The sequence below is a fragment of the Ignavibacteriales bacterium genome, from assembly GCA_020635255.1.
In the GTDB taxonomy this organism is placed as follows: Bacteria; Bacteroidota; Ignavibacteria; order Tepidaquicellales; family Tepidaquicellaceae; genus JAEYVS01.
The window spans coordinates 115,343-346,028 of sequence record JACKAC010000002.1 but is presented as its reverse complement, the minus strand read 5'-3'; the positions used below and the strand labels follow the sequence as shown (position 1 = coordinate 346,028).

The window sequence follows — 230,686 nt, the reverse complement described above, 5'->3', positions numbered from 1 at the left end:
ACCGCCCCTCAAATAATCGCCATAAGAAAAACCACCGGGCAGTATGATTATATTCCTGTCCCCGACACCGCTGTCTTTATGCCAGAGAAACTTTGTATCAGTCTTTAGAATATCATTGAACACATAATAGGCATCATGATCACAGTTAGAACCGGGGAAGACGACTATTCCAACTTTAGCATTCATTATTCAGCTCCATTCTGTGAAATTTCAAATTCGTAATCTTCCATAACCGGGTTTGCAAGAAGTTTTTTGCATGCTTCCTCGGTTATTTTCTTTGCCTCATCTTCACTTTTAGCGTCTATTTTCAGTTCGATACTTTTACCCATCCGAGTGTCCAATATAGAGTCAAAGCCAAGGGATTTCAACGAATGTTCTACGGCTTTGCCCTGTGGGTCAAGTATTGATTTTCTAAGTGATATAGTTACTTTCGCTTTGTACATCCTCTATACAAGGTTAAAATTTGATATTCTAAAATAAGGGGTTTGTATATTAATTGTAAGTCTAAATATGCGTTAAAAACAAAAAGAGGCTGCCTTTTGGACAGCCTCTTTTCCGATATAGAAGTTAAAACTGCGTTTATTTGACACCTGACTTATCCTGTACTTTCTTATTCAAATCTTCCAACTCAGATTGGTCAATTACGTTCCTTGTTACTCTTTTGCCCTGCTCAAGTACTTCAGATTCTTTATCATCATTGCTAAGAGAATCGGTTTTTTTCTTTTTACTTGGCAATGTAGCTGACTTCTTTTCCATTCCAAGTACACCGTCCTTGTCTACTTTTCTTTCTTCTTCTTTTAATAGGCTCTTAGTTTCTATAGAGGGAGATGGAGACTCTTCGGTTTCCTCAGTAGTTATCTTAGTAGGTTTAAATACCTCAGTCGCCTTTACTGTGCCTACAGTTTCATCCTTAACATCTGTCCCGCCTTCTCTGTCACCTCTATTCAAATCCCGTCCGGTATGAGTTTCTCCAAACGTACTTGTTATCTCCTTACCCGGCAATTGGGTCTTCAGAGTTTCTCCGGGAGTGGTTTCATCGGAAGAGGTAATACTCTCATTTTGTTTTTGTTCTTCATTTTGAGATATCGTCGTCTGTGTTTTATCTCCGCTTGATGTGTTCACACCATTCTGGTTTACAACATACACCCATATAAATACAAGGAACACCACGGCTGTAACGCCCATAGCGGGAACCAACCATGCGTTCTTTCCTGCGCCAAAGAGCTTAGCAAAAAAACCGCTCTCGAGCTTTTCCTGATGCTGTTTGTGAATCTGAGTACTTGGTTGAGCTTCGGCGAGGTTTATCCTCCTCTGGAGCTTCATTACAAAGTCATCACTAACCTTCATAGAAGGCAGATTACGCAGCTTCTCTCTTATGTCTAAATGTTTCTCTTTCTCTGTCACTTCCTTAATCCGTAAATTAAATTGTTTCGATAAACTTGTCTTTGATTTATTCTCTGTTTATTCGCCGGGTTTATAAATATCGCTTAATAACTCTTTTAATCTTTCCCTGCCACGGTTTATTCTGGATTTAACTGTACCAAGCGGCAGTCCAGTTATTTGCGCTATCTCTTCATATTCCATATCCTGTATATCCCTGAGTACAATAACCTCTTTGAATTTTTCCCCAAGAGAGTTTATAGCCTTTTGAATATAATAATTTTCAATGCTGGCATTAGCACTGTCTTCAGGCGATATTACATCTGCCGGAAGATCAAAATCCTTTTCATTCTCAGGATCAAAGTCACTTATAGAGATAGCTTTTTGTCTGCTCTTTTTCCGCAGATTTGTTTTTGCAATGTTAATAGCAATTGTATAAAACCATGTCGAAAATTTCGCGATCTCTTTATACAAATGCTTAGAACGATACAACTTTAAAAAAGTGTCCTGTGCCAGATCTTCGGCTTCATCCCTATTACCGGTATACCTGAATAGAAAATTAACCAATTTATCTTTATACCGGAATACAATTTCATTGAAGGCTTCCACATCTTCCTTCTGAAATTCGAATATCAATTCCTCGTCTGTTAAAGCTTTATAATCTAGATCAGCCGGGGGCACCTTTTCAGTAATTTTTTAACGATTTATTAACGAATTAGTTCCGTAAAAGCTATAAATTGACCAGATTGCTAATGAGCTGAGTAAACACTGCTCGCCTGTCGGTTCCTAATGATTTTAGAGCTTTTTCAGATTCATCAATATAGCCAAATGCTTCTTTTAATTTAAGTTCATTAATTTCACCTCTATATTTTTTATAGACCGGAAGCATTTTATCAAAATCATACCATAATTTGAGCTTTTGTTTAAGATCCCAGCCGTGATAATTCCCGATCCGGGGATCGAACATCTTGGTAAGGGTAACAAATGCTGAATTTAACAGTATTAGGAGGAATATTTCAGCATCTTTCTTAAGTATAAGATTATTATATATTTTTAGAGCTGAGTTGGCATCCCGGGAGAATACAGCATGGATAAAATCGCTTTCACTGAAATCTCTCGAAACCCCAATGCAGAGATTAATATCATTCAGTGTAATCTCTCCCGTATCAGAGGCAAAAGTTTTAAGCTTTTCTATTTCCTGGTTTATCTCGTCCATAGATAAATTCAGCATCTGGATAAGGTGCATTATAGCTTCGTCTGTGATCTTAAATCCGGCAAATTTCCCGGCGACCCATTTAAAATACTCTGATTCCCCGAGGTCACCGATAGTGACTATCTCAAGGCTCGGGTCCTTTATCTTATCATACATCGAGCTTTTTACTTCGTCCCCTGTATCAACAATAATAAATACCACATCGCTGTTTTTCATCCTAAAATAAGCGGTAAGAGCCTTGGCTTCATCCTCGTTAAATCCGCGGTAGCCAGGTTTTCTTACCACCTTAAGAAGTACAATCTTCCTTTCGGTAAACATACCCGTATTACTACATTCATTCAGTACCACGGAAGTATCCGTATCATCGGTAAAAAATGAAAAGAGGTGGTCTTTTGGGCTATAGTCCGGACCAATAAATTTTCCAGCAATGTTGTTTACGACTTCATCCAGAAGTATTTTGTCCTTTATAAACAGTAATAGGTTTGGGGGGATGTCGCCTTTTTTTATTCCACTCAGAAACGTGGAATAAGAGCGCTCATAATTTTCTTTTCGCTTTGCCATAATTGAAATTAGTAATAATAGAGGAGATTAGAAATAAATAAGGAGTAATGTTATATAGCAAGGGGTTTATTGTATCTTTTCTTTCTCATAAGTCCAAATATAAGCCCGGCTAAACAAATACCCGCGCAAGCAGCTGCCCAGAAAAGAAAATTGTAGCCATTTATGGTAAGCCTGTAGATGACGATGAACAAAAAAAGTGTAAGCCCTGTGATCTCCCACACAGGATCATTTTCAAGTCGTCTGGTTGTGTTTATGATAGGAGGTTTGTTTATAAGTACCCTGAGCACATCCCAATCCCATATTATCAGCATAATATTTGCCAGAAGCATAAGCCCGGTAATAATGGGCGTTCCTGTAAAGTGATAATTTACAGTGAACATAAAAACGAAGGAAATAATAGGAAAGAAAGCTACTGCACCCAACTTAGCGTAACGCTGTGTCATCAGAAGAAATCCCGCAACCAGCTGACCAAGTCCCATAAACCTCCACAGCATACCGGAGGCATAAAGTGTCTCAAACAAATGCCAAGCAGAATCTATAGGTTCGTCGGCTCCACTCCCGGAAGTGAACCGCTCGCCCATTATTTTAACAATGCTGGCAAAAACAAACGCTGAGCCGATCAGGTAGCGAGTATAAATAATGAATAGCTGTGCAAGGGTATTTTGTTTGAGCTTTTCCACCCGATAAAATTACGGAATAAACCGCAATAAGTTAATAATAAAATAATTCGCCCAGTAAGGACATAGAACCAGGCGAAGTTATGGTCTTTATTATTTTACCAGGACCATTCTTTTCGTTTCCGAAAAAGTTTCTGTAGTAAGCCTATAAAAATAAACTCCGCTTTCAAATTCCGACCCATCAAATGTATATTCATACTGACCTGGACCCAGGTCCTGGTTCACGAGCTGAGCTGTTTGCTTACCGGCTATGTCATATACTGCTAGTTTAACAAAGGAAGCCCGTGGGATCTCAAATTTCAATTTAGTCGATGGGTTAAAGGGGTTCGGATAATTTTGGAAAAGAGCAAACTTTTCCGGGATTTCTGAATTTATCATATTTATTCCGGACGTAACTCCGCGAATAATTCTAAGAGTGTTTGGGCTCGTCAATTCCGAAATGAAAAGCGTATCACCAGTTACTGAAGCGGTTATCCCATTTGGACCTGAAAACTGCGCGGTAAGTGCCGATCCATCCATATGTCCTACTACCCCAGAACCGGCAAAGATCTCATAATTCCCATCCAAATCAACCCTAAAAACATAGGGACTGCCTGAATTGCCAGTTACATAGAGATATCCATGTGAATACTCGAGATGCCCCACATGAAAGGGATGTAAATTTCCCGGCGCTGGCAATTGGCACAAGAGAGTCATAACCCCTCCAGGAGTAATCTTAAAGAGCTTTGCATTGGCAATATTCGGTGCATAAATATTTCCGTTCTCATCAATGGCTAAGCTAACTGGCGCTACCAGACCGTTTCCCTGAACAAAAATGTTTGACTGCCCGGTCGAATCTACAACATAGATTGAATTTCCATTTCCGGGAAATCCGGCGCCATAATGAGAAACATAGATATTTCCAATAGAACGATTTAAAACCACCCCAGATGGACCATCGCTAACAGTCGCAAATCTTGTTGCCACACCTTGAGGCGTAACCTTGTAAAGACCGAGATTGTTGAATGTGCTTACGTAAAGATTACCTGCATTATCGAAATCAATATCAATTGGTCCAGCTAACCCAGTAACAAAAGTGTTCGTAGTGCCATCTAATTGTATCATGTAAATCCTGTTACCATCAAACCCTTCCGTTCCGTATAATATACCGTCATTGCCAAGTGTAAGGCAATCCATCGAGTAATTACCGTCGAGCTGAATTGTTTCTACGACAACGCCTTGTGCAAATACAATCCTGCAGACACTAAACAAAAAGAATACTAAAAATGTAGAGACTATATAACTTTTCATTGTTCCTCACTCCTTTTAAAATTTAAAAGATGAGCGCCCTCAATGATATAAATAGAATAAATAATCGAAAAAGTGAGATTAGCAACTCCAGGTAAGACCCTCGTATAAACAGTTGAAGTTTATTCGGAAGAATGAAATCAATATTTCAGAGGGTGTACTAGATTTCAAAACTATAAGTAGGTTATTGTACAAAATACTACGGGTAACATGCTTCCCAAGTTTCAAACAACTTAATCTTTGAAAATTCAGGAGTTTAAAATTTCGCCCGGTCCGAGGGTAAATGCAACCGGGCGATATGAACTGCGAACAACAATTTATATTTACCCTCGTATTATTTTACCAGGACCATTCTCCTTGTTTCCGAAAAAGCATCTGTCGTAATTTTATAGAAATAAACTCCACTTGCCAGCCTGGAGCCGTCGAAAGAATATTCATATTGACCCGATTCAAGATTCTTGTTCACCAGCTGAGCGATCTGCCTTCCGGTAATGTCATATACTGCCAGTTTAACAAAGGACGATATTGGCATCTCAAATTTCAATTTTGTAGATGGGTTAAACGGGTTCGGATAGTTTTGGTACAGTTTAAAATCATCCGGAATGTCCGAACCTATTGCTTGAATTCCGCTAGTCACATCAACAACGAAATCCAGCGACCACGCGTTAAGAGTGCCTGTATTTCCCGATGCTCTGTCATATACCAGCAATATCCAGTCACCGTTTATACTCACATTATTAAATCGGGAAAGCGGGCTGGATGGTTTATACTGTCCCGAAAACGGAGCGCTTCCCGTCGATATGGAATTTGAGGCAGAATCGTTGAGAACAGTTCCGATAAAATTATCTCCAGAGCCTCCCACTCTATAGATCGTAGTGTCGGTTAAGCCATTATGTATAAGATAAAACTCGAGATCATCCGTATTGGGGTGCAAAACCGAATCAATGTTTAGATTAACGTCGACCACATTGTAATTAAGCAAGGAGCTATATTCTATCGAGATCGTGTCCCTTGTGCTGGCAAGGTCATTGATAGGTTTACCGAGCGAGTTCTTTTTAAACTGTACACCAAAATTAGAGGAAGGTGCGTATTTTATTATGGCAATATCGTACCCGGTAGTATCACCAAGGCTTGTTCCGCAGGCATAAGCATTCCCATTTTGATCGACACCCACCGCGACAGGGTTGTCAGGGCCATTACCGGTACCATTATAAGTCTTTCCCCATTGAAAGGATCCGTTTGAACTATATTTAACGGTAGCTATGTTTCCTGCGCCGTATTCCGCGCCCGTCACATATATATTTGATGCATCGTCAATAGCAATATCATATCCTCTATATCCATCTGTGTTATTGCTGAAACCATCATATGATCTCAGCCATACTTGATTTCCGTTTGGATCATATTTTATTGTAGTAATATCATAGGATGTAGGAAAACCCGTTGTACCGCTTTCACCGGTTACATAAACATTACCAAGGTTATCACATACGACCGACCTGCATACATCCCAGCCCATCGGAGAGTTATAAGTCCTTACCCATAATATGTTGCCGTCATTATCAAATTTTACGGTTCCAAAATCCAGATGATCATTTCCGGCAAGGATGATGTTGCTGTTATTGTCTATGACCATGTCATTCATTGATGTGTTGGATGAATTCATCGGCGGTGTATAATAGGTAAACCACACCGGTAAATTCAGACTCAATTCCGGCTCATACTTTAACACAATATACCGGACCGTATCCTGTACATCTGCATACCCGGCAACAATAACTTTACCGTTTCCGTCAAGTGCAATCTTCCTTGCTCCCTCACTCCCGGCATTAAAGAAAGTCTGACCTATCACCTGCCCTGTTGAACCATCGAATTTCACAATAAGAAGATTATTCAGAAACGTTGCGCCTGTATAATATTCACCGCATACAAAAACATTGCCAGATGCATCCGTCACGAGATCGAAACCACCAGTGTAAGCCATATTTCCAGTGTAATGATATGTCTTAGCCCAAAGCTGTGTACCGCCCGGACTGTATTTAATAACGAGCATTTCGTTCCCGCCTCCCGAAACAATTGCATTTTCACCCGTAACATAAACATTACCGCCGGCATCAACGTAAATCGCTCTTCCAAATGCACCGTTATTGAGCGGAGCATGGAAGTTTTGTATCCACTGCATCACTCCCTGTGAATTGTACTTTACCGTCACAGCTTCCATAATGCTGTTATTGATCCCGGTTTGCTTTTGATAACCTGTTACATATACATTACCGCCGGCATCAACATACATATCGTTTACGCCATCGTTTCTCACGCTGTCAGAGGTAAATCTCTGCGCCCATTGCTCATCCACCTGGCAATAGGCACTCACAACCAATAGCTGAAGAATAATTACTAAAATTATTTTCATTGTTTTACCCTCGAAAATTTATTTAAATGTTAAGTAAAACTATAATCGGGGCCCTACTTTACCAAAGAATCTTTCACTGAAATTTAGGAATTTTTATATTCAAGCAAACAGATATATATTGCAAAAAACCTAATTTTTAGCTTATTTAGTTAGAGTTTAACGCCAATTTTTTAGGAAATTTCAAATGAAAAATTCCCGGGTTATTAAGGCTTTGAAGACACTGAATGTGAAAGAACTAAGAAGGTTTCGTGAATTTGTTCATTCTCCATTCTTTAACAAAAATAAAAACGTACAAGCGCTGATAGATTTACTGTGCAAATATTATCCATCATTCGACAGCATTTCGTTTACCCAGGAAAAGATGTTCAGGAAAGTTTTTCCGGATCTTGATTTCGATTATTTTAAGTTAAGAAACCTTTTTTCCGAACTATTCAAGCTTTACAACTCTTACCTAAAAACAATAGCCTACGAGAAAAACGAGCTAGAAGGAGGAATAGATTTGCTATCTGAACTCCATGATAGGAAACTGAATGTTCCTTATAGACAAATTGACAGCGAAATAGAAAAAAAATTATCTTCTTCTAAAATAAAGGACGAATATTATTTTTATCTAAGGCATAAACTTAATAAGATAAACACATCGCATTATAAGTTTGACAAATCAAAGAAGTATGAGTTCGATAGTATTCAGACCGAGTTCAATAGTTTTCTCCAATTTAGTATAACCGGATTGCTTCAGCACTACTCTAAAATGCTTCATAACCGTAATCATGGAAATATCAAATACGATTTGGAGATGTTTGACCTTGTTATGGAATACATAAAGGACAAAGATTTCGAAGACAGTCCATCATGTATGATCTACAAACAGATCATACTTGTAGAACTTTCAAGGAAAGAAGAAGATTACAGGAAGCTATTACAGCTAAAGAAGAAATTCCGGGACAATATTTCAAAAGAGGACCTTTATTATGTTTACCTGGTAATGAATTCCTATTCAGTCGGGAAATTAAGGGAGGGAGATGAGACATACTATAAGGACAGATTTGAAGCCCTGAAAGGAGTAGTGGATGAAAAATTTTTTGCATCTGACTATATCCTCTTTCCGAATTTTATCTCAACATACACGTCAGCATGCATGGTTGGTGAATTCAAATGGGTGGATGATTTTATGGCAAACTACAGCAAAGGTATCTCACCCCAAAAGGAAAAGGATAATACCATAACATACTGCAAGGGTTTTCTGGCATACAGGAAAAAGGAATATGATAAGGCTCTTCATCTTTTCTCAATGACAAATTTTAAATTTTTTCTTTTCAAGGTGATGGTGAAAAGCTATATGCTACGGATATATTATGAGCAGGGTCTGCATGAGCAAACCTTAAGTGCAATAGATGCATTCCGTCACTATCTTAAAAACGAGGAAATGATTGGAGAGAATCAAAAGAAAGCGCATTATGATTTTTTAAAGCATCTGACCACGTTGTCAAATATCAAAATTGTGAATAATCAAAAGAAAAACTTCCCCTCAATAATGTCATTGGAGAAGCAGATCCAATCGATGGATAACTCACTGGGCATAAGAAATTGGCTGCTAAGCAAAACAAAGGAGCTATTGAATTCGACATAGATTGTTGGATTATTAATGCAAAATTTTAATTATTTTTGTATATAAGATTTGAAGATGAAATTTTCCTTCCAGGAATTAGGCTTTACAAAAAACGAGGCAAGGATATTGATCCTGGCTGTCTCGGTAATAACAGCCGGATTCTGCATTAAATACTATGATAGTATTTTCAATCCATCCAGCGATGAGAACTTCGACTTCACACGGTCTGATCTGGAATTTAGCCTACAATCCTCTGTATCAAACGAAACAGAGGTCCCCAATCAGGAAACCCCAATAAATATTAATACGGCTTCGCTGGAAGAGCTTATGACACTGGACGGAATCGGAGAGTCAATAGCATCGGGAATAATATCTTACAGAAACAAACATGGCGAATTCTCAAAGCTTGAAGACCTGATGAAGGTCAGCGGGATAGGAAAGAAGAAGTTTGGAAAAATCAAAAAGAAAATAAAAGTAAAATAAACTTGATCTCATTAGCAATAGGATTTTCCGGAAATAGTATAAGGTTTGCCGCGATAAATGACGACAAAAAGCTTACTCATATTTCCGAGCTTGAAACAGATTTTGATTTCGACAATGAGATCCCCGATCATCATGGGGACGAACACCTTATCTCCGAACTCGCTTCCATCATATGCGATAATCTCAAAAAGATAGACGATATATCTTTTACAAGCGTAAACCTTGTTTTAAATACAATGCAAATGTTTTCAAATGTTATGCCGCTCGAAGTTGCCGAAGACGAACAAGTTACATCGTCCAATATATTATGGGATACTTCGATCTATTACCCGGATGACTATGAGAATTTTAATATAAACTTTTACCGTTTAAATAAATTAAACGAAGATGACTCTGATAACACTTACACCGTGCTTGTCCTGGGAATAGATCGCAATATTATTAATTTTTTTAGACGAATATTCGATGAGTGCGGACTGAAGATAAATATATTCGACTGCGATCACTCTGCTGTTTCAGGCTTGATCGAATCCGACGAACAATATATCCTGCTTGGTTTAAAACCGGGACGGATAGACATATCTATAAATGACAGAGACGACATCAAATATTTTGATTACTCATACACCGGATCGTTTGATTTTAAAAGAGAGCTTGACAAACAACTTGCGAGCCTTGAAATAAATGAGAGCTTTGAGAGAGCAAAAGAGATATATATTTATGGAGAAAGCCTCCTTGAATCTGTAAAGGAATACCTGGAGCAAAAGTACGAGAACAAGGAAATAAAGATACTGGATCCTCTGGAAAGATTTGGACAGGGGGCTTCAATCGACAATATCTTGCATTTCAGTTCGGGAGCAAGATTCGCACCGTTATTCGGTCTTGTTCTAAAGGCAATGGAGCATGAATAATGAGGATTATATCCGGAGCTTATAAAGGCAGAAGGCTAAAATCCCCTCCAAAAACATCAAAGGTAAGACCTACAACCGACCGAGTGCGTGAAACACTCTTTAATCTAATCACAAATAGAATTGACCTCAACCAGACAAAAGTGCTCGACCTCTTCTGCGGAACGGGCAGTCTGGGCATAGAGTGCTTATCGCGAGGAGCGTTAGAAGCTGTTTTTGTGGATAAGGATATTAGTACTATAAAAGAAAATGTTGATATGCTTGAAATAAACGATAATGTAAAAGTCAGAAAAGCTGATGCTTTTAGATATCTAAAAAAAACTGAAGAAAGTTTTAATATAACTTTTGCAGACCCTCCTTATTCTTTTAAAGATTATGACTTTCTCATTGAAGAAGCCTCCGGAAAAACACAATACTTGATATTGGAACATTCGTCAAGTACCGGATTTGAAGGGCAAACCGTCATGTTACGAAAGGATTTTGGTGAGACATCATTGACTTTTTTTGAATTTAAGAAATAGTTTTATTACAGCATGGAAAACATCACGGCAGTATATCCCGGTACATTCGATCCAATTACAAATGGTCATCTTGATATCATCGAAAGAGCATCCGCTTTATTCAGCAAGGTCATAGTAACTGTTGCAGTTAATACAAGTAAAGCTCCACTTTTTACAAAAGATGAACGCAAGGATATGATAGAGAATGTCACTTCCGGATTTGACAATGTGGAGGTCGATGCATTCGACGGACTGTTGGTAGATCTCGCGAAAAAAAAACAAGCCTCTGTTATTATTAGAGGCTTGCGTGCTATATCAGATTTCGAATATGAATTTCAAATGTCTTTAACTAACAGGAAACTTGCTCCCGGCATAAACACCATCTTTTTAATGCCCAATGAAAAATATACCTATCTAAATTCCTCACTCATCCGCGAACTTGCAAAATTTAACGCGGATATAACCGACTTCGTTCCGGCTTATGTACTGGAAAAATTAAAAGGGAAAAACTCCCGTTAAAGTACAGTCGAGAGATCCGTATCAGAATATTTTCCGTCCCTGAAATATATAAGTATACTCTTAAAGTCACCTGCATCGACGTATCCCGGGAAACTCACCGACTCAACTCCATTATATTTAAACTTTATAACATCCCCTGACGCAGTCATAAAAGCATGCGTCGGATAACTGGTCAAGCCAAGTGCTTTAGCAAGTTCGGCAGCGCTGTATTTTTTTCCCTTATAATCATACGATTCGCTACCAGCGGCATTAAGCTTTATATATATAAAGGATCCAAGAAGATCTTTTACGTCAGCCTGAGAATATACCTCGCTATCCATCTTCTGACTCCACTTGTCGGAGTCGGAATAGATATTGATAACTATTTTTTTACCCTGTGACTTTGCGGCATTCAAACCGTCAGTAAAACTATAAATGGTTTGACCGTGCGCAGTGGATAATCCAGTCACTAAAAACAGACCTATAAATAATTTTAATAGTGTTTTCATTTTCGTCCTTTCTCTCCTCACTACCATTAAACCAGATTTATCAAAAATAGTTCTACCTAATATTTAAAAATTTTACTCTATAAATTCAATACAATTATAATTTTACAAAGAGAAAAGGCAGTGGATTATATGTATGTTTTATTCTAAGTTGCTCAGGATTCCCTGACTTAACAATAAGATAATGATGAGGCCTAAAACAATTCTATATATAATAAAAACCATATTAGAGTGTGTCTTTAAGTAGCGGATAAGGAATGCAATCGAGAGATAACCTACTACTCCTGAAACAACCGTAGCAATTATCAGCACAGTAAAATTCTCATTCAATAATGTTGTGCGCTCAGAATAAAGCTCGTATAGACCGCTCAAACCAATAGCAGGAATACTAAGTAGAAATGAATACCGGGCAGTTACGTCTCTTTTTAATCCCCGGAATAAACCGGCTGTAATAGTAACACCGCTTCTTGAGCTTCCCGGTATCAGAGCAAGCGCCTGTGCCAGTCCAATGATAATTCCGTCTTTTATTGTGATCTCTTCAAACTCCTTTTTACGAGTTCCAACCTTCTCGGCAATAAAAAGCACAATAGCAAGTAATATTAATGACGCACTGATGACGTATAAACCTCTAGCATCACCTTCTATAAACTTTTTGAAAAGTAACCCACAAATCCCAATGGGGATCGTGCCTATAATGATAAGAATAAATATCCGGGACTCGGGATTTGAGATGAAGTCTTTATTCTTTAGAGCGGAAAAGAATCCTTTAGTAAGATTGATAATGTCAGTTCGAAAATAAATGAGAGTGGCAATAAGCGTACCCATCTGAATTACCGCACTGAACGCGGCTCCTGCATCTTTCCAGCCCAGTAAAGCCGGAATAACTCTTAGGTGTGCTGTACTACTGATAGGAATGAACTCTGTTAACCCTTGTATTGCTCCATAAACAACAGCTTTAATTATTTCGTCCATCTATGAGTAAATTAGAAGATGAAGATTTCCATTCCGAGGCGTAAACCAACTCCAAAACTACTTGAATTAACTGCTTCACCATTATTATTCAACAGAGGTATTCCGTTATCATCTTTAAGGTCTCCGGTAAATGTCTTAAAAGTGTACACGCTCACGTAGCCACCAACATTACTGCTGATCTGCAGATTAGCCACACCCTCACCCATAATACCAAATCCACTGGAGTGATATTTGGTTTCCGCTCCAAATCTTTTGGCAGAAAAATTAGTGATTATATATCCGGGACCTGCTCCGATCTTTATAAAGCTGTTCTTATCCGGTATAATATAATTAAACAAAATATAAGGCTGGTGGTTTATGTATGAATATTCATAATTAGGAAACCTTGTAACCGAAAATGATTTAGTAAAGAATGAGTACTCACCTTTTATGGAAAAATTCTTTGCAAGCTGGTATTCTATCCCGGAAAAAAATTCTAATCCTCCATCTAGTGTCGAAAGGCGTTCGTCAGAAGGGATGATATTGTATGAAGGTATGTCACCCTCAATGAAAGTAATAATGGACGGATTACTGCTGTAGTTAGCACCCATACCAAAAGAAAAAGATATGTAACTGTTTTTCTTATTTAACTGACTAAAGGAGTCGGGGTTTTTATTTTGTCCAAATAAACTACTGGAGAAAATAAAAACCAGCATAAACGAGACAATAAAAATTGACCCCGAGCGTAAGAATTTTATTTTATGCGTCAATGTTTGCGTAGCGGGCATTCTCCTCGATGAATTTTCTTCTGGGCTCTACTTCCTCACCCATCAATGTTCTGAATATCTTATCAGCCGCCGCCGCATTTTCATTCGTAACCTTAACGATCGTTCTTGTTTCCGGATTCATAGTTGTAGACCAAAGCTGTTCTGGATTCATTTCGCCTAAACCTTTAAAGCGGGAGATGGTTACTTTAGCACCTTTAGTGGTTTTGATTACTTCCGCTCCTTCCTCGGGAAGATCTTCCTCTTCATGTTCATCTGCACCGTTGGCAATAGTTTTCTTATCAACTTTCAACGATTTCAAAATTGTATCTCTCTCAGCCTCATCATACGCATACTGCTCTGTACTTCCCTTTTTTATCTTGTATAGTGGGGGTTGTGCAATGTAAAGCTTACCCGATTCAATAATATCTTTCATGTGCCTGTAAAAGAAAGTAAGCAAGAGTGTTCTTATATGGGAGCCGTCGACGTCAGCATCACACATAAGGATTATCTTTCCGTAACGGACTTTCGATTCATCGAACTCCTCTGAGCTTCCCAATCCAGCTCCGATCGCTGTTATAATGGATTTTATTTCTTCGTTAGCAAGGATCTTATTTATCCTCGCCTTCTCTACGTTTAGTATCTTACCTCTTAATGGGAGAATAGCCTGAAAGCGCCTATCTCTTCCTTGCTTAGCAGTACCACCTGCGGAGTCACCCTCAACAAGGTAAATTTCACATTCATCAGGATTAGTTATTGAGCAATCGGCAAGCTTACCGGGAAGCCCACCAATATCGAGGGCGTTCTTTCTCCTGGCCAAATCACGAGCTTTCCTTGCCGCCATTCTTGCCTCAGCCGCTGAAATACATTTCTCGAGTATCTTTTTGGCAACGGATGGATTCTCTTCGAGGTAATTGCCTAGCTGTTCACCTGTAATGGATTGTACAATACCCTTTACCTCGCTGTTACCAAGTTTCGTTTTCGTTTGTCCTTCAAATTGCGGCTCAGGGACTTTCACACTTATTATCGCAGTTATTCCTTCTCTGAAATCATCACCTGTCAGCTGGAGATCCTTTTTTATAATGTTATTTTTAGTTCCGTAATTATTAAGTGTTCGTGTCAGAGCGGCTTTGAATCCTTCGAGATGTGTGCCTCCTTCATGTGTATTAATGTTATTCACAAAAGAGATCATATTATCATTGAAGGAAAGATTATATTGGAATGCTATTTCCACCTGTATGCTCTCCCTCTCGCCTTCTACATATATAGGTTTACCACTAATGGATTTTTCACCTTCATCGAGATATTTTACAAAATCAATGAGACCGCCTTTGAAATTAAACTTCTCTTCCTTGCCGTCTCTTTCATCTTTAAATATTATCGTTATGCCTTTATTAAGGTAAGCAAGTTCTCGCATCCTGGCTTCTAGCGTTGAAAATTTAAACTCAGTCGTTCTGAATATCTCTGCATCGGGCTTAAACGTTATAATGGAGCCGGTTTTTTGCTTTACCTTTCCTACTGCCTTAACTTTGGACGTAGGAACGCCTCTTATATACTTCTGCTTAAATATCTCTCCATTCCTATATACTTCGGCTTCCAGCCACTCACTGAGCGCATTCACGACTGAGACACCAACGCCGTGAAGTCCGCCGGACACCTTATAAGTATTCCTATCGAACTTACCACCCGCATTTAGCTGTGTCATAACAAGTTCAAGTGTGGATATCTTCTCAGTTGGGTGAATACCGGTTGGGATACCCCGCCCGTTATCCTCTACCGAAACAGAACCGTCCTTGTGAATAGTAACCACGATCCTGTCGCAGACACCAGCTAACGCTTCGTCTATCGCATTATCAACAACTTCGTTTACAAGGTGATGAAGTCCGCGTGAAGAAACGTCTCCAATATACATAGCCGGTCTTTTCCTGACGTGTTCCAGCCCTTTGAGAACTTTAATATCACTCTCTTTATAGTCGTTACCCTTACTTTCCTGTTTTGCTACTTTATTCTCTTTTGCTTTTGCCATAAAATTATCTAAATACTATTTCCTTAATTGTTGATTTTTTTAAAACTTTATTTAGGTTGTCTATTATTTCCGTTTTCTTAAGTGAAAGCTCGTATCTCCAGACACTATTTTCAGCCTTCACGAATAGCTTTGAATTTCTTATCTCCACCGGCTCGGAATGCTTTGCGATTGAGCTTCCTACACATTCCTCCCAGGCATCGTATATCTTTAACTCCTGCATCCTGCCATCGACACCAAAGTATCTCATGAACTCATCCAGCTCCTCTTTAAGGCTAATCGTCTTGTTCATTCTTGTTTTTGTATCGATCTTTTTATGCATTCTATTACTCTGTTACATTACCGCGTACAACTTTAAAAACTTCTATTTCGTCTTCCCCGTACATCTCTTCTATCTTTTTAAGATAATCCTCACCCGTCGTTGTAAGGAATATCTGCCCGAATTCTTTCAGATGTAATATGATCTTAAACACCCTGCCCGAATCAAGCTCTGAAAGTATATCATCTAATAAAAGTAACGGTGCAGTATCTCTTTTCTCTTTTAGAAAATCAAACTCTGCTAAAATAAGCGCCACAACGAAAGTCTTATGCTCTCCTTGCGAAGCGTGATTTTTAAGGTCAAATACTTCACCCGTATTTTCACTCTTATCTTTCTCCAGCTTGAACAAGAAGTCATCTCTCTGAGGACCCACAAGAGTCAATCCTCTGTCGATTTCTTCCTTCCTTCTCTCTATGAGAACGGCTTCGATCTTTTCCTTAATTTCGCCGGGAGTATATTCATCTATCTCATCATGCTTTACTTCACCTATAACATCCGAATAATAAATAATACTGCAATAATTATCCTCAGCGGTAAGATATCTGAAATTCTTTTCGAAGAACGACTTAAACTCTTTTAAAAAGATCAGCCTCCTGAATATTATCTCAGATCCTACATCAGCCAGTTTCTCATTATATGAATTCAGCAGATCATCTTTTTCCGAAGGTGCATACCTGCTTCCTGCTTTCAAAAGAGCATTCTTAAGCTTCACCAGCTTAACAAGTTTCTTCAGATTATCCAGGTATATTGTGCCGGTTTGAGAGATTATTATGTCGAAGAACTTCCTTCTTTCACCCGGATTGCCATAAGTAATATTGAGGCTGTGAGGCGAAAGAAACACTACCGGTATCCTTCCAAAAAGATCTGAAGAGAATGAACGAACCGGATCTCTGTTTAAATGATATACTTTCTTTCTTGTTTCGCTATTATAGTTAAGCACCACAAGGTCAGTATTATCCATTTCATTCACAAACTCTCCGGTAACAAAGAACTCTTTCTCCCCGAACATAACACAATCTATTTCGCCTGAACCAATAAAACTCTTCCCGAAAGTCAGCAACGAAATCGCCTCAAGTATGTTCGTCTTCCCATGCCCGTTATCGCCATAGATATAATTAAACTTTGCATTAAAGCTAAGCTCCAGTTCGGGATAATTCCTGAAGTTTACAAGTTTGAATTTCTTTAAGATCACTCTCCATCCTCTGCAAGGCTGTACTTTAGCCGATTCGAACCGGCATTACCAGCTCCATAAAATTTTCATTTTCCTCCTGCTCCGAAGGATGGGCTATGGTGGCTTTAGAAGGTGAGCTAAATGAGAATAACACCTCGTCAGTATCGATCTGTGATACGCAATCCAGCAGATATCCTGCATTAAATGCAATTACAAACGGATTTTTTGAATAATCCTCCTCACCTGAATCATTCTCAATAAATTCAATGTCAATGATTTCTTCTCCTTCAGATCCTATCTCAGGGTTATCAGCTTTTACGGTCATCGATTTATCAGAGATCTCCAGTTTTACTCTCTTTGTTATAACGTCAGCCACGATCTCAGCTCTTTTGAGCGAGCTTTGCAGATCACTCTTTTGAACTTTCAACTTCTTGTCATTTTCTTTTGGTATCACGGTTTCATAATTGGGGAAAGTATCATCGATCAGTTTTGAAAAAATCTCAATCCCTTCAAAGGATATCTTCAATACATTGTTATCAAACTCAAGTGTTGTATCATTATTGCTGTTTAATCTTAAATATAGCTGGCACGTCTTTGTTGGCACAATGAGATTGCTTTGTGGAATACCCTGGTGTTTAAAATCCGATTTGATGATCTTTCCCAGTCTAAAGCCGTCAGTCGCAACAAGTCTTAATTCATTCGATTTAATATCAAACAATATTCCCGCCATGTTCCTTCTTATCTCATCGGTATTAACTGCATGGATCACTTTACCTATGAATCTTCTCAACACGGACCCGTCGAGTTCGATCTTATTGAAATCATCTCTTTCCTCTGGCATTGGAAATTCTTCCGCAGATTCACCTGGTAATGTATATTTTCCCTTCTTGGTTTTTATCGTGAGTTTGTTTTTGTCGTTGGATTCTATCTTAAGGTTTTCACTTGGAAGCGTTCTTGCAACATTAAGCAGGCGTTTACCATCGACGGCAACCGATCCATCAGACTCACCATCTACTTCAAGAGTAGTTCGTACGGAGATCTCGAGATCAGATGCCATAAGCTTTAGTGTGTTCCCCTCAAGCTCAAATAAAATATTGTCAAGAATTGGAAGTGTCGACCTCGAAGGCAATACTGAACTCAGCTTTGAAAGTGAATTTACAAACTCTTCACCTGTAATGTTGAATTTCATCTGTATTTTGGATTAAATATTCACCCTGAATATCCCGTTAAATGTGGATATTCTCCGGTGGAAAATTTGTTTAATTAGCTAAAAATACCTATTAATCTTCGGATTTTCAATGAAATAAGTCGCTCTAAATGCTTTATCTGAGGGGGTTTTCAGGAAATTTACAAAAACGGATCCCAGGGTAATTCTAGAGATTAAATTATTGTTAAAATGTCAAAATACTCATGGTAGAGAAAGAAAGATAACTTTTCAAAAATTTTTAAATACGCTATCTTTATAAGTTTCACTAATTTTTAAACATTTATTAATATGATTTTAAAAGACAAATTTGCTTCACAGATTCCCGCCCTTAGAGAGGAGGCAAAGTCAATTGTAAAAAACCACGGCAATAAGGCAATAAGCGGGGTTACAATTGACAAGCTATACGGGGGTATGCGAGGTGTTAAAAGCTTGATCTGCGATACGTCAGAGGTTGGACTGGATACGGGACTTATTATCAGAGGTATTCCTATTCTTGATCTTGTTGATAAACTCCCGGAAGAGATTTATTATCTTCTAATCACCGGTGAACTACCGGACGAAGCAGGTCTAAAAGATCTTCAGGACGAACTAAGGAAAAGGGCCGAGGTTCCGTCTTATATTTTTGATGTTATTAATGCACTGCCGGCTGATACACACCCGATGGTAATGCTTAACACTGCTGTACTTGCAATGGAAAACAGCTCTAAATTCCACAAAGCCTATGACAGCGGTCTCGGTAAAGATCAGTTGTGGGACCCTATGTTTGAGGATTGCCTGGACCTTATTGCAAGGTTACCTGTTGTCGCCGCCTATATTTACAGAAAGCGTTTCAATAAAGGTGACAGGATCCCGGCAGACCCGTCACTCGATTGGGCTGGAAACTTTGCCCATATGACAGGTATCACTTTTGAGGATGGTTCATTCAAAAAACTCATGCGACTTTACATGGTACTGCACTGTGACCATGAGAGCGGTAATGTCAGTGCTTTTTCGTGTCAGACAATCGGCTCAGCACTTTCGGATGCTTACTATTCAGTTAGCGGAGGTTTAAACGGACTTGCAGGACCTCTTCACGGTCTCGCTAACCAGGAAAACCTAAAATTTATCCTAAAAATGAAAGAGGACATTGGCCATACCCCGTCAGATCAAGAGATAAAAGATTACTGTCAGAATCTCCTCGACAATAGGCGAGTAATCCCGGGTTACGGTCATGCCGTTCTGAGAGTTACCGATCCAAGGTTTACTGCATTTACAAATTTTGGAAAGAAAGAAATTCCGGATGATGAAGTCTTTAAGATCGTCTTGCAGGTATTTGACGTTGTGCCTAAACTTCTTATCGAGCAGGGTAAAGCTAAAGACCCATGGCCAAACGTTGATGCCGCAAGTGGATCGCTTCTGTATCATTATGGACTTAAAGAGTTCGAATATTATACCGTACTCTTCAGTGTTTCCAGAGCGCTCGGATTAACAGCCCAGCTTATCATCGCAAGGGCAATGATGTCGCCGCTGATCAGACCCAAATCGGTTACAACCAAATGGGTTAAGAGCCAGATCTCAGAATAAGAGATTTAACAACATGTCTATAAATAAGGGAGTTATACTCCCTTATTTTTTTATAAAGAAAATTTGCCGAAAATGAAAAATCTAATTCTTTTATCGGTTTTATTTCTTACTTTATTATTCACGACTAATAGATCAATGTCGCAAACAAACGGAAAATCAGACAGCACAAATATGGGCTGGAATCAACTTGCTGATGACATGGAAGTCTTTATGGAAAGATTAGAATTCAAAGATGGTTCTTTCGAAAAATGGGAGAAGATCCCTAATATAAGACAGCTGGTAGTACTTGATGCATGGGCGGCATTCGCTTTGCCATATATGGAGGGAGTGCTCCCGACTATAGATGATGAGCAGGTCAGGCAGGATGCGACTACTTATATCGGATGGCTTCAGGGTGATAAGGACCTTGGAATGAAGTGGATCACTCTTTCTAACGAAAGACAGCAAGCAGTTTACGAAGCGCGCAATAAACCCGATGTCGAAGCGATGAAGATATTGATTGCTCGTCTAAGAGGAAATTAATTTTTAAAACACTAACACGGAAAGGAAATCTTATATAATGCTCCCAATTTTTATATCTCTAATTATATCGCTTTTTTCATGCAATAACACATCGCACGAAACCTCAGGCAATAATAATGAAATCCGCAAAGACATCCCGGACGGCTTAAGAAAGTTAGTGCAGGCATACCCTGACTTTCTGGATTCCGCCGATGAAAACAATCTATATTGGAAAGACGGCACTGTAATGATTTATGATGACGGAAGGCAAAAGTCATACCAGGAATTACTCGACGATGCCGACCTTGAAGACCAGATGTCGCAGCATTACGGCAAAGGTGATGACTGGGAAAATCCTCCGCCAAAGAACTTCGAACCGGGCAGAATACGCAATGAAGAGTTTTTCAGGAAGATGTACGGAAACTCCGCCGGTGAAGTTCAGTCCACCTTAACCAATGTACAGTGGCTTCCCAGCAGTGAAAATACATCGATTGTTTTCACTACAGTAAATGGAGCAGATGAGCAGTTGTTTAAAGTTTCGCAAGAGCTTGATAACCTATCGAATGATTTGTTAAAATATGTCAAGGATAACGCCGGGTCATTTAACTGGAGAGTGATAAAGGGAACAAACCGCCTCAGTATGCACAGCTTTGCAATAGCAGTTGATATAAATACCCAATACTCAAACTACTGGCAATGGGAGAAGGGAATGACTTATAAAAATCAGATCCCGATGGAGATAGTGAAGATATTCGAGAAGTACGGATTTATTTGGGGAGGTAAGTGGTATCACTTCGATACGATGCACTTCGAGTACAGACCTGAATTACTGATAGATTAAAGTTTCAGCTTCCAGTCCTGCATCTTTTCATAAGTCCCATAATCCGTAAGATCATATTTTATGGGGGATACGGAAATATATCCGCTATCAACGGCTTTTTGATCAAATTCAATTGTTTTATCAAGCTTTGCCATTCTACCGGTCAGCCAGTAATATTCTCTTTTATTTGGATCGAGTCTTCTCTCATACCTGTCATCCCAATATGATTTTCCCTGCTTTGTGACAACAACTCCTTTAATTTTGCTCTCGGGAAGCGGAGGTATGTTTACATTCAGAAGCGTCCCTTTGGGAAGCCCATTCTTTAGTACAGCCCTTGCAAGTGTCTTAGCAAAATTAGCCGCCGGCTCAAATGTCTTGCTTGTATAACTCGTCAATGAAAAGGCAATCGAAGGAATACCGAGGATAGTCCCCTCAGTCGCCGCGGATACCGTTCCGGAGTAAATAATGTTTATGGCAGTATTAGAGCCGTGATTTATTCCTGAGACAAGGAGGTCAATCTTTCTGCCTTTGAGCAATGTGCGAACAGCGAATTTTACCGAATCGGCTGGCGTACCGTCGATCGCATATCCGTAAAAATCTTTATCGAGCAGGTTTTTATAAACGCGGATAGGATTTGCAACTGTTACAGCATGTCCAACTGCGCTCTGTTGGGAGTTAGGCGCAACGACTATCACTTCACCGATCTTGCGCATTGCATTCATCAATGCTTTTATTCCATCAGATTCTATACCATCATCATTCGATACAAGTATCAGCGGTTTTTTATTCATCTTCCTTTATCTTTTGAAGTTTTTCCCATAGATGGTCTTTCAGCTCATTAAGATGTTCACCCGTAATCGACGAGATCATTATTTTATCCTCATCCGTTTTTATTTCCTCGATCCTTTCCTTAGTTTCGTCGAATACCGAATCTATTTTGGTAAAACATATCACGCGCGGTTTTTCCATAAGCTCCCCGGAATAATTTCGAAGTTCATTTAAGAGCAAATTATAATCGGTCAAAGGATCGCTGTCTATGTACTCGTTTTCCAGTTTAGTAGCATCGAGCAGAAAGAGCAGGATCTTCGTTCTTTCAATGTGCCTTAAAAATTGGATTCCAAGTCCCTTCCCTTCTGATGCTCCCTCTATTATACCCGGAATGTCTGCAACAACATACGTGTCATAATCTCCGTGTTTAACAATCCCAAGATTCGGAACGATGGTCGTAAAGGGATAGTCGGCAATCTTTGGCTTGGCAGCGGAGATCTTTGATATAAGGGTTGATTTCCCGGCGTTTGGAAACCCAACAAGCCCAACGTCCGCGATTAGCTTCAGCTCCAGAATAACTTCAGCTTCCTGCCCCGGTTTCCCTTTCTCGGCATTTCTCGGAGCCTGATTGGTCGAACTTTTAAAATGAACGTTGCCTCTACCGCCTCTTCCGCCTTCCAGCACAATAGATTCCTGGTTATCCTCCAGCAGCTCCGTCATTATATCACCCGTCTCAGCATTTCTAACAATTGTACCCATCGGAACTTTGATTAATATATCTTTGCCGTTTCTCCCAGTTTTATCTCCGCCCTGCCCATGTTCGCCGTGTTTAGCCCTGAAATGTTTATTATATCTGTAGTCCAGAAGTGTAGAGAGATTTGCGCTCGATCTGAATATCACGTTTCCGCCGTTTCCGCCGTCACCGCCATTTGGTCCGCCTTTTGGAACAAACTTCTCGCGCCTGAAACTTACGCAACCATTACCGCCGTCACCGGATTTAATAAATATTTTTGCATAATCTATAAACACTATCCTTCAATCTGATTATAATAATCGTTCAGTACATCAACGAACAAAAGTACACATTTATTATATATATCTACATTATGATCGTAAAAAAGATCTTTTAAGTATGTGGAAGCATCTTTCCATTCACTGAATTCCTTTAGTTCACGGAAGGACTCATGCATCTTGTGTTTGTCCCCGTTATAGATAATCTGACAGATATTAACCAGTTCACTGTGTTTGAAAAGCCGGCTAATAGATCTTTTTTCGACATCAAGATTGGTCTCCGAAATTACAGTAGTTGGCAGTTTAGAAGGCTCTTTTTCCTCAACTTCTTCTTTCTTTTTTTCGTATTTCTCTTCCGAAGATATAATTTCATTATCATGAACATCTTCATTATCGAAGTTAACAACTATCACATCATCCTTTTCGATATCATTATTACTTTCTTCCATACCGCTCACCTTATCTGCGTCTTCAGTAATATTCTTTATTGTTATTTCATCTTTTTCATGGTTCTCCTCTTCATCGTCAGGAAATATATCGGCACTCACTAACTTTTCTTTAATAGCCGGTTTTTCCTCAACCGGTGGTGTAAATTTATCTGAAACTATCTTAATACAATCTTTAAGCTCTATCTCAGTTTCATTTGTTAGATCTTCGACTGAATTAAACTTTTGCAAAACATCGGAGTATTCCTTGTCCTCTAAAAATGTCTTGATGAAAAGAAAAGGAACAGTTGAAGTAAGGCTTACATCCTCTTGATTCTTTTCGGCAAGCCGGTAAAGCTGAATAAAAAAATTCTTAACCTTTACACCTGTTACATTATTAACAAGCTTTTCATGCAAAGCACGGTTTGCTTCTTTAATAAACCTGGCAACTTTATCTTTTGTAATAACGACCAAGCCATGTTCATCGATATAATTTACTATGAAGTCTATATAAAACCTATAGTATGTAAATACGTCGGATTTTTCTTTGATAACTTCAGCCTGTTGGGAATCGTATTTGCTGAAAAGGAAATTAAGGAGCGTCCACCCGGGACGGATCGTGTAGTTTATATTTAGTTTTACTGCTTTTGTAAGAAGCTGGTCAAATTCTTCGCCTGTGAGCTTTCCCTCGAATCTGGCAAGGATATATCTCTTTACCGGAGCGGAAAGTTTTGATTTTCTGATGTCGCCTTTGCTAATGTCATCATACTTATCTATCCTCGCTCTTTCGGTTTTGATCTTGGATCCGACAAATTTTTCAAGCATAGCTTATATCCAGGCAAACCGCTGGGAATTATTTTATAATCCTTGGGAAGATATTTTCTTCTTTAACTGGGAGATATGCCAGGTAATATTAATGTCTTTGGGACAAGCTTCGATGCAATTAAATATTGTATGACACCTCCAGATACCATCCGGTGTGTCGAGTATATCCAGCCTCTCGTCGCCGGCGTGATCACGTGTATCCGCTATGAACCTATATGCTTTTAGAATTGCAGCCGGTCCGATATAATTCTCATTTGTCCATGTAGATGGACAGCTTGTAGTACAGCAAGCACAAAGTATACACTTCGCCGATTCAAAAAGCTTCTCCGCATCTTCGTTTGACTGAAGCCTCTCGCTGTCCGGCGGTGGCGGTGTATTATTTATTAGATAAGGTTTAACAACCTGGTATTTTGCAAAAAAATCCGACATATCTGTTACCAGATCCTTTATTATTGGCATCGATGGCAAAGGTTCGATCGTTATGGGTTTCGTCATGTTCAGGTCTTTGAGCAGAACTGAGCAAGCAAGCCTATTCTTTCCGTTCACTTTCATCCCGTCACTTCCACATATACCATGAGCGCATGAACGGCGGAATGTAAGTGTTCCATCCTGATGCCACTTTATCTCATGCAAAACATCCAACAGTCTCATATTTCCATTAACATTAGTTAAATGAAAATCCTGCATGTAGGGCTTTTCGTCTGTTTCAGGGTTATACCTTTGAATTTTAACCGTTAAATCCATTTTATGCCTGTATAATTTTATTTCAGGTTGTATGTATTTCTTAATTTCGCCTTAAAATCTTCTTTGTTAGAACACTTATAATATTTATCCACCATTTCATATCCCTTATCTGCTTCATTTATCGATGCGTAATCAAACACTATCCCTGCCAGATATCCCTGTACTTCTCCTGCTTCAGAGCCCCAATATTCATCGGCGGCTTCCGGGCATTGATAATCAGGATATTCTTTCACTAACTTTTCAAACTCGTCAATATCTTTAATAACCTCTGATCTAAAATCTTCATTGACCATTTGTACCTTCCCATTCTTATAACCGTAGATTAGGATCGGAAAGGGACTTCCTGCAAACGAAGTGAACTCATACGCAAATCCGACATAGTTAGCAACGAGCTCCGTTTTACCATCGCCATTTATATCCCTCGGATCAAACATGCTATCTCCTAGAAATATAGTATCTGAAATTATAAAATTACCATTATCTACATCACCAACATACAATATGAAACAGCAGTGTGCGCCACCCGTGTATGAAAGGATCAAAGCACTAGAATCTCCGTTTCCTTTCAGATCTTCAAATGAAACAGATTCAATAAGCAGATCTTCATCCAATTTGAATATTGACCTGCCGTCTTTGTATATATCGAGAACTGTTACACCAAATCCTTCTACTGACGAGTACACCGAAACAAATTCATAACCTCTATATTCGATCTTAGTCGTATCACCACCTTGTGCTAATAAATTAGCACTTAACCCCATGAACGTAAGAATTATGAGTACTTTCCTTAGCATTAATATTTCCTCTCCATAGGCTGATACCTTGTTACTGTAACAGGTTTATATTCTATCCTGACACCGTCTGGAGCTTTATAAATGAATGTATGCTTCATCCATTCGGTGTCATTTCTATCTGGATAATCTTCTCTAGAATGAGCGCCCCTGCTTTCTGTACGGTTTAATGCACTATAAACCGTAGCTTCGGCAGTGTCGAGCAGATTTCCTAACTCGATGGACTCAACAAGGTCAGTATTGAAAACCTTTCCTTTGTCCTGCACGGAAATATTCTTATAGCGTTCTTTTAACTCTGCAATCTTTTCTGCTGCTGCGGTCAGGCTCTCTTTGGACCTATATACACCACAATCCTTCATCATAATATTTTGCATTTCAGTCCTGATATCTGCAACGTTTTCGCTTCCGTTTTTATTCAACATTTCTTCAATAAGATTTCTCGAATAATCTGCCGCAGATTCACTTATCTCCGAAAACTGTGCATCCTTTAGGAAATTAGCTATCGCTTTTCCCCCTCTCCTTCCGAATACAACAAGATCAAGAAGTGAGTTAGTACCCAGCCTGTTGGCTCCGTGAACAGATACACATGCGCATTCACCGGCAGCATAAAATCCCGGAACAACATTACCCATTTCGCTCATGAGTACCTGGCAATCGACGTTTGTTGGAATTCCGCCCATCTCGTAATGCGCTGTTGGCTGAATTGGAATTGGCTCCGCAGTAGGTTCTACACCAAGATATGTCCTTGCAAAACCTGTTATCTCAGGGAGCTTATCATCTATAACTTCCTTACCCAGATGAGATACATCCAGGTAAATATATTCCGTGCCGTCGCTTCCCATAATACCTTTGCCGTCACGTATCTCGGATATAATAGCCCTTGACACCATATCCCTTGGAGCAAGGTCTTTAACAGTAGGAGCATAACGCTCCATAAACCTCTCACCTTCTTTGTTCTTTAAGATGCCACCCTCACCTCTCGCAGCTTCACTGACAAGAATACCCAGTCTCCATAGACCTGTAGGATGAAATTGATAGAACTCCATATCCTCAAGAGGCAATCCCCTCTTATATACCAGTGCCATACCGTCACCTGTGCCCATGTGAGCATTGGAAGTTATTCTAAACATCCTTCCACTTCCACCTGTTGCAAAGAGCACTGCCTTTGCATGAAATATAGTTATCTCACTCGTAGCAATATCCATTGCGACAACACCCTTACAAACGTTGTCCTCTATTAACAGATCAGTTACAAAGTATTCCGAAAAAAAGCTAACCTGGTTCCTGATACAGTTTTCATACAATGTCTGAAGCATTACGTGTCCTGTTCTATCGGCAGAGTAGCATGCTCTTTTAACAGCCACTCTCTTCCCCGTTGGGTCATTTGGATCAACAGGACGTGTATGACCGCCAAAATTCCTCTGGGCAATTTTCCCTGCCTCATTACGCGAGAAAGGCATCCCCATATGCTCGAGCTCTATGATTGCTCTTATTGCGTCCTTACACATAACCTCAATACTATCCTGGTCACCAAGGTAATCGCTTCCCTTGACGGTGTCAAATGCATGATTTTCCCATGAATCATCTTCCATATTAGCAAGCGCCGCACATACACCTCCCTGAGCAGTTCCCGTATGTGAGCGGGGAGGAAATACTTTTGAAATTACTGCGCAGGAATATTCTTTCGGGATCTCGACAGCCGCCCTCAATCCCGCACCTCCTGCACCAACAATTACTACATCATAATTCTTTATCATTATAATAAGACCTTAGATTTATTCGTCTAACTCTTTGATTGCTTTATACAGCTTTTGCTTCTTTTCGTTGTCATCCTTCTCGTATGTGTAAACATTCTTCATCTCTATGTATGCCAATATCGCATCGAACTTTCTTCCCTCCCGTACCGCTATCATTCCCAAATAATAGTGGAGATCAAGATTATATGGAGAACTTCCGTAAGCAAGAATATATTTTTCGGTAGATTCTTCCAGTATTTTCTTTGCCCTGGAATAATCCTTCCGCTTGTAATAGATCTCACCGAGTTTCACATAAGCCTGCGTATAACTGGAATCATACTTGATCGCCATATTGAGATTCGTAATGGCAGATTTGTTATCGTTTTTCTTTTCATAGAGATCCGCTATCTGGTAATAAATAAAAGCATCGTTTGTATCCTGGTCGAGCATCTTTTTGTAAAAGGTCAACGCCTTATCATAGTCCTTGGAAGATGAATACGCATCAGCAAGCGATGATGAAAGCGTATTCAACAAACTATCGGAATTGAATCTTTCTCTAATAGTCTTATACAGTTCCTCAGCTTCAGTAAAATGATCTGTAAATACATAAAGATCCATTAATCCCTGATATACATAAAACGAATCCGGTCTGAGATCTATACATTTATCATAATATGTCTGCGCCTTGACAAGGTTGATCTGGTTTAATGAATCCTGCCTGACCGCCATAGTATCATACACTGTCATTGTATCGACGAGCTTTGTGTAAAACCAATTATAATAAAGCTTAGATTTATAGTTCGAGGCAAGCTTATAGCTCGTTTTGAACTGGTTATCCTCCATCTTTATCTTTGCCTCCTCATCATTCTCGAGCTGAGAAAAATCTACGGATGTCCACAGCTTCTTAAAAGAATTTATCGCACTCGCGAAATTCAAATTACCGTAAAAGCCATATGAATATGTTGTAACTCCTATAACTTCACCTTTAGCATTGAAAAGAGCGCCGCCACTATTCCCGGGAGATATTGCCGCTGTTATCTGTATGACTTTATCAAAGACTTTTTCGACGGGCATGTATGTATTGGGATCGGTAAAGCTAACTTTCTCCTCATCCCTTATTGCAGCAATAATGCCCTCTGATATCGTGTATTCGAAACCGAGCGGACTCCCTATCGCAAAAATATTCTGACCGACAACCAGGTTATCTGAATCACCCAACTTGACTGGTTGGAATGCTCTATTCTCGGGATTCCTTATCTTAAGGATCGCAAAATCGTTTGATTCATCGACCAAAAGGAGGTCAGCATCATAAAAGGTCCCATCACTGGTCTTTACTATTATACTGTCTATCGATTCAACTACATGATAATTTGTCGCTACTATACCATCTTCACTAACAATAAAACCACTTCCATTCAGAATAGTGGTATCGACTCCATACGAGTATGTGTAATATGAAAAATAATCGTCAGTATGAAACCATATCGAAACAAGCGACTGCTTATTTCTCTCTATTATTTGTTCAGCATTTAAAGGATCGTCTGTAAGAACTGTCTTTTTCCCGTTATCACCGTTCTGTCCATACGCCTGTAAAGCAAATACAAGCCCAAGTACAACTAAAATTAATATTCTCAAATATTGGTTAAGTTAATTTTTTACCGGAATAGTTATTTGCCCTTCCATTCGGGTTTTCGCTTTTCAACAAATGCGTTCATTCCCTCGAACTTGTCTTCGGTTGCAAACAGAAGATAGAAATTCTTTCTCTCGAATTCTAATCCTGTTTCTATTGTAGTATCGAATGCTTTTAATATACACTCTTTTGCAAGCTGAACTGCAATAGCCGGCTTCGATGCAATATTTTTTGCCAGCTCCATTGCCTCATCCAGATATACTTCATCCGGGACTACCTTTGTCAAAAGACCTGCCTCCATCATTTCTGAAGCAGACATCATCTTTCCTGTCAATATCATCTCCATCGCGCGTGCTTTACCTATTGCTTTCGTGAGACGTTGGGTACCTCCGGCACCAGGTATTACAGCAAGGTTTATTTCCGGTTGCCCGAATTTCGCACACTCCGCCGCAACTATCATATCACATGTCATTGCAAGCTCACAACCTCCTCCAAGCGCAAATCCGCTCACTGCGGCTATAATCGGTTTCTTTACCTTTCTGATCCTATCCCAGCGCGCGAATTGATCTCTTAAAAGCATTTCGATCGCTGAAGCATCTGCCATCTCTTTTATATCAGCTCCGGCAGCAAAGGACTTCTGATTACCGGTGAGAACCATACATCCGATATTGGCGTCTTTATCTAAAGCCTCCAGCGCAGAGACGACTTCTTTCATCAATTCTACATTAAGAGCATTTAAAACCTCGGGACGGTTAAGCTCGATGAGACCTACTTTCAAGGCTGATCCGTTATCTATTTCGGATATCTTTATTAAAGAATAAGATCCTGTATTATCACTCATTACTAAATTTGTGGGATAGGTTATGCCCCATAAAATTGGGGTGAAAAACAAAATTTAACCTTAATGCATTTTAAATACAATGAAATAGGGTTGAAAAAGGAGACAAAAAAAGGCGGAAATTATACTTTCCGCCTTAAAATCGAAATGTTATCATTTTACTGATCCTATCCAAAATCAATTCTATTCACAAACAATTGAATAGCATTCATCTGTACAGGCTGTAAAGCTTGGGATTCCTCCCGATATATTACATGAACATTGAGGTGTAACAGTATATACTAACCCTGATGTAAGACCGCAAAAAACTACGATACCGCTTCCATCTGTTGTGCCTCTATCGACAAGATTTCCATTCTGATAGAGAAATACGTCACATCCCGTCACTGGGTTTCCGTTGTGTGTCATACAAACATTCTGACAACATCCACCTTCTTTTTCCGTAGTCGATGCATTAGTCTCAGCATTATTCAGTAAAGCATATCCTAAAAGGGATATAGTAAAAATAGCAATTACAATTAATGTACGTTTCATTTCCTACTCCTTTGATTTGAGGTTTGGTAATATGATTTAGCTGACAGATAGTGAGGTAGTTTTAAAATAAATAATATTTATCACTTATGCAAGTAACAGTAAAAATAAAAGCTTAGTTAGCACACTCTTTATACTTTAGTATACTTACTAAGCTTTGAGATAATTAACAAGAATTAACTCTTATGCGCCCTTACTTTTGAGCCACTCTTCGACCATCTTTTCGAGGATCTTTATCGGTAATGCACCGTTCTTGAGGACAATATCATGAAATTCCCTTACATCGAATTTATCCCCGAGTCTGTCCTCAGCTTTCTTCCTTAATTCTTTGAACTTCAATTCACCTATTTTATATGCCAGAGCCTGTCCGGGCCATGAGATATACCTGTCTATCTCCGATGCCATATCCAGGTCAGATCCCGGTGTATTCGTTTTTAGAAAATCCAGTGCCTCTTCGCGTGTCCACTTCTTTGAATGCATTCCTGCATCAACAACCAGTCTGCACGCTCTCCACATTTCAAATGTCAGTGCGCCGTATTTTTGGTAAAGATCTTCATACATTCCCGACTCGTATCCCAGGTGCTCCGCGTACAGCCCCCATCCCTCAACAAAAACCGTTTCACCGCCCCCCTTTCTAAATTTCGGGAGGTTTTCACGTTCCTGAGATATCGTGATCTGTAAATGATGCCCTGGCACTCCCTCATGAAGCGCAAGTGCCGTCATTGTATATTTTGGACGTGATGAAAGATCGTATGTATTAACATAAAAATATCCCGGACGTGAACGGTCTTCTGGTGCTGAGTAATAATAAGCCGCTGGGGCGTTCTTAGCACGAAACTCCTCTATTTCTTTAACATCTAGTGGTGCCTGCGGCAACGTCCCAAACAAACTCGGGAGCTTTGAGTCCATCTCGCTCAATATATTCTTAAAACCCTGCATTAGGCTGTCCTTGTCCGTATAATAAAATTGCGGATCTGTTTTTAGAAACTCGTTAAATTCGTCCAGTGTCCCACTGTACCCTATCTCATCCTTAACTTTTTCCATCTCGCCCTTTATCCGGTTTACTTCGCTCATCCCGGTATTAAATATCTCATCAGCCGTCATATCCGTTGTGGTATAATTCTTTATGTCATATTCGTATATCTCTTTACCGTTTGGCAGGGACCATATTCCTGCATCCGTCCTGCATAACGGGAGATATTCATCCCTCACAAAATCATGTAGTTTCATATAAGCCGTATTAATATCATTCGCAATAACCTCCTTTAACTCCTTATCGAGAGACTCCTTGACGTTCAGCGGTGCTTCTATACCCATAGGTGAAACATAAAACGGTGACTGCTCAGAGCTGTCGATCTTATATACATTTTCCATCTGCCCCAACGTTTGTTCCATAATAAATTTAGGCGGCATCATCCCTGTCTGCATACCCATCCGCATTGCCTCTATCACATTATCTATTTGTACTGGAAATGCACGCAAACGTGATAAATATTTGTCATATTCTTCCGGCGTATTCAATGGTTGGACATTAACAATTTGCGGAAACCCGATATGCAGTCCGCTCTGCTGTCCGATCGGCATATACTCAAAATGGAATTTCTGTGCATCCAGACTCTGATCGAAACCATCCTTAAAGAGATCATAATTAAGCTTATCCTCGTCCAATAAATCATCATAGGGAATTTCTTCTAGCCAGGCTAAGAACATTCGTGTGGAATCATAGCGAGCCGTTATCGCAGCAAGGGAATTATCTGTAAGCCTGTCATCGAACCTATGATCACCTTCATAAGTTGCCCAGGTTGGATATGTCCGCATATTATACTCCTGGTAATCGTCGAAGAGCTTCCACAGCATGTCATGTGCTGTTTCCTGAGCGAGAATGGGATTTATAAATAGTGAAAGGAATAGAATGGTAAGTAATCTCTTCATAATGATTTTTCATTTTTAAAAAATTAGCATAATGCAACGAATTTAAAAAGATATTTTTTGAATTATTTGTAGAAATTCAGCTTTATTTAAATTATTTTAGTCTAAATACCAAATTATCACATGAAAGTAAAACTTCTGGTCTTAAGCATTCTTTTTCTTAATTTTACTGCGTTTACTTGTACTAATAACAAAGTTACCGAAAACAGTACAGGCAACATAAAAGATGAAAAAAAGGAACAGCAATCCCCAATAAGTGGAGTTTATATTGGTAGAACTGACACTAAAGGGATTTTAGTCGAGGATAATAGGACATGGAATAAGGACAAAGAATTTAAAACTGATGATCCGGAAGGATATTATAAATATGTAGAATATATTAATAGTATTGCTAAAAAATATTCTCAGGGTAAAGACTCTTTAGAGGTTTTAATAGAAGGATATAAATCTGAATTTGACAGGATAACGGATTTGAAGATGGATGACAAGGTGTATATTGCAACAAGCAATGATGTCCTTGAGGGAACCATTTCCAGTTATTTTGTCAATATGGACGACGAGATTGGAAGCGGTAATTTATTCTATGGTGTTGCTGTTGTTCCAAATGCAATGGTGATGAAGACTGATGAACCTGTTATAGTATCACGTAGTAAGATGTCTTCACCCATTAATTCAAATAATATTACCGATGCATCTGTTCTTTCTATGGCTAAAAAGATAATAGAGCCCTTGGTAAAAGACGTAAAAATGATCGATGAATCCGGAAACACAGAGGAGCAAACACCCGTAACATTAAGTGATGAAGATTTTACTATTCTCGATAAAGGTAACGGAGAGTATGTAGTTGGCTTTAGCAAAAGGATCAGTTTCGATTCTTTCACAGGCACTATTTTTACAATGGATAAAAGCGGGAAAATGGTGAACACCGTTTCACGGTTTACTCCGGGAGATTTTGGATACTCAAAACTCCTTGGCATAATAGATCTTAATGGTGACGGGGTACTCGAATACTTCATTGAATCCGGATATTATGAGGGCGCAGGATATATTTTATATAATTCAAAAGATGGAGAGCTGACTGAAGTAGCCAGTGGTTTCTTCTTCGGCGTTTAAAACAAGTTGATTAAAAGATTAATAATAATGGTAACCCTTCTGTTCGCGATCGTTGCATCCGGCTATATGACATTTAACCGAGCCTCATTTTACTGCATGCTGGCTGAAGCAATGTACATGCATAGGATCGGCGACAATGTCTATATAAGCCCGGGCTCGAGTGACGCTCAGATAGAACTCTGCCGTGAACTCGTTGCAACAGCAGAGTCTCGGAATACTGAACTGTGGGGCAGTGTGCAATCAAGACCTGTTTTTATTTTCTGTACCGATTGGGATGATTACTATAATTTTGGTATGTATAGGACACAGGCAATGACACGAATGAACTTCGCAGGCGAGTATATAGTTATCAGTCCGTTTGGCATGAACTCCGACGATGTGAGCCACGAAATGTGTCACGCCGAACTTTACTCACGAGTAGGTTATGAAAACGATAAAAAGATCCCGTTATGGTTTCATGAAGGACTGGCTATGATATTATGCAAAGAATATCCTCAGTCATATACGGACTATCTTACTGAATGGAATAATATGACAAAAAGCACTCCCGAAATGCTCCCTCTCGATAGGATATCGTCTGATGAAGACTTTTACTCAAGCCCCTCGCGAAGCAACCTTGCGTACTGGCGATCGGGAATGGAGGTTACACGCTGGTTTGAGATCTCAGGCAGAAAAGGACTAGTAAAAATGATGAACCATCTTAATGGCGGATGGGATTTTTATACCGCATACAAAAAAGCCGAGGAGATATATTGACCCGGACTATCTTTACTATCCTGATAATAGTTATCCTCAGCGGATGTAATAGCATCAGCTCCGGCGACAAAAGGCTGAAGCTCGAATACCTGTATAAAATGAAATCCCAGCTCGCGCAGATCATTGATGAAGGTTATAAACTCCGAAAACCTGAATACATCAGCAGTTATGAATACAATATTCAAAGGAATAGAAAAGTGATAATGGAAACGAAGCCTCTGGACGGATGGACTGATGCTGAAAAATTCAGAGAGCGTTTCTTGAGTGTAATTGAGCAAGACATTCATGTAACCGATTCCCTTTCAAAATTGGATTCTGCCGCAATGTTCGATTCAAATATTGCCATACTCTCCATCCAGGACAGGCAGTTTATGCTAATGGAAGGACTAGATTCATTAATATCAAAGGTAGATAGAGAATAAATGAAATTTGGGCAGGCTGAGAATATTGATAAAATTGATTTCACTATCCCAGATGATCCGCCTATTACCGAGAAAGTCCTCGGAAGCCTGAAGAAAACAAAAAAAGGCAGTGAGATAATCACGGGATGCGCCAAGTGGGGACGTAAGGATTGGATCGGGAAGATATATCCGAAAGGTACTAAGGAAAAAGATTTCCTCGCCGAGTATGTAAAACATTTCCAGTCTATCGAAATGAACGCTACTCATTACAGGATATTTCCAAAGGAAACCGTAGCGAAGTGGCGAGATACAGCACCAAAAGGATTCAAATACTGTCCTAAGTTTCCGCAGTTCATAAGTCACATAAAAAGATTAAAGGATGCGGACTCCATGACTGAAGCTTACATTGATATGATCTCCGAATTTAAAAACACTCTCGGACCGTCATTTCTTCAATTACCTCCAAATTTCGCCCCTAAAAGCTTTCCTCAGCTTAGAGATTACCTGGAAAAATATCACAAAGATGTTGATATCCATCTTGAACTTAGGCACCCCGACTGGTTCAAAAATAGCGATGTATCTGAGGAAACCTTTGCCATGTTAAAACAGCTAAAGGTTGGCACCGTGATAACTGATACTTCCGACAGACGTGATGTACTTCATATGAAGCTTACCACACCGGTTGCATTTATTCGCTTTGTGGGAAATAGTCTTCACCCTACGGATTACAAGAGGGTTGATGACTGGGTGGAAATAATAAACCGGTGGATGAAAAAGAATATAAAGCAGGTATATTTTTTCATGCACCAGCACGAGGAGAGAGATTCGCCTGAACTCCTGGCTTACACAATAAAAGAATTAAATAAAAAATGCAGGCTTAGTATTCCCGAGCCTGGGTTAATAACAAAAGAAGAACAGGGCGCAATTTTTTGACCTACTTCAGCAAAACCATCTTCTTTGTTTCCTTCACACCATCCACATCGATAGTATAAAAGTAAGTTCCGCTTGGGAGGCTCACCGCGTTAAAAGTGTACTGATACGACCCCGCTTCAAGTCTTTCGTCCACCAGCGATGCTACCTCCCTCCCGGTAATGTCATATACTATTAGCTTTACCCCTGCCGATTTCGGTATATCAAATTTTATCTTGGTAGATGGGTTAAATGGATTCGGGAAATTCTGCGCAAGATAAAATTTCTCCGGAATACTCTGTGAAATATTCTGTATTGAAACCGTGCTTACACCAAGTATTGTGGCTCCGCTTCCGCCATAAGCACCCATATCATTCCTCAAAGTTCCTCTTGATGGGAAAAGCGCGTTGCCCGGGTTTAATGAATCTTCCAGATCATTATATATAATACTCGTATCTCCCTCATCTATTCCCGCTGAACCTGTTGCAAGATAGTAATTAGTACTATCGAATGTCGGCGCAACGTTAATGTTTCCTTCACCCGTGAAACCACCCTGTACATCACAGTATCTTACACTTACTGATCCGCTTATTTGGTTCGGTCCGGGAGCTGTATTCCCCCAGATAATATTATTCCTCATTATTAGTATTGAGGTATATGACTGGATCCCGGCTGTGCCTGCAGTCGCAGAGTTATTAACTATAGTATTATTCTCGATTACCTTTGAGTTAAGAGAACCACCCGTATTCCATATACCCGATCCTGCTCCGTAAGCATTTGAGCCAAAATTATTCGCGATCACGTTATTTTTTATCAATACTCCGGTATAATTTAGCACAACACCGGCACCGTATTTTCCTGTGTTTCCAATTATAATGTTATTTAATATTTTCGGGTTACCGTCGCCGATCCTGATTCCCCCCCCGCCCGTGCTCACTACACCAACCGTATTTGTAACAAGGTTATCTCTTATGATATTATGCTGAATAGTCGGAGAGGAAAGCTCTATTAAGATGCCGCCCCCTTCTCTATATGTACCTGCACCATGTATGTCTAACCATTTTGTACCGCCCCCGCCGGTCAGTGTAAAGCCCTGCAATATTGCCGAGCTGTCCTGTCCGCCACTTATTATTACACAGCTCGCTGTATCGGCACTTACCGGACTGCTCCCGTTTATGATTGTGCTGGAGATATAGCTCGGATCACGACTTATATAATACCGGCTGGTAATGACAATGTTCTTGTCACGGTAGTTAATGTTTTCCATGTATGTACCGGGTTCAACTAGGATAGTATCACCGTCCACGGAAGCGTTGATTGCCGCTTGTATCGTCGAGTAGTCGTTCGGTACATTGATTATGTTCCCGAACGATACCGACGTAAGCATCAAAAACAAAGGAAAAATGAGAGTAAACTTTTTCATATTAGTTGAAATTAAATATTTTTTTGAATTCATCTCTGTCGAATAAGTCCTTTATCACTATGGCAGCTTCCGTGGAATGATAAAACGGATGATCCCTAAAAAGCTTTTCACACTTATCATCCATAAATTCCTGTAGCTCGGTCCTTTTCTCTTCTGCCATTAAACTTATTGAATAATACTTCTCTTTAAAGAATTTTGTGTTTTTCGGATCTACGTACCCGGAATCGATTAACACTTTCGTTTTCTTCGAACACCGGCAGGGATTTTTCTTATCTACAAGCCCGCACTGATTGGTCATAAAATTATAAAGATCTTTTCTTGCTCTGGAAAGCCGCTGGCGGAAATTATCTTTACTTATCTCCATTATCTCAGCGCCTATAGTGTCCGAAGCACTCAGCACGGAACCTAAAACGAAAATCATCCTCTGCTCCCGGTCTAAACACAATAACATACCAAACATACAACTGATCATTACTTCCTCTACCGTAGCGCGCCTTTCATAAGGAGTAAGATATTCCGGCATATTAGCATCCGGAGCTGTATTAATTAAATATGAGTATTGATCAAAATTGTCAGTGTGGGTTGTCTCACCATAGCTTCTCTTGGTATTAAGTATATGATTTACCACAATCCTGTACGCCCAGGTTCGGAAGCTACTCTCGTACCTGAATTGTGACAATTTTGTCACTATTTTGATAAGGGTCTCCTGTAATACATCTTTTGCGTCCTCTGGGCTATGCAGCATCCTGAGCGCAATATTGTAGATCCAGTCCTGGTGACGTATAATCAGCTGTTCGAGAGATTTTTTATCGCCTTCGATCGCCTGTTTGATAAGATCCTCGTCCGGCGTTTCCGGGAAGTAGCTGTCTGATAGAGGGTTTTGCATAATGATTCTTTTCTTTTATTAGACACAAAAAATCATTGACTGTGACAGAAATTCGGAGGAAAAGTAGTATAAATATATTACGGAAATACTTCAGGTTAAGTTATGGGGTGATAAATCCAGTATTATCAATACTAAATTAACCTTGATATATGAGGAATACTATATACGCGGCATAAAGAATAAGGAAAATTATACCCTCTCCCCTTCGGATAGAATACCTCTTTCCCACAAATATTGATAGTATTAAAATAGCGGTAACGATCACCACAATGCCCAGATCGACAATATTGTGCGCGCTGAAAACAAGAGGATTGATGATCGAGCTTACACCCAGTATCCAAGTTATGTTAAAAATATTCGATCCAACAACATTACCGATCGCGATGTCTGTATTTCGTTTATATGCCGCGACCGCCGATGTTGCGAGCTCAGGGAGCGATGTCCCAATCGCAACAATTGTTAATCCGATAAAAGATTGGCTCATACCCAGACTAGTCGCAATTACTACTGCTCCTTCTACGATCCAATTACCTCCCAATACCAAACCCACCAAACCCAGAAGGACAAAAATAATACTCTTTCCAATCCCCATTTCTTTTATCTCTGTATCGATAGGACTCTCGTTTTCCTCTTTGGAGAGCCTATACGTATAGTAGAGGAATCCCCCAAAGAACAAGATTAGTATTATCCCATCGACCCTGGTTAGCATCGCATGAGGCGCATTATCGATAAAAATATCACCTACCAGAAAGCCTAATACAACTGCTACCACCAGGCTGTACGGGATTTCTTTCCTAACGGTGTTTTTATGAACGGTGAGAGGATAAATAATAGATGAGACGCCAAGTATGAGAAGAATGTTTGCAATGTTACTGCCGAGTATATTTCCTATTGCAATATCCGTATTTCCGCTAAAGCTCGCGATAACGTTCACAACCAGTTCAGGCGCGGATGTGCCAAATGCTACAACCGTCAATCCGATAACAAGATTCGAAATATTAAATTTCTTTGCTAGTGAAGCTGAACCATCCACTAAAACGTCAGCTCCCTTGATCATTATTACAAAACCAATTACAAATAGAAAGTATACCAGCATTCTACTATTTTGCGTAAAATAGTTAATTCTTTAAAGAAATAATATATTAATAGAATTTTAGAATCCAGCTTTTACAAAGGAATAATTTTTATGCTGTTTTAAATTAAGTATATTGTATTTTTGTATAATTAGCAGACGGTGTGTTTTCCGGTAAGCTTATTTAAAATGGCTGAACACTCAGACAGTTCAAAAATAGATCATCATTCTCCTCATAAGAAGAAAACAACATCTTATCTTCTTCTTCTAACACTATCTGCTATTGGAGTTGTATACGGCGACATTGGAACCAGTCCTCTCTATGCATTCAGAGAATGTTTTAATGGCGACCTTTCTATAGAGCTCTCAGTCCCGAATGTTTACGGCATATTGTCGTTAATATTCTGGGCGCTGATAATTATAATCTCATTTAAATACCTTATCATAATCCTCCGTGCAGATAATGACGGCGAGGGAGGCATACTTGCTCTTATGGAGCTGGTTAGGTCAAAATCAAAAGCTGCCGGTCTTATTATGGCGCTCGGGTTATTCGGAGCAGCATTGCTTTATGGTGACGGTGTGATCACTCCGGCTATTTCCGTGCTTAGTGCCGTGGAGGGACTTGGAATTGTTACACATCAGTTTGACCCTTACATAATACCACTAACACTGCTTATACTTTTTGCCTTATTTTCACTTCAAAAAAGAGGAACAGGGGGTGTAGGAAGAATATTCGGACCGGTTACCTTAGTTTGGTTCATTGTTTTGGCTATACTCGGATCTGTCGAAATAGCTCAGGTACCGGAAATTCTGCAAGCAGTTAACCCGGTTTACGCTGTTCAGTTTTTTGCTGAAAACGGCTTTGAAGGATTTGTGATTTTGGGCGTAATATTCCTGGTAGTAACCGGTGGTGAAGCTCTCTATGCAGACATGGGACATTTCGGAAGGTTTCCTATAAGACTGGCATGGTTTACTGTAGCTCTGCCCAGTCTCCTGCTCAATTACTTCGGACAAGGCGCGCTTTTGATCAGCCACCCTGAATTCATAGAGAATCCGTTCTACTATCTTGCCCCTGAATGGGCTTTAATACCAATGGTTATACTGGCTACATGCGCAACTGTTATCGCATCTCAGGCGGTTATATCGGGAGCATTTTCGCTTACATTCCAGGCTTTACAGCTCGGCTACCTTCCCAGAATGAGAGTTTTACATACATCTGAGGAAGAGCGCGGGCAGATATACATTCCAAAGATCAATTGGATGCTGTTTGTCTGTACGGCTTTATTAATTCTGGCATTTAAAACATCCGGTAACCTCGCTGCCGCATATGGTATTGCCGTCACTTCTACAATGGCTATCACCACATTACTTGCGTTCTCAGCTATGCGGAACATTTGGAAATGGAGCTTGTTCATTGCTATACCATTGACAATATTCTTCTTTGTAATAGACATTTCATTCTTTGGCGCAAATATCCTAAAATTCTTCGACGGTGGATGGGTGCCATTGCTGATAGGATTTGTAATTTTCATTATTATGGAAACATGGTTCCATATGCGGAAATATGTCGGTGAAAAGATCAAAGGTGACACTCTTCCTATACAGGAGATTATCCCAGACGTGCTCAGCATTAGGCAGGTTGCGATTCCCGGCACAGGTATATATATGTGGAGCAACCCCCGTGGTATTCCTCCTGCGCTTTTAATCAACCTTAAGCACAATAAGATCCTTCATAAGCAGATAGTTATTCTCACACTCAAATCAGACGTAGTACCGCATGTCAAATTTGAAGATTCATTCCAGATAGAGGAACTGGCAGAAGGATTCCACAGAGTAGTCGTTACTCACGGATTTAAGGATTCGGCGGATGTACCGCGCATTGTCGAACATTTAAGATCCCGCGGAATGAATATTGACATTGAAAAGACATCCTTCTTCCTTGGAAGAGAAACTCTTCTCCTTGAAGGTAAATCCACTTATAAGAACTGGAGAAAGAGATTATTCGTTGCCCTATATTCTAATGCGGAATCCGCTACTAAGTACTTTAATATTCCCGCTGACCAGGTAATGGAGGTCGGCGTCCAATTCCGCCTCTAAAACCCCTCAAAAAGTTTTCCTTATACATTTCTATTTTAATGTAATCGGAGTAATTTCCCTCACATGAAAAATGTAATAGCAATTGTAGGGCGCCCTAATGTCGGCAAATCAACTCTTTTCAATAAAATAATCGGGAAAAGAATTGCAATTGTACACCCGACCAGCGGAGTCACGCGAGATAGGAATTCCGGCGAAGCTGAATGGCTGGGAAAAAAATTCTTCCTGATTGACACCGGAGGGTTTGTACCCGACACGGACGAGAAATTCGAGAAAGCCATCCGTGAACAGATAGGTATTGCGCTCGATGAAGCCGATAAAATATTGTTCGTTGTGGATGCAGCGAACGGGCTCCATCCCATAGACAGAGAAATTGCCAATATGCTCAGAAAATATGACGGGGATAAACCGATCATACTCGCCGCTAATAAAGCCGATAACGATAAACGCGATCTTAACGCTCCCGAATTCTTTTCTCTTGGATTGGGAGAACCAATACCTATTGCTGCAAATACCGGCAGAAATGTCGCCGAACTTCTCGACATACTTACAGAAGACATTCCCTCGACCGAGCCGGAGGAGGAGGACGACCGGATGAAGTTCGCTGTGGTCGGGAAACCCAACGCCGGCAAATCTTCACTGGTAAATGCCCTCCTGAAAGAAGATCGGAACATTGTCACAGATATTCCCGGCACAACGAGAGACTCGATCGATTCAATTTTAAAATACCACGGGGAAGATGTAGTTCTCATCGATACTGCAGGACTCAGAAAAAAGAGTAAAATAAAAAGGAACGAATCTCTTGAGTTTTACTCCACCATGCGCACGTTTAAATCTATTCAGAGGTGTGACGTAGCGATACTCGTTATTGATGCAACAGAAATAATGGAAGCTCTTTCCGATGCCTCCGATATTAAACTCGCGGTTTTCAAACTGGATAAACAGGATGTAAATATCATTGAGGAAGTTCTTTACTATAAAAAAGGCCTTCTCCTTGTAATCAATAAATGGGACCTTGTGGAGAAAGATGAAAAGACTGCCGAGATTATTAGAGATAAAATCAATGATCACCTTAAAACGTATAACTTCCTTAAAATAATTTTCATCTCTGCGCTCACAAAACAACGCATACATAAAGTACTCGAAGAAGCTGTAATCATTTACAACGAACGGAAACGTGAAATTAAGACCAGCGAGCTGAATGAAGAACTGCAAAAAGAGATTAAGAATACACCGCATCCGTCTGCGCGGGGCAAAGAGCTCAAAATAAATTATATCACACAGGTCAAATCCGCTCCTCCGGTATTCGCTTTCTTTTGTAACGAACCTAAAATGGTCAAGGAAAGCTATAAACGATTTCTTGAAAAAAAGCTCAGAAGTAAGTTCGGATTTGAAGGCGTCCCTATAGGAATGATATTTAAAAAGAAAAACTAACATGATCTCCGAAGTCCTTACTGCCACCACATATGGAGTTGATGCCTTTGTTGTAAGAGTTGAAACTCACATCGACAGAGGATTATTTAGCTTTGCTATAGTTGGACTGCCGGACAGCGCCGTAAAAGAATCACGTGAGCGTGTTGCCGCCGCAATCAAAAATTCCGGGTTTCATTTCCCCGTTAAAAAATACACCGTAAATCTATCTCCCGCTGACATAAGAAAAGAAGGTTCGGGGTTCGATCTGCCTATAGCCGTAGGCATACTAAGCGAAACCGGTCAGGTGGATCCGGGAAGCATTGCTGATTACCTATTTATCGGCGAACTCTCTCTCGACGGAAAACTTCGTAAGATACCCGGTGTATTACCCATTACCATCGAAGCTAAAAAGAACGGATTTAAAGGTATTATTCTTCCTGTTGAAAATGCGCAGGAAGCCGGCATTGTCGAGGGCATAGAAGTTTACCCGTTCGAAACACTGAACGAGGTTATACAGTTCATTAACGGTGACATTTCTGTATCGCCTATTAATATAGACGCCAAAAAGCTTTTCGATGATCATCATAAATATCTTGTGGATTTTTCCGATGTAAAAGGACAGGCTGAAGTAAAGCGCGCTATGGAGGTCGCCGCCGCCGGAGCACACAATATAATCATGATCGGTCTCCCCGGCTCAGGAAAATCCATGATAGCGAAACGTCTCCCGACTATACTCCCACCGCTCACGCTTGAGGAAGCGCTCGAAACAACGAAGATTCACTCTATAGCCGGAATGATACCGTCCGATGCATCGATTATTTCGACTAGACCGTTTCGTTCTCCGCACCATACTGCGAGCGACGTCTCACTTGTCGGTGGCGGTCCTAACGCAAAGCCCGGTGAGATATCATTCGCGCATAATGGTGTACTTTTCCTTGACGAGCTCACGGAGTTTAAAAAGAACGTACTCGAAGTCATGCGGCAGCCCCTGGAAGATAGGAACGTTACCATTTCCCGCTCAAAGATCACCGTGCAGTATCCGTGCAATTTTATGTTCGTAGCCGCGATGAATCCCACTCCCGCGGGCACCGCGAAAGAAATGGAGATGTATTCCGAATACGAGATCCAAAAACACCTCGCAAAGATCTCCGGACCTATACTGGATAGAATAGACATCCATGTTCACGTCAATCCCGTGAAATATGAAGAGCTGTCGAGCAAAGCCGAAGGAGAGCCTTCCTCCGTTGTCCGGGAGAGAGTCACTCAGGCAAGAGAGATCCAGAATGCCCGGTACCGCGATCTCAAAGGAATTTATGCGAATGCACATATGAGCTCAAAGGAGATCAAAAATTTCTGCCGTGTCGATGCCGACTGTGAGAATCTTATGAAAATGGCAATAAATAAACTCGGGCTGTCTGCACGTGCCTATGACCGCATCTTAAAAGTAAGCCGTACTATCGCTGACCTCGCCGGTGAAGAGAACATACTTCCGGCTCACATCAGCGAAGCTATTCAATACAGGAGCCTGGACAGAACCAACTGGCTTTCCTAACCTATTAACTAATCAAATCTATTCATTATGGCATGGATATATATACTTATTGCGAGTGTCTTTGAGATATCCTGGGCGATCGGACTCAAATACTCCGACGGTCTTTCAAAGGTTGGTCCCACTATCTTCACCGTGATCACGATGATACTGAGCTTCTACTTCCTCGCTCTCGGTGTGAAAGACATTCCTATCGGCACCGGTTACGCTGTGTGGACGGGCATAGGGGTTGTTGGGACAGTGATCCTGGGAATGATACTATTCGGGGAATCTAAAGAATTGGTGCGGATCTTTTTTATAATGCTTATTATCGGTGGGATAGTTGGACTGAGGCTTACCACTAAGTAAGCCCCAGCCCAATAAACTTATCTTATTTTTTCGATCTCTACTGCATATACCTGCTTCGTACCTGAGCTTTGCAGGAACATTATTATATGCGCGTTGTTATCGTTTATCTGTGAATTCAATGTATAGTTATATGTAAACGATGCCGAACCGCCTGCCGACACATTGACCATTTCACCTGTACCCGGTGTCAGAAGATCCCTCAATACATTATTAAATTCCGTCTCACCGTTTGGAGCGTTATACATTAGCTCGTCTTCCGTTACAGCCACATGCATCACTAGGTCACCCACCTGCGTACCCGTTATCTGGTTCACAGTCACGTTAAATGTTCCCTGCCTGTTGCTGGTGTTATAACTGTTATTGTAGGTAAAAGCATATGATGTCAGAGTTCCAAAGTTGTTATTGATCAAAGATGTCCATGCACTCGAGCTGTAATTACCCATAAATGTTCCATCCAGGAACGCATACGGATTAAAAATTCCACCGTTGTAATAGCTTTGTCTCGCATCATTAGCCGATGTATTGAACAAATAGAATGGGTCGTTCGGGTAAAGCGTTGAGTGATACCTTATCATTACTACGTCCGCATCATTATTTGTAATTCCTTCGAGGTTCTGTATCTTGTCCAGGTATGTGTTAGCCTGTACGCATGGAATACAGCTTGTATTGGTGAACATCTCCACCAGCACTTTATTATTAGCCGATACCGATGCTACCTGCACGGAGAAGTTGTTCGAGCTTGTCCATGAGGTCGTATCTGCAGTCCTGATACCTCTCACTCTCCAGTAATATGTCGTATTATCAGCAAGCCTTCCGCTGTCGAGGTCTACCCGTGAAGCTGTGAATCCCGTACTGTCTATCGCGAGGTTTGTAAAATTCACGTCCGTCGCTACCTGGAGTCCGTATGCAATTGCATTAGGCAGGTCTGTCCAGTCGAATGTCGCGCCCGTAGTATTAATGGTCGAATTATTCGATGGCAGTAAAAGCGTCAGCGGTGGAGTAGTATTAGCCGTTGGATATACAGTGCTGTCGTTACTCTCGCAGGAATAGAAGACCGTGCTTCCTGCCATTAGTATCAGAATAATTATTAATGATCTTAGCTTTTTCATAATAATGATCCTATAAAATTTTAAAACTGTGATTGAATTGCGAGCCTGAATCCTTCAAACGGATTTACGAATCGGCAGATCCCGTTGGTACATCTGAGTCCGCCTCTTTCCTTTCCATAAGAAACAGTAATTATGTTTGATTGGTTCAGCTTATATAATGCCTCTGCAAGAAGCCATGACTGTGTATCTGTCGGCTCCTCTTCATCATTTGTAAATTCAGCATTTAAGGCGATACTAAATTCCGGCGACCTCGTTAGGTTCAATGATACAAATTGATTCATATACCCTTTTTGATCGATCCTTATCGAATTATTTACCCATTGCTGTTCTACAATTAATTTAAGCGTGTACTTATTATTAAAAGAATATCTTATCTCACTCGGAATCGTCGTAGCCTGGATCGTTTCACTGCTTAAAGGATTCTGCTGATTATATGTCGTCTCGCTCTGCCTTGCGTATGCCAGCTTCAGGTAAAGCTTATCTGATGCGTAATACTCACCCTCTGCATATACTTCCCAGAATGGTGAAAACGATGCATCGAGATCGGGAATATAATCGAAGTCTCTGTCCACTCTCACGTAAACTGTCGTTCCGGAAGTATCGACATTGTTATACATATAGTGACGTGATGCAATGCTTCCGTTGAAAATAAATGTAAGCTTATCATTTGCTGCGTAAAGTATATCTAGTTGTCCGCCGACCTCATCATTAAAGTTCGTTACGTGAGGATTTCTTGAAACCAGCGTGGAGGTATGCTCCCTCTGAGCGGTTGGAGGATTCTGGAACGGCAGCATCTTAGTCGGTCTGTCCGGGCTTTGGTTGTCCGGGTTGGTCACGTCGAACCTGTAATTCTTATATTCTGCTGTTATGCCGACGTTGCCTCTTGTGTATGAAATAGATGAATAAAGCCCGTCACCTTCTGCAGATATTTCCTGAGGGTAAATTGCATTTGGGGTTGTGTTAACGTGCTTCCTTGCGTACGATGTATAAAATTGAAAATCCGGAATGTTGAAATCGAAATTCAGTTCCGGCAGGTATGCCTGTATGTCGGTTGTATCTGTTCCCGTCGGCAGTCTTCCCTCTGAATATATATAGCTTCCGCCAATTGTAATCATTTTTAGAGGCGAAATGTCGAAGTTCACATTCCTTATCTTATAATCCTCTATCCTGTCCGGATTAAGATAATCGCTGTATGTGAGGTCTCCGCCGATGATCTGCCCGCGGAATCTCACAGGGTTCTTCTTTTCCCCAAACTTGTTCTCATAGGTCACCCTTACACCGTCTATTCCCGTATCATAACCTAGAGCTCTGTCCTCGAATACATTCAGCGTCATACCTCTAGAAAATATATCCCAGAAGTCTCCCGCTCTCAGCGAAACACCGAAATCCCTGTTATTGTATTCAACGAATCTCTTACGGATGCCTTTAAAGTCGAGACCGTATTCGATCGGGTCGCTTACTTCCAGCCTCGCACCGAAAACAAAATCGTTTATATTGATCCTCGCGTCTGCCAGATTTTCGAAGTATTCCTTTCTTACTTTCTGAGAACCCTGGTATTCTGACCCGCTACCATATCTCAAAAGATTTTTAAGAGAAGCGTCGACGTTCAGATTTATCTGGGAATATGAGGAGTTGCACAGTGAAAAGAAAATAATAACGAGTGAAGTTAGTAATGTTTTTTTCATTTACCCTCTTTAAAATATAAAAGGTTCGCCCTCCTTAAAAGAGCGAACCCTAAAAGGTTTATTTATCCATTGATTCTGAATTACCGGATGGCAGGAGCTCTACGACCTCTTTCTCTATCTTTTCCTCGTCGCCGGGCAAAAATCCGACGTGCTTTGAAGAGATCTTTTTATCCGTTCCTATAAGGAGTGAATACGGTAAGCCTTCGCCCAGGTATGCCTCAAAGATCTTTTCATCCGTATCGAGCACTACAGGGAATGTGTATCCCTTTGATGAAATATATGTCTTGACCTTCGATAGCGATTTTTGTGAATCTGTATTTACTGCAAGGTAAGTAAATCCTTTGTCTTTATACTTATTGTATATGTCCTGTAGATATTTCATTTCCTCTTTACACGGACTGCACCATGTTGCCCAGAAACTCAAAAATACCGGTCCTTTTGCAACAAGTTCATCCAGCGATACATCATTTCCGTCAAGATCCTGAAGTGTAAAATTATAATATGACTGAGATTTTGCGCTGTTTACGAAGAAGAAACTGAGGATAATTGCTAAAAAAGCTAACTTTTTCATCTTATATCGGGTTTAGTTAATGTTCTTTACTGCTTATTTTAATAATAGTATAACTACCGAAGTTACAAGTAAGTTCAATAATGCTAGTGGAAGCATTACCTTCCAACCCAGGTCCATAAGCTGGTCATATCTGAATCGCGGTATTGACCACCTTACCCATACAAAGAAAAATACCAGTGCGACAACTTTCACGCAGAATGTCAGCACCTGTAAAAGGCTGACAACCAGCGCCGGCAATCCGAAATCCTGCAGATATGGAAATTGCCATCCGCCGAGATATAGTGTTGATATCAATGCGGATGAAACTATAACTGCCGCGTACTCCGCGAGAAAGAACATTGCGAACTTCATGCTGGAATATTCCGTGTGGTAACCGCCGACAAGCTCCTGCTCCGCTTCAGGCAGATCGAATGGAGCTCTGTTAGTCTCGGCAAAAGCCGCAACAAGGAATATTATAAATCCAACCGGCTGTAATATTATGTTCCATTTCCAGCCGTACTGGTTTTGTACTATTGTATCGAGTTCGAGTGTTCCATTGATAATTATTATACCAAGCACTGCAAGACCCATCGACAGCTCGTAACTGATCATCTGTGCTGATGACCTTAGTCCCCCGAGAAGTGAGTACTTACTGTTTGAGGACCATCCGCTGAGTGTAATACCATAAACTCCTAACGAAAGCATTGCGAGTATGTATAATATCCCGATGTTTACATCTGCTATCTGGAGTTTGATCGTCTTTCCGAAAAGATCTATCGTGTCTCCGAACGGGATAACCGCAATGGTCGACAATGAAACAACAATTGAAATTCCCGGCGCGAGCGCGTGGATGAATCTGTTAGCGTTCGTCGGTACTATATCTTCTTTTAATAAAAGCTTTATCACGTCAACAAGAGGTTGGAGAAGTCCTTCCGGTCCTACCCTGTTCGGACCGTATCTGTTTTGAATGAATCCGGATACGCGCCTTTCCATGTAAACTGTGTAGGCGACACCTCCTAAAAGGACACCATGAACTACGGCTATTTTCGCGAGAAGTATTAGAAAGTTGACGAGATTTTCGGGCATTAAGATATTATTTTATGAAGCCTTAATTTTCAAAAAATTTTTAAAAAATGAAATACAAACAATAATGCAAATATACCTTATTTTGCCTCGGAAAGCTTGTTTTTGAGGTAATTTATTGCTTCCACGGGCGTTGGATCTACTCCGTTCAGTATAGCCAGGTAAAAGCTCATCCAGTCTCCCAGGTATGTCAGCTCGAATATTCTCTCCAGTTTCGTTTCCGCATCGGACTCTACGGCGATTATCGAGCTGCATTTCTCTTTATATATGTCGGTTGTGATCTTCATTCTCAGCTTTACCCTATCATTGTCATCCCTGTCGCAGAGCAATATAACAACGATACGGCTTAGAATCTCTTCATTCAGATTCCATCCCACCAGCTCATTGTGGTTCATCTCAGGAACGAAATTTCCGTACGCAAGCACCTCTGCGTTCTCCGATATCTGTCCCTGCCATCTCAGGTTTACGGCATCCAGCACGTCCGATGATGAATAAATAACGGGAAGGTGACTCTTTACTTCCTCCGCTATCATTATCGGGTGATTATGTTCCGATGAAAAATACGAATAGCTGTGTGAAAGATTCTGTAAATGCTTTATCGTTGCTGTTATCTCTGAAGATTTATCCGGTATTAGTCCTAATTTCATTAGTGCGATCAAAAGCGAAAAGAATGAATATCCCAGCGCGCACCTCGGTTGAAGTCCGCCTGGTATCTTTAGCACGTCGATGTTGTTGTCGTTTGCAATCCTTTCTACTTCACCTCCCGATGTTATGCATAATATCCTGCAATTCCTCTCACGCGCTTCTTTGAAAGCGCTCAATGTCTCTTCCGTGTTTCCGGAGTAACTTGATATGACCGCTAGCGTATTCTCATCGGCGAATCCCGGTAGATTATAATTCCTGTTCACAACCATCGGGACTTTCATATCGTATGCCGCATAGCTTCTCACAAAATCACCGCCAATAGCCGAACCGCCCAGCCCGTTCACTACTACGTTCTGTATTCCTTCCGTATTCAGATGCTTAAACTCGAATGCGGTTGCTATGCTGACTGCTTCCTCCACCTGTTGAGGGAAGTCCTTCAGCACATCGAACATGTTCGATTTATCGTACGCGCGTATTTTATCTATGTCCATTCCGGGTGCAGTTTTGTAAACTCTAAAATACTCCATAAATAAATGAGATTAAAGGTATTAGGCGGGTTATTCCGATGACGGTCGCGCAAATCTCACTCCCACATTCTCCTCGTAAAACGCTGTTATCTTATCCCTGACTTCCTTTTCTGTATTGTATTTCAGTATTTCACCGGCGAGATCTTTTACGTCATCGTATGTTAGACAGCGGATTATACTCTTAATTTCCGGGAATACCGACGGCACCACGCTCAGCTCATCCGCGCCAAGACCTATCAGCAGTACAGCTGCTATTGGATTCGATGCCATTTCCCCGCATATGCTCACAGGTATCTCGTTCCTGTGTCCCGTGTCTATTATCTTCTTTATCGTCCTTACCACTGCCGGATGGAACTGCTGGAACATGTCCGCTATAAGCTCATTTCCCCTGTCCACTGCGAGTAGATACTGTATGAGATCGTTCGTCCCTATACTGAAAAAATCCACTTCCTTTGCCAGCTCCTCCGCAATAAAATACGTCGACGGCACCTCTACCATTATCCCGACCGGGATGTTCTTATCATATGCCACTCCCTGCCCATCGAGCTCCGCTTTAACTTCCTCTAATATCTCCTTCGCGCGCCTCACCTCGTCCAGCGACGATATCATCGGAAACATTATCTTGAGATTCCTCTGCCGTGACGCGATCAGCATCGCCCGCAGCTGCTCCTTAAACACCACCACCCGGTCTAAACATATGCGTATACCCCGCCACCCTAGGAATGGATTCGCTTCCTTTTGCGAGCTGGGGAGAAGTTTATCTCCGCCGATGTCATACGTTCTGATTGTTACCGTGTTTGGATACGTTACGTTAGCTATATGAGAGTATTCTTCTATCTGGTATTTCTCCGAAGGAAAATCTCCCGCCTCCAAAAATAAATGCTCCGTCCTGTACAGCCCGATACTGCAATGCCCGAACTTCGTAACGAAATCTATTTCTTCATCGAATTCTATATTCGCGGAAAGCTCTATGTGTTTCTTATCCTTCGTCTCACACGGAAAATCAAACACCTCATACAGCTTCTTCTCGTACTCCTTTATCTCCTCAAGCTTGGCTTTATACTTCTCTATTGTCTCATCAGTCGGTCCGGTAATGAACAAACCGCTGAACCCGTCGACGATGACCAGCTCACCCGTCAGCACTCTATACGAAGCCACCTTCGTTCCAACAACCGCCGGCACCCTTAGCGCCCTCGCAATAAGAGCCGCGTGTCCTGTCACCCCGCCAATGTCCGTCACATACCCCTGCACCTTTCTTCTGCTGAAAAGTATCGTATCTGCCGGTGTAAGCTCATGCGCCACTATTATAGAGTTCTCTTCAACCTTCGAAACGAGCTTACCGCGCTTCATGTTGCGAATAACTCGGTTGCGTACGTCATTTATATCTGTGACACGGTCGCGCATATAGTCATCATCCGAATTCGACAGTGCATTCGTTAACTTCCCTATCTCCTTGCTGAATATATATCCCGCCGTCCGTCTTCCTTCCTTTATCTTTTCCTTCACCATGTTGATAAAGAAGTCATCATTGAGTATCTCCATCTGTGCATCGAATATCCGGCTGGTCTCATCCCCGATCCTCTCCCTCGATAATTCATATATCTTGTTCAGTTCCTTAAGCGATATGCGTATGGATTCGTCGAAATCTTCTAGCTCTTGAGCAATTTCTTCTTCGTCCAGCTGAGCATCATCTATCACGATCTGGTTTTTTGCATAGTGGTACGCCTTGCTTATCGAAATACCGGGAGATGCGGCAATGCCCTTATATATTACTTCTTCTGCCAAATTTATTGATTTTAATGGAAAATAAGGTTTTGCGTAGAGAAATGTAAGGAGATTAGAAATGTCCAAACCGTGATTAATTGATTAGTAGATTACCTCGATTTGGACAGTAATTTGTTATTGTGCACTCTTTTAAATTCGAGACTTCTTGCACCAAAATTAATAAGAAGTCCGATTTCCATTTTATAAGCTTCAAGATAATTCATTGCCTGAGCAAGATGAACATCTTGAAGCTCAATAACTGCTTTTAATTCAACCATAATTTTGTCTTCCACAAAAAAATCCACTCGGCGAGTACCAATCTGCATCTCTCTGTAGAATACCGGCATTTCCAATTCTCTCACAAAATTAAGGCCTTCATAACCCATTTCGATTTCTAATGCCCGCTGGTATATAACTTCCTGAAACCCATTTCCCAGATCCGAATGAACGGTCATCGCGGATTTGATGATTTTACTTGTGATATCCTCGTATAGCATAACTCAAAAGATTAAATGATTGAGTACACCTTAATCCTTTCATCATGGTTTATTTTTTAATCATGGCCATCTTTAAATCCTATAAATCAAGGTTAAGACATTTACCTTACTAAAGTCATCTTCCTGACCTTGTAAAAATCACCTGACCTGATCGTGTAAAAATATACACCTGAGGCGACAGGCACGCCTGAATTTGTAACACCTCTCCATGTCACTTCATAGTTACCCGGCGAACGGAAATCATTCACAAGTGTTGCAACCTCCTTGCCGAGTATATCATATATTACTATCTGTACATTACCTGCTTTCTTAATGCTGTAGTTTATCTTTGTCTCCGGGTTAAACGGATTCGGATAGTTCTGACCGAGATTATAATCCAGTTCCGAACTTATCGGCGTAATGCCCACCATCGGAGAGAGCAGGTCTCTTTCCCAGACACCGCTTCCGTGTGTAGCCGCGCGCAGTTTCCTGTTCAGCTTTGAAATGCTCAGGTCCATAACTATCGAAGCGTCCGGCATTCCCACTTTAAACTCCTGCCAGTTAGTACCGCCGTTTGTAGTTACATAAACACCGATGTCATTACCGAGATATATATGCTGGTTGTTTAACGGATCGACCACGACCGACGAAGTCGGCACGTCGGGGAGATTATTGTCCACGCTCGCCCATGTGTCACCGTAATTCGTCGACTTATATAGATGGTCTGTACCAAATCCCGATGCCGTTACATATACAACGGATTCCTCTACCGGGTCTGCCGCAATATCGATCATGTACCTGTTCGGCAATGTACCGGTTACGTTCTGCCAGGTCGTTCCTCCGTTTGTAGTTCTAAATATCTTCCCGTTCGATACTACAGGCGATGATGAAACATAAACAAGATTATCATTCAAAGGTGACACAGACATTCCCAGTGATGGATTGTTGCCGTCCAGCTGAACGCCTGCGTTCGGTGATGACCAGCTATTTCCTCCATTGGTCGACTTATATATCCGTACATTAGCTGTATATATCAATTGCGGGTTGCCGTGAGCAAGCATGAACGGAGAAACAAATCCGCCTGTTCCGCCTGTAGGTGGTGCTATGTTATCATAATTCGCTCCGCCGTCCACCGACCTGAATAGATTAAGATATTGTGCTGTGCCATATAGAGTGTCTGCGTTCCTGTAATTTATCGCCGCCCAGTTTCCGTCTCCGCCAAGAACCCTTATCCAGGCAAGTTGTCCGTCCCATATTGCGCTCGCGTTATCCTGTAAGCCTCCGTTCGAGAGCATAGAATCGGTTTCTGAGGAATTAAATCCGTTGTAAAACTGCTGTGTCTGGTAACCTCCGTTTAAACCCGAAAAGGTCTCTCCAAAATCCGTCGTCCTGAATATTCCACCATCATTTCCCAGGTAAACTATGTTCGGATCACTCGGATGTGTTACAAAACAGTGATGATCTGCATGTGAATAATCCGGCGGTCCCTCAGGTCCTCCGATTGGAGTTCTGCCGAGGTCCCACAGATACCAGAATGACTTTTGTGATAAATTAAATCCGCCGTTCGTTGATTTATAAACGTCTACACCGGCACAAAGTACCTTGCTCGAATCGGACTGGTTCACAACTGCGAAATGCGAGTACCATCCCTGGTATGTTGCGTAATCGTTCGTTGTCCTGGTTGACCATGTTAGACCAAAGTTAGTGCTTTTAACTAACCATGTACCTGCCCCGGTCGCCGCGCCGTTTCCTATGCTTGCAAATACTGTGTTCGGGGAAGAACCGTATATAGAGAATATTGCCTTTCCGCCCCATGATGCAGGGAGTCCTGATGTTATTTTAGTCCAGTTGGCGCCGGAATTAGTCGTTCTGTAAAAACCTGTCCCCGTACTGCCAAGATTACCGCATGCTATCAATACCGTGCCCGTATCATTTGGATTTATTATAAGGTCCGTTACCATTATTGTAGTATCGACCTGCTCCCAGTTATTTCCGGCATCGAAGGTAACGTAAGTACCCTCTGAAGTTCCTGCCCAGACAGTATTGGGATTGAGCGGATTGATTCTCACAACCTCCACCCCTCTCATTGTATTTGGAGACCAGTCGAGCGTTTTCCACCATGTAGCGCCGTTGTCTGTTGTTTTCAAAATACCTATTCCGTAACTGCCTCGTGTCGTTCTTACGCTTATACCGCCAAACGACATTCCGTAGCCATAGACCTCTCCTGTTCCGATATACATTTCATTTGTATCTAGAGGATTGATAGCTATCGAACCCACGCCTAGAACAGAAAATCCTGTTTGAATGTTTTCCCATGCGCTTGTGCCCACACCTCCTGTATAACTTCTCCATAAACCTCCGCTTGCCGAACCGGCGTATATCGTGTTCGGGTTGCCCGGATTGAGTGCTAATGAGATCGTCCTGCCGCCAAAATTATGGGGACCCAGTTGTGTCCATGAGGTGCCGGAGTTGTCGGCTTCCTTCCTCAGGGTATTTTTGGAATACTCGAATGCTTCCTCATATTTACCATCCGGAATATCGCTGTTTGGGTAAGCCCTTTGAATGGTCCAGAATTCGAGCGACTGAAGTGCTCCGGACATTCCCTCATGCTCCTCTTCTTCTTTGATGTCCGGTCCCGGCGTGAATTTATTCGCCAAAAATCCCGAGACAACCAAAGGGGCGATAAGAAGTAAAGCAGTAAGTAATCTTTTAATCATTATGATCTGGATTATGGTTTATAAAGGTCCCCCAACCTTCTGATTATTAAAGTTTAAACAAAAGATTTTCTTAAACAAAGTCAATTAATATATTATTAATATACGCTCGCTTATGGAATTGGTTTATCGTATTATCTAAAGCCTAAAGCGTTTAAATTGCAGAAAATCCGGATTAGAACTTGAACAATTCTCCCGACCGAAAATTCAATATTCATCGTTTCCATGGGTTCTTTTCCCGTAGCGATGACCCTGTTATCCAGCTTATAAAGGTTGCCCTGGGTCCTCTCATTGCGCTGTTAATAAATCTGTTAGTCGAGATAGATCCCGCAAGACCACAGCTTACTTACATGCTTTCGATAGCCGTATGGATGGCTGTCTGGTGGATACTCGAAGCCGTGCCCATCGCGGTTACTGCCATACTGCCTTTTATACTTTTTCCTTTCTTCGGAATAATGAATACTAACGACATCGCTCCCCTCTATATGAACCAGGTGATATTCCTTTTTATCGGCGGGTTTATAATAGCAATTGCGATGGAAAAATGGAATCTACACAGAAGGATCGCTCTGAGAATAATAATGTCCGTCGGAAACCACCCCGGTAAGATACTCGCGAGCTTTATGTTCGCGTCCTATTTCCTTTCCATGTGGATCTCCAATACCGCGACTGTGATGATGATGCTCCCGACCACACTTGCTATAGTTTATGAGATCAATAACCAGTCCGGGCGCACTGCCGGATTCTCGATAGCCTTACTGCTTGGTGTGGCGTATGCTTCATCCATAGGAGGGATTGCAACACTTGTCGGCACACCGCCTAATCTGATATTCCTGAGCAATTACATAAAAGCATTTCCCAATGAGCAGACTGTTAACTTCACCACATGGTTTGTTTTTGCTCTTCCTACATCACTAATACTTTTCGTCGTAGCGTTCTTCCTGTTAAAGAAATTTTTCATACATAGAGACTCATACGCGGGGCTCGACCCGGCTATATTAAAAGAGGAGTACCTCTCACTCGGAAAGATCACTTACGAGGAAAAGATGGTGCTTACCGTCTTTGTCGGAACGGCGGTGTTATGGTTCACACGGGCTGACCTGCAGATAGGAGACCTTTTGCTACCGGGATGGAATAAACTTTTTCCTAATCCGGAATACTATACTGACGCGACCGTAGCGATCTTTATGGCGCTCATTCTCTTTATTATACCCGCGAAAAATCCGAAGGGTAAAATGCTGATGAATACGCGCGCACTTTCTAAAATACCTTTTGGAGTGATACTTTTATTTGGAGGCGGATTTGCGCTAGCCGAGGGCTTTATAAAAACCGGGCTTTCTCAATGGATGGCAGATCAGCTGGCTGTCTTTGCAGTGTTCCCGACATTTGTACTCGTCCTCAGCATAACGACTTTCATGAACTTCTTCACCGAGTTCACATCTAATACTGCTTCATCGCAAATATTTCTGCCCGTTATACTTGTCCTGTCGCAATCTATAGGAGTCGACCCGTTATTGTTGATGATACCCGTTACGATCGCGGCATCCTTCGCGTTCATGCTTCCGATTGCAACACCTGCAAATATGATCGTCTTTGGAAGTGACATGATAAAAGTGAAAGACATGATAAAAGCCGGTATATGGCTAAATCTTGCCGGCTCATTGATTGTGACTATAATGATGTTTCTCTGGGGGAAAGTTGTGTTTGGTCTCGGTTGATCACTCGCTGTCTTCCGGGGACACCTCCTCGTAATCCGTAAGGTCTATATCCGTTATCCCGTTTTCTTCCGCGTACTTTAATACCTCTTCTTTCGTATCGAATGACGTAACTACTTCGAATGCCACGAAAAATTCTTCGCCCTCCCACACTATCGTAGTAAAAGGCATCGCTCTCATCTCACCCGTAGGCAAGCGGTCTGTGGACACCTCCAGCACGAAGTACTTCTTGTCGCCCCATTCGCTTTTATCTCTCGGACGCTTATCCGGCTTATACATATACCGTATGAACTTCTGTCCCATAAACGGAGCGTCCATCGGCACATCCAGCGAGTCACTCGCAACGTTCGTTTTCACTTCCGTGGTCGTACTGCTTCCATCCTGCGCCATCACTATACACGGCACCGCGACCGCAGCTAATATTAACATGAATTTTATCATGATCTCTCCAGCTGATTTATTTTTACACTTAATTCGTGACGTGCGTTTAGATATTCCTCTGTCTTAGGGAGCTTCTCCAGCTCCGCCTCGTATTTCCTCTTTTCTAGCTTTTTCAGCACGTCCTTCGCATATTTTAGATTTATCTTCTCCTCCACAAATCCCGTGAAGTGGTCGTTCTTGGTTTGCACGTCGCGCTCACTCACCCTGTATTTCTCCACCGATAAACTCGTAATGAGCTTCTTCGTGTCCTCGCTCTCTATTGTATTTAGTATTTTCGATATGTCCGTTTTGCCATCATCCACCAGCTGATCCAAAAAGCACCGCACTATCTCTACTATCATCTCATTACTGAAATGCTCGATATGCAGATTATTCTCTGCGTACTCCACAGCCTCGCTGTCACCTTTTATGAATATCTTCAGCACCTCCTCCTCGAGCCCCGATACACCGTTCTTGCTCTTGCTCGCCGTCTTCTTCACCTGTGTCTTCACCGGCTTATTTGGCGCGGAAGCCTTCCGCGTGTCTTTCACCGCCTTCTCCAGCTCCGCGCGCAGGTCCGACTCATACAGATTATACGCCGACGCTATCTCCTTCACATAAAACGCACGCTTTATGCTGTCGGGCATCTTGCTTATATACGCTATCATCTCTTTGACAAATACCGTCTTTTCCTCCGGCGTGGAAAGCTTATCCTCTTTCTCGTATATGTCACCCACGAACCTCAGCACGGACTTCTTCTTATTAAGATGTTTAAGGAAACCGTCCTTACCCTCCTTATTAACTATCGAATCCGGGTCCTCACCCTCCGGCAGTGAAACTATATTCAGGTCCAGTCCAGCCTCAAGCAGTATCTCTATCCCACGGCGCGCCGCTTTCACTCCCGCGAAGTCCGAGTCGAACAACAGTACCACGTTCTTTGTGTATCGTGAGATCAATCTCGCCTGGTCTTCCGTCAGCGAAGTACCGCTCGATGCCACCACGTTATGCACTCCGGCCTGGTAAAGTGATATCACGTCCATGTAACCCTCCACCAGCAGTATGTAATCCAGCGTACGTATGCTCTCTTTCGCGAAGTTCAGCCCGTACAATATCTTACTCTTGTTGTATATCTTCGATTCCGGCGAGTTAATATACTTCGCCCCTTTCTCATCCTCATACAATATCCTTCCGCCGAACGCCACCACCTTCCCGCTCTCATTGAATACCGGGAATATCAGCCGTCCCCGGAACCTGTCATAAAACCGCGTCTTGTCGTTCTCCCTCTTTAATATCAAGCCCGCCGTCTCCACGTCCCTCGCCTTGAACGTATTATCCTCGGCGAAGTAATTGAAGAGTCCTTCCCAGTCCTTCGTCGCGTACCCGACACCGAACTTCTTCACTGTGTCCGGTTTTATTCTCCGCATTGCGAGATAGTCCATCACAAAGTTGCGCTCTACATCGGGAGCGTTCTTTAGATTATTGTGAAAATACTTCGCGGCAAATTTATTTATTTCGAATAAGAGTGAAATTTCGTTCGACGTGTCGGGCGAACTCCATGAATAGTTAAGCTCTATCCCCGCACGGTCTGCAAGTATCTGTGCCGCTTCGACGAACGTTACCTTTTCGTAATCCTGCACAAACTTATACACGTTACCGCTCGCCCCGCAGGAAAAACAATGGTACACCTGTTTCTCGGGAGATACGTTCATCGACGGATTTTTATCCGGGTGAAACGGACATAATGCAAGGAACGACTTACCGCTCTTTTTCACGCGCGTGTAAGAAGATATTATATCGATGATGTCATTTGCCTGGGCTATCTCGTCCAGCTTTTCGGGAGGAATTCGCATTATCCGTAAAATCTTACAAAAAAATAATAATTATATGACAATTCAGAAAATTTACTTCTTATATTTATTGTTTAATATATAAATATTAAGTGATGTTTCAAAATATCCCTGTCTATATGTGTAAATTCATAATTGATAATATATTAGGGGTTTATTATAAACAGAAATTCATTTAAAATAAAATTAAAATTAGGCATATTATAAACATATCGGGCTTTCCTATGAAAAAGATCTTGTTCATATGTGGTTCACTGAACCAAACTACGATGCTTCATAGAGTATCCAAACACCTCGAAGGGTACGATATGTATTTTTCCGCCTATTATTGTGACGGTATCGAAAAGCTCGCCACTAATCTGGGACTCCTCAATTTTACCGTATTGGGAGGAAAGTTTAAACGCAGAACGGAAGCCTACCTCAAAAATCATAAACTTAAAAATGATTTCGAGGGCAAATCTCATGACTATGACCTGGTCGTAACGTGCAGTGACCTCGTTGTTCCAAAAAACACACGGGACAAGAATATGGTGCTCGTACAGGAGGGGATGACCGATCCGGAAAATCTCACATATCATCTGGTGAAAAGATTTAACCTTCCTAGATATTTTGCGAGTACGTCCACAACCGGGCTTTCTAATCTATACACAAAATTCTGCGTGGCATCGGAAGGATATAAGAAACTATTCGCAAAAAAGGGGGCTGACGAAAGCAAGATCGTCGTTACAGGTCTTCCTAATTTCGATCATTGTAACGATTATCTGAATAATAATTTTCCACATAAACATTACGTACTTGTATGTACGTCAGATTCGAGAGAGACCTACAAATACGAGAACAGGAAGAAGTTCATTAAAAGAGTTATGGAAATCGCGGACGGTAAGCAGATTATATTCAAACTGCACCCTAACGAAAACGTCCCGCGCGCGACCAGGGAGATAAGGAAATGGGCTCCGGGAGCGCTCGTGTATTCCGTGGGTAATACCGATCACATGATAGCGAACTGCGATGTGCTGATCACTAAATTTTCGACAGTAGTATATGTCGGCTTAGCGCTTGGTAAGGAAGTTTATTCCGAGTTTCCCATCGAGGAGCTTCGCGAACTCACGCCGATTCAAAACGGAGGCGTATCCTCTTATAATATAGCTCAGGTATGTAAAGAGCTTTTGGAGGGCACTAACGATTTTAGTAAGGATATATCAAAAGGCGCTAAGCCGTTCAACAAAAGCTACAGCGCCGCAAGATAGGTTGTTTAGTTCATTTGGATAGTAAAAATAAAAATATAGTAATAGTAACACAGGCGCGTACGGGTTCTACCCGTTTACCGGGAAAAATTGTTATGCCTCTCGCCGGAAAACCTCTGCTCGTCAGAATGGTCGAGAGGATAGAGGCTTCGGCAATTCCCAAAACAGTCGTCGTTGCGACCACTTACGATGCTGAAGACGACGATGTGGAAAAACTCTGCGCCGAATACGGATTCAACTGCTTCAGGGGACATCCCACCGACCTTCTCGAGAGACATTACGAAGCAGGGAAAAAATACAACGCTGACATCATTGTAAAGATCCCATCGGACTGCCCGCTCATAGATCCCAAAATTATAGATAGAGTGATAAACTATTATCTCGACAATGAGGATAAATACGGCTTCGTCAGTGACCTCCATCCCGCTACTTTCCCGGATGGAAACGACGTCGAGGTAATGCCTATGGAAGTGCTGGAGACTGCTTATAATGAGGCTAAACTGCCTATGGAAAGGGAGCATACGACACCCTATATCTGGGAAAACAGCGGTAGATTCCGCATCGGAAACGTAGAATGGGGATCCGGAAAGGATTACTCAATGTCGCACAGGTTCACAATTGATTATAAAGAAGATTATGATTTTATTAATAGAGTATATGATGAGCTTTATGAAAAGGATCCTATGTTCGGACTTGATGAGATATTAGCCCTTCTCGAAGAAAAACCGGAAATTTACGATATCAATAAAATGTATGCCGGTGTAAACTGGTATAGAAACCATCTGGACGAGTTAAAAACAATTACAAAAGAACAAACCAAAATTATTTAATGGAAGAACAAAAGAGAAAAGACCTGGAAGAAACTGCTTTTAAGGTGAGAGAACATATAATAAGGATGTCCACCGACGGAGGATGCTTTATCGGAGCGTCGCTCTCATGTGCTGACCTTATTGTTTACCTTTATAAAGACTTCCTTAATATTAATAAAGATAACCTGACCGACCCTGAGAGGGACTACCTCCTTTTATCTAAGGGACATGACGTACCGGCGCTTTACGGCACCTTAGCGGAACTGGGATTTATCGAAAGGGATAGACTGAAAAATCATTTAAAGACCAATGATAATATATACTGGCATCCTAACAGGAATATTCCCGGCATCGAATTTCATTCCGGGTCACTCGGACATCTGCTCAGTGTGTCAATAGGCATCGCGCTCGATTGTAAGCTCAGGGGACAAAAGAACAAAGTGGTAGTCATACTCGGTGACGGCGAGCTCAATGAAGGCTCTGTTTGGGAAGCCGCGCTTGTCGCCGCTTCGTTTAAACTGGACAACCTTATAGCGGTTGTGGACAGGAACAAGTTCCAGGCAAACATACAGACCGAGGAACTCATACCGCTCAATTCCATCACCGACAAGTTTAAAGCTTTCGGATGGGAAGGAAGATCACTGAACGGTCATAGTTTCGATGAACTGCAAGAAGGCTTTGCAAACTTTCCTTTAGCAGAAGGAAAGCCGAGCGTAATAGTAGCCGAAACCGTGAGAGGTAAAGGACTGCCGAGCATAGAGGCAAGAGCCGACAGGTGGTTCGTTAATTTTACACACGAAGAAGTAGACATGCTCTTGAAAGAACTGCATGGCGAAAAAGAAGCCGAGCTGACGTCGGAGACGATAGTAGCGAGATAATTTTAAAATTTAAAATCAATTTAATGACATACGAAGATCTTTTACATGAATTAGTAAAAAAGGACGACAGGTATCTTGTAGTTACTGCGGAAAATAGAGCCGCCATTAGAGGACTGCCGGATAAAATCGGGAACAGGTTCATAGATACCGGCATCACCGAGCAAACTATGATCGGGATGTCCGCGGGACTTGCGCTTAGAGGAAGGATCCCTATCACTCACGCGCTCGCGACGTTCATTACTATGCGCGCTTTCGAATTTATTCGAACCGATGTTGGGATCGGGAACCTCCCGGTAAAAATGGTCGGCGGTTTCTCCGGATTCCTTTCCGACGGAAACGGACCTACTCACCAGGCTATCGAGGACGTCTCTATTATGAGAGGTATTCCAAACGTGAATGTGTTCTGCCCCGCTGATGAGGAGGATATGCTCATTGGTCTGCCTGAGGTGCTGGCAAGCGAATCGCCCTTCTATATTAGATATAACAATCTGAAACCCGCTGTTGAGCATTCTAAGGATTTTGAGATCGGTAAAGCCGAGATCATATCCGAGGGAAAAGACGCTGCAATACTCGTTTACGGCATCCTGCTCAAACAGGCTATGGAAGCTAAGAAGATACTTGAGGAAAAAGGTTATTCTATAGGGGTTACCAATATAAGGACCGTAAAGCCCATAGATGAACAGGCAATTATTAATTCAGCGAAAAATTCCAATATGCTTGTTACTTTAGAAGACCACTTTTTAACAGGCGGTTTATATTCCATTCTGGGCGAAATATTTTTGAAAAACAAGATCACTGCTGACGTTCTCCCCATAGCTCTCGAAAACAAATGGTTTAAGCCCGCGCTATTTAATGACGTGCTCGAATATGAAGGCTTTACCGGGGAAAAGATCGCCGATAGGATCGAAAGCAAAATTCAAAACAAATAGACATGCCAAATAAAGTTGCATTCAATGAAAATTTTCCTGAGATAACTAAGTCGCAGGAGATTTTCAAAAAAGTTGAAGAAGGACTGATACCGGGTTACACACAGCTTCTCGCCAAAGGACCCGAGCAGTGGACTAAAGGAATAGCACCTATCTATCTTAAAAAGGGCAAAGGCGCTCGCGTTTGGGACGTTGACGATAATGAATACATTGATATTAATATGGCGGTTGGTCCGCTCGTACTAGGTTACTGTTATGATAAAGTCGATGAAGCAATTAAGAAACAGCTTGAGGATGGGATTACTTTTTCTCTCACGCATCCGCTCGAGGTCGAGCTTTCCGAAAAGATAACGGAGCTTATACCCTGCGCGGAGTCCGTGAGAATATCAAAGACGGGTTGCGATGCCGCGTCAGCTGCTGTCAGGATTGCGAGAGCATTCACTGGCAGAGAGAAAGTCCTCTCCTGCGGATACCACGGATGGCATGACTGGTACATCAGCGTTACCGATAGGAACGCCGGCATCCCAAAAGCTGTGCAGGACCTCACCTTTACTTTTAATTATAATGATATAGAAAGTCTAAAGGATTCTATAGATGAAGATACTGCCTGCGTTATCATGGAGCCGACGGTCTTCCACGAACCCCGCGAGGGATTCCTCGAAGAGGTAAAGGAGATCTGCCATAAGAACGGAAGCCTTCTCATCTTTGACGAGATATGGACCGGCTTCCGGCTGAATATCGGCGGAGCGCAGACACACTTCGGTGTTACTCCCGACCTCGCGACCTTTTCTAAAGCGATGGCTAACGGCATGCCGATTTCAATCGTCTGCGGCAGAAAAGATGTAATGAAAGTATTGGAACACGATGTTTTCTTTTTTACGACGTTCGGTGGTGAAGCGCTTTCTCTCGCCGCCAGCGTAGCTACGATCGATGAGCTCGTCGAAAAAAATGTACCCGCGCACCTGGACAGGCAGGGCGCTAAACTAAAAGACGGTTACAACAAAATAGCGGAAGACCTGGGCATGGATTATACAAAAGCGATCGGCTTTAATTACCGCTCTATGGTCACTTACGACCCAAAAGCCGGCGACCCGCTCCTGCAAAAGACCCTCGTCCAGCAGGAGATGATAAAACGGGGAGTGCTGTGGGGTGGCTTCCACACTATGTGCTACTCCCACACCGACGCCGACATGGACTATATCGTAAAAGCTTACGCAGAAGTCTTGCCTATATTGAAGGATGTTGTGGACAACAATAAACTCAAAGAATCGCTACTTGGAGAGCCGCTAAAGCCGGTTTTCCGGAAGACCACTAACGAAGGTTCAAAACCTAAAGTAAAAACAGGGGTTTAGCTTGGGAGATGGCATAAATAAACTATTTTCGCTGGAAGGAAAAGTCGCTCTTGTGACGGGGGCTGTGGGATTGATAGGAAAGGAGCATTGCAGGGCGCTGTCAGAAGCGGGTGCACGGGTAATAGCGGGAGATGTGAGTGACGCTGTGGAGGAGTTAGCGGCGGAGGTGGGGAGTGATAGCGTGGAGGGGTATTTTTTGGACGTGACGAGCCCGGAATCTGTCACAAAAGTACGAGACTATATACTCAGCAAATACGGAAAACTCGACGTGCTGGTAAATAATGCAGCGATAAACGATATGTTCGAGAATCCGGCGTCAGCGCTGGAACAGTCGAAATTCGAAAACTACCCGCTCGAGATGTGGAAGAAGTCGCTCGAGGTAAATGTTACAGGTACCTTTTTATGCTCGCAAATACTGGGTGCAGAGATGGCAAAGAACGGCAAAGGAAGCATAATCAACGTTGCATCGACATACGGAATAACCGCTCCAAACCAATCAATCTATATTAATGAAATGGGTGAGCAGACGTTTTATAAATCCGCGGCGTATCCCGCGACAAAGGGAGCAGTGATCTCATTTACGAGATTCCTTGCGGCGTACTGGGGAAATAAAGGCGTGAGAGTAAACACGCTTTCACCGGGCGGAGTCGAGAACAATCAGCAGGATTTCTTTATTAAGAACTATTCGGAACTAACCCCGCTGGGCAGAATGGCTAAAGCAGATGATTATAAGGGAGCACTGGTATTTCTGGCAAGTGACGCGTCGTCTTACATGACAGGTGCAAACCTGGTAGTGGACGGCGGATGGACAACCTGGTAAAACTTTAAAAACAAAATAAGAATAATGGCAAAAGTAAAAGTAGGTGACAGATACATAGGAGATGGCGAAAGCGTATATGTTATCGCCGAGATAGGTATTAACCATAACGGGTCGATGGAAAACGTAATGAAACTGATCGACGGCGCGGCGGCATCAGGCTGTGACGCAGTAAAATTCCAGAAAAGGACACCCGAGCTCTGCGTACCAAAGGATCAGTGGTATATAGAGAGGGATACTCCCTGGGGAAGAATGACATACATAGATTACAGACATAAGGTCGAACTAACAAAGGAAGATTACCAGGCAATAGATGACTACTGCAAAGAAAAAGGAATACACTGGTTCGCATCATGCTGGGATGAAGAGGCAGTTGATTTTTTAGAACAGTTCGATGTAAATTTATATAAGGCGGCTTCAGCCTCACTGACCGATATAGACCTATTAAAGAAAAAGAAATCCACAGGGAAGCCTCTCATGATCTCTACGGGTATGTCGACAATGGGGGAAATAGAAGCAGCGGTAGATGCTATCGGCACGGATAATCTAATGATAGCTCATTCGACATCTACATATCCATGCAAACTGGAAGAACTTAATTTACGCGTTATAACGACATTAAAGAATAAATACCCTGACGTTCCAATTGGCTATTCCGGGCATGAAACGGGGCTTGCGCCGACGTGGGCGGCAGTGGCATTAGGAGCAGGATTTGTAGAGAGACACATCACACTTGACAGAGCAATGTGGGGATCAGACCAGGCGGCTTCAGTCGAAGTGGGAGGATTTCACAGGCTAGTAGAAAACATAAGGGATATAGAAAGATCACTCGGTGACGGGGTAAAGAGAGTTTACGAAAGCGAACACGGTCCCAGGAAAAAGTTAAGAAGGGTTCAATAATAACCTAGATCAATGGAAGTACTTAGCTGGACATCTATAGTAGTATTCGGATCTGCTGTATTATTTTTAATACTCGAGAAGCTATTCCCATATACAAAAGGGCAGAAGATTTTCAGAGAAGGGTTCTTCTACGATTTTATTTTATATACTATAGCCCAAAGCTACATACTTGGACTTATAATATTCGGACTTCTCGAATTTCTAAAAACCAATACGGGTATATATAAATATAGTCTCATAGGTGACTGGCCTATCTGGGTGCAGGTACTTTTTTTCCTTATCACTCACGATCTATACATTTACTGGTTCCACAGGTGGCAACACAACAACAAGTTCCTCTGGCGGATCCATGAAGCACATCACTCTCCTCAGTCGGTCGATTGGCTGTCGGGATCGAGGTCACACGCATTTGAAATACTAATCAATCAGACTATAGAGTTTGCACCAATAATCCTTCTCGGAGCGGCGCCGGTAGTTCCCGCAATTAAAGGAATGATAGACGCAGTCTGGGGCATGTATATACACTCTAATATAAACGTGAACAGCGGGAAACTTCAGTATTTTATAAACGGACCGGAGATGCACCGCTGGCATCACTCCGACGACGAAGGAAAAGAATATCAAAGTAATTATTCGACGAAGCTAGCAATCTGGGACTGGGTATTCGGAACCGCATATTACCCGGATCCATCAGTTAAAAAACCTCAGCAGTATGGAATTGCGCGCGACATGCCTGAATATCCGTTATCAGAGCTTAATGAGAAAGAAAAGTCACTTGCACAAAAAAATAAATTTATACATATAGTATTAGTAGTAGTAAAAGATATATATGTTTACTTGAAACAGCTTATTTTTGCTTTCAGAAGGTTTGAAAGTAAAGAAGAAGCGAGAATCACTCCGAATGAAAGCTCCAGTAAGGGGGAGCCGGCATCACACACGGGGGACTATAATGTCCTCGCCAGGGAAGATAAAGAAGCTTAACAAACGTACTACAAAAATTTAGGATTTTTGCTACTTGCATTAATTTATGCTTAAATTTATATTAAGTTAAATGCAGGTATATCTTGCTAATTTTATAGATAGTAGGGCATGTTATAGATTATTATGGAAAATAAACTTGACATTAAAGAAAAAACGATATATTTTTGAATCATAGTTATATAGCTCTATTTTAGGGTTAAATCAAAGCAAAATAGCTTTCATTTTTCTGGAACAGAATTTCTTTAATACATTAATTATGAAAAAATTCAAACGAATTTATCTGGTAGCCGCCATAATTATGTTTGCCAATATTTGTTTTGGACAGGCAGATCACACATCCGAAACAACAGTCAGCCAAAACAGAGGAAAGGCAGGCGAAACAAGGCAATATGACAATTCATTAACACAAAAAACTCAGACGAGTTATTTAGCACCGTGCAGTGACATCGAAATAAGTAAAACGCAACCACCATTTCAAAATGACTGGGACGATATGGATATATTGGTTGACGGTGGTGCGGTAGCAACAGCCGGTTTTCGCCAGGCAATAATAAAATTTGGTCCGGACTTCAGTATGTATGCGGTAATAAATAAAAAGACGATCTCGGGACAATTTAACGGAAAGATTGTAATATACAGATCTGATAACGGCGGTTTAAACTGGACGCTCATCTCGACAATACAAAGTACATCAAACTTTTTTGGTCAATTTTCATACCTGGTTGAAAATAACACACCTGGTGTAGAAGACTCTACCCGATTAATCTTATTTTACACAATATCACCAAACCAGAACTTAAACAGTTCGGTATTGAATTTTTACTCCGTAAAAAGGAACGGCACAGCCCCAATATCCGGAAATATCGGAATAGCAACTTCAGGATATAAATTGTTTAATCCAAGTGCATTTAGTAATGGTACATATGGTGGAAACGGTTATGGAGTAATTGTTGGTGAATATAATAATTCGACAGATGCTACAAGGAGTTTAAGATACTTCAGAACAACCAACTTTGGTGTTTCATTTCAATCAGCTGTATTAATTGATCCGGGATATTCTACATTCAATGATTATTTTCCCTCGGCAGGCTTTAAGAAAGGATCAACAGATTCAGTTTATATTGCAGTAGAAAGACGTGACGCAGCAGATACATTAGTTAGAGTAATAGTGACACCATGGGAGCCAACAGCATCGGCGACAACAAACTTTTTAACGAACGGACCGGACAATTATGAAAAACCAAGCCTTACAATATTACAAACCGATCCCGCAAATCAGGTTCTGATCACGTGTATAAAGAACTTGGGAATTCCTGTTTATGATTACACAACAGACGGGGGAAGTTCATGGATAATCGACGCTGCACTAGGAGATGCAACACAAAAAGACATTAAGTTTACAGCAGTTAACTCAGACCCCGATACAACAGACGGTGGTTATTTTATAGCTGCATATCAGGATGCCTTCTTTAGCCTTTCGGATTCTGTAACAGTCAGAAGAGGGAGATTAGGAGATATGGGTCCTTTTGAATTTAAGGTGAATGATCTTTCAACTACAGGGTTTATAGGACCTTCGGTTGCCATTTACAAATATACTCCTATGGGCGGTTCGCTTCAGAAGAGATCAGCGGTAATGTATGTAGGCGCGAATACCGTGAACACATACTACGACCAGGAAAATCTACCTACGGGGATTATCAATAATAACGGAATAGCATCGGAATTTAGGTTGTCACAAAACTATCCGAATCCGTTTAACCCGTCGACAAAGATAGATTTTGAGATCCCTAACTTTTCAACAGTGAAATTAGCAGTATATGATGTTTTAGGCAGGGAAGTTTCGACACTAATTAATGAAGATCTGGGCGCAGGCGCTTACACGGTGGATTTCAGAGCAGAAAATTTAGCCAGCGGAATATATTTCTACAGCATTAAAGTAGAAAATCAGAACGGGCAATTCCGCGACATAAAGAAAATGACATTAATAAAGTAACCCCTTCTATAATTTGAATTTTAGGTAAACCCGGGCAAGTGAGTGCCGGGTTTTTTTATTTCACTTCTTCACCGGTATCTTCCCAAAAAGTTTTATCCTCACCTCTATTACTGCCTATAATCTGATCTATGATAGATCTTAATTCCTTACGGGAACGATAAATTTTTAGTAAAACCGGTAAATATCTTATGCGTTTAGCCAGACCGGATCTGACGTGAGGTGAACCAGCTATACCGCCGCCTATTCCGAGCTCAAAACGCTTAGCGCATACATAATCACAATTAAGACGATACGCATCTTCGTATTTTACAAAAAGCTTTTCTTTATCCTCTACCAGATCTTTGCTCCACCCGGCAACTATCCCATCTACCCGGGAATTGATACGTACCGGTTCGGATGCAGAGTATTTTCCATAGAGACATCTATGCCAGCGATGATCACCCACCGGCTTTATACTAATAAGATAAAACTCTGTTTCATCCCAGCCCCATTCGATATAAGAATGAAGGTAGGAATTGCAAGCTATGCAAGATCTAAGAAAGTCGAAAAGCTGAGAAAGCATCAGTCCAAAAGGAGCTTCCTCCGTATAAACATTCCAGTGCCTCTCCCATTGCCATCCAAGTGAAGATATCACCGAGCTGTATTTTTTTAATTTGCCGGTCTCACGATTTGTCTCTTCCCACTCGACCTCACAAGAAATTTTTCTTACAAAGGCAGTTCCCCTTACCGAAAGTTTTTTCTCAGCGCCAGACGCAATGAGTATGCCTGCTTCCCTTGCATTACCGATCATTGCTTTGGGATTCATTTTACAGCTCTCCCATTGGTTGAATTAATATCTTTAATGAGTTCGTTGACCGGATGTCTGAGCAATTTTTCCAATGAAAGGGGCATCACAAGGCGCCAGTTCTTATTATTAACGATCCCCGGGAAATTTATCCTATCGGCAGCCGAGCTGTGCTTCGTCAATATTTTCTTGTCGAGATACAGCCATTCAAAAAGGAGCTGTATTGAAAATACTGACGAGGTACGTGATATGGTCTCGAGCGACCGTTTAATAAATTCAGTATCAGGGAGTGGTCTCATCTTTCCCTGGAAGCCGATGTATTTCCAGAAAGTTTCCTTTTCGCCAAAGCTGGACCTGTACATACCAATGAGGTCTTGCGCTTCGGATTCCGGTAATTTAACGATCGAGAGAAGTTTTTCCACGGAATCAACGGAGGTCTTCCAGTAGAATTTATCCTTTCCGGGATGGTCCTTGTCGAAAAGCCTGTGTCTCATCTTGCCGACAGGGAGCTTTTTATTTTTGCAAAACTTGCGGAAGGGATACCGGTCAATAGTACCGGCTTCGTATTTCCACCACGCGGGGAGCGTGCTGGAATCATGAGTTGAAACTGTAGCGACGGAATTTATCCGGTAGTCGGAGGGCTTGATAAAATCGAAGCCATCGCTCCAGTTTTTGGACCAGCGCTGGACTTCGACACCGGGGACGCCAGCTTTCCATAGTATATGGTAAGATGCGGGCGGTACGGTGCCGAGATCTTCGGCGCACGGCAACATTTCGGTATCCTCCAGGATGACGGTGAGGAGCTTTCTGCCATGCTCTCCCCAAATATATTCCAGCTCCGGGTCGAAGCGGCCGTCTTTGGCGCCCTTGGCTTTGGGGGAGTGTTTGTTTATGATCCAGACGCGAAGGAGTCCAACGAAGTGATCTATGCGGAACATATCATAGAAGGATGCGGCATAGCTGAGGCGGTGCTTTATGTAGCGGAAGCCATCGCGGGCAATGTTGTTCCATTCGTAGGGAGGCATGCCCCACCGCTGTCCTTTGGCGAAGAACACGTCAGGGGGTGCGCCGGCTTCGTAGTCGAGCTTAAAATAATCCTGGCATGCCCATACGTCGGCGCTGTCCCGCGCTACAAGGAACGGAATGTCTCCCATGAGAAAGACTTTCTTTTCGGCAGCGTATTTTTTAAGGGCGGTGAGCTGTTCATAAAGCTGCCACTGTAGCCAACAGTAAAATTCTATTTTTTGCTTATTTTGTGAAGTGAGCTTGCGGAGGGTTTTTTCGTCGCGGTCGCGGTATGTTTTTTTCCATTTAAACCACGCGCGCTCGTCTTTTTCGTCTTTTATTAAACGGTAGAGCGCGTAATCATTGAGCCAGTATTCATTTTCACGGACGAATTTTTTATACTTAATGGACCTGCCGAAGTCGGAATCTTTACAAATCTTTGCGAGGAGTTTCAGCTTTTCTTTTTTTATGTCGTAATTTACCTCGCCATGCCCGGCTGGGAATTTTTCGCGGAGAGCAGTAATCTCTTCTTTGAACTTATTTTTATTCATTAACTTCAGGTCAGTAAGGCGCAAATATACGGGGTCTATCGCAAATGTGCTGACAGAGCTATACGGAGAAAAATCCATACCGAGCTCGTTCATAGGGAGGAGCTGAATAATGCTTAGCCCGGTCAATTTGCACCAATCGACAAGGAGCTTAAGGTCAGGAATTTCGCCTATGCCGATGCTTTTGGATGAGTATAAGGAGAAAAGCGGTACCGCAACACCAGCCCGCCTTTGAATCCCGATCTTCTTCCAGATCCTACCACTGTATGTATTTAATAAATGTTCGTAGTTCAAAATTACGCGGACATGTATTTATTTCTCAGCTTAATTTTAGATTCATAAATGTATCTGCCATCACGGTATTGGGGAAGATTCGATCTTGCCTCAGAGAGCCTCGCGAGGAATTCTTCCTCGAAATCGATTCCGGATACTTCCCTAGCCAGTTCGATGGCTCTCGCCGCGAAGCGCAGTATTATCAGTGTTTCCAGACCAGACACATCGGAAAAAAACCAGCCACAGCTGGTGAACATATACATTGCGTTCCTCTGCATTTCCATTATCTTAATACATAATTCGCTCTCATCCTCAGTAAGGAACTGCTTCGCATTGAAGTAAAAGAATTTTTCATATGATTCTCTGGACGGATCCAAAACGACGTGAATATAATCATTGCGCGCATCCCAAACGTTTTTGAGATACTTACCTCCTTCGATCTCAGTAATCTTAATCATCTCATCTCGAAGCCAGTTAAGGCTATCGCGCAGAGGTCTTCTCCATTTCTGATTCCAGCCCGGCTCACCCTGCCCACACCCACAATCTTCCTGCCACCTACCGACCCCGTGCGCACAACTCCATGACGTCCCTTCCCCGTTCCTTCCTTTTTTTATTTCCACTTCACACAACGGGGTATGGTTAGAGAGAAATTCACCGAAGTTAGTTACCTTATATTTGTGTTTAGGCGCCAATTCAGATAACAGATATGCGATAGTGCGTTCAGTAAAAGGTTTATGATGTCCGAATGTTTCACCGTCAACGGCGGCACTAATCAATTCATCCATATGCGAATTATCCAGATTGATAATTTCAATCCGTTCCATCATTCTTTCGGCATTAGTAATATAGTCATCAAAGGCAATATTCTTTGACAATAGACCGTCGTAGAAAAAAACCGTTAGCGAAGCACCGCTGTGTATTTTCGAAAAGAACCTGTACGGCCGGGTAGTGTCCAAACCTCCACCGGTTACATCTGTCCATGAACCACCGGGCAGTTTGCGTATTTTCTCCGCCTGTGAAGGATCGAGTATCGTAAACTTAACCCCTTCCTGAATTAAGGCTTCTAGAGTGGCTTCATTGCAAGCAGTTTCGGGAAGCCACATACCCTCCGGATCACGGTCAAAATGAAACTTAAAATCTTCAATCCCCCATTTTATCTGGGTGATCTTATCATTTTCGTTAGCAAGGGGCATTATAACGTGGTTATATATCTGCGCAATCGCATTCCCGTGTCCATTATGCTTTTCGACACTTTTCTTATCAGCATCAATCATCATCCGGAGACGGTGCGGGTGTTTCTTTTTGATCCAGGATAAAAGGGTAGGTCCTATATTAAAGCTCAAATATTCAAAATTATTTACAAACTTTAAAATCTTATCGTTCTTGTCGGTGATAACCGCCCTTGTATTGGGTTTGTAGCATTCCTGATATATACGCTCGTTCCAATCATGCAGTGGGGCGGCAGACGGCTGAACTTCCACCTCACCCGTCCACGGATCTTCGCGAGGCGGCTGGTAGAAATGTCCATGGAATATGAGAAACAGAGTCTTGTTTTTATACTTATTCAAATTATGCGCCGGATTTCTTTTTATGAGAAGCTTTTTTAACAGCTTTCTTTGTTGTTTTTTTGGAGATCTTTTTAGGCGGACTTTTGACCGCAAACTCTAATCCAACATCGATCCATTTAGACAACTGCCTTTCGGTCTTAATTCCCTGAGAACCCACATAAAGGAAGCCTTTTAAAGGCTTACCTGTGAAATCCATTTTCCTGACGTGAGGTTTCTTCAAATACTCGTCATATTTTTCAGGGAGCACCCTTATCATGAGGTCATCTTTTACGATGCCGACACTCATCTTATCTTTGTACATGTAGCAGATACCGCCGAACATCTTTTTTTGTACGATACCGCGTTTGCCTTTCAGGATAGAATTTATTCTTTCCGCAAGTTTTTCGCTGTAAGCCATTAGTTTTTATTCTTCAAGTTTAAAAATATTTACAGCAAGCGGAGGGAGTGTAATGCTGATACTATTCGTATAAGAGTACCGCTTTTCATCGTTTGCCTCTATACCGCCGAGATTTCCCTCGCCGCTTCCACCGTATTCTACGGCATCGCTATTAAAAATCTCCCTGTAAAAACCTTTTTCAGGAACGCCAAGCACATAATTCTCTCGTTTTATCGGCGTCATATTAAAAGTAAATACAAGAAAATCCTTCCTGCCAACGGTATAGCGGATAAAACTTAACACACCGGCATCGGCATCCGTAAAATCGATCCACTGAAAGCCATCGCTTTTGAAATCTTCATCGTAGAACGGAACATGTTCTTTATACAAATGACTAAGGCCTTTAAAAAAGAGGTTGAACTCACTGTTTCTTTCAAACTCAAGCACTTCCCTTTCCACCTGCGCTTCGCTATTCCATTCGTTGTACTGCGCGATATCATTTATCATAAAGTTCAGCTTTTTGCCGGGGTGCGCGAACATAAATCCGAAGAATAGTTTCAACGTGGCAAACCGCTGGTCAATATCACCGAAAAACTTTTCGATGAGAGTTCTTTTGCCGTAAACGACCTCATCGTGCGATATAGGAAGCACAAAATTTTCATCAAACGAATACCAGAGTGAAAAAGTGATCTTATTGTGATGAAATTTCCTGTGAATGGGGTCGAGTGAAAAATAATACAGAACATCGTGCATCCAGCCCATATTCCATTTCATATCAAATCCAAGTCCGCCTAGATAAACGGGCTTTGTAACACCTTTCCATGCAGTGGATTCCTCGGCTATCATCATAATTCCCTTATTCGACTCATGCACTTTCTCATTTAGAAGACGAAGAAACTCAATGGCTTCAATATTTTCATTACCCCCAAATATGTTAGGCTCCCATTCGCCCTCATCACGTGAATAATCGAGATACAGCATAGATGCAACAGCATCTACCCTTAACCCGTCAAGGTGATACTTTTCAAACCAGAAGAGAGCATTCGATATAAGGAAGTTACGGACCTGATTCTTTCCGTAATCGAAGACCATAGTACCCCATTCCTTATGGAACCCTTTGCGCGGATCATCATAAGCATAAATCTCCGTGCCGTCGAATTTATATAGTCCGTGTTCATCGGTTGGAAAATGTCCGGGTACCCAATCGAGGATGACTCCGATACAATTATAATGGCAATGGTCAACAAAATACATAAAGTCTTCAGGTGTGCCATGCCTGCTTGTAGGCGCAAAATAATTTACAACCTGATAGCCCCATGATTTATCCAGTGGATGCTCCATAACCGGCAGAAGTTCGATATGAGTGTAACCCATTTCTTTAACATGGTCAACGATCTCGTGCGCAAGCTGGCGGTAATTCATAAAACCCCACTCATTCGGGAAGTCGGTATTTCCATGATCTCTTTTCCATGAACAAAGATGCACCTCATAAATGGATATTGGCGATCTTTTGTAATCCCACTCCTTACGGTCTGCCATCCACTCCATATCGTTCCATTCAAACTCACCCAGTGTATGAACAACAGAAGCGTTACTAGGGCGGAGCTCGGAATAGAAAGCGTAAGGATCGGATTTAGCTTTAATCTCATCATCGAGCGCAGACTTAACAGCATATTTATACAGAGAACCGTCAGTAACTTCCGGAACGAAAAGAACCCAGATGCCTGAGCCGTTCACGTTTTCCATCGGGTGCGCGCCATTATTCCAGCTGTTGAATTCGCCAATGACCGAGACTGCCCTGGCATTAGGCGCCCACACGGCAAAGTGTGTACCTGTAACCCCTTCGAACTCGCGGACGTGCGCACCGAGCTTTTCATATATTTTGAAATTATTTCCTTCACCGAAAAGATGGAGATCGTATTTGGAAAGTATCGTCGGAAAATAGTATGGATCCTCACGCTGGATGATATTACCTTCGCCGTCGGTATACTCTATTATATATGGAAATCTTTTCTCAGTTTTCTTGAACACAACGGAGAATACATCCGTCTCTCCAATGCGTTCCATTTCCTGACGCTCATTCCCCTCCTTTGGAATAACCCAAGCTCTTTCTGCTCCGGGGAGAAAAGCTCTAATAACCATAGACTTTTTGCCGGCTTTATGGGGTCCAAGAATATCGAAGGGCTTTTGGCATTCGAAGTCCCGGATCTGCCTGATCTGCTCGTCTTCCGAAGTAAGAATTTGTTTTGAAGGGGATTTTTTACTCATAAGGGAAAATTATCAAAACTTAGGGAAAGAAAAACTGTATAATATTTATACTTTACAAAAAAGTCCGCTTCTCAAATGAAAAGCGGACCTAGTATTAAGGTAAAAACAACTTTTTATTTCACCAGAATCATCTTCTTAGTGATCGTGTAACCTCCGGCATCAAGCCTGTAGAAGTAGCTTCCGCTGGCTAATTCAGGTCCGTCGAAGCTCACTGTATATTCACCGGCATTCATGGTTTCATTCACGAGTGATTTGACCTCCCTGCCCGTAAGATCGTACACAGTCAATTTAACAAATCCCTCACGCGGTACAGCGAACTTTATCGATGTAGACGGATTGAACGGATTCGGATAATTTTGTGAGAGTGAATACTCTTCAGGAACGGAATTGCCTGTAAGCTGGACATTAGTAGTAAAGTCTATCAATGCAGTCCAGATGCTGAGGCTGGATCCGTCGTTCCTGGTCCAAATCGGTCTTACTATACCATTGTGCGCGGTAATATCGGTATAATCGCCAAAGAACCCGCTAACCGGGATAAATGGTGAAGAACTTATTTTCATATTCTGAAACGTAGCGCCTCCATCAGTCGATCTGGCAAGGTAAACGTCAGTCTGGTTATTGGAGTATGCTCTCCTGTCATAAAATAAAACATACAGATCACCCGTCGTCTGATCTATGTCCATCGATGACATGAACTGCTGTTTTCCTGCGGGATCATCGTTTACACGGATCGCACTGCTCCAGTTAGCACCGCCATTGGTGGATTTATAGATCCAAACGTCGGTATCGGTAGGACCATTGCGCTGGTCGGTGAAATTTATGTAGATGTTTCCGTTATAAGGTCCTCCGCTGATGTCGCAGTCTGTGTAAGGAAGCCCATTACACCGGCTCAAGCCGGATATCATGTAGTCCCATCCACCGGGCTGGTCTCCTACGTAGATAGGTTCAGAGAGCCATGTTGCACCCTGGTCGGTGGACTTATTGAAGAATATACCAAAGGTGGTGTTCCTTACGAGCGGACCCGACCACGCGTCATAAATTTCGCCATTGGGACCGACAGTAGGTACAGCGCCCTCGACGGTATTGTCTTCATCCACACAGTCGCCGCCGAGTTTATCCAGGCGAAGCGGCGCGCTCCATGTCGCTGAGCCGTCGGTGGATTTTACAAACAATATTCTCGAACTGTCTGTTGGAACCGACGTACCATAATCATCGAACTCCGTCCACGAGACATAGATGTTGTTATTGGTTCGGTCAATGACCACCCAATGCTTGTCTTCTGCTTTAGCGGGTGTGCGAAGCCCGAAGTATGTGCCGTTGCTCCACGTGACACCGCCGTCGGTGGATTTTTGACAGACGATACGGTCTATCCAGTCACCACCAGGTGGGTTAGATAAGTGGAAGAAGTAGAAATTTCCAAGCGTATCTACAACTATACATGGATCACCCCACACTCCATAAGTAGAAGTGAGCGTGCCCTTAGTCCAGTTAGCGCCGGCATTCGATGAGTAGTAGAAGAAGCTCAAATTAGAGCCGGCGACGAGACGGTTAAGGTTGTTTGGATCGATCATAATGGACGGCTCGTTTGGGCTACCCGTACCGGTCAGCATAACATTCGTAAACTGCGCATGTGAAACGCCGTACATAAAGATGAACGCCAAAATTAGTAAGTATTTCAAGATGATAACCTCCGCTTTAATAGTTTTGCTACCACCCCCACAACATCATTTAATTCCTTTGTCATAAAAAGTACAAATTACTTAGTAAGAATCATTTTTTTAGTTTCCACGTAATTTCCAGCTTTCAGGACGTAATAGTATACGCCGCTAGATAAAGAACTTCCCTTAAATTCATAACGATAAGAGCCGGGATTGAGTTCACTGTTTACGAGCTTTGCTACCTCCCTTCCAAGGACGTCATAGACAGCAAGTTTTACGAGTGATTTCGCAGGGATCTCGAAGCCAATAGTCGTCGTCGGGTTAAACGGATTCGGGTAGTTTTGCTTCAGTGAGTAACCGGACGGGATCTCAGAACCAATCTGCGAGATGCCGACAGGATTGTAAATCCGAGTCAATATCCAATAAATCACGTTAGACTGGCTTGCGCCGTTGTCATAGTTTTGTCTATCGTAACCATAATTCGGGAAGAACGACAAAGCATTATTCGGATATGCAACTGCCTGCACACCAACATTAATAGTAGTCCAGTTCCATATACCTACGTTCGTATTAGAAGGATTGAAACACTCAGTACCGCCAAGTCCATTAGGATAATCGTATATATCCTTAGAATAAGCATACTTCCATAATTGCTCGGTAACCGGCGTAACGGGAATTACCTGAATTCCGTGAATGGTATAATTAGTTGTTAAAAAGAAAGTGTGGGCATCTATTCCGTTCTGATAAAGGTTAGTTACTATATGATAATTATTCGTATAGTATGACGGATAAACCGGGTTTGTTTGAGGAAGAGTAATGTGATAATATTTTTTGACAGCTCTAACCTCCTGCTGGAGATACAGCGCTCCGGTGTTTTTAATATCATCATTGCCCATAGCTAAACCAAAAAGATACATTCCATACCACGCGTTAATCGCTTCACTCGAGCTTTCCTGGTTTTTACCACCGCCGTACGGGACAAGACCATTCGCCCATGAATTGCCATCGAACCAGTCTTTATACCTGTTAAGGGCGTAATGTCCATCGCTTCTATTAGGATTTGCAATATCTCTAATCAAATCCATTACCCTGTTCAGGTAATGGTTGCTATTTGCTGTAAACCAGCCCGGGTCTTTCTTTGCGATCGCAGCCGCGGTGTAAAGTATATAGCCATAATGGAAATGATGGTCATTATATAATGCACTGCCGTAATCGGTGCCCGCGCCAGTCGGTGAACTTACGCTATCGTATGACTGACTGGAAATAAGACCACCATATTTAGCATCGTATAACACTGAGTCCTTAAACGTTGCTGATGGAAGTAGTGTTGGTTTTCCATCGAGGTAAGCACCAAGATATAGTTTAAGCGAATCCCTCATCATCTGAACAGTATTTTGGACTGAGGCATACCTGACATTATCCCTTTCAAAGAGTTCATCCGCGATAACAATGGCGCGCGCGAGCTTAGCAAGGTTCTTACCCCTGCTGTAAATATCCTGCCACAAATATAATCTGTTAAATAAGAATAAATCCTCATTCACATAATGCTGTACTGTGTCACACCATTGAAGTGGAACTGTGGCAAGTTTTCCATTTTGAGGGTACCACGAATAAACGGGCAGATCTTCAGTCATTGTCCATGATTTGCCGTAAACCTCAGTAAGATTTCCTTTTAGGACGGCATATTTTAAAGTATTTGACGTAGGGTTTGAAATAATGTCGGCATGGTGCGGAAGCGCCATCATCAATAGAGAATCGCTTCCAAGCGAACCCTCATTATACCGCGTGAAATTAAAGTTGATCGAGGCTGTAGAGCTGCCGGTACCAATAGATGCAGCCACTTCTCCTTTTACAGGAACGAACTTTGCATACCTATTGAGTAAGTTTATCTTATCAGTAATCTGCTGTGAAGTGATTCCTTCACCGTCATATGTAACATGAGCTACACGCAAGTAACCTGTGAAAGGTCCTGTGGCTACCAGTCCCAGAGTTTGCGGAGATTGAGAAAACTCAAGTGTAATACTGCTAGAGCTGTATATCATCCATGTTTGCGCTCGGAATGCTGTTCCGGGACTTCCGGTCGTCTCCACTTTAAAAGACGTTCCTGTAAACTGCTGACCGTTTGAGACTGTGAGATCATTTACTTTCAGCACAGCCGGACTCGGGAAGTAAACACCCGGTATTACGCTATTATATATCATAGTGACATAAGGCATGCCTCTGACGAGAGGAGCCTCATAGTACTGGTTTGTGTTAGATGTATTTGTAAATCGTATTGTAGCCGACAGGTCAGTGTAATCGTTCTTAATAGATGGTTTTATATTAGTGGGGTTTGTTATTCCCATAAAAAGGAATGCCCCGTCATCCCAGTTAATTATCGGAGTCGTCCCACCGGTTTCATTGACCTGGAACGGTTTGTAATTTATTGCAAGGAGTCCTTTTGGATTAGAGTAACTGACATAGTTCCAACCAAAATTGACCTGGTACGGGTAAACGAATGCCTTATTTCCTCCAAGGTTTCCCGAAATGCTCGGATAGGAGGTCTGCTGTAAAAGGAAATTATTAAACCAGGCATTTGTAGGATACGGAAAGGAGAGACTATCAAACATTTCATTAAAAGGAGGTTTGTTCTGTACTTGCTGCCATGTTGGAGACGGAGCCGAAGTTGAAATCGGAGACCCGTAATTCCACTGGGAATATACATCATTAAGACCGAAAGGAATTACAGCCAGTAAAATGAACAAAACGGTAAACTTTTTCATTGGTGTTGGTTTTAAAAGTTTGGATCCCGCCGTAAAATGTAAGTTAGTAAAAAGATTATCAATTAGAAAAGTAAAATTCAGGTAGGTATAAAGTAATGTAAATTATAAGAATAAGACTGCACGTATTGACCCTATTATTGCATTGTCATCCGAGCTGTCTGCTTTAATATCTACTATTAACGTATCCTTATCACCTCCAATTTTATACTGCCCGCTTTTGTCAGTGGAGATGGTTTCGATCAATTTTTGGAAGAAACTGCTCTTAAAAACCTGGTGTTCCTTATCTTTTGGAAACTGCAGTGAAATCTGTCCATTGTTAATAGTAATCTTTTCCAGTCCGAGCGATGTTGCTTTGATCTTTAGTTCTACCAGTTTAAAAAGATTTTCAACGTCTTCCAGGAATTCACCAAATCTATCTACCAATTCGGCTTTAATCGTTTCCAGCTCTTCCGTATCCGCAGATTCAAATATCCTTCTATATATATTCAAACGTTCGGTGTCATTGATGACATAATCTTTCGGTATAAGCGCTTTCAGGTCATGCTCTATTACAGCCGGTTCAGTGAGCGGTTTTACTATTTTCGAAACTGATTCATCCTTTACCTTTTCAGTTTCACCCAACGGTTCATCTTTGAAGAGGTCTTTAAATTCGTCTCCTTTTAACTCCGCGACAGCTTCATCTATAACACTCATAAACATATCGAATCCTATCTGCTGAATGAACCCGCTCTGCTCTTTACCGAGTAAATTCCCAACGCCCCGAATCTCCATATCACGCATAGCAAGGTTTATTCCCGAACCGAGGTCGGTGAACTCTTCGATCGCCTGAAGTCTTCTGACGGCAGTCTTAGTCATCTTACCGCCCGGCGATATAAGGCACGCGTATGCCTGCTGTTCGCTTCTTCCAACCCTTCCTCTTAACTGGTACAGTTCGGCAAGTCCGAACATATTCGCATTATTTATAATGATCGTATTGACATTTGGAATATCCAGCCCCGATTCGATGATCTTTGTGCAGACAAGCACATTAAGTTTCTTCTCTATGAAATTTACCACAACATCTTCGAGTTCGCGTGAATCCATCTGCCCGTGAGCTATACCGATCTTTGCAAGCGGGAGATGTTCTTTTATCTTATCAGCAATATCATCAAGCTTCCCTATTTTATCATTTACAAAATATATCTGCCCGTTCCTTTCAAGTTCGGTTTTAATTATTTCCGCAATCTTTTCCCAATCCCTGCTGATAATTTCGGTCTGGATCGGTTTACGATTTTTGGGAGGAGTATTAATTACCGAAAGGTCCCTCGCGCCAAGAAGCGAGAAGTTAAGCGTCCGTGGAATGGGTGTAGCGGTTAGGGTAAGAGTATCCACATTCGGCTGGAAGGTTCTCAACCGTTCTTTTGCCTTCACGCCAAATCTCTGCTCCTCATCTATTATAAGCAGCCCGAGATCTTTAAACATTACGTCCTTTGACAGAAGACGGTGAGTTGCGATAACGATATTAACCTTCCCCTGTTCGAGCCTTTCAAGGATGAGCTTCTGTTCTTTGCGGGGCTGAAAGCGGGATAAAACCTCTACATCTACAGCGTATGGAGATAGCCTGTCACGAAAGGTGTTATAGTGCTGTACGGCTAGGATCGTGGTCGGCACGAGCACGGCTACCTGCTTATTGTCGAGCACCGCTTTGAACGCGGCTCTGATGGCAACTTCAGTCTTACCAAAGCCTACATCACCGCAAACAAGCCTATCCATGGGGTTTTCAGATTCCATATCCTCTTTTACATCAAGAGTAGCCTTATATTGATCGGGGGTATCCTCATACATAAAACTAGCTTCGAGTTCATTCTGCCAGTGCGTATCGGTATTGAAACGAAAACCCTTCTGCGATTTTCTTGATGCGTAAAGCAGAATAAGGTCCCGTGCGATGTCTTTGACCTTGCTCTTGGTTTTCTGCTTTATCTTATCCCACTCACCACCGCCTAGCTTTGTGAGCTTAGGAACAAATCCCTCCGTGCTGGAATATTTTCTGATAAGATGAATATAATTCAGATTCAGAAAGACAGTATCCTCATCGGCGTAAGATAGTTTAAGCACCTCCTGTTCGTTTCCTCCGACTGTGATCTTTTTAAGACCGGCAAAAATCCCTATCCCAAAATCCCTATGAACAATGTAATCACCAATCTGCAGTTCCTTGAGCTGTGAGAGGCTCAGTCCTCTGAACTTCTTTCGACGTTTTTTGTACTGCTTAAAATAGCGTCCGAATATCTGGTGTTCGGTAAAAACGACCAACCCGGCTTTTTCATATATAAAACCACTCTGGACCGAATCAGATACTACTTTGAATTTGTCCTTTATTGGATTTTTGGCAACGTTTGTAGTTCCGTCGTGATGTAATTCGGAATCTTTTTCAAAAACAACATCATCCTCAAAATCCTCGATGAGTTTCTTTATTCTTTTTGCCTGGTAGTCATCGGAGCAGAGTATATATATTTCATCGTCTTTTTCCAGGTAGCCCGCGATACTGCCATAAAGGGCTTTCAAGTTAGAGTGAAAGTCCGGCTGGGGCCTGCAGTCAAATTCAATATTTAGATCAGTATCTACATCCAGATGCCCGGTGCTTTTAAAACTGGTGACAAATAGACAGTTCCTTTGAAGAATTTCATCAGCGGTTTTACCAAGTTCATTAAGCGTAGATTCGGGTTCGTCTATAATTATCAACGTATCATCTGATACATAATCAAGCACGGTACTGTCCTTTGGGGCTTCCTGTTTTTCTTCAGAGAATATGTCGCTGGTGCTAAGGTTCATTCCCATTCTAACGGATTCGACTTGCTTAAGAGATCTCTGGGTAGTAATGTCGAACTCGCGGATTGATTCTATAGTATCACCAAAAAACTCGATACGTAAGGGCGTGTAATAGCTCTCCGGAAAAATATCTATAATGCCTCCCCTAACAGAAAAATCCCCGACTTCCTCAACGAAATCCTTTTCGATGAAATTGTAATTACCGAGCTTTTCTATAAGGCTTTCAAAGGGATACTCTTCACCGGACTTTAGCTCGATGACGGAATTTTGGAATATCTCTTTAGAGATGATCTTGTCGGTAATCTCTTTGGTCTGGGCAAGCACTATGTACGATGAGTCCTCGGTAAGATCGGTGAGAGTCTTCGCAAGCTCCTCCTCATAGTATGCGCCTTTAGCTGAATAAATGGAGATGTTTTTACTGTCGCTGAGCAGCGATAGGTCGTCCTTTACTATTTCCAGCGTGGATTTATCGCCGGAGATGAAGAAAATCTTAGGGTTTACGTTTTTGTGTATGTATTCGGTGATGAATGATAAAAGCGAGCCATTCACTCCGCTAAGGAGAGCTTTTTGACCGGTGATTTGTTTCAGGGCTGTGAACTCTGTGCTGTGAAATAGTTTTTTCTTAATCGCATCCAGCATAGTATTACCTAACCCGCTTTTTACTAATTAAATTCGTGAGGTGTAAAAATTCATCAATGGAGAGGCTTTCCGGCCTACGAGAGAAATCAAAATCCATAGTATTAGCATCAATCCCGCTTTCTTCGAAGAATTGTTTGAGCGAATTGCTCATGACCTTTCTCCTCTGTCCAAAGCTGGTACGCACGACGGTCTTAAAGAGATCTTCGTTTTTAATGCGGAGGTCTTTTAGCGTGAACTTGACTACCGATGAGTGGACACGGGGTTTTGGGAAGAATGCGGTAGGCGAGACATTAAAAAAAATCTTTACGTCACTATATAGACCGGTCTGTACAGCTAGTATCCCGTAATCTTTAGTATTGGGTTTGGCGGTGAGGCGGTGCGCGACTTCTTTCTGCATCATCATTACAGCAATACTAATGTCGGATCTCATATCGAATATTTTAAACAGGATCTCGCTGGTGATATTGTATGGGATATTGCCGATAATCTTTATCTTGCTCTTGTTGTTAAATAGTGATCGTATCTCTTGCCCGGTAAGTTTTAAGAAATCTTTGTGGACAAGATTAATTTTGTCACCGTATTCCTGTTGTAAATTTTCATAGATACTTTTGTCTAGCTCGACGGCAGAGTAGTTGCAGTCTTTTTCGACGAGGAATTTCGTAAGAGCACCGTGTCCGGGACCAATCTCGAGGACATTATCTCCCTCTGCTATTTCCAGAGATGATATTATCTTTCGGGCGATGTTATTATCGACGAGAAAGTTCTGTCCGAGAAATTTCTTCGGTCTATATTTTTTATATTTTTCTTTGTTGGAAAGCAACTCTTCGGAAGAATTTATTCAACGTAATAGATATAATTAGTAATTCGCACAAAGTAGCCGGAATTTCCACCGCTCATATCGCTCCATTGATCGCCAACGTTTCCAACTATTGTATAGCCGTTATCAACTAACTCCTGCCGTCTCCGGGTTTTGTATTCGGCGGCGGTAAGTTTTATCTCCTTGGGGTCCCTGCATATTAATGTGTCGAAAACATTATAGCCAACATTTACAAGATTTGCCTTTGTAACATCAAAATAGTCGGAAGTTCTACCGGTAATAAATATTATGTGAAAATTACGGGAGACGAAATAATCGTATAGATCTTTAACCGGCTTCAATGCCACCGCTTTTCCGCTCTTTACCCATTCGTTCCATCTTTCGGAGGAGTAGGGAATATGTATTGTATCAAATTCAAAATTAGAGAGGGCAGTTTCATCTATATCGAATACAACTGTAGACATCTCCTTCACTTCTAAAAGTGAAAAATATTCCTTAGCCTGCCAAATGATACCGTTTATCTCCTCATCATATCCACCGGAAGTATAATACTCATAAACATCCTTTGTATCAGTAAGTTCAAATGCCTGTGATAAAACGTTTCCGCTTTTTAGAAACAATAATATTGTAAGTACAAGGAATATTCTTGCTTTCATATCATAATTAAGTTGTACAGGATCTATTTAGGACTTAGTGTTAAAAGATTAAAACCGGATTTTTCTATATTAGCTCGTGAGTCCTCAATCTTTTTATATTCCCCGTTAAGCCATAACCTCGATTGATCGCGGTAATTAGCGTGGAGAGGCTGGCCTGACTGACCGGTAGTAATGATAGTGTAATACTCCGACGGTTTTGACATATCGACAATCATCCGCATCGAAGGAGCAAGTATCGTCATATATTCACCGGTATTCAACGCTTTAGTAAAACTATATTCGGAATTTGTTATGGTAGTTCCGTTTCCACTAATATCATACGGTCCTATATTTAAGACAGCACTCAAGGCAGGCACGCTTCCCAGCGGGTGTTTTATTAAAACCTTATGATATAAACCCCAAACCCAATTATTCATATCATCACCACCTGTTCTCTGTTTCAGGACATTGACCGCATCATAGAAACTTTTTCTAATCACCCGATCCCGGCTCTCCGGTACAGCAAGCAGGTTACCCGGTTTAAACAAAACAGATCTATTACCTTTCAATAATCTTGCAGTATTTCTAACAGGAATGCCTTTCACATACATATATTCTCTGAACAGATCTTCACCCATTCGGGATTCATACAGATTGAAATAGAGTTCTTCTTCAAATTGAGCAAAGAGCATTGCAGCAGCACTTGAAGTACGCATATCATAATCCCAATCCTTTAATAACTTTAGGTAATTGAGATATTCCATTTCAATCCCAACTGAGTCAGTGAACGAATCAAAAATATACTTACACCACTCTCTTGCCTGCATGCTCGAGACATTATTCTGTATAAGCTTAAACTCTTCGGTAGAAAATATTTTACGTGAATTAAGTATATTCTCTATCTGGGCAGCCCGGTAATCAGGCTCAAAATGATTTGAAATGTAAAACGGGAAATTTTTAACAGGTGGATTATTAGCCGATACGATATATCCTGTATCAGGATTCAAGACTCTTGGTAATTGGTCAAAAGGCACATATGATTTCCATTTAACAGAACCATTCGAAGGAAAATAAGCCTGCGATCGATCGGAAAGATTTTCTCTTACAGGAATATATCCGGCGGCTTGATAACCAATACTTCCGGAGGTATCCGCATAGACTAGGTTCAATCCCGGAGTGCCAAAATTCTCCAATCCCTTTCTGAAATCTTCCCAGTTAGCAGCATTATTTACATTGTAAACTGCACCTACTTCATCACTCATATCATAGCCTGTCCACTTAAAAACGAGTATTTTTCCCTGATCTTCCCCTATCTTACGCTCGCTTGCAAAGCCACTTTTCTCAAGACCTGATACGACCGGACCTAGCACGGTACTATAAGTAGTATAGTAATAATCATCTGTTTCATTTTTTATTTTGATAGCTTCGACAGTACTGTCCATGCTCATTATATGTCCGTCAAGTAAATATTTCGATCTGTCAGCATTATCTCTATCGAGTATATAAAAGTCGGAATCGTCGTTCATTAGGTTTGTGATACCCCATGATATGGCATTGTTGCTTCCTATTACGATACCGGGAGCTCCAGGAATGGAGAAACCTCCAACCCTACTTCCTTTTGAGTTATCAGTCAGATATACTTCATACCATTTGCATGGTACACTGAGGCTGAGATGAGTATCATTAGCTAAAATTGGTTTACCGGTCTCGGATTTCCTCCCATTCACAACCCATGCATTACTCCCTACACCGGTTCCCTCCTGTATAAAATCTCTTCTATATGAACTAAGTATCTCAAAGAAATCGTGTCCACCTTTTTCCATGAACGAAACATTGGAACTTTCAGATGTGCCAAAGTAGCTTACCGGTCCTTTAGTAGAATCGGAAGTTTGTTTCTGATCACTCCCGCTTTTAATAACAAAAACATTGTTCTCATTATCATCGGGAATGAACTCCTTTGCTAATGAAGGACCAAACTTCCTAATCAATTCGGTAAATAAATAGTCGGTGTACCAGGATTGATTTAACTCCCACCCCATCATCCTAACAACCATCAGAGAATGTTCAGGTTTCCAGTATTCTGGTTTGTAATTAAGAACGTCAAACTCAAGCGGTAAGACAGACGAATGCTCATCTATAAAAGCGTTTACACCACGGCAGTAGCTCTCGAGCACACTTCTGGATCTTTCCGAAAGCTTTGGATAAATTTCATAAGCAATTTTATAGATTCCAAGTGTACGGAATAAAATATCATATTGGAGAACATCCTTTCCAAGTATTTCCGAAAGCCTCCCCTCTGCAACGCGTCTAGCAATATCCATTTGCCAAAGCCTGTCCTGCGCATGCATATATCCCATTGCAAAATAAAGATCCTCTTCATTTCCACAATTAACATATGGAACCCCAAATCGGTCCTTGTAGATCTCGATCTTTGAAGTTATTCCTTCTACCTCGACATTCCCGGTTTCGTTATAAAACGACTTCTCTGTCAGATCCGTAAAAAGTAAACCAAGTGTAATTACCGCAGATATAATGAGTAGAGAAAAACCTATAATTGGTTTTAAAGCAGGTCGCATGAAAGAAATTTACTCAATTAAATGTGTTAAAATGAGGGGAAAATTCTAGGGGGAAAGTAAAAAAATAATCCAGACGGCATTACCCGTTCAATCTATCCCGGCAGCTTCCAGGAGGACTTAGGAAGCATCAGCCGCCTGAGATTATTAATACTCTAGATAAAAGATCAGGATGTATAAGAACATCCGTGAGGCGCTCCATCCGCTAGCTCATTATAATCCCTTATGGTCTGAGCAATCAATTGAGAATCCGGATCATACTCATGCTCCAGGTCAAAATGATCCGTAGCATCCTGCATAACCTTATCGTACTCGCCAACGAGCACAATATCACATGTAATACCCGTACCCGGGTACTCAGCCCCCATAAAAACCTTTTCAGACATAATATTTCTCCTTTTTTTGAGGTTGGTGAAAAAAAACTGACCGGAAAAAACCTTTTTTAAAATAATTTGGTTTATATAGTGAATTTATAGGCAAAAATATAATAAATCAAAGAAAATTTTTTGATGAAATAGCAATTTTATGTTGTTGCTATTCTCTACAGCAATTTGGAAAAATGCAAATTTTATATATTTTTTGCTATTTTTTATTTATAATAAAATATATATAATCATAAAAAATCTGGCAAAAAAAATTTAGTACATTGGAAAACTCAAAATTAGTTCCTCTTCTTCAATCCCTTGATAAAGAGGAATTCAAACAGTTTGGGAGATTTGTAAAATCAAAAGTTTACAACCCCAATAAGAACCTCATTAAGCTATATGAGGAGCTTAAAAAGTATTATCCTGACTTTAAGCCCCGTAACATCGAACAAGAAAAAATCTATCTACACATCTTCCCCGGAAAACCGTTTCACATAGGAATCATGCGAAATCTTATTTCGGATATGATGCAACTGGTAAAGGACTTTTTTGTTTACAGTGAGTCCGTAAAGGATACATTACGTCAAAAGACATATTTGCTCAGAATGCTCGACGAAAAGGAACTACAAAAATTCTTTGACAAAGAGCTAGCAGAAACCAATTCAATATACAAATCTGAAAAAGTCTTCAATGAGCTTAATGAGTTGGATATGTATTATGTACGTGAGGCAGAAGCAAAGAACCTCAAGAGAACATTACCTGTGGGCAAGGCTAGTAAGTACTATAATACTATAAACAATAGGGTTGACAACCTGGTAAATTTCTTTGTTGTATCGGTACTAAAGGAATATTTTAATCTGATCTGCGGAAGGACAATTGTCAAGTTTGACGAGAACTTAAGCATGAAGGATGAGGTTTTTGCATTCATAACAGCTAACAGAGAAAAATATTTTTCGATCCCTATCATAGATATTCTATATCATTTTATTCAGCTAAAGGAAAGAGACATTGATGATAAGATGTTTGAACTAGTAAAGAAAAAAATCTATGATAATGAAAAGAATCTTTTAAAGAACGATCTTAAAAATCTTTTTTTGGAGCTAACAAATTATTGCGTAAAACGGGAACTGGATGGCGAGAAAAAATATTTGAAAGTATCCCTTGAGATCAAAAAGGAAATGCTTGATTGCGGGCTATATTACCATGACGACGGGTATCTCTCAGGTCATGCATATTCAAATATTGCTGTTACAGCTTATAACGCAAAGGAATTTGAATGGGCTGAAAAGTTCCTTTATGATTACAAAGATAAACTAAGACGAAGTGAAAGGAATAATTCCTATAATTATAATCTGGCTTTAAAATTTTATACTCAAGGTTCATTGACAAGTGACCCTGACGAAAGGAAATACTTTTACGAGACGTCCCTTAATCTACTATCTATGGTAAAAATCGAAGATTATTTTTATGAAACAAGAGTAAAGCTGTACCAGATCAGAATCTATTTTGAACTCGACGAACTGCAGAGAACTCTATTCTTACTGGACACACTGAAGCACTTCCTTAAGAAAAACAAGGTTATGCCAAAGGACACAAAGGAAAGATTTAAAAGTTTTGCAGATCATGTATATCACCTTATAAAACTAAGATCAGGATCAGACAGGGTTTCGTTCGAAGAGTTTAAGGAATCAGTTAAGAATGCTCCGATGATATCGTCAAGAAACTGGTTAAGGAAGCAGGTCGAAAGGCTGGAAGCTGACAGGAAGAAAGGCGTAAAGCCTATCAAGCCCTATGAAACAGCTAATGCATAAGGATAAGCCCTAGAATACCTCCTATGATGATAAGGTAAAGGGATTTGAGCTTGAACTTATATAGGCAGAACAACGAAATTAACGCCAGGGCTGCAGTTATATAGTCATTCACCGCCGCACCGGAAAGCAGGTAAGCAGTGGAAAGTATGGCACCAATTGCTGCAGCGTTGGCTCCTTTTATAAAACCCCTCACGTAAAAGTTTTTGCTTATCTTTCCGATAAACCGGGCGAGTATCATAACTGCCAGAAACGTAGGGAGGAAGATGCTAACGGTACAGACAATTGCGCCCGGTAAACCCTGTGTAAGGTAACCGATGAAAGTGGAAGTTATGACAACAGGCCCAGGTGTTATTTGACCGAAAGCCAAACCATCCAGAAATTCCTTTGAAGTAATGTAGCCGTAGTTATTTACCACCTCCTGATTTAATACTCCAACTATAACAAACCCGCTTCCGTAGGTCAGGGCTCCTACTTTCATGAACAGGAGCGACAATTCGACAAGTTTTGAATCAATGAAAGATCTTGCGGTTATGAGGAACTCGGAGATTGCCTTTGCTGACACGGCGAATAATAAAAATCCTGACCGGGTAGTTGTCTCATCATTTTTTTTCTCTTTTATTATGTAAAATATGAGCGAAAGCAAACCAGAACCAAGTATCACAAACATTATCGGAAATTTAAGAAATATTGTAAGGACTATGGATAAAGCAAACAGAAGGTAAAGGAAATAATCTTTGTTGAATACTCTGGAGGCTAGCTGTAGCCCAGAGTATAATATAATAGATATGACCACCGGGCTTACGCCGTAAAGAATAGAGGTGACGTAATATGTGTCTTTGAAGTTCTGATAGAATATAGAGAAAAATAATACGATCAAAAAAGACGGGAGAACGAGCCCAAACCCACCGGCGACTGCACCCATTATACCGGCTCTAAAGTAACTCATATAGAGACAAACCTGAAATGCTATCGGACCGGGAGCGATCTGGGAATATCCAAAATAGTTTTCGAAATCGTGTGCGGACACCCATTTTTTATCATCGACCAAATCATTCCGCATATTAGCTATGATCGCAATCGGTCCACCAAAGCAGGTCAACCCAAGATAAAAGTAGTATTTAAATATCTCTAATATCTGCAAAGTCATTTACAAAATAAAAAAGCATTCATTAAGTTAAATGAATGCTTTTGCAAAAAAAAGAAATATTTATCTATACTTATTTCCTGCCGATATAAAATGATACACCGCCGAAGAAGCTTACAGCGCTCATAGTCCTGCTACTGGAGAGAAGCGAGTTTACACTCGGGTCACTACCGTCCATCAGGTAAAACTCACCTTCCTGGTTTGCCACTTTAACATCTTTTCCTATAAGATTCATAAACGCAAACCTTGTTCCCATATTAAAACCAACCGGTGAATTCTCGATACGGTAATTATATCCAACATTTAGACCAAGACCGAACCTAACATTAGACTTCATGGTATATGAAACTTCATCCCCGGGTGCGGCTGCACCAGGAATCGCATATGGATGTGTTTCGTTAACCCTGCCAAATATAAAACTCATTGTCAGATCCAATCCGAACGTAAAAGATGAAAGATTTTTCTTGTCGGTATATTGAGCAATCTCAAATCCTAGAGCGGCGGATGGCATTCTAAGTATTACTTCGCTCGTTCCTGTTGTATCCACAGGTACATAAGTTGTTTGACCATTAAATCCTGTTGTAGGCCAGTTAGGTGGAATAGTACCATCGGGGTCATGAGACCTTCCGTCTTTATCACCCGAATATTGTGAATAGCCCAATGTAAAATACGGTCTCAACTGAGCCATTTTATATGTAACAACACCAAGCTTAACGGTAAGTCCACCTCCATAACCGGTGTTAGTTCCGTAGTTACTAAAATTCCAAAACCCTGTTGCATCACCTTTCAAATCCATTAAAGGTAGTTGGTATCCTGCATTTACCTCTAAAATGATACCAGGCTTTCTTTTTATTGTTTTAGTAATCTGGGCATTAGTGCTTCGGGAGATAAAGCAAAAAACCAGTAAGATTAAGATTGTAAAAGAAGATTTTGTCATAAGACCCCTCAATTTAATTTTTTTTAAGCAGGTTGAGCTCATTGGTCCAAATAGTGCCAATGATACAGCCGAGCAATCTTGCTCTGTTTTTGGGAAGTTTAAAAAAGGCTGCTCTTAAATAAATTAAACTCGAGTGTCAGAGCAGCCCTAAAACAAAGGGGTGAATTTCCTATGGCAAATATATAGAGGTTTTTAACTAATGTCAATAGAAATCTTAGTATAAATACTCTGATACAGGAAATTTTTAAGCAGAAATGCTAACTAATCTTATTTTTCATTAACGGCTTTTTCATATTCCTCTTTTATATAGCTCATCAAAAACCCCGATTCAGGATAAGATTTCATGCCTTCATCCAGCGTTTTTTTTGCCTGATCCATGTCCCCGTCATCACCTCTTTTAATATATGATAGAACTTCATACCCAATTGCCCAGTCGTGCCCCCAATCCGGGTAAAGTTCATTCTCAGGTTTAGTAGTTGTAAAAAGATCACTCGATTTACCAAGAAGCTCAAGAGCTTTATCTGCGCCACCACCAAAGGCATCCGGTGTCCAATAAGCAGAGATCCCTCTTAGTAAATAATAGCGCGGGTTCTTTTCGCCGTACTGCTTTGCTTTCGGATCTGTCTGCTGATCCACAGATATTATATCGTTCATTTTATCCTGCTCATATGACCAGCGACTGAAGTTTAGAAACATCTTTAGAATGTAAGCGTCCGCAAAGTCACTTTTATTCTGGATTACTCTATCAATTATTTCCAATCCCGATTCGGTATATTTTTGCAGATTCTTCATGACAGATTCATCGGGCTTTCCTGCAGACAATTCACTCACCCCTAGCATGTAATCACAAAGAGCGACGTAATAATTGACCAACCACTCATCTTTTTTTAACTGTAGTATCCTTTCGAATTGTCCACGGATCTTTAACAATTCGCTCTTATCCATTTTATTCATAGCCACAGTCAATTCGGTTTTTGCATCAGACATGGCATCTGAAAAGTCATCTGCTTTTGCACTATTGGAGTAGATGACAAGCACCGCAACAATCAACAAAAGTAAGTATTTCATTTTCTCTCCTGTATAAGGTTTATGTTTTAAACTTTTAAAAGGCAACGCCAATCCCAAACCAGATAGTTCGCTCGTTAGTAGAGACGACCGGAATCTGCTGTGAGTAGTCGAAGTTATACGTGTATGTAAATAAATTTTGTTCATTAAATGCATTATTCAGTGCAACGAACCCAACCGCGAATTTCCCAAGAATTGAAAATATATATTGCAGGTTGAGATCCACTCTTTTATATGTTGGGAATCTTCCACTATTATTGTCAGCATAAGTAGGAATGTAAGCATTCTGCGAGGGGTCATACGTGCTACCTATTACAGGTGTATATGGCTTTCCCGTTGCGATCCTAAAAGTTGCTCCCGCTGTGAGTTCACTTGTAATATTATATGAAGCTACTACCACCAGATTATGAGTTATATCATAGTTAGCGGATGACTCAATAATATCCGTGTATTGTTTTCTCTTTGAATCCGTATATGAATATGATATCCAACCAGTGAATTTTTGTTTGAATCTCGTTTTGAAGAAGAAATCTATTCCTCTGGCAAAGCCGTCGCCTGAGTTTGTATACATATTAAGTGACGTGTCAAGCGCAACAAGGTTTCTGTAATCCTTATAATACCCTTCGAGCCTTATTATATAATCTCCGTCATCATTGTATTCATAGCCGAGTATATAATGTATAGCCTCCTCCGGTCCAAGATTGCTATTATTGCCGTTAATATTATTACCAAGTGAAGTGTATTGATGGTATATCCCCGTTGCACCTTTAATATAATCTTTGTCCGACAATCTGTAAACCATAGATAACCTTGGGTCGAAGTTTACTTTTTCCGAAAGGGTATTATAATCACTTCTTAGTCCGGTTATTGTATAAAAGTCCTGCAAAAGTTTTAGCTTAAGTTCGCCATAACCGCCTATTCTGCCTGAGTGAAGAGCACTAGAGTAATCAATGTAGGGCGCATCCGGTCTAATATTATAAGAATACCGTGGTGCTATTCCAGTTGCGCTATATTCATTATATTCATATTCAAGCCCAGTCTTCAGATCGATATCACCATTCAATGGTGCAGAATAGTCTGCTCTTACTTTTCCGTAGGTCGTGATGTCGCTGTTGTTTAAGACACCAAATCCTACGTCAGAGTTATACCTGCTGTAGGAAGTACTAATTTCAAACAAACTGCTTGATGAAAGTGTTTGAGACAGTTTAAGATTACCAAAAAAACTTTTTGACTGTGACTCGAAATAGCCATCATACGTTGGGCTTGTTGTATAAATTCCTACCTTATCCTGCGAATAATTCGAATAAAGTTTTAGGGTTGTATTATCGCTTGGTTTATAAGTAGCAGTACCTCCGAGTCCCTGTGTTTCAGGGATTGGATTGTAGTCATCCGCTCTACCATGAAGTTCAAGGAACGGTTTCAAATATGAGAATGAGCCCTGGAAGGTACCACCAAGCACCCCGTCATCCGATCTGTAAGAACCGGCAAGACTGCTGAGTCCGAGACCTAGTATGGCAAACATGCCAGTATTCCTCGGCATATCGTAACTTTGTAAGTCAAGCACAGCGGAAAGCACATTTCCAAACTCAGCAGGGAAACCGCCGCTTGTAAAATTAATTCCCTTTAATCCCCATGGATTTACAGTAGAATATGATGAGGTATTCGAAGCGTTATCAAATATAAAAGGATTATATAATGATGCCTGATCGAGTATAGTCAGCACTTCACCAGGGTCACCTCCCCTAACTGCAATACGGCTTCCTTCATCCACCTGGTTACTTCCCGGGAATGTAGTAATCGCCCTGTAAAGATCGGCATCTGCCCCGGGGATCCTAACTATTTCCAGAGGTGTCAGGGTAAGTTTTGAATTTTCACCGGTTACAAATGAGCTTGCCGTGACAACTATCTCATCCGTTGTGACTTCTTTTGACATAACGATCTTCAGCTCGGTTTGCTGACCTTCCTCAATGCTTATAGCAATTGCCTGTTCGGAATAATCCAGCGCAGTTATAAGCAGGTTAAATTCGCCCGTCTTTTTTGTTTCGAACTCGAATTTACCATCTTTATCGGAAGTAGCGCCGTCTATTGTACCTTCGAGTACCAGGTTAGCACCCTCGATAGGTTTACCCTTTTTAGTGGTAACCGTACCGTATATCCGGGCTTTTTCCTGTCCGTATGACACGGAAGCCGTAATCAAAGAAAATAAAATTAATAGTAGTAGTAAGCGTGTCATTTCAGTTTTATAGTTAGAATTTTAATTTATTGATCTCTTTTGCAATGTTTATGTCTTTGTTGGTTATCCCACCTTCAGAATGTGTAGAGAATGAGACTTCGATCTCCGAGTACTTTAAAGTAAGCCAGTCCGGGTGGTGATCGAACTGCTGACATAGAGAGCCAATGGCAGTTACAAGTCCCATTGTCTGCGGGAATCCGTCAGTTTTAAATTTTTTCTTAATTGAATCATCGTCTCTTTCCCAACCGTCAAGTGCATCGAGCTCTGAAGTTATCTGTTCATCTGTAAGCTTAGCCATTTGTTTCTCCTTTATTGTTTTTTATTATTGACTCAAGTTTGAAAATATAATCTTCGAATGCCTTATGACCTTTAGAGGTTATTCTATATATAGATTGGGGCTTGCGGTCAACAAACGATTTATTAACTTTTACATACCCGGCATCCTCGAGCTTCTTCAGGTGAACACTTAGATTTCCGTCGGTTGCATTCGTCTTTTCCCGAATGAACTTAAAGTCTGCCTCCTCTACGCTAATAAGTACCGCCATTATTGCAGTACGGATACGGGAGTGCAGTATTTCATCTATTTTTTGATAATCGAATTCGCTCATTTTACGCGTGGGATACTAGATCCTTTTTCCATCTAAAATATAAAACGAAACCTGGGATAATAGAGAATAAGCTAAGCATAATACCATACAGCAACATTATTTCAATTCCATCCATAAAAAACAAAACCGCGGCACCAATCCACCAGCCGAAAGCCACCATTAAAATAAAACCCGACCGCTGAACTCTTGAGCTGATGTAATTCGCACCGCCTGCTATAGCGGCTATTATAGGGCAAATCGCATCGTAGGGAATTACTTTAGCCGGTATCCCAACAAAAGCAATGACCGCCATTGTTATACCGGCTCCGACCCACGTGTGAGTTATCATTCTGCCGGCAAAGGTTTTGTGTTTCTCCTTTTTTCTGTCGCGTATCCCGAAAATTATCGAGAACACCCAACCGATGACGATGAAATTCATCCAAAGCCAGTTAATGAAATTTTCTCCCCAGTTCTGGCGCACTCCGATATAGGTTCCAATAGACGCAATACCGACGACGACTCCCCACAGGATATAATATTTACCATTATCCAGAGCAGCCCTGCGGCTGTCTTCCATTACTTTTTTTATAAAGGTAATCTCGGTTTCAAATTGTTGTGTGGCCATGTTATTTCTTCCTATTGTACTTTTACTTTGTATTCTTTTTTCCATTTATTATAAAAATAAAGTCCGGGAATCACCTGGAATAAAATCATCATTATTCCGAACAAGGCAAGCGTGTGGATACTATGCCAAAAGAATAAAACTATTCCTCCCGTCCACCATCCGAATCCAATAAAATACATCCATTTGGTCTCATAAATTTTTCCGCTGGCAAAATATGCTACACCCAAAATGACAGACATTACCGGAGTAATAGCAAGACCCGGGAGAGTACCAGACATAGAGCCTATAAATCCAACGATCCCCAAACCAATACCGGCACCAATCCACAAAGTACTAAGTATTTGCTGTCCGAATGATGTACTATTTTTATAACCTCTTTTCCTTTTATAAAGAAAAAAGGTTACTAGCCAGCCAAAGCCAATTATTACAAACCATTCATAGCCGTGCAGTAGCGGTATCTTAAAGAAAAATTTTGAATATTGAAGACCAATACCGATAACAACGAGAACTCCCCAGAATATATACCCGACCCCTTTTTCTACCAGGCTTTTTCTGGAGCTTTCGATGACCCTCTTTATATAGGTTAATTCGAGTTCTGCCTGTTGTGATTCCATGATAAATTTGCTTTAATTAAAGTACTTTATTTTTTAAAGTACTTTACAAAGATATAAGGAATTATTGATAATGTCAAGGGAAGGAATAAAAAACTCTCAATGAGGGCTTTAAGAAATTGTAGTTTTTATGTTTGCTTACTGTCCCTGGGAACGGCTATAACCTTCAACACCGTTGAATTTATATAGATGCTCGGTCTTCACGAAGTCGTATCCGGCATCATCCAGTCTTTTCAAGAGGTCGAGAATGTCATTATGGGAGAGTATCTTCTCGGATTCGAAGCGACATCTCCATTGATCGGCGCAGAATATATTGGGCATGCCTTCGGGCCAAACTTTAATACCGCGGTTACTGATCCCGGTTAGCTTCATCGTTTCATCAGAGAATTCGCTCAGTTTGCTTCCCAGAGCTTCCGGCGCACCAGTCCAGTCAAGATAGACATCGACACCTACCAGCTCCTTTTTTTCTTTTTCATGAACGGTTACTTCCTGGCGCTTAATCTTCTGATCGCCTGTATGGGAATACGAAACCGGTTTTAATACTCTTGGCTTTTGTCCGAGACGTTCTATAACAGCATCCGTGAATTGAGTTGTCCCGACTTTCTTCTGGTTAAGGTCTTCGTTATAAAGATCAGCAGTAAGTATACCGTCCTCGATGGTGGTAAGCCATGCGTTATGAACTTTTTCCGCAACGTCGTATTGTCCAATGTGGACGAGCATCATCACAGCACCCATAAGTAACCCGGACGGGTTAGCTATATTCTTTCCTGCGATGTTTGGAGCGGAACCATGTATAGCTTCGAACATTGCATAATCGTCACCAATATTTGCAGAGCCGGCAAGACCGACCGAACCGGTTATCTGGGCCGCGATATCAGAAATAATGTCACCGTAAAGATTCTCTGTTACAATAACGTCGAGCGTGCCCGGTCTCTCCGCAAGGAATGCTGAACCGATATCGACAATCAAAGAATCGCTCTCTATTTCCGGATACTCGCTAGCAACTTCATTAAATACTGTGTGGAATAATCCGTCCGTCAGCTTCATTATGTTATCTTTGATGAAGCACGTCACTTTCTTCCTGTTGTTATTGCGCGCGTACTCGAAAGCATACCGGCATATTTTTTCCGAACCGGGGCGTGAGATGAGTTTAAGGCAGGCGTAAACGTCGTTTGTCTGCCTATACTCGATACCTGCGTAAAGATCTTCCTCATTTTCCCGTATCACGACTACATCCATTTCGGGATGCTTGGAAGCGATAAAGGGATTATAAGATACACACGGTCTGACATTAGCATATAAACCCAGGGTTTTTCGCGCAGTGACATTAAGACTTTTGTAGCCCCCGCCACGTGGTGTGGTGATAGGTGCTTTAAGAAAAATTTTTGTCCGCATCAGGGAATCCCATGATTCCTGCGAAATGCCGCTTGTATTACCGGCAAGGTAAACCTTCTCTCCGATGTCTATAGTCTCGATGTCAAGCTGTGCTCCCGCGGCATCCAATATGCGCAGGGCTGCTGTCATTATCTCCGGACCAATTCCGTCGCCATAAGCAACTGTTATCGGTGTCTTACTCATTAAAATTAGCTCTCTTTAATATTTTTAATTATTTCATCGCCAAATTCCGAACATTTGAGCAATGTAGCGCCGTCCATCAATCTCTCAAAGTCGTAAGTGACTTTCTTGCTTTGTATAGTCTTTTCAATGTTCTCATATATCAGTTTCGATACTTCGGTCCATCCGAGGTAATCGAACATCATCGCGCCGGATAATATCACTGAACCCGGGTTTACTTTATCCAGACCGGCATACTTTGGAGCTGTTCCGTGAGTAGCTTCGAATATTGCGTAACCGTTTTCAAAGTTTATATTCGCACCCGGTGCAATACCGATACCGCCAACCATAGCGGCAAGTGCATCGGAAATATAATCGCCATTAAGGTTCATTGTGGCAATTACCGAGTATTCGGCAGGTCTTAGAAGGATCTGTTGAAGGAATGCATCTGCAATAACGTCTTTGATTATCACCTTTCCGGCTTTCACCGCCTCATCCTGCAACCTGTTCGCTTCGTCTTTTCCTTTTTCCTCTGCTATCCTGTCGTACTGCGCCCATGTCCAAGTCTGATCGCCAAATTCTTTCTCAGCCAGCTCATAACCCCAATTCTTAAACGCACCCTCGGTAAACTTCATTATATTACCTTTGTGAACAAGAGTAACTGACGGGAGCTTTTTATTGACTGCGTATTCGATTGCCGCCCTTACAAGGCGTTCGGTTCCTTCCTTCGATATCGGCTTTATACCAAGTGATGTCGTTTCCGGGAATCGTATCTTTGTTACTTTCAGTTCATCAATAAGAAATTTTTTCAGTCTGTCCACCTCTTCCGTTCCATACATATACTCTATCCCTGCGTAAATGTCTTCAGTGTTTTCCCTAAAGATATGCATGTCAACTTTTTCCGGATGTGCAACAGGTGTCGGTACACCTTTGAACCATCTTACAGGTCTCAGACATACATACAGATCCAGTATCTGTCTCAGCGCAACATTAAGCGATCTGAATCCGCCGCCAACCGGTGTTGTAAGCGGACCTTTGATGCCTACTATGTATTCTTTAAATGCATCGAGTGTTTCGTCGGGGAGCCAGTTCCCTGTTTCATTGAACGCCTTTTCACCGGCGAGAACTTCCTTCCACATTATTTTTTTACTTCCGTTATATGCTTTCTCTACAGCAGCATCAAAAACCCTATGTGATGCAGCCCATATATCAACGCCAGTGCCGTCTCCTTCTATAAAAGGTATTATCGGAAAATCGGGTACGTTAAGCTTCCCGTGTTCCCCTACGGTAATTTTTTCTCCGTCCATTGTTGTAACCTTAATTTTGAAAAACTATAATTTACTAAATATACCCCTCTTTTTAAATCTAATTAGGGTTACTATTATAATTTTATTATATTATATAATAGAGCGAATAGAATTTAATTAAACATAATTTTATGGATCCAAAAGAACTCGAATTGATCCGGCATTTCCTTTCTACAATATCGTACAGGGCTGAAAAAGCTCTGGAAAAAGCTCCTGAGAATTTCCCCGATCTCCAGCTCAGGGACGGGGTTCGTACGCCCAAGGAGATCATGCACCATATAAATGAGCTAATTATACGTACTAAAGCCAGGGTATTAAATCGGGACCTTAATAGTATAGTAGTTGAGCCTTTAGGCTGGGAGGACGAGGTGAACAGGCTGTTTTTTTCAGTAAATGAACTTGATAACGCAGTAGTAGAACACCAGGACAATATCGATCCTGAACTTGCACGCAGATTACTGCAGGGACCACTTGCCGATACAATGACACATATAGGTCAGCTTGCAATGCTGAGACGAGTCGCCGGAAGTCCTATAATCGCAGAAAACTTTATGGGAGCAGATATAGGAGCGGGGAAGATTAAAAAGAAAAAGTGAACCTATCTCATTGATCAGGGTATAAGAAGAAAAGCTTTATTATGAAAAAATTAATCACTGCTTTTCTTTTTGTATTTATAATCATGACGGTCGAATCATATTCGCAGGATTTTGATATAGTCACATTCGAAGGTGAAGAATATTTCGTTCTCCCAAATGATTTTGACCCGTACAAGACAAGCCTCGACTATTTATATCCAAATTATATAAATGTATTTAGTCTTCCTGATGGTAAGTGGATCGCTTTCCTTCAAAACATGCCAGATAAACCCAGCGTTACCGGCGAATACCGCAATGGACTTGCTAAAGGTATGTGGAAACTCTATTCGATCGATTGGACTGACACCACATCATATGTCTTCCTAGAGGTGGAATACAAGGATGGGAAACGCAACGGTGCTCAAAATTATTATAATACACCCGCCAATCTCTCACAGACATTCAATTTCAAAGATGATAAGTACCACGGTGACTTTTTCTCATATGGTGCTGACGGATTGATACTTTTGAGAGGACAGTATATGTATGGTATACCTGTGGGTGAATGGGAATATTACAATTTCGACGGCTCGCTCATGCGTATAGAATCATACAAAGAAATAATCCCCGAAGACTCAGTCGAATTCTATTCCGATAAGACCAGATACCAACAACCCGAAGTACTAATGGCAGATCTTTTCTCTGATAATATGTACTATGCAATAGAATACATTCCTTCAGCAGAGGGAGTCTGGAAAGAATATCACCGGAACGGAAAACTAAGCCGTGAGAAAATATATTCAGGAGGACTGCTAAAACATGTTAAGGAATATTACGAGAATGGAAACATTAAAGCCGAAGGCAAAACAATAGCAGGGATAGATTATGGAAACGTTCCGATAAAAAGAAATTATACCCCCGGTGAAGACAAACAGTACGTCGAATCGGGTTTATGGAGCTATTATGATGAGTCCGGAAATCTTATAAAGAATGAATTATATAAGAATGGTAAGCCATATAGAGGAGAGGATTTTTATAAACCGGAATGACGCCAAACCCAATAAAGAAAAGGCTTGACATTAATACAATAAATATGTAATTTTGTCTTAAGTGAAAAGGACGACAATATTAAACACCCTTAGCCCTGCCAAAAGCTAAACGTCCAATTTCACGAATCTCTATAGTTTTTAGGGTTCTTTATAGCACTCACCCCTTTTAGAGTAAAACCGGGTACCGGGTCTTTTTTAGAAGAGCTAATCATTTTTCCCCTTTGTTAGAATTTCGAATTTACGACCAGGTGATCCGGTTTTTTATGTATAAACTGCATTGAACGGATAAAGTGTTGCAGTCATAACACCGCGTGTGATCGCAGGATCGCTTTCCATGATTGCTCTTGCCTCATCCTCGCTATCCGCATCAAAGACCACGATCCCGAACGAGCTCCTATCATCAATAGTCCTGCCAACATATTTAACAGTCCCTTTTTCATACAGATCAGTAAGATGCTTGAAATGAACGCTCACAGCTTCCCTTTCGGCATCAGTCCAACCTTCAGGACTGCGTAGTCGCTCCTCTGTTAGATTCAGGACATAAATGTAGGTGGTGTGTTTTTCTTCGGACATTGATTTAAAATAAGTTTACAAAATTTTTTCTCCCGGTAGTAAACCCGTTAATGAAATTAAAACAGCTTACAAAGCCGGGAGAATTTTAACTTTTATTTTACGAATAACATCTTTTTTGTTTCAGTGAATCCGTCAGTGATCAAAGTGTAATAATAAACCCCGGTACTATAACCAGCTCCGTTAAAATTAACTGAAAAATTTCCCGCAGATAATTCTTTATTCACCAGCGTGCTGACCTCCTGCCCAAGTGAATTATATACTTTTAAATTAACATAACCGCTCCTGAGAATGCTGAAATCTATACGCGTTTCCGGGTTGAACGGGTTCGGATAGTTCTGCATAAGCCTGTAATCATCCGCGATACCGGACTGCTGGTGTACGGATGTCACTGTGTACGGCAGTGTCTGGTTCCAGGTATCCTTGATTTCGGTAGAATCGAGTGCCCTGCGGTAAAAGCGGAACTCATCCATCAATGCGCCGGAGGGAAGGCTGTTATTTACTGATGAATTATATCCCCCCACTTTAAATGCAACAGCAGAAGTTAAATTTAATTGAGGTTGAACTGTAGTATCTTGATAGACACCATTAACGTATGTCGTAACTACTGAAGTTGCAGAATCATATACGATATGGATTACACTTGGACCTGGTAAAACACCAGTTATGTCAATATTTCTAAGAACAGTCTGGTTTAACCCGCGCAATGTTATATTACCTGACCCTACTGCACCAGCGCTGAAGCATCTAAAGCTAGTTGAAATATCGTTTCCCATAATATATGCGAAAGTTGAAGCAGGATAATTGCTAATCCAGAAAGAAATTGTCCAGCTACTTTGTCCCAAATCCATAACCCAACCGGTGTTTAGGTAATTGGTTGCTCCATTTCCTCCTGTACCAACCAATGCACTGTCGAATTCCCCACCGGGTCCAATCAAGTGCCCTAAAACACTTGCAGGATTCGTACCGGCGCCCGGTATCGCATAGTTTGGAGTATTGGACGGACCGTTATTACTGAACTTGTAATACAATATTTCAGGTTCTAAATATGTCTGTGCTGAAAGAGACACTGTTATCAATAAAAAAATTGGTATAAATATCTTTTTCATATTATTAATTTTTACTTTGAAGAGTAAAAAGAAATTAATCCTCTAATCTTATATAATCAATAATCTTGACGATGTACCATAAATCCAAATGGTTATTTGGGATTCAGCTATAGGCTGTCCCATAAATGATAGACCTTTCATTTTGTGATAGTTTTTAATACGTACATATACTTTTTATTTTATTTCATTTCAATATACAGTCATTTTCCTTATTTTTATCCTCTATTTGAATAATTTAAGCAGATTATGACCCACACTGTTAAAGCTCCAACCGGCTCGGAGATCACCTGCAAAAGCTGGCTCACCGAAGCCCCTATGCGAATGCTGATGAATAACCTCAATCCTGACGTAGCCGAAAATCCGGCTGAGTTGATTATTTATGGGGGAAGCGGAAAAGCCGCCAGAAACTGGGAATGCTATGACAAGATAGTCGAAACCCTTAAGACACTGGAAGCGGACGAGACGCTTCTCGTGCAATCCGGAAAACCAGTAGCGGTATTCAAAACACATGAAAACGCTCCACGTGTAATAATATCGAATTCACAGATAGTACCAGCATGGGCTAACTGGGATGAATTCAGGAGACTGGAGGGACTGGGTCTGACAATGTACGGACAGATGACAGCAGGGAGCTGGATATACATAGGCACACAAGGAATATTACAAGGGACGTATGAAACATTCGGGGCATGCGCTACGAAACATTTCGGTGGAACACTCTCCGGCAGGTTCGTACTTACTTGCGGGCTCGGGGGCATGGGAGGCGCTCAGCCTCTTGCGGCAACTCTAAATGGTGCGGCATTCCTTGGTGTTGACGTTGACAGAGAGCGTATTCAAAAAAGGATCAATACAGGATACTGCGATGTGATAGCAAATAATCTCGAGGAAGCACTTAAGATAGTTTTAGAAGCAAAAGAAAAAGGGATAGCAAAATCGGTAGGACTGGTAGGTAATGCCGGTGAAGTTCTCCCAAAGATACTGGAGATGGGAATCATACCGGATGTGGTAACTGACCAGACCTCCGCTCACGATATGCTCAATGGTTATGTACCAATGGGAATGTCACTTGCCGAGGCACTTGAACTAAGAAAATCTGATCCCCAAAAGTATCAGGAACTGGCAAGAAAAACTGCAGTTGTGCATTGCAAAACGATGTGGGAATTTATGCAGAAAGGATCAATTGTATTCGATTACGGAAATAACCTCCGCGGTGAGGCTTATAATAACTGTTTTAAATCAGCATTTGAAATACCGGGATTTGTTCCGGAATACATCCGCCCGCTCTTTTGCGAAGGTAAAGGACCTTTCCGATGGGTCGCATTGTCAGGTGACCCGGAAGATATTTATACAACTGATGAAGCTATAATGGAAGCATTTCCGGATGACGAACCTCTCCACCGCTGGCTGAAAGCAGCGAAGGAAAAGGTACACTTCCAGGGACTACCATCTAGGATCTGCTGGCTGGGATATGGCGCGCGGGCAAAAGCGGGAAAGGTATTCAATGACCTGGTAAGAACAGGTAAAGTTTCCGCACCTATTGTAATAGGTCGTGATCACCTGGACTGCGGAAGCGTGGCGTCACCTAACCGAGAGACAGAAAAGATGAAAGACGGCTCGGATGCAATTGCTGACTGGCCTGTGTTAAATTTTGGACTTCACTGTGTTGGAGGAGCCACATGGGTATCGCTTCATCACGGCGGCGGTGTAGGTATAGGAAATTCCATACACTCCGGCATGGTTATAGTAGCCGACGGAACAGATGAAGCGGAAGTAAGGTTAGAGAGGTGTCTGACTTATGACCCGGGAATGGGCATAGTAAGGCATGCCGATGCAGGCTATGAAGAAGCATTGGCAAATCAAAAAAAGTTTGGCATTAAGATGCCAATGATAGATAAGTAGAAGTAATAAAGAAATGACAGACGATAAATTTAAAGGTCTCGACCTGGATCTCGAGGAAGACCTGTCTTTCGAGCCTCCTAAGCGAAAGGGCGGAGGCGCGAAATGGGGATTCATTATAGTAATAACATTACTCATAGGTGTAATTGGGGTAATGACCTACCTATTGTTTTTTAATACATCACCATATGAACAAGGTGTAATATACCTTCGTGAGAAGCAGTACGAAGCCGCGTTAATCGAATTTCAAAAAGTACCACCTGCCGATAAAGATTATAACTTCGCTCAGTCAAAGATAAATTATATCACGGGGATGCAATTTTTTAACGAAAACAAACTCGACGAAGCAAAGCCCTTCCTTAAACAGGTGGCTGTCAACGATGAGTATGCAAACGAAGTGAAATTTATGCTGGAAAAAATCGACACATTTGAAAAGCAAAAGGTCCTTGAAGATCAACTAGCTGAAGACCAGAAAAAACTCATAGAAGATGCACAAAAAGAAACAGAACAAAAAATTAAAGATACCGAAGCGGCTAAAAAATATTTTTCAGAACTGACAAGACTTATCGATAAATTCGAAAGCGAATACCAGCTTTCAAAGCTAGAAAGCTCGTCAACAATGAAAAAGAATCTCCGCAACCTTAATGACATTCGTCAGCAGATGTTAGACATAAGCTACGAAGCAGATAATCAGGATCAACAGGTACTTGATTTTCGCTCACTCACTGACCAACTGATGAAAAGCAGAATAGACCTTGTTCAGAAGATAATATCCCTGAACATTGAAAGTGTCGATCAGGTATCAGACGAAACTAAATTGGAAATCTCCGACAGTGACAAATTAAAAGAAAGTATGGTATCTGAACGGGATAAGCTCAAATCATCATATGGAGTAAAGTAAACAAAGTCCTGAGGCTCCCAAATTACTTCAGGCGCACAAAATGACGAAAGGAAAATTAGCCATCGAAGAAAATCTTTCATTATCATCTTTAACCACGATAAAGCTCGGGGGTAAGGCACGGTACTTTGTTTCATGCAGGAATGAAGATGATATAATTTCTGCATTAAAATACGCAAAAGAAAACTCATTGGACGTATTTGTTATCAGCGGGGGTAGTAATGTTGTATTTCCGGACTCCGGCTACAGCGGGCTTATTTTAAAAGTTGACAATAAAGGAATTGATTTCCAGGATGAAATAGTCGTCTGCAAAGCAGGTGAAGACTGGGATAATTTTGTAGCTCAATGCGTTGATAAAGGACTCGGTTATATTGAATGTCTCTCCGGAATTCCAGGTAGTGTCGGCTCAACACCTATACAGAATGTAGGAGCATACGGACAGGAAGTAAAAGATTCCATTGTGTCCTTAAAAGCCATTGATAGAGAAACATATGAAATAGTTGAATTTTCAAATGCTGAATGTAATTTTGGATATAGGGACAGCCGTTTCAAATCAGCAGATAAGGATAAGTATATAATCACTGAGGTTACTTTCCGGCTGAAAAAGAACTGTATTCCTCATATAAGATATGCCGAGCTAAACAGATATTTAAACCATTTCCTCGACATGGAGACCCTGCTCCCGGGGAGGGAAAAGCTAACCATAGTTAGAAACGCAGTTCTCGAAATAAGGCGTAAGAAATCCATGTTAATAGACCCGAAGGATCCCAACTCGGTTTCCTGCGGTTCTTTTTTTACAAACCCGATACTCGATGAGGAAGAATTTCGGCACTTCAAAAAGATCTGCAAAAGAATGCATATCAAGTTTCCGATGTTTGATGATCCTAAAGGTACAAAACTCTCTGCTGCGTGGTTAATAGAAAATGCCGGTCTAGAAAAGGGCTACCAGAGAAGAGGCGTTGGAATCTCAGAAAAACACACGCTCGCTCTCGTCAATTACGGTGAAGGAACTACAGAAGCATTGTTAAGCCTTGCAAACTGGATAAAAGAGAAGGTGAAAAGGAAATTCTCAGTTGAGTTGGAAATCGAACCGGTAATCGTAAGTTAATCCGGTATTTTAGCAAGCTGATCCTCACCAAGAAGGTAATCATCTACAGGTTTTCTTACTCTTTCCCGTGAGAAATACGAATAAACCGCAGGGACGACGAAGAGCGTCAGGAATGTAGCAAAAATCAGACCTCCAACAACGGCAATACCCAGAGAAACACGGCTTCCTGCTCCAGCACCAACCGCTATAGGAAGTATTCCGAGAACTGTAGATAATGTTGTCATGAGAATAGGCCTGAATCTCGCTTCAGCCGCCCCTATAACAGCCTCAAGTTTATGTAGTCCCAATTCCTTTCGCTGATTTGCAAATTCAACAATGAGGATCGCGTTCTTAGTAACAAGACCGATAAGCATTATTATTCCTATCTGTGAGAACACATTCAGTGTCTGCCCAAATATCCATAACGAAAGCACAGCACCTGTAAGCGCAAGGGGTACGGTAAGCAGGATTATGAATGGATCAACGAAGCTTTCAAATTGTGCCGCCAGAACCAGAAATATAATTACAAGCGCAAAGATAAAAGTGAACATGAGCGATGAGGAGCTTTCTGCGTAATCTTTTGATTCACCGTTAAGCGCAGTACTAAAAGTCGGATCCAAAACTTTAGCGGCTATTCTGTCCATCTCAGCAATTCCATCTCCGATTGCAAATCCCGGAGCGAGGTTAGCTGAGACGGTTGCGGATACAAACCTGTTGTATCTATTCCTTTCAGCAGGTGAGATTGACTCGGTCAATGTTATAAGATTATCCATCTGCACAAGCTGCCCATTTTTGTTCCTTACATAAAGGCATTGCAGGTCATAAGGCTCATCTCTGTTTTCTCTATCAACCTGCCCTATCACCTGATATTGTTTACCATCTTTAATAAAGTAGCCGTATCTCTGACCACCAAGGGCTGCCTGAAGAGTTTTCGATATATCCTGAACCGAGACACCCAATACAGATGCTTTATCTCTATTGATCTCGACTTTAATTTCCGGCTTATTAATACGCAGATCGGTATCGACATTTTGCACAACCTTACTATTGTCCGCTTCCTCCATAAATTTCGGAAGAACTTCTATCAGCTTCTCATAGGTCGGTGCCTGTATAACATATTGTATTGGCTGTCTTGCAAATCTTGAACCGATAGTTGGAGGCTGTATTGCAAAAGCTCTTATCCCCGTAACACTACCGAAATTTTTATTGAGCATTTTATATATCTGATCCTGTGTGCGCTTACGTTCATCCGGTGGTATAAGATAGAGATTTATAATACCCGTATTTGTAGCACCTACGCTCGAAAAGCTAGGTGCAATTATCTCTATAGGCGCGGGTACTTCAGGCACAGAATCCATTATCATCTGGTTTAGGTCTTCCATATACCTCTCCGTGTATTCATATGTAGTACCTTCAGGAGCACGGATATTAACACGCACATTCGACCTGTCTTCGAGAGGTGCCAGCTCACTCTGCAGGGAACCCCTTACAAAGTAAACGACTAATCCTACCCCAACAATAATAACAAAGGCCATCCACCTCACTTTCATAAATGCTTCGAGGCTTTTTGAATAGATGTTATTCAACCAAACATAAAACGGTTCGGTCTTATTATAAAACCAATTCTCCTTGTCATGTTTCCTAAGCAATCTCGAACAGAGCATCGGGGTTAGACTCAACGCTACAAAAGAAGAGATAATAACAGCGGCTCCTATCGTTACACCGAACTCTCTAAACAGCCTTCCAACCAGCCCCTCTAGAAAGAGTATGGGAAGGAAGACCGCTGCAAGAGCAAGTGTGGTCGCGATAACAGCAAAGTAGATTTCTTTTGATCCTTTGAATGCCGCCTCGACGGGGCTGTAGCCTTCCTCTATTTTAGAATATATGTTCTCAAGAACGACTATAGCATCGTCTACCACAAGTCCAATTGCAAGAATGATACCCATCAATGTAAGCACATTAATGGAAAATCCTGCCGCATACATAACAAAGAAAGTTGCGATTATGGAGATTGGGATAGCTACTATCGGGATTAATGTAGATCTCCAATCACGTAAGAAAAGGAAGATTATCATTACTACTAATCCAAATGCAATGAAAATTGTTGTTTCAACTTCCTTAACAGTTCCTCTTACATATTCCGAGAAATCGAAGCCCACATCAATAGTATATTCAGGGGGAAGATTTTTTTCGATCTCATGATACCTTTTCCAAAACTCATCCGATATCTCTATCAGGTTAGCACCGGGCATAGATTGAAGCGAAAGCCCTATTCCCGGGAGACCGCCTTTTTTAATACCGGTTCGTTCATTCTCCGGAGAAAGAACCGCGTAACCAATATCCTTAAATCTCACCACCTTACCATCAACTTCCTTTATTGTGAGATTATTAAAATCCTCCACTGTAGTCAATCTACCCAGAGTCGTAATAGGGAGCTCCGTATTGTCTCCTTCGATCCTCCCTGATGGGAGTTCAACATTCTCTCTTTGGAGGGCATTCTGAACGTCTATAGCAGTTAGTCCGAGGGCAGAAAGTCTCTGTGGATTAAGGCGCATTTGCATGGAGTACTTCTTCTCACCAAATACATTTACGGCGCTAACGCCTGTAATTGTTTGAAGCCTTTCTTTAATAACATTATTGGCGTACTCGCTGACCTCCATTATATTCTTCGTATCGCTCTGCACAAACATAAATATAATGGGTACAGCATCAGCATCAGATTTTCTCACCAACGGATTTTCAACGTCCGGGGGAAGGTTTCTTTGCGCGCGGGATACTCTGTCTCGGACATCATTCGCCGCAGCTTCGAGATCCCGATCAAGTTCAAATTCGATGGTTATACGGCTGGACTGTTCACGACTTTCGGAAGTGATCGACTTAATACCTTCGATTCCATTGAGTGACTCTTCTAATGGTTCGGTTATCTGTGTTTCTATCACATCGGAATTTGCACCGGGATAATTGGTGGTAACAGAGATAACAGGAGCATCGACACTGGGATATTCCCTGACCTCAAGATTGCTAAACGCCACAATCCCAAAAATGATAAGTATAAGCGACATTACAATCGATAATACCGGTCTCTTTATTGAGGTTTCGGATAAACTCACTTTAATCGAGATTTATTGTTTTTTCTATTTTAACATCGGCACCGGGCTTTAAGCGGAGAATGTTCGTAATGATCACAGTGTCCCCGGGATTTAAACCGGAAAGTATCTGCACTCTGTCACTCAGCCGTGTTCCAATCTCTACATCAATGGGTTGCGCTTTACCGTCTTTTACTATATATACCTGGTGTCCCTTAAGGATTGGGATGACCGCTTCTGTAGGCACCATCATTGCATTTGTAATATTGTCTAAGTTAAGAGTTACATTTGCAAAGGTACCTGGAAGGAGTTTTCGCCCGGCATTTGAACTAACCGCTCTTAATATAAGTGAGCGCGTGTTTCCCTCGACCTTTGGCTCGAAAGCATAGACTTCCCCTTCGAAATCATCGTTCATCCCGTCTACTTTGAACTTGATCTTCTGTCCCACCTTAAATGCAGAGATATATCTCTCAGGAATAGAGAAATCTATCTTTATCTTACTTACATCCTGTATAGTTGTCAAGGGAACGGACGGGGATACATAACTACCCCGACTTACTTCACGCAAACCGACAATACCAGATATGGGAGCTCTAATACTAGTCTTGGATATGTCTATTAAAAGGATGTCAATATCTGCTCGCACCTGTTCGAGTTCTGTCTCGGATATGTCATAATCTTCCTCAGCAAGTAGTCCTTTTTCTTTCAGCTGTTCATTTCGAGCGAGTTTTTTCTCAAGGAGATCTTCCTGGATTTCCAGCTTTCTCAATCTTGCATAAAGATCGGCGTTATCCAATGTGAATAACGTCCTACCTCTACCCACATATGTACCTTCCTTGAAATGTATACCGGATATTTTTTTAGATACTTCACTTCGTATTTCCACCTCTTCATTAGCAAGTATTGTACCGACTGTCTTGATATTGTTCTCGAGAGTGGTGTTTTTCAGGACATATGCATCGGCTAGAACGGTTTGACTTCGTTTGTTACCCGTGTTTTCACCGGGTTTATCTTGCGTAGACGTCAGCTTCGGAACAATAATGATAGCTGCAATAATTACTACAATTATGAGAAAAAGTGAAATGTATTTGACAGGTTTTTTCAAAAGGAGTAGCCCAGTTTTATAAGCGGAATTTTTTAATATGGGGAAAATATTTAATTGAGAAAGCACAAAAAACAGGGATATAAAGGCGAAACATCACTATTGCCTAATAATGTTCCCTTAAACTAAAGAAAGTTTTCTTGACAAAAAGAGAAATAGTTTTTAATTTAAGATAAGTTCTTTCGGCAAAATATTGGGGTGCTGTTCCCATAAACAGGAGCGGCTGAGAATATACCCAGTGCCCACCATCGGGACAGGAACCTGATCCGGGTAATTCCGGCGTAGGGAATAATTTTGAACGCTTAATCCTTTTTTCGGAAAAATAAGAAGGGTTAAGCGTTTTTTATTTGATAAGGATCATACGGCGTGTCTCGGAAAAAGAAGATGTCTTGAGCCGGTAAAAATAAACTCCGCTGGAAAGTCCTGCTCCGTCAAACCGGTATACATGTTTGCCTTCCGTAAGTTCACCATTTATCAGCTGTACGACTTCGTGCCCTAGCGAGTTATAAACAGAAAGAGTTATAATTTGCTTCGCAGGTAATTCAAATGAAATATTTGTTGATGGGTTAAACGGATTTGGATAGTTCTGATCTAATTTGAATCCGTTTGGAACTTGTGCATTGCTTAGAATCGATGTTGGTATGTCATTAAACTTCATCGCTATCGACGTATATGCACTACCTGTAGGCTGTAATCTCATTCTTCCTCCAATATATACGTCATTCGTACCCGGTACTATACCGCTAACCTCATTATTACCTGATATACCATTCGAAAATAGACCCAGTCCCATACCTATACCGTCGGGAGAATATTTAACAACGTAGAAAGAACCCCCCGCACCTCCGACGTATACATTACCGTTTACATCACACTTTATGTCACCGGGTATAGCGGTATTATTGGATCCTTCCATTTGCAAATACTTGCTCCATAGAAAGGTTCCGTCAGATGTATATTTAACAGTACCCGTATGCGTCCCAGCTAAATATGTTTCCCCTGTTGCAATAACATTCTGCTGGTTATCAAGAGTAACCGCCGTTATTTTGTCATTTCCGGAAAAATCGCGGCTTCGTGACCACAAAGTATCCCCGTTAGTATTATATTTAACTAAATAGAAGTCATTCGAAGCAAAAAACTTATAACCTCCAAGATAGAAATTTCCGGAATTATCCGCTGTAAGTATTTTATCACTTTGGTCTATTGGAATTTGAGGGTTTTTTGACCATTGTAATACACCCGATGAGTTATATTTTAATAACACCGTCATCGCGGATGCCCCAAATTGAGAGAAACCAGTTACAAATACATTTCCGGAGTTATCCGCACACACGTCCAGTCCCCTGTCAAATCCTCCTGAATTAAATCTCGCTACCCAGACCGAATCACCATTTGGGGCATACTTTATAGTAACAATATCACCCGTCGGTGTTGCGCCGTGACTATAGCCGGTGAGATATACAAAATTACTATCATCGATGGTCATCGCTTCCACCTCATCCATAGCAAAATTATTCAGTCCATTATAAATTCTTGCCCATAATGAATCGCCTGATGGACTAAATTTCATTAAGGTATAATCATATGTACCGGTATTATTTTCTCTAATTCCTCCGACATAGATATTTCCAAATGAATCCATGACAATCCCTCTAGGAAGATCAAAAATCCCAAGCATAATATTCCGCGTCCATTGCTCGACCCCGGAAGAATTATATTTTACAAGGAAACTTCCTTCCTGACCCTGTCCTGACGCAATGTAAACATTTCCGGAGTTATCCTTTACAATACCTGCTGTATAGAATAAGTTGACTGAGGAATCTGGAAATGTAGAAACCCACTCCGGATTAATCTGACCTTTAGCTTTACCGGAAAGGATTACGATCGTTGTGAAGAAGAGAATAAATAATTTTGCTTTCATATATACAAAAATACTTTAAACAGGTTGCCTGTGCTAACCAAAAATATACTTTAATTGTAGGTTTCAAGTTGATTAAGGAATTGTTAATTTGGATTAGTTCTTAAAAGAACAACAAATTACCGGGGTGCTTTTCCTGAATAGGAAAGGCTGAGATCATACCCGGTGTCCCGAATAACACACAGGGACAGAACCTGATCCGGATAATACCGGCGTAGGCAATTAATTTTTAAACGCTTGATTCTTCTCTCTTTTGTCAGGTTCGGAGAAGGGTTAAGCGTTTTCGTTTTAAAGGAGAAATTTCAATTATGAAATTACTTTTACCATTTGCTCTTTTAATCTTATGTGTAAACTTTTCTTTTGCACAGGATGAAAATGTTGCCGATTCAACATATTCCATTCAGACAATTGAGGTGGATGCTTTAAAAGGAGTGAAAGGCACCACACCAATCACGCTGGAAAACATCGATAGAAAAAAGATCGATGACTTTTACTGGATGGAAGATCTTCCGATGTTCCTCAATGGTAACACAAGCATCAATGCGTATTCTGAATCCGGCGCATCGGTTGGCTATTCCTATTTTACTATCCGTGGTTTTGACCAGCGAAGGATCTCTATCCTCATCGACGGTATTCCGCAAAATGATCCCGAAGATCACCAGGTTTACTGGGTTGATGTTTCAGATCTTACCGCTTCCGTGCAGGACATACAGATACAAAGAGGGATCGGAACAGCGCTTTACGGCTCATCATCTATTGGCGGAGTAGTAAGCATCGAAACAATTAATCCGTTCAAAAACCGCTTCCTTAAAACCACAGGTGGTTATGGTGATTATAACTCAAAAAGGTACTCGCTGGAATTTTCCTCCGGGCCAATCAATGAGGAGTATGGGTTGTATGGGAAATTTACGAAGATAAATACAGACGGCTACCGTGACCTTTCCTGGTCTGACCACTGGTCATATTTCCTCAGCGGAGAAAAAATGTTCGGGAGCAAAGCCGTACTCAAACTCACAACATATGGTGGACCTATACAAAACCACCTGGCATATCTTGGTGTGACTAAGGAATACCTCGACGGTGAAGTAACCGGAGATCAACGTGTCGATAGGAGGTACAATTTCCTCGATTTCCCAAACGAAACCGATAACTATAATCAGCCCCATTACGAAGCAGTTTTTAATATTCAACCGAACAAAAATCTGTTCATTTCCAACACGCTCAGTTATATAAAAGGAAACGGATACTTCATTACAAACTTTCCGACATATTACGGCTATGATTTCGATTATTTCAGGCTTCAGACATTCTTTACAACCGACAGTAATACATATAATCCTGATTATTATAGACGAAACCCCGACGGTACGTTATACTTTCAGCCGGGACAGGGGTATGAGATCGTGAGGAGCAACATGGTTACTAATCTCTGGGTGAATAACGATACATATGGGTGGTTTCCTAAAATGAAACTTACACATTTAAAAGGCAAAGGCGATCTGGTATTCGGAGGTGAGATACGCTATCATAAATCCGAACACTACGGGGAAGTAACATTCGGTGACGTACTTCCACCCGGGACACCGGATGACTATCTTTATTACTTTTACAATGGCGGGAAAAACACATACTCGGTTTATGCAAACGAGATCTACCGCGCAACCGACAAACTGACCGGTATGGTCGGATTGCAATACGTCTATCATAGATATAAGATTGAAAATGACAGGTTCAAACCGTATGATTTTGATGTAAGCTACAGCTTCTTCACTCCCCGCTTTGGTGTCAATTATGCTTTTAATGATATGCTAAGAGTGTTTGGTAATTTTTCGATCGCAAAAAGAGAACCGAGACTCAAGGACATCTATGATGGGGAAAATCCTTACAGTACTCCGAATTTCAGAATAGTCGACCCGGCTACAAATACCTACGAGGACCCTTTAATAAATCCAGAAGAAATGAATGATTATGAGCTTGGATTTGGTTTGACTATGAATGAACTAAAAGCCGACCTTAATTTTTATCTCATGGACTTCAGCAACGAGATAGTAAATAACGGACAGCTAGATAATGTCGGGCAGCCCATTGTGGGAAACGCTGGAAAATCCATCCACAGGGGTATCGAACTCCAGTTTGCCTATCAGCCGTTCAAAAGAATGTTCGGAGAAAGATCTCTCGGACCGTTGAAGGTAGAAGGAAATCTGAATCTGTCCGATAATTATTTCACCGAGTATGTGGAAGTACTCGGAGCGGATTCGTTAGGAAATATTATTTACGGAAACGATTACTCTGATAATCAAATATTACTGAATCCACGCATCATTGCTAACCTTTCGCTGGACTATTTCGCTCCGTCGGGCATAGGGGCTTATATTGCAGTACAGCACATTGGAAAGCAGTATCTTGACAATTCCGAAAACGAGAAAAAAAATCCATCTGCTGTAACCCAACCCGGTTATGTAGATAAAGTGATTGAACCTTACACAGTATTTAACGCTGGTGTATCGGTTGATTTAGTAACATTAGTCGGGAGTAAGAAGTTTGGAAACATTCTTTCCCAGCTCCAGGCTAATTTCAGGATAAATAATATTTTCGATGTGTTGTACGAAACTTCCGGAAACGTCGACAGCTACGGGACACCCTACTGGATCCCCGCAGCAGAAAGAAACTTTTACATAGATCTAAAAGTAGGATTCTAAGAAGCTTACGGGAGCTCATCTGCTCTCCTGCTTACCTTTTAGATATTTTTTATAATAGGTATATTTATCCAACTAAACCAAGCTTTATGAGGAAAATTTTCTCTTTGATTATAATATTCGCTTTGACAGTGCTATTCACAGCCTGTCTGGACAAAAAAGAAGAACCAATCGAAAAGACCAAGGATAATAATACGACCGAAGAAACCTCTGATAATTCGTCGAATACTGCTTCCGGAAATGAGGGAGAAACCGGCAAAACTGACGGAATAAAAGATCTTAAATTTGGTACGAATCTTATTCCGTCCGGATTTGATAAATACAAAGGTAGCCCGGTCGCGGCAGCTGAATGGGAAGATGCTAATGGTGAAAACCTCATTATTATTAGCGAGACTAAAGTGAACGAGAAAGAGGGGCAGAATGGGACAGAACTTTCTAAGGAATTATACGGATATCATTTTATAATGGACGGTTCGGATGGCGAAGAGCTGTGGAAGATACAGGATTTCGTCAAAGACTGTGAATTTGATCTTACACTTTCATACATCCCGGAATCACTGACAGTTACCGACCTGGATAATAATGGGATTGCTGAAAGTACATTTATGTACAACCTCTCATGTAAGAGCGACGTAAGCCCGGACGATCTAAAGCTTATGATGCATGAAGGGAAAAATAAATATGCTCTTAGAGGATATACTCTTTTAACGGGTATTGGCGGAGATTATAAGGTCGACAAGGCATTCGATGACGCGCCGGAATCATTCCTCGATTATGCAAAGAAGCAGTGGGAAAAATTCAAGAGTTTTGAATATTAATTTTAGTAAGCCCCGAAAGGGGCTTTTTTTATTTCCCTTTTCTTGATTCACTTACCATTAGTACACCTCCTGAAAAGAAAAGTAACGCTGCGAAAATGAATGTTGCCTCTATAGAAATAAGCTTTAATATAAGATAGCCAAGGAATGGACTGAATAATCCTCTTAAGCCTGTCAAAGTAATGTGAACAGCCTGGTAATTAGACACCTCCGAATGCGGAGCATAATATATAGAACCGAGATTCCAGGAAAGCGTTACTCCACTCATACTAATTCCAAAAATAAAGAACGTTACATACAACAATATATCCTCCCTGATATGAATCAGGTGGAAATACTTTATAATCAGTAGTAAAATAGGAAAAAGTACGAGTGTCATAAACGATACGCCTGTAAACTTAGCCGGATTTCTCGAACCCATGAGTTTACCCATTAGTGGAGTGAACAATACTATCGCGGAGTGTACCATGAATCCTTTCGCCAGTGAAATGGGTGTATAATCGAGTGCAAGGTCTTCTACCAGGAATATCGGCAGGACGGCCTGTATCATCATAAAGGCCATACCGTAAAGAAAGAAATATATTTCAAATCTAAGGAAACCTTTACTCTGGTTAAATATCCTCAGCATGTTCCTTATGGGTAGGATTATTATATCTTTAACCAGTTTGACGGAGAAATTCAGAGCCAGGCGTACGCGGTTTTTGGGTTCGATCTCATTGTCTAGCTTTATGAGCTTCGCAAGATTGTAAAACGCAATCATATCCACTACACCCGCAAGAGGATAAAATATTTTATACACCTCATAATTTATATCAAGCAGAAAGCCAAGTGAGGTAGTAGTGATCAGTAAAGCAAGTGTGTAAAGGCTCGAGGCGTAAGAATAAAGCGAACTTCTTTTTTCCGGGGAATAATTATGTTTGATAACAACGTTCCACACAGGTTTTATCATCGAGTCTATGAAACTCATGACGGCTATACAGAAAATGAAATAATTAGGTGTTTCATATAGAGGTATGATGAACAAAAAGAACTTGCTCGCGAATCCCAGCCATAAGATTGTACGCTGTTGATTATGAACACGGTTGATGAGCTCAGCGCCATATATAGAAAACAGGAAAGCCGTACTCGTCAGAAAGATCAATACGGTTACCTGGAAGTCGCTTCCTCCGAGTGACTTCTTTAAAATGACATCCATCAGCAGGAATGTACCGAAGGAAATGCCGTTTAAGATCTGCGATATAAGATGTAGACGAAATGTGTATTTCTCTAAGCGGGGTCGGTTAAATTTGAGGGTCTGAGATGCGCTCAAGTTATTTACATATTTACATTTTTTCTAATTCTATATGCTTTAATTCTGTTTTTACGTTTGGATATTTTGAATTTATGTGTTCCCTAAGCCTCTCCGCCGCGTAAACTGATCTGTGCTGACCTCCCGTGCATCCGAAACTTACCAATAAACTTGTAAAATCCCGCTCCATATAATTCTCGATTGCCGGATCGATCATCTCATACACACTTTCGAGGAATTTATCCATTTCTGTCTGCGTCTGAATAAACTTAATGACATCTTCTTCGAGACCGGTTTTTAATTTGAACTCCTCTTGCCTTCCCGGGTTATTAATAAACCTGCAGTCGAACACGAAACCGCCTCCGTTTCCAGTTGTATCAGGCGGGATCTGCGATTTTATGTATGAAAATGAATTGATATAAACGGTTAAAGACATGAGTAAATATAGCAATTAGACGGGAAGTTTTAACACCGAAAATCTATCCGAACATCCCGAATTGTTTCTGGTCTTTAACCTTCCTGTAATGCTCCCTCGAAAGGGCAGGCACATCCCTGTCCAGTCCGTATTTAGCTCTATTAAGACGGAATATTTTCTTTATTGTTTCAGCCCATTTACCCTGTCCCGAAAATCTTTTAAAATATTCACTATTATATAACTTCCCTCCGTGAATATCTGTTATGCGGTTCAATATCTTGTCTGCCCTGTCAGGAAATTCCCTTCTCGCCCAATCTATAAACAACTCCTTATTCTGCCATGGCAATCTCACTAACGTCATTGCCGCTGTTAAAGCCCCCGCTTCCTTAGCTGCCTTTAGTATGGAAGGAACTTCCTCATCCGTTAATCCGGGTATTATCGGCGCAACATTAACAGAAACAGGTATACCGTTATCTCTTAATCTGCTCACCGTATCCAGTCTTCTTTGCGGTCTGGCTGTTCTTGGCTCCATTACTGTTGTTATCTCCGGTTTCAGACTCGTTATCGAAACCACAACGTGTGAGAGGTTCATAGTGGCTAACTCTTTTAAAAGGTCTATATCTCTTTGCACAAGCGCATTCTTTGTGATGATGTAAACCGGATTTCTGAACTTAAGAAAAACTTCCAAACACCCTCTCGTTATCCTGAACCTCCTTTCGCCGGGCTGGTAGCAATCCGTATCTCCTGACATTCCAACCGCGTTCGCTACCCATGTTTTTTTATTAAGTTCGTTGTGAAGCAGTTCCGGAGCGTCAGGCTTGACCATTATCTTAGTTTCAAAGTCAAGCCCACTGTTGAAACCAAGATATTCATGTGTGGGTCTCGCATAGCAATAAATGCATCCATGCTCACATCCTCGATATGGATTCATGCTAAACATCATCCCCAGATCCGGGCTCTCGACTTTATTTATCATTCTCTTTGTGTTGTCACGAAAATATACAGTCTTGGTTATGCGCTCTTCCTTATCGAAATACTCATCAGCTTCAAGATCCGCCTCTATATATAATTTCTCGAATCTGTTTTGCGGGTTTAATGCCGTCCCTCTTCCTTTTATTTTATTTGGATGTACTGAATATTCTTTCATAAAAAAAGATACATAAAATAATTCTTATATACCATAATTTTTTATGGTATATAAGTTAATAAAAAACCCCACTCTACTAATCGACTGGGGTTTACATAGGGGGAAATAAATTACTACACTCTACTTTAATACTACTACCTCTTTTGCGCCTGTTTCATTATTAAGGGTTAGCTTTACTGTATAGAAACCCGGCAGGAGCTTCGTTAAGTTATATCCTATGCTGTAGATTCCTTCCAATTGATGGCCCTCGAATATCGTTTCGATCTCCTCGTTCATTGAATTGAATATCTGTACCTTCACATTTCCGTCAGATCTTAACTGATATGAAATATTTATAAAACTTTTAAATGGATTAGGGTCTATTTCAAATATTGTAAAATTCTCAGGCTCATCTAATTCCATGTTATATTCATCGCTGTTACCTATACCAATCGTATACGATTGGTTGCTGAAATCATTGTCACTAATAGACTCAGGAAGATATAATTTTGTAGCAACAAAAAATTTCATATTCATCCTCACTATAACATTCATATATGGAGCTTCACCTTCAGAGACCACCCCCGGATATAATGTTTCAAATATAACCATGCCGTCATCACCCGTCAGCTGGATGCCTCTAAAAAATGTCTCACCTATAGCATCTCCTGTACCTGATATCTCACCCTCTTCATCGGCATGCCAAATCTCAACAAATGCATTTTTAAATGGCTTCCCATCAATATCTATTACTTTCAATTCCAGTCTCAGGGGAAAACCTTTTTTGTTTTCCTTTATATTACTTCTAATAATATCGGAGTTAAAAAAATATGGTTCTTCTTCATCCTCGGGTATTAACCAGAGCACATCATTATCTTTTGTAGTTAGTTCTTCCATCTTATAATTGTGCATCTATTACTCATTTAATTAGGAGCATTTCTTTCGTTTGCACAAAACCTCCTGCGATCAGCTTATAAAAATAATATCCGCTGCTCAATCCGTTCGCATTGAATTTTATCTCGTAAGAACCGGCATTCTGCCTCTGATTAACAAGTGTCCTCACCTTCTGTCCCATTGTATTGTAAATAATAAGCTGTACGTCACTGTTTTGCGCAATCTGGTATGGGATCACCGTTGATGGATTGAATGGGTTTGGATAGTTTTGCTTTAATGCAAATTCATTAGGCTGAACTTCCGGATCGCCTATCGAGGTCGGAGAATCTATCCCGATTGTATATTCACCGTCGTATCCGCCATTGCCATTTGGTGTCGCTGTCATCACTAAGTATTGAGGAAGCGCTTCGTGGAAGATGCTGTCTGCCGCGTTTGTCGTCGGGTTAGGACCTCTCCCAACATATTCCGGCGTAGCATATACCGTGTTGTTTGTTTCATCCGGGAAACAGAACTGGGATGTTACATATGTCGATGCGGTAAGCCTTACCTTGAAGTGAATGTGCGTTGCTCTTCCCTGGTACCATCCCGGGTATACTGTATCGAACTCTGCCAGACCTTGCGAGTTAGTAGGCTGTATACCTCTCATAAAAGTCTGCCCTACAAAACCGTTAAATCCCGAGTAGTTACCGTCTTTATCGGCATGCCACACATCGACCAACACTCCTGATACTGGATCACAATTGTAATTGATCACGTTTATCTTCATGTGAAGTGGCATACCCGGTCTGCCCTCGGTTATATCTTGCCTGAATAGGTTTGGGTTAATATAATAAGGACCCTCCGTCAACGCCGGTGTGAGCCAGCAAGTATCAACGGCACCTGTTTTCCCCATAGCATTCATCGCTTTACTAATGGCTTTTTCAGTGTTAACAAGAGGAAGCATTGTCCCAAGTCCAACTAAGCCCAGTCCTTTTAAAAGATCTCGTCTTTTCATTTTTAGGTATTATTTATTTATAAAATGAATGCCGGATAAATTACTTCGGGGGCGGCATCCCACCTGGAGGTCCCTTCCGGGGTCCTCTATCATCAGATTCAGGTGTTCTCATTGGCACAAAGACTTCATTTATTACATCCTTAAACTTTTCTTTCTGTTCAGGTGTACATATATCCGATATATCTTTAAAGTGATTATATCTTTGTATATCTATCCTTCTTTGTAATTCTGTTATTTTATTTATAAGTGAGTCTCTCTTACTACCATCAGTAAATATTTCATCAAACATCTGCTTCCTTACCTGTCTTATGCTGTCAAATAATATCGATGATTCTCTCTCGTATGCTTCCGTTAGCGGCTTGAACTTCTGCGCCTGTTCATCACTCCAGTCAAGCCTTTCTTTAAAGAAATCCGTCAGATTATGACCGGGAGGGGGACCTCCGTTTTTAAAAGGCTTTTCTCTAAAATCCGGCATTTGAGGTTTATCAAACCATATGATAGCCAATGTGCCCAGGTTAATAACTGCTAGGACTATCACCACCCAATAAAAGATCTTAACTTTTACGTACTTTTCCATTTCTTTCCCCTTATCTGTTATTTGTCAAATGATACTGCTCAAGGAATATACTTATATCAGTTGGGGAGGTAACGGATTCGGTGACTTCTCCTTCGTCCGAACTGTAAACCATTGTCAGGATGTTAAAGAGCAATATCAACACAAGCAGAGCAGGGAGAATAACCGCCCCTTTGAGGGACTTAAACATAGATTCGGATTCATCCGATTGTATTCTCCCCATCAGCTTTGTGTAGAAATAAGGGCTTGCATCTATTTCCTCATGATGTTCATCGAGTAATAAGAGAGTCCTATCCACATCGCTATCTACTACTGAGCGAGTTTTTTCAACTTTTTTATTCATTTCCTTACTATTTAATTAGACGATATCTTTTTGAGAATACTTACTGTATTATTTGTAATTTCTATAAAAATTATAGAGCTTTTTTTGAAGATTTTGTTTTGCCCTAAATATTAATGAATCTACCGCATTCACCTGAACCTTTAATATCTCGGCAATCTCGCTATTGCTCATACCCTCGAATTTGTTTAATGTTATAGCTATCCTTTGTTTATCAGGAAGTTCACCCAATACTTTCTTTAAGATCTTTCTCCGCAGGTCATCATCGAAAAGTGTAGCCGGGTCAGGCTCATTGGCGGGAATGTTAGCTAATACTTCCTCATCAGCCTGTTTGCCGAATGAGAATCTCTTCTTACGTTTTTTACTTTTTATAAAATCAAGCGATTTGTTAACAGCAATTCTATATATCCATGTTGAAAGTTTTGATTCAGATCTAAATTTATTCAGGGAATGATATACTTCGATAAAAACTTCCTGCGATATGTCCTCTGCATCATGTATGTTAGAGGTGAAACGATAGCAGATATTGATGACTTTCTTCTGATGATCATCGACTATCTCCTTAAAACTAATATCCTTTACTTTATCCCTGTTCACGGCTGTAAGGTTGATACTTTCGTAAAGATAAAGAAATCCTTATTAAAATAAAAAACCCGGTGCAGATCATTATATCATACACCGGGTAAGTAGAGAGAATAAACCAAACTCTTATGCTTTGCTCACAACTGCTTTTGAACCTTTTCTTTTCGAGTACCACTTAATGATCCGTATTACAATGTATACTACGATCGCCAGGAATACCAGCAACGGCAGTAAAGCAATAGCAACTACAATAATTGCCTTCAATACATCCGTGAATCCTTCCAGACCTTGCTTGAATGCCTGTCCTATCTCGTAAAAGAATCCTCCGCCCGATGATGTATCGAGGAGTGATGGCTCGAATACAGAAACTGTAAGTGTGGAATATGCCGCCTGGGTCCTGAGAAATTTCATCCTGCCCTCGACGCTTTCAATTTTCTGCCTGACTGTAGCCAGCTTTCCTTCTATCTCGATTATATCGGAAAGCGAACCTGCTTTAGTATCGAGAAGCGATATCAATCTTTGCTCCAGCTCCCTCTCTGTTTTTAACCGCGCTTCGAGATCTATGTACTCTTCGGTTACATCATTCGATGAAATATTTTGTGAAGCTATTGTGCCTATCTCGCCTAGCTTTGCAACCAGCTCGTCAAATTTCTCTGCCGGTACTTTTATCGTGATCGATCCCTGTTTTTTCCCTGCCGCATTTAGGCTCGAGCTCGAGGCAGATGTATACCCGTTCAAATTTTTCACAAGATCATTGATCTTTGTTTCCGCCTCACCGTAAGTTTCGACCTCAAGATTCATTGTTCCCGTTCGGATAATGAGCCTTTGCTGTTGTTGTGTAGGTATCTCTGTTTCATCCTGCTGATTTTCGGATGTCAGGCTCGTTTTTTTGTAAACCGTCCTTTCCTTGTCGCCGGCTACATCCATGTTCGATGTACCGTCCGTATTGTATGTCATCGGAGGCTGATTCTCCGTATCCTTATTTCCGGATTTATCCATGCATCCATTCAGTATTATAAATCCGAGAATAAGAAATAACACCGCTTTGAAATTCTTTGCTTTTTTCATGGCTATTAAGTTTTTCTTTAACCGCTTAAAGATTGATACTTGATATAAAATGCAAATGTTCCTTAAAAAAAGAAAGCCTCACCGCATAAAGCAGAGAGGCTTCTAAGTGTAAGGTAATCAGCGTACTTTGTTTACTTACACTTCCTATTAAACTTCATAGTAAAGATGGAATTCATAAGGATGAGGTCTCAGCTGAACCTGGTTTACCTCATTCTCTATTTTATATTTTACATACGTCTCTATCAATTCTTCAGAAAATACACCGCCTTTAGTCAAAAATCCATGGTCTTTTTTCAGATTATACAGCGCCAGGCGGAATGTCTCAGGTGCATGGTTCAGCTTCATATATTCGTCGAGCGGCATGTCATAGAGATTTCTGTCCAGCGGATCACCCGGGTGTATCTTGTTCTCAATACCATCAAGTCCAGCCATTAGCATTGCCGCAAAAGCAAGATACGGGTTTGCAGTACCGTCCGGGCATCTGAATTCCACTCTCTTTGCTTTTGGATTATTTGAATACATTGGTATTCTTACTGCCGCGCTTCTGTTTGCTTTCGAATATGCCAGCGTAACAGGAGCTTCGTAACCGGGTACCAGCCTCTTATAAGAATTTGTCGTCGGATTTGAAAATGCCAGTATCGAAGAAGCATGTTTTAAAAGACCTCCAATAAAATACAATCCCATCTCACTAAGCCCTGCATACTCATTCCCGGCAAAGAGAGGCTTTCCGCCCTTCCAAAGACTAATGTGTGTATGCATACCGCTTCCATTATCACCGAATATCGGTTTTGGCATAAATGTGGCTGTCTTACCGACTAACCTTGCCGTGTTCTTTATTATGTATTTAAACCACTGCATCTGATCTACCATATCCAGCATCTTGCCGTACTTAATATCAATTTCAGACTGACCTGCTGTGGCAACTTCGTGGTGTTGAGTCTCCACGTCCATTCCGACTTCCATCAGGTAATCAACCATCAGGTTCCTGACGTCATTCATTGAATCCGACGGGGGTACCGGGAAGTATCCCTCTTTCTGTCTGATCTTGTGACCCAGGTTTACTTCCTTCTCACTTCCGGTATTCCAGAATCCCTCTACTGAATCCAGCCTATACCAGCTAGAGTATTCATTCACGTTATATGCTACGTGGTCGAGAATAAAAAACTCTGCTTCCGGTCCGAAGTATGCCGTGTCTGCTATGCCGGTAGATTCCAGATACTTCTGCGCCTGCTTTGCAATATACCGGGGATCATGATCATAAGGATTTTTATCACAATCGGTAATGTCGCAGATCATGACCAGTGATGTAGATTTAATGAACGGATCTATATGTGCAGTGGTCGGGTCGGGTATTACAAGCATGTCGGATTCGTTGATTGACTTCCAACCTCTGATCGAGGAGCCGTCAAAGCCGAATCCCTCATAGAAACTCTCCTGCTCGAGCTTGTCGATTGGAATTGAAAAATGTTGCCATTGTCCCGGCAAGTCTGTAAAGCGGAGGTCCACCATCTTTACTTCCTTTTCTTTCGCCAGCTTAAAGACGTCATTGATGGCTTTCAATTTGTCCTTTTCTGCATCGATTTGGTTCTTTTTTGCCATAGGGTTTTTGATTTTATGATTGGTTTTTATTATTAAGGTAAATATTCGTTGTTTCTTTGTGAGTTGAAAGAACGATACTGGATGTCGTTGCTGTGACACCGGGCCATGCCTGTATCCTGGCTAATAGCTTCTCCAGGGTCGTGGTGTTCTGCGTACGGATCTTTAAAATATGTGAACCCTCACCGGTCACCGAATGACATTCGAGCACTTCTTTTTCTTTAAGTGCATTCTGTATGATGCTCGAAAAATGCTTCGATGATTCGCTCTTTACAAAAATAAAGCACGTGATGTCGTACTTAAGTTTCTTATGGTTGAGAACTGTCGTATATGAAGTGATGTAACCGTGTGATTCGAGTCTCAGGATCCTGTCGTTTGTGGAGGGAAGTGACAGACCTACTATCTCTGCAAGAACATTCTTTTTTATATGGGCATCCTTTTGGAGCTCGGTCATAATGCTGTAATCTATTGCATCGAGCTTGATTTCCTCTGTATTTTCTTGAGCCTTAATTTTTAAGGTATTTTGTGTGATTTGCCTTATAAATTAAGGCAAATAGATTTAAATGTCAACGTAATATAAAGGACTTTTGCAAAATTTCCTTTATATTCACTTTTAGGTTTACTGAGTGATTCGGTTTATTCTTTACAAAACTTTATATATTCAATATATTATTCACCTAAGGAGAAATTTCAACTATTCTGTTTTTTGTGCAAGATAAGGGGAGAATTAAAGTCTATTAATTTTCACGGGGATTGCTGTGCCCAAATAATTCTCAAAAGCTGGCTATCCTGTATATTAATAATCATAACCACTTTCTATGAAATCGAAACATATAAAACAATATTTAGCCATTCTCATGGTATGTGTATTGCCGGTTGTCCTCTTCAGTTTTAGAAGCCCGGCAGTCAATCAAAGCACTCACGTAATGGTAAACGAAAAAGTAGTGAAGAGATTAAGTGATAACGCTCTTTACGAAAAAGGAACCATCAACGTTATGTTCAAAAGTGCTGTAAATAATTTTTCATCCCGCAAGCTCGGAGTAGACAATATAGATAATTTCCTTAACGGGTTCGATATTACCTCTGTAAAACAACGTTATCCGCTCAAGCCCGAACGCTCTGCGAGAAAGATCGGCGATGAAGAACTTGCAAAGATATTCGAAATTAAATACGAGCGAGATATAGACCCGTTCGAACTGTCCGAAATGATTATGGCTCAATATGGCGACCAGCTCCAATGGGCAGAACCGGACTTTGTATACGAGGCTGACTATATCCCAAATGACCCGAGTGTAAATTCACAATGGCACATCCCTAAAATAAGGTCGTACCAGGCATGGGATTTTTGCCAGGGCGACACTAACGTGATCATAGGTATTGTTGATAGTGGAAGCGATCTGGATCATCCCGATCTGCAAGCCAATATCTGGAAGAACCTGGACGAAATTCCGGGCAATGGCACCGATGATGACGCAAACGGGTACATAGATGACTGGATCGGATGGGACTTTATCGGTACCGGCTCCGGTCCTGACAATGACCCGCAGATATACGGAAGCAATTGCGATCACGGATCCCACGTTTCGGGTGATGCATCACAGGTCACGGATAATGGCGTGCATGGAGCCGGTATAGGTTTCAAATGCAAGCTCATGATTAGCAAGCACGGTGACGATGACGATTTTTCCGGAGCCGGCGGTACTTCACTTATTTATAATTCAAATGATGGAATAGTTTACTGCTACCAAAACGGCGCGAAAGTTATTAACTGTAGCTTTGGAAGTTCGTCATTCAGCTCGCTCCAGCAGACCGTAATTAACAACGCATGGGCAAACGGCACTATCGTTTGCGCTTCAGCCGGAAACGAAGGCTCGAATATACCCAGGTACCCGGCGTCTTGCAACAATACGGTTTCAGTTGCGGCTTCGAATTCTTCCGACATAAAAGCCAGCTTCTCTAACTGGCACTCGACAGTTGATATTACTGGACCCGGTGACGCTATACTCAGCACGGTATGGAATAATACCTACGCGATTTTCAGCGGTACTTCTATGTCTTCGCCTGTAACGGCGGGTGTTGTCGCTCTAATATGGTCTAAAAATCCCGGCTGGACACAACAGCAGGTTTATGACAGACTGCTCGAGTCAGTCGACAGCATATACAATATTCCTGCCAATTCTTCATATATAGGCGGATTGGGTACGGGCAGAGTGAACGCCTTCAAAGCGGTTTACGACAACCCGATATTTACCTTACAAAGTTCATCAGCGTCGGATTCACTCCTCGGAAATGGAAACGGCACCTTCGAAACTAATGAAGAAGTTGCCCTTAAGCTTGAAATTAAAAACACCTGGCTTGCCGGTTCTAATATCTCTCTCAGATTGACGACCTCCGATCCAAATGTCGAAATTGTAAATGACTCCATTTATCTCGGCAATGTCACCGCTTACGGAACATACACGTCCGGTTACAGCGGAGGATTTGTTGTAAAAGCAAAGCCAAATTGTCCGTTCGATTATACAGCGTCTTTCAAGGTCACAGCTAATCAAAACGCTTACGTAGATGAAGCTACTCAAACCGTCAATATCACTTTCAGAAAAGGATTTGTTGTGCATGATCAAAATCTCATGAAGCTGTGTCTCACAAAAGACGGGGCGATAGGAAAAAAACCCGAAGCGTATGGCTCCGGTTTATTCCTCGGAAGCGGAAACACTAACCAGATATACGAAAGCGGTCTTATGATCGGTATCAGCAATACACAGGTATCCGACATGACTCGCAGGGAGTCGGCGCCTGCAAACGTTGCCGATTCGGATTTCGTCGCTTTGGAAACTTACACACTCACGACACCGGGCTCTCTCTCAGCTCAGGACGGGTTAGGACTATTCAATGATGACGGCGCTGGGTCGAACAAGATCGGCGTTACGGTCGATGCGAGAAGTTACGTGTTCAACTCGACTTCACAGGACAGCAACTTTGTTATCCTGCGCTATAAGATAAAAAATGATAACGTCACTGCCCTTAGCAACGTGCACATTGGTATCATGTCATTCTATTCTCCAAACGGCGCCTTCTCGACAAACGTCTGCGTAGGCGATACTGCAAATAGGATGGCTTATACTTATTCTAACTCGAATCCTAATCCGTATTTTGCGACGGCATTGCTCTCGGATCAAAGCATAAACTATAAGACCTTTAGCGCGACCGTGATGTTCGACGGGTTCACTCCACAAGAAAAATGGGACGCTCTCTCGAACGGGCTGAATAACCTGTCCACCAGTCCCGGACCAAACGCATTCATTATCTCAGCCGGTCCGGTCAGTATTCCTGCGGGTGAAACGGTCATTGTCGGGTTCGCTGTCGTAAAAGGAAACGATTACAGCGACCTCGTTGCCAATACGACAAGGGCAAAAACGATGTGGAATTCTGTCGGTGTAAACCAGATCTCTCAGCAGATACCGGACAAATACCAGCTTATGCAGAATTATCCGAATCCGTTCAACCCTTCGACTAAGATAACTTTTGCTCTGCCTAAAAAGGATTTCGTTAAGCTGTCCGTGTATGACATCCTCGGCAGAAGGGTCACTGACCTTGTTAATGAAGAGCTGAACGCCGGTACGTTCGAATATAACTTCGACGGTGCCGGACTCTCGAGCGGAATGTACTTCTACCGCCTTGAAACAAACGGCTTCGTTCAAACGAAAAAGATGCTACTGGTTAAATAATACTGGTTAATATTTAATTCTTCTTAAAAAAGCCCGTTATTCAGTAGCGGGCTTTTTTTTATTTGTCTGATTTACATAGAAACTCAAACAGTTATCTTTTATTTTTACATCATCCGGTAAATAAATGGAGTAAACATGAACAACGGCACAGTAATGCTTTTCAATTCTGTCGTACTCATTCTTTTAGGTTTCATATCATACTTCGACAGCAATGTAAAAAGCTGGACCGCACTCATCGCCCCTGTAGTCGGTATAATATTATTCTTCCTCTCATTCCCAACCAGGAAGGAAAAACACGTCCCCGCTCATATAGGCGTGGTGCTTACGCTGTTGGTAGCCATCGCGCTCATAGTTCCTATCATACGCACAGGCAGTCCCTACGCCATCGCAATGTGCGCCATGAGCTTCGTCAGTGTTATATTTTACGTCATGAATTTTATGAAAAGGAAGAAAGAAAGGGAAGCACAAAAAACCTAATTTTCTCATTGTCTCAATGTTATTTCGATTTTGTACCTTTCAGTAATTTATAACTATAAAAAAAGTATATATACGTATCTAACCCTACTGTCCTTGATTTCTCAATTATATGCTCCTATTTTGAATCACATATTTTTATGGCTTTATTGGACATAAAAAATAGACAATAACTTTTTTAAGTTAAGCACGTATATTAACTATTTAAAAAAATACCTATCTATTGAAAATACAATAATTTGATTAATCTTATATCCAAAGTATTATCTTGAAAATTAAAAGCAAGAATATTAGTTTTAGTAACTTTTCTTTTAAAATACATTCCATGATTAAAGATTTGGTCAAATTAGTACCAATATCTCCTTACACGAATTTAAAGTCTAATCTATAATTTCCATGGCTCAAAAGCCCATAGATAATATCTCTATTAAGGTTCTTGGAAAGTGGAATACTAAACTGTTTCAGCCTGAGTGGATTATTAATAATCTATTTGAAGATAGAAAGCAAATTATAGTTCTTTTTAATTTTGAAGAACGAGAAATCGGTTTTAAAGTTGATGATATTGTCTTCTTTCCGAAAGATGATAAGATGATTATACAAATTGAGCCTGACGAAGATACGAAGGAATTTAAGGAAGATTCGATGATCATTGGAACTAAATTGATGCTCAAGATATTAAAATTACTTCCACATACTCCAATCGAGTCCTTAGATTTTGATATTTCTTTTTTGCTTGACAAAGACGATAAATTTTCAAAATTTATTACTGATAGCTCAGGAAAGCTAATTAATGATTTTATAATAGATAAATATAGATTAAATAAGAAGAGTGATGATTATAATTTGGATATCTTAGTTTCAAAAGAAAAAGATGAAAAATTTAAGGTTATTTTTGTTTTTCAATATAATAATTACAAAAATCTTAAGGATGACATTTTGGTTTATAATTTAAAGGAATCAATAAAATTACTAAATGGCAAAGAATAATAAAAACAATTTACAGGGATTCTCAGAAATAGATAGTTATCATACCATAAAGAATGATTCTAATGGCCCCTATAAGTATTTCCAAATGGGGCAAGTTGATCCGTCGGACATGTCCCATAAATATATGGTTAGAATCTACGAAGCTGACGATATTGTACCAAAGTTCAACTTTTGGGGGGACTACATGCAAAGAAGAGAAGCTCTCTGCTTTACAGCGGTAAATAATTTATTAAGACAAATAAATTTTTTAGAATTAAATCAAAGCTTACTGCAGGAAGAAATTTCCGATGAGGAGTTTGATAAGGAAATTGAGTTGAATAGTGATAAATATGTAATTCCACTAAATCCAATCAATGATAATGATGATTTTGATATTATAGAATTTTTTCTTCACAATATTGACCCCAACATCAAAGATTTTACTGTAAATGAAGCCGCAGAGTTATTCTCGCTAGACCCTAATTCTATGATTCATCAAATTTCTCGTGAATCAAATAGTCAATTAAATCCATAAAATATTGGCAAGATTTGTAAAACTAGGTGATTGTATAGAAGCAGAGAAATCTACTTTAAATACAAGAAGGAAATTTGCCCAAGGAATAATTGAAAAAAGGATTTTATGTGAAGAGGATAGTAAAGTAAAAATCGAAAGATTTTATAAATACAAATGTAGCATCCAGTCTATTGCAACGATCACTAAGGAGTTAAATCCAAAAAAATGTAAGTTAAATATTCTGTCAAATCTCGATTTAGACGACGAAATACATGGAGAGGTTTTAGAGTTTTATTCAGCTGATAAAATAAAATTTGATAAGGAATCAAATTTCTCCTCAACGCATTCTATTTTCAAAGCCAAATGCCCTAGTTATCTTTATGGAATTATTTCCATACCTTTTCGTAGATTTCTGAATTAATAGTATTTCTAATTATCTAGCCCTTTCTTCTTTTGTATCCCTACTGATTTTCTTAAATTAGTCGAACCTCTGCAAATCTTAGACGCAAGCTATTGACCTATAGCGCCTTGGTATAACCCGGCAATGCGGAAATCGCCGGCTGAAGTGAAACGGAAGTAAAATTCCGAGGCTTTTTGCGCTCCCCGATGCACATCGGGGACGGGGAAATACTGCCTGCCCCTCTTTAGCGGTGGTCCGAGCCTTCGCGAAGTTCAATATTAAATCACACACCCCGTGGCGAGTTTATTTCCCCGAGCAAAAAACGCAGGAATTGTTAGGCGAATTTACGCCTTAGCCTTGATCTTTTGGTTCTTTTGCATCAAGGCAAAAGAACTCGCCGTCAGGCGCAAAACCCCGAAGGCGCAGGAAGGCGCAACTCAAAAGCGAAACACAGGATTGTTAGGCGAATTTACGCCTATGCCGTGCCTTTTTGGTACTTTTGTGGCAAGACAAAAGTACACGCCGTCAGGCGCAAAAACGCCCGAAGCCGCAAAAAGACTGAACACAAAAAAAGTATATATACGCATCTAACCCTTTCTCATTTGTTTCCTCCTCTTCCGCGCGTTATATTACCCAGTCAATCGAACCTCGCGAAAGCGGGATTCGGACAATAAGATCGAACCACCCGCGGAGCAGCTGGAGAAGCTGTAAAAAGTCATTTTATGACATTTCGCAATTGGATTTACCTGTCCCCGCAAAAGTCTGCGACCCGGCCTTGTCGGGCGGGGATTCATAAAACTCAAGATCGAACCTCTGCTAGGAAGATGTACCTGATCGAACTACAAGGTAAGTCTGTCATCGGCGTTTGCTCGGAGCGCGCCTTGATCGGCTCCCAAATAGAAGAATGAAGAAGTTACGTATAATTATCCGAGTGGTGAAATAGCTTTATATACATCATAAATATCATTAATTTACGGTTATAAACGATATTTATGGAGCTGCCCAAAATTGGCTTTGGTTGTTACCGTGTAGATTACCGCGTTCGGGAGCACTATGATGCCCTCGTAAAGGCTGTTTTGTCCGGCGTTACGCTCATCGATACCTCCGCCAACTACTCCGACGGGGGCAGTGAGATCCTCGTTGGAAACGTCCTGAACGACCTCATCGAAAAAGGCGAGATCATCCGTGAAGACATCACACTCATAACTAAAGTCGGCTACATACAGGGACAGAATTACAAAAATGCCATGAAGCGCCGGGATGCCGGGAATCCTTTTCCCGAAGTCGTGGAGTATGGCGAAGGATTATGGCACTGCATTCACCCCGAGTTTCTCGAGGACCAGCTAAAGCACCAGCTCACACGCCTCAATACCGATTACATCGACGCGTACCTCCTGCACAATCCCGAGTACTACCTCGGCTGGGCTGATAAAGAATGGAAGCGCATCGATGCCGCGCGGGATGAATTTTACGTGCGCATACGAATGGCGTTCGAGTGGCTCGAGCAAAAGGTGACCGATGGCGTAATAAGATATTACGGCGTTTCATCCAATACATTTGTTTCCAATCCGCATAAGTTCGATTTTGCTTCGCTGGAGACAATGCACAAGATCTCCGAAGAGACGGCTGAAAAATTCGGCGGCAAAAATCATTTCCGCTTTGTACAGTTCCCTTTCAATCTTTTCGAGATCGGCGCGATGACCGAAAAGAACCAGGATAGCAATAAAAGATCGGTGCTGGAATTTGCGCAGGAAAAAAACCTTTACACGCTGATAAACCGCCCGCTCAACGCGATCACAACAAAGGGGCTTGTCCGGCTTGCCGATTTCGATTATAAGGAGCACAATGAAAAGGCTTTCATGGCGCAGGTGCAAAAGGTGATGTTTCTCGAGGATGACATGCTAAAGGAAAAGCTCCCGAATTATGATGTCAAAGCAGTCGATATGAAAACGCTCGAAGGATTATTTGTATCTGGGCAGAAGATAGAGGAAAACTGGGACAAATTCGGCACGATAGAGCATTTCAACGATGTGGTGGAGCATTACTTCGGTCCGCGGATAAACTATCTCATGGATTACTTCGAAGAGAATTTTCCGGAGCACGACATGTCGGAATATTTTAATAATTATCTCACGGAGCTGTATAAATTATTAAATTACACTTCTAATTATTACAAAATAACTGCGGGAAGACGGAGCGGTTTCATTCACGGGATAATCGATACACATGCGGACGAACAGTACTACAAGCTGACACTGTCACAAAAAGCGATTCTACTGTTGTTATCCATAGACGGAGTTAATACAGTACTGGTTGGGGCAAGAAAAGATGAATATATAGACGACTTGCTCCCCATACTGGATATGCCGAAAATAGAAAATGCAAAAGATATACTGATAAGGCTACACGACGAGCTCGAAAACGCGCAATATCATTCACCGGAACTTTAGATGATAAAGATCAAGAATAAGTATAAACTACTCGCCGTAATTATAATCATACCTGTCATAGCAGGCTTATTCATTCTCAACTCGATAATAGGCGGAAACGCAGAAGAAAATAACGAGAACCGACAGATCCCTCTCACATCCGCAGCATTAAAGCAGATGATACCCGCGCAGATAGACAGCATACTCTACACATTCGGAATAGAAAAAGAGTGGATAAAAAATATAGATCCCGGCGCCGATACGACAAAGAAATCAAAGGACAAACCTGATCCGCGGTACGAAAAAGCATGGCTGATAAAAAAAGTAGAAATACCGACCGACCTTCCGCTCTCAAATTTAAATTATGAAATAACGAACTACCTAAACACCCTTAAGTTAAATACGATGGCGTTCGAGGATCCGCGGAGTACTGAGCTAAACATCGAAGTGCTGAATGCGGAGGGTGATACAAACAGCGTCGAAGCGGTAATTAATGTTAAGTATAACGATTCGCTCTCACGTGAAGGTTCGGAGATAGCGCTCATCCTGACAAATACAGAGCAGTACAAACCTGCCGATCTAAAATCGATGATAGAATCACCGGAAAATTTTTCTATGGTGCTTCCTATAGATTATAAGTATTCAGATCTTCAATCGCTGATACTCGAGTCGGATAATGATTATACTTTGTTTTACACGATAGGGCAGGAGGATGATTTTTCCGCAGATTTTCGTGACAAGATGCCGGAGAAAGAATGGCAGTCAAAAGTAAAATCCATTAGTGTTGCTTTTCCAAAAGCCGCGGCGGTAGTACTCATTAACCCGGAGAAACTATATAAATACGAAAAAGCCATCCGTGAGCATTTCCTCGAATACAGACCAAATGTTTACCGCGATACTATATTTACCGATATAAGAACATCGGACCTGTCCGGCGGACCGGTGGATAAACTTTACGGCAGCATTCTCAATAATTCTAAAGCCGGCAAGAAATACCAGATTTACGTAGCTGAGTTTACCCCGGCGGATTTTGAATACTATACTCAGAAGATATACGAGCTAAAGAAGAAAGGTTATAAATTCGTTTCTCTTTCACGGATATTAAAACACATTTCAAAGGTAAACGGAGAAAACAAATCAGCATCTGGAAATGATTCCCTTAAAACAGGAGAGCAGAAAGACAAATGAAAACATTAATATTACTTTTATCAGCCATTGCCATAATGGGCTGTTCGACAAATAAAGTTTCAGATAATCTAAAAACGTCAGGAAATAAAATGGACAACATTAACATTTCTGATATCACCGTCAAGACTATCGACGGACAGGACAAAAAGCTATCCGATTACAACGGTAATGTACTTCTTATTGTAAACGTTGCTTCACAGTGCGGTAACACTCCGCAATATACCGGGCTGGAAAGCATTTACGAAAAATATAAAGACCAGGGATTTTATGTATTAGGTTTTCCGTCGAATGATTTCGGAGGACAGGAGCCGGGTACAAATGAAGAAATAAAATCATTCTGCGAAACTAATTACAACGTTACATTCCCGCTCTTCGATAAGATAAAGGTACTGGGCGATGACAAATCCCCTCTTTATGCCGAACTGATAGAGATGGAGCCGGGCGGAGATGTAAAATGGAATTTCGAAAAATTCCTTATAGATAAACAGGGAAACGTGGTGGAAAGAATTGGAAACAAAGTACAGCCGGAATCGGACGAAGTAACCTCTGCAATCGAAGAACAATTAGGCAAATAGAATGGGTATATGAATATGCATGAGACATGGATGAAGCATGCTTTCCGTGAAGCTGAGAGAGCATACGAGGAAGGCGAAGTTCCAATTGGGTGTATCGTCACGTTTCAAAATACGATCATAGCAAAGGCGCATAACCAGGTAGAAGCGCTCAAAGATCCCACTGCACACGCGGAGATAATAGCGATAACATCAGCCGCCGAATACCTTCAATCGAAACAACTTCCCGGATGTTCGATGTACGTTACATTAGAGCCGTGCGCGATGTGTGCGGGCGCGATAGTGCTGGCAAAGATAGAGAACCTTTTTTTTGGGGCATACGACGTGAAATCCGGTGCTTGCGGAAGTGTATTAAACATTACAAACAACAAATCACTTAATCACCAGTGTAATACTTCCGGGGGTATCATGGATACGGAGTGTAAAGAGATATTGAGAAGTTTTTTTGAAGTGAAGAGATAAATGATATTAAAATAAATTGTTCTCTGGTAACTGCTCAAGGGGTAACCAGTGGATTAGTTGTAAATAATGTCTATTCAAATTGATAGCAATCTCAGCTAGAAGTTCCGTTTTTAAATGAATTGACTCAACTGTGATAGGCTCCGGTGAAAGATGGTATGAAGAGGGATCCCCTGGTGAAAACCTTGCGTTTGATTTCATCATACCTAGTATTTGATCCCCTGTCTTTAGTTCAATAAATGCTGAGTGTAAAAGATCATTTCGATATTCTCTTAAAGAGTGTGATTTATCAACAAGATCTGAGAAATCCTTTTTTAGAGTATCAATATACTCGGTATAATTATCTCCTCGTAATCTACCCATCAAATCCATATAGTGATTTTTGACCTTATTTATAAGATTGTAATTACTTTCATTTCTAAAAGCTAATGGTGGCCAGTTTTTTCTTTCCGGATCCAGTATTAAGCCCCCTATCTCTCGGAATCTATTTTCTACCCACTGAAATGAAACAACAAATTCTCCTATAGCTTGATATACTTTATCAGCATTAAATTCTTTCATTTTCTTTTAAGTTTTACTTAAACACCGGTACCGAGGTCAGGAAATCATAATTGTAATATATCCGTAGAGTATATGCTCCTTCGTTAAGGAAATCGTAATTATAAAATATTTCATGCCAGCCAGGTTCAAAGACACCCATTCTAATCTCACCTGCATTATTCCCAAATCTATCCGTAAAGACCAGTTTCAAGACACCTTCCACAGGCGCGGAGAAACCGTACTTTTTATAATCGAAAGACATATTTCCTGCCGATGACGGTTTGAGTTTTTCCGCAGGTATGACCTTATTACAAAGCGAGTCATTTAAAATCTTACAATCGAGCGTGTCGAAAACAGGCTTTACATGTTTCCATATTTCATTATCCTGCAAATGAATATGACGGTTACCCCTGCTCCCGTGTTCCAGGAAGCGTACATCGAGCGGAGCACACCCCGACATCACGGTACTCCTGTCACCGGCAGAGTAATATACCATGTCCGCAGCAAGCCCGTACATATGCGGAGAAGATTCAACGTCGGTCCACCCTCTTCTTTTATAGAGTAATTGTTCATTCGATTTTCTCATCGCGTCAGAAACAGTCTGAGTCGCCCCGATCTTTTCGATCAGATACAGGAACTTGATCGCAAAGTTAGGATGAATGAAACGAGAAACATTGTCCTTAAAAGTGAGAAATGGGTAATCGAAATTTACCAGCGGGTAGCACGTACCCAAGCGTCCCGACATTATAAAATTTTCGGGAGATAGAAAATACTTTCCCGCCGAAGGATTATTTACAAGAAAATAGTTAACCGGTTTCCCATTATTATAGTAGAGTAGATGGGCAGAATAAAATAACGTATCATCAGTCCGGACGAATTCATAGCCGGAGTTAACAATATTTCCGGGCGCTTCATTAGGATAGCAAACTCCGGAAAACAGGGTTAGAAACAATATGTAAAAAGGTATAAGTCGTTTCAAATGCAAGGATTTACATTTCACCGAAACCGCTCTCGAAAAAAGCAACCATCTCTTCGGCAAGTTTTTCTTCATCTTCCCCTTCGAAACGGAGGGTAAGTTTAGATCCCTGCTCGGCGGCGAGGGTCATTACACCGATGATGCTTTTACCATTCACTTCAAAGCCGTTCTTTGATATATAAAAATCAGCTTTGTAGCGCGCGGCGATCTTTACTATAGCGGATGCCGGGCGGGTATGCATTCCGGCTTTATTCTTTATCAGTACTTCTTTTTGTATCAATTTATGATGAGCGCGATAATAATGTTAATAACGATTATTGAAATAACAATAAGGGTTAAATACTTAAAGTAAAAATGAACGAAAGTATCACGAAGGATCACCTTATCCAGTACGAGTGAGAACACCCACACTACGGAAAAAAAGCCAACCGAAAGAACGATGAACGGTGATACTATTATCTGGTCAACGAGCAAAGAGAAATTCAATACCAGGAAACATACAGACGCTATTAAGACAAAATTCCTTTTCTGGGCAGAATCCGGCTCGGTCTTCTTATCCATGCGCACCTCAGTAAAGACAATCCGGGTAACCCAGAAAAAAATCAACACAAATGCAACGATATTGAGAACAAGAACGCCATAATCTGAAACCAGATATAAGATAAATCTTAGAAAAAGAACAATGACCGTCGCAGGAATTAAGATAAGCAGCTGTCCGCGCCTGTTAAAATCAAGCCAGGGTTCGGATTTTTGTTTTAGCTTCGATATTTTATTACTGAGATCCTCATTCACTTATCAAAAACTCCTGCCGAGCAGCATCCCCGAAAACCACTTAAGCATTTCTTTTGCTTCAGAGGATGGGAGCTTTTCCAAATAACTATCAGCTTCTTCAGTATAACTTTTGACCTGATTTGTTGACTCGTCAATTATACCCAGTCTTGTATAAATTTCCTTAACCTTATGAATTTCCTCGTCGGAAATAGAAGAACTTTTGGAAGTAACCTTTTGAAGGAGCGCAATATCTTGTTCGTCTGCCGCTTCCTCGAGAGCTTTTATCAAAAGATATGTTTTCTTCCCGGCTTTTATGTCACCGCCTATCATCTTTCCGAACTCTTTCTCGTCAGCAGTTATATCGAGCAGGTCATCCTGTATCTGAAAAGCCAGCCCGATGTTTTCGGCATAATTTTTCATAAGAGCAATATCATCATCAGAACCATCTGCGATCAGCACTCCTATTACAGCACATGCCTCAAGTAAGCGTGACGTCTTCATTCCAATCATCATCAGGTATTCCTCGTGTGTTACATTATTGCGATCCTCAAATTCCGTATCGAAGCTTTGCCCTTCACACACCTCGATCATACTTTCGGTAAAAACTTTAGCTATTTCAGAAATACGCGCTGAATTTGTTCTTAACAAAGAACGGTATGCAAGCCCAAGCAGACCGTCTCCGGCTAAAATAGCGGTATTTACATCCCATTTTTTGTAAACCGTCTCATTTCCCCGGCGGGTATCCGCGCTGTCCATTATATCGTCGTGGACGAGGGTGAAATTATGCAATATTTCTACTGCTGCAGCGGCATCAATAGAATCCTCGAAACTTCCCCCAAACGCCTCACAGGAAAGTATAGTGATCATGGGACGAATCCGTTTTCCACCACCATTAAGCACATAATTCATAGGATCATAGAGCCCAGCTGGAGATTTTTTTTCAATAAAGGAGAACAAATTACCATCTATCCTCGTTTTATAAGAAAGATAACGGTCGTAGTATTTATCCATTATTTGGAGTATATAGGAAAAACAAAGTAATTACGTTATTTTTAAACTTATCAATATATATAATATATATTTTTAGAAATATGGATTTTAAAACACATATATCATACAATTATCCAATGAAGACAAAATCGTTTTTAAGGCGGTTCAGCTTTAGCGCAGTATTTATTATAATATTTGCCGTAACATCGGCCTTTTCGGGAGTATATAACGCGTTAAGCGGTCACAGGACATTTAGCAACCCGGAATACAGCATTCTGTATAATTCATCCTTAAGTAAGGTATCCGATGGCGATCTGCCGGATTGGGCATTATTAGACCCGGATAAAGACGGGTACGAGGGAACAAGAACCAAGACTTTCTTTGAATATATAAATTCGCTCCCCGAAGCTCCGCAAAGAAGTGAGGTTATAGTAGCGGTTATCGATTCGGGCTTTGACATAAACCACCCGGCGCTAAAGAACAGAATATGGCAGAATGAAGCAGAGGTGAATGGTGTTGCGGGTGTGGATGATGATGGAAACGGTTATATAGATGACTTTAATGGATGGAATTTTTTGGGCGACGTAAAGTATTCGAATTACGAAATGACAAGAGAGTTTAGACGATTAAAAATGGAAAAAGTACCTGAGTCCGATCCCTATTATCAGAAGGTTGTGCAGGAGATGAAAGAAGAGAGAGATGAGGTAGAGGGCACATTGAGCGGGCTGAAGCAAACAATGGAAGTGGTAGAAGATGCATATGAAACTCTCAAGAGCGGAGGATATCCAACCGATCCGGAGAAGCTCCAACTGGTACAGGAAAATCTTAGCGGAAAGTACAGAGAAGCGGCTAACAAGATAATGACGGCTTACTTGTTATTCGGAGTGACGAAAGAAGATCTGGATGAATATATAAAAGAGTACACAATAAAGGACAAGTACTTGTTCGATACAACAATGGCCCACTTCCCATATAATGATAACCCAAACATAATGGATGAGAAGGGTTATGGAAATAACGATGTTAGCGTGGATTTCGAATCACACGGGACGCACGTATCGGGTATAATCGCGGGTGAAAAAGATGGCATAGGGCAAGCACCATTTGCAAAGATAATGACACTACGCGCAGTGCCAAATGAAGGTGATGAAAGAGACAAAGACATCGGTAATGCGATAAGATACGCTGTCGATAATGGTGCTGATATAATAAATATGTCGGCGGGAAAGTATTACTCCCCAAATCCGGAGTACGTAGTGGATGCTATTAATTATGCAAAAGAAAAAGGAGTGTTGTTTGTTGTATCAGCCGGTAATGAAGCACTGGATGTAGAAAAGACCGTGAACTATCCGAGAAAATATTACGTGGAAAATGGTCAGGTAAAGAGCTTTGATAATATGATAGTGGTCGGAGCCAGCACCTGGATGAAAAGCTGGAATGAGGATAAAGATCCAGATGACCTTGCACAGGGTTACGATCTTGCAGCGCCATTCTCAAATTATTCGGAAACGGTCGTCGACGTGTTCGCACCAGGCTTAGAAATAAACTCGACAGTACCGGGGAGCAAGTACGAGCGAATCAGCGGTACAAGCATGGCATCTCCGGAAGTAGCAGGTGTGGCCGCAGTGCTAAAAGCTTACTTTCCTTATCTCACACCCGAGCAAATAAAGGAAACACTCATTAACTCGGTAAGGAAATATGACGGATTAAAGGTGAAGGTCAGAGGAAAAAATTCAAAGATGGATTTTGAGAAAATGTCAAAATCCGGAGGAATTATAGACCTTATGAACGCATTTGAGTATGCCAGGACGCATTTTACGTCGAATTAAAATCTTAAATTATCAGTACCTTATTAGTGATACCCAATATTAAAAAGGAATGATGCTCATCATTCCTTTTTTTGTTTCTTCATCTAACTGACTCCTAGTTATTTTTGTCTAATTGTATTGAAATAAATCAGAAATTATTTCAACTTTATAATTCCTGCAGTTAAAACACTTAGAAATCAATATTTTTATTAAACTAAATAATACGCTATGAAAGTAAAGTTTTTTACTCTTATGATAGCGGCAGTATTAATTGGACTTTTTGTATCTAATTCAAATGCTGATAACCGCTATGGTGTAAGGGCTCCCTTTGTTCAAAATTTTCAGACAGATGACATGGGAGGACCTGATTCACTTGGATATACCTGGAAGGATTCACAGGAACCAGAAGTGGATTATATTTTTCTTGATACGACATACGGTTCCGGAACCTGGACAAGAGTAACCGGTCTTGGTGACGACAATTTCGTTGGTCCATTTAATATGGGACTAAGTTTCAGATATTATTACTATAATGTAAATAGATTCTGGATCGGTTCAAACGGATACATAATGTTTGGTCCACAGACTGGAAACATGGCATCACCATTCCCGAACATTCCACTAAATGCACAACCAAACAACATGGTTGCAGCATTTGGTTCTGACCTGAATTTTGCAGGGGCAGGTAACACAGCAAAATGCTACTGGTATACAAATAATGCCGACACAATAATAATTTCATTTTATGATGTTCCATTCTGGCAACAAGCAGCACCGGGATTCACCGGTTCAAACACATTCCAGATAGTACTAGCGGCAAGTGACAGTTCAGTTACTTTTAACTACAAAGACCAAACAGGTATTTCAAATAATAACGATATAACCGCAGGTATAGAAGACATTGCCGGAAATCTTGGATTACAATATTTAAGAAATGTATATCCGACTCCAATGCGTTCGGTTAAATTCTTTTATCCCGATACAGTAACATACCAAGTAACGGACGCTTCCGTAAACTGGATTAACAACAGTGACAATGGTGCAATTTCCGTTGTTACTGGCGACGATTTTACTATCAGTGCAAATTTTGGTAACCTTGGTAATACAAATACGCCTACATATAAATCCGTAATGAGAGTAAGGCAAGGTGGATCTACATTATTTGCTGATACGGTCGATGTACCTCCATTATCTCCAACGGGTGATACGACTTTATTTGCTAATAATAGTTGGACATCCGGGGCAGTGGGAACATACGAAATAACCGTAACGAATCTCTTCTCAGACGGAGTATCCTTTAATAACTTTGCATCGTTTGAACTTCAAGTTATTGAGAGAGACACAGCCGGGCAGCAGCTCAAATATGACAATGGAACAAGCGCTTCTTCCGTTTCATGGACGGGTGGCAATGGACACGTTGCCCAATATTTTGTACCTCCTTATTACCCGATCACTATTGACCAGATAAGTTTTTATATTGCAACAACAGGACCGGGCTTTGCAGGGAGGATACTAGATGATGACGGAACAAACGGACTCCCGGGAACCGAATTATTTACACAAAGTATTACCAGTCCTGCGGTAGGATTTACAAATATCACCGTAAATCCACCTGTAACAATCAACGACGGAGGATTCTATGTTGTATGGACAATGGAAGGCGAGACTATTGCGCTGGGTGAAGATATAACAACACCGGTATCTAATAGAAGTCTTGAGGGCTTTGGAACAGCTTTTTCACCATACCGAAATGGCGCTACTCAAGATCCTATGATCAGAGCGCAAATACATCTACCAGGATCTGTTGGCATCACGCCAATTTCCGGTAATATCCCTGAGAGATACAGTCTCAGCCAGAATTATCCAAATCCGTTCAATCCGAGCACAAAGATAAATTTTGCAATTCCGAAAAACGGATTTGTGAAGATTGCTGTATATGACATTCTCGGAAGAAGAGTAAGCAACCTAATAAATCAAAATCTGAACGCAGGAACATACTCAATTGATTTTAACGGTGCTAACCTGAACAGCGGAATTTACTTCTATAGAATCGAGGCAGATGGGTTTGTTGAAACAAAGAAGATGTTGCTAATTAAGTAACAACCATCAAAGATATTTTTATAAAAAGCCCCATCTATCGATGGGGTTTTTTTATTTATTAATTGCTTTATTTCCAATAATCGAACTAAAGGACTTTTTTTCTATTTTACTATCCAGCCAAGAGTCAATATCGAAATACTCCATTATTCTATTTTCTCTAACCTCCTTTGAACGTTTAGACAGTTTATACTTCAGATCATTATAGAGATCAATTTTAACTTCTTCATCAGTAGCAAATATAAGTTTGTTTAAAAAGCTAAGTATTATTTTCTCAAATTCATTGAGATAGTTGTGGGAGTCAAAAAACCTACGAGCGGATTTAATTTCATATTCCAGCAAATCATAATTCCCAATTTCATAATGAACAAATAGGTTAAGGAGGCGGGAATAAATCTGGATATCTTCCCTGAGCCTAAACTCTTTTTTATTGAGAATCTTGTTTATCCACTCCAATGATTTTTCATAATCTCCCGCTCCAAAATAAATATACGCTATATTATAATAGAAAAGTATCTCCGATTCCTGATCTATTCTTCCCGAAAACTCCTTTAGTCCTTTTTCTATTTCTTTCGCAAGCTTAACACCCTTTTGAAATTCGCCAGTGAGTAGATATAAATTCATTTCATTGTCATAAGAAATAATAAACATTTGCGCTCTCATTGTTTTTGATTCCGGTTCAATCGCACGGATCTTTTTAATTGACACCATTGCATCGATATATTTTTTTGTTTCCATCTGTACTATGAGGAGGTTATTAAGGGCAGCAAGATAGTTATTTGATCTCATCATCCCCGGATTAGCTTCTAAAAATTCTACAAGTTTATTACTATACCTCAATAAATTTTCATAATCTCCCTTTGTAAGATAAAATAGCCCTTTAATATTATAGTAAAAATTTTTGGAGAAATAAGTTGTTGCTTTGTCTTCCGATTTTAACAAAGGGTTTTTCATAAGCTCATTGAATTTATTCAACTCTTCACTATCTCTGATGTTTCCATACTTTTTCCTTAGAAAGAAGGATTTGGTTGAAAGCCTCCAGAAGTCATTTATATTTCTTATCTTTTCCACAGCATCATTAACCTCATAATAGATATTATCCAAATCTTCTTCAGTACGTTTTGTGTACGCTTCCGCTCGAGCAATCGCTTTTTCCATGTCTATTATTTCCAGCAACTGCGTATATTTTTCGTGGGTAAGAGCTATTTTTTTCGCTTTATTTAAGAGCTTTTTACATTGTCCGTATAAGGACTTATGAAAGAGTATATCGACATCTCTAAGTAACCCGTGTAGTTCGTTAACCTTTGATTTTTCAGAATTGTAAAGCCTAAGGCTTCTCAAAATCGTGCCATAAAGATAGCTTTTTAATACATGAAGCTGCTTTATGAACTTTTCGCCCTTAAAATATTCTTTTACAGCATCTTCATCATAATTACCTTGATTTGAGGCTTGTTTATCTATAAAATCAAATAGCCGTACATAATTATTATCACCTTCTGACCTTCTGGCATTCATCGAAGCAAATAGTTTAAAATATCTCTTTTCGGTCTGATCGAGTGATTTTATCAGGTCAAATAGATCGTCTGAGGTTTTCATAAGTTAGACGCTTAAGGAATTATCTTGTTTAAGGTATTGTTTATATTATAAATGCCTGGTTTTAGAGCCTAGAAATACTAAATTTGAATCCTACGATTTCAATAACAAATGTTTTTGAAGTTAGGTAATCTATTTATTAACTTGCAAGTGAAATCAATTTGTAAAAAAGTTTCCGGAAAAAAATCTTTATAGTAAGATGAAAAAATTTTTAAAAGAAAAACTGGCTATACTGCTACTGGTAAGTGTGGGGATACTTATTAGTAACAATTCAGCGATAAGCCAGGTTAACGTATCAAATGCGTTCGAAGGGGATGATGTTCCTCTAAAACCGGGTAAACTGACTGCAGAACCATTATACTATAGCTTAATAAAGCTAACCTGGTCGGATCAGTCCAACAACGAGACGGGCTTTCATGTGTATAAAAAGGATGATTATAGAAATCAGTATAAGTTACTATTCGATGTTCCTGCAAATAAAACGTCTGCGTATATTTGGGACCTACATGAAGAGACAGAATACTCTTTTTATGTGGTAGCATTCAACGGGCATGGTAATTCCGATGCGTCTAATATAGCAAATGCAACTACTCCGAGGGGTTATGTATTCGGAACACCAGAAGCTCCCTCTGATCTTGAAATTATTACACAAAGCGGTACCGAAGTTGAAATTGGATGGTTGGATCATTCTAATAATGAGTGGGGCTTTAAGATCGCTCGCAAAAAAGACAATGAACCATTCTTTGAAATTATAGACTCAACCGCAACAGATGTACTAACATACAGAGAAGTCGGTCTAGAACCAGATAGGATATATATATATAAAGTATGTGCGTATAATGAATATGGTCTTTCGGCATACACAAATAGTGTTGAGGTCAAGACAAACAATGATAATAGTTCAGGAAGCACTCTCCTACCGGGAAACAGAAATGGATATTCATTAAAGGGTAATTACCCTAATCCCTTTAATCCAAGCACATTAATTGAATTTTCCATTGCTCAGGCCTCAAACGTCAAATTGGCAATTTATAATGTATTGGGCGAAGAGATCTCTGTAATCTCGAATACGTTCCTCCAGGCAGGAAATTACATGTACGAATGGAATGCATCCGAGTTTGCAAGCGGAGTGTACTTTTACAAATTAGAGGCAGGAAATTTCACCGAAACAAAAAAAATGCTATTGATAAAATAAAATAGAATAGATGAAATCAATTAAAATATTTCTAGCTGTAATAGTTTTAACATTAGTATCCCTAAATTCCTCGCAAGGAACTATTCATATTATTGAAGTAGTAAATTTTAACTTTGCTCCTTCAAGTGTAAATGCTGTAGTAGGTGATACAATCAAGTGGATGTGGATCAGTGGGAGCCATACGACAACATGCGACGGATCAACAGGGACTTCCCGCCCAGCCGGAGCCGATCCATGGAATCAGCCAATGAATTCTGGGAGCTCAACCTTTTCTTATGTTATTATGGTAGCCGGGACATACAATTATAAATGTATCCCCCATTTTCCTTCTATGGTGGGAACGATTAACGCAACAGTTTCATCAATTAGTCAGACCTCTTCTTCTATACCGGAGCGATATAGCTTATATCAAAATTATCCCAATCCTTTCAATCCAAGCACGAATATAAAGTTTGATATAGTAAAGGGGGGATTCACTAGTTTGACAATCTATAATCTTCTTGGACAAAAGATCGCAGAATTAGTGAATACTGATTTGTCACCCGGATTTTATGAGGCAAGCTGGGATGCAAGCGAACAAACGAGTGGTGTGTATATTTATAAACTTCAATCAAATGATTTTACGGAAACAAGGAAATTAACCTTATTAAAATAATAATTAATTGCAATGAAAGCTAAATTTACACAACTACTCATTCTAACTTTCTTAATGGTCATTATTACATGTTTCAATTTAGGTGCTACAACACACACAATCGAAGTTGGTGCCGGTAGCGGATTTGAGTTTGTACCATCCTCAACAAATGCGATTGTTGGCGATACCATATTGTTTCAGTGGGTAGACGGAGATCATACTACTACGTGTGATAACTCCACTGGAACATCTTTACCAGTTGGCGCTGCTACATGGGACGAACCAATGAATTCAGGCAGTACCACTTTTACATATATAATAACAGTAGCAGGCACATATAATTATAAGTGCATTCCACATTTTCCATCAATGGTTGGAACAATCAATGCAACAGTTTCTTCAATCTTTCAAACATCTTCATCTTTACCCGAAAGATATAACTTGAATCAAAATTATCCAAATCCTTTCAATCCAAGTACAAATATAAAGTTCGATATAGCAAATACAGGTCCTGTAAAAATCACGATATATAATAGCCTTGGGATGCAAGTTGAGACGCTCGTCAATGAAAATTTATCTCCCGGAAGTTACCAGGTTAACTGGAATGCATCAAGTATAAGTAGTGGTACATACTTTTACAGAATTGAGACTGATGGTTTTGTCGAAACGAAGAAAATGCTCCTAATAAAGTAAAATCCAAAATGATTAATTTCAAAATGGTGTTTATTGCGGACGATATTGAGAAGAAGTGGATACCTGGACCGGTAATAACAACAACATCAGGAAAAGAAAAGATACATTAATTCCCCCATAACCTGAACGTGAACCCGGCACCGGAAACTTTTTAATAAAAGCCGGGTTTACGTCTTAAATAAACAACGCAAAATTATACATAGATATGAGATCAAAGACTATAATAAGCAGAAGGGACTTTCTGTCAAAATCAGCAAAAGCAGCAGCAATCGGGGCGTTAACATTAGGAAGTGTAAAACTCGATAAAGTATTCTCAGCCACAAAAAATAATGATAAAGAAACCAGTATCCAAAAAACTATCAATATATCTGACTACCCTTCATTACAAAAGGTAGGAGGCTATACCATGATAACCAGCACTGTTATAGTTATAAGAACAAGTAAAAACAAATTTACCGCGCTAAGTACAATCTGCACTCACAAGAAGTGTGACGTGGAATATACAGGAAGTAAATTTGAATGCCCATGCCACGGTTCGGAATATAATAAGTTTGGGAAAGTATTGAATGGTCCAGCAAAGAAAAACCTTAAAAAATACAGTACATCCTTTGATGAGGAGAGTGGTGTATTAACCATAAATATGTAATTATGAGCTCTGCCCATCTCCATTTATTATTAAATCATTTCCCTGTCATTGGAACGATTATAATTATTCTAGTGATAGGTTATGGTATATTGAAGAAAGATAAGGCAATTATAAAAACTGCTTTACTTATAACTGTTTTTATTTCCATTGTAACAATCTTTGCCTATACAACCGGTAACGGAGCACAACAAATGGTTGAAGGCATGGACGATGTCACCGAAAAGTATATCGACGAACACGAGGATGCCGCCGGCTTTTCATTTATCATAATGGAAATATTAGGAGGTGTTTCGTTGATTGGATTGATACTATTTAATAAAAAAGAGCATTATCCATCCTGGTTCATTGCTGTAATAGTTTTTTTACTCCTTGCTACCGCAAGCACGATGGCGAGAACCGCTAATCTCGGCGGAAAAATACATCACCCCGAAATACAAAAGGACGTTTTCTAGCCAAAAGAATTAATTTCCCATTTCACTCCTATTGTTTTTTTTATAAATTGAATTATGGCGAAAATAAACGTTACTATTATCGATGCAACAGGCAATAAAGAGCAGTTGGCTACACTTCCAGATGATGCATCCGTAAGCAGGATCATGGAAGTATTATTACCCAAAATGAAAATGCCACTTGAAGGACCTGACGGGCAACCAATATCTTATAAATTTCACCATAAAGCATCCGGTAAGCAGTTGAAAGACGAGCAAACCCTTGGAGAAGCCGGGGTAAAAGACGGCGACGTATTAAGACTCCATCCCGAAATCACCGCAGGATAGTTTCCCAGATCAATTATTTTCCTTTGTATGTCTTTTTCTCACAATTTTTTAATATTTTATCCCGATGGAAAAATCTATGGAAATAAAAGATGATAGATATTCCCGACTAGACATAATAACCTGGTGGGACAGAAATGTACTTTCGTCAGCCCACGTAATGGTTGTAGGATGTGGTGCATTGGGCAATGAGATCATCAAGAACCTGACGATGCTTGGCATAGGTAATATATACTTAGTCGATATGGATGCAGTAGAAAAGAGTAACCTCACAAGGAGCGTTTTATTCAGAAAAGAAGATGAAGGAAAAAGTAAAGCTGAAACTGCCGCTATAAGGGCAAAAGAAATTAATGATGAGGTTAATATTCATTATTTCGACGGGAATATTTATGAGCTAGGGTTAGGAATTTTTAAAAAAATGGACGTTGTCATATGCGGGCTCGATAACAGGGAAGCTAGATTGTTTGTAAATCAATCCTGCTGGAAGGTATCGACACCATGGATCGATGGTGCCATCGAGGTATTAAACGGTATCGCAAGAATGTTTATCCCACCTGATGGAGTAGATTATGAATCTACAATGACCGAAACGGATTATAAACTTCTCAATTATAGAAAATCATGCTTACTCCTTGGCATCGATGATATAGAGCAAGGGAAGATACCAACTACTCCTACCATTGCATCAATAATCGGAGGGATCGAAGTACAGGAAGCTATAAAATATCTGCACGGAGAAAATGATCTATTAATTCTTGATGGAAAGGGATTCATTTACAATGGAAATACAAACGAGTCCTATATTGTAGAATACCAGGTCAAAGAAGATTGTAATTCCAGATATACGTTTAATAAAATAAACATGTCTAACATAAGCTACAGCAAAGCTACATTGAGCGATATAAAGGATTTTGGAAGTAAATTTTTTGGAGATGATTTCACTGTCGAATTTAACAATGAAGTGGTCTACAAATTGAGCGATGGCGAAACCGGTTCCGGAAAAGGATATTTTGCTAATTTAAACCTGTTAAAATCTTCCGACATAAAAGAAGGCGAGAATATATTAAAGGTTCATACCTTTCACTCTCTAAATATAAATTCTGATCTATTTAAAGAATTATCAAATATGAAACTTTCCGACCTCCATATTCCGTCTAATGATATATTAATACTTAGAAAAGAAAATAGAGAAGAATACATAGGATTTGGTTTCAGTGAGATATTTAAAGAGGTAAAATAGAGTTGTCTCCAGTCAAAAATAAAATCTGTCCCTATTGCCAGACTAATATAAAGGATGGCGCCGAATACACTATTTGTGCGGAATGCGGCACACCACATCATCGTGAATGCTGGAATGAAAATAGAGGATGTACGACCTTCGGGTGCAAAGAAAATCCTGACATTAAAAAAGAGTCAAACGAAGTCATCAATATAGGCAATAAAACTGTCGAAGAAATTGAAAGACTCATCCATCAAGCAAGGGAACGACGAATCCCTGTATCAAACCCCCTAACAAATTGTCCTGAATGTAACTCTCTAGTAGATGAAAATTCCCGTTATTGTAAGTTTTGTGGACACAATTTTAACGAAAACCAAACACCCATAAAGCGAAACGACTTTGAGAAAGAATATATAAGGAGGTATAAACAACGAGTATCATTACAAAGAAAAGGCGGATGGACGACCCTAGTGAGCGCTGTATTAATAGTAACCATATTGATCCTATCGGGATATTTCGCATACATCAAGATCAATGAATTTATGAGTTCTCCCAAAGAAGAAATAAGGAGTACTGTAGTAAGCTGGAAAAGGGCATGGGAAAGTAAGAATATAGAGGAGTATAAAAGCTATCTCGCAGATAATTATCAGTATACTTCCATTGAAGGTGATAAAAAGGAGGAAAAGAGGCTTGGCAGAGAAGAAAGGATTGAGAGAATAGAATGGACTTTTAACAGATACGATTACATAAAAATAAGTTTTTCGGATATGAAAATAGATCTGGATACTTCCAACAATTCAAAGGCATTGGTAACGGTTCAAGAAAAATATGAATCTGATAAATACGGCGATGAGGGAAAGAAAGAATTATATCTGGAAAGGGATAGCGAGGGAAAATGGAAAATCTATAAAGAAATCTTTGAATTATAAAAAAAGCGGAAGTTTACATTCCGCTTTTTCTGTATACTCACTTCAAATACTTTATAGTAAAACAAAATAAGCAATCATTAAACCAATTATTAACGTAAGTCCAAACTGCATATTGAGCTGAGCAGTCATCATTATATGTTTGGTACCATATTCAAATCTAGCCTGCGGTTCCTGAGGGATACCTCCAATCATTTTAATCAGTTTCAGCCCTATCGGCAGGGTCACCAAAGCTAATAGAGCCGGCCACGGCAATAATCCCATGATAACAAAAATCACCAGTGAAAGATATGCACCAAGAATTAAAAAATAGTAAAAAACAATCGATGCTTTTTCTCCTATTAGAATTGGAAGTGTTTTAACACCAAATTTACCATCAAAATTTATATCCCGTATATTATTAGAATGAAGGATTGCATCTATTAAAAGACCTACCGGGATTGAAAACAACAATGGGTACCATGAAAATTGTCCTGTCTGAACAATATATGCTCCGAGCGTCATCCCTACACCAAACGAAAGTATCACCTGAATATCACCGAGTGCTTTGTATTTTAATGCAAAGGGTTTTGCCGTATAGAAGATTGCAGAAAAGAAGCCAAAGCCCGTAAGATACAGAATCCACACACCCGCTTGAAGATAAAGGTAAACTCCACAAACCACAGAGAGTAACAAAGTAATAATCGCCATATTCCACATCTGTTTAATATTCAGGACTCCCATAGATAAGACCATAGAACCCCCATGTGGAATCCCAAGCTCCTTATCTTCCTTGTCTATCCCTTTTTTATAGTCATAAATATCATTAATAACGTTCGTTGCCACCTGAACAAGGACTGCACCGATCAAGGCAACGAAGAAGTTTAGATAATTAAAACTAAGTTCAGGATTGAGAACTACAGCAAGAACTGAACCCAGCAGAATAGGTATTATAGATGCAGGAAATGAATAAGCTCTTGCCGCCATCATAAACTTCCCAAAACCCGAAGGCTGTGGTATGGTATTTTCTGACATAACTCTTTTAATTGATTTTGAAATTCGTATTATTCATCTGAACGCGAAAATTATCAATTTATAAATTAAATATAAGTCAAATAATATGATAAATATTCATTTTAGGCTCAGTCTAATGGTTTAACTTTAAGAAGCAGATTTTTCCTATACAGAATTTCTACAACATCCCCTTTCTTGATAAAAAAATCAGATTCTGCCTCCCATACGGTTCCAAACAATTCTACTTGGCCTCCAAGCTTACCCGGCTCTATATCCTCAACCACAAGCGCCTTCTTCCCTTTAACTTCATCAACGCTTTCCCCTGGTTTTCTTTCGTGCCCCACATCACCCCTAAAGTCTCTTTTCCATATCAATCGAAACAAGGTAAGAGACAATAGCGAGGAAATAATAAAAACTGCTACTTGTGCAAAAATAGAATCTATTATCCCCAAGGCTAAAAGTATTGAGGTAACTACTGCACCAATTCCAAAAAAGAATAAAATAAAGCCCGGCACTGCTAGCTCCACCAGGAAAAAAATAATCCCTATCACTAACCACAAAACAACTGTTGAAGAAATATCAATTCCCATAAATTTGCTTACCCCTCTTTAGTTGATTCCTTAAATACTTTCCCGGCAGTAGCAATAACCGACGAAATGTCCGTTAGATCTTGCGGAATTATCATTGTGTTACTCTTTGATGCTAGTGATCCGAATTCTTTTATATATTGTTCTGCAAGCTTTAGATTAACAGCATCCTTTCCGCCCGGTTCATTTATAGCATTCGAAACTTCTCTGATACTCATTGCCGTTGCTTTTGCAATTCTTTCAATTTCCTGGGCTCTACCCTCTGCTTCATTGATCCTCTTAATCTTTTCTCCCTCGGATATTGAAATAGCTTCCTGTTTGTTTCCCTCAGCTACGTTTATTTTTGCCTGCTTTTCGCCTTCCGATTCTGCGATCAGTGCACGCTTTTCTCTCTCAGCCCTCATTTGTTTCTCCATGGCATCCTTAATACTTGCCGGAGGAACTATATTTTTAATTTCATATCTTGTTACTTTCAGACCCCACGGATCGGAAGCTTTATCTACAGCCGATACTATTGCTGCATTTATTTTTTCCCTTTCTTCAAAGGTTCTGTCCAGCTCGATCTTACCTACCTCGCTCCGCATCGTTGTCTGACAAAGTTGTATTGCTGCAAACGCATAATCGATTACACCATATGAGGCTTTTACCGGATCAACTATAAGGAAATACAGTACTCCATCCACTTCAACTTGAATATTATCCTTAGTTATACAAGCCTGAGGGGGAACATCAACGGCAAACTCTTTTAGAGAGTGCCGGTAGGCTACTTTATCCATAAACGGAACAAGTATATGAAATCCCGCTTCGAGTGTTGCCCGATACTTTCCGAGCCTTTCTATAATAAAAACTGTTTTTTGTGGGACAACACGTGCTGTTTTCAGAAAAACAATCAATATAAACAAAGCAATAACCAATATTATTACTGTTTCTATCGGACTCATTCTAAGTGATTAATTTAAGTGGAATTTGGTTAAGGCTTTAAATTAATTATAACTCACAAAAGAAAAAACTGTTTTTTTGTTCTTCACCCATTTTCACGCAAAAAGAACTATTTATTCAATTGAAATTATTAAACTTAAAGAATAACTTGAATCTTATCTTAAGAAGTAAACAGTAAAATTTGGAAAACGAAACCCCTAATGTAGAGGAGCATTTACAGGAAAATCCTCTTTTAAAATTTATAAAATCAACAAGCTGGTCTATTCCATTTATAGCCTTAGTCGTTCTTTTAGTCGTTTTTTCGTTAAGATTAATCAATAATGCAGATATTGGTTTTCATTTAAAAGGGGGGCAATGGATACTGGAAAATTTCAAGTTTCCCGGAAACGATGTTTTTACATACACGGTAAACACACATGAATACATTGACATGCAGTGGCTATATCAAGTATTAATCTTTTCTGTACAAAGCATCTTTGGTTATGCCGGTTTAACGATTTTAAATGTATTATTTATACTAACAACATTTTATTTACTCTACAGGGTAATGCAATTTAGAGAGGTTCCCCTACCGCTTATAATTATAACTCTATTTACAATTCTTCTTGTTGTTCAGATTAGATTCAGTTACAGACCCGAGCTGATAAGCTGGATAGGTATAATGCTTACACTTTTTATAATGGAGGTTTATTACTTTACAAAAAAGAAAAACCTCTACTTACTTCCTATAATTACTCTGGTATGGGTAAATATGCACGGATTATTCATGATAGGTTTATTTATGATGGCGTGCTATATATTAAGTATATGGATAAAAGATAAAAAACTTGATCTGTATTTACTAAAGTGGTTCGCAATAGCCATTTTAGCAACATTGGTAAATCCATACTTTATAAAGGGTGCAACCTATCCATTCTACCTTCTCACCAGACTGGATGAATCCAATATATTTGCCCAAACCATATTTGAGTTGAAATCACCTATTGGGGTAGGTTTTTCGAATCTTCTCTTTGAGTTGAGAATATACTATTGGACTGCCGCATTGTCGCTAGCGTTTTTTTTACTCACATACAGAAAAAGAAAAATACATGAATTCATAATTTTTGTGGCTTTTTTCTACATTTCATACGCGGCCGTAAGGAACGTTCCAATATTTATGTTTTATGCAGGTTTTATTCTTTCACTGTGTTTAAAGGATATATTTGCAACTGAGTTCGCAAAAAAAATCACTTCCAAATTAGAGGTTATCAATGATGCACTTGCCTATTCGCTTGCAATTGCTTTTATACTCGTATCGGCCAGAGTTGTAACAGGAAATTATTATTTAGGTTATGGTTCGGGTGCAAATTTCGGGATGGGATTAAATGAAAAGAGCTTCCCGGTTGGGGCTCTAGAGCATTTAAAGAAAAATAATCTTAATGGAAGAATCTTGAATGATATTGGCTACGGGGGATGGCTTGAATGGCAGTACCCTAATCAAGTCTTTATCGATGGAAGGCTTGAAGTAATAAAAGAGGATCTATATAAAGAATATCTCGCAGCCCTAAACAACAATAAGCTTGCTGATCTAATAGCAAAATACAATCCCCAACTAGTAATTTTTAATCATGGAGTATCATACAGCTGGATCCCACAAATGCGAGACATGCCCGGGTGGAAAATTGTGTATTTGGACGATAACACTGCAGTATATGGAAAGTCGGATTACTTAGGTACTGTTAGTATGAATTATATAGGCGAATTTTTTGAAAAGGAGGGCTACCGAATTGATTTCAATGATGATGATATAAACAGGATACTTGATATTGAGCCAGGTTTCAAAAAATCAGATTGGTTTAGTGGATTCTATGAGGAACATAACCAATACAGGGAGCTAAACAGCTTTGCTTTGTTTTGCCTCGATATTAATAGGTTAAAAGAGGCAGAGTTTGCGTATTTAAACATACTCGACAAAAGTAATGGCAAGCTTGAACCTGAAATAATAAAGGAATTATATTTTAATTTGGGAACTATATATCAAAGAAATGGTGATGATGAAAAAGCGTTGAAATGCTATAAGATAGCAATCAAGTACGATCCCTTTAATAGCGAATTGCAGAAAAGAATACTGGACGTTGACGTAAAGAAAACCCTTTAACGTCGCTCAGGAGAACGATTTGAATTTATCAGTTATTATTCCAGTATATAATGAAGAGAAATATCTTGAAGAAATAATTGCAAGAGTCGCTAACACGAAACTTGTATACGAAATAATATGTGTGGACGACGGATCCACCGACCAGTCTAAAAATTTGCTCAAAAGCCTGAGCGAAGACCGTAACATACCCCTCAAGGTATTGACACATCCACAAAATCGAGGCAAAGGAGCCGCCATAAAGACCGGGTTAAGTATTGCTTCAGGTGATCTTGTATTAATACAAGATGCCGATCTTGAGTATAATCCAAAAGATTATGAAGCATTAATAAAACCTTTTAATGAAAAATGTGTCCACGTAGTCTATGGTTCAAGGAATCTAATAAGAAACCCAAAATCCTCGCTAGCATTTTATTACGGAGGCCGGCTTCTCAGTATTCTGACAAATATTATATATGGTTCGAAAATAACGGATGAATCAACCTGCTATAAGGTTTTTAAAACTGAATTATTAAGAGATTTGAATCTTGAAAATGAGGGATTCGATTTTTGCCCGGAAGTAACGGCAAAAATTTTAAAGCAAAAAATAAAAATCCACGAAGTCCCTATTAGTTATAGTCCCCGTTCAAGAAATGAAGGGAAAAAGATAAGATGGTATGATGGTATTATCGCAATCTGGACATTGCTTAAATACCGTATTAGATAGGTACCTGATCATACTTCTTGGCGTTAAGTATCTTAAATTTTATTATGAAACTTATTCCCTTTGAATCTATATCCTGAGCAACGGAAATTTCACCTCCTTGTTTCTCAATAATTAATTTAATTATCGCAAGTTTTAGACCTGGAACTTCACCTCGCCTTAAAACATTGCTTTCTTTAAATGGCTCCCAGATATTCTTTATATCTAAAGTAAATGTTCCTTCACCTTTACTTTTAAATTCTACTAAGTAATCTTTATCGTCAATTACTCGTTCTTTAATAACAACGTTTTTCTCTTTGCTAAACGTCGCTATAATGTCAATAAGTGTTTTAATACTATTGCCACATTTCTCTGTATCCAAGACAATCTCATGATCATTCTCAAATTTTCCAAGATGATAAATCTTTATGTCGCTTCTTTCTAATTTAAACTCATTTACTGCCTTACTGATAAAGTCTCCATATTTAACCTTGGATAACTTTAAATGGACTGATAAACTTTGGTATTCTATATACTCGAGAACCAATTCAACAAATTCCTTTAATCTTTTATAACTCTCATCTACCATGTCTACATATTCCATTATCTGCGCTTTTTCATCCTCGTCCTTGAAAACTGCTGCTTCAATATCATCTTTTAATAAGACTGAAATTGACATTCCATGGAGCGGCGTCCTTAATTCATGAGATATAATCCTTAAAAAAGTTGTTTCTATTTTTGCAAGTGCCTGAGCTTTTCTTTGAGCTTTTCTAAGGTCTGAAATAATCCTCCTGATCTTGCTTTGCTGGTTAAGGATCTTGGAGTGCATTGAATTTGCAGCATCGATCAATCGCTTTACTTCACCCTCGGCTGATATATCCAGCTTCTTCTCCTTGCCAAAAAAAGAAAAGCTTTCCATAAAGTCAGTAACCCTGCTAAGTGGACGGCTGATCTGTCTCGATATCAAAATACTTAAAAGGATTAATATGGGAAACAAGATCAATCTTGTTATTATTAGATCATCATTAAATGAACTAATAGCAACGTTTACACTATCCGGGTCAAATGCTGTAGTAACAATAGCAATAACTTTTCCCTCAGGCGAAATAACCGGCGCCATACCTGCTATCCAGGTACCGGAATTATTTTTATAGATTGGGGTGTGAAGAGATGTTTTTTCATTATAAACGTCCCAGAGATTTCTTTGCCTTATGGGACTAACGATTATAAGTGTATCTCCGGCTGGTATAGATGTATTAGTATTAGGACCGTAAATTGCTATATTGCTGTCTACGAGGTATAAGGAATATATGTCCTGCTTCAGTCCCAGGCTTTTCTTTATCTCTAGGAGTTTTTCGTCCAGTTCAACGCTTGGCAGAGTAGGTAATGTGTCCGAAAATGAAATGTATAGGGATTCTAATTTCTCCGAAGGTAATGATAAAGCACTAATGGAAGAGATAGTTTTAAGCTGCTCACCGTGAAGTCTAATCTGCTCATCCTCATAAATGTCTTTAATCTGATAGAAAACTACTTCTATAAGGATAATTGAGGTTGCTAGAACAAAAATCAATATTTTCGTCCAGATCTTCATTCCTTTTAATAAGTTTATCAAAAAGAAATATCAAAATCAATATTATTGTTGTTTTTCCCTTACTTAAAACTTCTTCAAATAGCTAATAAATAACAATATATTATACTTTACAAAGAATCTTAAATTATTTTAAATTGAAACCTTTATTTAAATTATTTAGTATTATATTTATATATACATTTAAGATTCGATATGACCTCTACGAATGCCGGAATAATATATAACTCCCTCGAGCAAAGATTATCAGTTACAAATAAGAAAGAGATACTTTACAATTTTTTGAGGAATACTCTAATAACATTCCTCGTATATGCCGTGCTCATTTTCATTTTTGTTCTACTTGAAGCAATATTTCATCTTCCAACTTTGGTCAGAGGGATCATTTTTTGGGGTGTTATATCGACTTCAGTATCAACTCTTGCATATATCTCTCTGAATTATTTTTTAAAGAGAGCCGGGCTTATAAAGCCATTCGACCCTATAAACTATTCAGTTAAGGTTGGAAGTAAATTCTCTGCGATCAAGGATTCCCTTTCTAATTCTCTTTCGTTATTTAAAAAAAATTCCTCAAATGTTTTTTCAAATGAATTAATCACCGCTAATCTAGAAAATGTAGATGATAGAACCAGCGGACTCGATTTCTCTTCTTTCATTCCTTTTAAAAATATTAAGAAGCTATCGATTACACTGGCAACTATATTATTGTTTTACTTTCTCACATTTGCCATCTTTCCGGGCACTATGCTTGGTTCGCTTAACAGACTGGTAAACTATCAGTACAATTTTATAGACGGTGAATACGGGATAGTATTCGAGATCGAACCCGGTAATACCGAAGTTGTAAAGGGAGAGCGTGTCGATGTTTCCGTACTCGTCAAAGCTAATAAAGATGGACTCGACATTAAGAAGCTGAAATTCTATACAAAGGAAGTAAAGAGGGACGGAACTGAAATTCTCCTGAACGAAAAGGAGCTCGAGACAGATGTTAACGGATATTTCCTTATAACGATAGACGCGGTAAATACTGACCTGTTATATTTCGCTGAATTTGAAGGAATCGAATCTGAAAAATATACCATAAAGATACTTGATTACCCGATCGTAAAAAGTTTTAAAATTACTGTAACTCCTCCCGAACAAACCGGGATACTTCCGAGAGAATTAAAAGAAAATGAGGGTGACGTTTTTTGCCCAGAAGGAAGCAGACTGGATTTTGAAGTAACTTCAAGCAGGGAACTGTCATCTGCCGGGATTGAATTAAACAGTAATCTGAATACATTCACCGTAAACTCGGATAAAGCAAGCGGATCTGTAACTGTCAGCAATAGCGGTACATATAAATTTGTCCTTAAGGATACAGAAGGAAGAGAAAACCGTAATGCAAAGCTCTACAATATTAAGGTTGTTAATGACGCCCCGCCAAAGATCGTTATTATTGAACCCAGGGAATCAAACTATACACTAAAGGGTGAAAGGGAATTAATTGTACGCGCACGAATCTCCGATGATTTTGGATTTTCAAAGCTTACTCTACATTACTCTAAAAATATTAATAAAGCTGCCTCGGGAAATTATACTGTGATTAATATCCCTATTAAAAATATGAATGCAACCTCGCTGGAAGTTCCATACCTGTGGAGTTTGCCGGGGCTGCGGTCAGGTGAACGGATAGAGTATTTCATGGAAGTTACGGACAATACTGGGAAGACCGCCCGCTCTGAGATCAGAACCCTGCAATATAAGGGTGTTACAGAGCTTTTGAAGAAATCTGAACAGATATCAAAGGAACTGAAATCGGAACTGGAATCTGTATCGCAGGATGCGTATGACCTTCAAAAGCACCTCATGGACCTGAAAAATAAATCACAGATGAACGAGGAGCTTGGGCTTAACGAACAACAAAAGCAGGACCTCCAGCAGCAGATAGATAATGTACAGAAGAATCTCGATGCAACTCAAAATAAAATAAATCAGAGCATCGAGCAGATGAAACAGAATAATCTTAGTGATAAGACACTCGAACAATACATGAAAATGCAGGAGCTCTTTAACAAAATTAATACACCGGAGCTCCAGGAGATGTTAAAGAAATTGAAGGAAGCACTCCAGAAGAATAACAAAGATGAAATTAGGGATGCAATGAAAAACTTTAATTTCGATGAGGAGGCTTTTAAAAAGAATCTCGAGAAGATATTGGAAATGATGAAGAAGATAGAGACATTGCAGGATTTTGGAAAGCTTACCGAAAAACTCGATGAGTTGACTAAGGAGCAGGAAGACCTTAAGAATGAAACTCAGCAAACCGACAATAATGATAAGAATAAGCTTAATGATCTCTCCCAAAAGCAAAATGATGTAAAAAATAAAACTGATGAATTCAAGGATGCGCTGAAAGACCTCATCGATAAAATGAAGCAGCTCAAAGACGATGATATGAACCCAAAAGATCTGCAGGATCTCCTGGATAAGATGAATAAGATGAATCTGCAGAATAAAATGAAGAACTCACAGCAGCAGCTTAAGGACGGGCAAAAACAAAATTCCGAACAGACTCAGCAGGATATCAGCCAGGATCTTAACGAACTGAATCAGGATATGATGGATGCGCTTGAAAAACAGCTATCAATGATGGACATGAACAGTAAGATGATGGAAAAAATGAACGGCATTAAGGAAAAACTCGAGGAGCTTAGCAAAAAGCAGCAGGAACTGAAGGAAAAAACAGAGGACTTCAGCCAGTCCGACAAAAAAGAAATGAAGGACGCCGGCAAAGAGCAGCAGGGTTTGCAGCAAGATCTCTCTGAGAATATAAACGATCTTATGAATATGTCCAAAAGCGGTGCACCATTAACACCTGAATTGGGCAAAGAGCTCGGGAAGTCATATAATAAAATGGACCAGGCGGGTGATAATCTCGACCAGGGTAAAAAGAGTGAAGCAACGGATAACCAGGGTAAAGCAAAGGAATCTCTGGATAAAGCAATCAAGATGCTAGGCGATATGATGAGCCAGATGCAGCAGCAGGGCAAAAATGGTCAGCAGGGTGACGGAAAAATGAGCCAGCTTATGCAGCAGCTCGCTAAGATCATTTCACAGCAACAGGGATTGAACGGTCAGATGGGGCAGTTCGGGGAAAATGGTAAAGGGAAAGATGGCAAGGACGGAAAGGACGGACTTTCACCGGAACAGCGCGAACAGCTTCAGCGGCTTCAGATGGAACAGGAGCAGGTAAGTAAATCGCTTGAGCAATTGAATAAGGAATTAGAAGAGGAAAAACAAAAGAGCGGCGAAAAAGTTCTGGGCGACCTTGACGAAATTAAGAAACAAATGCAGGAAGTGATAAAAGATATGCAAGACCAGAAAGTTACAGACAATACACTGGAGAAGCAGAATAAGATCCTTTCACGCCTGCTCGATGCACAGTTGTCACAGAGAGAAAAGGACTTCGAGCAAAAAAGGGAATCCCGCCCGGGAGTCAATTACACAAGGACTTCTCCTCCGGAGGTCGTTCTTAGCGGTCCAAAATCCTTTAATGCTCTCAAAGAAGAGTTCCTTAAGCTCCAAAAAGAGGGCTATACGGAAGACTACGAAGAGCTTATCACAAAATACCTCATTGAGTTGCGTAAAAACGGTTACGTGACCGAAGAATAATACCTCCTAATAGAATTTCATTTTCATCCCATAACGGTTAATTTCTATACCTATGGAAGATATTTATCTCTTTAATACGCTTTCCCGTACTAAGGAAAAGTTTGTCCCGATCGAACCCGGTAAAGTTAAGCTTTACACTTGCGGTCCGACTGTCTATGATTATCAGCATATAGGAAACCTCCGTACGTTCTTCTTTGAGGACATTTTAAAAAGGGTTTTGCTTTTCAATGGGTTTGAAGTTTTTCATGTAATGAACATTACCGATGTGGGGCATCTTGTTTCGGATGATGATGAAGGTGAGGATAAAATGGAGAAAGGAGCTGCCCGGGAAGGAAAAACTGTCTGGGAGATTGCAGATTATTACACCGGGGTTTTTAAAAATGATATTAACAGGCTGAATATCATTCCTCCGAAAGAATATTCTAAGGCAACGGATTATATACAGGAACAGGTCGATATGATAGAATGTCTGGAGAAAAAGGGGTTTACTTATATTACAAGTGATGGAGTTTATTACGATACTTCTCAATTTCCGACATATGCCAACCTCGCTAAGCTTGATATCGAGGGATTGCAGGAAGGAAAACGGATAGAATTTTCCAAAGAAAAAAAGAATATAACCGATTTTGCTTTATGGAAATTCTCTCCAAAAGACTCAACGCGTCAGATGGAATGGGAATCTCCGTGGGGTAAAGGATTTCCCGGCTGGCATATTGAATGTTCAGCAATGAGCAAAAAGCTCCTTGGTTCGCATTTGGATATCCATTGCGGAGGGGTAGACCATATCCCGATTCACCACACTAACGAGATCGCACAGTCGGAAGTATGTAATGGAGAGAAATATGTTAACTACTGGCTGCACGGTGAGTTTCTCCTGGAAGACTCGGGGAAAATGTCCAAATCAAAGGGTGAATTCCTTACTTTACAAACCCTGGTTGATAAAGGATATTCGCCTATGCATTATAGGTATTACTTGCTAAATACGCATTATAGGAAAAGGCTGAATTTTTCGTTCGAAGGACTGGATACTGCAAAGAATGGTTATGAAAGCCTGTCCGGAAAGATACTGCAATTGAAAAAAGATTCAGGTGACGGAGATATTTCCTCTCCGGATAAAAGTTATGTCGAAAAATTTACTAAAGTGATCAATGATGATCTAAATGTAACGGAAGGGCTGGCAGTTTTATGGGAATTGATCCGTGATAAGGACATACCGGCAAGCGTTAAGCTTGGCACGGGATATGAACTTGATAAGGTTTTAGGACTGGAATTATCAGAATTACCCTCTGCATCCGCTGGCAATATACCCGATGATCTGAAAAATCTTGCCGAAGAGCGTCTACTGGCTAAAAAAAATAAAGACTTTACCCTGGCTGACAAACTGCGCGATGAGATTAAAACGATGGGATATGAAGTAATGGATACAAAGGATGGTTACGAGATTAAAAATATAAAAAGCCCGCCGGGAAAAGCGGGCTTTTAGAAGTTTACTGATTCTCCTATAGTTATTATTTATTTCACTTCCCGTTTTTCGATCTTGCTTCCTCCAGCATTCCTGCCGGTAATAAACTATATATTACGGAATACACCTTTACAAGCCCTTCCTTATATTCCATTGTTGGAAATGCCGGTACTTCAATTCTTACTGGAGATTGGTCGAGATTCGGATCCGGGTTCACTATCGTTATTGTCATAGATTCTGTTGGACCGCCAATCGGATGATCCGTTTCTTCTTTTATATTACCTTCCAAAACGTTGCTATTTACAATGGCATCCGTTAATGATTTCAATTGCGAATCCGAGATTGTAAATTGCTCCTGGCTGAATCCTGTATCAGCATAGGACGGATAAAAAATAAACTGAGCCGTTTTGTCATAGTTAACTAACACCCGATAGTGATAATAATATTCAGGAGACACCGTTCCTGTTCTATAATGATAATCAATTGTAGACCAAGTAGTGTCCTGTGATGTTTTATTCTCAACCTTTACGTTCTTATTTGAGGAGCTTTTGTTGCTACTCGAACATGAAAAAGAAAACGATACAGCAACAGCCAACAATAAAAGTAAGATTTTTTTCATTCAGATTGTTTTAGTTATATATAAAACTATCTTTATTATTAATTATTTTCAAGTACAGTAATATTATTTGAATATTATTATGAGTTTATTGTTTTATTTACTAAATTGAAATAATACGTTATTAATAGTAATTTAGTAAAATCTGTAAAAAACATATGAAAGCTATATTCCACGGACATTCTTTTATTGAATTAAAACTTCGGGGAGAAGATAAGGAATATACAGTACTTATGGATCCATTTGTAACAGGTAATACATACTGTGATGTAGCCCCGGAGGATCTGAAATGTGACTTTATTATTCTCACACATGCGCATGGTGATCATTACGGTAATACCGAAGAAATTGCTAAAAATAACAATGCAACTGTGATTTCCAACTTTGAAATTGCAAATTATGTTGGAGAAAAGGGTATTAATGTTCATCCGATGCATATTGGTGGTTCACGAACTTTTCCATTCGGGAAAGTTAAGTTCACAATCGCGCATCATTCTTCCTCTTTTCCGGATGGCACATATGGGGGAAATCCTGCAGGTGTATTGGTTTTTAATAATGGTAAAACACTTTATCACGCAGGGGATACGTCTTTGTTTTATGATATGAAATTGCTGGGTGATATGCATAAGATGGATCTTGCATTCCTCCCAATTGGTGATAATTTTACGATGGGAATCGATGATGCCGTAAAGGCAGCCGAATTTACAGGAGCAGGTAAAGTTGTCCCAATCCATTACAATACTTTTGATGTAATAAAAGTTGATCCGCAGGAGTTTAAAAAGAAAGTTGAATCGATCGGGAAAAAATGTGATATTATAAATCCCGGTGATGAAATCAAAATATAATCATTCCCTGTTTGGCAAAAGTAATAGCAATAGCAAATCAAAAAGGCGGAGTAGGAAAGACCACTACTGCCGTTAATGTATCCTCGTCAATTGCTTTAGCCGGGAAAAAAGTCTTGCTGATTGATTCAGACCCGCAGTCTAATGCTACTTCGGGAATGGGTGTTCAGCCAAACGATGACGGACACTCTACCTATGAAGTCATGATCTCGGACCTGGCGATAGCCGAGTGTATAAAAGATACCCTGATCAGGGACCTTAAACTTGTATCTGCAAATATTAACTTGGTTGCAGCAGAATTGGAATTAATTGAATTTCCATCAAGGGAATTCAGGTTAAAGCAAAAAATTCATGACTTCCTCCAGACTAATCTGGGAAAATCATTTGATTTTATTTTTATAGACTGCCCGCCTTCACTTGGCTTACTGACGATCAATGCCTTAACTGCGGCTGACGCAGTCTTAATACCGGTTCAATGTGAATACTATGCGCTTGAAGGCTTATCACAGCTTTTGAATACAGTGAAATTCGTTAAGAACTCTTTCAATCCGGATCTTAATATCGAGGGGTACCTTCTAACAATGTTTGATTCGAGATTAAAGCTATCTCAGCAGGTTGAGGGAGAATTAAGAAAATATTTCGGCGATAAGGTTTTTGATACAAAAATATTCAGAAATGTAAAGCTGGGTGAAGCGCCCAGTTTTGGAAAACCTATAATATTGTATGATCCGCAATCGACCGGTTCGAAAAACCATATTGAACTCTCTATCGAATTGCTGAAGAGGAACGGAGTAGATGAAATAAACGGAACAATTAAAAGTATATTGGAAAATGGCTGATAAAAACGAACGCCTTGGGAAAGGGTTATCCGCACTTTTTGGTGAAAAAGGTGTTGATGTCCCGCCTATTGGTTCAAAAGGTTCTCCACTTACCGAACTGGAAATAAGCAAAATAAATGTAAATCCTTACCAGCCGCGCAAGGAGTTTAATTCTGTAAAACTCAAAGAGCTTTCGGATTCTATTAAAGAAAAAGGCGTATTACAGCCAATCACGGTAAAAAACTCGAGTAAAGAAGGGACTTTTGACCTGATCTCTGGTGAAAGACGTCTGCGTGCTACACAGATGGCAGGCTTGAAAACTATCCCGACATTTATTTATACCAGGGAATATAAGGACGAAAGATCAGAAATGCTGGAGCTTGCGTTAATAGAGAATATTCAGCGGGAGGATCTAAATCCAATGGAATTATCTAATTCTTTCTTGCGCCTTGTCGATGAAATAGGCCTCACACAGGAAGAAGTCGCAAAAAAGGTTTCCAAAGATCGAAGTACTGTTGCAAATTTTCTTAGGTTACAGAGGCTTCCTGATGAAATAAAAGATTCTCTTAGAAAAAATGATATTACGGAAGCTCATGCAAGAATGATCCTTCGGCTGGAAGATCGGAAGGAACAGCTCGGTCTGTGGAATAGGATCGTTTCCGAAAAACTATCCGTAAGAAAACTTGAGGATATTACAAGGTCTTCGGCAAAGCCCAAAAAGAAAAAATCATCTGCCGGCCAGAAGTGGGATCCGTACCTGGAAAAGCTTGAGGATAGAATGAGGAATTTCTTCGGAACAAGGGTTAAGATCGTTTCAAAAACAAACTCGTCAGGGCACATCATCATTGAGTTTTATTCTAACGATGACCTTGATAGAATAATTGAAAAATGTGAATAATAAAATATGGGAATAGTAAAAATAAAAAAGGAAAGAACTTCACTCTACTCACCTCTGGCTCCGAATCCCATCGGACCTTATTCTCAGGCGGTATCTTACGGCGACTTAATCTTCACGTCCGGACAGATTGGCCTCGATATGGACGGAAACATTGTAAGCAATGATGTGGAAATTCAAACACGTATAGCCCTTGAAAACCTTCTGCATATTCTCGAAGATAATAACTCCTCGATGGACTTTGTTATCAAAACCACGGTATATTTGAAGGATATGAATGATTTTACGAAAATGAACGAGGTATATAACGCTTTTTTCGGTGAATCCAAACCCGCCCGCTCGACAGTAGAAGTCTCGCGTCTTCCAAAAGATGTTAAAGTTGAAATTGATGCTGTAGCATATATAGTCAAGAAAAAACGACACTAAAATAAAAAGCCCCGTCCGGTATAACCAAACGGGGTTTTACTCAAACCTATTTGTTTATTACAAACCTTTAATATGTTTTGACAGTCTTGATTTGAGACGCGCCGCTTTATTCTTATGGATAATTCCTTTTGTTGCAGCCCTGTCAAATACAGTTGTAGACTTTTTAAATTTCTCTTCTGCAGAAGATTTATCCTTCTCTTCAAGAATATTCTTTATTGAACGCTTTATCAATGCTTTATAAGCTTTATTCCTTTCCGTTCTTTTTGTTGTCTGTCTCGCCCTCTTCTGAGCAGATTTATGTCTTAATGGCATATTCTTTATTTAATTCACTGGACTTGTAAAGTAGCTATAAATATACTTTTTTTCAAAGTAAAATTTAATGGACTTAAAACCCTGAAACCCATATAAACAAAGCAAGTATTATAATATTTTGACCGTAACTATTGCGTTTTCAATCAAAAAGGTATAACTTTACCTATAAATTCTATTAAAAAAAATCATTCCGTAAAGAAATGAAATGTCCCTATTGTAACTCTGTAAAGTTAAGCGTAATCAAGACAGAAAATTATTTAAATTCTAAAGTTAGGCGTAGAAATTGTAAAGAATGTGGAAGGAGCTTTAATACGGTTGAATCTATTCTTTATGAAGAACACAAATTAAAGTCATACTTGTTAAAGGAGAAAATACCAAATATTGCTTAAGTATTTAATGCAAAATGAGGAATCTATTTTGTATAGATTCCTCATTTAATAAGTTAAAAATCTGTTCTACTCAATTGTCTCAGATATCCATCAATATATAATAGTGTTAGAATATCACCAGCAGTAACAGACCAGTCTCCATCTGGTAATTGAAAACCTATACCAGAACTCTCTCTTCCCGATCTAATTAAGCAATCCGATGCAAAATACAATGTTATTATATCACCTTCCAACAATCCTGAAGGATCAGCTTCATCAAGTGTTTGCCCACTCTCATCTATAACAATTATATTTCCGTTTAGGAAGGTTAAACCTGACGGAGAAAACTCACCATATGAGTATGACCCTGTGTTGGTATGGATCCTCCCATGCAAATCTATATTAGAATTACAGGTTATAAATTCAGTGGTAATTCCCAGTACATCTATAGTACTATCGAAAATTACTTCATTCGCAAATTCCCACCTACCTTCTTCTGAACAAATTGCATCCTCACCGACAAAGAATCCTTCATTAACGGTTAAAAAATTTGTAAAAACATGGCGTGAATATAGATCTGCAGGAGAAGCACCGTCTTTTAGAAGTAGTTGTCCGTTCAGGGTATCCTTTAGTGTCACTTCTCCTACATGCAATGTCTGCTGTGCGTAAGCGCCGTTGACTAATAGTCCAAAAACTGCTATAATTATAATTTTTCTCATAAAATATATTTTTTATTGTTTATATTAATCAGGGTCAGGAATATATGCTGTAATATCGTTCGGAATATCTGTCCATGTGAAATTACCACTGTATATAACCGGAGAACTCGTATTATCAACGTCAGGGTCATTGTTAAAGGTACAATTTATTATCTTGCAACCTGTACATGTTGCTTTATATACACTACTATGAAGTATCAGACAACTATTGAGTATACAATTATTAAATGCAGTATCGTTATAAGCAAAAATTACACAGTTAGTGAATACGAAACCGTTATATGCCCGTTCTCCAGTTTGATTCTGGGTAATATTTAAATTAGAATCACCAAAAATGAGAGTAGAATTTGAAATAGTCATTTTTTTGGTTGCAGTTTTTTCGCACACTATTATTATAGTCCCGACATTATTCCAATCAACTGGATCACCTGAGCTAGAAAGGAATGCGGGAGCATAACCCATAACGTTCATATAATCCTTTAACGATCCTGGGGCCGCAATATAATAATTTATTTGTGGATGATTTCTTACATACATTACACCTCTTTTTTGAGCATTTAAGCCGAGCGTACTGAGGTGATTTGCAGCATTTAATATTGACGAATAGATTTTCCCTACAACTTGAGTAATGCCTCCTATCACAATAACCTCATTCCCTGAGTATGGCACAGCTGGAACTGTTATGCCTGCCACAAGTGAATCAGCATATTGTTTGGTCGAAATATGCAACGGATGGGTTGGTTCAAAATAAGTCTCGCCACTTAGTTCGTCATCATAAAATATTTTAGGGTATTTTGTACCGGATGTATCAACTAAAAACTGATTTTTCCCAATGAATGTATTATCACCAATCCTGGTTGGATAACGATTATCATTATATCCTCTATCGCCAACTTGAGAATCATCAGAAGGATCTCCAGGATTAATAATTTTATTGCCACCCAAATTAATATTTCCTGTAAGGGTACCCCCGGAAAGTAGTAAATATCTTGCATCATTATAATCTCGATCGCCAACATCTATTCCGGAAACTGGATCACTAACATTGTGAATGCGTTTATCTTGAGCATCCCAGTGTCCTCCACCATCTCCTGGTAGATAATCTAGAGTCTCATCTCCTATCCATCTCCCATGTGAACCTCCCCATTTTGTGACCTCAATAGTATCATTAAAGAGCTTATATACTCCATCCTCAACATCGGTGAACGCATAAGCACCGTCTCCTATGTGAGTACCGGAATAGGTAGATGAAGAAAATGGGTCCTTCCTTAGATTCAGGTTTGAAAGGTTTGTAACCGGTTGGTAATTACCTCCAACAACCTGCGTAATTGTAATTGTAAAATCCTTTGCCATTATTATTATATTATATGTTATATTAAACCGTTATAAAGTCGTCCAAAGGAACATTAATATTATCCGGATCTACCCAATTTAATGTAACTCGTGATTTTGAAATCCATGATAGAACCGGAAGTCTGTTTGCAGGAGCCTTCTGGCCGCCCATCCATAAACCAAGGTTAAAGCTCTCACCAGCATAAACCACCTGAAAGAATCTTGCTAAAACATCACTTCGTGGAATTAGAAAAATAGACTTCCCATTCTTTTCGTAATCAAGAATTCTCTGAATTTTTAAAAGATTTCCCTTTTGTATATAATCTCCGTAATTTAGAGTAAACCGTATACGACTATCACGCGGAATCCGAAATATTTCCCCCCTAGCTGTTTTATGAATGATGTCCTCATCCTCATATGATTCAATTATTCCTTCATATATAAGTTTGTCTAAATCAATAGATTCTATTAAGGCTCCAGTGAATGTTTCTCTTATTAAAAACCGTGGATTTCCATATCCATTTATAAATTCGCTCATTTTGATTCCAATTCTAATTAAATTTATTGTGAAAAGGTGAACTTCTGTCCTATAAGATCAAATGATGTTATCTCATTTATCAGATCAACTTCCAAGGAAGCAATATCCCAAAATCTACCATAAAGTATACTTTGACCATTAGAGCCTGTTACTTTATAGTATGGGCTTGTTATTACTTCTTTATGAACGTATCTATACACGAATCTTTCCATATTGGATAAAAAAGAATTAAAGTTAGCTTTAAACTGTCCCGACGATATATAGTCTTCGTAAGTCTGTGCCCCCCCTCCAGCTTCTATTCCCGTTAGCATTTCACCATAATTGCCTAAATATATTAATTCGTGATGTGCCTCCGGTGTTTCGCCTATTGTATGCCCTGTATTATAACTATTAGTATCAAGTCTTATCTTCATTGCCTCGGGATAAGAAGAACCGGTATCTATATAGAGAATTTTATCCTTGCTTATGGAAGTTATACCAAAAGGTTTTTCCGGCTTAGCAATGCCCTTGGCTTTATAAAGTGTTATCCGATTATCATCCTCACTTCTTATACATTGTAGTTTATGATTCTCCCAATTTAGTTTAATTATAAAAGAACCTGTACTGGGATGGTCTTTTACAACTCTATTAAAGTGTATACACGAGTAGTTTGATTCATATTTTTCAGAGATAATAATAAGACGTCCTCCCTTGAATTCTTTGAAGTAAACATAACCAGGACCATAGTGTATCGCAAAAGCGTAATCACCTCCAATCATAGTACCATTATTGATCACGACCGCATCATAAATACTATTGTTGTGCTCTTTACTTTTACTATACTCAATCATAAGATCGGGATTTAAATGAAGTGTTGTAAGTCCACCATCAGATCTATTTTTAATAGCTACTTTCTGCTTATTATCAATATCATCCACAAAACTAAATATCACAAAACCCATTGCGTTACACAGTCTGCGTAGCCAATCCCATCTGTTTTCTCCATTTGTATAAACCCTTTCATATCCGGTTTTCCACCACGCCCAACTATTATCAGAATATATGATAAACCAAGGTGTCGCCATAACTTTCATGTTTGCTATACTGCTTTTCAAGACAAATTCGACCCCTGGGAATTGTTCTTTCAACATTCTACTAAATCTCAAATACCATATATCCGTAAAAATGTCTTTACCTTCCCAATTCACATCCATATTACTTTTCAATGGAGTATTCGAGAAATATTCTTTTATCTCAGTTATAAGGTCTTTTACTCTTATTATTAAAATATGAGTATCAGAGCCTGTCCCGCTACCTTCAGTATACTCCACCCCTTCCGGAGTTATCCAACCAGAATGAATCAATTTATTTTTATAAAATATTTCACATTTCCACTTTATATATGCCGTTCCGGAATTCATTTTAAAAAATGATGCAACCATGCCATCATAATTAGACACTTTCATTGTTATTTCCGAACCAAAGGGCAAAAGCTTTGGAGACTCAAAGTCATCTCTTATATTTTCAAAGCTCCACCTTAAAGTAAGATCTTCATCCAGCAGATAATCTATCAGATCAAATGGTGCAACATTTGTTGTATAACTCTTATCTGAAAATATAGAAGCCTCTTCGGGAGTCTGTACCGAACCGGTCCAATCGTACTGCGTTAATTTTATTTTAATATCCTCAACCGCCAAAATATCTATTATTTGATTTAAGTTTCTGCAATGCTTTTTGAATCACATGCACGTCACCACGTCTGTCAATGTGAACATCGAAACTGTTATTTACAACCGGGGACGGAGACGCTGAAACTATTCCACCCATTCCATAATGTCCCGCCATTGAAGGGAGGAGACCCCCATTAATCCAGGCAAAGAAAGATGTTCCTAATTTATCAACAATCCCTTTCTTAATTACAAATTCACCCGGTGTTAACATAGCTGGGACTATATCGCCTGAACCCGATCCAGGAACACGTCCCCCTTGAGCAAAGCCTAATATACCTCCTAATAATCCAAAAATACCACTTCCACCTCCAGATCCAATTTGGAATACAAGCATTAATATATTTGATAAAGAATCTGCAAGGGATAATCCTTGCTGTAAACCGCTTAGCAATTGTCCTACAAAGGTATGTGCACCCACCTTCAAAATTGATGCTATGCTATTTGCTGCTGTTAACGATTCGGAGATTATTCCTTTTGCATTTTCAATTTTGAGCAACTGTTCATCTTTCTTTGAGCCTTTATTTGCAAGATCTATCTTTTTTTGCTTTTGTGAATTTGTTCCTTCACTTTCTTTAATTGCATCAATTCTATCTCGTCTTTCAAGCTCAATAAGGGATTGCTTTCTCTCATACTCATTCTCGATTAATTGTATCTTCTCTCTTGCAATTTCTTTATCTATTTCCAGTTGAACCTTCTTTATACGTTGCTCTTCTTCTGCCTGTCTTTCTAATTTCTCTATTCTTTGTTTCTCTCTTTCCTCCCCTTCCCGAACTTCCTTCTCTAGGTCATATCCCGTTCTTACTCTAATTAACTCATTGTAAAGTTTCTTTTGTTCATCAAGTAGATCATTTTCTTTCCCAACTAGTCCTTTGTTTAACTCTAATTCTTTATTTATCTCTTCAATCTTCCGTAATATTTCTTCCTCGGTTGAAAGTTTTTCATCTTCCTTCTGAAATTGGTTATTAGGATTTCTGCTTGAATTCCTAAATGTCGGCCTATCATGCTTTTCAAGCCTTTCTCTCACGTTTTGTGCTATTTGCATGACCCTATTGAAAAAATCAACTGCACCGGGAGTTCCAGATCTTAGTAGGGATAAGGCTGTTGAGTAAAGAGCCATCATTTCGGATGATTTTTTTAGCATGTCCGAAATTCCTAATAGGCTAGCTAAAGCCGCACCATCAATACTCCTAAGTGCTTCAGCAAACTCTCTTGACTTCTCTGTATTACCTTGAATACTACCTTGTAATCTAAGGAATATATTATTTAAACTTCCTGTTTTGAGTCCTGCAGCAATTAATTGAGTAAATCCTGTTTTTAAATCTCCGACTTTGCTATTAGATTCTTGTATTTCCTCTCTAACATCTTTTAAACTATTTTCGAAAACCGGATTAAGGTCTCCAAGTGTGGTTATTACTTCTCCAAGGAATCCATATTCTTTCTCAAGGTCTCCAATATCTTCTTTCACTCTCTTATATTCACTCTGCAAGTCCTGAAGATTTTCCCTCTCGTCAGACAATTCAGATATATAATTTTCAAATTCATCTGTCAAAAGCGAATCTCTGACTTCCTGAGATATATCAAGTTTTTCTTGTTCAGCCTTAATTAAATCATTTAGAGTGTTGACCGCTATTAATTCCGTTCCAATTAATTCTTTTTGACCAACTATTACCTCTGGGAATAACTCTCTTACCCTTTCAAGAGATTGGTTATACTCATCTTGTTTTTCTTTTGAAAGCTGAGTGTACTGGGTATTTTGTTCCTGTATTGTCCTTAAAGCCTCTAAATTCTTACTGTAAAAGGATATTTGTTCTGAAGATTGGCCCAGTGTCGTTTCTAACTCTGATATATCAGTAGTTTGGCTACTAATTGAACCTAAGCTAGATGCTATTAGAGCAATACCCGTCGCAAAAGCTGCAAGTAGAATATTTAACCCACCACTTGCAATAGTAGATGCAGTTCCTAATGCGATCGTTGCGGATGTTAAAGCAATAATACTTCCGATTAAAATTCGAACGTTTGGCGGGGCTTTTTCAATTAGTTTATAAAATGCACCGAATAACTCAACCGTCGGTACCAAGCGACCTTGAAGAGCAAGAGTCATGCTTTGGAAAGATTGTAATGAAGATTCAAAAGCAAGCAATGTCGTAGAAGATGTACTCAGTTTCTCCTGTAAACTTTTTAAGCTGCCATTTAACTTCCCAAAGTCTATCTCAAAACTAATTTTTACTATCGCAAGTTTATTTGCCTTTGATCTAAATTCATTCAACATCGATAATGCAGCCCGAATATCAGCATTTAATCTGGAATTGTCCATTAAAACATTTATTTTTACGTCACCTATTGTACCCATTGTTATTTATGTTTCCAGTTGTTATAATTGTATTGTTTTTGTATCATACTGTTTAACTAAGATTCTTTTGATTATGGAAATAATTTATTGGGCTATCCTAATTTTAGCATTCTTTTTTTTTATATATGTCGTTTCCCGGCTTTTTAAAAATCTTGATATAACAAACTATACTACACAGGGAGAGCAACTCCATGATATTAACAAAAATCTTGAAGATATTAACAAGAGATTATCTGATAAAGAATAGTATTTATCTCAATCTCTATCATTTCTTTGCACCAACCATTCAGTATAAGCTTTCTTTTCCTTGACTATCATCCATATCATTGCATCCGATACTTTCATCATTAGTATATCATTAACTTTCAGCGGATCTCCTCCCGCTAATTCATAAACCAGGTCTTGCATAAGCATTTTGGGTGCTCCGGCTGTTAATCCCCGGAGTTCTGCTCTGTACCTGATGTACTCGGGCTCATCTTCTTCGAACTCAGAGCGGCGCCTAAAGTCTGCAACAAGTTCTTCACCGTAGGATTTAAAATAAAAAAATCGGATACTACCGCCTGCAGTTCGGAATTCTTAAGTCCCGAAAACTCGGCATCTTTGCCTTTTTTTTCCTTTTGAATAAGCACAACATTTAGAAATTTGTTTACCAGCTTCTCCTTCACGAGGATCCTGAATAAATCAGTAAGTTTCATCTCCGCTGCATCTGATACATTAATTGCAGTCAATATATCAGCAAGCTTTTCATCCTGCTCAAGTGTAAGTTCCTCCTGATAAGCCTTTATACCGCATTTAAAACTATATTCTATTTTACCGTTCTTGATTTCTGAAGAAGGTTTCTGCTTCTCTCCGGATAGAAGTTTTTCTATCATTTAGTTTCTTTTTTATTTGAGGTTGATAAAATTCCATGAACCCCGGCATCTACCATGGTAATACCGGGGTGGCACAGATTACCTTTAACTGGCCGCAGTTTCTAATATTACATAATACGGATTTTTACCCGCAACCGGAGATACTCCACTCGCTTGTGCACTAGAAGGTAGATCAGTATCAGGTGTTACCGAAACATCAGAAGATTGTGGATTAACCGAAAACTCAAATACTACCTGCATCGGAGATCCGGGAATTTCAAGATTCATCTTAGGTATTACATTGAGTGCCTTGAAATAGAATTCCTGATGCTTACCGTCTATTATACCATTGTAATAGTAACCCTCATAAATACTTCCTCGCAGATCATCGAGCAGTTCCATTTCCTCCTTAGAAGTTTGGGCAAGTGTCATAACAAGTTTCACTTTTCTCTTACCATCTATTTCTATTGAATTTCCATCAGAGAAAACTACCTCCTGCGAATCGGTTTCATCCATTATCTGCCCTTTAAGAAGATGCCCTATATTTGTCCATGAGCTGGAAATTTTCAGCTGAAAATCGTTTCCGCCAAAAAGTCTAATTCTGTTTGTGTTTTTTCCTAAAGCCATTGAAATTTAATTTATTGTTTTTAAAATTGTACTTCTTTATAAGATTCCTCTTTACTTTCAATCAGCGACAAAGCGGTTTCTCCGTAAGTAACAAAAAGATTGGAGTCAAGCCTATACTTAATTATTATACCCGATTCGTTTACTTCAATAATAATCCCGGATATTGCTGTCTTAGCATTTTGTCCTTTATCTTTCGGATAAACCTCATCCCCGATACAAAATTTAGTTTTAATATTCATTTTCTCTTTTCGAGTTTTAGTTGAGTTACTTCACTATTTACAACTGACTGCGTCTTAAATATGGCATCCCTAATTCCGAATGCCGCCAGTGTAATTGATACTATCTCAATAGAGCGAAATATCTTTTCCCAGTCGTCACCAGTAAGATGTATCCCAAACATAGGAAGCCAAAGTTGAGCTAATACTACTACTGCAAATAAAATTGCCCCAAGTTTTGATTTTGAATTAAAGATTGTTGGTGTCATAAGTATTTATTTTAATTGAATTCCTTCGCCACTGCCTATAATATCGGATGGAATTTCGAAATCTTTATCATTTTTTACCGTGTATATTCTGTAAATACTTTCGTCTTTGTCAGAACAAAATTCACCTTGTTTAACTACGTACTCGATGTGTACTATGTCTCCCACAGTAAAATTCTCAAAACCCCTGAACTTTGATAGATCTATTGTTAAACAGGCTGTTTCAATATACACACCTTGAGTATATTCTTCTATCGTGCCCTGATATACGAGGGGAAACTGAGTGCAATCAATACATCCTTTAAAAGGAGGAAGCGATGAGCATCCCTGTATACCAACAAGTAAGATCATAGAAAAAACTAGAAATGATTTTTTTAGATTATTCATTCATTATCTTTTCAAGTGTTTTATTATTAATTAAAAATAATGTGAAGTTAATACCGAGTTTTTTGTGAATTGGTTTAGCTCTTTCTAAAAGTGGTTTAAATTCTGCTTTATACTGCCATTCATTTTCATAGGAAATTATAATACATCCGAGGGAGCTATTCCAAAATCTGCCGGCATCATGAACATTTATACCAAAAAATCCTGCATCGTATTTTACAAACTTCCCCTTATTGTCGGAACGAGCTACCCGGACAGGGTTGATATCCTGCCCGAGCGCTGTTCTACCGCGCACCCAATTGTGAGGTCTTACAGTATATGAATTGTACGCCCCCTCACAAAGATGCGCCCTTCCCTTCTTTAATCTAGCAAAGTCACGAAGCGTGATCGGCGCGCAAGGATCAGTCGTGCAGGGAAATTCATAATAGCGGAAACTATCCTCCGGACGGTTTTCAAATATCATAAGAATATCATTGTTTCTTTTTCTGTTATTGAAATCCAGTTCGTCGTTTTTACGAATTGCAATAACATTAATAGTTCCTTCCTGATCATACCATTGAGGATTTCCATATAGAGGAAGATTTTCTTTTTTGCAATGATCCAAAAAGCGGTTGGTAATATTCCGCCAGAATTTATAGTTACTGGACATAGTCTGTGGTAGTGGTTTTTTAAATAACTTATTTATTCTACTTCATCTTCTAACTTCTGAATTCTCACTTCGTGATCATGATAAAGTTCATTGAGTTTTGATATTTCATCTTTTAAGTCTTTTAATGCATCTTTTATGCCTGAAAGCTTATCATTTATAAGATATCCGATAACTGTCAGTAGTGTTCCAATTAGTATCGTAATAATATATTCCGGCATTATTAATCCTATGGCTTTGTTTTTACAACTGCAAACTTACTATTAAACAATTTTGCTCCTGCATGAGCTACCATATCATGCACCCATTGGAGATTAGTAGTATCCCATGATGAATTTACTTCACCACCCCTATTTAAAACAAATGCTACCCCAGGTCCATAAAACGCTGTAATAGAATACTGACTGCTAACCTGATTTACATTACCCGATATAAATGTCCTGAAGCCGAGCACGTACCCAATCTCGCCTGATTCTAAATAATTAGTATTAAAAGTCATCGCATCACGGAGTTCATCAATTGCAAAAAATTCGTCTTCAATATTCGCATCAATAACAAGAACCCTTCCACTTTTAGGGACCTTATTTGTATCTAATGTTTTCTTTATAGCAAGAATATCTTCCCAAGCGAGTGAAGCACCTGCAAAATCGCTTGCATTTGTAGTTGTCTGCGCTTGCGAAACAACCAGGTTATCAAATTTTTCTTGCAATACCAATGAGGCCGAATTAAGATACTCCCGGATTAATGAACCGGCAGATTCGAATTGAGCAAGAAGTTCATCTGCCAAAGGAACAGCATACCCCACTAACGGAACATTAATGAGACTTGTATCAGCTTTCGCTTTCTTTCTGTCGCTATCAACTAACGGTGTCCCGGCGGTCTTAACTATCGGGATAGCAAGATCAGGTACATCAACAGAACTTGCTCCGGGTCTTACCATCGAATCGAATGCTCTATTGGCAAGTTGAAAGATTCCCTGAGACTCAATAAGACGTGTTATTACGCTGTCCGCTACAATTGTTTTTGAAAATGCCATAATTTAAATTTTAAAGTTTAGATTAACAAAAATTAAAAATTGCCAAAATCATTGGATTCTTCCCTTAGTTTTATCAACTCTTCTTCTGTAAGAATCTTTGAATACTTCCCCGGATTGTTTAGTACATCATTATATGTCAAAGGACTACCGTCGGACTTAGTAAATTTTTGATTATCGTGTCCGGCAAATCCCGTTGACTCTATGCTTCTTGTAAAAAGAGCTTTCGGAGGAAGCTTGTCAATAAATTTCATACATGCATCTAGATTTTCTTCTGCAAATTCCCTAATCTCTCCCTCCTGGGCAGGGACTATTTTCGCTTGGGCAATCGCCGATTTAAGCAATATATCTGTTGCCTTAGTTTTGTAGATTTTTACTTCATTTTGCAATTGTGTATAAACAGAATGGAGTTTTTTGGCAAGCTTTTCTTCTGTTATTCCTTGATCTAGCTCAACTCCGACCCCCAATGCAAATTCCAAGATTTTTTCCATTTTATTGTTTTTATTTAAATTGTTACCTGATTTTATTTCTTTTCGGGACATTGAATAAAGTATTTTCCCAGCTACCAATTCCGGATTATAATTTCTATCCCTCTCGGCAAACTCAAGTGCAGGAAGCCCTGCTACAGCAGGACGGTTTGTCAATGCAACAGCAACCAGATAGAGACAATCTTTAAATGGTTCATAATTAAGCTTACCAAGCTCAATCGAACACCGTCTGTACTTTTTTGAATTAACCATTTTAATTAGGTCATCATCTAAGTGTGAAAAAGATGCGTACAACTTATCTCCAATCACCATTAGAGCTTCGACCCAACCGTAGGCTTTTGGTTCTTCCGAAGAAGATGAACTAGGATGGCCTATCCATATAGGCGCTTCATAAACTGTAGGATCATAACTTTGAGCGATTTGCTCCAGTTCCATTGCGGTTACCGTCCCCTGTGGATATTGTCCCGCAGTAAAAACATGAAAGAATTTTTTGTTGTGGTAGTTTAACATAGTGATGCAATTTATAATATGAAAATCATTTTTCCAAATACTAAAAGGTTAGATACGTATCTATACTTTTTTTATCTTTTGGTTAGAACAAGGTAACCAATTTAATAAAAGAAAAATCAGTTTCCAAATACTAAAAGGTTAGATACGTATCTATACACGATTTTCAAAAATTATTGTTATAGGTAGTACTAAAATTTTAAACTGATCACTGATTCAAGAAAGTAAATTGTGATATGAATAAAAAGTATAGATACGTATCTAACCCTTTTCTCTTTGCAATCGAAATTTTCATACTATATATTTGTATCGGTTTTTAAATCAAATCTTACTACCGCATGCAAAAAGAAATTAGAGATAAACTTATCTCCCTGCTTGACGAAAGCCTCCCATCTATTGCCGGTAAAGTTACTCGCTACCGGGGAGAGCTTGAAAAAGACTCCCGATGGAATCCGGAATTTCCTGCCTGCTTTGTTTTTCTTAAAGGATTCAACAAAGACATTGAGGGTACATACGGAGAAACACTTAAGAAAGGATACTCCTTTCTTATTTATATTGCTGATAGAGATGATTGCGCCTCCCTGGCTGAAGAAATTTATAATGCTCTTGATGGACTACAAATCGATGTAGATGGAGATTTTTATAAATTGAACATTCGTTTAGTAAAACTTCTTGGATTTTTATATAGTGTCGATGTCTATACTATTGAATTAACAATAACCTAATTTTATTAACCTATAACTACCACAAAATGGAATTAATTAATAAACTTAAGCGATCCATTTCAGATTCCTTAATAAAATTCGCTGCTGATAAAAAACCTTTATCAACGAATCCCGCTATGGATAGCAAAGTTGTACGTCATGGAGGATTTAGAAATGTATTTAGTTTGTACACGGAAGAATTTTCTGGGCTAACAGCATATAATATAAAACATTATTTTGAGGCAGCACGGAAGGGGTTAAATTTTTTTAAGGCTGCACTCTTTGAAGATATTAAAAGAAAGGATATGCAGATCGGCGGTGTCTGCCAATCTAGGAAACTTGGAATAACGGGCAGATATAAACTGAATAGGATCGAAAACTTCATCCATTGCAATGATAAAAATATGAAAGACTTTGTTTTAGAAAATCTTTCCCAGATAAACTTACCTGGATTCTTTTCTGATGTTGTAGATGCAAGTGTAACAGGAGTAAGTAATTTCGAGATAATATATAGGGCAAATGGGAATAGTATAACAATTGATAAAATACAAAAAATTCCAAACGAGCTAATTGTATATGATGAATTGGGTGACAGATATCTCTACCTTTCCCCTGAAGAAAGAGATATATTTAAATTGAGAAGTATGACGGCCTCAGCTTATAGTGGCTTCGATGATCGACTTGATATCAATAAACTATCTCTTATTGAACTACCCGAAGAAAAAGTTCTTGAAGTTCATGCGCTAGATGGAAATGCGGGTAATGGACTAATGAACGGATGTATAGATGCTCTCATATGGGCTTTCTTTTTCAAAAGTTACCTTATAAAAGATCTGGCAACATTCCTGGAGCTTTTCGCTATCCCCGCGATTATTGGGAAGTACGACCCCTTAATGAGCCGGGAGGACAGGGTTAAGTTCGACACAGCAATCCGTGATTTTGGCAATCATTTTAGGATGGTAATGAGTAAAGATGCAGAAGTAGAATTTGTAACTGATACAAATAAAGGAAGTTCCAATGAAATATATCACCGCACTCTTGAATACTGGGATAAAAAAATAGCCATCCGAATCCTGGGACAAAACCTCTCAACTGAAGTTGACTCTGGAAGTTATGCAGCAGCGCAGGCACATAGCATTATTAGAAATGATTTCCTTATCTCTGATATGATTCTATGTGAATCAGCAATGAATACCCTGATAAAAAAGGTAATCGATTTGAACTTTAGCAACGCTAAAGTTTACCCGAAGTTCGAATTTCCTGAAACTAAATCCTTGGAAGACAAAAAGATGCTAAGCGATATATACAGTTCCCTCAGCAGTTCAGGCTATCACCTAGACAAAGAAGAAGTATCTAAAGAACTTGGCATAACAACAACTCCTCAATCTGAGATAATTAGTAAATTAAGAGATCTTACTAAGGATCGCTCGAGAAATGGAGAAATGGAGAAATTCTTGACTGATACCCTTGAAGAAACTATTTAATTGACAATCTAAACCGATAAACAAATGGCATACTCTACACAAGAAGACATACTAAAACGTATTAGAAAGCGCGAGCTTGACAAACTGATCGAAAGTCTGGACGGCGAACCTGATTCCGCCGACATCCTGACTGAGGCGATCTCGACCGCCGATAGTATAATCGATGGATACCTAAAAAGCGTCGTAAAGGCACTCCCTCTGACGGAGGTTCCCGAGGCAGTCATTGACTGTTCAGCAAACATTGCAATCTACATTCTTCACTCCCGCATTCAGTACCACGACGTGCCGGAGTTCTGGAAGGAAAGATACGATAACTGCATCTCATACCTGAAGGATGTTTCAAAAGGTCTGGCCAATATAGAGGCAGTTATAGATGAGGATGACCAGCAGGATAGCTTAAAAGCCTACTCCAATGAGAATGTTTTTAATAGGAATCTGTACTGATGGAAATAAAAAGTCTTAATGATCTTCTTCCTAATTATAAATCTCTGCCTGCTTTAGAGAAGTGGCACATGTCAGGTCACCTTGAAAAAGGGATAAAAGGTGGTGTTAGAAGCGGGAAGACATATGCACTAATGGCTGAAGCGTTATACCTTGCATACTGTAACCGCCCGTTTTTTCATTTATCTCTCTCTCCATCATTTGATAATGCATGTGATACTGTTGTCGTTGTTTTGGAAGAACTTTGTGTTCGAAATAAATTGGAATACAGATGGATAAAATCAAACCGAACATTTCAATTCTGGCTTGAGAATGATAAAGATAACCACGCAAATATCCTCATTTACGGCTCGGAAATGTCGTTTAAAGGCATTACTGCCGCGTCCGGCGATATAAACGAACCCTTCTCAATTCCAAAAAAGAATATCCTGGTTTGGTGGGAAAGAATATCCCATCCGGAAGCCGCGCGGCTCGTTCGCCTCTGGGGAGGAACCGCCGAACCCGACAAGATGCAGTGGGGCTGGGAATACTGGGATAAAGAGAAAATAGAAAATGAGGACTCTTATATAGCAACCATCACCACGTATGACAATGTATATTTGACCGATGATTACAAAAGAAGATTAGAAGAAAAATACGATAGTCGTATGCGTGAGGTTTATATGATGGGTAAAAATATAAACCTATCGGCGGATCGCGCTTACTATGCTTTTGATACTGAAAGGTCTGTTGTGAAACAAAACCAGGTACAAACAACCAAAATTATCATCGGCTTCGATTTCAATGTGGATCCTATGTGCGCAATAGAGTTAATCATAGACGAAGATGTTCGAACTCAGGTCGATGAGTATGTAATTCATTCCTCAAATACAGGTGAACTCTGTGAGTACATTATTATGCGACTTTTACAAAAATACAATAGGGAAGATATTACATTGATCATCACAGGTGATGCGTCAGGCAGGGCTTTGAAGACCGCTAGCTTCGGTAGAACGGATTATATGATCATAAAAGAAGCATTCGAGAGAGCAGGATTTAGCTTAGATTTATATATCCCGAACAGTAATCCCCCCGTCCGCGATAGAATAAACTTTACTAACAAACTCTTTGAAACAGGTAAATACCTGATAACAGAAAATTGTAAGCAGTCAATCAAAGATCGCGGTCTCGTAACATGGAAACAGGGAACCGATGGCTTCATTATAGATAAATCGCGTCGGGATATATCACATTTATCAGATGCAGGAGATTACGCGCTTTGGGCTAGCAAAAAAGTTGAAAGTAGTGAACAGGATTACTTTACAATTCAACAAATGGGAAAAGCAAGAGAGTACCTCTAAACCGACTCGTATTAATTAAACAAAAGAATTAAGTTATTATAAATAAAACTTTTGAAAAAAAATAAACCTTTCTGGAAAATACTCTCGACTAAAAAAGGGTTCGCTGGTGACTGGATAGATATGGACATTGACCGCGTTGAGCTTCCCGATGGGAAGGTAATCGAATTCGAAGCGGTTCATTATCATAATAACGGCGTGGGCATTGCCGCGGAAAATTCAGAAGGAAAGGTGATCCTTGTTAAAAGCTATCGGTATATAAATGATTTCACCGGTTGGGAGATACCAGCAGGCACTATCGATAAAGGCATACATCATTCCGATGTGATAATTAAAGAACTGAAAGAGGAAGCAGGGTGCGAGGTAAGCAAGGAGGATCTAACTTACCTAGGCTACCATTACGCATCTATCGGTTCCAGCTCACAAAAATTTCACTGCTACCACGCAAAGAACGTTAAACAGGTCACAACTGAGCTGGATGAAAATGAGATCCTCGATGCAAAATGGTTCACAAAGGATGAGATAAGGAAAATGATAATGGATAACGAGATAAAAGATGGATTCAGTCTTTCAGTACTCCAGAGGATATTGCTTCAGTAGTGATTACACCGGGATAGTTTTGCTCCTGTTATTTATTATGTCCAGATCTGAACGCTTTGGAAAGTTAAGTATTACATATACTCCTGCTACTATCATTCCAAAAGTCGCATACACCAGGTTATAATTTATAAACAGGTTAGTAACAATTGCGAATATACCTCCCAAATCGCAGAGAAAAAAAGAAATTATGTAAACACCGGCAAAAGTATTCTTGAAGTTGTCCTTGTTTATGTTTTTTAACCTTGCTTTCCGGAGATAGATGGAGGAAATGCATAGTATTGGTGCCGCAATCACCGAAATTAAGTTAAGTATTGCCATATCTTTATTAACATTATTAGAAGCTACTATCAAACCAAGGCTATAAATAACAATTAGCCCCACTACTATACTGATCCCAATTACACGTATCTTTCGGGTTTCAACCAAAAAGCGAACTTCCTCGACTAAGTTTACAGGATTTTCCATATTCCTTTAAAATTGTTTGTATTTTAAATTAATATTATTTTAGAGGAATATTAACCCTTAAATTCATATATGTCAAGAAACGGAACAATAAGCACTGCTGAGAAACTTCCTGATGATGATATGGATTTCGTTACCAGGGTTAGACCTCGAGAATTCAACGAATTTGTTGGACAGGAAAAGGTTAAAGAAAATCTAAAGATATTTATTGAAAGCTCCAAAAAACTTAATGAATCGCTCGACCATGTACTTTTTACCGGTCCTCCCGGTTTAGGGAAAACAACTCTCGCACATATCATTGCAAATGAACTTGATACGGATATTATAAGTACTTCCGGTCCCGTAATAGAGCGTCCGGGGGATCTTGCCGGTATGCTGACCAAATTAAAGGAAAAGGAAATACTCTTTATAGATGAGATACACAGGATCCCGAAAGTTGTGGAAGAGTTTCTATATTCTGCAATGGAAGAGTACCGGCTGGACATAGTGGTGGACCAGGGACCGGCTGCTAGGAGCATCCCACTAAAGCTGGAAAGATTTACCTTGATTGGCGCAACTACTCGACAGGGGTTATTATCCTCACCTATGCTGGACAGATTCGGGATAACAGCGCACCTCGACTACTATAATAACGAAAATCTGAGCAGCATTGTAAAACGATCTGCAGAAATACTCGGGATCGAAATAACAGAAGAGGGGTGTCATGAGATTGCAAGAAGAAGTAGGGCAACACCCCGTATTGCTAACCGTTTACTGCGAAGAACCAGGGATTTTGCGATAGTCAAAGGCAACGGAAAGGTGGATAAAGAGATAGCAGAGTATGCTCTCGAATCATTGGGAGTAGATGAGTACGGATTGGATAAGATAGATAAAAAAATCCTCGAAACTATAATAGTAAAGCACGATGGCGGTCCCGTAGGGCTCAATACGATCGCGGCTTCGATTGGTGAAGATGCCGGGACCGTAGAAGATGTTTACGAACCATTTCTGATTATAGAGGGCTTTATAAAAAGAACACCAAAGGGCAGGGAGGCTACGCCGCATGCTTACAAGCATCTTGGAATACAAAAACCTCAAACAAGCAGAAAAGGACCACAGGGGACTACTTTATTTGACAATAATAAAGATTAAATCTTATGGGCACAAATTATAGAAATTTCTTGATTATTTTAATTTCCGTTTCAGTTTTCCTTGGATGCTCTCTATTTAATAAGCTGAAAGAAAAGCTTTCCGAGAACAAAGAAGGGGAAAATATTGAAAAAACGGAAAACAGGGAGGAAACCGATAGGTCGTATATGGATCTTGAATTTTATAACTCCTATATAGGGGTTATGAATAAACTTTCCGAATCCGTCGAGAATGTACAAAAAGCATACCTTCAGAACGTACCCGAGCCAACATCGATCAAGAAAAATACTTTTATCATAATAGTAATGGCTGATACATATCTAGGTTTTCTTGAGAGGGATTATAAGGAGCAATATCGTTCTATGTACGATGGCGGAGATCTAAGCAAACTGGAAGCATCCGAAGAAATGAAAACTACAGTTGAAGGTGACTTCAAAGATCTGCTGAAATCGATCGATGATTATATGAAAACAGCAGACAAGGTTATTTCATACTATAAAGACGGTGATTTTAAAAGTGACCTTTCAAAGGCAGTTCCTTATGACGAGGAAATGAAGAATGCATACAAAAAGTATGAAGATGCGGATAAGAAGATCATGGCAGATCTAAAAAAATATAAACCCGAAAGAGAAGTAAGGGATCCAGATGATTACTCAAATCCTGATGAAAAATCCGTAGTAATCTTGGAGAATGCATATTTTAATACTTTAGATCAGGCTGACATTTATATGGAAGAATTTAGAAAAGCTCCAGATAAACCGGACCTTGTTGAGTTAAGGAAACAGCATGATCAGCTGGAAAAAGTGTTCAACGAAGAATCCGCTAAAGTTCAGGATGCACCTTTCACAGAAAAATCCAAGTATTTAAAATACAGCTATGAAGATTATTTTGCTAAAATGGTGAAAGGACTCTTTGACAGCTCAAATGATTATATGAAGAAAATGGAAAAGGGTAATTTAAAGGATTATGAGTATAATAATATATATGACGCAGTCATTAGAAATTATAATAATGTTATAAATTCATATAATACTTCAATAAATAATTTGAATAGTTTTGTTGTTTATTAATACTGGCATTATGCATGATGTTTTAAGAACTTATTTTATATTTTATTGTTAGAATTTTAAGAATATGAAGAAAACATTAAAGCAAACACTGATATTACTTTGTATAGCAATTTTCCTGGGATTCCTGGTAAATTTTATTAATCCCAATGGCGTTCCTCTTGTTATGGATACGGAAAAGTATTCAAAAGATACTGAGGAACCTGGTAAAGTGCTAGACCAGCTGGGAAATGACGGAAAGGATCTTGATCTCTCAAATCCTGACCTTGGCAATACACATCATGAGACAAAAGAGAGCACAAAACCTGTGAAGATCAACTATGACTTCGCAAAGCAATTGTTTGATAGAAAAGCGGTTTTTGTAGATGGCAGACCAGCAAATGAGTTTGCAGAAGGTCATATCCCGGGTGCTATAAATATCCCTTATGCAGATATCCGTGAAAAAACTCCGGAGGATAAGAAGAAAATGGTACAAAACATAAATGAGAGCGCGGTGATAGTAACCTATTGCAGCGGCTCTCATTGCGATATTAGTATAGACGTAGCGTATGAGTTGTTCGATCTTGGATACAAAAATATCAATATCTACCTTGGTGGTCTGGAAGAATGGGTAGAGAAAGGATACCCGACCGAAAAGTAGATGAGCTTTCTTTACAATAAATACTTCCAGATGCTTCTCCGGTTAGTCATCGGGGTCATTTTTATTTATGCATCACTTGACAAGCTTTTCAATCCGGCTGATTTTGCAATTGCAGTAAAAAACTACCAGATATTACCCCTCGGATTAGTTAATATTTCTGCAATAATTATTCCATACGTTGAATTTATTGCGGGTACCTTTTTAGTATTTGGGTTATTAAAGAAAGGAAGCTCTTTTACGATTTCTGCTCTATTGGTGGTCTTTTTAATAGCTTTAATTAGGGCTAAATTAACCGGTTTGGATATAAACTGTGGTTGTTTTTCTATTGATTCAAATGCGCCAAAATCCGATATTTCTATAAGGATTTTTGAGGATATTCTAATGCTGATCGGTTCGCTGATCATTTATTTTTTCTGCGAACCAAAAAAGGAAGCCAAAAATACGGCAAATACAGAACTTAAAACTCAAGGAGAAATATAATGTCAAATTTTTTAAACAGTAATGGAGGTAAAGCATCATTCTTTGCAATCGGACTAGCTGTTATTGCTGGAATAATGTTTTTTGTAATATCAAATAATAAGATCTCAGCCTCAAATTCGTCAGCTCATCTTGTATTCAGTGAAACTGTCCATGATTTTGGTACAGTACCGGAAGGTCCGCAATTGGAATATAACTTTAAGTTTGTAAATAAAGGAAGCACTCCTTTAAAGATAGATAAAGTCACCACTTCCTGCGGTTGTACCGGTGCAACAACAAACGGAAAAGAAGAATATGGTAAGGGTGAAGAAGGATCTGTCCATGTTACATTTAATACACGAGGGCGATCAGGAGTACAGGAAAAAACATTGATGGTATTTTCAAATGACTCAAAAGAACCTCAGCAAACTTTAAAAATAACCTGTAATATAGATCCAAACGCTAACTAATATTAATAAAGATTAATCGATTTTTTAACCCTCCCCTTTTACAGAGGAGGGTTTTTTATTCCACTTCCTTGATTTCTTTTAAATGATCTTTTTCTTCCAAAAGCTTGAGTGATTTTAATTTCCACTTCCCTCTCTTAAACCAAATCGCCATTAAGATACCCTTGCCTAGGTTTGAAATAGCAATAGCAAGCCAGATTCCATTTAATCCAAGCCCTGGTGAAAGTAATGCCGCAAGCGGAATACGGAGAATGTTGAAAGGCATTGTTATTATTGCCGGCGGCATTGTATCACCCGCTCCTGAAAATGCTCCTTCCAATACAACCTCAACGGCAGTAAAGACTAACACAGCTGAAGCAAACTTGTTGTAGTCTGAAGCTGCATTTATCACTGCTAAGTCTGAAGTAAAGATGGAAGCAATTTCCGAACTAAACATAAACAGACCTATAGAATATACAAGAACGATACTTCCACAGACAGCAACAATCCTCCATGCTATGTTTTCTGCCTCATCTTTCTTCCCGGCACCAAAGCTATGACCCACCATTATTGTTGAGGCGAGTGTAAATCCCATACAGATTTGGAATGCTACAGATTCCGATTTATGTCCGATCCCCATAGCAGCCAACCCGGTTGATCCGTATAGTGCAACAAATCTTGCTACAAAAACATATATCATAGAAAAAGCCATTCCGTTAACTGCAACGGGTGTTCCAATTTTAAACGTTTCCTTTACTATAGGGAGATTTATAGTGTATTTTTTTATTGAGCTAAGAAGATCCCTGCGCCGGGCAATAACATATCCGATAATGTATGAAAGTAAGTATGAAAACAATGTCGCAAAAGCAGCTCCGCTCAGTCCGAATTTCAATATTCTTTCATTTCCTATCTGAATTCCGAATATCAGTAAAGGGGTTGTAAAAAAGTTCAAAGCTACGGCAAAAAGAAGTAGGTAAAATGGTGTTTTTGTATCACCATAACCCCTAAAAACAGCACTAATGGCATCTCTTAGTGCAAGACAGGGCAGACCTATCAAAATGGGGATGAGATATTGATTTGCCTGTGAAACCTCTGTATCATTGAGCCCCATAATATAAAATAATCCCGGGATAACTGGGATCATCGCCCAGCCTATTAATATAGAGAAAAGAAAACTATTTGTTATATTAACTGTACTTACTTTTTTTGATAAATTAAAATCTTTAGCACCAACAGACTGAGCTACAAGTGCATTAAGACCAAGAGAAATTACTTCAGTCAGGGAAATGACACCCCAGACTATAAATGTAGCAACAGTTAAGCCAGCTAGCTCCAAGCTGCCGAGTTTCCCCACCCAATATGCATCAATAATGGAAAAGGAAGATTTTGTAATTGTATATAATACAGCCGGGAGAGCTAAAGAAAGTATCTTTTTATTAATAGAAACGCCTGTCATGTGGTTACTTAAAATAAAGGAATTGAATTAAATATTAAGTACACAAAAAGGGCTAATCAAAATACTATTTTCCCTCCTTTTTATTTTCATTATATTAATAAATCATTTTCTGCCACATGTTTAAAAGCAAAATTATTTTAAATATTATAATCTTAGTTGTTATTTCCTTAACTTCGATACCTCTCTTTGCCCAAAATGATGATGCCGAGCAAACAGGTATTAAAGTTAAAGGATGTATCCAAGACTTTATCTCTAAGGAAGTGCTGAAAGGATGTTCTATTCAATATATGGAAAACGATAGTATAGTACTGATTGTGTTTTCAGATGATAAAGGTATATTTTCACTCAGTATTGATACCGCAAAGAACTCATTCATAAGACTTTTGAAAGAGGATTATGAAACCAGGATCCTCCCGACATCTACTCTTTCGGTTGATAATTTAGACACTATTTTTATGGTATCGTCAAAATACATAACAGATGAGATTACTGTTGAAGGTAAACTTCCGTTTATGCAGGTAGAAGATGATAAGTATATCTTTAATCTCGACAAGGAAATTATATCGGGTTCACGCACACTTGCCGACCTTTTAAGAAAGATTCCCCTACTATCAATTGATCCGGAAGGGAACGTTACTCTAAACGGCTCAACACCACAATTTTTGATGGATGGGCGTAAAACTGATATATCTAGCTTTCTAAAACAATTCCCGGCTGATATTTTCTCAAAAATTGAGATCCTTACCAATCCGTCGTCGAAATACAATTCAGTTTCGGGTACAGGAATTATAAATCTTATCACAAAAGAGGAGACAGGTTATAATATATACGGAAGTGTAAACGCGGACGTAACAAACCAACTAAATTATAATGGTGGTGCGAACCTTAACTATTACAAAAACAAGTTTAACATTGGGTCAAGATACAGTAACTCACATTATAATAATGATATCGATTATACCTCCAATAGGCTAAGTTATCTTGATAGCTCAACTCATGAAGTAAATTCATCGTCTACTTCCGGATATACTTCAAATTACGGTTCGATCAGTTCGGATTACTCTTATGGAAAGGAAAACTATTTTGGATTGAGCGGAAGATTTAATTCAAATAATAGCAACAACTCTTCGAATACAGATGAATCAGATATTAACTCAAATAATGTTATAACAAATTTTCAAAGAGGTGTTCAAAACTTTAGTAATAAACCATATTCGCTTCATCTAGCTGCTTATAATAATATTACCAAAGGTGAAAGCGAATTTTATAGCGAATATGATTTTGAATATAGGAAATATAATTCTTACAATAACTTTACTGTAGAAGACTTATTTAATAATAATGATTCATATTTGCGAAACGAATCTACATTAAATATTAGTAGAAATCATACATTAAAGCTCGATTACTTAAACAGAATTAATAAAACATTTGGGATAGAAAGCGGATTATACGGTGAATTGAATTACATAGAGAATAACTACTCAAACTCATATTCATCTGTGGATTCGACCAGTGTCAGCCCAAACAATTTTTACTACAACAATGATATTGTTGGTGTTTACACAGACGTCTCTTTTAAAATACTGGAATTAAGAACAAAATTTGGTGGTAGATTAGAATACTATTATAATTATGGAAATCAGAAAACGACCGGCGAAGAATTTGATAATTCGTATCTTGATATTATGCCATATATAAATTTATCGTATAAAACCAATGACTTTACAACGATGAAATTTTCTTATTCCAATAGAGTTTCTCGCCCGGGCTATAGTAGACTTAACCCTTATAAAAAGTATTCTGACCCTTACCACTATTCAGTTGGAAACCCATATCTTCAGCCCGAACGGAGACAGAATTTTGAAATTGGATTTAACACCCTATTTGAACAACTAAACATAAACTTCTCAATATTCTATAAATTAGCGACTAATGTAATCGAACGGACAGTAAAGCTTTTAGAGGGGAATGTAGCTGCCTCTACCTATGACAATATTTCCACATCGAAAAGTTACGGATTGAGTACCTATCTGACAGGTCAATTATTTGAAGTCTTTAATTTGAACGCAGGATTCAGGGCAGATAAATTAGACTATTCTAATTATACCTCTGGGGGATGGAATTATAATCTGAATGCCGGAGTATATGGAGAACTTAAAGACTTATTCTCATGGGGCGCAAATTTCTATTATTCTGCTAACTCGTATTCATACCTATCTTCTCACGGAAGTTTTCAAAGCTTATTTTTATACTTTGGAAAGGATTTATTTGATGAAAAGCTAAACATTGCAGTAAATATTATGAATCCATTTAATAAAAATACTTATAATTCGGATATTTATGGGGAAAATTTTAAACAAACATACAAAAGTACATATAATGCTCAATTATTTTCGCTGTCAGTAAGCTATATATTTGGTGGAAGTGAAGATTCCCAGATTAAGAAAAAAAATAATGATAGGAAGCCTAAAAATACTCCGTCGGATGAAGGGGGCTTGAAATAATTACTGCAAATCCTCCATTTCAGTTTATATTTTAATTCTATTCCTATAAATTAAAAGTATAAACTACTCAATTGGCTCACGAAATAAAAATTCCCAAATCGGCTTCAAAAACCGACATCTATGATCTGTTAATAAAACAGATTGACTTTTTATTAAAAGATGAACATAATATAATATCAAATATTGCAAACATTACATCTGTTCTTAAATATTCTCTTCCGGGAGTGATCTGGGTTGGGTTTTATTATTACGAACCAGCTACAAATGAACTGGTACTTGGACCTTTCCAGGGAAAAGTTGCTTGTACACGAATCAAATCAGGCCAAGGTGTTTGTGGACAGTCACTTGAAGGAAAAGAATCCATTATAGTTGAAGATGTAGAGAAGTTTCCAGGACATATTTATTGTGATTCCGATTCACGCTCTGAGATTGTGATCCCGATAATATCGAGTGGTACCCCAAAAGGAGTCCTTGATCTTGACAGCGACAGCATTGGAAATTTCGATGAAACAGATAGATTGTATCTTGAAAAGCTAATAGAAAACATTAAGTATTTATTTGAAAATGAATAAAAAATCTCTTTTAAATAAGATAATATATAAAAGTACCTTACGAAAGGATACAGCTGAAAAAATATTTGATAGGATGTTTGAATTAATGAAAGAAAGTGTAAAAGAGAATAAAGGCTTTGGGATTGATGAATTTGGTAACTTTGAGGTTATCCATATACATATGCGAAAAGAATTCGACAGCAAAAAGAAATCTGAAGTCTTAATTCCTCCTAAAGATAAGATTTTATTTACACCGTCTGGAATTTTGCTGGATAATATAAACGAAACCGTTGAATAAAGATGAACTTGTTATAAAACTTGCCGAGGAATTCGGTATCTCAACCATCGACATTTATCAATTGGTAAACTCTGTTATAGATTCGATGTCAAACGCACTGAGAAAGGGTAAAGATATAAATATTAGCGAGTTCGGCAAGTTTAAAGTTATTTCGAGAAAAAAGGGAGAAGGCGTATATAAGACCGTTTCATTCTCACCTGTTAAAAAATTTACATTTGAAGTAAACTCAAAATATAACAATCTTTCACCAACTATTCTCAGACCGTCAACAGACAAAGATGATGAAACAGCTGGAATAAATAAAAAAGCTCCATTCAAAAGAGATATTGAATATAAAATATTACCAGAAAACATAAATCCCAGAGTAATGGAAAACAAAGATAAATATGACCGAAGTATCATTCGTGATGATCTTTCTCAAGATTCATCATCTAATGAGATAAATGATTTCATTAAAAGTAAGTTGGAAAACCCAGAGGGAGAACATATTTCCGGAGAAAAAGACATGAAAAATTTTGAATTACCGCATAGCCTGATAGAGCTTCACAAAGATATCACAAGTGAAGAAAAAATAGAGGACATTTTGCCCAGTCCGGATCAACTACCTGAAATTGATGAACTCGCAAGTATCGAAAGACTGATCAACGAAAGGAAAAAGGCACTCGAACAATTAACTCCCGAGCATCAAACCGAGGAAAGGGATGAATCAACATCGATGCAGGAACATGATATCAAAGATTTTGCAATAGACGATAGGGATAAGTTAGAGGAGTTTAAAACTTTCGAAGATGAAAGGAATGCAGAACTAAGTAAGATAATAGCGGAAAGAAATAAAATAATAGAAGATATTAATTCAATGGTCGAGCAGGTAGATGAAATTCCACCCATAAACGAGATACATATTGAAGAAAAACCTATCCAGGGAGAAAAGCAAGTTGAATTTGAGAAACCATTGGAGGAAATACCTGTTGACAAATTTGAGCCAGCACCTGAGATCCAACAGGAAGAAGATATGACTCTAAAAGAGGATAAGTCAGAGGAAACGAAATTCAAGTATGAAGAGACAGAATTACTTCATGAAAATTTTGATCCTATTGCTAGCGATGATGATATAAACAAGAATACTGATTATACAAAAAATGACATATTAATACCGGAGGATGTTGAAGAACTAAAATCGGGGATATTAGAAACAAGAAGTGATGCTAAAAGCTTCGAAGATATTTTTGAAGCCAAGACAGATCCACTCCCTGATAAAAAGGAAGTCGAGAAACCAATGCAAATCCGGGAGGAAAAGGAGTTAATTGAACCTCCTGTATCAAAAATTCCCGAACTCAAAACTTCTCAACCCTCTCCGATCCTTTCACAATCCCCATCATACATTAAAAAGGATCAAGAAAGAGAGCAGATGTACAAGGAAAAGTCCGAAAAATCTCGTAAAAAGGGTTACTGGATTGGAGGAGCTATTGTAGCATTCTTAATTCTAATGGTCTATCTGGCTTCAAACACGGGCAGTTTTACACCACCGCCGGAAAACAAAAACGACCAGGTCAATACGGAACAGCAAAACACACCTCTGCAAAGCAGTGAACAAAAAAGTGAACAACAAAATCAAACTTCAAAAGAAAATATACCGCCTGTAACTACAAACCAGGAACAGAATACGAAAAAAGCACCCGAGACAAAGGAGGAAAAGACTCAACAAACTCAAACACCTCCTGCTCAAGAAGAGGTTACATTTGACAAAACCCTTAACGTAGCTTTTGTTAACGCACCGGACGGAATCTATATTCAAACAGCATCCTTTAAGACAAAGTCAGATGCTGATAAGTCGGCCTCCAAAATATCGGCAGGTAACAAAAAAGTTTCCGTCGTTCAAGCTGACCTGAGGGAAAAAGGTACATATTACAGAGTCAGGATCGGTAAGTTTGCATCAATGGAAGAAGCAAGGGAGTTTGCCGGGAAGCTTAAGAAGTAGTTCGTTTACGAAATTTTAGCCCAATAGCGATAATTAATGTTGCTATTGAGACCAGAATCATAATTTTAGAGAAAACGTCACCATGAGTGGTATAAAACGTTTTCTCTTTTCTTATGCCTATCTCCGAATTAATAATAGCCCGTTCATTTACATTTGAGACGTCATACATGTTTCCATAAGGATCGATAGTACATGATATTCCAGTATTGGCGCTTCTTGCTATCCATCGACGGTTCTCTACTGCCCGGAAAGTTGCATACTGATTGTGCTGGTAGGTCCCGAATAGTTTTCCCCACCATCCGTCATTTGTAATTATAACCGAAAACTCCGCTCCCATATCTACATAATGAGCAAAGAATTCCGGAAAAACGGATTCATAGCATATAGCCGTATTGAATTTGTATTTCCCATCCAGGTCAAATAAAACAGTGTCCTTCCCAATCTGGAAATTACTCAACCCAACCGACCATTTAATAAGATCACGAAGGAATAAAAGTCTGTTCTGGTATGGCATTCTTTCGCTTCCGATTACAAGCTTAAACTTATCGTGTGTCTGATAATCTTCTTTTTTAACATTTTTCTCCATAAGAATCGCTGTATTAAAAATATCGTATTTTCTTCCGTCCGAAAATTCCCGTGCATCAGGAGGAACATAGCCTGTATCAGGGTAATAAAGAATGTCCGGCGTACCGATAAGTACGGGGATGCCTTGTTCCTGCACAAACGTTTTTATAATAGCATGCTTGGTCTCGTTCATAGGCATACGAAGGACATATGGAAGCGAAGTCTCCGGTAAAATTATAAGTTTAGGCCTTGGCTTATGATCCGCTGCTTCTTCCATAAGCTTAACATACTCCTTTGTAATCTCAAACTGATCACTGCCCCATTTAAACCATGGGTTCTTGTTCGGCTGAACTATACCAACATCGATCTTTCCATCTTCAAAATTCTTTGTGTATTTTTCACTCGGTGATGTAATAAATGCATAAAAATCCGGAATGAAATATATAAAGATTATAATTACTCCAAGTATTACTGTTTTGCCACCTTTCAATTGCCATTCCCTGTTAAGGAGCTTCCTCACTCCAAAGAATAATAAAATTGCAATTATTGTTATCCAGAGTGTTACTGTATACATCCCGGTGATATCAATATATTGAACTTTGTGCAAATTATATGTCTGCGTATATGCCAGAGAAAGCCAGGGAAACGTCAGTTCATTAGTTGTCTGCAGGTATTCAAATGCTATCCATATAGGCGGAAGAAATAAGAGAATCAATTCCTGGTTCTTCTTAAATTTCATATTCCTGGCGACAAAGAAAAAAATGACCGTTGGAGGTAGTAAATAAACGATCGGATGGAGCACGGCTGTCATAAACCCACCAATAATCATAAAATACTCCGGTTTTGTAAAACCGCTCAGTCCTATCCATGAAATCGAGATCATTTCCCAGATAATAAAGATCAGATAGGTTCTAAATATAACCTTTTTATATGTAGTTGCCGTTGTTACAATGTGGATATAAATAGCAAAGGCTATAAAGACCAGGAAGTAAAGATTTACCGGGGGAAACGAGAGACCGAAAAAGATCCCTGCTGTGATACAAAGTGTTGTCTTGTTCTTGAGAAAATCGGGAATATTCAATTTTGCAAGATTTTGAACTTCTCGTTAAACTTTTTCCATATGTAAACCAACAGCATAGCCCATAAAATTCCTACTGCCGCTCCGGCCACCAGGTCGAACGGGTAATGCACGCCGCAAAATACTCTCGAAAGCGATATGATAGTTGCTGCAATATAAAACCACCATTTTAATTTCGGATAAAAATAAGTAAACAGAAACGCAGCAGCAAAATTATTCATTGCATGGTTAGATGGAAACGAATATGAATCGTTGCATCCTACAAGCAAGTTTACATTTGGAAGGGAGTGACATGGCCTTACTCTTCCAAAAAATTCTTTTAAGAGATTTGAAAACTGGTCTGTTCCGAGTATCAGTATTATTGCAAGTATAACTGCAACCCTGCCTCTCGTCCCGCCTTTGATAACCAGGTAAAGCCCTACAAGAAAGTAAAAGATGTACCAGTGTTTAGTCTCGGTGATAAACGGCATGAAGGAATTGAAGAAGGGATTTGCCAGCGTCTTATTGAAAAAGTAAAACAGCCAGGAATCTATTCCATCGAAAATCATCTCTAGGCCCATACGATTTATTTATATAATAATACAACCGAGTAACATGCACAGCCTTCACCTCTTCCGACACCTCCCAATCCCTCGTTTGTCGTCGCTTTTATGGATATTGTATCACAGTTAATAATTCCCGATATGTTCTTCTTCATTTCCGGAATGTGCGGGTATATCTTTGGGTCCTCCAGGATCACCATTATATCAGTGTTTGCAATCTTCCAACCGGCTGAATCGGCAAGTTTCATTGATTCTTCCAATAATACAAGACTGGATATATCCTTGAATTCCGGGTCTGTATTTGGGAATTGATGCCCTATATCTTCAAACCCTGCTGCTCCAAGAATAGCATCACACAAAGAATGCAGAAGTACATCTGCATCGGAATGACCATCCAATCCCATAGAATAAGGGATTTCCACTCCGCCAAGAATGAATTTTCTTCCATCAGCGAACCTGTGGATATCATATCCAAAACCTATCCTGAAATTGGGGGTTTCCATCATTCAAAATTAAGTTTAATTATTAATATATACGAGGTATTTGGATAAAAAATATGCATCATTCTCATTATTTTGAGTATATGGGAATTAAAATCTGCAAAACAGAAGAAATACTCCCTCTCAGGATGTTAGTACTGCGGCCGGGCAGACAGGTCGAAGAAGGAAAGTTTCCGGGCGATGAGGATCCATCAACTTTCCACCTGGGATTATTCGAAGGAGATAAACTTATTTCGATCGCCTCCTTTTATAAAGAGGATAAAAAAGGTTATGACGGTGTTGGTTACCGTCTTAGAAGCATGGCAACAGATCCCGTTTCACAGGGCAAAGGCTACGGTAAAAAGATACTGGACTTTGGAATAAACGAACTCAAAAATAGGAAGGCTGATTATCTCTGGTGCAACGCAAGAACAAAGGCAACCAGCTTTTATAGAAATTTCGGCTTCTCGATTATTTCGGAAGAGTTCGAAATCCCCACGATCGGTCCTCACTTTGAAATGATGTTAAAACTGGATCAAGATTGAATGACCCCAAGAAAATACGCATCGAGAATTACTCATACGAACTTCCGGAAGAAAGGATTGCCCGCTACCCTCTTGAAAAACGGGATTCCTCTAAGCTGCTTGTTTACAAGGACGGAAAAATTTCCGAAGATATATTTAGTCATATCGCAGAATATATTCCCGAAAATTCAGTTGTAATTTTTAACGATACAAAAGTTATCCAGGCACGAATATTGTTCGAACGTGAAGGCTCAAAGCCTATAGAGATATTCTGTCTTGACCCGCATAATAAACCTCTAGAAACAGCCCTCAATGCAAAAGAGCAATGTACATGGGTATGCATGATCGGCAACTTGCGTAAATGGAGATCCGGAATACTCGACAAAGATTTTAAAAACGGAACACTCCACGCCGAACTAAAAGGTAATGCCGGGGATAATTATCTCGTAGAGTTTTCCTGGGAACCGGACGGTATTACATTTTCAGAGATCCTTGAATCGATCGGCGAGACTCCCATTCCCCCTTATCTTAAGCGAAATGCTGAAGAATCAGACAGAACCCGTTACCAGACAATCTATGCAAAACATGAAGGGTCCGTTGCTGCGCCAACTGCTGGACTTCACTTTACGGATGAAGTGTTAGCAAAACTTCGGCAAAAAAACATTGAGATGGGGAAAGTCACCCTTCATGTAGGAGCAGGAACATTCAAGCCGGTAAAATCGGAGCTGATCGGTGAGCATGCAATGCATAGCGAATTTGTAACCATTCCGGCGAGGACAATCGACCTTTTGACCGAAAATAGAAATATTGTTTGTGTTGGTACTACTTCTTTACGTACAATAGAGAGTATTCCTTATATAGCAGCTAAAATATTTGACCCGGAAATAAGAATTGATCAATGGGAGCCATATAATGATCAATTTTTATCAAAAACTGACCAAAATCCGTTAAAAATCATCCAAAATCACCTCGAAATGACCGGAAATGACCACATTTCTGCTCAAACAGGTATTATGATCGTACCGGGATTTAAGTTTAAATATACCAATATATTAGTTACAAATTTCCACCAACCGAATAGCACATTACTTTTGCTGGTTTCAGCCTTTGTGGGCAATGATTGGCAAAAAATATACGATTTTGCTCTCAAAAATGATTTCAGATTCCTCAGTTACGGAGATTCATCCATTCTCTGCAGAAATTAATTTCATTGTTACTATTTAAGGTATTAGCTATATTTAATGTTCATATAATTTAGCAACTTAAATCTTAGGAAGGGAATTAGATGTCTTTAAAAGTTGGCGATAAAGCCCCGGATTTTACACTCAAATCTAAAAACATGACCGGGGAAGTAAAGGATTATTCTCTTAGTGATTATAAAGGGAAAAATGTTGTCTTGCTGTTTCACCCTCAGGCTTTCACAGGTGTTTGCACAGATGAGATGTGCAGCATAACAGACGGACTAAATGAATACAAGGACTTGAATGCTGAAGTACTTGGCATTAGTGTTGATTCCATCTTTACACTTGATGCATGGTCAAAAGCAAACAATATAGGTATTCCACTATTAAGTGACTTTAACAAGGAAGTTATTAAATCATACGATACAATTTATCCGGACGGCGGGTTTGGTTTTGATATGAATGGTGTCTCGAGAAGAAGCGCATTTGTAATAGATAAGGACGGGGTTGTACAATATGCTGAAGTTTTGGAAAGTGCCGGCGACCTTCCTAATTTTGATAAAATCAAAGAAGTTCTCGCAACGCTTTCTTAATGCGTTTGCTTATATGAAGATTGCAAGAGACCTTAACGAAGTAGAATTTGACAGGAAAAGCGCGGTAACAGTAGGCACGTTCGACGGTGTACACCTGGGACACAGACAGATAATTAATGAGGTTAATAAAGTAAAAGAGGACAAAGAATTAAGAAGTGTTGTAATAACATTCGACCCGCATCCTCAAATCGTTCTTAGAAATAAAGCTAAAGACATAAAGCTTTTAAACACAACAGAAGAGAAACTGGATCATTTTCGTGAGCTCGACATAGACCTGGTATATATCATAAACTTCACCAAAGAATTCTCACAAACACATGCAGTCGATTTTTACAAGAACTACCTTATAAACGGGGTAGGACTGTCCGATTTGGTTCTCGGCTATGACCACATGTTCGGCAAGAACAGGGAGGGCAACTTTGAGACACTGAAGGAATTAAGTAATGAATACGATTTCGAAGTACACAAGATAGATGAATTTGCGCCGGGCGGTGAGCATGTAAGCAGTACGGACATAAGACACGCTCTTGAAACAGGGGATATTCCCAAAGCAAGCAGGCTTCTCGGAGAGCGGTATTCTATCACAGGTACAGTGGTCCACGGTCACAAGAAAGGACGGGAACTTGGTTACCCGACTGCTAATATCGAGCTTGATTCACATTTTAAGCTTATCCCAAGACTCGGCATTTACGCCGTTCAGGCTGAACTAGAGGGTAAGAGATACTTCGGAATGATGAGCATTGGATATAACCCGACGGTTACCGATGAAAAGCAGCTGAGAATAGAAGTTCACATTTTCGATTTTGACGAAAATGTTTACGGCAAGAAGATTAAGATAAATCTTCTTGAATATCTCAGGGAGGAAAAGAAATTTGATTCCCTGGATGAATTAATAAAAGAAATGAATTCCGATAAGGAAAAAACATTATCAATAATAGAAAAACTAAAGAATAACTAAACATTTAAAGAATTAAATGGGACTAACAACAGAAGAAAAAAAGGAGATCATCACTAAATTTGGTAAGAATGAAAAGGATTCCGGAAAACCGGAAGTTCAGATCGCTATCTTAACAAAAAGGATAAAGGACCTCTCCGCCGACCATTTCAGCAAACACAAGAAGGACCATCACTCAAATACAGGTCTTCTTAAAATGGTAGGGAAAAGAAGAAAACTCCTGAGATATCTGGAAAACACAGACATCGAAAGGTACAGAAAGGTTGTAAAAGACCTTGAACTCAGAAAGTAAACATTCAAAAAATTAATGACACACAGAAAAAGTATTGAGATTGGCGGTAGAACGTTAACGCTCGAAACAGGAAAATTAGCAAAACAGGCAGGGGGAGCGGTTCTGGTATCGCTTGATGAAAACGTTGTGTTATGCACTGCTACGGCTAAAGACGAACCAAATCCCGGTCAGGATTTTTTCCCGCTAACTGTTGATTACAGGGAAAAAACAGCATCGGTAGGAAAAATTCCCGGCGGATTTTTCAAAAGAGAAGGAAGACCATCAGAAAAGGAGATCCTCTCTTCAAGATTAATAGACAGACCTATCCGTCCAATGTTTCCGGATGGATTTTTTAACGAAACACAGATATTATGCTCGGTGTATTCATCTGACGGCCAGGTAGATCCCGACGTGATCGCGGCTACCGGCGCATCCGCAGCATTATTGATCTCAAATATACCTTTCGACAATCCCATAGCAGAGGTTAGAGTCTCAAGGGTCGACGGACAGCTTATGATCAACCCTACTCACGAACAATTGGATAAAGCAGATTATGATATTACTGTTGCAGGTACAGTTGATTCTGTAGTTATGGTCGAAGGTGAAGCAAATGAAATCTCTGAAGATGAATTTTTGGAAGCGATTAAGTTTGCTCACAGCAACATTGCAAAACTTTGTGAATTCCAGAAGGAATTTGCTGCTGAGGTCGCAAAACCAAAAATGGAGGTAACGCCTCCTGAAGTTAACCAGGAATTGCTCAGCCAGATAAACGATCTATATTTAAATGAAATAACTGCGATACTTTCCAATCCTGATCTTAAAAAGGCGGAAAGACACGACGCTAAGAAAGAACTTGATACAAGAGTTTTAACTACTCTAGAAGAAAAATACACAGCCGAAGAAAAGGAATTCGATGCAAAAGAAGCAGGAGAAATAATGCATGATATACAGAGCGATATTCTCCGTAACAGGATACTAAAGGAAAAGATAAGGCTTGACGGCAGAGGGCTTACCGACATTAGAGCAATTTCATGCGAGGTAGGAGTTCTCCCGAGAACCCACGGCTCGGCGTTATTCACTCGAGGTGAGACACAAAGTTTAACAACAGTTACTCTTGGCACCAAAAGAGACGAACAGCTTATCGAAGGATTAAAGGAATTGTCTACAAAGAGATTTATCCTTCATTACAACTTCCCGCCCTTCAGTACAGGTGAAGTTGGCGGAAGACCGGGACCGGGACGTAGAGAAGTTGGACACGGTAACCTGGCTGAAAGAGCATTGAAGAAAGTTCTTCCTTCCGAGGATGATTTCCCATATACTATCAGGGTAGTATCTGATATACTTGAATCAAACGGGTCCTCATCTATGGCTACTGTTTGCGCAGGTTCGATGGCACTTATGGATGCCGGTGTTAAGACCAAGATGCCTGTTGCGGGTATTGCGATGGGTCTCATAAAAGAAGGTGACGATGTAGCTGTGCTGTCCGATATTCTCGGCGATGAAGATCACTTCGGCGATATGGACTTTAAAGTTGCCGGTACCGAGAACGGAATAACATCCATCCAGATGGATATTAAGATAACCGGTATTTCTTTTGATATCATGCAGACGGCATTGACGCAAGCAAAAGCAGGAAGGCTTCACATACTCAGCAAGATGAACGAAGCTATTTCTGTACCGAGAGAGTCGATCTCAAATTATGCACCGCATCTCTATTCAATGTATGTACCAGTTGATATGATCGGTACTGTGATCGGACCGGGTGGTAAAATGATAAGGCATATCATTGCGGAAAGCGGAGCCGAGATAGACATCGACGACGAAGGTAAAGTAACAATTGCGGCAGTAAGCGGAGACAGCGCTCACATCGCTAAAGATATGATCGCGAAACTTACCGAAGTACCTGAAGCAGGTAAGACATACACCGGTAAAGTAAAATCTATCAAAGACTTCGGAGCATTTATAGAAATACTTCCGGGAAAGGAAGGACTTCTCCATATCTCTGAAATAGATCATAAACGTATTAATAAAGTTGAAGATGCTCTTAAAATGGGTCAGGAAATAGAGGTTAAGCTTCTCGGCATTGATAATATGGGCAAGCTAAAGCTCAGCCGTAAAGCGCTTCTGCCTAAACCCGAACGTCAACCTGAAAAACAATAATTATAATGAAATTCGAAGTAGACAAACAGCCTGACAAGACTATTTTTAAACTTGAAAACGATACTCTCGGTCATGAACTCGCCGCAGATCTAAAAACTGAGTTACTATTTCTGCAAAAGGAAATTGATAACCAGTTCATAATAGACCTCGGCGACGTGATAAAATGCGACAGCAGCGGTATATCATGCCTGCTTATGTCTGAAAGAGTAGAAAGAGAAAAGAACAGGAAACTTATTCTCAGGAATGTGAATGAAAGCGTGATGGATATTATAAAAATTGCGCGCCTTGAGAGAGTTTTCGACTTCGAATAAGATTTCGTTTTATATTTATATTCAAGCTTCTTATCATAATATTTTGGTAAGAAGTTTTTTTATACCTATATGGATAAAGACTACGTAAAACTTTGTAAGACATCTGAAGTTTACAATAAAAAAGGAAAACTGTTTCGGATAGACGATGAAACGGAAGTTGTCATATTTAAAGTAAATGACAATTTCTACGCAGTGGATAACGTCTGTCCTCATAACCATTCTCCGCTTATCTATGATGGATATATCGAGGGAATGTATGTAGCCTGCCCCGTTCATGGATTCCAGTTCCACCTGGAGACCGGAGAACAACCTACAAAGATGGGGTGCAAACTGAGAACTTTTCCTCTAAAAATTGAGAATGAAGTTATCTATGTAAAGAAGCCGGATAGAAAGATATTCGATTTTAAATGGGACTGATACTATGAGCCTTTCCAAAAGGGAATTAACCATAAAGATCAAAAATATTTGCGCGAATGAGGGCTTTTCAAAAGTAGGAATTGCAAAAGCAGAGAAGCTAACAGAAGAAGAACCGTATTTTAAAAAATGGCTGGCAGAAGAGATGAATGGCGACATGAAATGGATGAATAATTCGTTTGAAAAAAGGCTTGACCCGCGACGAATAGACGAAAATATAAGATCTGTTATCTCATTGGCATATTTATATGATACCCCCGTATTGCATTCGAATGATACTAATATTCCTAAGATCTCGCGCTATGCATGGGGAAAGAGGGATTATCATAAAGTTCTCAAAAAGAAACTAAAGTCTGTTTGCAGATCTATTGAGGAACTATCCCCGGAGATCGAAACACGGACATATGTTGACAACGGACCGGTTATGGATAAAGCCTGGGCAGTTCGCTCCGGTATCGGCTGGATGGGCAAACACACAAATGTTATTAACCCGGATATTGGAAGCTTTTTCTTCCTCTGTGAGATCTTTCTCAATTTCGAACTCGAGTATGACGAACCGATTGAGGACCTTTGCAAAAATTGCGCTCTTTGTATAAACGCCTGTCCGACAGGAGCTATTTATGATGAGTACAAACTCGACGCTAATCTTTGCATTTCGTATCAGACGATCGAGAATAAGAATGAAATACCCGATGACATTTCGCTCGAGGGCTGGATATTCGGATGTGATATCTGCCAGGACGTTTGCCCGTATAACGGCAGGAAAGTATTTACAGAGGACGGTAACTTCTACCCGAGACCGGACGTAATTAATAAAACATATGATGAGCAGCTTGGGATGACAGAGGAAGAGTTTAATTCAATATTCGAAGGTACCCCGATTCGCCGGACAAAATATTCCGGCTGGATGAGAAATCTTAAAAAAGCTAAACAAGAAGTTTCATAACAAAACATATTACACACATGCTAAAAATTTCTATCTCCTTATTTCTCTTTATTGCTGCCTTTCTAAGCATAAATTCATATGCGCAGTATAGCTCACCTGAGAGTGTGACTTACGATTCCGTAAGCAAACGATACTTTATTTCAAATACCGGTAGCGGTAAAGTTCTTCAGAGAAGCCAAACCGGTGTCGTAACCGATTTTGTTACTCCAGGCGGTACGCTTCGCGGTCTCACTATTTACAATGGGGTCTTATACGCAGCCACAAGTAACTCTGTTAAAGGTTACGACCTGAATACCGGTACACCGGGCATGAATCTCTCGATGGGTACCTCACTCAATGGTATAGATGCTGATACAAACGGGTATCTTTATGTGTCAAACTTTACCTCTGCCGGAACAATTTACAAAATCCGTATTTCCGATAATCAATTCTGGGCTTTTGCAACTGTACCTAGAACGCCTAATGGTGTTTATGCAGATTACAAAAGGAACCGTCTCCTGGTAGTTGCATGGGGTGGCAGTGCAACAGTAATGAGTGTAAGTCTTACGGATTCTACCGATGTAACAACCCTGGTAACAACGCCTTACAGTAATCTTGACGGTATTTCTCTGGATAGAAATGATCACGTCTATTGTTCGTCCTATAGTGGTAACTTGGTCTTCAGATACGACATTAACTTTGCCTCTTCCCCTGCAGTAGTTGTCAATACAGGTCTTTCTGCTCCGGCGGATATATATGTAAATAGAGGTACCGACACGCTCGCTGTACCAAATGCAGGTAACAATACTGTAAGCTTTATTCCTTTAACAGTTCCGACAACTATACAACAGACAAACAATATTGCCGATGGGTATTCTCTGAAGCAAAACTATCCCAACCCATTCAACCCCTCGACAAACATCTCATTTGAGATAAAAAAGAAGGGATTGGTAACATTGAAAGTGTATGATATACTTGGCAATGAGGTAGCATCACTTGTAAATGAGGAGCTAAACTCAGGAAGCTATAATATAACATTCGACGCTTCCAATTTTACAAGCGGGGTTTATTTTTATGAATTACGATCGGGAAGTTTTAAAGATACCAAAAAAATGTTATTAGTAAAATAATGGTAGAGATCAACATAACATACGAAGGCGACCTCCACTGCCGGGCTGTTCATGGTCCCAGCGGGGTCGTCATCGAAACCGATGCTCCCGTCGATAACCAGGGTAAGGGCGAATCATTTTCACCAACTGATCTGCTTGCAACATCATTTGGAGTGTGTAACCTGACTTTAATGGGAATCTGTGCGCGTGGGCATGACATTGACCTTATGGGAACAACCGTCCGCGTGGAAAAACACATGACAAAAGAAAAACCTCGTAAAGTAGCAAGATTAGTTGTTGAAATAAATCTTCCCCTAGGAATACCTCATAATAAAAGGGACGTTCTCGAACATGCCGCTCGGGCATGTCCTGTGGCATTGAGCATCAGTCCGGAAGTAGTTATTGAGCAGAGCTTTAATTACCCTGACTAATCGCTAAGGTTTGCCCTCGCTGCTGCAAGTCTTGCTATAGGTACTCTGAATGGTGAACAGCTAACATAGTTCAGTCCTAGCCTGTGACAGAATTCCACGGACGCAGGCTCTCCGCCGTGTTCCCCGCAAATTCCAATCTTTAAGTTAGGCTTTACTTTCCGCCCGCGTTCGACACCTACTTCCATTAATACACCTACACCTTCCTGGTCAATAGTTTCAAAAGGATCTCTTGCAAATATCTCATTCTCCACATAAAATGGCATAAATATACTGGAGTCATCTCTGGATATTCCGTATGTGAGCTGTGTAAGATCATTTGTTCCGAATGAAAAGAAGTCGGCTTCTTTCGCAATATTCCCTGCGATGATCGCGGCTCTTGGTATTTCTATCATCGTACCAACCTTGTGATTGATCTTTATCTTTTCCTTCTCCATAACCTCCTTGGCTACTCTTTCAACTATTTCCTTTTGTAAAATAAATTCGTTCTCATTCCCTACAAGAGGTATCATTATCTCCGGATGAACTTCTATTCCTTCCTTTTTAACCTTTGCCGCCGCCTCAAAAATTGCTCTTGCTTGCATCTCAGTAATTTCGGGATATGTATTTGCGAGGCGGCATCCCCTGTGGCCCAGCATCGGGTTAAATTCCCTTAAAGCATTCAGTTTGTATTTTATCTCATCGACCGACGTTCCAATCAATTCGGCAAGTTTCTGTATCTCAAGATCCGTGTGAGGTAAAAACTCATGTAGGGGGGGATCTAAAGTTCTAATTGTAACCGGTTTCCCTTTCATTACCCTGAATATTCCTGTAAAATCTTTCCTCTGGTAAGGAAGGATCTTTGCCAGCGCTTTCCGTCTTCCTGTTTCATCATATGCCAGTATCATCTCTCTTACAGCATCTATCCTGTCACCGCCAAAGAACATATGCTCAGTCCTGCAAAGCCCGATTCCTTCAGCTCCGAATGCAACGGCATTTTCAGCCTGGTCCGGCTGGTCAGCATTAGTCCTGACACCAAGTTTCCTGTTCTTATCCACCCAACCCATAAATTTTGCATACATCTGGTATAGTTTCGACTGGCCCGGTTTCATTGTCTTATCAATAAGTACAGCCAGTACCTCCGAGGGCTTTGTATCGAGTTTCCCGGCGATCACTTCACCCGTCGAACCGTCTATTGAAATGTAGTCCCCTTCCCTGATAACGGTGTCTTTGCCTTCCGCCTTTATCGTTTTCAATAGATAGTCTATGTCGAGGATCGTGCATCCTGCTACACAGACCTTTCCCATCTGTCTTGCAACAAGCGCCGCGTGTGATGTCATTCCGCCTTTGGAAGTAAGAATACCTTCCGATGCATTCATACCGCGTATGTCTTCAGGTGATGTTTCTATCCTTACAAGTATCACTTGCTCACCTCTGGCAGCTGCATTTACTGCATCGAATGAATTAAAATAAACTCTCCCCGTAGCTGCACCCGGTCCGGCATTGAGCCCTTTCGCAAGGAGCCTGCCGTCTTTGATAGCATTATCCTTCTGTTTGGAATCGAATATCGGTCTAAGCAAATGGTTGAATTGCTTCGGCTCGACACGCATAATAGCTTCTTTCTGGCTGATAAGTTTCTCATCCGCCATTTCGACTGCCATTCTTAGAGCCGCTATGCCTGTCCTCTTACCAACCCTGCACTGAAGCATATAGAGCTTACCGTCCTGTATTGTGAACTCGACATCCATCATATCTCTATAGTGTTTCTCGAGGGTCCTCCTGATCTTATCGAGCTCCTTATATATCTTTGGCGAATCCTTTTCCAGCTTGGTTATCGATAGCGGAGTCCTGGTTCCTGCAACAACATCCTCACCCTGGGCATTCATTAGGTACTCACCGTAGAACTTGTTCTCACCGGTTGCCGGGTCACGTGTGAACGCAACTCCCGTTCCGGACGTTTCTCCCATATTTCCAAATACCATGGACTGTACATTAACTGCCGTTCCCCATTCTTTCGGGATATTGTTCAGTTTCCTGTAAACTATCGCCCTGTCATTCATCCATGAACGGAAGACCGCACCAATGGCTCCCCATAGCTGTTCCATTGGATCCGTTGGGAAGTTATGCCCGGTATTTTTCTTAATTGCCATCTTGAATTCATCCACCAACTCTTTCAGATCGTCAGTACTGAATTCAGTATCGTATTTTATTCCTTTCTGACGCTTCTTTTCTTCTATTACTTCTTCGAATGGATCGATCTGGTTCTTGTCTGCAGGCTTTAGATCGAGTACAACGTCTCCGTACATCTGAACAAATCTCCTGTAGCAGTCATATGCAAACCACTCATTTCCGGATTTCTTAGATAATGCTTCGACCGTGGTATCATTAAGTCCCAGGTTCAAAACCGTATCCATCATCCCTGGCATCGAAGCCCTTGCTCCGGAGCGTACACTCACTAATAACGGGTTCTTGGAATCACCAAATTTCGCACCCATTAATTTCTCGATCTTCTTAAGTGCTTCCTGCACTTGGTTTTTTAACTCCTTCGGGTATTTCTTTTTATTTGCATAATAGTATGTACAAACATCCGTTGTTATTGTGAATCCGGGAGGAACGGGAAGCTTAAGATTGGTCATCTCGGCAAGATTCGCCCCTTTTCCCCCTAGAAGGTTTTTCATGTTAGCTTTCCCCTCAGCCTTTCCATTGCCGAAGAAGTAAACGTATTTTTTTGATTTCATTTAAAGAAGTTTATAATTTATCCGGATATCCATTTTTCCCAGACTTTCTTTTGCATATCATCCGGGTTTTCTATTTTTACAAGCTCGTATGTAGGAACCTGTTCAAGTATCTTCATCTTGAGGTCCCTCACCTTCCCGGCTCGGCTGTATACAACTTCCGTCTCGTCGCCGGGTTTATATGTGTTTAGTACTGCTTTAAAGTTATTATTAGTTACTCTAATGCCATTCAAAGCAATCAACTCATCACCCGCGCTTAATCCGACACCATAAGCGGAGCCCCCGTCATAAACCTCATCCAATATTACATTATCGCTCTTCCTATTGATAACAGCATTCAGCTTTATCTCTCCCTCCTTATTCTTATCCTTCAATTCAACACCTGCCCTTAATAAATATTCTGCAAATGGAATTTCATCCGTTCCCCTTATATACTTGTTCCAAAATTCATCCATATTCTTGCCGGTTAAACTCTCTATTACTTCCTTTACCCTATCACCTGTATAACCTTTGCCTGGGTCATTGTTATAATCCTCAAATAATATTCTCAATACATCATCCAGTGATTTTTCACAGTTTGAAGTTGTGATTATCTCGATGTCCAGCATTAGGGCTATCAACCCTCCCTTTTTGTAATAGGAGATCTGGTCATTCCTGCTGTTTTCATGACGGTTATAGAATTTAGTCCAGTTATAGTAGCTCGAATCTTCCAGTGATTGTTGAAATCTTCCTGTGTATTTCAAAACTTCGTTAACCTCTTCAGCTACAAACTCAAGATACTCCTTATCGTCGAGTATATCGGCTCTTTTTAAGGTAAGATTATCAAAGAAACTCGTCCATCCTTCCGTTACCCAATGCATCTTTGTATATACTTCCTTTGAATAATCAAATGGTCCGAGTTCCAACGGTCTCACTCGCTTTACATTCCATACATGGAATAACTCATGAGATATCAGTCCAAGGAATTTCTTGTATCTCTTTTCATCGTCAAATACCCATGGCGGATACATTGCGGAAAATGAATTGAGATGTTCGAGTCCCCCACCTACACCTTCGGCAATTGTAATTAAAAACGTAAAGTTCTTATAGGGAAGCCCCTCCATCATCTTGCTTTCTGCTTCAACTATCTTTTCAAAATCCACTACAAACTTTTCAGCATCATAATTACCTGCTCCATAAATACATATATAGTGTTTCTTCTCATCAACTTCAAATTCCAATATTTGCTGATTTCCTATTTCTATTGGACAGTCTGCCAAAATATCATAGTTCTCAGCGCTGAATCTGCTATCACCAATCTTTTTCAATCCGGTCGATATCTTTTTCCAGTCATGGTATGGTTGTATTTCCAATTCGCATTCGTCACCTATCCTCCCCTTAATATACATAAACACGCTCGTTCCATTTAAATATGCATGATCCGAGGTTATCTCACTCGTCCTCACCGTTAGCTCATTACAATAGACCCTGTAGGTTAGTTTTACATCTCCTACACCGGATGTATTTATTTCCCACGAACTTTTTCCGGTTTTTTCACAATCTAGTTCCTTACTATTTGCGCTTGCTTTAATCTTATCCACGTGCCTTGCGTAGTCTCTTACCTTATATGATCCCGGAGTCCACACTGGCATCTCAAACTCCATCTCTTCTGCACCATCGGTAGAGGTTGTTATTTCAACATCACAATAATGTGTTACGGGATTTGGAAATGAAATTTTATATTCTATTTTACTCATTGAAATTACTAATGCTGAGGTTGATTTTGTGATTAAATTTAAATGTCCTGATAATTCTCTTCTTCCTTCTGAAATAGCTCTAAAACCTCTTTCGATGTTTTAGCTTCATCGAGTTTATCCCGGAACTTATCGTTATTCATTATTCTGGAGATACGGCTGAGGAGTTTTATATGTGTGTTCAATAGACTGTCTTTTCCTACCAGCAGGAATACGAATTTCACCGGCTCTGAATCTATTGAATCGAAATCTATCGGGTCTTTGAGTATTGCAAATGAAGCAGTAACATCCGATATCTCGTCTGTTTTTCCGTGCGGAATTGCGAACCCTTTTCCCACTCCTGTCGAAACAAGTTTCTCCCTCTCAAAAACACATTCCACTACCTTTTCCTTATCGATGATCTTCCCGGATCTGGCAGCAATATCTATCATCTTATTTATACAATCATCCTTATCATTTACTTCCAACCCTACGGATATAAGGTCCTCTGTAAGTATTTCACTTATTTTCATTGTAAAACGAAACTCCTTTCGACTTAATTGTAATTTTTTACTATATAACTTAAAATTTTTGTTTTGTAACTCTCGATTAATTCATCTGTCTTTTCTTCTGAATCAGTCTCGACATTTAAATGAACTAATCCCCTATGCTTATCCGGTGTGAATAACACTGTATCATTATTGTTAATGAATATCTTTACCCCATCTATCAATTCCTGTGGATATTGTACATTATCTTCCATAAACTGCCTCATTATCGTTCCTTTTAGATCTTTCGGGCAATCTATATTTTCTTTTTTCATGTTCAGCTTCACCAGCTCACGGTCTAATTCGTCTATATTGCATCCGCTCCTTGCTATCAATTCTAGTATCTTAGCAACTGAAAACATCCCGTCCGTCGCGTATAGAAATTCCGGGAATAAAAATCCTCCTCTTGTTCCTCCCACAAAACTTACCTCCGGGTCCTCGCATGCCATCATCATTGCATAGTGTGTATCCTTCACTCTGACTACCTCCACTCCGTATTCTTTCGCGATTATATCCACTTCCCTTGTTGATTGTACGGGAACAGCTATCTTTTTCACATCTGGTGTCACCATCAGAAACATTTTTAATACCAGCACAAGGAATCTGTCTCCGCCAAGTATCTTACCCTCACTGGTCGCCAGCCATACTTTCTCACCGCCCGCGTCGATAGTAAAACCAAGGTCATATCCCAGGGATTTAACTACAAACGAAAAATGCGTGAATGACTCCCTGAACTCGTCTACCGATCTCGTTATCTTATCCCTGTCCAAATGCGCATTTAGTGAAACGATCTCGCAATCAAACTCTCCCAAAATGCTGGGAAAGATTGTTGATGCTATTCCAAATGAATAATCAATTACTAATTTAAACTTTGCTTTCTTGATTGCCTCCACGTCCAAAGATTCCAGGAAGTGTTTCTGATATTTCTCGTTCGTCCTTTCCTGAAATTTAAAATAACCTACATCGTAATAATCCGCTCTCCTATATTCCTCACTGAAGAATAATCTCTCGATTGCCTTTGTCTTATTGCTTGAAAGATCTTTCCCATCGCTGTCGAAAAATATTATATCCGTTGAACTCCTGTCGAATGGTGATTTCCTCACAAATATCCCTGCGTCTCCTTCACCGTTTTCAAGGATCTGTCTTAAAATTGGTATCGGTATAACCTGTGTGTCTATAACGTTTACCCCTGCTGACATTAGTCCGCTTGATACAGACCTCTTTATCATATTTGATACATAATCGATATCCCTGGCTATCAATACTCTCTTACCCTCGCCGACAAAAGCGCCAAATACCGTACCCAGCTTAGATGCAAATTCAGGATTTACTTGCAGATTTGATAGTCCTGTTATTCTTGAATCCGTGAAAAGCTCCGTAAAGAATTTATCATCATATATAAGACTTCTGCCGACCTTCTCACCATCGTCGATCACCTTCTTATCCCATATTTTAATGCTCGAGCTGATGAATACATTATTGCCAATACTACATTCATCTCCTACAAAAACATAATCGTTTATCCTGGTGTCATGTCCGATCGTACAATTCCTTCCAATAACATCATAGATAAGCTTGCTATTGCTCCCGATTTTTACACCATCCCATATCACCGAATTCTGTATTACTGCCCCGGCTTCTATCTCGACATCGTCACCTATAATACTGTGATTGATTGAGGCATCTGGATGGATTTTCGCCGTTGGACTAATACAGTTGCCGTTTTCGTCCGTCTCATTAATATAATTCAACTCGTTGTTTAGAACATCCATGTTAGACGAAATGTACTCTTCAAGGTTACCGACATCCCTCCAGTAACCATCCGTCTTGCATCCGTATATCGGTATCCCGCTTTCCAGTAATTTTGGAAAGAGGTCTTTGGAAAAATCGTAATTCTCTTTTTCCGGTATGTGAGAAAATATCTCTTTATTGAAAAAATAAATTCCAGTATTAATTGTATCTGAAAAAACTTCCGACGATGACGGCTTCTCTAAAAACCTTACTATCCTTCCGTCTTCACCTGTTAGCACTATGCCAAATTGAAGAGGGTTCCTTGAGCTGTATAGCGCCATTGTGGCTATTGTTCCTTTGTCGTTATGGAACTCACCTATCGAGCTAAGATCAAAATCCGTCAGCACATCACCGCTGATAACTACAAACTTGTCCTCGATATATTTCTCGGCTAGCTTCACTGCGCCCGCAGTCCCATAATCCTGATCCGGTATGATGTACCTTATATTAACGCCATACTCCGAACCATCCCCGAATATCGCTTCGATTTTCTCGGGCATGTAATAAAGCATTATGGTATAATCTGTAATATTATGAGTTTTTAGTAGTGCAAAGATGTGCTCTAGGATAGGTTTATTGACGATGGGTACCATCGGTTTCGGAATGTTGTTTGTTAGTGGTCTTAGCCTCGTTCCGAAACCTCCGGCCATTATGACTGCCTGCATGACGTTATAATTGCTCCATTATTTGTTGAAGTTTACCTCCGGTACCTGATCACTGCCCTCTTTCGATTTAAAATACTGCTTCTCTTTGAAACCAAATATTCCCGCCGTTATCAATGTCGGGAATGATCTTATCTCTGTATTATATGCCTGAACCGCTTCATTAAATCTCCTTCTCTCCACCGCGATCCTGTTCTCTGTTCCTTCCAGCTGTGCTTGAAGTTGAAGGAAGTTCTCGTTTGCTTTCAACTCCGGATAATTCTCTACTACCACAAGGAGTCTCGACAGAGCTCCGGATAGTTGATCCTGTGCGTTTTGAAATTGCTGGAATTTCTCCGGGTCGCTCAGGTCATCTGCTGTTAACTGGGTTTGTCCGACTTTGCTTCTCGCATCGGTGACCTCCGTTAATACGCTCTTTTCAAAATCCGCGTATCCTTTTACTGTATTTACAAGATTAGGGATCAGGTCTGCGCGTCTCTGGTATTGATTTTCTACCTGGGACCACGCTCCGTTTACTTGCTCTTCCATTGTAACAAGCGTGTTATACCCGCATCCGGAAAGAGAAATCGATGTTATGAATAAAATTGATAGGAAAATTAGATTCTTGTAAGCAGTCTTCATATATTACGTTTAATAACAAAAATACTATTAAGTGCCTTAAATTACAATCCGTAACGAAGGTCGTCTCTCCACACATTTTCTATAAGTTATAAAAAAATATATATTTACAGGAATATATTATATTTTCTTTATATCCGGCACTTTCAGGTACATTTTTGTCTCAAAATTATTATATTGTATCCCCATGGAAATCGTAACTAACATTTACGAGGAACATGACAGCTACAATAGGGAAATCGCGGGTGAGCTTTATAATTTATCCTGGACTTTATTAGATAAGAAAGCGCGTACTGAAGAAGAAGATGAAGCAATGCTGAATGCTGCTCATGCTTCGGTATATCATTGGAGAGCGCTGGGCTCCGACAGCAGTCTCGCTGCGGGGTATCTCCTCCTTTCACGTATTTATACACACAAAAAATGCTATGACCTTGCTCTGGACTATGCCGAAAAATGTCTCGACATCTGCGAGCAAAAGGATATTTCTGAAAATGAGTTTGATATTAATTGGGCTTACGGCGCAGTAGCATCAGCGCACCAAAACCGCGCGGAATTTTACAAAAGGAAGTATCGAAATTAATACTACTGATAGGTAAACTCTATCGAATCCCCTTCTTTCAATCCGTACTTATCTGCAAACCCTGCGTTAACTTCGACTACATACATTGCCGGCTTTTCCGAAGGCAGGTCCTTTTCTGAGAATGGTGTGGTGCTTTTATGTATTTTAACGATCTTCTTATCTTTACCTATAAACATTATATCCAGAGGCAGTATCGTATTTTTCATCCAGAAAGCTTGCTGGTCCTCTGTCGGAAAAATAAACAGCATTCCTCTTGCCTCATCCATGGTCTTTCTATACATAAGCCCTTGCTGTCTCTCCGGACCGTTGTCTGCGATCTCGATGTCTATTTTCTTTACTTCCTTACCGTCTTTCGTAAAAGTCAGCTCACCCTCTTTCTTAAACTGTGGCTCCTGTACTTTATCCACTTCCTTTTGGATCGTGGGCGGTACAACAACTTCTTCTTTCTTTATCGCATACTCATAAATCAAATAGCCCGCAATAACCAAAATTACGACTACTAGTATATTTCTCGGAAGGTTTGAACTTTCCTGCTTTTGAGGTGCCTTTTTAGTCTGCTTGCTCATTTATTTGTTTACCTTGTTTAAAAAGTTGCTTACACCGTTTTTGCATTCCTCTGTCATCCTTGTTATTGCATTCAGGTCCACAGCATATTCCAGCGCCGCTTCAAAGCTCATCGAGGATATATTCCCGAACATCTCTTTCGTTAATTTTAACGAGCTTAACGGCAATTTGTTCAATCCCGCGCAAAGCCTATCTGTAAAGCCTTCCAGCTCATCCGGATTTGTTAAATAGTTTGCAAAACCTATCCTGTGGGCTTCTTCCCCCATTATAAACCGTGACGTCAAAAGCAGGTCTTTTGCATGCGCTTCGGTCACTCTCTTCATCAAAAATATCATTACGATTGCCGGGATAAAGCCTATCTTTACCTCCGTGTATCCAAACTGTGCCGTCTCCGATGCTACTACTATATCGCATGCCGATGCTATCCCGCATCCGCCTGCCAAAGCGTAACCCTCCACCATCGCAATTGTTGGTTTTCTGTTATTGTAAATTGCAAGGAGCAGGTTTTTAAATTTTCTCGAATCATCTTTGTTTTGCAATATGTCATACTCAGATATTTTTTGCAGATAATCGAGAAAGAGCCCCGAGCAAAAGTTACTTCCCGCCCCGGTTAATATGATAGATTTAGTTTCATCGTCGTTCGAATACTTGTTCATAGCGTCGGTCAATTCTTCTATCATCAGCTCGTCCAGCGAATTCCTTTTCTCCGGACGATTCAATATTATCTTCTTCGTCTGATCATTCTTTTCTACTAAAATTCTTTGATAATCCATTTTATTATAATTTTGGCAGATAGTTAATTAACAATTCATTGTTATTGGAAATAATTGCCGAGTTGATAAGAAAATATTCCCGTAGATTCTCTTCCGTAATTATGTCATGTGTTTTGCCCGCGAATACCAGCTTCCCTTTGTCTAGTAGCAGGGTCTTATGAGTGTATTTTAGAGCGAGGCTAAGGTCATGCATCACAACCATTATCGTAAGTCCTTTTTCCGAATTTAATTTATGCAATATCGAAAATATCTCATGCTGGTAATTTACGTCAAGGTATGTCAGCGGTTCGTCAATGATCAATAATTTTTCCTTAAGATCTTCTTTTAAATTCAATTGCACCAATGCAAGAGTAATTAGAACTTTTTGCCTCTCACCTCCCGAAAGCTCGGAAATTTCCCTGTCCCTAAAATCCATAATACCTGCCACATCCAGTGCTTCACTTACAACCGATTCATCCTCCTCATTATACCTGAATTCCGAAAAATTCTTGTAAGAGTATCTTCCTAATAACAGAAAATCTTTTACGGTTATCTTATCCGTAAGCATTATTCCGGACTGAGGGAGATAGCATAAGCTCCTTGAAAGAGCCTTCCTTTCATATTCTGCTATATCCTTATCTTTAAAAATGATCTTACCACTTGTATTAGTGTGGATCCCCGAAAGCAATTTTACCAAAGTTGATTTCCCGGAGCCGTTCCTGCCTATGATCGAAACGAATTCACCTTCACAAATAGAAAAGGAAACATCCTTAAGAGCGAACCTTTCATTGCCATAGGAAAAGCTAATATCTTCTGCTTTTAGTATCTCACTCATTAGTAGAACACCTCGGATTTAGTTTCGCATAAGACCGGCTTTATCCCGTCTGTTTCGAGAAGGGTTACTTTTTTTATCATGTTTTCTTCGGCAAATTTGGAATCTGCTTTCACCCTTATATAATTCGTCGTAAGTCCTTCCCTGTAGCCGTCTTTCACAGATTCAAATAATACTTCCTGCTCACTTCCGACAAACCTGCTGTAAAAGTCAAACCTCTTTTTATCCGATAACCTTCTTAGGATATGACTTCGCTTTTTCCTCACTTCAATGTCCACGCTTCCCGGCATCACAGCCGCATCGGTATCGCGTCTCTCTGAGTAAGAAAATACGTGCAGGTAACTAATAGGAAGTTCGTTAAGGAAATTATACGTGTTTTGAAACCTTTCTTCAGTCTCACCCGGAAATCCAACAATAACGTCTACACCAATACCAACATCCTTTATCTCATCATTCAGTCTGTGTACGAGGTCACGGTAGTATTCCTTCTTGTACCGGCGTCTCATGCCCTGCAGCGTCTCCGCGTCACCGCTCTGAAGCGGTATATGGAAGTGATTACAGAATTTATCCGACGACTTAGCAAAGTCTATTATCTGCTGGTTCACAAGATTAGGCTCGATCGAACTTATTCTAATTCTCTTTATATCCAGTTTGTCCAACTCATACAGCACGTCCACCAGCCTGTACAATCTTCCATTTTGATATTTATAGTCACCTGTATTAACTCCTGTTAGAACAATCTCCTTATACCCTGAATCAATCACCCTCTTCGCGTTGTCTATTACTTCGTTTATCGGCTGGCTTCTTGACTTGCCTCTTGCAAGCGGTATCGTGCAAAACGAGCATTTGTAATTACATCCATCCTGTATCTTCAAAAACGCGCGGGTGCGCGAATCAATGTCCGCAGAAAAGGCAAAATGGAAATCATTTACTTCCTCGATAGGGGAACGGTAAATACATGACGGCTCGCCTTTTTCGAAGCTATCTACATAGTCGAATACTTTGAACTTTTCCTTTGCGCCTAGCACAACATCCACGCCCTCGATCGAAGCAATCTCGCCCGGTTGTAACTGCGCATAGCATCCTGTAACGATCACATATGTTTCCGGATTATTGCGGAGTATGCTTCGGACGATCTGCCTGCATTCCTTATCGGCGTTATTCGTCACGGAACAGGTATTGAGGACAAATATATCAGATTCATCACCATATTCCCGTATCTGGAAGCCCCGCGTTTCGAACTCCTTTGCCAATGTGGAGGTCTCGCTGTAGTTCAGCTTGCATCCTAAGGTATGTAATGACACACTTTTAGTCATAGGAGGAAATTTACTAAAAAAGTAATGGAATTTTAAGGCTTAAATATAGCATTCGGATTGCTATCATAATGATGGAGCCGGATAAGCGGTTCTTCCGGCTGAGCCTCTGACTTTCGCTTCATCCCTTTCCCCGGGGGAGGATGGGGAGGTGAGGGAAGCTACACGCCCAAGCCCGCCTACATTTAACTTATTCACTCTTCCATAGGCGGCTTCCCGCCGGTGGGTTGATTTAAAGGACGGTAAGATTCCTCACTTTCTGTACCAATTTACACATGTTCCAAGTATGGGTTGATTTAAAGCTCGGGACACTAAAACCCCCCTCTTTCCCCCCTTTGTTAAAGGGGGGATGATCATAGACGGTTTATAATCTCCCATTTTACACATGTTCTAATCCCGTCAAGGACGGAACGCGGATTGTACTTTCTAAGAAGAAAGCATACCGCTTGTAGGTTGATTAGGTCGGGACGAATCCCGCCTTAAATAAGGAAATATAGGGTGAGGAAAAGATGAAAGCAAAGAGAAAAGGGTTAGATACGTATATATACTTTTAATAGAAATCAGAAAAATTACTAATTGATACATGTTATTTTATAACCTCTCTTTGGAGCAAAAATCAGCTTACCAATTGAAGTTAGAACCGGATTTGGTAAGGTAGAACCGTGGTCAGATCGGTAAGTCCATCTTCTTATTCCATCTTTTGTAAGTGAACATACAAAAATCGGGGAAGTGTCAACCAGGTAATATAAATTATCTTCATTATCCAAGATTATATTGTCAGCTCTACCGAAATGATTCTCTAAAGCAGCTGAACTCCAGATTGTCTTTCCATTAATATCAAGTGCGCGAATCGAATCTGATTGAACAAATATAATATTGTCCGAACTAATCACAGGAATATCAAATACATTATCCCTTTTCCATCTTATATTACCATCTTTATCCAACGAATAAAGACGCTTAGTTCTGTAATCCGTAAAATATAAATTATTAAAACCATCGATTACTATTCCGATCACGTATGAATTTAGTGTGTCCAAAGTATATTGCCATATGAGCGTTCCATATTTGTCAAGTTTGGAAATCCTGGATCCACTTAAATAAATATTCCCCTCATGATCCATCGCATTATACACTCCCGATAGCGAATTGATATTACTACTTGTCCACTTAATTGATCCATCCGGATTAACGGCTGAAAAACCATTAGCTACATAAGTATAAATTAGACCTTCACCATCCAGCATAACTTTATTATACGCCCCACCCGGTCTTGACCATAACTGATTCCCACTGCTGTCATAACAATATAACCCGGGTGGATTATCTACATGAAAATAAATTCGCGTCTCTTCCTTGTTCATAGATATTGCAGAAAAGTTATAAGTTGTTAATCCATCCCGTTTCCATATCACACTTCCATCAGGAGCAAACTTATATAATGATCCAGGACTATTATCATCCTGATAATATACATTACCCTTTGAGTCTGCACAAAATTCACTGCCGTCACCTAAAGCTCCATGTTGAAGTGAATCACTCCATTCAAACGTACCGTTCATGACTGGAGCTACATAATGGTTCGAAGCATTATTACCGGACTGCGTTCCGTCATAGCCGAATTGCGGCCACATTGGCTTTGTATCCGGCTCAATGTACTTTACTGATTCATCACAGCCTGTCAAAGATAAAAGGGAAATCAAAACGAGAAGGTATTTCACGGTAGAAGTTTTTTGGGGAAACTATACAGTTTTTACTCAAATGTCAATAGATGCTAAGTCGTTTAAGTTGCAGATATTCCAATTGATTTTACTGATAGAAAATATCCATTTTCTTCAAAGACACTTTCATTATATTGTTTCTCAACGCGGGGTCATTTTCCATGATCGCTTTAATTTCCTCTTCAGTACAGTCAAATACTGTCAGGCTCCCCGTACCGTCTTCGTAAGGACCACCAAATTTCAGCTTTCCTTTGTCATTCAGCTCCTTCATATATTCAATATGAGCTAAGAAAATGGGATCATCCGGAGAGCCCCAGTTGTCTCCTTTAGACCAATCTAATATATAATAGTATTCTGCCATTATTTCTTGAATATATCTTCCAATGTCTCTTTTAGATGTGGATATTTAAATTCAAACCCGTGTTCAAGCAGATATTTTGGAATAACCCGTCTCCCCATTAATATAAGCTCATGTTCCGTACCGATTATCTTCGTGCCTATTTTAAGCATAAAGGCCGGATTGGGAATGCCGATTGGGACATGCAAAACTTTGCGGAGTGTTCTCATTAGTTCTACATTTGTTACAGGTTCCGGACCGGTGCATATTATCATTCCTTCCGCAGTATCATTCTTTATCACCCAGTCGATAACCCTGCAAAAATCCAATTCGTGCATCCAGCTGATGTATTGTTTACCGCTGCCAAACTTTCCACCCAGCCCAAGTCTTGTTACTATTGTGAAAGGCTTAAGCACACCCCCGTCCTTTCCAAATACCAGCCCAATACGCAGATAAACTTTCCTTGTACCCGGGGTAACAATATTATTGAATGTCTCTTCCCACTTTTTCGCAACTCCGGGCGAAAAACCGCCCGGCACGGGAGACGACTCATCCATTATCTCATCTCCCGAATCACCATATATCGCGGCTGTGCTGGAATTGATCCATAGCTTAGGAGGATCCGTTGACCTTAATATTGCCTCTCCTATTATATCAGTAGAATCTACCCTTGAATTAATAATCTCTTTCCTGTTCTTCTCGTTATACCTGCAATTAACCGATCTTCCCGCCAAGTTGATCACAACGTCACTACCGTCTATCTCTTTAGCCCATTCTCCCAATGTTTTTCCGTCCCATTTTACATATAAAATGTTTTTGTCCGGAGACTTTGGATTTCTTGAAAGCACAACAACCTGAATATCGGAATTATAAAAGTGTTTTATCAGACAACCACCCAGAAAACCGGACCCTCCGGCTAAAATTATCTTCTTTGGCTTATTCATAAGTATTCGATCTCCGTTTCACCGGTTTCAGTATCATAAATCAATATACCGGGATTAGAATTATCCATCTCCCCGCATAGCTTTCCCTCCTTATTCCAAGCAGAGGATGTACCGTAAGAATCGAAAATTTCACATGGTCCAACGCTGTTAGACATTATGACATCCATTGAATATTTTTTTGCAATCCCGGGAAAATGCGCAAATACTTTTTCAACCCCATTCTTGTTTTTTACAACGCTTGTCAAGTAAATCCCAGAACCAAGCTCATTTGCTTTTTCGGAATGTTCCGGGAGTAATGACTCGTAGCAAATGGCAGGGGTAATATGATTATCTTCGAGGGAAAGAATCATCTGCTCGCTGCCTTCTATGAAATAAGGCAGTTCATCCGAATGAAGATATTGCTTTGAATAGATCCTTCTGTCTGAGCCAGGCGAAAAGATCACCATACTTATTCTTACACCGTCATTTGATCCGGTGGGCAGACCCACACAAATGATTATCTCACCTTCATCGCTCACATTTTGAAAAACATCGAGCCTTTTATCTTCCGGAGAGGATGCAAGTTCTCCGGCAAGCGACGGTTCATATCCGGTTAATGACAGTTCTGGGAAAACTATAAGACGCGCTCTATGCTCGAGCGCTTTTTTTATAAAGGAAAGGTGATCGTTGGTATTTTGTTGCATATCACCTCTAACAGGCAGGGTTTGAGCAGCACAAATCCTCATATATTAATTCTTTTTCATCAGCAGGTATGCCTTGGATTTATTGTTCCAGCCGGCTTGTGACTCATATTGTACCTTGTAGATCGTTAGATCAGCCTGGGACTCATAGTCGACGAAGTACAGCTTAAAATCAGCCTGGGACTCATAATCTACGAAATACCATAGCCCGTCCTCGTCAGCCTGCGATTCATACCTGACCGTATATACATTGAGGTCAGCCTGAGATTCATAATCAACGATATAGACCTTAATATCCGCCTGCGATTCATATTTTACAGGATATACTTTCTGGCAGAGAGCTATATTTGTAGAGAAAGCTGCTCCCGACAGCGCAAAAATAAAAATGAGAAATAATTTTTTCATGATAGTTTAATTGATTCATAGATTAAACAAGCCGGGCATCTATAAGTTTCATTCCGATATATGTTTTCTTCTTATTCTTCTATATGTCTTTATTGAGATAGCCGAAATTAACGGCAATACATATAAACTCATTTTAGCTACCGTAATATCAAAAAAAGCTAACACCGCCGTGAAGAAAAACATAGCAGGTGTTAAGATCTGAACTTTTGTAATTGACCTTAGCTCTTTTAGGTTGAGATTGTCATCAATCAGCCTGTGATTCCTGATCGCATATTCCCAGTGAATGATCAGGATCACACCCAATATTATAAGGTTAAAACAATAGACCTGGATGCTTATATGATTATTGCTGTACTCCACCATCATCGATGTCGTGAATGGAATGATAGCAACAAACATGAGAAAAAAAATGTTTATCCACATCAGATTCCTGTCGGATGTGCGTATCTCTCTGAACTGCATCTGGTGCCTGACCCAAAAAAGTCCAAGTACAATAAAACTGATAAAGTAGTTTTCGAGAACCGGAAGTACCTGTAATAACTTATGTATGGTGGTCTTATCATCGGGTGAAAGCGGGGGTACCTGTACGCTTAGTATAAGGAGGGTCATGGTAATCGAAAAAACACCGTCAGAAAGTGCTTCTATCCTCGAAACACTGTATTTTTCAGGGTCAGGTTGAAATAGCTTTCTGAAATTCAATGGTAAACACTTTATTTAAGAATTTTATAAATATACCTAAAAATGAAATTTGAAAAAACAGCCTATTTCCCAGCATAATAATGAGCAAATCTTATTAACTGTGTATTTGCAACGGTATTGCGTATATTGTATTAACAGAGTTACGGATTTTAACCTCCGATATACCGGAGGTTTTTTTTGTATAATTAAAAAGAACAATGTACACAGTTAAGTTTAAGGAATTAGATCTGTCTAAAGAGATAATGAAGGCGGTCGAAGATATGGGATTCGAAGAAGCTACCCCTATCCAGTCGCAATCGATACCAATCATCATGCAAGGGAAAGATATAATAGGACAGGCTCAAACAGGAACGGGAAAAACAGCTTCATTTGGAATTCCAATAATAGAAAATATTAAGAATGAGAAGAGAATTCAGGCTCTTGTGCTCTGCCCTACAAGAGAGCTGACGATACAGGTAGCCGAGGAAATAAATGAACTGCTGAAATATAAGAATGGAATCAGCATAGTCCCAATCTACGGCGGGCAGTCAATCGACAGGCAAATAAAAGCTCTCAAGAGCGGAGTTCAGATCATAATTGCAACGCCGGGAAGATTGGTCGATCATATAATGCGAAAGACCATAAAACTTGATAAGGTATTTATGGTTGTTTTAGACGAAGCTGACATAATGCTCGATATGGGATTTAGAAATGATCTTGAAACGATCCTTAAGAATGTTCCAAAGCAAAGACAAACGGTTTTATTTTCGGCAACGATGTCAAAACCAATACTGGACCTGTCAAAAAAATATCTTGTGAGTCCCGAGATGGTCAAGGTCGTTCATAAAGAACTCACAGTTCCCAAGATCAAACAATACTACCTGGAAGTAAAGCCCAATGTAAAACTGGAAGCGCTGACACGGCTGCTTGATATCCACGACCCGGAGCTTGCTATAGTATTCTGTAATACAAAAAGGGGTGTAGATAAGCTCGCAAAGCATTTGCAGGCGCGGGGCTATTTTGCCGAGGGACTGCACGGCGACATGCGCCAGCAGCAAAGGGATAAGGTAATGTCGAAATTCAGGACCGGTGAGCTGGATATTTTGGTAGCAACGGATGTAGCAGCTAGGGGCATAGATGTAGATGAAATAGATGTGGTGTTTAATTATGATGTACCACAGGATGAAGAGTATTATGTACACCGAATCGGGCGAACGGCAAGAGCAGGACGTGAGGGAAAAGCATTTACATTTGTAACAGGCAAGGAGATATATAAGATCCGGGATATAGAAAAGTTTTCAAAGACAAAAATAGTAAGACAAAACATCCCATCGGTAAAGGACGTACAGGCAATAAAAACGACGGAGATAATCGAAGAAATAAAAGAGGTGATAGATGGTGACGAAGGAATATTTAAATATCGGGAGATCCTTGAAAAACTAATGCAGGAAGACTACACGTCAGCAGAAATTGCTGCAGCGCTTTTAAAGATCCTCCTTGAAGGTGAATCATTCGAAGAACAGGAGATCCAATCTAAACCTTTGGCTAAGAATAAAACCGAAAGATTATTTGTTAATATAGGAAAAAGTAAAAAGGTGAAGCCGGGTGACCTGGTAGGCGCATTTTCGGGAGAATCGGGAATACCGGGAAACGCGATCGGGGCAATAGATATATATGATAATTTTAGCTTTTTAGAAATAGAAGGGAAGTATCTAGATACAGTCCTCAAGAAAATGAACAAGGTGACATTTAAAGGAAAGAAACTTTTTGTTGAACCGGCGAAGAGGAATTAAGAGCTTACGGCACTAATGTATGCCTGATCTTTTAAAACAGGAACACATTCACTTACATTAATATCTGCGGCAAGATAAACATCAACTTCATAGCCTTTTTCGACGAGCTCGATTCCAGAGATGCAATTTAATAATGCATCTGTCTCTTTATTGTGTAATGAATGGTAAATATTAACAGCAAGCTCCGCTTCAGGTGACAGATTACCTTTTAATCGAGATAAAATTGCTCCGGCACCAAAGATATCCTCAAGCGCAAACCTAATGGAGCCATCAGGCCATTTCTCACCTGCAGGAATAACAGAAATCCTTTCACCATGTCGGTTGGCATACTCAGCAACGGATCTATAATTCCGCAAACAGCCGCATATTGTTAAGACATCTCCCGTTGCAAGTGAGAGCGAAGAACCGTTTGGCGAAGGAAGTACTATGTTTGTTCCACTAAGAATATTCTCCAATGAATAGGGCGATAGAGATAATTCTGTTTTACTCCGCGGCTTAGCCAAAATTGCATCCTTTGATAACGCATACTCTAGTGCTTTTTCATCTTTCCATTTACATGGATAAACCTTTGCACCATTACTACAAGCAATATCTACAGATGTAGAAAAGGATAAAACATCCACAATAATTACCACATCAGATATTGGAACAAGTAATTTTAGACCTTCCAGCCCCCATTCACACCTTACATTATATTGATTTTTAGCTGAAATCATAACATTTCAAGATTCGTGAACTTCCTTTTTTCGTGTAGAATATGTACATTTCATCTCTATAATTCTAAACTAAAATTAAGGAGAAAGGAAAATGTTACGCATCAGAGAGGTTTTTTATTGCAAACCCGGTCAGGCAAAAAATTTAGTCGAGAAATTTAAAAAAGCCGGCGATGTAATGGAAAAGGCAGGCGGTTTTTCCGGCATGAAGATCATGGTTGATTATATTGCAACTTATTGGACGGTTATTCTCGAAACCGATGTTGAATCAATCGATGAGTTCGAAAAAGGCATGGCTGAATATGCAGGGAATATGGAAGTTCAAAATGCTATGGATGGATATATGGATCTGGTGGAGGGCGGACGCAGAGAAGTGTTCCGTATAATGTAGTTTTTGATTTGGTCTATTGTAGTGATCTTCATTAACGCTCACCCTTGCATTAATGTGCAGGGGTGAAGGACTTCTTCGTCAAAATTTAATTACTTCCAGAGAGTCGGACTTTTTTCCATTTATTACTAAATTTTCTCCTTTCAGATAAATATCGAAAAAAGTCTTCATATAGTCTAGAGTCTCACTAATTATCCTGAGCGCATTTTCTTTAACGGGCTCATTGTCGGCACTATAGTAGTTTATGTCTAAAAAACTATTGTGGTCAGCCCCGCCAATCAAAACTCTATACGCACCCCCTTTTACTTTTTTACAAAACTCACTTCTTCTTATAAACTGTTTCCTGAAGCCATCGTGATTCTTATAATCAGGGAGATCCTCGATAAACATAAAAGGAACGTTAATTCCCTTCAAAGCTACAGTGGGAGGCGTTCCATCTATATCAAGAACCGCTTTAATGCGGTCATCCAGAATGCTCGTATAAATAGCCGCGGCTCCGCCAATCGAATGCCCCCATACACCAATACTTTTAAGATCAATTTTTCCATCAAAATCTTCCGGATTAACTTCCTCCAGTTTATTGAGAGAATAGATCATGTCTTCCGCAAGTATTTTTTGCCGTTTACCTTTCTCTTTCCTGTAATCATCGGCTGTTATTTGAGTCGGGATTTCCAGCAATTTCAAACTATCATGAAATGAAAGATCGGAAGGGAAAACTTCACCCTCTTCATTTAATACAAACTCGCTTTCATATAAATGATTTACACCCGCTACAATAAATCCGTTCCGTGCTAATGCTTCAGCATAATAGGTATACAGGCTGATATTTCCTCCCAATGTTGGGGAAAATATCAATAGAGGAAAACTTTTCTTCTGAGTACTCACCGGAGCATTTACAAATGATATTGTGTTAATGCTTGAGACAAGTGCCACATCTTCTGCAGACCACCCGTTCAATTTTTCCCATATATCTTCAATGTTACTATAATAACTTGACCTTTCGTACTCGTTATTTGATTCCGTAATATCGGACGGGTACCATACCTGGACATTTATGATCCTGTAACCTCCATAATACGGGTCTAAGCGGTTTGTATCGATCCACCGAAAATATCTAGTTCCTACATTGTATGTTTCATTAGGATAGTCCTGGGCTATAGAAAATGTCTGGGGCAGAAAAAAAATGAATACTAGTACAAGCGAATGTTTCATTGTTAATTCTCTCAATCCTGACTCATTATGAAATCTTTCACCTTATCATTGGAAGGGTTGTTTAATACGACATCCCTGTCGTCATATTGCTGTATCTCCCCCTCGTCTATTACCATAATTTTATCGGCGAGCCGCCTTGCCTCTGCTAGGTCATGTGTCACCATTATAATACATCTTGGCTCATTCTCCTGTAACGTCAACAGCTCAGCGTGTATCTCATTTTTTGTAGTAGGGTCGAGAGCACCAAACGCCTCATCCAATAAAAATATCGGCGGATTCAATATCATAGCCCGGCAAATTCCCACTCTCTGCTGCTCTCCACCGGATAGCTGATATGGGAATTTCTCCTTAAACCCCGGACCAAGATTTACAAAACCCATAAGCTCCTCGATCCTGTTATCTAATTCCGCAGGATTTCTGTGTCCGTTCACTTTAGCAAGGAGCGCGATATTTTCATAGACATTCATATGAGGAAACAGCCCTGTACCCTGCACCGAATACCCTATCTTTAGCCGTGTCGGGATAATATTCCTATAATCAAGTTCCACACCAAAGAGATAAACTTTACCCGATGACGGATGAATCAGCCCGTTAACCATCTGCAATAGAGTTGATTTACCGCTCCCGCTTTTACCAATTATCGCGGTTATTAAATTATCTTCTATCTCAAAAGTAGCGTCCTTAACCGCTGCTTTTTCACCATAATAACGGGAAACATGTTCAAATTTTACCGGAAACACGTGAAGTGAGTTTATATTTTAGCGAATATGCAATATATTTCTATTCAGGCTAAATTAAGGCTTAATTAAGGAAATTAAAAGAATAAAATGGAAAACATTATTATAACTACGAACAAAGTGGATGGCAATAAAGCCATTAGTGAAGAACGAGTAAAACTTTATAACCAGTTCCTCGATGTCAGATATCTTACATTCGATATACTGGACCCCCTGGAGATCGAGGATTATGTTGTTCAAACAGAGGCATATATGAGCCCTCCGAGATGGCATATCGGTCATACCACGTGGTTTTATGAACAACTCCTGCGGTCGTATTATAAAGATAAATTTGTTCCCTACAAAGAGGATTACGCATTTTATTTTAATTCATACTACTTAACCTTTGGTAAGCTCTTTAATAAAGCAAAGCGCGGTACACTTTCTCGCCCGACTGTTAAAGAAACCATTAACTACTGTAATCACATCAACAAGCAAGTACTCGACTTCTTCCTGGATGAAAATGTCGAAATTACAGATGACATTAAAAAGAAATTCGAACTCGGCTATAATCACGAATACCAGCACCAGGAGTTAATAGTTTACGATGTTCAGCATCTATTACAGGATGATTATAATCCCAAAACTATGAAGGAACCGCCTACTTCATCCGGAAAGATTAATTTCGATATGGTGAAAATTCCCGGAAGTATTTTCGAAATGGGGTTTGACCCAGAGAGATACGGTGACCGTTTTGCATACGATATAGAAATGCCCTTGCACAAAATCTATCTCAACGATTATATGATAGACCGCTACCCTGTAACAAATGGACAGTATCTTGATTTCATAAATGACGGCGGCTATAAAGAATTCCGTCACTGGCTCTCTGAGGCGTGGTATGCTGTAAACGACAATGGATGGGAAGCCCCTCTGTACTGGCTGCAGGATGACAGCGGTGAATGGTATAAATATGACTTCCGCGGAAAATCATACATAAAAGACATTGCCAACGAACCTGTAACACATATCAGCTATTTCGAAGCGGATGCCTTCGCTAAATGGGCAGGAAAGCGCCTCCCTACCGAAGGCGAATGGGAAAAAGCTGCATCTTTCAATGAGGATCTGGGAAAAAGCACACTTTTCCCGTGGGGTGATGACGATCCATCATTTGAAAACACAAGCCTCCTCGGAATGGATGTATGGAGAACGACCGATGTAAATTCTTATGAAAAGGGTAAGAGCTATTATGAATGTTACCAGATGATAGGTGATGCCTGGGAGTGGACTTCATCGGAGTTTATGGCATATCCCGGATTCAAATCAGGTTTTGCCGAATATAACGACAAATGGTTCAACAACCAAAAGGTCTTAAGAGGCGGCTCATTTGGCACGCCAAAACAATCGACGCGTAATACATACCGTAATTTCTTTAAGACACACGAAAGGTGGCTCATATCGGGTTTCCGGTGCGCAAAGGATTTATAAACTACTCGGGGCAGCTCTGACTGCCCTTTTTTATTTATATTTACAATAGTTTGTTTTTTAGGTAAAATTACCCAAAACACAAAATGGGGGACTTATGAAATTTTTACTCACACTTCTTTTGGCATTTTCCTTCTTTTCTTCAGGATTCGCAGGCAATACACCGCACAGCAATTTTTCTGACCTTTTGATTTCCATGGAAAAAGACCCGCAAATCGAATTACAGATCAGAAATATTGCTTTACAGGATAATTCTCCGATAGAGATTTATCTCGAGCAAGGTATATACATTCGCGCACTTGGAATAGAGGACGGTAAAATTGTTTATGGAATTATAAATAATCTCGCTGACATATATGCCGGAGCTGAAGTATCATATTTAGATAATATAATTACCCGGTACGATATCTTAAAAGCCAGGGTCTATTATGCTGATGGTACCGTACTAAATCCAACACTCGGAATCCCTCAGCCTTCTGTACTGGAGGGAGGGAGTAATAATCTTCTCTTGATACCTGAATCGACCAATGATAAAGTTTGGGCATTCAACCCGCAGAATGGCGACCTAATAGAGTCTGATTTTATTCCACCTGATGCTGTAAATTTGAGCCTTCCTCAGCATGCAGTTCAAACGCCCAGGGGCACAATTACTATTTCAGACCAGACTACAGACGGGATTTTCGAATATGATACGTCGGGGGTATTTATAAGGCTATTTGCTCCTTCGACCGGCGTCAATACCTCGATACTTGATAATACAAGAGGTCATGCTTACCAATCAAATGGAAACCTCCTCGGAACCGTAGGCACGGGACCTAATATTAACGCAATTCCACAATTCGATACAGGCGGCGCTTATCTCGGAACTTTCATTACATCCGGAATAGCCTCGAGTTGGTTCATAGAATACAGAACTTCCGATATGCTGATCTCTGTAATAAATACGCCCACCGGTGTGAGCAAATATGACCTGAACGGAACTTTCCAGAGTACCTTTGCATCTATCTCGTCATTTCCACAGCAGGTACATAACATGCAGAATGGTAACGTTGCAATTGCTAATTTTTCTTCCGGCTCTCAGCAAGGGATCCTTATTTTCCCTTCCGCCGGAGGTACTTTTATTAAACAGTTACAGGGCGTGACCGGAAATAGAGGCGTCTGGCAACTTGGAAATGGAAACTTCCTTACAACAAATGGAAGCGGTGTTCATGAAGTAGATAGTGCTACAGGAAACCTTGTCCGTACAGTAGTCCCGGGTGTT

General features: G+C 39.9%; 218 protein-coding genes and 2 riboswitches (2 of these 220 cut by a window edge). Of the genes, 92 read left to right on the top strand and 126 right to left on the bottom strand.

Annotation, left to right across the window (positions count from 1 at the left end; all coding sequences use genetic code 11):
• The 8 genes from purQ to H6614_09395 all read right to left on the bottom strand — a co-directional run.
• Positions 1 to 186 carry the beginning of a phosphoribosylformylglycinamidine synthase subunit PurQ gene (gene purQ / locus H6614_09430; GenBank protein MCB9243884.1) on the bottom strand. It extends 483 nt beyond the left edge of the window, so only the first 186 of its 669 coding nucleotides appear in the window; the start codon lies at positions 184 to 186; its stop codon lies off the left edge, out of view.
• Positions 186 to 443, bottom strand: coding sequence for a phosphoribosylformylglycinamidine synthase subunit PurS (gene purS / locus H6614_09425; protein MCB9243883.1), 258 nt, complete (start codon positions 441 to 443; stop codon positions 186 to 188). Before purS ends, purQ begins: the two co-directional genes overlap by 1 nt.
• Before the next feature lie 136 nt (positions 444 to 579).
• Positions 580 to 1,404: a hypothetical protein gene (locus tag H6614_09420; GenBank protein MCB9243882.1), complete on the bottom strand. Its 825-nt coding sequence runs from the start codon at positions 1,402 to 1,404 to the stop codon at positions 580 to 582.
• A gap of 57 nt (positions 1,405 to 1,461) precedes the next feature.
• Entirely contained in the window at positions 1,462 to 2,061 is a 600-nt protein-coding gene (locus tag H6614_09415) for a sigma-70 family RNA polymerase sigma factor (protein ID MCB9243881.1), read from the bottom strand.
• Between the two features lie 49 nt (positions 2,062 to 2,110).
• Positions 2,111 to 3,154: a DNA polymerase III subunit delta gene (holA, locus tag H6614_09410; protein MCB9243880.1), complete on the bottom strand. Its 1,044-nt coding sequence runs from the start codon at positions 3,152 to 3,154 to the stop codon at positions 2,111 to 2,113.
• A gap of 50 nt (positions 3,155 to 3,204) precedes the next feature.
• Entirely contained in the window at positions 3,205 to 3,834 is a 630-nt protein-coding gene (locus H6614_09405) for a hypothetical protein (protein ID MCB9243879.1), read from the bottom strand.
• Positions 3,835 to 3,924: 90 nt separating this feature from the next.
• Positions 3,925 to 5,121 (bottom strand): T9SS type A sorting domain-containing protein, encoded by a 1,197-nt coding sequence (locus tag H6614_09400; protein MCB9243878.1) that lies wholly within the window; start codon positions 5,119 to 5,121, stop codon positions 3,925 to 3,927.
• A 331-nt stretch (positions 5,122 to 5,452) separates the two neighbouring features.
• Positions 5,453 to 7,531: a T9SS type A sorting domain-containing protein gene (locus H6614_09395; protein MCB9243877.1), complete on the bottom strand. Its 2,079-nt coding sequence runs from the start codon at positions 7,529 to 7,531 to the stop codon at positions 5,453 to 5,455.
• 184 nt (positions 7,532 to 7,715) lie between these two features.
• On the opposite strand from H6614_09395, the gene H6614_09390 reads away from it, so the two are divergent.
• The 5 genes from H6614_09390 to coaD are packed head-to-tail and all read left to right on the top strand — an operon-like array spanning position 7,716 to position 11,550.
• Complete coding sequence (locus H6614_09390; GenBank protein ID MCB9243876.1) at positions 7,716 to 9,161, top strand: hypothetical protein; 1,446 nt, start codon at positions 7,716 to 7,718, stop codon at positions 9,159 to 9,161.
• 54 nt (positions 9,162 to 9,215) lie between these two features.
• The gene (locus H6614_09385; protein MCB9243875.1) at positions 9,216 to 9,623 is read left to right on the top strand and encodes a helix-hairpin-helix domain-containing protein; all 408 of its coding nucleotides are present in this window, start codon (positions 9,216 to 9,218) and stop codon (positions 9,621 to 9,623) included.
• 2 nt (positions 9,624 to 9,625) lie between these two features.
• On the top strand, positions 9,626 to 10,534 hold the full coding sequence (locus H6614_09380; protein MCB9243874.1) for a hypothetical protein: 909 nt from the start codon (positions 9,626 to 9,628) through the stop codon (positions 10,532 to 10,534).
• The gene (rsmD, locus tag H6614_09375) at positions 10,534 to 11,052 is read left to right on the top strand and encodes a 16S rRNA (guanine(966)-N(2))-methyltransferase RsmD (GenBank protein ID MCB9243873.1); all 519 of its coding nucleotides are present in this window, start codon (positions 10,534 to 10,536) and stop codon (positions 11,050 to 11,052) included. The genes H6614_09380 and rsmD overlap by 1 nt, the downstream gene beginning before the upstream one ends.
• Before the next feature lie 12 nt (positions 11,053 to 11,064).
• The gene (coaD, locus tag H6614_09370; GenBank protein ID MCB9243872.1) at positions 11,065 to 11,550 is read left to right on the top strand and encodes a pantetheine-phosphate adenylyltransferase; all 486 of its coding nucleotides are present in this window, start codon (positions 11,065 to 11,067) and stop codon (positions 11,548 to 11,550) included.
• On the opposite strand, the gene H6614_09365 is transcribed toward coaD, so the two are convergent.
• The 7 genes from H6614_09365 to dnaN all read right to left on the bottom strand — a co-directional run bounded on the left by H6614_09365 (position 11,547) and on the right by dnaN (position 18,452).
• Positions 11,547 to 12,038 carry a DUF255 domain-containing protein gene (locus tag H6614_09365; protein ID MCB9243871.1) on the bottom strand — a complete coding sequence of 164 codons (492 nt, stop codon included), beginning with the start codon at positions 12,036 to 12,038 and terminating at the stop codon, positions 11,547 to 11,549. The two genes, coaD and H6614_09365, sit on opposite strands and share 4 nt — an antisense overlap.
• 138 nt (positions 12,039 to 12,176) lie before the next feature.
• Positions 12,177 to 13,007: an undecaprenyl-diphosphate phosphatase gene (locus H6614_09360; GenBank protein MCB9243870.1), complete on the bottom strand. Its 831-nt coding sequence runs from the start codon at positions 13,005 to 13,007 to the stop codon at positions 12,177 to 12,179.
• 11 nt (positions 13,008 to 13,018) lie between these two features.
• Positions 13,019 to 13,597, bottom strand: a complete 579-nt coding sequence (locus H6614_09355; protein ID MCB9243869.1) for a hypothetical protein — start codon at positions 13,595 to 13,597, stop codon at positions 13,019 to 13,021.
• Positions 13,598 to 13,745: 148 nt separating this feature from the next.
• Positions 13,746 to 15,776, bottom strand: a complete 2,031-nt coding sequence (gyrB, locus tag H6614_09350) for a DNA topoisomerase (ATP-hydrolyzing) subunit B (protein ID MCB9243868.1) — start codon at positions 15,774 to 15,776, stop codon at positions 13,746 to 13,748.
• Between the two features lie 4 nt (positions 15,777 to 15,780).
• On the bottom strand, positions 15,781 to 16,095 hold the full coding sequence (locus H6614_09345) for a DUF721 domain-containing protein (protein MCB9243867.1): 315 nt from the start codon (positions 16,093 to 16,095) through the stop codon (positions 15,781 to 15,783).
• A 4-nt stretch (positions 16,096 to 16,099) separates the two neighbouring features.
• Positions 16,100 to 17,284 carry a DNA replication and repair protein RecF gene (gene recF / locus H6614_09340; GenBank protein ID MCB9243866.1) on the bottom strand — a complete coding sequence of 395 codons (1,185 nt, stop codon included), beginning with the start codon at positions 17,282 to 17,284 and terminating at the stop codon, positions 16,100 to 16,102.
• 25 nt (positions 17,285 to 17,309) lie between these two features.
• On the bottom strand, positions 17,310 to 18,452 hold the full coding sequence (gene dnaN / locus H6614_09335) for a DNA polymerase III subunit beta (GenBank protein ID MCB9243865.1): 1,143 nt from the start codon (positions 18,450 to 18,452) through the stop codon (positions 17,310 to 17,312).
• A 306-nt stretch (positions 18,453 to 18,758) separates the two neighbouring features.
• Here dnaN and H6614_09330 point away from each other — a divergent pair, with 306 nt between their 5' ends.
• The 3 genes from H6614_09330 to H6614_09320 all read left to right on the top strand — a co-directional run bounded on the left by H6614_09330 (position 18,759) and on the right by H6614_09320 (position 21,375).
• Complete coding sequence (locus H6614_09330; GenBank protein ID MCB9243864.1) at positions 18,759 to 20,033, top strand: citrate (Si)-synthase; 1,275 nt, start codon at positions 18,759 to 18,761, stop codon at positions 20,031 to 20,033.
• A gap of 72 nt (positions 20,034 to 20,105) precedes the next feature.
• Positions 20,106 to 20,555, top strand: a complete 450-nt coding sequence (locus tag H6614_09325; GenBank protein MCB9243863.1) for a hypothetical protein — start codon at positions 20,106 to 20,108, stop codon at positions 20,553 to 20,555.
• 37 nt (positions 20,556 to 20,592) lie between these two features.
• The gene (locus H6614_09320) at positions 20,593 to 21,375 is read left to right on the top strand and encodes a M15 family metallopeptidase (GenBank protein MCB9243862.1); all 783 of its coding nucleotides are present in this window, start codon (positions 20,593 to 20,595) and stop codon (positions 21,373 to 21,375) included.
• Here the strand turns inward: H6614_09320 and surE are convergent.
• From surE to H6614_09270, 10 genes are all read right to left on the bottom strand, one after another.
• Positions 21,372 to 22,145 carry a 5'/3'-nucleotidase SurE gene (gene surE, locus H6614_09315; protein ID MCB9243861.1) on the bottom strand — a complete coding sequence of 258 codons (774 nt, stop codon included), beginning with the start codon at positions 22,143 to 22,145 and terminating at the stop codon, positions 21,372 to 21,374. The genes H6614_09320 and surE overlap by 4 nt on opposite strands.
• Positions 22,138 to 23,154, bottom strand: a complete 1,017-nt coding sequence (gene obgE / locus H6614_09310; GenBank protein ID MCB9243860.1) for a GTPase ObgE — start codon at positions 23,152 to 23,154, stop codon at positions 22,138 to 22,140. Before obgE ends, surE begins: the two co-directional genes overlap by 8 nt.
• Positions 23,151 to 24,383, bottom strand: a complete 1,233-nt coding sequence (locus tag H6614_09305; protein ID MCB9243859.1) for a hypothetical protein — start codon at positions 24,381 to 24,383, stop codon at positions 23,151 to 23,153. Before H6614_09305 ends, obgE begins: the two co-directional genes overlap by 4 nt.
• 33 nt (positions 24,384 to 24,416) lie before the next feature.
• Positions 24,417 to 25,127, bottom strand: coding sequence for a succinate dehydrogenase iron-sulfur subunit (locus H6614_09300; protein ID MCB9243858.1), 711 nt, complete (start codon positions 25,125 to 25,127; stop codon positions 24,417 to 24,419).
• 17 nt (positions 25,128 to 25,144) lie between these two features.
• On the bottom strand, positions 25,145 to 25,921 hold the full coding sequence (locus tag H6614_09295) for a hypothetical protein (protein ID MCB9243857.1): 777 nt from the start codon (positions 25,919 to 25,921) through the stop codon (positions 25,145 to 25,147).
• Positions 25,921 to 27,675 carry a succinate dehydrogenase flavoprotein subunit gene (locus tag H6614_09290; protein MCB9243856.1) on the bottom strand — a complete coding sequence of 585 codons (1,755 nt, stop codon included), beginning with the start codon at positions 27,673 to 27,675 and terminating at the stop codon, positions 25,921 to 25,923. Before H6614_09290 ends, H6614_09295 begins: the two co-directional genes overlap by 1 nt.
• A gap of 18 nt (positions 27,676 to 27,693) precedes the next feature.
• Positions 27,694 to 29,289, bottom strand: a complete 1,596-nt coding sequence (locus H6614_09285) for a trypsin-like peptidase domain-containing protein (GenBank protein ID MCB9243855.1) — start codon at positions 29,287 to 29,289, stop codon at positions 27,694 to 27,696.
• A gap of 32 nt (positions 29,290 to 29,321) precedes the next feature.
• Positions 29,322 to 30,125, bottom strand: coding sequence for an enoyl-CoA hydratase/isomerase family protein (locus tag H6614_09280; GenBank protein MCB9243854.1), 804 nt, complete (start codon positions 30,123 to 30,125; stop codon positions 29,322 to 29,324).
• A gap of 180 nt (positions 30,126 to 30,305) precedes the next feature.
• Positions 30,306 to 30,656: a hypothetical protein gene (locus H6614_09275; GenBank protein ID MCB9243853.1), complete on the bottom strand. Its 351-nt coding sequence runs from the start codon at positions 30,654 to 30,656 to the stop codon at positions 30,306 to 30,308.
• A gap of 180 nt (positions 30,657 to 30,836) precedes the next feature.
• Positions 30,837 to 32,585 (bottom strand): DUF885 domain-containing protein, encoded by a 1,749-nt coding sequence (locus tag H6614_09270; GenBank protein MCB9243852.1) that lies wholly within the window; start codon positions 32,583 to 32,585, stop codon positions 30,837 to 30,839.
• 120 nt (positions 32,586 to 32,705) lie between these two features.
• On the opposite strand from H6614_09270, the gene H6614_09265 reads away from it, so the two are divergent.
• From H6614_09265 to H6614_09250, 4 genes are read left to right on the top strand one after another with little or no spacing between them, the layout of a single operon-like run.
• Positions 32,706 to 33,695, top strand: coding sequence for a hypothetical protein (locus H6614_09265; GenBank protein MCB9243851.1), 990 nt, complete (start codon positions 32,706 to 32,708; stop codon positions 33,693 to 33,695).
• Between the two features lie 6 nt (positions 33,696 to 33,701).
• Positions 33,702 to 34,451 carry a hypothetical protein gene (locus H6614_09260; protein MCB9243850.1) on the top strand — a complete coding sequence of 250 codons (750 nt, stop codon included), beginning with the start codon at positions 33,702 to 33,704 and terminating at the stop codon, positions 34,449 to 34,451.
• Complete coding sequence (locus H6614_09255) at positions 34,448 to 34,873, top strand: hypothetical protein (GenBank protein MCB9243849.1); 426 nt, start codon at positions 34,448 to 34,450, stop codon at positions 34,871 to 34,873. The genes H6614_09260 and H6614_09255 overlap by 4 nt, the downstream gene beginning before the upstream one ends.
• A complete protein-coding gene (locus H6614_09250; GenBank protein MCB9243848.1) occupies positions 34,874 to 35,785 on the top strand; it encodes a DUF72 domain-containing protein in 912 nt (303 codons plus the stop codon).
• 1 nt (position 35,786) lies between these two features.
• On the opposite strand, the gene H6614_09245 is transcribed toward H6614_09250, so the two are convergent.
• The 3 genes from H6614_09245 to H6614_09235 form a co-directional block, all read right to left on the bottom strand.
• Complete coding sequence (locus tag H6614_09245) at positions 35,787 to 37,184, bottom strand: T9SS type A sorting domain-containing protein (protein ID MCB9243847.1); 1,398 nt, start codon at positions 37,182 to 37,184, stop codon at positions 35,787 to 35,789.
• A 1-nt stretch (position 37,185) separates the two neighbouring features.
• Positions 37,186 to 38,070, bottom strand: a complete 885-nt coding sequence (locus H6614_09240; protein MCB9243846.1) for an RNA polymerase sigma factor — start codon at positions 38,068 to 38,070, stop codon at positions 37,186 to 37,188.
• A gap of 136 nt (positions 38,071 to 38,206) precedes the next feature.
• Complete coding sequence (locus H6614_09235) at positions 38,207 to 39,166, bottom strand: calcium/sodium antiporter (GenBank protein MCB9243845.1); 960 nt, start codon at positions 39,164 to 39,166, stop codon at positions 38,207 to 38,209.
• 165 nt (positions 39,167 to 39,331) lie between these two features.
• On the opposite strand from H6614_09235, the gene H6614_09230 reads away from it, so the two are divergent.
• The 4 genes from H6614_09230 (at position 39,332) to H6614_09215 (ending at position 44,546) form a co-directional block, all read left to right on the top strand.
• A complete protein-coding gene (locus H6614_09230) occupies positions 39,332 to 41,239 on the top strand; it encodes a potassium transporter Kup (protein ID MCB9243844.1) in 1,908 nt (635 codons plus the stop codon).
• A 63-nt stretch (positions 41,240 to 41,302) separates the two neighbouring features.
• Positions 41,303 to 42,670 (top strand): ribosome biogenesis GTPase Der, encoded by a 1,368-nt coding sequence (der, locus tag H6614_09225; protein MCB9243843.1) that lies wholly within the window; start codon positions 41,303 to 41,305, stop codon positions 42,668 to 42,670.
• A 1-nt stretch (position 42,671) separates the two neighbouring features.
• On the top strand, positions 42,672 to 44,201 hold the full coding sequence (locus tag H6614_09220; protein ID MCB9243842.1) for a YifB family Mg chelatase-like AAA ATPase: 1,530 nt from the start codon (positions 42,672 to 42,674) through the stop codon (positions 44,199 to 44,201).
• Between the two features lie 27 nt (positions 44,202 to 44,228).
• The gene (locus H6614_09215; GenBank protein MCB9243841.1) at positions 44,229 to 44,546 is read left to right on the top strand and encodes a multidrug efflux SMR transporter; all 318 of its coding nucleotides are present in this window, start codon (positions 44,229 to 44,231) and stop codon (positions 44,544 to 44,546) included.
• Positions 44,547 to 44,563: 17 nt separating this feature from the next.
• Here the strand turns inward: H6614_09215 and H6614_09210 are convergent, their stop codons facing one another.
• The 8 genes from H6614_09210 to H6614_09175 form a co-directional block, all read right to left on the bottom strand.
• Positions 44,564 to 45,655, bottom strand: a complete 1,092-nt coding sequence (locus H6614_09210; protein MCB9243840.1) for an Omp28-related outer membrane protein — start codon at positions 45,653 to 45,655, stop codon at positions 44,564 to 44,566.
• A 20-nt stretch (positions 45,656 to 45,675) separates the two neighbouring features.
• Positions 45,676 to 47,340 carry a hypothetical protein gene (locus H6614_09205; GenBank protein ID MCB9243839.1) on the bottom strand — a complete coding sequence of 555 codons (1,665 nt, stop codon included), beginning with the start codon at positions 47,338 to 47,340 and terminating at the stop codon, positions 45,676 to 45,678.
• A 58-nt stretch (positions 47,341 to 47,398) separates the two neighbouring features.
• Positions 47,399 to 47,911, bottom strand: coding sequence for a TlpA family protein disulfide reductase (locus H6614_09200; protein ID MCB9243838.1), 513 nt, complete (start codon positions 47,909 to 47,911; stop codon positions 47,399 to 47,401).
• Between the two features lie 33 nt (positions 47,912 to 47,944).
• Positions 47,945 to 48,976 (bottom strand): NADH-quinone oxidoreductase subunit NuoH, encoded by a 1,032-nt coding sequence (nuoH, locus tag H6614_09195; protein MCB9243837.1) that lies wholly within the window; start codon positions 48,974 to 48,976, stop codon positions 47,945 to 47,947.
• Between the two features lie 77 nt (positions 48,977 to 49,053).
• Positions 49,054 to 50,109, bottom strand: coding sequence for a bifunctional phosphoglucose/phosphomannose isomerase (locus H6614_09190; GenBank protein MCB9243836.1), 1,056 nt, complete (start codon positions 50,107 to 50,109; stop codon positions 49,054 to 49,056).
• Between the two features lie 66 nt (positions 50,110 to 50,175).
• Positions 50,176 to 51,930 carry a phosphoenolpyruvate--protein phosphotransferase gene (gene ptsP / locus H6614_09185; GenBank protein MCB9243835.1) on the bottom strand — a complete coding sequence of 585 codons (1,755 nt, stop codon included), beginning with the start codon at positions 51,928 to 51,930 and terminating at the stop codon, positions 50,176 to 50,178.
• Between the two features lie 89 nt (positions 51,931 to 52,019).
• The gene (locus H6614_09180; protein ID MCB9243834.1) at positions 52,020 to 52,406 is read right to left on the bottom strand and encodes a GxxExxY protein; all 387 of its coding nucleotides are present in this window, start codon (positions 52,404 to 52,406) and stop codon (positions 52,020 to 52,022) included.
• 101 nt (positions 52,407 to 52,507) lie between these two features.
• The gene (locus H6614_09175; GenBank protein MCB9243833.1) at positions 52,508 to 55,102 is read right to left on the bottom strand and encodes a T9SS type A sorting domain-containing protein; all 2,595 of its coding nucleotides are present in this window, start codon (positions 55,100 to 55,102) and stop codon (positions 52,508 to 52,510) included.
• Positions 55,103 to 55,281: 179 nt separating this feature from the next.
• On the opposite strand from H6614_09175, the gene H6614_09170 reads away from it, so the two are divergent.
• On the top strand, positions 55,282 to 56,817 hold the full coding sequence (locus tag H6614_09170; protein ID MCB9243832.1) for an SLC13/DASS family transporter: 1,536 nt from the start codon (positions 55,282 to 55,284) through the stop codon (positions 56,815 to 56,817).
• Here H6614_09170 and H6614_09165 read toward each other — a convergent pair whose 3' ends face one another.
• Complete coding sequence (locus H6614_09165; protein MCB9243831.1) at positions 56,818 to 57,255, bottom strand: hypothetical protein; 438 nt, start codon at positions 57,253 to 57,255, stop codon at positions 56,818 to 56,820.
• On the bottom strand, positions 57,252 to 59,084 hold the full coding sequence (locus H6614_09160) for a DNA primase (GenBank protein ID MCB9243830.1): 1,833 nt from the start codon (positions 59,082 to 59,084) through the stop codon (positions 57,252 to 57,254). Before H6614_09160 ends, H6614_09165 begins: the two co-directional genes overlap by 4 nt.
• A 221-nt stretch (positions 59,085 to 59,305) precedes the next feature.
• Between H6614_09160 and H6614_09155 the strand changes: the two genes are divergently transcribed.
• The 9 genes from H6614_09155 (at position 59,306) to H6614_09115 (ending at position 68,981) form a co-directional block, all read left to right on the top strand.
• Positions 59,306 to 60,328: a hypothetical protein gene (locus H6614_09155; protein MCB9243829.1), complete on the top strand. Its 1,023-nt coding sequence runs from the start codon at positions 59,306 to 59,308 to the stop codon at positions 60,326 to 60,328.
• 14 nt (positions 60,329 to 60,342) lie between these two features.
• Positions 60,343 to 61,155, top strand: coding sequence for a glycosyltransferase family protein (locus H6614_09150; GenBank protein MCB9243828.1), 813 nt, complete (start codon positions 60,343 to 60,345; stop codon positions 61,153 to 61,155).
• Complete coding sequence (locus H6614_09145) at positions 61,155 to 62,012, top strand: transketolase (protein ID MCB9243827.1); 858 nt, start codon at positions 61,155 to 61,157, stop codon at positions 62,010 to 62,012. The genes H6614_09150 and H6614_09145 overlap by 1 nt, the downstream gene beginning before the upstream one ends.
• Positions 62,013 to 62,035: 23 nt before the next feature.
• Positions 62,036 to 62,941, top strand: coding sequence for a transketolase (locus tag H6614_09140; protein ID MCB9243826.1), 906 nt, complete (start codon positions 62,036 to 62,038; stop codon positions 62,939 to 62,941).
• 2 nt (positions 62,942 to 62,943) lie between these two features.
• A complete protein-coding gene (locus H6614_09135; protein MCB9243825.1) occupies positions 62,944 to 64,290 on the top strand; it encodes an aminotransferase class III-fold pyridoxal phosphate-dependent enzyme in 1,347 nt (448 codons plus the stop codon).
• 13 nt (positions 64,291 to 64,303) lie between these two features.
• Positions 64,304 to 65,110, top strand: coding sequence for an SDR family oxidoreductase (locus H6614_09130; GenBank protein ID MCB9243824.1), 807 nt, complete (start codon positions 64,304 to 64,306; stop codon positions 65,108 to 65,110).
• A gap of 24 nt (positions 65,111 to 65,134) precedes the next feature.
• Entirely contained in the window at positions 65,135 to 66,007 is an 873-nt protein-coding gene (locus H6614_09125) for an N-acetylneuraminate synthase family protein (GenBank protein MCB9243823.1), read from the top strand.
• Between the two features lie 12 nt (positions 66,008 to 66,019).
• The gene (locus tag H6614_09120; GenBank protein ID MCB9243822.1) at positions 66,020 to 66,988 is read left to right on the top strand and encodes a sterol desaturase family protein; all 969 of its coding nucleotides are present in this window, start codon (positions 66,020 to 66,022) and stop codon (positions 66,986 to 66,988) included.
• A gap of 256 nt (positions 66,989 to 67,244) precedes the next feature.
• On the top strand, positions 67,245 to 68,981 hold the full coding sequence (locus H6614_09115; protein MCB9243821.1) for a T9SS type A sorting domain-containing protein: 1,737 nt from the start codon (positions 67,245 to 67,247) through the stop codon (positions 68,979 to 68,981).
• A 55-nt stretch (positions 68,982 to 69,036) separates the two neighbouring features.
• Here H6614_09115 and H6614_09110 read toward each other — a convergent pair whose 3' ends face one another.
• From H6614_09110 to H6614_09055, 12 genes are all read right to left on the bottom strand, one after another.
• Positions 69,037 to 69,786, bottom strand: coding sequence for a hypothetical protein (locus H6614_09110; GenBank protein MCB9243820.1), 750 nt, complete (start codon positions 69,784 to 69,786; stop codon positions 69,037 to 69,039).
• Positions 69,783 to 71,612 (bottom strand): 4-alpha-glucanotransferase, encoded by a 1,830-nt coding sequence (gene malQ, locus H6614_09105; GenBank protein MCB9243819.1) that lies wholly within the window; start codon positions 71,610 to 71,612, stop codon positions 69,783 to 69,785. Before malQ ends, H6614_09110 begins: the two co-directional genes overlap by 4 nt.
• A gap of 2 nt (positions 71,613 to 71,614) precedes the next feature.
• Positions 71,615 to 73,159: a DUF3536 domain-containing protein gene (locus tag H6614_09100; GenBank protein ID MCB9243818.1), complete on the bottom strand. Its 1,545-nt coding sequence runs from the start codon at positions 73,157 to 73,159 to the stop codon at positions 71,615 to 71,617.
• 1 nt (position 73,160) lies between these two features.
• The gene (locus H6614_09095) at positions 73,161 to 73,556 is read right to left on the bottom strand and encodes a TfoX/Sxy family protein (GenBank protein MCB9243817.1); all 396 of its coding nucleotides are present in this window, start codon (positions 73,554 to 73,556) and stop codon (positions 73,161 to 73,163) included.
• 6 nt (positions 73,557 to 73,562) lie between these two features.
• Positions 73,563 to 75,803: a 1,4-alpha-glucan branching protein GlgB gene (gene glgB / locus H6614_09090; protein MCB9243816.1), complete on the bottom strand. Its 2,241-nt coding sequence runs from the start codon at positions 75,801 to 75,803 to the stop codon at positions 73,563 to 73,565.
• Between the two features lie 113 nt (positions 75,804 to 75,916).
• Positions 75,917 to 77,482 carry a T9SS type A sorting domain-containing protein gene (locus tag H6614_09085; protein ID MCB9243815.1) on the bottom strand — a complete coding sequence of 522 codons (1,566 nt, stop codon included), beginning with the start codon at positions 77,480 to 77,482 and terminating at the stop codon, positions 75,917 to 75,919.
• Positions 77,483 to 77,559: 77 nt separating this feature from the next.
• Positions 77,560 to 80,223: a T9SS type A sorting domain-containing protein gene (locus H6614_09080; protein MCB9243814.1), complete on the bottom strand. Its 2,664-nt coding sequence runs from the start codon at positions 80,221 to 80,223 to the stop codon at positions 77,560 to 77,562.
• A gap of 102 nt (positions 80,224 to 80,325) precedes the next feature.
• Positions 80,326 to 83,667 carry a transcription-repair coupling factor gene (gene mfd / locus H6614_09075; protein MCB9243813.1) on the bottom strand — a complete coding sequence of 1,114 codons (3,342 nt, stop codon included), beginning with the start codon at positions 83,665 to 83,667 and terminating at the stop codon, positions 80,326 to 80,328.
• A 4-nt stretch (positions 83,668 to 83,671) separates the two neighbouring features.
• Positions 83,672 to 84,487, bottom strand: coding sequence for a ribosomal RNA small subunit methyltransferase A (rsmA, locus tag H6614_09070; GenBank protein MCB9243812.1), 816 nt, complete (start codon positions 84,485 to 84,487; stop codon positions 83,672 to 83,674).
• Between the two features lie 14 nt (positions 84,488 to 84,501).
• Positions 84,502 to 85,140, bottom strand: a complete 639-nt coding sequence (locus H6614_09065; protein MCB9243811.1) for a hypothetical protein — start codon at positions 85,138 to 85,140, stop codon at positions 84,502 to 84,504.
• Positions 85,141 to 85,163: 23 nt separating this feature from the next.
• Complete coding sequence (locus tag H6614_09060) at positions 85,164 to 87,695, bottom strand: penicillin acylase family protein (protein MCB9243810.1); 2,532 nt, start codon at positions 87,693 to 87,695, stop codon at positions 85,164 to 85,166.
• Positions 87,696 to 87,859: 164 nt separating this feature from the next.
• Positions 87,860 to 88,078: a hypothetical protein gene (locus H6614_09055; protein MCB9243809.1), complete on the bottom strand. Its 219-nt coding sequence runs from the start codon at positions 88,076 to 88,078 to the stop codon at positions 87,860 to 87,862.
• Positions 88,079 to 88,338: 260 nt separating this feature from the next.
• On the opposite strand from H6614_09055, the gene H6614_09050 reads away from it, so the two are divergent.
• A complete protein-coding gene (locus H6614_09050; GenBank protein ID MCB9243808.1) occupies positions 88,339 to 89,868 on the top strand; it encodes a hypothetical protein in 1,530 nt (509 codons plus the stop codon).
• Here the strand turns inward: H6614_09050 and chrA are convergent.
• The 10 genes from chrA to icd form a co-directional block, all read right to left on the bottom strand.
• A complete protein-coding gene (gene chrA / locus H6614_09045; GenBank protein ID MCB9243807.1) occupies positions 89,858 to 91,009 on the bottom strand; it encodes a chromate efflux transporter in 1,152 nt (383 codons plus the stop codon). The genes H6614_09050 and chrA overlap by 11 nt on opposite strands.
• Before the next feature lie 76 nt (positions 91,010 to 91,085).
• Complete coding sequence (locus tag H6614_09040) at positions 91,086 to 91,808, bottom strand: hypothetical protein (GenBank protein MCB9243806.1); 723 nt, start codon at positions 91,806 to 91,808, stop codon at positions 91,086 to 91,088.
• A 408-nt stretch (positions 91,809 to 92,216) separates the two neighbouring features.
• Positions 92,217 to 93,017: a hypothetical protein gene (locus tag H6614_09035; protein MCB9243805.1), complete on the bottom strand. Its 801-nt coding sequence runs from the start codon at positions 93,015 to 93,017 to the stop codon at positions 92,217 to 92,219.
• A gap of 34 nt (positions 93,018 to 93,051) precedes the next feature.
• Positions 93,052 to 95,247: a TonB-dependent receptor gene (locus H6614_09030; protein ID MCB9243804.1), complete on the bottom strand. Its 2,196-nt coding sequence runs from the start codon at positions 95,245 to 95,247 to the stop codon at positions 93,052 to 93,054.
• Between the two features lie 13 nt (positions 95,248 to 95,260).
• Positions 95,261 to 95,545: a 4a-hydroxytetrahydrobiopterin dehydratase gene (locus H6614_09025; protein MCB9243803.1), complete on the bottom strand. Its 285-nt coding sequence runs from the start codon at positions 95,543 to 95,545 to the stop codon at positions 95,261 to 95,263.
• The gene (locus H6614_09020) at positions 95,538 to 95,855 is read right to left on the bottom strand and encodes a transcriptional regulator (GenBank protein ID MCB9243802.1); all 318 of its coding nucleotides are present in this window, start codon (positions 95,853 to 95,855) and stop codon (positions 95,538 to 95,540) included. The genes H6614_09025 and H6614_09020 overlap by 8 nt, the downstream gene beginning before the upstream one ends.
• Before the next feature lies 1 nt (position 95,856).
• A complete protein-coding gene (locus H6614_09015) occupies positions 95,857 to 96,411 on the bottom strand; it encodes a hypothetical protein (GenBank protein MCB9243801.1) in 555 nt (184 codons plus the stop codon).
• 59 nt (positions 96,412 to 96,470) lie between these two features.
• Positions 96,471 to 97,073, bottom strand: coding sequence for a hypothetical protein (locus tag H6614_09010; protein MCB9243800.1), 603 nt, complete (start codon positions 97,071 to 97,073; stop codon positions 96,471 to 96,473).
• 135 nt (positions 97,074 to 97,208) lie between these two features.
• Positions 97,209 to 98,648, bottom strand: a complete 1,440-nt coding sequence (locus tag H6614_09005) for an NADP-dependent isocitrate dehydrogenase (GenBank protein MCB9243799.1) — start codon at positions 98,646 to 98,648, stop codon at positions 97,209 to 97,211.
• Positions 98,649 to 98,653: 5 nt separating this feature from the next.
• Positions 98,654 to 99,931, bottom strand: coding sequence for an NADP-dependent isocitrate dehydrogenase (gene icd / locus H6614_09000; GenBank protein MCB9243798.1), 1,278 nt, complete (start codon positions 99,929 to 99,931; stop codon positions 98,654 to 98,656).
• A 131-nt stretch (positions 99,932 to 100,062) separates the two neighbouring features.
• Here icd and H6614_08995 point away from each other — a divergent pair, with 131 nt between their 5' ends.
• Together H6614_08995 and H6614_08990 are read left to right on the top strand one after the other, a co-directional pair.
• Positions 100,063 to 100,527: a hypothetical protein gene (locus H6614_08995; GenBank protein ID MCB9243797.1), complete on the top strand. Its 465-nt coding sequence runs from the start codon at positions 100,063 to 100,065 to the stop codon at positions 100,525 to 100,527.
• 41 nt (positions 100,528 to 100,568) lie between these two features.
• Positions 100,569 to 101,555: a hypothetical protein gene (locus tag H6614_08990; GenBank protein ID MCB9243796.1), complete on the top strand. Its 987-nt coding sequence runs from the start codon at positions 100,569 to 100,571 to the stop codon at positions 101,553 to 101,555.
• 261 nt (positions 101,556 to 101,816) lie between these two features.
• On the opposite strand, the gene H6614_08985 is transcribed toward H6614_08990, so the two are convergent.
• Together H6614_08985 and H6614_08980 are read right to left on the bottom strand one after the other, a co-directional pair.
• Positions 101,817 to 102,029 carry a hypothetical protein gene (locus H6614_08985; GenBank protein ID MCB9243795.1) on the bottom strand — a complete coding sequence of 71 codons (213 nt, stop codon included), beginning with the start codon at positions 102,027 to 102,029 and terminating at the stop codon, positions 101,817 to 101,819.
• A gap of 191 nt (positions 102,030 to 102,220) precedes the next feature.
• Complete coding sequence (locus tag H6614_08980; GenBank protein MCB9243794.1) at positions 102,221 to 103,234, bottom strand: T9SS type A sorting domain-containing protein; 1,014 nt, start codon at positions 103,232 to 103,234, stop codon at positions 102,221 to 102,223.
• A 246-nt stretch (positions 103,235 to 103,480) separates the two neighbouring features.
• Here H6614_08980 and hutU point away from each other — a divergent pair, with 246 nt between their 5' ends.
• From hutU to H6614_08965, 3 genes are read left to right on the top strand one after another with little or no spacing between them, the layout of a single operon-like run.
• Entirely contained in the window at positions 103,481 to 105,133 is a 1,653-nt protein-coding gene (gene hutU / locus H6614_08975) for a urocanate hydratase (GenBank protein MCB9243793.1), read from the top strand.
• A 13-nt stretch (positions 105,134 to 105,146) separates the two neighbouring features.
• Complete coding sequence (locus H6614_08970; protein MCB9243792.1) at positions 105,147 to 106,031, top strand: phage tail tape measure protein; 885 nt, start codon at positions 105,147 to 105,149, stop codon at positions 106,029 to 106,031.
• A 40-nt stretch (positions 106,032 to 106,071) separates the two neighbouring features.
• Complete coding sequence (locus tag H6614_08965; GenBank protein ID MCB9243791.1) at positions 106,072 to 107,136, top strand: UDP-N-acetylmuramate dehydrogenase; 1,065 nt, start codon at positions 106,072 to 106,074, stop codon at positions 107,134 to 107,136.
• On the opposite strand, the gene H6614_08960 is transcribed toward H6614_08965, so the two are convergent.
• The 3 genes from H6614_08960 to H6614_08950 form a co-directional block, all read right to left on the bottom strand.
• The gene (locus tag H6614_08960) at positions 107,133 to 110,225 is read right to left on the bottom strand and encodes an efflux RND transporter permease subunit (protein ID MCB9243790.1); all 3,093 of its coding nucleotides are present in this window, start codon (positions 110,223 to 110,225) and stop codon (positions 107,133 to 107,135) included. The two genes, H6614_08965 and H6614_08960, sit on opposite strands and share 4 nt — an antisense overlap.
• 1 nt (position 110,226) lies before the next feature.
• On the bottom strand, positions 110,227 to 111,306 hold the full coding sequence (locus H6614_08955) for an efflux RND transporter periplasmic adaptor subunit (protein MCB9243789.1): 1,080 nt from the start codon (positions 111,304 to 111,306) through the stop codon (positions 110,227 to 110,229).
• 181 nt (positions 111,307 to 111,487) lie between these two features.
• Positions 111,488 to 111,608: riboswitch (TPP riboswitch) on the top strand.
• Positions 111,609 to 111,646: 38 nt separating this feature from the next.
• Entirely contained in the window at positions 111,647 to 113,224 is a 1,578-nt protein-coding gene (locus H6614_08950) for a T9SS type A sorting domain-containing protein (protein ID MCB9243788.1), read from the bottom strand.
• A gap of 110 nt (positions 113,225 to 113,334) precedes the next feature.
• Positions 113,335 to 113,460: riboswitch (TPP riboswitch) on the top strand.
• Between the two features lie 69 nt (positions 113,461 to 113,529).
• Between H6614_08950 and H6614_08945 the strand changes: the two genes are divergently transcribed.
• Positions 113,530 to 115,920 (top strand): TonB-dependent receptor, encoded by a 2,391-nt coding sequence (locus tag H6614_08945; protein MCB9243787.1) that lies wholly within the window; start codon positions 113,530 to 113,532, stop codon positions 115,918 to 115,920.
• A gap of 86 nt (positions 115,921 to 116,006) precedes the next feature.
• Positions 116,007 to 116,735 carry a hypothetical protein gene (locus tag H6614_08940; protein ID MCB9243786.1) on the top strand — a complete coding sequence of 243 codons (729 nt, stop codon included), beginning with the start codon at positions 116,007 to 116,009 and terminating at the stop codon, positions 116,733 to 116,735.
• 28 nt (positions 116,736 to 116,763) lie between these two features.
• On the opposite strand, the gene H6614_08935 is transcribed toward H6614_08940, so the two are convergent.
• The 11 genes from H6614_08935 to H6614_08885 form a co-directional block, all read right to left on the bottom strand.
• On the bottom strand, positions 116,764 to 118,041 hold the full coding sequence (locus tag H6614_08935; protein ID MCB9243785.1) for an MFS transporter: 1,278 nt from the start codon (positions 118,039 to 118,041) through the stop codon (positions 116,764 to 116,766).
• Positions 118,042 to 118,054: 13 nt separating this feature from the next.
• Positions 118,055 to 118,456, bottom strand: coding sequence for an ATP-binding protein (locus tag H6614_08930; protein ID MCB9243784.1), 402 nt, complete (start codon positions 118,454 to 118,456; stop codon positions 118,055 to 118,057).
• Between the two features lie 43 nt (positions 118,457 to 118,499).
• Complete coding sequence (locus tag H6614_08925) at positions 118,500 to 119,582, bottom strand: PA0069 family radical SAM protein (GenBank protein MCB9243783.1); 1,083 nt, start codon at positions 119,580 to 119,582, stop codon at positions 118,500 to 118,502.
• Between the two features lie 120 nt (positions 119,583 to 119,702).
• Positions 119,703 to 120,458: a hypothetical protein gene (locus H6614_08920; GenBank protein MCB9243782.1), complete on the bottom strand. Its 756-nt coding sequence runs from the start codon at positions 120,456 to 120,458 to the stop codon at positions 119,703 to 119,705.
• Between the two features lie 22 nt (positions 120,459 to 120,480).
• Positions 120,481 to 121,449, bottom strand: a complete 969-nt coding sequence (locus H6614_08915) for a T9SS type A sorting domain-containing protein (protein ID MCB9243781.1) — start codon at positions 121,447 to 121,449, stop codon at positions 120,481 to 120,483.
• A 40-nt stretch (positions 121,450 to 121,489) separates the two neighbouring features.
• Positions 121,490 to 122,026 (bottom strand): periplasmic heavy metal sensor, encoded by a 537-nt coding sequence (locus H6614_08910; protein MCB9243780.1) that lies wholly within the window; start codon positions 122,024 to 122,026, stop codon positions 121,490 to 121,492.
• A 10-nt stretch (positions 122,027 to 122,036) separates the two neighbouring features.
• Positions 122,037 to 122,366, bottom strand: coding sequence for a hypothetical protein (locus H6614_08905; protein ID MCB9243779.1), 330 nt, complete (start codon positions 122,364 to 122,366; stop codon positions 122,037 to 122,039).
• Between the two features lie 48 nt (positions 122,367 to 122,414).
• Positions 122,415 to 122,960, bottom strand: coding sequence for an RNA polymerase sigma factor (locus H6614_08900; GenBank protein MCB9243778.1), 546 nt, complete (start codon positions 122,958 to 122,960; stop codon positions 122,415 to 122,417).
• A 111-nt stretch (positions 122,961 to 123,071) separates the two neighbouring features.
• The gene (locus H6614_08895; protein MCB9243777.1) at positions 123,072 to 124,013 is read right to left on the bottom strand and encodes a DUF4349 domain-containing protein; all 942 of its coding nucleotides are present in this window, start codon (positions 124,011 to 124,013) and stop codon (positions 123,072 to 123,074) included.
• Between the two features lie 147 nt (positions 124,014 to 124,160).
• Complete coding sequence (glnA, locus tag H6614_08890) at positions 124,161 to 125,612, bottom strand: type I glutamate--ammonia ligase (GenBank protein MCB9243776.1); 1,452 nt, start codon at positions 125,610 to 125,612, stop codon at positions 124,161 to 124,163.
• Positions 125,613 to 125,625: 13 nt separating this feature from the next.
• Positions 125,626 to 126,063 carry an Lrp/AsnC family transcriptional regulator gene (locus H6614_08885; protein MCB9243775.1) on the bottom strand — a complete coding sequence of 146 codons (438 nt, stop codon included), beginning with the start codon at positions 126,061 to 126,063 and terminating at the stop codon, positions 125,626 to 125,628.
• Between the two features lie 364 nt (positions 126,064 to 126,427).
• Here H6614_08885 and H6614_08880 point away from each other — a divergent pair, with 364 nt between their 5' ends.
• The 10 genes from H6614_08880 (at position 126,428) to H6614_08835 (ending at position 136,339) form a co-directional block, all read left to right on the top strand.
• Positions 126,428 to 129,334: a S8 family peptidase gene (locus H6614_08880; GenBank protein MCB9243774.1), complete on the top strand. Its 2,907-nt coding sequence runs from the start codon at positions 126,428 to 126,430 to the stop codon at positions 129,332 to 129,334.
• Between the two features lie 135 nt (positions 129,335 to 129,469).
• The gene (locus H6614_08875; GenBank protein MCB9243773.1) at positions 129,470 to 129,811 is read left to right on the top strand and encodes a hypothetical protein; all 342 of its coding nucleotides are present in this window, start codon (positions 129,470 to 129,472) and stop codon (positions 129,809 to 129,811) included.
• 393 nt (positions 129,812 to 130,204) lie between these two features.
• Positions 130,205 to 130,795, top strand: coding sequence for a hypothetical protein (locus H6614_08870; protein MCB9243772.1), 591 nt, complete (start codon positions 130,205 to 130,207; stop codon positions 130,793 to 130,795).
• Entirely contained in the window at positions 130,782 to 131,309 is a 528-nt protein-coding gene (locus tag H6614_08865; protein ID MCB9243771.1) for a hypothetical protein, read from the top strand. Before H6614_08870 ends, H6614_08865 begins: the two co-directional genes overlap by 14 nt.
• Before the next feature lie 4 nt (positions 131,310 to 131,313).
• The gene (locus H6614_08860) at positions 131,314 to 131,709 is read left to right on the top strand and encodes a hypothetical protein (protein ID MCB9243770.1); all 396 of its coding nucleotides are present in this window, start codon (positions 131,314 to 131,316) and stop codon (positions 131,707 to 131,709) included.
• Positions 131,710 to 132,045: 336 nt separating this feature from the next.
• Positions 132,046 to 132,279, top strand: a complete 234-nt coding sequence (locus H6614_08855; GenBank protein ID MCB9243769.1) for a hypothetical protein — start codon at positions 132,046 to 132,048, stop codon at positions 132,277 to 132,279.
• A gap of 401 nt (positions 132,280 to 132,680) precedes the next feature.
• On the top strand, positions 132,681 to 134,138 hold the full coding sequence (locus H6614_08850) for an aldo/keto reductase (GenBank protein MCB9243768.1): 1,458 nt from the start codon (positions 132,681 to 132,683) through the stop codon (positions 134,136 to 134,138).
• The gene (locus H6614_08845; protein ID MCB9243767.1) at positions 134,139 to 135,305 is read left to right on the top strand and encodes a hypothetical protein; all 1,167 of its coding nucleotides are present in this window, start codon (positions 134,139 to 134,141) and stop codon (positions 135,303 to 135,305) included.
• 98 nt (positions 135,306 to 135,403) lie between these two features.
• Positions 135,404 to 135,880, top strand: coding sequence for a glutathione peroxidase (locus H6614_08840; protein MCB9243766.1), 477 nt, complete (start codon positions 135,404 to 135,406; stop codon positions 135,878 to 135,880).
• A gap of 15 nt (positions 135,881 to 135,895) precedes the next feature.
• Positions 135,896 to 136,339, top strand: a complete 444-nt coding sequence (locus H6614_08835; protein MCB9243765.1) for a nucleoside deaminase — start codon at positions 135,896 to 135,898, stop codon at positions 136,337 to 136,339.
• Between the two features lie 6 nt (positions 136,340 to 136,345).
• On the opposite strand, the gene H6614_08830 is transcribed toward H6614_08835, so the two are convergent.
• From H6614_08830 to H6614_08810, 5 genes are read right to left on the bottom strand one after another with little or no spacing between them, the layout of a single operon-like run.
• Entirely contained in the window at positions 136,346 to 136,897 is a 552-nt protein-coding gene (locus H6614_08830; GenBank protein MCB9243764.1) for a hypothetical protein, read from the bottom strand.
• Positions 136,898 to 136,910: 13 nt separating this feature from the next.
• Complete coding sequence (locus tag H6614_08825) at positions 136,911 to 137,855, bottom strand: hypothetical protein (GenBank protein ID MCB9243763.1); 945 nt, start codon at positions 137,853 to 137,855, stop codon at positions 136,911 to 136,913.
• Positions 137,856 to 137,865: 10 nt separating this feature from the next.
• Positions 137,866 to 138,132, bottom strand: a complete 267-nt coding sequence (locus tag H6614_08820; protein ID MCB9243762.1) for an HPr family phosphocarrier protein — start codon at positions 138,130 to 138,132, stop codon at positions 137,866 to 137,868.
• The gene (locus H6614_08815; GenBank protein MCB9243761.1) at positions 138,129 to 138,644 is read right to left on the bottom strand and encodes a hypothetical protein; all 516 of its coding nucleotides are present in this window, start codon (positions 138,642 to 138,644) and stop codon (positions 138,129 to 138,131) included. Before H6614_08815 ends, H6614_08820 begins: the two co-directional genes overlap by 4 nt.
• A gap of 3 nt (positions 138,645 to 138,647) precedes the next feature.
• Complete coding sequence (locus H6614_08810) at positions 138,648 to 139,634, bottom strand: polyprenyl synthetase family protein (protein ID MCB9243760.1); 987 nt, start codon at positions 139,632 to 139,634, stop codon at positions 138,648 to 138,650.
• 80 nt (positions 139,635 to 139,714) lie between these two features.
• Here H6614_08810 and H6614_08805 point away from each other — a divergent pair, with 80 nt between their 5' ends.
• Entirely contained in the window at positions 139,715 to 141,442 is a 1,728-nt protein-coding gene (locus H6614_08805; GenBank protein ID MCB9243759.1) for a S8 family serine peptidase, read from the top strand.
• A gap of 207 nt (positions 141,443 to 141,649) precedes the next feature.
• The gene (locus H6614_08800; protein ID MCB9243758.1) at positions 141,650 to 143,521 is read left to right on the top strand and encodes a T9SS type A sorting domain-containing protein; all 1,872 of its coding nucleotides are present in this window, start codon (positions 141,650 to 141,652) and stop codon (positions 143,519 to 143,521) included.
• Between the two features lie 51 nt (positions 143,522 to 143,572).
• On the opposite strand, the gene H6614_08795 is transcribed toward H6614_08800, so the two are convergent.
• Positions 143,573 to 145,033, bottom strand: coding sequence for a hypothetical protein (locus tag H6614_08795; protein MCB9243757.1), 1,461 nt, complete (start codon positions 145,031 to 145,033; stop codon positions 143,573 to 143,575).
• Positions 145,034 to 145,310: 277 nt separating this feature from the next.
• Here H6614_08795 and H6614_08790 point away from each other — a divergent pair, with 277 nt between their 5' ends.
• The 8 genes from H6614_08790 to H6614_08755 all read left to right on the top strand — a co-directional run bounded on the left by H6614_08790 (position 145,311) and on the right by H6614_08755 (position 151,200).
• Positions 145,311 to 146,306: a fibronectin type III domain-containing protein gene (locus H6614_08790; GenBank protein ID MCB9243756.1), complete on the top strand. Its 996-nt coding sequence runs from the start codon at positions 145,311 to 145,313 to the stop codon at positions 146,304 to 146,306.
• Positions 146,307 to 146,316: 10 nt separating this feature from the next.
• The gene (locus tag H6614_08785; GenBank protein MCB9243755.1) at positions 146,317 to 146,961 is read left to right on the top strand and encodes a T9SS type A sorting domain-containing protein; all 645 of its coding nucleotides are present in this window, start codon (positions 146,317 to 146,319) and stop codon (positions 146,959 to 146,961) included.
• Between the two features lie 12 nt (positions 146,962 to 146,973).
• Positions 146,974 to 147,633, top strand: coding sequence for a T9SS type A sorting domain-containing protein (locus tag H6614_08780; protein ID MCB9243754.1), 660 nt, complete (start codon positions 146,974 to 146,976; stop codon positions 147,631 to 147,633).
• A gap of 205 nt (positions 147,634 to 147,838) precedes the next feature.
• Complete coding sequence (locus H6614_08775; GenBank protein ID MCB9243753.1) at positions 147,839 to 148,279, top strand: ubiquinol-cytochrome c reductase iron-sulfur subunit; 441 nt, start codon at positions 147,839 to 147,841, stop codon at positions 148,277 to 148,279.
• Between the two features lie 89 nt (positions 148,280 to 148,368).
• The gene (locus H6614_08770; GenBank protein MCB9243752.1) at positions 148,369 to 148,731 is read left to right on the top strand and encodes a hypothetical protein; all 363 of its coding nucleotides are present in this window, start codon (positions 148,369 to 148,371) and stop codon (positions 148,729 to 148,731) included.
• A gap of 54 nt (positions 148,732 to 148,785) precedes the next feature.
• Positions 148,786 to 149,055: an EsaB/YukD family protein gene (locus tag H6614_08765; protein ID MCB9243751.1), complete on the top strand. Its 270-nt coding sequence runs from the start codon at positions 148,786 to 148,788 to the stop codon at positions 149,053 to 149,055.
• Between the two features lie 76 nt (positions 149,056 to 149,131).
• A complete protein-coding gene (locus tag H6614_08760; GenBank protein ID MCB9243750.1) occupies positions 149,132 to 150,292 on the top strand; it encodes a ThiF family adenylyltransferase in 1,161 nt (386 codons plus the stop codon).
• 2 nt (positions 150,293 to 150,294) lie between these two features.
• Entirely contained in the window at positions 150,295 to 151,200 is a 906-nt protein-coding gene (locus H6614_08755; protein MCB9243749.1) for a hypothetical protein, read from the top strand.
• A gap of 51 nt (positions 151,201 to 151,251) precedes the next feature.
• On the opposite strand, the gene menA is transcribed toward H6614_08755, so the two are convergent.
• The 3 genes from menA to H6614_08740 form a co-directional block, all read right to left on the bottom strand.
• Entirely contained in the window at positions 151,252 to 152,211 is a 960-nt protein-coding gene (gene menA / locus H6614_08750) for a 1,4-dihydroxy-2-naphthoate octaprenyltransferase (protein ID MCB9243748.1), read from the bottom strand.
• A gap of 107 nt (positions 152,212 to 152,318) precedes the next feature.
• Complete coding sequence (locus tag H6614_08745; GenBank protein MCB9243747.1) at positions 152,319 to 152,780, bottom strand: NfeD family protein; 462 nt, start codon at positions 152,778 to 152,780, stop codon at positions 152,319 to 152,321.
• An 8-nt stretch (positions 152,781 to 152,788) separates the two neighbouring features.
• On the bottom strand, positions 152,789 to 153,718 hold the full coding sequence (locus H6614_08740; protein ID MCB9243746.1) for a paraslipin: 930 nt from the start codon (positions 153,716 to 153,718) through the stop codon (positions 152,789 to 152,791).
• A 179-nt stretch (positions 153,719 to 153,897) separates the two neighbouring features.
• On the opposite strand from H6614_08740, the gene H6614_08735 reads away from it, so the two are divergent.
• Positions 153,898 to 155,853 (top strand): tetratricopeptide repeat protein, encoded by a 1,956-nt coding sequence (locus H6614_08735; GenBank protein MCB9243745.1) that lies wholly within the window; start codon positions 153,898 to 153,900, stop codon positions 155,851 to 155,853.
• 19 nt (positions 155,854 to 155,872) lie between these two features.
• The gene (locus tag H6614_08730) at positions 155,873 to 156,556 is read left to right on the top strand and encodes a glycosyltransferase family 2 protein (protein MCB9243744.1); all 684 of its coding nucleotides are present in this window, start codon (positions 155,873 to 155,875) and stop codon (positions 156,554 to 156,556) included.
• Here H6614_08730 and H6614_08725 read toward each other — a convergent pair.
• On the bottom strand, positions 156,549 to 158,123 hold the full coding sequence (locus H6614_08725) for a HAMP domain-containing histidine kinase (GenBank protein MCB9243743.1): 1,575 nt from the start codon (positions 158,121 to 158,123) through the stop codon (positions 156,549 to 156,551). The genes H6614_08730 and H6614_08725 overlap by 8 nt on opposite strands.
• A 192-nt stretch (positions 158,124 to 158,315) precedes the next feature.
• Between H6614_08725 and H6614_08720 the strand changes: the two genes are divergently transcribed.
• Both H6614_08720 and H6614_08715 read left to right on the top strand, forming a co-directional pair.
• On the top strand, positions 158,316 to 161,774 hold the full coding sequence (locus H6614_08720; protein MCB9243742.1) for a hypothetical protein: 3,459 nt from the start codon (positions 158,316 to 158,318) through the stop codon (positions 161,772 to 161,774).
• Positions 161,775 to 161,826: 52 nt separating this feature from the next.
• Entirely contained in the window at positions 161,827 to 163,257 is a 1,431-nt protein-coding gene (locus H6614_08715) for a cysteine--tRNA ligase (GenBank protein MCB9243741.1), read from the top strand.
• 34 nt (positions 163,258 to 163,291) lie between these two features.
• Here the strand turns inward: H6614_08715 and H6614_08710 are convergent, their stop codons facing one another.
• Positions 163,292 to 163,855: a hypothetical protein gene (locus H6614_08710; protein MCB9243740.1), complete on the bottom strand. Its 564-nt coding sequence runs from the start codon at positions 163,853 to 163,855 to the stop codon at positions 163,292 to 163,294.
• Positions 163,856 to 164,010: 155 nt separating this feature from the next.
• On the opposite strand from H6614_08710, the gene H6614_08705 reads away from it, so the two are divergent.
• From H6614_08705 to H6614_08690, 4 genes are read left to right on the top strand one after another with little or no spacing between them, the layout of a single operon-like run.
• Positions 164,011 to 164,697, top strand: coding sequence for a metal-dependent hydrolase (locus tag H6614_08705; protein MCB9243739.1), 687 nt, complete (start codon positions 164,011 to 164,013; stop codon positions 164,695 to 164,697).
• An 11-nt stretch (positions 164,698 to 164,708) separates the two neighbouring features.
• Positions 164,709 to 165,533: a ParA family protein gene (locus H6614_08700; protein MCB9243738.1), complete on the top strand. Its 825-nt coding sequence runs from the start codon at positions 164,709 to 164,711 to the stop codon at positions 165,531 to 165,533.
• Positions 165,526 to 166,410, top strand: coding sequence for a ParB/RepB/Spo0J family partition protein (locus tag H6614_08695; protein MCB9243737.1), 885 nt, complete (start codon positions 165,526 to 165,528; stop codon positions 166,408 to 166,410). The genes H6614_08700 and H6614_08695 overlap by 8 nt, the downstream gene beginning before the upstream one ends.
• Before the next feature lie 6 nt (positions 166,411 to 166,416).
• Entirely contained in the window at positions 166,417 to 166,833 is a 417-nt protein-coding gene (locus tag H6614_08690) for a deaminase (protein ID MCB9243736.1), read from the top strand.
• A gap of 57 nt (positions 166,834 to 166,890) precedes the next feature.
• Here H6614_08690 and rpsT read toward each other — a convergent pair whose 3' ends face one another.
• The 16 genes from rpsT to H6614_08610 form a co-directional block, all read right to left on the bottom strand.
• Positions 166,891 to 167,145, bottom strand: a complete 255-nt coding sequence (rpsT, locus tag H6614_08685; GenBank protein MCB9243735.1) for a 30S ribosomal protein S20 — start codon at positions 167,143 to 167,145, stop codon at positions 166,891 to 166,893.
• A 442-nt stretch (positions 167,146 to 167,587) separates the two neighbouring features.
• Positions 167,588 to 168,232, bottom strand: a complete 645-nt coding sequence (locus H6614_08680) for a hypothetical protein (protein MCB9243734.1) — start codon at positions 168,230 to 168,232, stop codon at positions 167,588 to 167,590.
• Between the two features lie 24 nt (positions 168,233 to 168,256).
• Positions 168,257 to 169,585, bottom strand: a complete 1,329-nt coding sequence (locus H6614_08675) for a hypothetical protein (GenBank protein ID MCB9243733.1) — start codon at positions 169,583 to 169,585, stop codon at positions 168,257 to 168,259.
• A 22-nt stretch (positions 169,586 to 169,607) separates the two neighbouring features.
• A complete protein-coding gene (locus tag H6614_08670; protein ID MCB9243732.1) occupies positions 169,608 to 170,102 on the bottom strand; it encodes a hypothetical protein in 495 nt (164 codons plus the stop codon).
• A gap of 23 nt (positions 170,103 to 170,125) precedes the next feature.
• Positions 170,126 to 171,778 (bottom strand): hypothetical protein, encoded by a 1,653-nt coding sequence (locus tag H6614_08665; protein ID MCB9243731.1) that lies wholly within the window; start codon positions 171,776 to 171,778, stop codon positions 170,126 to 170,128.
• Positions 171,768 to 174,161 carry a hypothetical protein gene (locus H6614_08660; protein MCB9243730.1) on the bottom strand — a complete coding sequence of 798 codons (2,394 nt, stop codon included), beginning with the start codon at positions 174,159 to 174,161 and terminating at the stop codon, positions 171,768 to 171,770. The genes H6614_08665 and H6614_08660 overlap by 11 nt, the downstream gene beginning before the upstream one ends.
• 255 nt (positions 174,162 to 174,416) lie before the next feature.
• Positions 174,417 to 174,569, bottom strand: a complete 153-nt coding sequence (locus H6614_08655; protein MCB9243729.1) for a hypothetical protein — start codon at positions 174,567 to 174,569, stop codon at positions 174,417 to 174,419.
• 23 nt (positions 174,570 to 174,592) lie between these two features.
• Positions 174,593 to 175,033, bottom strand: coding sequence for a hypothetical protein (locus H6614_08650; protein ID MCB9243728.1), 441 nt, complete (start codon positions 175,031 to 175,033; stop codon positions 174,593 to 174,595).
• An 84-nt stretch (positions 175,034 to 175,117) separates the two neighbouring features.
• The gene (locus H6614_08645; protein ID MCB9243727.1) at positions 175,118 to 175,639 is read right to left on the bottom strand and encodes a hypothetical protein; all 522 of its coding nucleotides are present in this window, start codon (positions 175,637 to 175,639) and stop codon (positions 175,118 to 175,120) included.
• 20 nt (positions 175,640 to 175,659) lie between these two features.
• Entirely contained in the window at positions 175,660 to 175,878 is a 219-nt protein-coding gene (locus tag H6614_08640; protein MCB9243726.1) for a hypothetical protein, read from the bottom strand.
• Entirely contained in the window at positions 175,875 to 176,123 is a 249-nt protein-coding gene (locus H6614_08635; GenBank protein ID MCB9243725.1) for a hypothetical protein, read from the bottom strand. Before H6614_08635 ends, H6614_08640 begins: the two co-directional genes overlap by 4 nt.
• A gap of 6 nt (positions 176,124 to 176,129) precedes the next feature.
• Complete coding sequence (locus tag H6614_08630; protein MCB9243724.1) at positions 176,130 to 176,507, bottom strand: hypothetical protein; 378 nt, start codon at positions 176,505 to 176,507, stop codon at positions 176,130 to 176,132.
• Positions 176,500 to 177,108 carry a hypothetical protein gene (locus H6614_08625; GenBank protein MCB9243723.1) on the bottom strand — a complete coding sequence of 203 codons (609 nt, stop codon included), beginning with the start codon at positions 177,106 to 177,108 and terminating at the stop codon, positions 176,500 to 176,502. The genes H6614_08630 and H6614_08625 overlap by 8 nt, the downstream gene beginning before the upstream one ends.
• A 77-nt stretch (positions 177,109 to 177,185) precedes the next feature.
• Positions 177,186 to 177,371 (bottom strand): hypothetical protein, encoded by a 186-nt coding sequence (locus H6614_08620; GenBank protein MCB9243722.1) that lies wholly within the window; start codon positions 177,369 to 177,371, stop codon positions 177,186 to 177,188.
• A gap of 8 nt (positions 177,372 to 177,379) precedes the next feature.
• Entirely contained in the window at positions 177,380 to 178,186 is an 807-nt protein-coding gene (locus H6614_08615) for a hypothetical protein (protein ID MCB9243721.1), read from the bottom strand.
• Positions 178,187 to 178,218: 32 nt separating this feature from the next.
• Positions 178,219 to 179,106, bottom strand: coding sequence for a GPO family capsid scaffolding protein (locus H6614_08610; protein MCB9243720.1), 888 nt, complete (start codon positions 179,104 to 179,106; stop codon positions 178,219 to 178,221).
• A gap of 410 nt (positions 179,107 to 179,516) precedes the next feature.
• Here H6614_08610 and H6614_08605 point away from each other — a divergent pair, with 410 nt between their 5' ends.
• The 5 genes from H6614_08605 to H6614_08585 are packed head-to-tail and all read left to right on the top strand — an operon-like array spanning position 179,517 to position 183,744.
• On the top strand, positions 179,517 to 179,903 hold the full coding sequence (locus H6614_08605; protein MCB9243719.1) for a hypothetical protein: 387 nt from the start codon (positions 179,517 to 179,519) through the stop codon (positions 179,901 to 179,903).
• A gap of 26 nt (positions 179,904 to 179,929) precedes the next feature.
• The gene (locus H6614_08600) at positions 179,930 to 181,366 is read left to right on the top strand and encodes a DUF935 family protein (protein ID MCB9243718.1); all 1,437 of its coding nucleotides are present in this window, start codon (positions 179,930 to 179,932) and stop codon (positions 181,364 to 181,366) included.
• A gap of 24 nt (positions 181,367 to 181,390) precedes the next feature.
• The gene (locus tag H6614_08595) at positions 181,391 to 181,810 is read left to right on the top strand and encodes a DUF1320 domain-containing protein (GenBank protein ID MCB9243717.1); all 420 of its coding nucleotides are present in this window, start codon (positions 181,391 to 181,393) and stop codon (positions 181,808 to 181,810) included.
• Positions 181,810 to 183,147 carry a hypothetical protein gene (locus H6614_08590; GenBank protein MCB9243716.1) on the top strand — a complete coding sequence of 446 codons (1,338 nt, stop codon included), beginning with the start codon at positions 181,810 to 181,812 and terminating at the stop codon, positions 183,145 to 183,147. The genes H6614_08595 and H6614_08590 overlap by 1 nt, the downstream gene beginning before the upstream one ends.
• 51 nt (positions 183,148 to 183,198) lie before the next feature.
• Positions 183,199 to 183,744, top strand: a complete 546-nt coding sequence (locus tag H6614_08585) for an NUDIX hydrolase (protein ID MCB9243715.1) — start codon at positions 183,199 to 183,201, stop codon at positions 183,742 to 183,744.
• Between the two features lie 3 nt (positions 183,745 to 183,747).
• Here H6614_08585 and H6614_08580 read toward each other — a convergent pair whose 3' ends face one another.
• Positions 183,748 to 184,209 (bottom strand): hypothetical protein, encoded by a 462-nt coding sequence (locus H6614_08580; GenBank protein ID MCB9243714.1) that lies wholly within the window; start codon positions 184,207 to 184,209, stop codon positions 183,748 to 183,750.
• Between the two features lie 69 nt (positions 184,210 to 184,278).
• Here H6614_08580 and ruvB point away from each other — a divergent pair, with 69 nt between their 5' ends.
• The 5 genes from ruvB to H6614_08555 all read left to right on the top strand — a co-directional run bounded on the left by ruvB (position 184,279) and on the right by H6614_08555 (position 187,967).
• On the top strand, positions 184,279 to 185,337 hold the full coding sequence (gene ruvB / locus H6614_08575; protein MCB9243713.1) for a Holliday junction branch migration DNA helicase RuvB: 1,059 nt from the start codon (positions 184,279 to 184,281) through the stop codon (positions 185,335 to 185,337).
• Between the two features lie 29 nt (positions 185,338 to 185,366).
• Positions 185,367 to 186,404: a DUF3829 domain-containing protein gene (locus H6614_08570; protein ID MCB9243712.1), complete on the top strand. Its 1,038-nt coding sequence runs from the start codon at positions 185,367 to 185,369 to the stop codon at positions 186,402 to 186,404.
• 64 nt (positions 186,405 to 186,468) lie between these two features.
• Positions 186,469 to 187,041: a rhodanese-like domain-containing protein gene (locus H6614_08565; protein ID MCB9243711.1), complete on the top strand. Its 573-nt coding sequence runs from the start codon at positions 186,469 to 186,471 to the stop codon at positions 187,039 to 187,041.
• Complete coding sequence (locus H6614_08560) at positions 187,042 to 187,521, top strand: DoxX family membrane protein (protein MCB9243710.1); 480 nt, start codon at positions 187,042 to 187,044, stop codon at positions 187,519 to 187,521.
• Positions 187,521 to 187,967 carry a DUF1573 domain-containing protein gene (locus H6614_08555; GenBank protein ID MCB9243709.1) on the top strand — a complete coding sequence of 149 codons (447 nt, stop codon included), beginning with the start codon at positions 187,521 to 187,523 and terminating at the stop codon, positions 187,965 to 187,967. The genes H6614_08560 and H6614_08555 overlap by 1 nt, the downstream gene beginning before the upstream one ends.
• Positions 187,968 to 188,022: 55 nt before the next feature.
• Here the strand turns inward: H6614_08555 and H6614_08550 are convergent, their stop codons facing one another.
• Entirely contained in the window at positions 188,023 to 189,399 is a 1,377-nt protein-coding gene (locus H6614_08550) for an MATE family efflux transporter (GenBank protein ID MCB9243708.1), read from the bottom strand.
• A 116-nt stretch (positions 189,400 to 189,515) separates the two neighbouring features.
• Here H6614_08550 and H6614_08545 point away from each other — a divergent pair, with 116 nt between their 5' ends.
• The 4 genes from H6614_08545 to H6614_08530 all read left to right on the top strand — a co-directional run bounded on the left by H6614_08545 (position 189,516) and on the right by H6614_08530 (position 194,733).
• Entirely contained in the window at positions 189,516 to 191,906 is a 2,391-nt protein-coding gene (locus H6614_08545; protein MCB9243707.1) for a TonB-dependent receptor, read from the top strand.
• A gap of 71 nt (positions 191,907 to 191,977) precedes the next feature.
• Positions 191,978 to 192,478, top strand: a complete 501-nt coding sequence (locus tag H6614_08540) for a GAF domain-containing protein (protein MCB9243706.1) — start codon at positions 191,978 to 191,980, stop codon at positions 192,476 to 192,478.
• On the top strand, positions 192,471 to 192,755 hold the full coding sequence (locus H6614_08535; GenBank protein MCB9243705.1) for an HU family DNA-binding protein: 285 nt from the start codon (positions 192,471 to 192,473) through the stop codon (positions 192,753 to 192,755). Before H6614_08540 ends, H6614_08535 begins: the two co-directional genes overlap by 8 nt.
• The gene (locus tag H6614_08530; protein ID MCB9243704.1) at positions 192,748 to 194,733 is read left to right on the top strand and encodes an SPOR domain-containing protein; all 1,986 of its coding nucleotides are present in this window, start codon (positions 192,748 to 192,750) and stop codon (positions 194,731 to 194,733) included. Before H6614_08535 ends, H6614_08530 begins: the two co-directional genes overlap by 8 nt.
• Here H6614_08530 and lnt read toward each other — a convergent pair.
• From lnt to H6614_08515, 3 genes are read right to left on the bottom strand one after another with little or no spacing between them, the layout of a single operon-like run.
• On the bottom strand, positions 194,723 to 196,378 hold the full coding sequence (lnt, locus tag H6614_08525; protein MCB9243703.1) for an apolipoprotein N-acyltransferase: 1,656 nt from the start codon (positions 196,376 to 196,378) through the stop codon (positions 194,723 to 194,725). The genes H6614_08530 and lnt overlap by 11 nt on opposite strands.
• On the bottom strand, positions 196,375 to 196,935 hold the full coding sequence (locus tag H6614_08520) for a phosphatase PAP2 family protein (protein ID MCB9243702.1): 561 nt from the start codon (positions 196,933 to 196,935) through the stop codon (positions 196,375 to 196,377). Before H6614_08520 ends, lnt begins: the two co-directional genes overlap by 4 nt.
• 5 nt (positions 196,936 to 196,940) lie before the next feature.
• Positions 196,941 to 197,420: a 2-C-methyl-D-erythritol 2,4-cyclodiphosphate synthase gene (locus H6614_08515; GenBank protein MCB9243701.1), complete on the bottom strand. Its 480-nt coding sequence runs from the start codon at positions 197,418 to 197,420 to the stop codon at positions 196,941 to 196,943.
• An 80-nt stretch (positions 197,421 to 197,500) separates the two neighbouring features.
• Between H6614_08515 and H6614_08510 the strand changes: the two genes are divergently transcribed.
• The 11 genes from H6614_08510 to H6614_08460 all read left to right on the top strand — a co-directional run bounded on the left by H6614_08510 (position 197,501) and on the right by H6614_08460 (position 206,270).
• Positions 197,501 to 197,941, top strand: a complete 441-nt coding sequence (locus H6614_08510) for a GNAT family N-acetyltransferase (GenBank protein ID MCB9243700.1) — start codon at positions 197,501 to 197,503, stop codon at positions 197,939 to 197,941.
• Positions 197,938 to 199,125, top strand: a complete 1,188-nt coding sequence (locus H6614_08505; GenBank protein ID MCB9243699.1) for an S-adenosylmethionine:tRNA ribosyltransferase-isomerase — start codon at positions 197,938 to 197,940, stop codon at positions 199,123 to 199,125. The genes H6614_08510 and H6614_08505 overlap by 4 nt, the downstream gene beginning before the upstream one ends.
• Positions 199,126 to 199,205: 80 nt before the next feature.
• A complete protein-coding gene (locus H6614_08500; protein MCB9243698.1) occupies positions 199,206 to 199,694 on the top strand; it encodes a redoxin domain-containing protein in 489 nt (162 codons plus the stop codon).
• 13 nt (positions 199,695 to 199,707) lie between these two features.
• Positions 199,708 to 200,652 (top strand): bifunctional riboflavin kinase/FAD synthetase, encoded by a 945-nt coding sequence (locus H6614_08495; protein ID MCB9243697.1) that lies wholly within the window; start codon positions 199,708 to 199,710, stop codon positions 200,650 to 200,652.
• A 16-nt stretch (positions 200,653 to 200,668) separates the two neighbouring features.
• A complete protein-coding gene (gene rpsO / locus H6614_08490; GenBank protein ID MCB9243696.1) occupies positions 200,669 to 200,941 on the top strand; it encodes a 30S ribosomal protein S15 in 273 nt (90 codons plus the stop codon).
• Positions 200,942 to 200,956: 15 nt separating this feature from the next.
• A complete protein-coding gene (gene pnp, locus H6614_08485) occupies positions 200,957 to 203,080 on the top strand; it encodes a polyribonucleotide nucleotidyltransferase (GenBank protein ID MCB9243695.1) in 2,124 nt (707 codons plus the stop codon).
• Positions 203,081 to 203,085: 5 nt separating this feature from the next.
• On the top strand, positions 203,086 to 203,391 hold the full coding sequence (locus H6614_08480) for an STAS domain-containing protein (protein ID MCB9243694.1): 306 nt from the start codon (positions 203,086 to 203,088) through the stop codon (positions 203,389 to 203,391).
• A 69-nt stretch (positions 203,392 to 203,460) separates the two neighbouring features.
• The gene (locus H6614_08475; protein MCB9243693.1) at positions 203,461 to 203,808 is read left to right on the top strand and encodes a nitrite reductase (NAD(P)H) small subunit; all 348 of its coding nucleotides are present in this window, start codon (positions 203,461 to 203,463) and stop codon (positions 203,806 to 203,808) included.
• A gap of 4 nt (positions 203,809 to 203,812) precedes the next feature.
• A complete protein-coding gene (gene queG, locus H6614_08470) occupies positions 203,813 to 204,751 on the top strand; it encodes a tRNA epoxyqueuosine(34) reductase QueG (GenBank protein MCB9243692.1) in 939 nt (312 codons plus the stop codon).
• A 530-nt stretch (positions 204,752 to 205,281) separates the two neighbouring features.
• Positions 205,282 to 205,860 (top strand): T9SS type A sorting domain-containing protein, encoded by a 579-nt coding sequence (locus H6614_08465; protein MCB9243691.1) that lies wholly within the window; start codon positions 205,282 to 205,284, stop codon positions 205,858 to 205,860.
• A complete protein-coding gene (locus H6614_08460) occupies positions 205,860 to 206,270 on the top strand; it encodes an OsmC family protein (GenBank protein MCB9243690.1) in 411 nt (136 codons plus the stop codon). The genes H6614_08465 and H6614_08460 overlap by 1 nt, the downstream gene beginning before the upstream one ends.
• On the opposite strand, the gene H6614_08455 is transcribed toward H6614_08460, so the two are convergent.
• Genes H6614_08455 through H6614_08435 form a run of 5 tightly spaced genes read right to left on the bottom strand, consistent with a single transcriptional unit; the run spans position 206,267 to position 214,315 of the window.
• Entirely contained in the window at positions 206,267 to 208,984 is a 2,718-nt protein-coding gene (locus H6614_08455) for a pyruvate, phosphate dikinase (protein ID MCB9243689.1), read from the bottom strand. The genes H6614_08460 and H6614_08455 overlap by 4 nt on opposite strands.
• Positions 208,985 to 209,001: 17 nt before the next feature.
• Positions 209,002 to 210,717 carry a M61 family metallopeptidase gene (locus H6614_08450; GenBank protein MCB9243688.1) on the bottom strand — a complete coding sequence of 572 codons (1,716 nt, stop codon included), beginning with the start codon at positions 210,715 to 210,717 and terminating at the stop codon, positions 209,002 to 209,004.
• 38 nt (positions 210,718 to 210,755) lie between these two features.
• Positions 210,756 to 211,226, bottom strand: a complete 471-nt coding sequence (locus H6614_08445; protein MCB9243687.1) for a PTS sugar transporter subunit IIA — start codon at positions 211,224 to 211,226, stop codon at positions 210,756 to 210,758.
• A 23-nt stretch (positions 211,227 to 211,249) separates the two neighbouring features.
• Positions 211,250 to 213,697: an NTP transferase domain-containing protein gene (locus H6614_08440; protein ID MCB9243686.1), complete on the bottom strand. Its 2,448-nt coding sequence runs from the start codon at positions 213,695 to 213,697 to the stop codon at positions 211,250 to 211,252.
• An 18-nt stretch (positions 213,698 to 213,715) separates the two neighbouring features.
• The gene (locus tag H6614_08435) at positions 213,716 to 214,315 is read right to left on the bottom strand and encodes a LemA family protein (GenBank protein MCB9243685.1); all 600 of its coding nucleotides are present in this window, start codon (positions 214,313 to 214,315) and stop codon (positions 213,716 to 213,718) included.
• Between the two features lie 184 nt (positions 214,316 to 214,499).
• Here H6614_08435 and H6614_08430 point away from each other — a divergent pair, with 184 nt between their 5' ends.
• Complete coding sequence (locus H6614_08430) at positions 214,500 to 214,892, top strand: hypothetical protein (GenBank protein ID MCB9243684.1); 393 nt, start codon at positions 214,500 to 214,502, stop codon at positions 214,890 to 214,892.
• A gap of 2 nt (positions 214,893 to 214,894) precedes the next feature.
• Here the strand turns inward: H6614_08430 and H6614_08425 are convergent, their stop codons facing one another.
• The 10 genes from H6614_08425 to H6614_08380 form a co-directional block, all read right to left on the bottom strand.
• The gene (locus tag H6614_08425) at positions 214,895 to 215,458 is read right to left on the bottom strand and encodes a DUF192 domain-containing protein (protein ID MCB9243683.1); all 564 of its coding nucleotides are present in this window, start codon (positions 215,456 to 215,458) and stop codon (positions 214,895 to 214,897) included.
• Positions 215,459 to 216,229: an enoyl-CoA hydratase/isomerase family protein gene (locus H6614_08420; protein MCB9243682.1), complete on the bottom strand. Its 771-nt coding sequence runs from the start codon at positions 216,227 to 216,229 to the stop codon at positions 215,459 to 215,461.
• Positions 216,230 to 216,233: 4 nt separating this feature from the next.
• Positions 216,234 to 217,043 (bottom strand): ABC transporter ATP-binding protein, encoded by an 810-nt coding sequence (locus H6614_08415; protein ID MCB9243681.1) that lies wholly within the window; start codon positions 217,041 to 217,043, stop codon positions 216,234 to 216,236.
• Positions 217,043 to 218,344 carry a tRNA (N(6)-L-threonylcarbamoyladenosine(37)-C(2))-methylthiotransferase MtaB gene (mtaB, locus tag H6614_08410; GenBank protein MCB9243680.1) on the bottom strand — a complete coding sequence of 434 codons (1,302 nt, stop codon included), beginning with the start codon at positions 218,342 to 218,344 and terminating at the stop codon, positions 217,043 to 217,045. Before mtaB ends, H6614_08415 begins: the two co-directional genes overlap by 1 nt.
• Positions 218,345 to 218,925: 581 nt before the next feature.
• A complete protein-coding gene (locus H6614_08405) occupies positions 218,926 to 220,074 on the bottom strand; it encodes a PQQ-binding-like beta-propeller repeat protein (protein ID MCB9243679.1) in 1,149 nt (382 codons plus the stop codon).
• Between the two features lie 88 nt (positions 220,075 to 220,162).
• A complete protein-coding gene (locus tag H6614_08400) occupies positions 220,163 to 220,435 on the bottom strand; it encodes a hypothetical protein (GenBank protein ID MCB9243678.1) in 273 nt (90 codons plus the stop codon).
• Positions 220,435 to 221,355: a TIGR01777 family protein gene (locus H6614_08395; protein MCB9243677.1), complete on the bottom strand. Its 921-nt coding sequence runs from the start codon at positions 221,353 to 221,355 to the stop codon at positions 220,435 to 220,437. Before H6614_08395 ends, H6614_08400 begins: the two co-directional genes overlap by 1 nt.
• A complete protein-coding gene (locus tag H6614_08390) occupies positions 221,352 to 222,080 on the bottom strand; it encodes a carbon-nitrogen hydrolase family protein (GenBank protein ID MCB9243676.1) in 729 nt (242 codons plus the stop codon). Before H6614_08390 ends, H6614_08395 begins: the two co-directional genes overlap by 4 nt.
• A gap of 3 nt (positions 222,081 to 222,083) precedes the next feature.
• Positions 222,084 to 222,440 (bottom strand): hypothetical protein, encoded by a 357-nt coding sequence (locus tag H6614_08385; GenBank protein MCB9243675.1) that lies wholly within the window; start codon positions 222,438 to 222,440, stop codon positions 222,084 to 222,086.
• Positions 222,441 to 222,488: 48 nt separating this feature from the next.
• Positions 222,489 to 223,139: a DUF1211 domain-containing protein gene (locus H6614_08380; protein MCB9243674.1), complete on the bottom strand. Its 651-nt coding sequence runs from the start codon at positions 223,137 to 223,139 to the stop codon at positions 222,489 to 222,491.
• 197 nt (positions 223,140 to 223,336) lie between these two features.
• Here H6614_08380 and H6614_08375 point away from each other — a divergent pair, with 197 nt between their 5' ends.
• Positions 223,337 to 224,911, top strand: coding sequence for a DEAD/DEAH box helicase (locus tag H6614_08375; protein ID MCB9243673.1), 1,575 nt, complete (start codon positions 223,337 to 223,339; stop codon positions 224,909 to 224,911).
• On the opposite strand, the gene H6614_08370 is transcribed toward H6614_08375, so the two are convergent.
• A complete protein-coding gene (locus H6614_08370; GenBank protein ID MCB9243672.1) occupies positions 224,908 to 225,627 on the bottom strand; it encodes a 2-phosphosulfolactate phosphatase in 720 nt (239 codons plus the stop codon). The two genes, H6614_08375 and H6614_08370, sit on opposite strands and share 4 nt — an antisense overlap.
• 91 nt (positions 225,628 to 225,718) lie before the next feature.
• On the opposite strand from H6614_08370, the gene H6614_08365 reads away from it, so the two are divergent.
• Complete coding sequence (locus tag H6614_08365; protein MCB9243671.1) at positions 225,719 to 226,015, top strand: hypothetical protein; 297 nt, start codon at positions 225,719 to 225,721, stop codon at positions 226,013 to 226,015.
• A 78-nt stretch (positions 226,016 to 226,093) separates the two neighbouring features.
• On the opposite strand, the gene H6614_08360 is transcribed toward H6614_08365, so the two are convergent.
• Entirely contained in the window at positions 226,094 to 227,224 is a 1,131-nt protein-coding gene (locus H6614_08360; GenBank protein MCB9243670.1) for a hypothetical protein, read from the bottom strand.
• Between the two features lie 11 nt (positions 227,225 to 227,235).
• A complete protein-coding gene (locus H6614_08355; protein MCB9243669.1) occupies positions 227,236 to 227,964 on the bottom strand; it encodes an ATP-binding cassette domain-containing protein in 729 nt (242 codons plus the stop codon).
• A gap of 87 nt (positions 227,965 to 228,051) precedes the next feature.
• Between H6614_08355 and H6614_08350 the strand changes: the two genes are divergently transcribed.
• On the top strand, positions 228,052 to 229,428 hold the full coding sequence (locus tag H6614_08350) for an ergothioneine biosynthesis protein EgtB (protein MCB9243668.1): 1,377 nt from the start codon (positions 228,052 to 228,054) through the stop codon (positions 229,426 to 229,428).
• A 94-nt stretch (positions 229,429 to 229,522) separates the two neighbouring features.
• Positions 229,523 to 230,686: the 5' portion of a T9SS type A sorting domain-containing protein gene (locus tag H6614_08345; protein MCB9243667.1), read on the top strand. The gene runs 336 nt beyond the window's last position; only the first 1,164 of its 1,500 coding nucleotides appear in the window; its start codon is at positions 229,523 to 229,525; the stop codon falls past the right edge of the window.

Excerpts from the sequence above, each read along its gene's own strand:
- H6614_08710 (MCB9243740.1), bottom strand. The coding sequence starts at position 163,855 with ATGAAAAAAATCTTACTTTTATTGTTGGCTGTTGCTGTATCGTTTTCT.
- H6614_08450 (MCB9243688.1), bottom strand. The coding sequence starts at position 210,717 with ATGAGTAAAATAGAATATAAAATTTCATTTCCAAATCCCGTAACACAT.
- H6614_08810 (MCB9243760.1), bottom strand. The coding sequence starts at position 139,634 with ATGGATAAATACTACGACCGTTATCTTTCTTATAAAACGAGGATAGAT.
- H6614_08460 (MCB9243690.1), top strand. The coding sequence starts at position 205,860 with ATGGTAGAGATCAACATAACATACGAAGGCGACCTCCACTGCCGGGCT.
- H6614_08850 (MCB9243768.1), top strand. The coding sequence starts at position 132,681 with ATGGAGCTGCCCAAAATTGGCTTTGGTTGTTACCGTGTAGATTACCGC.
- H6614_08805 (MCB9243759.1), top strand. The coding sequence starts at position 139,715 with ATGGATTTTAAAACACATATATCATACAATTATCCAATGAAGACAAAA.
- H6614_08455 (MCB9243689.1), bottom strand. The coding sequence starts at position 208,984 with ATGAAATCAAAAAAATACGTTTACTTCTTCGGCAATGGAAAGGCTGAG.
- H6614_08775 (MCB9243753.1), top strand. The coding sequence starts at position 147,839 with ATGAGATCAAAGACTATAATAAGCAGAAGGGACTTTCTGTCAAAATCA.
- H6614_08920 (MCB9243782.1), bottom strand. The coding sequence starts at position 120,458 with ATGGAAGAACTAACTACAAAAGATAATGATGTGCTCTGGTTAATACCC.
- H6614_09120 (MCB9243822.1), top strand. The coding sequence starts at position 66,020 with ATGGAAGTACTTAGCTGGACATCTATAGTAGTATTCGGATCTGCTGTA.
- H6614_09080 (MCB9243814.1), bottom strand. The coding sequence starts at position 80,223 with ATGAAAAAGTTTACCGTTTTGTTCATTTTACTGGCTGTAATTCCTTTC.
- glnA (MCB9243776.1), bottom strand. The coding sequence starts at position 125,612 with ATGGCAAAAAAGAACCAAATCGATGCAGAAAAGGACAAATTGAAAGCC.
- H6614_09265 (MCB9243851.1), top strand. The coding sequence starts at position 32,706 with ATGAAAGTAAAACTTCTGGTCTTAAGCATTCTTTTTCTTAATTTTACT.
- holA (MCB9243880.1), bottom strand. The coding sequence starts at position 3,154 with ATGGCAAAGCGAAAAGAAAATTATGAGCGCTCTTATTCCACGTTTCTG.
- H6614_08930 (MCB9243784.1), bottom strand. The coding sequence starts at position 118,456 with ATGTCTTTAACCGTTTATATCAATTCATTTTCATACATAAAATCGCAG.
- H6614_08390 (MCB9243676.1), bottom strand. The coding sequence starts at position 222,080 with ATGAGGATTTGTGCTGCTCAAACCCTGCCTGTTAGAGGTGATATGCAA.
- H6614_08790 (MCB9243756.1), top strand. The coding sequence starts at position 145,311 with ATGAAAAAATTTTTAAAAGAAAAACTGGCTATACTGCTACTGGTAAGT.
- H6614_08780 (MCB9243754.1), top strand. The coding sequence starts at position 146,974 with ATGAAAGCTAAATTTACACAACTACTCATTCTAACTTTCTTAATGGTC.
- H6614_08645 (MCB9243727.1), bottom strand. The coding sequence starts at position 175,639 with ATGGCTTTAGGAAAAAACACAAACAGAATTAGACTTTTTGGCGGAAAC.
- H6614_09365 (MCB9243871.1), bottom strand. The coding sequence starts at position 12,038 with ATGAAAACACTATTAAAATTATTTATAGGTCTGTTTTTAGTGACTGGA.
- H6614_08445 (MCB9243687.1), bottom strand. The coding sequence starts at position 211,226 with ATGAAAATAAGTGAAATACTTACAGAGGACCTTATATCCGTAGGGTTG.
- H6614_08515 (MCB9243701.1), bottom strand. The coding sequence starts at position 197,420 with ATGGAAACCCCCAATTTCAGGATAGGTTTTGGATATGATATCCACAGG.
- H6614_08550 (MCB9243708.1), bottom strand. The coding sequence starts at position 189,399 with ATGACAGGCGTTTCTATTAATAAAAAGATACTTTCTTTAGCTCTCCCG.
- pnp (MCB9243695.1), top strand. The coding sequence starts at position 200,957 with ATGACACACAGAAAAAGTATTGAGATTGGCGGTAGAACGTTAACGCTC.
- H6614_08420 (MCB9243682.1), bottom strand. The coding sequence starts at position 216,229 with ATGGATTATCAAAGAATTTTAGTAGAAAAGAATGATCAGACGAAGAAG.
- H6614_08480 (MCB9243694.1), top strand. The coding sequence starts at position 203,086 with ATGAAATTCGAAGTAGACAAACAGCCTGACAAGACTATTTTTAAACTT.
- H6614_09320 (MCB9243862.1), top strand. The coding sequence starts at position 20,593 with ATGCTCCCAATTTTTATATCTCTAATTATATCGCTTTTTTCATGCAAT.
- H6614_08880 (MCB9243774.1), top strand. The coding sequence starts at position 126,428 with ATGAAATCGAAACATATAAAACAATATTTAGCCATTCTCATGGTATGT.
- H6614_09165 (MCB9243831.1), bottom strand. The coding sequence starts at position 57,255 with ATGATAAAATTCATGTTAATATTAGCTGCGGTCGCGGTGCCGTGTATA.
- hutU (MCB9243793.1), top strand. The coding sequence starts at position 103,481 with ATGACCCACACTGTTAAAGCTCCAACCGGCTCGGAGATCACCTGCAAA.
- menA (MCB9243748.1), bottom strand. The coding sequence starts at position 152,211 with ATGTCAGAAAATACCATACCACAGCCTTCGGGTTTTGGGAAGTTTATG.
- H6614_08635 (MCB9243725.1), bottom strand. The coding sequence starts at position 176,123 with ATGACACCAACAATCTTTAATTCAAAATCAAAACTTGGGGCAATTTTA.
- H6614_09400 (MCB9243878.1), bottom strand. The coding sequence starts at position 5,121 with ATGAAAAGTTATATAGTCTCTACATTTTTAGTATTCTTTTTGTTTAGT.
- H6614_08745 (MCB9243747.1), bottom strand. The coding sequence starts at position 152,780 with ATGGGAATTGATATTTCTTCAACAGTTGTTTTGTGGTTAGTGATAGGG.
- mfd (MCB9243813.1), bottom strand. The coding sequence starts at position 83,667 with ATGCTGGATGCGATTAAGAAAAAACTATTTCACAGCACAGAGTTCACA.
- H6614_08350 (MCB9243668.1), top strand. The coding sequence starts at position 228,052 with ATGGAAAACATTATTATAACTACGAACAAAGTGGATGGCAATAAAGCC.
- H6614_08535 (MCB9243705.1), top strand. The coding sequence starts at position 192,471 with ATGAATAAAAAATCTCTTTTAAATAAGATAATATATAAAAGTACCTTA.
- H6614_09030 (MCB9243804.1), bottom strand. The coding sequence starts at position 95,247 with ATGACACGCTTACTACTACTATTAATTTTATTTTCTTTGATTACGGCT.
- H6614_08475 (MCB9243693.1), top strand. The coding sequence starts at position 203,461 with ATGGATAAAGACTACGTAAAACTTTGTAAGACATCTGAAGTTTACAAT.
- H6614_08425 (MCB9243683.1), bottom strand. The coding sequence starts at position 215,458 with ATGAGCAAGCAGACTAAAAAGGCACCTCAAAAGCAGGAAAGTTCAAAC.
- H6614_08675 (MCB9243733.1), bottom strand. The coding sequence starts at position 169,585 with ATGGCAAAGGATTTTACAATTACAATTACGCAGGTTGTTGGAGGTAAT.
- icd (MCB9243798.1), bottom strand. The coding sequence starts at position 99,931 with ATGGACGGAGAAAAAATTACCGTAGGGGAACACGGGAAGCTTAACGTA.
- H6614_08995 (MCB9243797.1), top strand. The coding sequence starts at position 100,063 with ATGGATCCAAAAGAACTCGAATTGATCCGGCATTTCCTTTCTACAATA.
- H6614_08510 (MCB9243700.1), top strand. The coding sequence starts at position 197,501 with ATGGGAATTAAAATCTGCAAAACAGAAGAAATACTCCCTCTCAGGATG.
- H6614_08845 (MCB9243767.1), top strand. The coding sequence starts at position 134,139 with ATGATAAAGATCAAGAATAAGTATAAACTACTCGCCGTAATTATAATC.
- H6614_08400 (MCB9243678.1), bottom strand. The coding sequence starts at position 220,435 with ATGGCAGAATACTATTATATATTAGATTGGTCTAAAGGAGACAACTGG.
- H6614_09035 (MCB9243805.1), bottom strand. The coding sequence starts at position 93,017 with ATGAAATACTTACTTTTGTTGATTGTTGCGGTGCTTGTCATCTACTCC.
- H6614_09140 (MCB9243826.1), top strand. The coding sequence starts at position 62,036 with ATGACATACGAAGATCTTTTACATGAATTAGTAAAAAAGGACGACAGG.
- H6614_08875 (MCB9243773.1), top strand. The coding sequence starts at position 129,470 with ATGAACAACGGCACAGTAATGCTTTTCAATTCTGTCGTACTCATTCTT.
- H6614_08360 (MCB9243670.1), bottom strand. The coding sequence starts at position 227,224 with ATGAAACATTCGCTTGTACTAGTATTCATTTTTTTTCTGCCCCAGACA.
- H6614_08365 (MCB9243671.1), top strand. The coding sequence starts at position 225,719 with ATGTTACGCATCAGAGAGGTTTTTTATTGCAAACCCGGTCAGGCAAAA.
- H6614_08870 (MCB9243772.1), top strand. The coding sequence starts at position 130,205 with ATGGCTCAAAAGCCCATAGATAATATCTCTATTAAGGTTCTTGGAAAG.
- H6614_08375 (MCB9243673.1), top strand. The coding sequence starts at position 223,337 with ATGTACACAGTTAAGTTTAAGGAATTAGATCTGTCTAAAGAGATAATG.
- H6614_09160 (MCB9243830.1), bottom strand. The coding sequence starts at position 59,084 with ATGCGAATTCCTCCCGAAAAGCTGGACGAGATAGCCCAGGCAAATGAC.
- H6614_08590 (MCB9243716.1), top strand. The coding sequence starts at position 181,810 with ATGGAAATAAAAAGTCTTAATGATCTTCTTCCTAATTATAAATCTCTG.
- gyrB (MCB9243868.1), bottom strand. The coding sequence starts at position 15,776 with ATGGCAAAAGCAAAAGAGAATAAAGTAGCAAAACAGGAAAGTAAGGGT.
- H6614_08610 (MCB9243720.1), bottom strand. The coding sequence starts at position 179,106 with ATGGAACTGGAGCAAATCGCTCAAAGTTATGATCCTACAGTTTATGAA.
- H6614_09125 (MCB9243823.1), top strand. The coding sequence starts at position 65,135 with ATGGCAAAAGTAAAAGTAGGTGACAGATACATAGGAGATGGCGAAAGC.
- H6614_09135 (MCB9243825.1), top strand. The coding sequence starts at position 62,944 with ATGCCAAATAAAGTTGCATTCAATGAAAATTTTCCTGAGATAACTAAG.
- H6614_08835 (MCB9243765.1), top strand. The coding sequence starts at position 135,896 with ATGCATGAGACATGGATGAAGCATGCTTTCCGTGAAGCTGAGAGAGCA.
- H6614_08595 (MCB9243717.1), top strand. The coding sequence starts at position 181,391 with ATGGCATACTCTACACAAGAAGACATACTAAAACGTATTAGAAAGCGC.
- H6614_09005 (MCB9243799.1), bottom strand. The coding sequence starts at position 98,648 with ATGAGTAAGACACCGATAACAGTTGCTTATGGCGACGGAATTGGTCCG.
- H6614_09155 (MCB9243829.1), top strand. The coding sequence starts at position 59,306 with ATGAAAAAGATCTTGTTCATATGTGGTTCACTGAACCAAACTACGATG.
- H6614_08905 (MCB9243779.1), bottom strand. The coding sequence starts at position 122,366 with ATGAATAAAAAAGTTGAAAAAACTCGCTCAGTAGTAGATAGCGATGTG.
- H6614_08895 (MCB9243777.1), bottom strand. The coding sequence starts at position 124,013 with ATGAAAAAAGCAAAGAATTTCAAAGCGGTGTTATTTCTTATTCTCGGA.
- H6614_09275 (MCB9243853.1), bottom strand. The coding sequence starts at position 30,656 with ATGAAACGTACATTAATTGTAATTGCTATTTTTACTATATCCCTTTTA.
- H6614_08605 (MCB9243719.1), top strand. The coding sequence starts at position 179,517 with ATGCAAAAAGAAATTAGAGATAAACTTATCTCCCTGCTTGACGAAAGC.
- H6614_08720 (MCB9243742.1), top strand. The coding sequence starts at position 158,316 with ATGACCTCTACGAATGCCGGAATAATATATAACTCCCTCGAGCAAAGA.
- H6614_08830 (MCB9243764.1), bottom strand. The coding sequence starts at position 136,897 with ATGAAAGAATTTAATGCTGATAAAGTATATCAAGCTATAGGAGAATTT.
- H6614_08580 (MCB9243714.1), bottom strand. The coding sequence starts at position 184,209 with ATGGAAAATCCTGTAAACTTAGTCGAGGAAGTTCGCTTTTTGGTTGAA.
- H6614_08620 (MCB9243722.1), bottom strand. The coding sequence starts at position 177,371 with ATGCCGGAATATATTATTACGATACTAATTGGAACACTACTGACAGTT.
- H6614_09205 (MCB9243839.1), bottom strand. The coding sequence starts at position 47,340 with ATGAAAAAAACATTACTAACTTCACTCGTTATTATTTTCTTTTCACTG.
- H6614_08945 (MCB9243787.1), top strand. The coding sequence starts at position 113,530 with ATGAAATTACTTTTACCATTTGCTCTTTTAATCTTATGTGTAAACTTT.
- H6614_08915 (MCB9243781.1), bottom strand. The coding sequence starts at position 121,449 with ATGAAAAGACGAGATCTTTTAAAAGGACTGGGCTTAGTTGGACTTGGG.
- H6614_08615 (MCB9243721.1), bottom strand. The coding sequence starts at position 178,186 with ATGGCATTTTCAAAAACAATTGTAGCGGACAGCGTAATAACACGTCTT.
- H6614_09065 (MCB9243811.1), bottom strand. The coding sequence starts at position 85,140 with ATGAAAGCAAGAATATTCCTTGTACTTACAATATTATTGTTTCTAAAA.
- H6614_09060 (MCB9243810.1), bottom strand. The coding sequence starts at position 87,695 with ATGCGACCTGCTTTAAAACCAATTATAGGTTTTTCTCTACTCATTATA.
- H6614_09190 (MCB9243836.1), bottom strand. The coding sequence starts at position 50,109 with ATGGACATAGATAAAATACGCGCGTACGATAAATCGAACATGTTCGAT.
- H6614_08670 (MCB9243732.1), bottom strand. The coding sequence starts at position 170,102 with ATGAGCGAATTTATAAATGGATATGGAAATCCACGGTTTTTAATAAGA.
- H6614_08385 (MCB9243675.1), bottom strand. The coding sequence starts at position 222,440 with ATGAAAAAATTATTTCTCATTTTTATTTTTGCGCTGTCGGGAGCAGCT.
- H6614_09325 (MCB9243863.1), top strand. The coding sequence starts at position 20,106 with ATGAAAAATCTAATTCTTTTATCGGTTTTATTTCTTACTTTATTATTC.
- H6614_08760 (MCB9243750.1), top strand. The coding sequence starts at position 149,132 with ATGGAAATAAAAGATGATAGATATTCCCGACTAGACATAATAACCTGG.
- H6614_08600 (MCB9243718.1), top strand. The coding sequence starts at position 179,930 with ATGGAATTAATTAATAAACTTAAGCGATCCATTTCAGATTCCTTAATA.
- H6614_08980 (MCB9243794.1), bottom strand. The coding sequence starts at position 103,234 with ATGAAAAAGATATTTATACCAATTTTTTTATTGATAACAGTGTCTCTT.
- H6614_08545 (MCB9243707.1), top strand. The coding sequence starts at position 189,516 with ATGTTTAAAAGCAAAATTATTTTAAATATTATAATCTTAGTTGTTATT.
- H6614_08785 (MCB9243755.1), top strand. The coding sequence starts at position 146,317 with ATGAAATCAATTAAAATATTTCTAGCTGTAATAGTTTTAACATTAGTA.
- H6614_08990 (MCB9243796.1), top strand. The coding sequence starts at position 100,569 with ATGAAAAAATTAATCACTGCTTTTCTTTTTGTATTTATAATCATGACG.
- H6614_08430 (MCB9243684.1), top strand. The coding sequence starts at position 214,500 with ATGGAAATCGTAACTAACATTTACGAGGAACATGACAGCTACAATAGG.
- H6614_09230 (MCB9243844.1), top strand. The coding sequence starts at position 39,332 with ATGGCTGAACACTCAGACAGTTCAAAAATAGATCATCATTCTCCTCAT.
- H6614_09235 (MCB9243845.1), bottom strand. The coding sequence starts at position 39,166 with ATGCTGGTATACTTTCTATTTGTAATTGGTTTTGTAATAATGATCAAG.
- H6614_08395 (MCB9243677.1), bottom strand. The coding sequence starts at position 221,355 with ATGAATAAGCCAAAGAAGATAATTTTAGCCGGAGGGTCCGGTTTTCTG.
- rpsT (MCB9243735.1), bottom strand. The coding sequence starts at position 167,145 with ATGCCATTAAGACATAAATCTGCTCAGAAGAGGGCGAGACAGACAACA.
- ruvB (MCB9243713.1), top strand. The coding sequence starts at position 184,279 with ATGTCAAGAAACGGAACAATAAGCACTGCTGAGAAACTTCCTGATGAT.
- rpsO (MCB9243696.1), top strand. The coding sequence starts at position 200,669 with ATGGGACTAACAACAGAAGAAAAAAAGGAGATCATCACTAAATTTGGT.
- H6614_08370 (MCB9243672.1), bottom strand. The coding sequence starts at position 225,627 with ATGATTTCAGCTAAAAATCAATATAATGTAAGGTGTGAATGGGGGCTG.
- H6614_09040 (MCB9243806.1), bottom strand. The coding sequence starts at position 91,808 with ATGGATTTGAAAGGTGATGCAACAGGGTTTTGGAATTTTAGTAACTAC.
- H6614_08865 (MCB9243771.1), top strand. The coding sequence starts at position 130,782 with ATGGCAAAGAATAATAAAAACAATTTACAGGGATTCTCAGAAATAGAT.
- H6614_09095 (MCB9243817.1), bottom strand. The coding sequence starts at position 73,556 with ATGGCTTACAGCGAAAAACTTGCGGAAAGAATAAATTCTATCCTGAAA.
- H6614_09145 (MCB9243827.1), top strand. The coding sequence starts at position 61,155 with ATGGAAGAACAAAAGAGAAAAGACCTGGAAGAAACTGCTTTTAAGGTG.
- H6614_09180 (MCB9243834.1), bottom strand. The coding sequence starts at position 52,406 with ATGCTATACGAGGATATCACAAGTAAAATCATCAAATCCGCGATGACC.
- H6614_08565 (MCB9243711.1), top strand. The coding sequence starts at position 186,469 with ATGAAGAAAACATTAAAGCAAACACTGATATTACTTTGTATAGCAATT.
- H6614_09360 (MCB9243870.1), bottom strand. The coding sequence starts at position 13,007 with ATGGACGAAATAATTAAAGCTGTTGTTTATGGAGCAATACAAGGGTTA.
- H6614_09300 (MCB9243858.1), bottom strand. The coding sequence starts at position 25,127 with ATGGATTTAACGGTTAAAATTCAAAGGTATAACCCTGAAACAGACGAA.
- H6614_08465 (MCB9243691.1), top strand. The coding sequence starts at position 205,282 with ATGAGTGTAAGTCTTACGGATTCTACCGATGTAACAACCCTGGTAACA.
- H6614_09245 (MCB9243847.1), bottom strand. The coding sequence starts at position 37,184 with ATGAAAAAGTTTACTCTCATTTTTCCTTTGTTTTTGATGCTTACGTCG.
- H6614_08660 (MCB9243730.1), bottom strand. The coding sequence starts at position 174,161 with ATGGGTACAATAGGTGACGTAAAAATAAATGTTTTAATGGACAATTCC.
- H6614_08435 (MCB9243685.1), bottom strand. The coding sequence starts at position 214,315 with ATGAAGACTGCTTACAAGAATCTAATTTTCCTATCAATTTTATTCATA.
- H6614_08725 (MCB9243743.1), bottom strand. The coding sequence starts at position 158,123 with ATGAAGATCTGGACGAAAATATTGATTTTTGTTCTAGCAACCTCAATT.
- nuoH (MCB9243837.1), bottom strand. The coding sequence starts at position 48,976 with ATGCCCGAAAATCTCGTCAACTTTCTAATACTTCTCGCGAAAATAGCC.
- dnaN (MCB9243865.1), bottom strand. The coding sequence starts at position 18,452 with ATGAAATTCAACATTACAGGTGAAGAGTTTGTAAATTCACTTTCAAAG.
- H6614_09280 (MCB9243854.1), bottom strand. The coding sequence starts at position 30,125 with ATGAGTGATAATACAGGATCTTATTCTTTAATAAAGATATCCGAAATA.
- H6614_08910 (MCB9243780.1), bottom strand. The coding sequence starts at position 122,026 with ATGGAAAAGTACGTAAAAGTTAAGATCTTTTATTGGGTGGTGATAGTC.
- H6614_09210 (MCB9243840.1), bottom strand. The coding sequence starts at position 45,655 with ATGAAAAAGCTAAGATCATTAATAATTATTCTGATACTAATGGCAGGA.
- H6614_09290 (MCB9243856.1), bottom strand. The coding sequence starts at position 27,675 with ATGATAAAGAATTATGATGTAGTAATTGTTGGTGCAGGAGGTGCGGGA.
- H6614_09025 (MCB9243803.1), bottom strand. The coding sequence starts at position 95,545 with ATGGCTAAGCTTACAGATGAACAGATAACTTCAGAGCTCGATGCACTT.
- H6614_08520 (MCB9243702.1), bottom strand. The coding sequence starts at position 196,935 with ATGGGCCTAGAGATGATTTTCGATGGAATAGATTCCTGGCTGTTTTAC.
- H6614_09175 (MCB9243833.1), bottom strand. The coding sequence starts at position 55,102 with ATGATTAAAAGATTACTTACTGCTTTACTTCTTATCGCCCCTTTGGTT.
- coaD (MCB9243872.1), top strand. The coding sequence starts at position 11,065 with ATGGAAAACATCACGGCAGTATATCCCGGTACATTCGATCCAATTACA.
- H6614_09250 (MCB9243848.1), top strand. The coding sequence starts at position 34,874 with ATGAAATTTGGGCAGGCTGAGAATATTGATAAAATTGATTTCACTATC.
- H6614_09015 (MCB9243801.1), bottom strand. The coding sequence starts at position 96,411 with ATGGAAGACAGCCGCAGGGCTGCTCTGGATAATGGTAAATATTATATC.
- H6614_09215 (MCB9243841.1), top strand. The coding sequence starts at position 44,229 with ATGGCATGGATATATATACTTATTGCGAGTGTCTTTGAGATATCCTGG.
- H6614_08415 (MCB9243681.1), bottom strand. The coding sequence starts at position 217,043 with ATGAGTGAGATACTAAAAGCAGAAGATATTAGCTTTTCCTATGGCAAT.
- H6614_08555 (MCB9243709.1), top strand. The coding sequence starts at position 187,521 with ATGTCAAATTTTTTAAACAGTAATGGAGGTAAAGCATCATTCTTTGCA.
- rsmD (MCB9243873.1), top strand. The coding sequence starts at position 10,534 with ATGAGGATTATATCCGGAGCTTATAAAGGCAGAAGGCTAAAATCCCCT.
- H6614_09295 (MCB9243857.1), bottom strand. The coding sequence starts at position 25,921 with ATGCTAAGGAAAGTACTCATAATTCTTACGTTCATGGGGTTAAGTGCT.
- H6614_08800 (MCB9243758.1), top strand. The coding sequence starts at position 141,650 with ATGAAAGTAAAGTTTTTTACTCTTATGATAGCGGCAGTATTAATTGGA.
- surE (MCB9243861.1), bottom strand. The coding sequence starts at position 22,145 with ATGAATAAAAAACCGCTGATACTTGTATCGAATGATGATGGTATAGAA.
- H6614_08440 (MCB9243686.1), bottom strand. The coding sequence starts at position 213,697 with ATGCAGGCAGTCATAATGGCCGGAGGTTTCGGAACGAGGCTAAGACCA.
- H6614_09395 (MCB9243877.1), bottom strand. The coding sequence starts at position 7,531 with ATGAAAATAATTTTAGTAATTATTCTTCAGCTATTGGTTGTGAGTGCC.
- H6614_09330 (MCB9243864.1), top strand. The coding sequence starts at position 18,759 with ATGATTTTAAAAGACAAATTTGCTTCACAGATTCCCGCCCTTAGAGAG.
- H6614_09270 (MCB9243852.1), bottom strand. The coding sequence starts at position 32,585 with ATGAAGAGATTACTTACCATTCTATTCCTTTCACTATTTATAAATCCC.
- H6614_08560 (MCB9243710.1), top strand. The coding sequence starts at position 187,042 with ATGAGCTTTCTTTACAATAAATACTTCCAGATGCTTCTCCGGTTAGTC.
- H6614_08795 (MCB9243757.1), bottom strand. The coding sequence starts at position 145,033 with ATGAATGCCAGAAGGTCAGAAGGTGATAATAATTATGTACGGCTATTT.
- H6614_08655 (MCB9243729.1), bottom strand. The coding sequence starts at position 174,569 with ATGCAAGACCTGGTTTATGAATTAGCGGGAGGAGATCCGCTGAAAGTT.
- H6614_09355 (MCB9243869.1), bottom strand. The coding sequence starts at position 13,597 with ATGGGTGCTAACTACAGCAGTAATCCGTCCATTATTACTTTCATTGAG.
- H6614_09200 (MCB9243838.1), bottom strand. The coding sequence starts at position 47,911 with ATGAAAAAGTTAGCTTTTTTAGCAATTATCCTCAGTTTCTTCTTCGTA.
- H6614_08495 (MCB9243697.1), top strand. The coding sequence starts at position 199,708 with ATGAAGATTGCAAGAGACCTTAACGAAGTAGAATTTGACAGGAAAAGC.
- H6614_09115 (MCB9243821.1), top strand. The coding sequence starts at position 67,245 with ATGAAAAAATTCAAACGAATTTATCTGGTAGCCGCCATAATTATGTTT.
- H6614_09020 (MCB9243802.1), bottom strand. The coding sequence starts at position 95,855 with ATGAGCGAATTCGATTATCAAAAAATAGATGAAATACTGCACTCCCGT.
- H6614_08695 (MCB9243737.1), top strand. The coding sequence starts at position 165,526 with ATGGCTGATAAAAACGAACGCCTTGGGAAAGGGTTATCCGCACTTTTT.
- H6614_08925 (MCB9243783.1), bottom strand. The coding sequence starts at position 119,582 with ATGAAAGAATATTCAGTACATCCAAATAAAATAAAAGGAAGAGGGACG.
- der (MCB9243843.1), top strand. The coding sequence starts at position 41,303 with ATGAAAAATGTAATAGCAATTGTAGGGCGCCCTAATGTCGGCAAATCA.
- H6614_08630 (MCB9243724.1), bottom strand. The coding sequence starts at position 176,507 with ATGAATAATCTAAAAAAATCATTTCTAGTTTTTTCTATGATCTTACTT.
- H6614_09055 (MCB9243809.1), bottom strand. The coding sequence starts at position 88,078 with ATGTCTGAAAAGGTTTTTATGGGGGCTGAGTACCCGGGTACGGGTATT.
- H6614_08740 (MCB9243746.1), bottom strand. The coding sequence starts at position 153,718 with ATGAGTCCGATAGAAACAGTAATAATATTGGTTATTGCTTTGTTTATA.
- H6614_09385 (MCB9243875.1), top strand. The coding sequence starts at position 9,216 with ATGAAATTTTCCTTCCAGGAATTAGGCTTTACAAAAAACGAGGCAAGG.
- glgB (MCB9243816.1), bottom strand. The coding sequence starts at position 75,803 with ATGAGTAAAAAATCCCCTTCAAAACAAATTCTTACTTCGGAAGACGAG.
- H6614_08965 (MCB9243791.1), top strand. The coding sequence starts at position 106,072 with ATGACGAAAGGAAAATTAGCCATCGAAGAAAATCTTTCATTATCATCT.
- H6614_08640 (MCB9243726.1), bottom strand. The coding sequence starts at position 175,878 with ATGAATATTAAAACTAAATTTTGTATCGGGGATGAGGTTTATCCGAAA.
- H6614_08940 (MCB9243786.1), top strand. The coding sequence starts at position 116,007 with ATGAGGAAAATTTTCTCTTTGATTATAATATTCGCTTTGACAGTGCTA.
- H6614_09240 (MCB9243846.1), bottom strand. The coding sequence starts at position 38,070 with ATGCAAAACCCTCTATCAGACAGCTACTTCCCGGAAACGCCGGACGAG.
- H6614_09390 (MCB9243876.1), top strand. The coding sequence starts at position 7,716 with ATGAAAAATTCCCGGGTTATTAAGGCTTTGAAGACACTGAATGTGAAA.
- H6614_08885 (MCB9243775.1), bottom strand. The coding sequence starts at position 126,063 with ATGACCGAGCTCCAAAAGGATGCCCATATAAAAAAGAATGTTCTTGCA.
- H6614_08650 (MCB9243728.1), bottom strand. The coding sequence starts at position 175,033 with ATGATAGAAAAACTTCTATCCGGAGAGAAGCAGAAACCTTCTTCAGAA.
- H6614_08970 (MCB9243792.1), top strand. The coding sequence starts at position 105,147 with ATGACAGACGATAAATTTAAAGGTCTCGACCTGGATCTCGAGGAAGAC.
- H6614_09305 (MCB9243859.1), bottom strand. The coding sequence starts at position 24,383 with ATGCTTGAAAAATTTGTCGGATCCAAGATCAAAACCGAAAGAGCGAGG.
- H6614_09220 (MCB9243842.1), top strand. The coding sequence starts at position 42,672 with ATGATCTCCGAAGTCCTTACTGCCACCACATATGGAGTTGATGCCTTT.
- purS (MCB9243883.1), bottom strand. The coding sequence starts at position 443 with ATGTACAAAGCGAAAGTAACTATATCACTTAGAAAATCAATACTTGAC.
- H6614_08500 (MCB9243698.1), top strand. The coding sequence starts at position 199,206 with ATGTCTTTAAAAGTTGGCGATAAAGCCCCGGATTTTACACTCAAATCT.
- H6614_08950 (MCB9243788.1), bottom strand. The coding sequence starts at position 113,224 with ATGAAAGCAAAATTATTTATTCTCTTCTTCACAACGATCGTAATCCTT.
- H6614_08680 (MCB9243734.1), bottom strand. The coding sequence starts at position 168,232 with ATGAGAAAAATTATAATTATAGCAGTTTTTGGACTATTAGTCAACGGC.
- H6614_09345 (MCB9243867.1), bottom strand. The coding sequence starts at position 16,095 with ATGCATAAAAAGATCGATACAAAAACAAGAATGAACAAGACGATTAGC.
- H6614_08705 (MCB9243739.1), top strand. The coding sequence starts at position 164,011 with ATGAAAGCTATATTCCACGGACATTCTTTTATTGAATTAAAACTTCGG.
- H6614_08765 (MCB9243751.1), top strand. The coding sequence starts at position 148,786 with ATGGCGAAAATAAACGTTACTATTATCGATGCAACAGGCAATAAAGAG.
- H6614_08690 (MCB9243736.1), top strand. The coding sequence starts at position 166,417 with ATGGGAATAGTAAAAATAAAAAAGGAAAGAACTTCACTCTACTCACCT.
- H6614_08715 (MCB9243741.1), top strand. The coding sequence starts at position 161,827 with ATGGAAGATATTTATCTCTTTAATACGCTTTCCCGTACTAAGGAAAAG.
- H6614_09110 (MCB9243820.1), bottom strand. The coding sequence starts at position 69,786 with ATGAATCCCAAAGCAATGATCGGTAATGCAAGGGAAGCAGGCATACTC.
- H6614_09010 (MCB9243800.1), bottom strand. The coding sequence starts at position 97,073 with ATGGAATCACAACAGGCAGAACTCGAATTAACCTATATAAAGAGGGTC.
- queG (MCB9243692.1), top strand. The coding sequence starts at position 203,813 with ATGAGCCTTTCCAAAAGGGAATTAACCATAAAGATCAAAAATATTTGC.